At 41.3% G+C, this 230686-nt stretch carries 184 protein-coding genes, 1 other RNA gene and 5 pseudogenes (1 of these 190 cut by a window edge); 83 read left to right on the top strand and 107 right to left on the bottom strand.

Features of this window, described 5'->3' with window-relative positions; translation table 11 throughout:
- The 4 genes from H6G96_RS00940 to H6G96_RS00925 all read left to right on the top strand — a co-directional run.
- Nucleotides 1-522: the 3' end of a type IV pilus assembly protein PilM gene (locus H6G96_RS00940; protein ID WP_190909500.1), read on the top strand. It extends 585 nt beyond the left edge of the window; the window shows 522 of its 1107 coding nt (coding positions 586-1107); its start codon lies off the left edge, out of view; it ends in the stop codon at nt 520-522.
- A 4-nt stretch (nt 523-526) separates the two neighbouring features.
- Entirely contained in the window at nt 527-1303 is a 777-nt protein-coding gene (locus H6G96_RS00935) for a PilN domain-containing protein (RefSeq protein ID WP_190909499.1), read from the top strand.
- Nucleotides 1300-2079: a pilus assembly protein PilO gene (locus H6G96_RS00930; RefSeq protein WP_190909498.1), complete on the top strand. Its 780-nt coding sequence runs from the start codon at nt 1300-1302 to the stop codon at nt 2077-2079. The genes H6G96_RS00935 and H6G96_RS00930 overlap by 4 nt, the downstream gene beginning before the upstream one ends.
- A 129-nt stretch (nt 2080-2208) precedes the next feature.
- Complete coding sequence (locus H6G96_RS00925) at nt 2209-4542, top strand: AMIN domain-containing protein (RefSeq protein ID WP_190909497.1); 2334 nt, start codon at nt 2209-2211, stop codon at nt 4540-4542.
- A 589-nt stretch (nt 4543-5131) separates the two neighbouring features.
- On the opposite strand, the gene H6G96_RS00920 is transcribed toward H6G96_RS00925, so the two are convergent.
- The 5 genes from H6G96_RS00920 to H6G96_RS00900 form a co-directional block, all read right to left on the bottom strand.
- Nucleotides 5132-5479 (bottom strand): cupin domain-containing protein, encoded by a 348-nt coding sequence (locus tag H6G96_RS00920; protein WP_190909496.1) that lies wholly within the window; start codon nt 5477-5479, stop codon nt 5132-5134.
- A gap of 92 nt (nt 5480-5571) precedes the next feature.
- Complete coding sequence (locus tag H6G96_RS00915) at nt 5572-6348, bottom strand: class I SAM-dependent methyltransferase (protein WP_190909495.1); 777 nt, start codon at nt 6346-6348, stop codon at nt 5572-5574.
- Nucleotides 6349-6431: 83 nt separating this feature from the next.
- Nucleotides 6432-6971, bottom strand: coding sequence for a GNAT family N-acetyltransferase (locus tag H6G96_RS00910; protein ID WP_190909494.1), 540 nt, complete (start codon nt 6969-6971; stop codon nt 6432-6434).
- A gap of 15 nt (nt 6972-6986) precedes the next feature.
- Complete coding sequence (locus H6G96_RS00905; RefSeq protein ID WP_242063146.1) at nt 6987-7778, bottom strand: EndoU domain-containing protein; 792 nt, start codon at nt 7776-7778, stop codon at nt 6987-6989.
- Between the two features lie 263 nt (nt 7779-8041).
- On the bottom strand, nt 8042-8908 hold the full coding sequence (locus H6G96_RS00900; RefSeq protein WP_190909492.1) for an aldo/keto reductase: 867 nt from the start codon (nt 8906-8908) through the stop codon (nt 8042-8044).
- Nucleotides 8909-9288: 380 nt separating this feature from the next.
- Between H6G96_RS00900 and H6G96_RS00895 the strand changes: the two genes are divergently transcribed.
- Both H6G96_RS00895 and H6G96_RS00890 read left to right on the top strand, forming a co-directional pair.
- Nucleotides 9289-9825 (top strand): hypothetical protein, encoded by a 537-nt coding sequence (locus tag H6G96_RS00895; RefSeq protein ID WP_242063132.1) that lies wholly within the window; start codon nt 9289-9291, stop codon nt 9823-9825.
- Nucleotides 9826-10107: 282 nt separating this feature from the next.
- On the top strand, nt 10108-10374 hold the full coding sequence (locus H6G96_RS00890) for a DUF3146 family protein (protein ID WP_190729480.1): 267 nt from the start codon (nt 10108-10110) through the stop codon (nt 10372-10374).
- 96 nt (nt 10375-10470) lie between these two features.
- On the opposite strand, the gene H6G96_RS00885 is transcribed toward H6G96_RS00890, so the two are convergent.
- The 3 genes from H6G96_RS00885 to ntcA form a co-directional block, all read right to left on the bottom strand.
- The gene (locus H6G96_RS00885) at nt 10471-10926 is read right to left on the bottom strand and encodes a pre-16S rRNA-processing nuclease YqgF (protein WP_190729481.1); all 456 of its coding nucleotides are present in this window, start codon (nt 10924-10926) and stop codon (nt 10471-10473) included.
- 116 nt (nt 10927-11042) lie between these two features.
- Entirely contained in the window at nt 11043-12533 is a 1491-nt protein-coding gene (locus tag H6G96_RS00880) for a DUF3084 domain-containing protein (protein WP_190909490.1), read from the bottom strand.
- 168 nt (nt 12534-12701) lie between these two features.
- Entirely contained in the window at nt 12702-13373 is a 672-nt protein-coding gene (ntcA, locus tag H6G96_RS00875; protein ID WP_017652326.1) for a global nitrogen regulator NtcA, read from the bottom strand.
- 380 nt (nt 13374-13753) lie between these two features.
- Here ntcA and fabI point away from each other — a divergent pair, with 380 nt between their 5' ends.
- From fabI to H6G96_RS00845, 6 genes are all read left to right on the top strand, one after another.
- A complete protein-coding gene (fabI, locus tag H6G96_RS00870; protein ID WP_190909489.1) occupies nt 13754-14530 on the top strand; it encodes an enoyl-ACP reductase FabI in 777 nt (258 codons plus the stop codon).
- Between the two features lie 101 nt (nt 14531-14631).
- Nucleotides 14632-15288: an imidazoleglycerol-phosphate dehydratase HisB gene (gene hisB / locus H6G96_RS00865; protein ID WP_190909488.1), complete on the top strand. Its 657-nt coding sequence runs from the start codon at nt 14632-14634 to the stop codon at nt 15286-15288.
- A gap of 174 nt (nt 15289-15462) precedes the next feature.
- Nucleotides 15463-16446 carry an ABC transporter ATP-binding protein gene (locus H6G96_RS00860; RefSeq protein ID WP_190909487.1) on the top strand — a complete coding sequence of 328 codons (984 nt, stop codon included), beginning with the start codon at nt 15463-15465 and terminating at the stop codon, nt 16444-16446.
- Between the two features lie 500 nt (nt 16447-16946).
- Nucleotides 16947-18422 (top strand): SLBB domain-containing protein, encoded by a 1476-nt coding sequence (locus H6G96_RS00855; RefSeq protein WP_190909486.1) that lies wholly within the window; start codon nt 16947-16949, stop codon nt 18420-18422.
- A gap of 65 nt (nt 18423-18487) precedes the next feature.
- Complete coding sequence (locus tag H6G96_RS00850; RefSeq protein WP_190909485.1) at nt 18488-18676, top strand: hypothetical protein; 189 nt, start codon at nt 18488-18490, stop codon at nt 18674-18676.
- 521 nt (nt 18677-19197) lie between these two features.
- Nucleotides 19198-20601 (top strand): right-handed parallel beta-helix repeat-containing protein, encoded by a 1404-nt coding sequence (locus H6G96_RS00845; RefSeq protein ID WP_242063131.1) that lies wholly within the window; start codon nt 19198-19200, stop codon nt 20599-20601.
- A gap of 345 nt (nt 20602-20946) precedes the next feature.
- Here H6G96_RS00845 and H6G96_RS00840 read toward each other — a convergent pair whose 3' ends face one another.
- The 5 genes from H6G96_RS00840 to H6G96_RS00820 all read right to left on the bottom strand — a co-directional run bounded on the left by H6G96_RS00840 (nt 20947) and on the right by H6G96_RS00820 (nt 29475).
- Nucleotides 20947-23175, bottom strand: a complete 2229-nt coding sequence (locus H6G96_RS00840; protein WP_199339334.1) for a polysaccharide biosynthesis tyrosine autokinase — start codon at nt 23173-23175, stop codon at nt 20947-20949.
- A 703-nt stretch (nt 23176-23878) separates the two neighbouring features.
- On the bottom strand, nt 23879-25105 hold the full coding sequence (locus H6G96_RS00835; protein WP_190909484.1) for an O-antigen ligase family protein: 1227 nt from the start codon (nt 25103-25105) through the stop codon (nt 23879-23881).
- A gap of 340 nt (nt 25106-25445) precedes the next feature.
- Nucleotides 25446-26444 (bottom strand): glycosyltransferase family 2 protein, encoded by a 999-nt coding sequence (locus tag H6G96_RS00830; protein ID WP_242063130.1) that lies wholly within the window; start codon nt 26442-26444, stop codon nt 25446-25448.
- Between the two features lie 63 nt (nt 26445-26507).
- Nucleotides 26508-27950 (bottom strand): oligosaccharide flippase family protein, encoded by a 1443-nt coding sequence (locus H6G96_RS00825; RefSeq protein ID WP_190909483.1) that lies wholly within the window; start codon nt 27948-27950, stop codon nt 26508-26510.
- Between the two features lie 82 nt (nt 27951-28032).
- Nucleotides 28033-29475 (bottom strand): sugar transferase, encoded by a 1443-nt coding sequence (locus H6G96_RS00820; RefSeq protein ID WP_190909482.1) that lies wholly within the window; start codon nt 29473-29475, stop codon nt 28033-28035.
- A gap of 1232 nt (nt 29476-30707) precedes the next feature.
- Here H6G96_RS00820 and H6G96_RS00815 point away from each other — a divergent pair.
- Both H6G96_RS00815 and H6G96_RS00810 read left to right on the top strand, forming a co-directional pair.
- Nucleotides 30708-36680: a non-ribosomal peptide synthetase gene (locus tag H6G96_RS00815; protein ID WP_190909481.1), complete on the top strand. Its 5973-nt coding sequence runs from the start codon at nt 30708-30710 to the stop codon at nt 36678-36680.
- A gap of 343 nt (nt 36681-37023) precedes the next feature.
- A complete protein-coding gene (locus H6G96_RS00810) occupies nt 37024-38205 on the top strand; it encodes an aldo/keto reductase (RefSeq protein ID WP_190909480.1) in 1182 nt (393 codons plus the stop codon).
- A 91-nt stretch (nt 38206-38296) separates the two neighbouring features.
- Here the strand turns inward: H6G96_RS00810 and H6G96_RS00805 are convergent, their stop codons facing one another.
- Entirely contained in the window at nt 38297-39625 is a 1329-nt protein-coding gene (locus H6G96_RS00805; protein ID WP_190909479.1) for a hemolysin family protein, read from the bottom strand.
- A gap of 222 nt (nt 39626-39847) precedes the next feature.
- On the opposite strand from H6G96_RS00805, the gene mfd reads away from it, so the two are divergent.
- Complete coding sequence (gene mfd, locus H6G96_RS00800; RefSeq protein WP_190909478.1) at nt 39848-43480, top strand: transcription-repair coupling factor; 3633 nt, start codon at nt 39848-39850, stop codon at nt 43478-43480.
- Nucleotides 43481-43576: 96 nt separating this feature from the next.
- Here mfd and H6G96_RS00795 read toward each other — a convergent pair whose 3' ends face one another.
- On the bottom strand, nt 43577-45385 hold the full coding sequence (locus tag H6G96_RS00795; RefSeq protein WP_190909477.1) for a right-handed parallel beta-helix repeat-containing protein: 1809 nt from the start codon (nt 45383-45385) through the stop codon (nt 43577-43579).
- Nucleotides 45386-46525: 1140 nt separating this feature from the next.
- Here H6G96_RS00795 and H6G96_RS00790 point away from each other — a divergent pair.
- The 4 genes and pseudogenes from H6G96_RS00790 to H6G96_RS41040 all read left to right on the top strand — a co-directional run bounded on the left by H6G96_RS00790 (nt 46526) and on the right by H6G96_RS41040 (nt 47884).
- Entirely contained in the window at nt 46526-46837 is a 312-nt protein-coding gene (locus tag H6G96_RS00790) for a TRCF domain-containing protein (RefSeq protein ID WP_347242165.1), read from the top strand.
- A gap of 50 nt (nt 46838-46887) precedes the next feature.
- Nucleotides 46888-47025 (top strand): hypothetical protein, encoded by a 138-nt coding sequence (locus tag H6G96_RS00785; RefSeq protein WP_190909476.1) that lies wholly within the window; start codon nt 46888-46890, stop codon nt 47023-47025.
- A 46-nt stretch (nt 47026-47071) separates the two neighbouring features.
- A complete protein-coding gene (locus H6G96_RS00780) occupies nt 47072-47284 on the top strand; it encodes a hypothetical protein (protein ID WP_190909475.1) in 213 nt (70 codons plus the stop codon).
- A gap of 360 nt (nt 47285-47644) precedes the next feature.
- A pseudogene (locus tag H6G96_RS41040) lies at nt 47645-47884 on the top strand (hypothetical protein).
- A gap of 63 nt (nt 47885-47947) precedes the next feature.
- Here H6G96_RS41040 and H6G96_RS00770 read toward each other — a convergent pair.
- The 3 genes from H6G96_RS00770 to H6G96_RS00760 all read right to left on the bottom strand — a co-directional run bounded on the left by H6G96_RS00770 (nt 47948) and on the right by H6G96_RS00760 (nt 49875).
- Complete coding sequence (locus H6G96_RS00770; RefSeq protein WP_190909473.1) at nt 47948-48379, bottom strand: NUDIX domain-containing protein; 432 nt, start codon at nt 48377-48379, stop codon at nt 47948-47950.
- 8 nt (nt 48380-48387) lie between these two features.
- A complete protein-coding gene (locus H6G96_RS00765) occupies nt 48388-48840 on the bottom strand; it encodes a DUF3531 family protein (protein ID WP_190909472.1) in 453 nt (150 codons plus the stop codon).
- An 81-nt stretch (nt 48841-48921) separates the two neighbouring features.
- Nucleotides 48922-49875, bottom strand: coding sequence for a Sll0314/Alr1548 family TPR repeat-containing protein (locus H6G96_RS00760; RefSeq protein ID WP_190909471.1), 954 nt, complete (start codon nt 49873-49875; stop codon nt 48922-48924).
- 317 nt (nt 49876-50192) lie between these two features.
- On the opposite strand from H6G96_RS00760, the gene H6G96_RS00755 reads away from it, so the two are divergent.
- Together H6G96_RS00755 and rsmG are read left to right on the top strand one after the other, a co-directional pair.
- Complete coding sequence (locus H6G96_RS00755; RefSeq protein ID WP_190909470.1) at nt 50193-50867, top strand: energy-coupling factor ABC transporter ATP-binding protein; 675 nt, start codon at nt 50193-50195, stop codon at nt 50865-50867.
- A 95-nt stretch (nt 50868-50962) separates the two neighbouring features.
- Complete coding sequence (gene rsmG / locus H6G96_RS00750) at nt 50963-51697, top strand: 16S rRNA (guanine(527)-N(7))-methyltransferase RsmG (protein WP_190909469.1); 735 nt, start codon at nt 50963-50965, stop codon at nt 51695-51697.
- A 98-nt stretch (nt 51698-51795) separates the two neighbouring features.
- Here the strand turns inward: rsmG and H6G96_RS00745 are convergent, their stop codons facing one another.
- The 6 genes from H6G96_RS00745 to H6G96_RS00720 all read right to left on the bottom strand — a co-directional run bounded on the left by H6G96_RS00745 (nt 51796) and on the right by H6G96_RS00720 (nt 55391).
- Nucleotides 51796-52563 (bottom strand): superoxide dismutase, encoded by a 768-nt coding sequence (locus H6G96_RS00745; protein WP_199339333.1) that lies wholly within the window; start codon nt 52561-52563, stop codon nt 51796-51798.
- Between the two features lie 122 nt (nt 52564-52685).
- On the bottom strand, nt 52686-53834 hold the full coding sequence (locus tag H6G96_RS00740; RefSeq protein WP_190909468.1) for an ABC transporter ATP-binding protein: 1149 nt from the start codon (nt 53832-53834) through the stop codon (nt 52686-52688).
- A 51-nt stretch (nt 53835-53885) separates the two neighbouring features.
- Nucleotides 53886-54131, bottom strand: coding sequence for a hypothetical protein (locus tag H6G96_RS00735; RefSeq protein ID WP_190729502.1), 246 nt, complete (start codon nt 54129-54131; stop codon nt 53886-53888).
- 7 nt (nt 54132-54138) lie between these two features.
- Nucleotides 54139-54411, bottom strand: coding sequence for a BrnT family toxin (locus tag H6G96_RS00730; protein WP_190909467.1), 273 nt, complete (start codon nt 54409-54411; stop codon nt 54139-54141).
- Nucleotides 54412-54418: 7 nt separating this feature from the next.
- Nucleotides 54419-54637 carry a type II toxin-antitoxin system HicB family antitoxin gene (locus H6G96_RS00725; RefSeq protein ID WP_190909466.1) on the bottom strand — a complete coding sequence of 73 codons (219 nt, stop codon included), beginning with the start codon at nt 54635-54637 and terminating at the stop codon, nt 54419-54421.
- Nucleotides 54638-54662: 25 nt separating this feature from the next.
- Nucleotides 54663-55391 carry a GUN4 domain-containing protein gene (locus H6G96_RS00720; RefSeq protein WP_190909465.1) on the bottom strand — a complete coding sequence of 243 codons (729 nt, stop codon included), beginning with the start codon at nt 55389-55391 and terminating at the stop codon, nt 54663-54665.
- A gap of 273 nt (nt 55392-55664) precedes the next feature.
- Here H6G96_RS00720 and H6G96_RS00715 point away from each other — a divergent pair, with 273 nt between their 5' ends.
- A complete protein-coding gene (locus tag H6G96_RS00715) occupies nt 55665-57086 on the top strand; it encodes an NADP-dependent isocitrate dehydrogenase (protein ID WP_190909464.1) in 1422 nt (473 codons plus the stop codon).
- A gap of 782 nt (nt 57087-57868) precedes the next feature.
- Here the strand turns inward: H6G96_RS00715 and mtnA are convergent.
- From mtnA to H6G96_RS00695, 4 genes are all read right to left on the bottom strand, one after another.
- Nucleotides 57869-58948: an S-methyl-5-thioribose-1-phosphate isomerase gene (gene mtnA / locus H6G96_RS00710; RefSeq protein ID WP_190909463.1), complete on the bottom strand. Its 1080-nt coding sequence runs from the start codon at nt 58946-58948 to the stop codon at nt 57869-57871.
- A gap of 116 nt (nt 58949-59064) precedes the next feature.
- Nucleotides 59065-61074, bottom strand: coding sequence for a cation:proton antiporter (locus tag H6G96_RS00705; protein ID WP_190909462.1), 2010 nt, complete (start codon nt 61072-61074; stop codon nt 59065-59067).
- A 749-nt stretch (nt 61075-61823) separates the two neighbouring features.
- Complete coding sequence (gene petJ / locus H6G96_RS00700) at nt 61824-62159, bottom strand: cytochrome c6 PetJ (RefSeq protein ID WP_190909943.1); 336 nt, start codon at nt 62157-62159, stop codon at nt 61824-61826.
- Between the two features lie 319 nt (nt 62160-62478).
- Nucleotides 62479-62973 carry a GNAT family N-acetyltransferase gene (locus H6G96_RS00695; RefSeq protein ID WP_190909461.1) on the bottom strand — a complete coding sequence of 165 codons (495 nt, stop codon included), beginning with the start codon at nt 62971-62973 and terminating at the stop codon, nt 62479-62481.
- Nucleotides 62974-63034: 61 nt separating this feature from the next.
- Between H6G96_RS00695 and H6G96_RS00690 the strand changes: the two genes are divergently transcribed.
- Nucleotides 63035-63319 (top strand): hypothetical protein, encoded by a 285-nt coding sequence (locus H6G96_RS00690; RefSeq protein ID WP_190909460.1) that lies wholly within the window; start codon nt 63035-63037, stop codon nt 63317-63319.
- A gap of 244 nt (nt 63320-63563) precedes the next feature.
- Here the strand turns inward: H6G96_RS00690 and H6G96_RS00685 are convergent, their stop codons facing one another.
- On the bottom strand, nt 63564-64736 hold the full coding sequence (locus H6G96_RS00685) for an RpoD/SigA family RNA polymerase sigma factor (protein ID WP_190909459.1): 1173 nt from the start codon (nt 64734-64736) through the stop codon (nt 63564-63566).
- Between the two features lie 802 nt (nt 64737-65538).
- Between H6G96_RS00685 and priA the strand changes: the two genes are divergently transcribed.
- The 7 genes from priA (at nt 65539) to H6G96_RS00650 (ending at nt 78997) form a co-directional block, all read left to right on the top strand.
- On the top strand, nt 65539-68106 hold the full coding sequence (gene priA / locus H6G96_RS00680; protein ID WP_190909458.1) for a primosomal protein N': 2568 nt from the start codon (nt 65539-65541) through the stop codon (nt 68104-68106).
- 1208 nt (nt 68107-69314) lie between these two features.
- Complete coding sequence (locus H6G96_RS00675; protein ID WP_190909457.1) at nt 69315-71198, top strand: Ig-like domain-containing protein; 1884 nt, start codon at nt 69315-69317, stop codon at nt 71196-71198.
- 827 nt (nt 71199-72025) lie between these two features.
- Nucleotides 72026-73711, top strand: a complete 1686-nt coding sequence (gene kdpA, locus H6G96_RS00670) for a potassium-transporting ATPase subunit KdpA (RefSeq protein WP_190909456.1) — start codon at nt 72026-72028, stop codon at nt 73709-73711.
- A gap of 372 nt (nt 73712-74083) precedes the next feature.
- A complete protein-coding gene (kdpB, locus tag H6G96_RS00665) occupies nt 74084-76186 on the top strand; it encodes a potassium-transporting ATPase subunit KdpB (protein ID WP_190909455.1) in 2103 nt (700 codons plus the stop codon).
- Between the two features lie 101 nt (nt 76187-76287).
- Nucleotides 76288-76452 (top strand): hypothetical protein, encoded by a 165-nt coding sequence (locus H6G96_RS00660; protein WP_190909454.1) that lies wholly within the window; start codon nt 76288-76290, stop codon nt 76450-76452.
- 80 nt (nt 76453-76532) lie between these two features.
- Nucleotides 76533-77135, top strand: a complete 603-nt coding sequence (gene kdpC, locus H6G96_RS00655; protein WP_190909453.1) for a K(+)-transporting ATPase subunit C — start codon at nt 76533-76535, stop codon at nt 77133-77135.
- A gap of 920 nt (nt 77136-78055) precedes the next feature.
- The gene (locus H6G96_RS00650) at nt 78056-78997 is read left to right on the top strand and encodes a hypothetical protein (RefSeq protein ID WP_190909452.1); all 942 of its coding nucleotides are present in this window, start codon (nt 78056-78058) and stop codon (nt 78995-78997) included.
- A 48-nt stretch (nt 78998-79045) separates the two neighbouring features.
- Here the strand turns inward: H6G96_RS00650 and H6G96_RS00645 are convergent, their stop codons facing one another.
- The 3 genes from H6G96_RS00645 to H6G96_RS00635 form a co-directional block, all read right to left on the bottom strand.
- Nucleotides 79046-80716: an ABC transporter ATP-binding protein gene (locus H6G96_RS00645; RefSeq protein ID WP_190909451.1), complete on the bottom strand. Its 1671-nt coding sequence runs from the start codon at nt 80714-80716 to the stop codon at nt 79046-79048.
- A 291-nt stretch (nt 80717-81007) separates the two neighbouring features.
- Nucleotides 81008-81301, bottom strand: a complete 294-nt coding sequence (locus H6G96_RS00640; protein WP_190909450.1) for a hypothetical protein — start codon at nt 81299-81301, stop codon at nt 81008-81010.
- A 972-nt stretch (nt 81302-82273) separates the two neighbouring features.
- Nucleotides 82274-82483, bottom strand: coding sequence for a hypothetical protein (locus H6G96_RS00635; protein WP_190909449.1), 210 nt, complete (start codon nt 82481-82483; stop codon nt 82274-82276).
- A gap of 166 nt (nt 82484-82649) precedes the next feature.
- On the opposite strand from H6G96_RS00635, the gene H6G96_RS00630 reads away from it, so the two are divergent.
- Both H6G96_RS00630 and trxA read left to right on the top strand, forming a co-directional pair.
- Nucleotides 82650-82961, top strand: a complete 312-nt coding sequence (locus tag H6G96_RS00630) for a hypothetical protein (protein WP_190909448.1) — start codon at nt 82650-82652, stop codon at nt 82959-82961.
- A 215-nt stretch (nt 82962-83176) separates the two neighbouring features.
- Entirely contained in the window at nt 83177-83515 is a 339-nt protein-coding gene (gene trxA / locus H6G96_RS00625) for a thioredoxin (protein WP_190909447.1), read from the top strand.
- 119 nt (nt 83516-83634) lie between these two features.
- Here the strand turns inward: trxA and H6G96_RS00620 are convergent, their stop codons facing one another.
- From H6G96_RS00620 to H6G96_RS00605, 4 genes are all read right to left on the bottom strand, one after another.
- Nucleotides 83635-84168, bottom strand: a complete 534-nt coding sequence (locus H6G96_RS00620) for a dihydrofolate reductase family protein (protein ID WP_190909446.1) — start codon at nt 84166-84168, stop codon at nt 83635-83637.
- A gap of 35 nt (nt 84169-84203) precedes the next feature.
- Nucleotides 84204-84458: a TIGR03643 family protein gene (locus tag H6G96_RS00615; RefSeq protein ID WP_190909445.1), complete on the bottom strand. Its 255-nt coding sequence runs from the start codon at nt 84456-84458 to the stop codon at nt 84204-84206.
- Between the two features lie 51 nt (nt 84459-84509).
- Nucleotides 84510-86300 carry an ABC transporter ATP-binding protein gene (locus tag H6G96_RS00610; protein WP_190909444.1) on the bottom strand — a complete coding sequence of 597 codons (1791 nt, stop codon included), beginning with the start codon at nt 86298-86300 and terminating at the stop codon, nt 84510-84512.
- A gap of 69 nt (nt 86301-86369) precedes the next feature.
- Nucleotides 86370-88166: an ABC transporter transmembrane domain-containing protein gene (locus tag H6G96_RS00605; RefSeq protein WP_190909443.1), complete on the bottom strand. Its 1797-nt coding sequence runs from the start codon at nt 88164-88166 to the stop codon at nt 86370-86372.
- A 190-nt stretch (nt 88167-88356) separates the two neighbouring features.
- Here H6G96_RS00605 and H6G96_RS00600 point away from each other — a divergent pair, with 190 nt between their 5' ends.
- Nucleotides 88357-89418: an L-histidine N(alpha)-methyltransferase gene (locus H6G96_RS00600; protein ID WP_190909941.1), complete on the top strand. Its 1062-nt coding sequence runs from the start codon at nt 88357-88359 to the stop codon at nt 89416-89418.
- A gap of 220 nt (nt 89419-89638) precedes the next feature.
- Here H6G96_RS00600 and H6G96_RS00595 read toward each other — a convergent pair whose 3' ends face one another.
- Both H6G96_RS00595 and H6G96_RS00590 read right to left on the bottom strand, forming a co-directional pair.
- On the bottom strand, nt 89639-89851 hold the full coding sequence (locus tag H6G96_RS00595) for a type II toxin-antitoxin system HicB family antitoxin (RefSeq protein ID WP_190909442.1): 213 nt from the start codon (nt 89849-89851) through the stop codon (nt 89639-89641).
- The gene (locus H6G96_RS00590) at nt 89835-90101 is read right to left on the bottom strand and encodes a type II toxin-antitoxin system HicA family toxin (RefSeq protein WP_190727589.1); all 267 of its coding nucleotides are present in this window, start codon (nt 90099-90101) and stop codon (nt 89835-89837) included. The genes H6G96_RS00595 and H6G96_RS00590 overlap by 17 nt, the downstream gene beginning before the upstream one ends.
- Nucleotides 90102-90295: 194 nt before the next feature.
- Between H6G96_RS00590 and H6G96_RS00585 the strand changes: the two genes are divergently transcribed.
- Both H6G96_RS00585 and H6G96_RS00580 read left to right on the top strand, forming a co-directional pair.
- The gene (locus tag H6G96_RS00585) at nt 90296-91066 is read left to right on the top strand and encodes a pentapeptide repeat-containing protein (protein ID WP_190909441.1); all 771 of its coding nucleotides are present in this window, start codon (nt 90296-90298) and stop codon (nt 91064-91066) included.
- A gap of 56 nt (nt 91067-91122) precedes the next feature.
- The gene (locus H6G96_RS00580; RefSeq protein ID WP_190909440.1) at nt 91123-91746 is read left to right on the top strand and encodes a TenA family protein; all 624 of its coding nucleotides are present in this window, start codon (nt 91123-91125) and stop codon (nt 91744-91746) included.
- A gap of 28 nt (nt 91747-91774) precedes the next feature.
- Here H6G96_RS00580 and H6G96_RS00575 read toward each other — a convergent pair whose 3' ends face one another.
- The 9 genes and pseudogenes from H6G96_RS00575 to H6G96_RS00540 form a co-directional block, all read right to left on the bottom strand.
- On the bottom strand, nt 91775-92605 hold the full coding sequence (locus tag H6G96_RS00575; protein ID WP_190909439.1) for a carbonic anhydrase: 831 nt from the start codon (nt 92603-92605) through the stop codon (nt 91775-91777).
- Between the two features lie 1412 nt (nt 92606-94017).
- A complete protein-coding gene (locus H6G96_RS00570; RefSeq protein WP_347242164.1) occupies nt 94018-94506 on the bottom strand; it encodes a Uma2 family endonuclease in 489 nt (162 codons plus the stop codon).
- A gap of 122 nt (nt 94507-94628) precedes the next feature.
- A pseudogene (locus H6G96_RS00565) lies at nt 94629-94965 on the bottom strand (type II toxin-antitoxin system HicB family antitoxin).
- A 53-nt stretch (nt 94966-95018) separates the two neighbouring features.
- Nucleotides 95019-95225, bottom strand: coding sequence for a type II toxin-antitoxin system HicA family toxin (locus H6G96_RS00560; RefSeq protein WP_190909438.1), 207 nt, complete (start codon nt 95223-95225; stop codon nt 95019-95021).
- Nucleotides 95226-95432: 207 nt separating this feature from the next.
- A complete protein-coding gene (locus H6G96_RS00555; protein ID WP_190909437.1) occupies nt 95433-95762 on the bottom strand; it encodes a type II toxin-antitoxin system PemK/MazF family toxin in 330 nt (109 codons plus the stop codon).
- Nucleotides 95746-95964 (bottom strand): hypothetical protein, encoded by a 219-nt coding sequence (locus tag H6G96_RS00550; protein WP_242063128.1) that lies wholly within the window; start codon nt 95962-95964, stop codon nt 95746-95748. Before H6G96_RS00550 ends, H6G96_RS00555 begins: the two co-directional genes overlap by 17 nt.
- Nucleotides 95965-95987: 23 nt before the next feature.
- Nucleotides 95988-96116 (bottom strand): hypothetical protein, encoded by a 129-nt coding sequence (locus H6G96_RS42255; protein ID WP_277932887.1) that lies wholly within the window; start codon nt 96114-96116, stop codon nt 95988-95990.
- 17 nt (nt 96117-96133) lie between these two features.
- The gene (locus H6G96_RS00545; RefSeq protein ID WP_190909436.1) at nt 96134-96430 is read right to left on the bottom strand and encodes a type II toxin-antitoxin system RelE/ParE family toxin; all 297 of its coding nucleotides are present in this window, start codon (nt 96428-96430) and stop codon (nt 96134-96136) included.
- Nucleotides 96427-96651, bottom strand: a complete 225-nt coding sequence (locus H6G96_RS00540; RefSeq protein WP_190909435.1) for an addiction module protein — start codon at nt 96649-96651, stop codon at nt 96427-96429. The genes H6G96_RS00545 and H6G96_RS00540 overlap by 4 nt, the downstream gene beginning before the upstream one ends.
- A gap of 576 nt (nt 96652-97227) precedes the next feature.
- Between H6G96_RS00540 and H6G96_RS00535 the strand changes: the two genes are divergently transcribed.
- Nucleotides 97228-99027, top strand: coding sequence for a GIY-YIG nuclease family protein (locus tag H6G96_RS00535; protein ID WP_190909434.1), 1800 nt, complete (start codon nt 97228-97230; stop codon nt 99025-99027).
- 107 nt (nt 99028-99134) lie between these two features.
- On the opposite strand, the gene H6G96_RS00530 is transcribed toward H6G96_RS00535, so the two are convergent.
- Both H6G96_RS00530 and H6G96_RS00525 read right to left on the bottom strand, forming a co-directional pair.
- Nucleotides 99135-99446, bottom strand: coding sequence for a HigA family addiction module antitoxin (locus tag H6G96_RS00530; RefSeq protein WP_190909433.1), 312 nt, complete (start codon nt 99444-99446; stop codon nt 99135-99137).
- A gap of 51 nt (nt 99447-99497) precedes the next feature.
- Entirely contained in the window at nt 99498-103484 is a 3987-nt protein-coding gene (locus H6G96_RS00525; RefSeq protein WP_190909432.1) for a magnesium chelatase subunit H, read from the bottom strand.
- 495 nt (nt 103485-103979) lie between these two features.
- Between H6G96_RS00525 and H6G96_RS00520 the strand changes: the two genes are divergently transcribed.
- Nucleotides 103980-104114, top strand: coding sequence for a DUF2283 domain-containing protein (locus tag H6G96_RS00520; protein ID WP_190909431.1), 135 nt, complete (start codon nt 103980-103982; stop codon nt 104112-104114).
- Nucleotides 104115-104253: 139 nt separating this feature from the next.
- Nucleotides 104254-105525 (top strand): lipid-A-disaccharide synthase, encoded by a 1272-nt coding sequence (locus tag H6G96_RS00515; RefSeq protein WP_190909430.1) that lies wholly within the window; start codon nt 104254-104256, stop codon nt 105523-105525.
- A 60-nt stretch (nt 105526-105585) separates the two neighbouring features.
- Here H6G96_RS00515 and H6G96_RS00510 read toward each other — a convergent pair whose 3' ends face one another.
- The 8 genes from H6G96_RS00510 to H6G96_RS00475 all read right to left on the bottom strand — a co-directional run bounded on the left by H6G96_RS00510 (nt 105586) and on the right by H6G96_RS00475 (nt 113546).
- Entirely contained in the window at nt 105586-105972 is a 387-nt protein-coding gene (locus H6G96_RS00510; RefSeq protein WP_190909429.1) for a hypothetical protein, read from the bottom strand.
- A 122-nt stretch (nt 105973-106094) separates the two neighbouring features.
- The gene (locus tag H6G96_RS00505; RefSeq protein WP_190909428.1) at nt 106095-106553 is read right to left on the bottom strand and encodes a type II toxin-antitoxin system YhaV family toxin; all 459 of its coding nucleotides are present in this window, start codon (nt 106551-106553) and stop codon (nt 106095-106097) included.
- The gene (locus H6G96_RS00500) at nt 106546-106881 is read right to left on the bottom strand and encodes a hypothetical protein (RefSeq protein ID WP_190909427.1); all 336 of its coding nucleotides are present in this window, start codon (nt 106879-106881) and stop codon (nt 106546-106548) included. The genes H6G96_RS00505 and H6G96_RS00500 overlap by 8 nt, the downstream gene beginning before the upstream one ends.
- A 127-nt stretch (nt 106882-107008) precedes the next feature.
- A complete protein-coding gene (gene mutS, locus H6G96_RS00495) occupies nt 107009-109621 on the bottom strand; it encodes a DNA mismatch repair protein MutS (RefSeq protein ID WP_190909935.1) in 2613 nt (870 codons plus the stop codon).
- A gap of 86 nt (nt 109622-109707) precedes the next feature.
- On the bottom strand, nt 109708-110232 hold the full coding sequence (locus tag H6G96_RS00490) for a hypothetical protein (RefSeq protein WP_190909426.1): 525 nt from the start codon (nt 110230-110232) through the stop codon (nt 109708-109710).
- An 8-nt stretch (nt 110233-110240) separates the two neighbouring features.
- Nucleotides 110241-111482 (bottom strand): ATP-binding protein, encoded by a 1242-nt coding sequence (locus H6G96_RS00485; RefSeq protein ID WP_190909425.1) that lies wholly within the window; start codon nt 111480-111482, stop codon nt 110241-110243.
- 112 nt (nt 111483-111594) lie between these two features.
- Complete coding sequence (locus H6G96_RS00480; RefSeq protein ID WP_190909424.1) at nt 111595-112242, bottom strand: response regulator transcription factor; 648 nt, start codon at nt 112240-112242, stop codon at nt 111595-111597.
- Between the two features lie 104 nt (nt 112243-112346).
- The gene (locus tag H6G96_RS00475) at nt 112347-113546 is read right to left on the bottom strand and encodes a sensor histidine kinase (protein ID WP_190909423.1); all 1200 of its coding nucleotides are present in this window, start codon (nt 113544-113546) and stop codon (nt 112347-112349) included.
- Nucleotides 113547-113825: 279 nt separating this feature from the next.
- Here H6G96_RS00475 and H6G96_RS42250 point away from each other — a divergent pair, with 279 nt between their 5' ends.
- Nucleotides 113826-114536 (top strand): hypothetical protein, encoded by a 711-nt coding sequence (locus tag H6G96_RS42250; RefSeq protein ID WP_190909422.1) that lies wholly within the window; start codon nt 113826-113828, stop codon nt 114534-114536.
- Nucleotides 114537-114958: 422 nt separating this feature from the next.
- On the opposite strand, the gene H6G96_RS00465 is transcribed toward H6G96_RS42250, so the two are convergent.
- Nucleotides 114959-116560 carry an alkaline phosphatase gene (locus tag H6G96_RS00465; RefSeq protein WP_190909421.1) on the bottom strand — a complete coding sequence of 534 codons (1602 nt, stop codon included), beginning with the start codon at nt 116558-116560 and terminating at the stop codon, nt 114959-114961.
- 453 nt (nt 116561-117013) lie between these two features.
- On the opposite strand from H6G96_RS00465, the gene H6G96_RS00460 reads away from it, so the two are divergent.
- Together H6G96_RS00460 and H6G96_RS00455 are read left to right on the top strand one after the other, a co-directional pair.
- Nucleotides 117014-117562: a PEP-CTERM sorting domain-containing protein gene (locus tag H6G96_RS00460; protein WP_190909420.1), complete on the top strand. Its 549-nt coding sequence runs from the start codon at nt 117014-117016 to the stop codon at nt 117560-117562.
- A 545-nt stretch (nt 117563-118107) separates the two neighbouring features.
- Complete coding sequence (locus H6G96_RS00455; RefSeq protein WP_190909419.1) at nt 118108-119445, top strand: MFS transporter; 1338 nt, start codon at nt 118108-118110, stop codon at nt 119443-119445.
- Nucleotides 119446-119531: 86 nt separating this feature from the next.
- Here H6G96_RS00455 and H6G96_RS00450 read toward each other — a convergent pair whose 3' ends face one another.
- The 3 genes from H6G96_RS00450 to H6G96_RS00440 form a co-directional block, all read right to left on the bottom strand.
- Entirely contained in the window at nt 119532-120638 is a 1107-nt protein-coding gene (locus H6G96_RS00450; protein WP_190909418.1) for an AI-2E family transporter, read from the bottom strand.
- 242 nt (nt 120639-120880) lie between these two features.
- Entirely contained in the window at nt 120881-121318 is a 438-nt protein-coding gene (locus tag H6G96_RS00445; protein ID WP_190909417.1) for an NUDIX hydrolase, read from the bottom strand.
- Nucleotides 121315-121788 (bottom strand): hypothetical protein, encoded by a 474-nt coding sequence (locus H6G96_RS00440; protein ID WP_347242159.1) that lies wholly within the window; start codon nt 121786-121788, stop codon nt 121315-121317. Before H6G96_RS00440 ends, H6G96_RS00445 begins: the two co-directional genes overlap by 4 nt.
- 379 nt (nt 121789-122167) lie before the next feature.
- Between H6G96_RS00440 and folD the strand changes: the two genes are divergently transcribed.
- The 3 genes from folD (at nt 122168) to H6G96_RS00425 (ending at nt 124894) form a co-directional block, all read left to right on the top strand.
- Complete coding sequence (folD, locus tag H6G96_RS00435) at nt 122168-123055, top strand: bifunctional methylenetetrahydrofolate dehydrogenase/methenyltetrahydrofolate cyclohydrolase FolD (RefSeq protein WP_190909416.1); 888 nt, start codon at nt 122168-122170, stop codon at nt 123053-123055.
- 180 nt (nt 123056-123235) lie between these two features.
- A complete protein-coding gene (gene crtE / locus H6G96_RS00430) occupies nt 123236-124168 on the top strand; it encodes a geranylgeranyl diphosphate synthase CrtE (protein WP_190909415.1) in 933 nt (310 codons plus the stop codon).
- A gap of 270 nt (nt 124169-124438) precedes the next feature.
- Nucleotides 124439-124894, top strand: a complete 456-nt coding sequence (locus H6G96_RS00425; RefSeq protein WP_190727622.1) for a divergent PAP2 family protein — start codon at nt 124439-124441, stop codon at nt 124892-124894.
- A 57-nt stretch (nt 124895-124951) separates the two neighbouring features.
- Here the strand turns inward: H6G96_RS00425 and H6G96_RS00420 are convergent, their stop codons facing one another.
- From H6G96_RS00420 to H6G96_RS00405, 4 genes are all read right to left on the bottom strand, one after another.
- The gene (locus H6G96_RS00420) at nt 124952-125623 is read right to left on the bottom strand and encodes a hypothetical protein (RefSeq protein ID WP_199339331.1); all 672 of its coding nucleotides are present in this window, start codon (nt 125621-125623) and stop codon (nt 124952-124954) included.
- A gap of 301 nt (nt 125624-125924) precedes the next feature.
- A complete protein-coding gene (locus H6G96_RS00415; RefSeq protein WP_190727778.1) occupies nt 125925-126254 on the bottom strand; it encodes an MgPME-cyclase complex family protein in 330 nt (109 codons plus the stop codon).
- A 65-nt stretch (nt 126255-126319) separates the two neighbouring features.
- Nucleotides 126320-127039, bottom strand: a complete 720-nt coding sequence (locus tag H6G96_RS00410; protein WP_190909413.1) for a SnoaL-like polyketide cyclase — start codon at nt 127037-127039, stop codon at nt 126320-126322.
- A gap of 170 nt (nt 127040-127209) precedes the next feature.
- Complete coding sequence (locus tag H6G96_RS00405) at nt 127210-127935, bottom strand: pyridoxine 5'-phosphate synthase (protein WP_190909412.1); 726 nt, start codon at nt 127933-127935, stop codon at nt 127210-127212.
- Between the two features lie 318 nt (nt 127936-128253).
- Between H6G96_RS00405 and H6G96_RS00400 the strand changes: the two genes are divergently transcribed.
- Both H6G96_RS00400 and rdgB read left to right on the top strand, forming a co-directional pair.
- On the top strand, nt 128254-129690 hold the full coding sequence (locus H6G96_RS00400; protein WP_190909411.1) for a phosphoglucomutase/phosphomannomutase family protein: 1437 nt from the start codon (nt 128254-128256) through the stop codon (nt 129688-129690).
- 87 nt (nt 129691-129777) lie between these two features.
- Nucleotides 129778-130353, top strand: coding sequence for an RdgB/HAM1 family non-canonical purine NTP pyrophosphatase (gene rdgB / locus H6G96_RS00395; protein ID WP_190909410.1), 576 nt, complete (start codon nt 129778-129780; stop codon nt 130351-130353).
- A gap of 102 nt (nt 130354-130455) precedes the next feature.
- Here rdgB and H6G96_RS00390 read toward each other — a convergent pair whose 3' ends face one another.
- The 3 genes from H6G96_RS00390 to thiD form a co-directional block, all read right to left on the bottom strand.
- On the bottom strand, nt 130456-130794 hold the full coding sequence (locus tag H6G96_RS00390; protein WP_012410794.1) for a P-II family nitrogen regulator: 339 nt from the start codon (nt 130792-130794) through the stop codon (nt 130456-130458).
- 358 nt (nt 130795-131152) lie between these two features.
- Nucleotides 131153-131761 (bottom strand): hypothetical protein, encoded by a 609-nt coding sequence (locus tag H6G96_RS00385; RefSeq protein ID WP_190909409.1) that lies wholly within the window; start codon nt 131759-131761, stop codon nt 131153-131155.
- 217 nt (nt 131762-131978) lie between these two features.
- Nucleotides 131979-132800: a bifunctional hydroxymethylpyrimidine kinase/phosphomethylpyrimidine kinase gene (gene thiD, locus H6G96_RS00380; protein ID WP_190909408.1), complete on the bottom strand. Its 822-nt coding sequence runs from the start codon at nt 132798-132800 to the stop codon at nt 131979-131981.
- A 1001-nt stretch (nt 132801-133801) separates the two neighbouring features.
- Between thiD and H6G96_RS00375 the strand changes: the two genes are divergently transcribed.
- Nucleotides 133802-136645, top strand: coding sequence for a choice-of-anchor D domain-containing protein (locus H6G96_RS00375; RefSeq protein ID WP_190909407.1), 2844 nt, complete (start codon nt 133802-133804; stop codon nt 136643-136645).
- A gap of 350 nt (nt 136646-136995) precedes the next feature.
- Here H6G96_RS00375 and H6G96_RS00370 read toward each other — a convergent pair whose 3' ends face one another.
- Nucleotides 136996-137430: a hypothetical protein gene (locus H6G96_RS00370; RefSeq protein ID WP_190909406.1), complete on the bottom strand. Its 435-nt coding sequence runs from the start codon at nt 137428-137430 to the stop codon at nt 136996-136998.
- A gap of 113 nt (nt 137431-137543) precedes the next feature.
- On the opposite strand from H6G96_RS00370, the gene H6G96_RS00365 reads away from it, so the two are divergent.
- Both H6G96_RS00365 and H6G96_RS00360 read left to right on the top strand, forming a co-directional pair.
- The gene (locus tag H6G96_RS00365) at nt 137544-139394 is read left to right on the top strand and encodes a S8 family peptidase (RefSeq protein WP_190909405.1); all 1851 of its coding nucleotides are present in this window, start codon (nt 137544-137546) and stop codon (nt 139392-139394) included.
- Between the two features lie 59 nt (nt 139395-139453).
- Nucleotides 139454-139684: a hypothetical protein gene (locus H6G96_RS00360; RefSeq protein ID WP_190909404.1), complete on the top strand. Its 231-nt coding sequence runs from the start codon at nt 139454-139456 to the stop codon at nt 139682-139684.
- On the opposite strand, the gene H6G96_RS00355 is transcribed toward H6G96_RS00360, so the two are convergent.
- Nucleotides 139671-139994, bottom strand: coding sequence for a thioredoxin family protein (locus H6G96_RS00355; protein ID WP_190909931.1), 324 nt, complete (start codon nt 139992-139994; stop codon nt 139671-139673). The two genes, H6G96_RS00360 and H6G96_RS00355, sit on opposite strands and share 14 nt — an antisense overlap.
- Before the next feature lie 268 nt (nt 139995-140262).
- Between H6G96_RS00355 and H6G96_RS42245 the strand changes: the two genes are divergently transcribed.
- Nucleotides 140263-140397 carry a hypothetical protein gene (locus H6G96_RS42245; protein WP_277932886.1) on the top strand — a complete coding sequence of 45 codons (135 nt, stop codon included), beginning with the start codon at nt 140263-140265 and terminating at the stop codon, nt 140395-140397.
- A gap of 1352 nt (nt 140398-141749) precedes the next feature.
- Entirely contained in the window at nt 141750-144272 is a 2523-nt protein-coding gene (gene hetF, locus H6G96_RS00350; protein WP_190909403.1) for a cell division protein HetF, read from the top strand.
- Between the two features lie 149 nt (nt 144273-144421).
- Here hetF and H6G96_RS00345 read toward each other — a convergent pair whose 3' ends face one another.
- Nucleotides 144422-144898 (bottom strand): hypothetical protein, encoded by a 477-nt coding sequence (locus H6G96_RS00345; RefSeq protein ID WP_190909402.1) that lies wholly within the window; start codon nt 144896-144898, stop codon nt 144422-144424.
- 232 nt (nt 144899-145130) lie between these two features.
- A pseudogene (locus tag H6G96_RS00340) lies at nt 145131-145673 on the bottom strand (Uma2 family endonuclease); the annotation flags it as partial.
- 102 nt (nt 145674-145775) lie between these two features.
- On the opposite strand from H6G96_RS00340, the gene H6G96_RS00335 reads away from it, so the two are divergent.
- Both H6G96_RS00335 and H6G96_RS00330 read left to right on the top strand, forming a co-directional pair.
- On the top strand, nt 145776-146066 hold the full coding sequence (locus H6G96_RS00335; protein ID WP_190909401.1) for a hypothetical protein: 291 nt from the start codon (nt 145776-145778) through the stop codon (nt 146064-146066).
- Complete coding sequence (locus H6G96_RS00330; RefSeq protein WP_190909400.1) at nt 146066-146491, top strand: type II toxin-antitoxin system VapC family toxin; 426 nt, start codon at nt 146066-146068, stop codon at nt 146489-146491. Before H6G96_RS00335 ends, H6G96_RS00330 begins: the two co-directional genes overlap by 1 nt.
- Before the next feature lie 98 nt (nt 146492-146589).
- Here H6G96_RS00330 and H6G96_RS00325 read toward each other — a convergent pair whose 3' ends face one another.
- Nucleotides 146590-147408 carry a type 1 glutamine amidotransferase gene (locus H6G96_RS00325; RefSeq protein WP_190909929.1) on the bottom strand — a complete coding sequence of 273 codons (819 nt, stop codon included), beginning with the start codon at nt 147406-147408 and terminating at the stop codon, nt 146590-146592.
- 105 nt (nt 147409-147513) lie between these two features.
- On the bottom strand, nt 147514-148851 hold the full coding sequence (locus H6G96_RS00320) for a MurT ligase domain-containing protein (protein ID WP_190909399.1): 1338 nt from the start codon (nt 148849-148851) through the stop codon (nt 147514-147516).
- A gap of 335 nt (nt 148852-149186) precedes the next feature.
- On the opposite strand from H6G96_RS00320, the gene H6G96_RS00315 reads away from it, so the two are divergent.
- The gene (locus tag H6G96_RS00315; RefSeq protein WP_190909398.1) at nt 149187-149774 is read left to right on the top strand and encodes a thylakoid membrane photosystem I accumulation factor; all 588 of its coding nucleotides are present in this window, start codon (nt 149187-149189) and stop codon (nt 149772-149774) included.
- Between the two features lie 177 nt (nt 149775-149951).
- Entirely contained in the window at nt 149952-150560 is a 609-nt protein-coding gene (locus H6G96_RS00310; protein ID WP_190909397.1) for a hypothetical protein, read from the top strand.
- Between the two features lie 86 nt (nt 150561-150646).
- Here H6G96_RS00310 and H6G96_RS00305 read toward each other — a convergent pair whose 3' ends face one another.
- Together H6G96_RS00305 and H6G96_RS00300 are read right to left on the bottom strand one after the other, a co-directional pair.
- Complete coding sequence (locus tag H6G96_RS00305; RefSeq protein ID WP_190909396.1) at nt 150647-154906, bottom strand: PAS domain S-box protein; 4260 nt, start codon at nt 154904-154906, stop codon at nt 150647-150649.
- Nucleotides 154907-155198: 292 nt separating this feature from the next.
- A complete protein-coding gene (locus H6G96_RS00300; protein WP_190909395.1) occupies nt 155199-157355 on the bottom strand; it encodes an EAL domain-containing protein in 2157 nt (718 codons plus the stop codon).
- Between the two features lie 276 nt (nt 157356-157631).
- On the opposite strand from H6G96_RS00300, the gene H6G96_RS00295 reads away from it, so the two are divergent.
- A complete protein-coding gene (locus tag H6G96_RS00295) occupies nt 157632-163301 on the top strand; it encodes an AAA family ATPase (protein WP_190909394.1) in 5670 nt (1889 codons plus the stop codon).
- 8 nt (nt 163302-163309) lie between these two features.
- Complete coding sequence (locus H6G96_RS00290) at nt 163310-163789, top strand: response regulator (RefSeq protein ID WP_190909393.1); 480 nt, start codon at nt 163310-163312, stop codon at nt 163787-163789.
- 98 nt (nt 163790-163887) lie between these two features.
- Here H6G96_RS00290 and bioF read toward each other — a convergent pair whose 3' ends face one another.
- The 3 genes and pseudogenes from bioF to H6G96_RS00275 form a co-directional block, all read right to left on the bottom strand.
- Nucleotides 163888-165048 (bottom strand): 8-amino-7-oxononanoate synthase, encoded by a 1161-nt coding sequence (gene bioF, locus H6G96_RS00285; protein WP_190909392.1) that lies wholly within the window; start codon nt 165046-165048, stop codon nt 163888-163890.
- Between the two features lie 60 nt (nt 165049-165108).
- Nucleotides 165109-165741, bottom strand: a complete 633-nt coding sequence (gene ruvA, locus H6G96_RS00280; RefSeq protein WP_109007998.1) for a Holliday junction branch migration protein RuvA — start codon at nt 165739-165741, stop codon at nt 165109-165111.
- A pseudogene (locus tag H6G96_RS00275) lies at nt 165741-166053 on the bottom strand (HAD-IIB family hydrolase); the annotation flags it as partial. The gene ruvA and the pseudogene H6G96_RS00275, both read right to left, overlap by 1 nt.
- A gap of 87 nt (nt 166054-166140) precedes the next feature.
- Between H6G96_RS00275 and H6G96_RS00270 the strand changes: the two are divergent.
- Complete coding sequence (locus tag H6G96_RS00270) at nt 166141-166947, top strand: HAD-IIB family hydrolase (RefSeq protein WP_190909391.1); 807 nt, start codon at nt 166141-166143, stop codon at nt 166945-166947.
- A 550-nt stretch (nt 166948-167497) separates the two neighbouring features.
- Here the strand turns inward: H6G96_RS00270 and xseB are convergent.
- From xseB to phnG, 13 genes are all read right to left on the bottom strand, one after another.
- Nucleotides 167498-167731 carry an exodeoxyribonuclease VII small subunit gene (gene xseB, locus H6G96_RS00265; RefSeq protein WP_190909390.1) on the bottom strand — a complete coding sequence of 78 codons (234 nt, stop codon included), beginning with the start codon at nt 167729-167731 and terminating at the stop codon, nt 167498-167500.
- Complete coding sequence (gene xseA, locus H6G96_RS00260; RefSeq protein WP_190909389.1) at nt 167724-168992, bottom strand: exodeoxyribonuclease VII large subunit; 1269 nt, start codon at nt 168990-168992, stop codon at nt 167724-167726. The genes xseB and xseA overlap by 8 nt, the downstream gene beginning before the upstream one ends.
- Nucleotides 168993-169178: 186 nt before the next feature.
- Nucleotides 169179-170315 (bottom strand): phosphonate metabolism protein PhnM, encoded by a 1137-nt coding sequence (phnM, locus tag H6G96_RS00255; RefSeq protein WP_190909388.1) that lies wholly within the window; start codon nt 170313-170315, stop codon nt 169179-169181.
- Between the two features lie 56 nt (nt 170316-170371).
- On the bottom strand, nt 170372-171097 hold the full coding sequence (phnL, locus tag H6G96_RS00250) for a phosphonate C-P lyase system protein PhnL (RefSeq protein WP_190909387.1): 726 nt from the start codon (nt 171095-171097) through the stop codon (nt 170372-170374).
- Nucleotides 171098-171133: 36 nt separating this feature from the next.
- Nucleotides 171134-171904 (bottom strand): phosphonate C-P lyase system protein PhnK, encoded by a 771-nt coding sequence (phnK, locus tag H6G96_RS00245; RefSeq protein WP_190909386.1) that lies wholly within the window; start codon nt 171902-171904, stop codon nt 171134-171136.
- A 5-nt stretch (nt 171905-171909) separates the two neighbouring features.
- Nucleotides 171910-172800, bottom strand: coding sequence for an alpha-D-ribose 1-methylphosphonate 5-phosphate C-P-lyase PhnJ (locus H6G96_RS00240; protein WP_199339329.1), 891 nt, complete (start codon nt 172798-172800; stop codon nt 171910-171912).
- Nucleotides 172797-173354: a phosphonate degradation HD-domain oxygenase gene (locus H6G96_RS00235; RefSeq protein WP_190909385.1), complete on the bottom strand. Its 558-nt coding sequence runs from the start codon at nt 173352-173354 to the stop codon at nt 172797-172799. Before H6G96_RS00235 ends, H6G96_RS00240 begins: the two co-directional genes overlap by 4 nt.
- Before the next feature lie 31 nt (nt 173355-173385).
- Nucleotides 173386-174594, bottom strand: coding sequence for an alpha-D-ribose 1-methylphosphonate 5-triphosphate diphosphatase (locus H6G96_RS00230; RefSeq protein WP_190909384.1), 1209 nt, complete (start codon nt 174592-174594; stop codon nt 173386-173388).
- Entirely contained in the window at nt 174591-175013 is a 423-nt protein-coding gene (locus H6G96_RS00225; protein ID WP_190909383.1) for a fosfomycin resistance glutathione transferase, read from the bottom strand. The genes H6G96_RS00230 and H6G96_RS00225 overlap by 4 nt, the downstream gene beginning before the upstream one ends.
- Nucleotides 175010-176215, bottom strand: coding sequence for a carbon-phosphorus lyase complex subunit PhnI (locus H6G96_RS00220; protein ID WP_190909382.1), 1206 nt, complete (start codon nt 176213-176215; stop codon nt 175010-175012). The genes H6G96_RS00225 and H6G96_RS00220 overlap by 4 nt, the downstream gene beginning before the upstream one ends.
- A 101-nt stretch (nt 176216-176316) precedes the next feature.
- On the bottom strand, nt 176317-176769 hold the full coding sequence (locus H6G96_RS00215; protein ID WP_190909381.1) for a GNAT family N-acetyltransferase: 453 nt from the start codon (nt 176767-176769) through the stop codon (nt 176317-176319).
- Entirely contained in the window at nt 176759-177358 is a 600-nt protein-coding gene (gene phnH, locus H6G96_RS00210) for a phosphonate C-P lyase system protein PhnH (protein ID WP_190909380.1), read from the bottom strand. Before phnH ends, H6G96_RS00215 begins: the two co-directional genes overlap by 11 nt.
- A gap of 63 nt (nt 177359-177421) precedes the next feature.
- Nucleotides 177422-177880: a phosphonate C-P lyase system protein PhnG gene (phnG, locus tag H6G96_RS00205; RefSeq protein WP_190909925.1), complete on the bottom strand. Its 459-nt coding sequence runs from the start codon at nt 177878-177880 to the stop codon at nt 177422-177424.
- A gap of 118 nt (nt 177881-177998) precedes the next feature.
- Between phnG and phnF the strand changes: the two genes are divergently transcribed.
- Entirely contained in the window at nt 177999-178754 is a 756-nt protein-coding gene (gene phnF / locus H6G96_RS00200) for a phosphonate metabolism transcriptional regulator PhnF (protein WP_242063127.1), read from the top strand.
- Here phnF and phnE read toward each other — a convergent pair.
- From phnE to phnC, 3 genes are all read right to left on the bottom strand, one after another.
- Entirely contained in the window at nt 178751-179524 is a 774-nt protein-coding gene (gene phnE / locus H6G96_RS00195) for a phosphonate ABC transporter, permease protein PhnE (protein WP_190909923.1), read from the bottom strand. The two genes, phnF and phnE, sit on opposite strands and share 4 nt — an antisense overlap.
- A 75-nt stretch (nt 179525-179599) precedes the next feature.
- The gene (gene phnD / locus H6G96_RS00190; RefSeq protein ID WP_190909378.1) at nt 179600-180601 is read right to left on the bottom strand and encodes a phosphonate ABC transporter substrate-binding protein; all 1002 of its coding nucleotides are present in this window, start codon (nt 180599-180601) and stop codon (nt 179600-179602) included.
- Nucleotides 180602-180641: 40 nt separating this feature from the next.
- Complete coding sequence (phnC, locus tag H6G96_RS00185) at nt 180642-181439, bottom strand: phosphonate ABC transporter ATP-binding protein (protein WP_190909377.1); 798 nt, start codon at nt 181437-181439, stop codon at nt 180642-180644.
- Between the two features lie 803 nt (nt 181440-182242).
- On the opposite strand from phnC, the gene H6G96_RS00180 reads away from it, so the two are divergent.
- From H6G96_RS00180 to H6G96_RS00165, 4 genes are all read left to right on the top strand, one after another.
- Nucleotides 182243-183883: an iron uptake porin gene (locus H6G96_RS00180; protein ID WP_347242157.1), complete on the top strand. Its 1641-nt coding sequence runs from the start codon at nt 182243-182245 to the stop codon at nt 183881-183883.
- A gap of 241 nt (nt 183884-184124) precedes the next feature.
- Nucleotides 184125-184631, top strand: a complete 507-nt coding sequence (locus H6G96_RS00175) for a GNAT family protein (protein ID WP_190909375.1) — start codon at nt 184125-184127, stop codon at nt 184629-184631.
- 273 nt (nt 184632-184904) lie between these two features.
- Entirely contained in the window at nt 184905-185915 is a 1011-nt protein-coding gene (locus H6G96_RS00170) for an iron ABC transporter substrate-binding protein (RefSeq protein WP_190727664.1), read from the top strand.
- Nucleotides 185916-186127: 212 nt separating this feature from the next.
- Nucleotides 186128-187825: an iron ABC transporter permease gene (locus H6G96_RS00165; protein ID WP_190909374.1), complete on the top strand. Its 1698-nt coding sequence runs from the start codon at nt 186128-186130 to the stop codon at nt 187823-187825.
- A 123-nt stretch (nt 187826-187948) separates the two neighbouring features.
- On the opposite strand, the gene H6G96_RS00160 is transcribed toward H6G96_RS00165, so the two are convergent.
- Complete coding sequence (locus tag H6G96_RS00160) at nt 187949-188254, bottom strand: hypothetical protein (protein ID WP_206757660.1); 306 nt, start codon at nt 188252-188254, stop codon at nt 187949-187951.
- 59 nt (nt 188255-188313) lie between these two features.
- Here H6G96_RS00160 and H6G96_RS00155 point away from each other — a divergent pair, with 59 nt between their 5' ends.
- Nucleotides 188314-189051, top strand: a complete 738-nt coding sequence (locus H6G96_RS00155) for a COG4280 domain-containing protein (protein ID WP_190909372.1) — start codon at nt 188314-188316, stop codon at nt 189049-189051.
- Nucleotides 189052-189164: 113 nt separating this feature from the next.
- Here H6G96_RS00155 and H6G96_RS00150 read toward each other — a convergent pair whose 3' ends face one another.
- On the bottom strand, nt 189165-189911 hold the full coding sequence (locus H6G96_RS00150; protein WP_190909371.1) for a 3-oxoacyl-ACP reductase family protein: 747 nt from the start codon (nt 189909-189911) through the stop codon (nt 189165-189167).
- A 277-nt stretch (nt 189912-190188) separates the two neighbouring features.
- Entirely contained in the window at nt 190189-191175 is a 987-nt protein-coding gene (locus tag H6G96_RS00145) for a phosphotransferase (protein WP_190909370.1), read from the bottom strand.
- Between the two features lie 287 nt (nt 191176-191462).
- Here H6G96_RS00145 and H6G96_RS00140 point away from each other — a divergent pair, with 287 nt between their 5' ends.
- Both H6G96_RS00140 and H6G96_RS00135 read left to right on the top strand, forming a co-directional pair.
- Nucleotides 191463-194501: a beta-propeller fold lactonase family protein gene (locus tag H6G96_RS00140; RefSeq protein ID WP_190909369.1), complete on the top strand. Its 3039-nt coding sequence runs from the start codon at nt 191463-191465 to the stop codon at nt 194499-194501.
- A 137-nt stretch (nt 194502-194638) separates the two neighbouring features.
- Nucleotides 194639-195181, top strand: coding sequence for a PEP-CTERM sorting domain-containing protein (locus H6G96_RS00135; protein ID WP_190909368.1), 543 nt, complete (start codon nt 194639-194641; stop codon nt 195179-195181).
- A gap of 382 nt (nt 195182-195563) precedes the next feature.
- Here the strand turns inward: H6G96_RS00135 and H6G96_RS00130 are convergent, their stop codons facing one another.
- From H6G96_RS00130 to H6G96_RS00110, 5 genes are all read right to left on the bottom strand, one after another.
- Nucleotides 195564-198182, bottom strand: coding sequence for a polynucleotide kinase-phosphatase (locus tag H6G96_RS00130; protein WP_190909367.1), 2619 nt, complete (start codon nt 198180-198182; stop codon nt 195564-195566).
- Between the two features lie 122 nt (nt 198183-198304).
- On the bottom strand, nt 198305-199687 hold the full coding sequence (locus H6G96_RS00125) for a 3' terminal RNA ribose 2'-O-methyltransferase Hen1 (protein WP_190909366.1): 1383 nt from the start codon (nt 199685-199687) through the stop codon (nt 198305-198307).
- A 666-nt stretch (nt 199688-200353) separates the two neighbouring features.
- A non-coding RNA gene (gene ssrS / locus H6G96_RS00120) (6S RNA) lies at nt 200354-200537 on the bottom strand.
- Nucleotides 200538-200597: 60 nt separating this feature from the next.
- Nucleotides 200598-201773, bottom strand: coding sequence for a 5-(carboxyamino)imidazole ribonucleotide synthase (locus tag H6G96_RS00115; RefSeq protein ID WP_190909919.1), 1176 nt, complete (start codon nt 201771-201773; stop codon nt 200598-200600).
- Nucleotides 201770-202261: a pentapeptide repeat-containing protein gene (locus tag H6G96_RS00110; protein ID WP_190909922.1), complete on the bottom strand. Its 492-nt coding sequence runs from the start codon at nt 202259-202261 to the stop codon at nt 201770-201772. The genes H6G96_RS00115 and H6G96_RS00110 overlap by 4 nt, the downstream gene beginning before the upstream one ends.
- 741 nt (nt 202262-203002) lie before the next feature.
- Between H6G96_RS00110 and H6G96_RS00105 the strand changes: the two genes are divergently transcribed.
- The 5 genes from H6G96_RS00105 to H6G96_RS00085 all read left to right on the top strand — a co-directional run bounded on the left by H6G96_RS00105 (nt 203003) and on the right by H6G96_RS00085 (nt 207935).
- Nucleotides 203003-203326 carry a hypothetical protein gene (locus H6G96_RS00105; RefSeq protein ID WP_190909365.1) on the top strand — a complete coding sequence of 108 codons (324 nt, stop codon included), beginning with the start codon at nt 203003-203005 and terminating at the stop codon, nt 203324-203326.
- A 660-nt stretch (nt 203327-203986) separates the two neighbouring features.
- Nucleotides 203987-204877 (top strand): DNA cytosine methyltransferase, encoded by an 891-nt coding sequence (locus H6G96_RS00100; protein ID WP_190909364.1) that lies wholly within the window; start codon nt 203987-203989, stop codon nt 204875-204877.
- A gap of 229 nt (nt 204878-205106) precedes the next feature.
- Nucleotides 205107-207137 (top strand): FAD-dependent oxidoreductase, encoded by a 2031-nt coding sequence (locus tag H6G96_RS00095; RefSeq protein WP_190909363.1) that lies wholly within the window; start codon nt 205107-205109, stop codon nt 207135-207137.
- A gap of 121 nt (nt 207138-207258) precedes the next feature.
- Nucleotides 207259-207585 (top strand): ATP-dependent Clp protease adapter ClpS, encoded by a 327-nt coding sequence (clpS, locus tag H6G96_RS00090; RefSeq protein ID WP_190727678.1) that lies wholly within the window; start codon nt 207259-207261, stop codon nt 207583-207585.
- 5 nt (nt 207586-207590) lie between these two features.
- Nucleotides 207591-207935, top strand: a complete 345-nt coding sequence (locus H6G96_RS00085; protein WP_190909362.1) for a DUF2103 domain-containing protein — start codon at nt 207591-207593, stop codon at nt 207933-207935.
- 34 nt (nt 207936-207969) lie between these two features.
- Here the strand turns inward: H6G96_RS00085 and H6G96_RS00080 are convergent, their stop codons facing one another.
- On the bottom strand, nt 207970-208290 hold the full coding sequence (locus tag H6G96_RS00080) for a hypothetical protein (protein WP_190909361.1): 321 nt from the start codon (nt 208288-208290) through the stop codon (nt 207970-207972).
- A 529-nt stretch (nt 208291-208819) separates the two neighbouring features.
- Nucleotides 208820-209758 carry a GIY-YIG nuclease family protein gene (locus H6G96_RS00075; RefSeq protein ID WP_347242156.1) on the bottom strand — a complete coding sequence of 313 codons (939 nt, stop codon included), beginning with the start codon at nt 209756-209758 and terminating at the stop codon, nt 208820-208822.
- Between the two features lie 297 nt (nt 209759-210055).
- Between H6G96_RS00075 and H6G96_RS00070 the strand changes: the two genes are divergently transcribed.
- Both H6G96_RS00070 and H6G96_RS00065 read left to right on the top strand, forming a co-directional pair.
- Nucleotides 210056-210745, top strand: coding sequence for a class I SAM-dependent methyltransferase (locus H6G96_RS00070; protein WP_190909360.1), 690 nt, complete (start codon nt 210056-210058; stop codon nt 210743-210745).
- A 297-nt stretch (nt 210746-211042) separates the two neighbouring features.
- A complete protein-coding gene (locus tag H6G96_RS00065) occupies nt 211043-211495 on the top strand; it encodes an Hsp20/alpha crystallin family protein (protein WP_190909359.1) in 453 nt (150 codons plus the stop codon).
- A 205-nt stretch (nt 211496-211700) separates the two neighbouring features.
- On the opposite strand, the gene H6G96_RS00060 is transcribed toward H6G96_RS00065, so the two are convergent.
- Nucleotides 211701-215306, bottom strand: a complete 3606-nt coding sequence (locus H6G96_RS00060; RefSeq protein ID WP_190909358.1) for a PAS domain S-box protein — start codon at nt 215304-215306, stop codon at nt 211701-211703.
- 830 nt (nt 215307-216136) lie between these two features.
- Between H6G96_RS00060 and H6G96_RS00055 the strand changes: the two genes are divergently transcribed.
- From H6G96_RS00055 to H6G96_RS42235, 9 genes are all read left to right on the top strand, one after another.
- Nucleotides 216137-216775 (top strand): histidine phosphatase family protein, encoded by a 639-nt coding sequence (locus H6G96_RS00055; protein ID WP_190909357.1) that lies wholly within the window; start codon nt 216137-216139, stop codon nt 216773-216775.
- Between the two features lie 1723 nt (nt 216776-218498).
- Nucleotides 218499-221579 carry a peptidase domain-containing ABC transporter gene (locus H6G96_RS00050; protein WP_190909356.1) on the top strand — a complete coding sequence of 1027 codons (3081 nt, stop codon included), beginning with the start codon at nt 218499-218501 and terminating at the stop codon, nt 221577-221579.
- Between the two features lie 94 nt (nt 221580-221673).
- Nucleotides 221674-223212: an HlyD family efflux transporter periplasmic adaptor subunit gene (locus H6G96_RS00045; protein ID WP_190909355.1), complete on the top strand. Its 1539-nt coding sequence runs from the start codon at nt 221674-221676 to the stop codon at nt 223210-223212.
- A gap of 87 nt (nt 223213-223299) precedes the next feature.
- A complete protein-coding gene (locus H6G96_RS00040) occupies nt 223300-224097 on the top strand; it encodes a peptidylprolyl isomerase (protein WP_190909354.1) in 798 nt (265 codons plus the stop codon).
- Between the two features lie 404 nt (nt 224098-224501).
- A complete protein-coding gene (locus tag H6G96_RS00035; RefSeq protein WP_190909353.1) occupies nt 224502-224810 on the top strand; it encodes a hypothetical protein in 309 nt (102 codons plus the stop codon).
- 621 nt (nt 224811-225431) lie between these two features.
- The gene (locus H6G96_RS00030) at nt 225432-225857 is read left to right on the top strand and encodes a hypothetical protein (protein ID WP_190909352.1); all 426 of its coding nucleotides are present in this window, start codon (nt 225432-225434) and stop codon (nt 225855-225857) included.
- 377 nt (nt 225858-226234) lie between these two features.
- Nucleotides 226235-227260 carry a calcium-binding protein gene (locus H6G96_RS42240; protein ID WP_190909351.1) on the top strand — a complete coding sequence of 342 codons (1026 nt, stop codon included), beginning with the start codon at nt 226235-226237 and terminating at the stop codon, nt 227258-227260.
- A 121-nt stretch (nt 227261-227381) separates the two neighbouring features.
- A complete protein-coding gene (locus tag H6G96_RS00020; protein WP_190909350.1) occupies nt 227382-227987 on the top strand; it encodes a hypothetical protein in 606 nt (201 codons plus the stop codon).
- 205 nt (nt 227988-228192) lie between these two features.
- Nucleotides 228193-229554: a calcium-binding protein gene (locus tag H6G96_RS42235; protein ID WP_190909349.1), complete on the top strand. Its 1362-nt coding sequence runs from the start codon at nt 228193-228195 to the stop codon at nt 229552-229554.
- 138 nt (nt 229555-229692) lie between these two features.
- On the opposite strand, the gene H6G96_RS00010 is transcribed toward H6G96_RS42235, so the two are convergent.
- Nucleotides 229693-230358, bottom strand: a complete 666-nt coding sequence (locus H6G96_RS00010) for a phosphoribosyltransferase (RefSeq protein WP_190909348.1) — start codon at nt 230356-230358, stop codon at nt 229693-229695.
- 150 nt (nt 230359-230508) lie between these two features.
- Between H6G96_RS00010 and H6G96_RS00005 the strand changes: the two are divergent.
- Nucleotides 230509-230686, top strand: a pseudogene (locus tag H6G96_RS00005) (IS1 family transposase); the annotation flags it as partial.

The raw sequence follows: 230686 nt of genomic DNA, 5'->3' as shown, positions 1-230686 counted from the left end.
GAAGCAGCAGTCCTAGTTGATATAGAGTTCGATAGTACAGAAATCGCCATCATCGTTAACGGAGTGCCGCAATTTTCGCGCACAGTCCCAATCGGGACTTATCAAATGCAAACTGCCTTAGCAAGGGCAATGAGCTTACCCACATCACGAGATATGGAACTGTTACATGGGATGGTTATTCCCCCAACTCCCATAGACGGCGGTAAAACCGGCGTTACTGAACTCAATCCTGGTATGGCAGCCATCTTGAGAGTATTGGGAGAACTAACGGATGAACTGCGCCGTTCCATCGATTTTTACCTGAATCAAAGTGAAAATTTGGAGGTAGCGCAGATTATATTAGCTGGCCCAGGAGGTGGACTCCAACAACTAGATGAATTCTTTACTCAACGATTGAGCTTGCCAACTACCCAAATAGATCCAATCGGGTCTTTGTCTTTGGAAGTTGACACCGATAAATATCCACAGGTGCAACGCTCAGGCTTGGCGATAGTACTTGGTCTAGGAATGCGGGAGGTGTAACAAAATGTACAGCCTAGATGTTAACTTTCTTAAAGATCGCCCAGCATACCAGAAAAAGCCTGAGAGAAAGGGAGGAATATCCCTAAATCTGCCTACAGGGGATTTGACACCAATCTATGCGGGAGTTGCAGTAGGTGTAGTCCTTCCAGCTTTATTGGGGCTTGGTTGGTGGCTGTTGCAAGGGAAGATTGTTGAATTAGAGGGGCAGATAGCACAATTACAGCAAGAAAGCAATAGATTAGATACAGAAATCGGAAATATTAACAAAATCAAAGCCGAGACGAATGCAATTAAAGGGGAAACCCAAGCTTTAGTAACTGTATTTGACCAAATTCGGCCTTGGTCAGCAATGCTGCAAGATTTGCGCGATCGCATCCCCGTAACAGTGCAAATCGAGACTATCAAGCAAATCCCACCCATTCCGGCTGCGGAAGGGCAGCCACCAAGTAATCCTGCCGGGGGATTAGAAATTACTGGATTGGCTCGTTCTTTTAACGATGTCAATGATTTCTTATTGAGTTTACAACAGTCTCAATTCTTGAAGTCCGCAGAAAGCAGAATTCTGACAGCAACGTTAGTGGATGCTCCTTTACCACCAGGTGTGGATCAACTTGCTAATCCTGTAGCAATTAAACCGCCCCAAGTAGTTAAATACACCATCCAATCGAGTATGAACGATGTTCCAGCTTCAGAATTAATCCGGGAGTTGGAAAAAAAAGGCACAGTGGGCTTAGTGGCTCGAATTCGTAGTATGCAACAAACAGGAGTCATTTCAAAATGACGCTGAGTGATGATTTAAATTTTGGCGAACATGGTGGGGAATTCGATTCGGAAACGCCAGCTTACCCTATGGTATTTGGTATTGCCTTCACACCAAAAATCATTGGGATTTTGGTGGGGGTAATTGGTTTAGCGGGAGCAGGTTATATATTTTTAAACCTGCTGATGCCAGCTTGGGAAAGCTATCAGCAGCAGCAAGCAAAAAGCTCTGAACTGCAAGGGCAAATTGAGCAAAAAAAAGCCAGTATAAAACAAATTGACCAAGTTAAAGACGAACTAGCACAGGCAAAACAGCAAAAAGTTCAGGTTTTAGGTTTATTTGCTGACGAAAAAACCTTGGATACATTGCTGCTGGATATGAATCGCTTGGTTGAGTCTGGCAATACTCCAACTTCTCTGAATGTAGTCAGAGCCAAACTAAAGAAATTTGTGCCAGTTTCCCAAAAACCAGAACCAATTATAGATGGAAGTTTAGGAGTACAGGTTGACGGTAAGCTGCAACGCAGCAGTATCAATGCCGAAATTACAGGAACTTATGAGCAAACGCAATCGATAATGCGTAACATCGAGCGTTTACAGCCTTTGTTAATAGTTAGAGATTATCAAGCAACTTTGGCTCCAGTAGAGTCAAGAGACCCATTAGATAAAACGCCGGTGCAGGTAGGCCCAGCAGCGATTAATACATCATTCCAGTTACAGGTATTGATGCCACTTAGTCCAGAAGAAATAGCCGCCGCAGCCGCCGCAGCCGCAGCTAAAGCTGCTCCGAAAAAGTAGTTAGGAGTTAGAGGTTAGGAGTTAGGAGTTAGGAGTTCTCATTCCTAACTACTCACTCATAACTTCTCACTTTTAGCTAACTACTGAAAGTTCTTTGTAAACAAGGTGTTATTAGGTGAGGAATGAACTGTGAAACAGCTTCACGGTAATAGTTTTATATTAGGTACTGCCGCTTTTGTATTTTTGGCAGCTCAACCAGTTTGGGCACAAATTAGTCAAATTACTGATGTACAGTTAAATGCAGTTAATGGTGGAATTAGCGTTGCTTTAAAGACTTCTTCAGGGTCGCGCCCCCAAGTTTTCACTACAAAAAGAGGCAAGGCTTTAGTCGCAGATATTATCAATGCTCAATTACGATTACCACAAGGTAAGAGTTTTCGTCAAGATAGCCCAGCACCAGGAATTGCCTCCGTCGAGATTAATCAGCTTGATGCCAATAGTATCCGAGTGACGGTGACTGGTAGTAACAATACACCTGGCAGTCAACCTGTGGTGCGATCGCAAAATGGAATTACACTCAGCTTTAGCCCATCTGGTGGCACTACAGCATCAGCACCAACGCCAACAGCGCAAACTTTCACAGCACCGCCTACGACTCCAGCCCAATCTGGTCAAAAGCCAGATGTTCTTGTTCCTAACCCGGAAGTCACCATTGACGGACAACCTGCACAAGCTGCTGGGCCAGGTCAACCTGTGAGTCAGGCTCCACCTTTCTTACCTAGAGCCGTCGCGCCACCCGTGGGAGATATTGCCATCTCTAATACTGATGCTTCTCCTAGCACCATTGACTTAGGAACTCAGGAACGTGTACCCCGTCTAGTGCTGCGAGATGCGCCCGTGCGTGAGGTTTTGTCACTGCTTGCCCGTGCTGCTAATTTAAATCTGGCTTATATTGGAGGTGAGCAAGCTGCTGCTGGAGGTGAGCAAGCTGCTGCTGGAGGTCAACAAGCTGGTGCTGCTAATGCACAAGCAAGCTCTCAAACTATTTCCTTAGATATAGAAAACGAGCCAGTGCAAGATGTGTTTAACTACGTCTTACGCTTGAGTGGTTTGGAAGCTAACCGCAGTAATCGTACAGTTTTTGTTGGCCCCAAACTACCCAATTCCACCCGTGACATGGTTATGCGTAGCCTGCGACTCAATCAGGTGACAGTAGGAGTCGCCCTAAACTTTTTAGTCGGCTTAGGGGCAGAAAGTGCCGTCAGCCGAGAGCGACAAGTTACCAGCGTTGATGCTGTGCCTGTTGGGGCTGGAGCTACGCCTATCACCCAAACTCAGACGACTACGGAAAGTAGAGTTGAAACTCAACGCGTTAATTTTACAGACTCTAGCCCATTACTTAGAGGTTTACAGGCATTAGGAGATGAGCGCACCAATTCCCTGACCTTGATTGGCCCTCCTCGGCTAGTTGAGATGGCAATGAATCAACTAACTCAGCTTGATATCCGCCGTCGTCAGGTGGTAGTCAATGTCAAGATTATCGATGTTAACCTCTTGAATACCCAAGACTACAATACTAGCTTTTCCTTTGGGGTTGGTAACAACTACTTTACAAGTGATGGCGGTGCAGCATCTCTCAACTTTGGCGGTTCCAGACCAGCTACAAGAGCTGAAGCATCAACTAGTGTGACTAGTAGACCTGTCATCCAGAATCCTATAACGGGAGAAACATTTTTGGATGTTCAAAATAATAGTGTACAGTCCGCAAGAGCTAGTTTAGGCGATCCGCTGCAACCAGGTATTACAGAATTTACTCCAGGAACAGGTACAACTCCCTCTCAATCTACATTCGCTCTCCCAAGTTTATTCCAATTCCCTAGGCGTCTTCTAGCTAGCTTGCAGGCTCAAGTCCAAAATGGCAATGCCAAGATTTTGACAGACCCGACGTTAATTGTGCAAGAAGGTCAAACCGCTAATGTCAACCTGACTCAGGAAGTGGTAGGTAACATTGTAAGGGAAATAGTTCGCGATGCGAATCTTGCTACAGAAACGATTTCAGCGCAAAAAGATCGAGTAGGTTTAACCCTAGCTGTCAAAGTTGAGCGGATTGACGATAACGGTTTTGTCTCTCTATCGGTAGCTCCTGTCGTCAAAGCACCCCAAGCTCCAGCTACCATAAATGTTGGCGGAGGTGGTAGCCAACAAATATTCTTGGTATCAGAGCGCTCTCTTAATTCTGGCTCGGTTCGCTTGAGAGATGGTCAAACACTAATTCTCTCAGGTATTATTCAAGATTCAGACCGGACAACTGTTTCCAAAATTCCTATTTTGGGTGATCTTCCACTAATTGGTTCGCTATTTAGAAGTACAAACAGACAGAACCAGCGTAATGAGGTGATCGTATTACTCACACCTCAAATCATGGATGACACAGAGAACTCCTCTTACGGCTATAACTACACTCCCAGCCCAGATGTGCGACAAATCCTTGAGCGTCGGGGGTTGAAAGTTCCTGGTAGATAATAGGGATGATGAGCAGGTGAGTCACCTCTGGCTCAAACCTTCCTAATTATTGCCAAGTAGCGACTACCATCTAAATGGGTTTGGGATAACGCTGTTTTCTGACAAGAAAACTTACAGTGTATTTCAGGTAAATGAAGTATATGGGTAGGGGCACAACATGTTCATTGGTGTCAACTTAAGTTAAAACGCTTATCCCACAGGCGTTTTACCCCACACGCCAGATGCTCTACTTGGGGAGACCCCTTGGCGCTAGCCTCTCCCTTTGGGAGAAGACCGCACTGGCTCCCCTTAATCCCCTCCCCGTTCACGGGGAGGGGAGATTTTGCCGCTAGACAAAAGCGGGGTGGGGTTCCGACGACTTAATTGGTAATTGAGTAGGCTTGATATAACGTCATTGCCAGGGTTTCACGTTAAGTTGACACCAATGGGCATTGCGCCTTGCCCCTACGATTATCTGTACCTCACTAACTCGCAATTTGCTGTAAGTTAGAGATTTTGATAATATTTCTCCGAATTGAGTTTCAGAAAAATTTCAATTTTTAGCAATAGTTAAAAGTAGCGATCGCATTTTCCAAAACTCCATAAATAACTAATTACCCTCTGCTACTTTTTCAGAAAGTGTGAGCAGGAATGTCATATTTTCTTCAGCTTTTAAGGCATGGGGCGCGTTAGCAGGCATAAAGACAAAAACACCAGCTTTAAGCGCAATGCTTTCTCCAGATAAAGTAAGTAAACCTCTACCTTCGATTACGTTGATCGTGGCATTACGAGTGGAGGTATGCTCAGAAATATCAGTATTAGCTGCTAGGCAAAATAGAGTGTATTGACAAGCATTATCTTTCAGCAATACTTTGCTGAGAACTCCCGCACTGGGGTATTCAATTTGTTCTCGTAGTTGAGTGATGAAAGATGGGCTATTTGTGATTGAATTGGTCATAGTATTTTAATATTCTGAACCGTAAAGAAAGGCTGATAATCCTTGAATGATTATCCGTATTTATTAGGCGATGGTTTGGGGAATAAATTATCTTACTGGGCAACAGCACACAAAATGATGTAGCCTAATTCGTCTTGGTATTTATGAAAAACTTGGCGAATTTCTAAAACTCGCTTGCGGATATCTCTCTGCGTCAATATATTCCACAAAAATTTAGTTGCATTAAAAATACCTTCATCTTGAAACATCCGTCTTAAATTCAATAATTTCATTGAGTCAGTTTGGCATTTCTCTACTTGCAATCTTGCTGCGGAAAAAGCTGAAATCCAGTTGGTTTCTGACAACGGTGTAGAATTAACTCGAATTACTCGTGCCAAATCATCATGAATTTGTTCTTCTTTGTTACTAGCTGATAGTTCATGGGAGAGAAATTTGCCTCCCGGTTTGAGCCGATGGTGAATTTCAGCTAAAAGCTTGGCTTTTCCCAATGGGGATTGCATCGTGAGAATGGCTTCTGCCAATACATAATCAAATTTTCCGGCGATTGCTTCTAGGTTGAAAATATTACCTTCAATGATTTCGACTTCATTTTCTAAGCCAGCAGCACGAATATTAGCACGCGCACAAGCTACACTATCAGGATTTTTTTCAACGCCTACCACTTTGACATGATAGCTTTTCGCTAAGGCGATCGCACTATATCCAAAGCTAGAACCTAGCTCTAAAACTGTCTCTCCAGGCTGAAAGTTTGCCCATTCAAATAATTTATCGGTGGCTATTCTTCCACCAGGACGCAGATATTTTTTACCTGCTGCTGCTAAAACTTCGTGTCCAGTAGCTGTTTGGAAATTGAGGATAGTGTTGGTCATCTCTGCGACCCTCTGAATTTGCCTTACCCTCAATTTCTCAGGAATTTATGATATTGTCTCTGAGGTAGCTCATAGAAGCAGTATTATTTTGCTTTCCACTCGTGGTCAAGGATAGCGTAAAGAAAATTATCGTACCATCTGCCTTTGATTAACTCTTTTTCCCGTAGATGACCTTCACAACGCATACCAATTTTTTCTAATACCTTTACAGAAGCAACATTCTCCGTTACACACCAAGACCAGATACGATGCATTCCCAATTCTTCAAAGCCAAACTTTAAAATGGCTTGTGCTGCTTCTGTTGCATAACCTTGTCCCCAATACTGAGTATTTAATTCATAGCCGATGTTTGCTTCCCGCAGTTCAGAATCGTTTACACGGATGCCACAATTGCCAATAAGCCGATTTTCTTCTTTGAGGACAACAGCTAACTGAAACTTTGTTCTTGGTTGCTCTTTTTGCTGACCAATAAACATTTGTACAAATTCGCAAACATCCTTCTGTGTGCGATGTGTCCAATAGTTATAACGCAAGTACAAAGGATCAGATTGATAGGTAAAAACCGCCTGCCAGTCTGCTTCTATAAAATCACGCATTAGCAAACGGTCTGTTTCTAAGATCATGTTTTTTCTCTATTTTTAGCTTTTACATCTTGCACCTTGAGGAGTAGCATCAGGATAATAGGTAATGATTGCTTTTTCTTTAGTAACAAAAACTGTAGGAAAGGATTTACCTGTTTCTTGGTCACGTACATTATAAATACACGCTCCGTCATTATTACCTTGGAGCTTATATATTCTGGTGGCATCTAAAAGCATTTCTTCGGCATTGCTGAGGTAGCCATAGCCTTTGATGACATCTGTTACTGTCCGATTTTTCTGCTTAATTACTACACCCATTGTATAAATGACTCCAGGAACAACTTCCTCTCGTCCTTGATTATTTGGCAACCGTCCGCCTATTCCTTCATTTTGCAACTGTAAATATCTACCGTGAAAATGTAAGCCACCTATATCATTGGCGTTATATATTTCACTACAAAATATATGCTCAAACCCTCGGCGTTGAAACCAAATATTCGTTAAATCTTCGAGAAATTGTGCTTTATTCTTACGTCCTGGACGAAGTTCACCGCCGCTAACTTGCTGAAGTTTTTGCAACACATCTGGGTAATAAGATAACAATTGTTTAAAATTATTAGAACTAACTCTTGTACCAATAGGGCCGCAGAGGTTTAGTACAGCCTTGTCAAAAGGATTTAGCAGAGGTGGAGATGGTGTAATATCTACCTTTTGTCCTGCGGGGAAACGAACAGTAACCGGGTTATCTACGTTGTCAAAAAACGGCAGAAGTTGCGTATTTGGCTGAGGTTGCGCCTTCACGGAATTTTGCCAGGAAAAAGGGGAAACCAGTACCAAAAAAGCAAGCATATTTACCATCTGCTTTGACCTATTGGTTAAAAGATTTAGCTGCATAATTTTAGATTAATTACTTAGATAGCAATACTACATCAAGTTTAATTTAAGGAATAGAATACTTTATAAAAAACCCGGTTTTTTTAATAAACCGGGTTGATGAACTTCTTTAAAAGTCTGTTGAATTGAAATCTTAAATTGTTGATCACGCTATCTTAAACTAGCGAAACGTAGTGCGTAAATCTTTGGTAATTTTACCTAATTAGCGAGTGGAATCATTAAGTTGCCCGATCAATTTTTTGCACTTCTTCATCAGAGAGTTTCACATTGATAGCTTGTGTTGAGTCTTCAATGCTAGAAACCTTGCTAGCACCTGGAATTGGTAAAATAACTGGCGACTTAGAACGCAACCACGCCAAAACGATATTATACAGTGACACACCTTTTTCTTTAGCTAAGTGAGCGATCGCAGGGATATCTTGTAAGTTCTGATGGCGACGCCTACCACCAAAGGGACTCCAAGGCAAAAATGTTAATCCTTGCTGTTCGCAATACTTCAATACGCCGTCATTTTCTGGCTGTCGTTGCCAAGGGCTGTATTGGTTCTGCACTGAGACAATATCCACCACATCTCGCGCCCGCTTAATTTGTTCAACGGAAAAGTTAGAAACTCCCACAAACCGAATCAAGCCAGCTTCTACTGCTTCTTTCACTGGTGCAAGGGATTCTTCAATTGTGTAACTAGGATCGGGGGAATGGTATTGCCAAACATCGATGGGTTTAGCACCACCTAACGCCTCAAAACTTACTCGAATTGTTTGGCGCAAATGTTCTGGGTTGCCGTTGCTTGTCCAGTTACCATCGGGACGCATCAAGCCGCCCTTAGTTGCCACAATTACTTGGCTAACATCGCCTTTGTAACTAGCAAGTGCCTTGTGAATTAATCGCTCATTGTGATGCTTATCTGACTCATCTTTGCAGTAAGAATCGGCAGTGTCAATAAATGTAATACCCAAATCCAGGGCATGATGAATAACTTGGATTGACTCTGATTCGGGAGGACGATTAGAGATTGACATGGGCATACCACCCAAACCGATCGCACTTACAAAGATGCCAGTTTTTCCTAGTTGTTTGGTTTCCATGCTTCTAGCTATAGCTTTCTGCCCCAATTATCTATCAGTTAGCCAAAGCTTTTGTAGCTATTCATCATAAATCCTCCCTGGTACTTAGTGAGCAGTAAAGGGGCTACCAGGGGAATACTCTACTCAGGGGTTAAGTATTCTATACACAGGCACTGATGAAAATTGTCGAGGAAACCCGTACCAGATTGCAGCTAAAGCATCGGCCACTCAAAGATTGGCTTACTGGGTGGTGCATTCTTACTTTATGCTTAAGCTTTTTGATTTACTGCTTATTTTTTGAGTCTGCTTCAATTAAGATAACTTGCCATCGCCTTTCATCAAACCGAATTAATTGTGAATTGAGGCGGTTCACTTTGCTGGGAAGCATGGAGAAACTTAAAATGTTTGATCTCCATGAAGCATACATTCTTACAAAGACTGGTAGCAGAGGAGGGAAAACTTATCAAGTTGTGATTGTAACTCCTTTTGGATACTTTACTCTTTTATCTCATGTTAGCTATCAAGATAATCAGGAAGTTATTTTTAAAATTAACGATTTTATTAACTCCGAGAAAACATCTGTATTAGTACAGCAAAATCAACGGCATTATCTATTTTTCTTAAGTTTATTTTTATTGGTTATGATAGCGATCGCTGCTTTTTTTGCTACATCACCTGTAACTACCTGTACCTTCTATAAGAGTATCGATAAGGTATTTATCGAACGTAAAAGTTTGCGTGTAAACCAAGTTATCGAACATCCACTAGAAAATATTCTGCGTTTTGATATCCAAGAAAAGCAATTTAGATACTCTAAGCTTTATCGGGCTGTAATTGTGCTGAAATTATTCAAGGAAATCCCAATTAATCCACAATATACTGATGAAAGTAGCATCCGATATACAGTTTCTAGGATACATTCATTCCTACAATTTTAACAAAAATCATTTTCATTCCCTGACAATGTTCCCTGAAGCTGAAGTCATTCGGCTCATTAACACAACCTAGTACCGCAAGGCGTAAGTCAAAAGTCAAAAGTCAAAATGAATCAATACAGCGTAAGCGTTTCGCTGATTTGGAATGGATTATTTATTTCCGCCGCGCTGTATTAGTCAACTATAAATACCTACTTTGTTAGTTTGTTTAATTAAGCTATGTTTGGTAAATAAAATAAATAGCCTACATGATCGGCTGTTATTCTACACTTGACATAAAGCATAGTGAGTGCCAAGAGACGACTGCCAGAAACCACTGCCCATGTCAGAATTACCCGCCAATCCTGGCAACACGGCTTCCTTGAGGGTGAAGTGAGTGCCGGTGAGTTTGAGTGGCATTTTCAGTGGCATTTTCGCCGGGGAGAACTTGCCGTCAAGCCTTCCCAAGGCCGCGCCTTAATCAAAGAACCCCTTGGTCGATTCTTAGAGCAACAAGATTATCAACTAGAGCCTGGAGGAGATTATGCTTTTACTATTCGGGCGGAACTTTAAAAGTTAGTAGTTAGGAGTTAGGAGTTGGGAGTTAGGAGTTGGGAGTTGGGAGTTTGGAGTTTGGAGTTGGGAGTTTGGAGTTAATGAGCTAATTCCTTACTCCTGACTGCTGAGTGTTGATTCTGTGAGGCGATTTAAGTATCTTTCGATTAAGAGGATGGCAACAATGTCATCTATCGGTCTTGGTGGCTGCCGCAGACCCTGTGGTAATAGCTTTGTTAGCCCTTTGGGTGGGAACATTTGCCAATAGCGATCGCGTGCTTCTAAGGTTGTGTAGCGCTCATCCACTAAAATAATACTCAACGGTTCTGTCAATTCTTGATATAACTGCTGTCTCCACTGCTTGGCTGTAGTTTGGTCGCCCATCACCATCAAGGAGATCGGAAACTTTTGACGCAGTGTCTCAATGGTAGCGATCGCCTCTTTTGCCAGTACGACATGATGATAATACAATTGCCGATCCAGTCCCATCACCGCTAAACCACACTTATCTCGACCTGGATCAAACCCCAAGATGACTGGTTGCATTGGTGAAAATTCCCGGAAGGTCATAATAAATTAAAAATTAAAAATTAAGAATTATAAATGAATAAATGCAATCACAGCAACTATTTTGGCTGCTTTTCAATATGTTTAAATCTTACTAATAACAGTGTGCAAATATTTTTTTAAGTACTAAAGATAATTTGTCCGTTGACTATTGCCACTAATTTGACTCTCAATGGCCCGGCTGTATAAGTGTCGTTTGCTGCGATCGCTTTGATTTCCAATGGTTGATTGTACTGTCTTAATTGGTTGATAAAGCGCAGAAAAGTCCCGTCTACTTGCACATTTTCGATAATTCCGGCGTTACGGGCACGAAACTGGGAAGCAGAAATCAGTATTTCCAGTCGCTGCTGTAACTGATACGATGTCATGGTTTTGGAATCAGCAGTAGTTGTGGCCAGCACCGCGCCTTCCGAAAAAACTAATTCATTTCGAGCTGTATCGGCGAAAAACTCTATCTGCTTTTCTCCCCTGACATAATTACCAGCTGAGAAAACTCGCACCACGTATTCTTGACCATCCTCAATCTGCTTGCTCAATTTCTCAACCCTCTCTTGGGTAAAGCGTAGTAGCTCTGCATTTGCAGAATTTGCCCCAGGCTCACTTAATTCGAGGTTGGCGTTGCGGTTAGCTTCTTGTAAAAGTTGTTCCACTGCCTGACGAGCAGCAGTAGGTTGCGTAACACGAACTACACCCGCGGCCAGAACTTGACCGCGAACTAAGGCCAGCTTCCCTAGACGTAGGTCGCGGTAGGACTGATAATATTTTTCTAACCTTGCAACTTCAAGTTCTAGTTGCTGCTGTTGTGCTTCCAATTCTTTGAGGCGCGATTCTCGTTTGGTAATCACTTGCTCTCGCGCTGCAACTTCTGCATTACGCTTTTGAATCAGTTGATCCAGTTGGGCAATTTTGCGATCGCGTTCTTCTATGGCTTCTTGGCGATTAGCAAGTTCGCGATCGCGTTTTTCAATTGCTGTTTTGGCTTCATCAATCGCTTTTTTAGCTTCAGCATACAGTCTTTGACGTTCTGTCTTCAGTTGCTCAACTGCCGCCTGTAGCTCTTTTCTCTGATTGTAAACGCTTTGCAATTCAGCTATGGCTTTTTGGTACTGAGTTACAACTTGTCCTAGCTGACCTTGAGTGCGCTGAAGTTGAGTTTGAGTTTGAGCTTGTTGACTAATGGTGCGGTTCAACTGAGCTTGTGTTTGCAGTTGTTTGGCATTCGCCGCTTGCAAAGATTTATTAATTGCCTGTAAGTCTTGTTGTGCCTTAGCTTGGGCAATTTTTGCTTGGTTTAGCTCACTCTCTACCTGACTTTTTTGAGTTTCTGCGGTTTTTAGCTGTTCCCGCTTCTGTCTGAGGTCTGTTTGAATATCCTCTAACTCAAAAACTCCCTTTCGCAAGCCTTCGTCGGCAGCGAATAAAATTCCTAATGTTGATGCTGAAATCAAACCGCCCGTAAAAATAGTTACCAATACAGCAGTGTTTTTCGGACGAAGGTTAAAAAGTGAGAGGCGGGCTTTGCCAACTCGTGTGCCGATGCGATCGCCCACGGTTGCAATTACGCCTCCCAGAATTAAAATTGCTGCGATGAGGATGTATCCGGTGGTCATCTTTAGCTACCGAAATCCTTCCAGATACAGCCTACTACTTTTAACCATTGTCTGGGGAGAAGTGGAAATTGGCAATAGCTGAAATTACTCAATTTTAGATTTACCTCTAGCTATTAGTGTCATTTTTCAAAATAGAACACGCGCCGATTCCCCTTTCTCCAATTGATTTTATGTGAATTGCCTACTTAAGGTAACAGGTTTATGCACAGTAATCTTCTTTTTGTGAATAGAAATCATCTTTTTTTCACGTAAATCCCCTAGTAGCCTAGTAACGGTAACACGAGTTGAACCAATTGCTTCTGCGATCGCTTGATGAGATAATTTCAAATCAATTGTGATCCCATCTGCACAAGGAACCCCAAAATCTCGACAGAGAATTAGCAAAAAACTCACCAACCTAGAACCCATATCTCGGTGAGCGAGAGTTTCAATCATCATCTCCGTTTGTAAAATCCGCGAAGACAGACCTCGCAGCATTAACATTGATAATTCTGGATTTTCCTTGAGTGCTTGCTCCACTTGTTCAATTGGTGCTGACAGTAATTCCGCAGGAGTAAATGCAACCGCATGGTAAAACCTATCCGATTTATTTCCCGTCAGCAATGACAATACACCAAATACACTATTTTCCCGCAGCAACGCTACCGTTATTTCCTCTCCTGCCTCGTACACCCTGGAAAGTTTAACAGCACCTTTCAAAAGAAAATAAACTCGTTCGGCAGGATCGCCAGGAAAAAAGATCGTTTTATTGCGTTCAAACGTTTCCACAACTGGCGGAAACGCCCCGGTCGCCATCTGACGAAATACATTTGCTAGGGCTTTATCTTGTGTCACGATCATCTCCCTTCCCCTACCCAATGCCGGAAAAACAAAAACTGATTACCTAAGAATACACCCGAAAAATGAATAAAGCACCGTCAACCTTTCTGTACTTTCCTATACTCAAACTAATCTCTTCATAACTCTTTGTTTACAATGATACATAATTGTTGATCCTTTAAGCTACTAATTGTTGATAAGTACTTACAATAGCAGTATTAAAAAGGGTTTTTTAAAGAACAAATAAAGATATTTTGAGAATATCTTTAGAAAAAATCAAGATTTTTGTCATAGAAAACACCCTTATCAATATTCATTTTTGCAAATCCGGTGTAAAACGAAGACAAAACGTGCCTCAGATTCTAGTATGCTCCTAATGATCGATCGCATTAACAATTTCTATGCTGAATCTGACTGGAAAAAATGCTCTTGTTACAGGTATTGCCAATAACCGCTCGATCGCCTGGGGCATTGCCCAACAGCTGCATAAAGCCGGAGCAAATCTGGGTATTACCTACCTGCCCGATGAACGCGGCAAGATGGAGAAAAAAGTTGCGGAATTGGTAGAACCTCTCAACCCCAGCTTATTTCTTCCCTGTAATGTCCAAAATGATGAGCAGATTCAATCTACCTTTGAAACAATCCGTGAACAGTGGGGAAAGCTAGACATCCTTATCCATTGTCTGGCTTTTGCCAGCAAAGACGATTTGAGTGGAGATTTTAGTCAAACCTCTCGTTCTGGCTTCAACACCGCCTTAGAAATTAGTACCTACTCGCTGGTGCAGTTAAGTGGTGCAGCTAAACCTTTGATGACAGAGGGAGGTAGTATCGTCACCCTCACCTATTTAGGCGGTGTCAGAGCAATCCCTAACTATAATGTCATGGGAGTTGCCAAAGCTGGCTTAGAAATGAGTGTACGTTACCTAGCCGCCGAACTAGGGCCGCAAAATATCCGCGTCAATGCCATATCCGCAGGTCCCATCCGCACCTTGGCATCTTCAGCCGTGGGTGGAATTTTGGATATGATTCATCATGTAGAAGAAGTAGCTCCCCTACGACGCACCGTCACTCAGCTAGAAGTGGGCAACACTGCCGCTTTTTTATGTAGTGATTTGTCTAGCGGTATTACCGGACAAGTTCTATATGTAGATGCAGGATATGAAATTATGGGAATGTGACGCGATAAAGTTAGGAGTTAGGAGTGAGGAGTTAAGAGTTATAAATTTTTAACTCATAACTCATAACTCCTAACTTTTAACTCTTTCCACTCCCCATTCCTATGCAAACAACCAATCGCCAAGTTAATTCAAACTACGACCAGTCAACTTACGACCAGTCAACTAAAACCTCTCGGATTGCCACTGTTCACCGCACTACTGGTGAAACTGATGTGCAAGTTACCATCAATCTGGATGGTAGAGGAACTTGCACAGCAGCAACAGGTATTCCGTTTTTGGATCACATGTTGCATCAAATTGCCTCCCACGGGCTGATTGATATAGATGTCCAAGCCAAAGGAGATTGGGAAATTGATGACCACCACACCAACGAAGATGTAGGTATTACCTTAGGGCAAGCTTTTAACCAAGCACTAGGCGATAGAAAAGGCATTGTTCGCTTTGGTAATTTTCGTGCGCCGCTGGATGAAGCCTTAGTTGAGGTAACGCTAGACTTTTCTGGACGCCCTCACCTCAGTTACGGCTTGCAAATTCCTACTGGGCGTGTAGGAACCTATGACACCCAACTAGTACGCGAATTTTTTGTGGCGATCGTGAACCATAGCCAAATGACACTGCACATTCGGCAACTGGATGGAATTAATTCCCATCACATTATTGAAGCAACATTTAAAGCCTTTGCAAGAGCAACACGGCTGGCGGTGGAAATCGACCCCCGTCGTGCTGGTGTAATTCCCAGTTCTAAAGGCGTTCTATGAAAGGAGTCAAATGGGGGCATTGAGCATGGGGCGGTAGTTATTCTCCCCAGTCTCTAATTCCCAGTCCCCATTCCCCAGTCTGCAATAATTGACACACTGCTCGGTGATGGTTATTATCAGGCTACCGGGTAACCTGTAATTAATACCAAGCTGGTAATTAGTAATTGAACCGAGATGAAGTCTGTTGCAGATGACCCTGATTCTCAACTCAATACGGCAGACACTGCGCCAGTAGTTCTGACTTCTGAGTTACGAAAAGTCTATCGCACTGGTTTTTGGCTAAATCAAAAAGTCGTATCTCTGAAAAACTGTTCTTTAACAGTTTACAAAGGCGAAACCTTTGGGTTGCTAGGGCCAAACGGTGCTGGGAAAACAACCCTTTTAAAATTGTTGCTGGGAATTATTCGTCCTAGCTCTGGACAGGGATTATTATTGGGTAAGCCAATAGGCGATCGCACTGTTAAGCAACATATCGGCTATCTGCCGGAAAATCCCTATTTATATGACTATCTCACTGGCTGGGAATTTTTGCAGCTAGCTGCTGGGCTATTCCAAATTCCCCAAAGTGTTCAACGCCAACGCATTCCCCAACTGTTGGAATTAGTGGGTTTATCCCAAGCTGATGCCCGCAAAAAGCTGCTGCGCCGTTATTCTAAAGGAATGCTACAGCGTGTTGGTATGGCACAGGCGCTAATTAACGAGCCAGATTTGGTTTTTCTGGATGAACCGATGTCTGGCCTTGATCCTGTGGGACGCTACCAAATGCGGGAAATTATTCTGGCGCTAAAAGCTGCTGGTAAGACGATTTTTTTCAACAGCCACGTTCTTAGTGAAGTAGAACAGATTTGCGATCGCATTGCCATCCTCGCTCAAGGAGAATTAATTTGCTCTGGTTCCCTCAGTGAACTCTTAGGTAAAAACGACACATATCATGTAAAAGGTCAAGGTGGTGACTGGGAAATTCTCAAAAAATGGATACCCACTCTAAAATTTGAACCTGATGGTTCCTGGCAAGGTACACTACAAGACGATTATTATGATTTTCTCGCCAGTCTTCGTCTTATGGAGGGTAAAATTATTGCCATGAACTTGTCGCGTTATTCACTAGAAGAGTTTTTTATTCAACAAATCCAAAGAAAAAATAACTCGTTTAATTAATCTTGTTGCTAAATAGCCAATTTTGGGTTGACTTGAGGAATAAAACTCAAAACTTCTGGTTTTTCGAGTTTATCTTTGTCAAGCCAACCCACAAAAAATCAAATTCCAATCTCTTTTCTAGGTTATTTGTATTTATTTAATGGAATTGTTCATAATTTTTTTAACCATCGCAGATTTAAACTCATAGTTTAAATGTTATCAAATTGACTTTGACAAGAACATTTTATTCGTAAGTACTTTATTGTTTAACAGAGAATTTCTTGTATAAGCTGTGTTTATTTGCGTAAGTTCTAATATTTTTTGATAATTCCTGTATTCAAGTTGGCTTAACTTTAAATTAAATTCACTAAAAATTCAAATTCAATAGACAAATTTACTCCGGAAAATGACAGTTTTCGAGGAAAATAAGAGTGTCGGGGAACTTGAATACTTAGGTATAGTCAAAATAAAAATGTTTAGACAATACTTTATTAATCGTACTTTCAGAATCTCAGGTAAATATGCTTAACACTACTTTGTTTAAATTCCTAACTCAGCCTGTTGTGGGTGTGGCTTTGTTAACTGCTGTCAATGCCGCTGTACCATCCGCCAGTCTAGCCCAGGGACAACCATTACCAGCAACTACACAACCACCAATCACGCCAACACAAATAGATACTAATTATTCATTAGGAGGCGGCGATCGCATCCGTGTAAATGTATTTGAAGTACCTGAATATACAGGCGAGTACCAAATTCCCCCAGGTGGAGCCATCAACTTACCTTTAATTGGCAGTGTGTCAGTCCTTGGTTTAACAACTGAACAGGCTGCTGACGAAATTGCCAGAAGATACTCTCGCTTCCTCAAACGTCCCTTAATCTCAGTCAATTTGTTATCGCCCCGTCCCATCAATGTTTTCGTTGCCGGAGAGGTGACACGTCCAGGGGCTTACACCTTAAACTTGAGCGGAGGCGCGGGAGACAATCCAGGCGTACAATACCCCACTGTCTTAGCCGCACTGACAACAGCACAAGGTGTAACCCTGGCTGCGGATGTGACTCAAGTTCAATTACGGCGTAAAGTAGGACGTGCTTCAGAGCAAGCCGTTACCGTTAATTTGGAGGAACTCATCCAAACGGGCAGGTTATCACAGGATATTACCTTGCGGGATGGAGATACCATAGTTGTGCCAACTGCAAGCAACTTCAACGTGGCAAAATCCCGCAATATATTTGCATCTAACTTTGCCGCTAGCCAAACCACACCTCGCACGGTAACAATTATTGGTGAAGTTAACCGTCCAGGTTCGTATCTTGTTACCCCAGCCAGCACAGATGCACAGGGTGGCGCAACCGCTACTACTAACAGTGGTACTACCAATCCCAATGGTCTACCAAATGTGACACGAGTTATTCAACTCGCTGGCGGAATTACAGCACAGGCTGATGTTCGTAATCTCAAGCTACGCCGAGCTACAAGAACTGGCTCAGAACAAGCTATAGATATTAATCTTTGGCAACTATTGCAGAGTGGTGATGCCAATCAAGACATCATCGTGCAAGATGGAGATACGATTGTTATTCCAACGGCAACTGAAATCAACCCCGCAGAAGCCACTCAATTAGCTACCACTACTTTGTCTCCTGCACGCATTCAAGTTGGTGTGGTAGGCGAAGTTAAAAACCCAGGGTTAACAGAGGTTCAGCCAAATAGCTCTTTAAATCAAGCTATACTCGCTGCTGGAGGATTTAATGATGCCAGAGCTAGTAGTGATGCTGTTGATTTGATTCGCCTCAACCCTAATGGTTCTGTCACTAAACGTATAGTAAAAGTGGACTTCTCTGCTGGGATTAATGAGCAAACTAATCCTATACTCCGTAATAATGATGTTGTGGTAGTCAATCGATCTGGTTTAGCTAAAACTGGTGATACCACAAACACCATAACTGGGCCTCTAGGTGTTATTTTTAATATTTTTAGGTTGTTCGGACTTTAGTTTAAATTGCGGATGTAAATAGGGGACGTTGCTCAACCCTCTTCGTCCCCAAAATTGCACTATGTATGAGTCAAGGGTCCATAGTCAGACAAGCAAGCTACGCACCGCTTCAAACACAGAATAAGACAAGACTAGAGTACAGAAGTGGCTTGACTTTTGCGATCGCTTCCTTGAAAACCGTATTTTCTATCACCATTTTAGGATATTTTCAAGTAGTATTACTCATTGACAAATATATAAACTTAAAGATTTAACTGAAAACTCCTAATCTGTTATTGATAGGCTTTTTTTAACCTTGTTTTAGTGAATCTGCTTTTTTATGGTAATGAGAATATTTTAGAATCTAAAAGCAGTAAAACCAAAATCATACCTTACTTTTGTTTATTTATTGATTATTATAAGAATTATTTAAGTATATTAACTAACTGATAACAGATATACTATCTTAACCACAGATACCACGTATACACAGTAGAATGATGTCGAATTGGAAATGACGCCATTTGTACGGTTGCTTGGTGTCCATTAAAGGGGTAACTCTGGATACTAACTATTTTCCTCCAGTACTTTTACTAGAAGTTACTATTTTTTGGAAGACAAGCCAAAAAGGCTTTTCAGCCTTATTTCCGTGTAAATTCTCAGGTTGGAACCTGAGAAACGGTGTATAAACTTACAAAATGGCAGTTAGACGCTATATCCAATACTGAGTTACTGACTAAGGCTAGAGTTACAGACCGTTGACGAATCAGTTTTTGCAACATACCCTATTTTCCCTATGATGATTCATGGTTTAGGTTTTCTCAGTTTGAGCGCATCTCTTGTACTTCCCTGGGCAATAACAGGTGTGGTTCAAGTAGAGAAAATAACAGAGTCTTTAGTTCAAGATGTACGTCAGTCATCCACTGAGCAGCAAATCTCATTACCTAGCCGCAAGCTGATCAGTGCTGTTTCAAATGGAACAACGTACTATGTTAGTGGTACCGGAAGCGATAAAAAAAGCGGACTCACTACCTCATCCGCTTTTAGGACAATTCAAAGGGCGGCAGACCTAACTAACCCTGGGGACACGGTACTCATCATGGACGGGGTATACAGGAATGCACACCCAACTGGAACGGTAGTTGATATTAGACGCTCTGGAAAGTCCAATGCATGGATTAAATATAAAGCATATCCTGGGCATAAGCCGAAACTTAAGCACAATGGATGGCATGGAATTTGGATTCACAATGGAGCATCATATATTGAAGTGAACGGGCTGGAAGTAGTAGGGAACAATGGCAATATTACCCGTAGTTATGCGTTGAGTCAGAAGTATAACAAATCAAACCCGAAAACCAGTGGAAATTGCATCACCATAGAAGGAGGACAAAATCGTCGCTCCCACCATATACGTGTTCTCAACAATAAAGTACATAATTGTGGAGGTGCAGGCATTGTAGGTATTGAATCAGATTATCTAACAATAGATAATAACGAGGTGTTCAATAATGCCTGGTACTCAGTTTATGGCTGTAGTGGTATTTCACTGCTCAACAATTGGAATTCTGACAACAAGCAAAACTACAAGATGTTTGTGACCAGAAATAGGGTCTACAACAATCGAATGTACATTCCCTGGATTACTACTGGCAAAATCCAAGACGGTAATGGCATTATTGTTGATCGTGGAATGAATAAGCAAAAGGGATCAAAACTTAGTGCGTATCGAGGACGCACTTTGATTGCCAATAACATCACATATAAAAATGGTGGTGGCGGTATTCACACATTTCAAAGTGAGAATATCGATATTGTCCACAACACTAGTTATATGAATAGCCAGAGTCCAGGAATTTCATACGGGCAAATCTCGGTTAATGCTTCAAATGATATCAACGTTCTAAATAACATCCTTTATTCTGAGCGTGGGCAACCGATAAACGCAAGATTCGGTGGTAAAAATGTTAAGTTTGACTACAACCTCAACGCCAATAGTTCCTCGATCGATGGTTCCGGCTCTAATGATATGACTGCAAATCCCCAGTTTATCAATCCCTCAGATGGTAATTTTAGATTGAAATCGACAAGTCCGGCAATTAATAGTGGTATGAGATTCAATAGTGTGGAAACCGATTTTACAGGCGACTCTCGCATGAAGGGTTCACGACCTGATCGAGGGGCACACGAAATTCGGTAGTAGAGTTATTTGCTGAATCCCCCGAATTGAATTCGGGGGATTCAGCAAATAATCAAGGCTTCAGCGTTTGCAAAGATAGTTATATAGCTACATTAGGCTACACTAATGCATAGGTATTTTCTTCCTAAACTTAGCTGTAACTTAGCTGTTGCTTATACGGCAATGCATTTTGTATATTTAATCCCTGATCAAAACTAGATTCCTGATTTTTCCTAACGCTAATAAGAATTAAGATGGGCGAACGAACTGTAATTTTTAACCTACATTCCCCATCTCAAACTGTCACATGAATCAGGATATTGGTTCATTAGTATGTATTGGAGTAGCCCTTAACCTTTGAAGGTTTTATTTTCTTGCAAGCCTCTGAAACTCTTTTGTCAATTTTGTTGGTTTAAAGTATTCATGATCGTGATATAAATAACTACTAGATTCGTTTTTATCAATGATTCCATTCACAACCAAGCCTAGTACGTTGTAATTGGATCTTTCTAACATCTCTTGAGCAGCGTTAGCACTGTTAGAATCAATTACTCCAGGTCGAGCTACTAACAAAATCCCATCAGTCATTTGGCTTAAAGTCAAAGCATCAGCTGCCAAAAGGAGGGGAGGGGCATCAATAATTACAAAATCATAGTTATCTTGAGATGCAAAATTTTCAATTAATGATGCCATCCGTTTTGAGTCAAGCAAAGCAAGCGGGTTAGGAGGTCTAACCCCAGCAGTTAAGACATCAAGATTATCCATTACCTTAGATACAGTAACGTCAAATTCAGCTTGGCCTACAAGAACCTCACTCAAACCAACTGCATTGGTTAGCTGCCAAAGATGATGCTGAGAAGGAACTCGCATATCTGCATCAATTAATAAAACTTTACGCCCTAGTTGAGCGATCGCTGCTGCCAAATTAGCTGAAACTGTAGACTTGCCTTCTTTAGGAACTGCGCTAGTTACCACGATAGTTTTGAGCACTTTATCTGAACTTAGGAACTTCAGATTGGCTTGAATCATTCGGTACATTTCGCTAGTTAAAGAGTAAGGCGTATCTCTGACAGCAATTTTTGGATTGATTGATTCTACATTTGAATAACGGGAGCGAACCTTTTTAACAGACAAAGGAACAATTCCCAGCAATGTATATCTAAATACATCTCTGACTTCCTTAAGTGTTTTCAAAGATCTATCTCTCATGCTTAGGAGGAGAACACTTGTAGCAGCCAAAAATAAACCGAACATCACTCCTAGCAATAAAATAATAACTTTTTTGCCTGCTACTGGTTTATTTGGCGCTGAAGCCAGAGCAATAATCCGTGAACTAGCTGTATTTGTATTCTCAACTAACTGTAATTCTTGAACCTTTTTCAAAAGAGTTTGATATGTGGATTCTGCAACTTCAACTTTCCGTTCTAACTCCCGCTGATTTTGTGCTAACTGGGGTATGATTTTCACTCGCTGCTCGTAGGTAGAACGGGAATTATATAGAGAGGAGAGTCTTTTAGCTAAACCAAACCGCTGTACTTCTGATTGTAGAAAATTTTGGATCAGGTTTTGTCTGAGTTCTCCAATCTGCAATAAGCTTTGCGGAATTTGTGTTTTATTGCCAACAGTCTGACCAATTTGCTGTTGCAAGAGGGAGTTTAAGCTAGCTTTCTTTGCTTCTAAGTTAATAATTACAGGGTTATCATCTAAGAAACGGCTACGCTCAATCGCTAGCTGTCGATCGGTTTCTTGAAGTTGTGTAAGAACTCCTTGTACTGCTGGTGACTGACTGAGGGCACTCACAGCGATCGCTTCTTGAGAATTTAGCTCTACTTTCTGACGCAGTTGATTGGTTTGGGCGTTTACCTCATCAAGTTGAGCCTTAACAGTATTCATCTCATTGTCTAGATTTCCAATAGTTGCAACGGCTGATCTTGTCTCCTCCGATAGGTCTGCTATCTGATTTTTCTGTTTAAATATACGTAGCGCTACTTCTGCATTATTAACAGCCTCTTGAGTTTTAGGAAGCTGCTTGGCAATAAATTGACGAGTTGCTGCTGCCTCAGAGCGATTTGTCAAAATATCATTTTCTAAATAAAGACTCATAATTGTGTTGACCACTGCCGCTGATAGTTCGGGGTCACGGCTGGTATAGCTAATTCGCAATACATCTGTGCCGCCAACAATTTTCAGTACCAAAGAACTTCGTAATTTTTCTACTTCTAAAGCTTTACCTTCTTCATCTTGAAGCCCTAGTTTCTCTATTGTTTTCTGCAATATACTAGGTGAGGAAATAACTTCTATTTGAGTGTTTATAGGGTTTTGAGTTGCTATCAGGGATTTTAAATCTCCTGTACCTCCTCCTTCAGCATTAGTTGGTAAAAGATTGGAGCCTACTACTTTAAAAGAAGGAACTCTAAATAATAATTTTCCTTCGGCTTCATAGGATGGCTTCATAAATTGTGTAGCTATGGCACTGAGCATAACTGTAGCTGCAAATATTGCAGTTGCAGGTAGCCACCATCGCTTTAATATCAATAAGTAACGACTAAGGTCTAAATCGATAGATTCTCTAGATTCCATAGATTTTTCTGACATAAATCTTTAAAAGTACAGGTTTTAAGCAAGAAACTAAAAATTGACTTAGAGAATGCACAAACCACTGCAATTGATAAGACTGATGCGATTTGACAATATGACAATAGTATAGACTATCTAAGTTACAAATTTAATTTCCATCTTAAATTTAAAGTAGTTACCAGCTTTGCAAAATTTTATCATCAGCCTCTAACAGTTTTGAAACTTGATATTAACACTTAAGGATCTTCTCGATTCTTCGTCGCTCCTTGGCTTCTATATCAGAAGGGAATCAATTCTCTGTGGTTCACCCATGACACTAATTTACCCTATCAAGTAGTTCTTCAGTCTACGGTAATCGGGATTTTAGGAGCATTTGGCAAAATCGGTAAAGTCTGGTGCATTCATTACAAACTCAAGAGGAAAAACACGTATTCTCACCTTAGACCCTAGAGAAAGATTTAAAGCCTCATTTTCAATTAAACACTTCAAAAAAAGCTTCTCCTAACCGTAAATATCATCCTGTTGTAGTATACCTATAACTTAATAATATGATAATCTTAAAACTATTTAGTTTATTTATACACATTAACTGTAAATTTTCAATACTTGCTCTATTTTGATTAATGTATCAATGAAATAATTACAAGTTCCAGTTTGACAACTTTTCCCAGAATCAACAAGCTAGCTAATATTATCCTGATATTGAGTAAACCTCTTGATTTTATTTTGGCAAATTTGCGCGTGTCGAAAGCTTGCTTGATAATATTGCTGATACATAAAGTATCCATTCAAGACTATTTTGCTCTAACAATGTAGTTTCAGTTAGATTTGAAAGAATCATATAAGTAAAATAAACTAAAAGCCATAAATGTTCAGATGTTTGATTCCATCGAATTAAATATATAGCTCTTAATAAATTAATAACGAACCCAATTAGAAAAACCAAAACTCCTAGTAGACCCAACGCTAGCCAGAGATCCAAAAAACCATTGTGAGCATTAGGAGCGTCCCATTGTACCATTTGTATAACAATAGAAGACTCACTATTATCCCAGAATGCTCCATAGCCATATCCTAGCCACGGTTTTTTTGCAATCATCTCAAGCACCGCAGGCCATAATTCTGAACGTCCAGTGAGTGTTGTGTCCTTACCTACTGATCCTAGAATTGTATCAGCTTGTGAGACAAACCAAGTATAAAAAACTATGCTAACTGTTGACACCAAGGTTACAACAGGTATCATTACTTTATACTTTAAATTTAAAATTCGATTATATGCAATAAAAGCAGCTGTAATGAATATAAAATTACCTAGAGATGTTGTTGATTTTGATAATAAAACAATTATTCCAGAAGCAACATAACCAAGCCATGAAACCCAGCGATTCTCTCGATTAGTCATGGCAAGGAAGAAAAATATTGCTCCACTAAGTACAAATCTCTTGCCAAGAACATTCTTTTGTGGATATATTCCTCGCCAAGCTGTTGGGTCTCCAGCGCTTCCAACCCCGTACTGTGGAATTAGTACAGCAAATAAGATACACATAAATGCTGAGATTGCAAGCATATATGCACATAACTTCAGTTGTTCTTTTAAGGTGTAGCGTGAAGCTAAATAAAGCGCAAAGAGCATTGTTCCTGCCAGACCTATAGCACGACGTATAGTAATATCTGAATCTAAAGACCAAAAACTCGAAAATGCACAAACTCCGAGCAATACCCAAATAAATTTATCTCTACTAAAGACGTAAGTAACCTTCTTCCAACGTAGAGTAATTAAGGAAATGCTAACTATATACGTCAAAGTGAAAAGCAATCGAGCTATGAATCTATCACTTTCTTTGATGGTAAAACCATTCGTCATCAAGGGATCTAATGGAGTTCCTGAATAGATCATTAAAAAAGTAATTGTAACTAATTGTTCAGCAAAAATTAGAAATTTTCTCATTTTTTATCATTTGCAAATATTATTTTATATATTAAGTTAAGCAAATCACAAATTTGTGAGCACTAGTTTCCATTGATTTAGAAAAAGGCTTACTATCTCTATTCACTTACTTTTTATGAGATGGCTATATTTTTGAAATTGACGTTTTTTATTAAACCTAAAGACAGAAGTAACCCACGTTTAAAAGCATATTAAACATATTGTTTAACCAAAACGCTTTGTATTTTGTGCTATGGCTATAGTCAAAACTCCATTTTTTAGTGGTCTTGAAATTCACGCTCCAAGGTTTTTGTCATTATTTTTATCTTCTTCTTTGTGTCTTCCTTTTGCGAAGAATATTTTATCTTTTAAAGTTCTTGGTCAAAATAGAGCTAACTTGCTCTCTGAACTGCTGAGGGAACAGCCACATAATTAAGTACAAGCATATATCAATCGGGCGGGGCTTACCCCAGCGTATAGCTTCCCACAACAAAGGAAAGAAGGCTTTCCAATCACCTACTGAGGACGCAGAAGGAGCGGTCATTGTTGCAATGAAACCCGAATAAGCCTTTGGTGTTACTAAATTGCGGGTGGAACGAATCCAATCCAAGGAATATCGCCAGTCATTGACGTTGCTTAAGCGCTTAATTCCCACTTCTGAATGCCAGATTGCCATAGGCTCAGGTACAAATTCTACTCCTACACCTTCCATGGCACTAACTCGCAGTAACCACTCCCAATCCTCATGTCTGTCAAATTTTTCTTCCAAAGGCATTTTTTGCACTAACTCTTTTTTCACGAAAATAGTTGAGGTTTGTATGAACCCCTCTTCTTTAAATAAGGAGTTACGTGCAAAAAGATATTCACTTAGAGGTTCAGAGAGGTTAGGTAACCTTTTGGGAAGAATAGACTCACCTTTTTGAGTCTGGGAAATTAAACGACTGGCGACAACTGGAAAATTATAATGGGAATTATTTGCTACTTCAAGTTGACGCTCCAATTTTTGTGGGAGCCATTCATCATCATCATCTAAAAAGGCTATCCAAGTACCTTTTGCTTCCCTTACACCAGTATTTCTTGCCCCTGATGGCCCAACATTTTTTGATAGTTCTATCACTCTCAATCTTGGATCAGCTATCTGAGATAGTACATTGACTGTTTCCTGATCGGGGCCATCTATTATAACAATCACTTCAATTGATTGCAGCGTTTGAGTTAATGCAGTTCTGACACCCCTTGTAACAATTTGTGGTCTATTGCGTGTAGGAATCACTACGCTGACTATTATTTCGTTACTTTCATTTACCATTGCTAATTTTTGGTTTGTTGCTTTTTCTGCTTGGAGAGATTCAATATTCATGGCTTTGGTTATCTGATAATTATGCAAAGTTTACGTTTACTGTTTTATAAGTAAATTCGACCATTAAAATTTCATCCCTATTTTTCCAATTTTTTCCTTTACAACATGAATTCCGCCTAAAGTATGAATAGTCAGAAAAATTACAAGTAAAATATAGAATGAAGTTGCAATAATTAGAGTAAATAAAAAGTCTAAAGTTATTTTTTTTAAAGTTAAGAATACAAGTACCATCAAAGCGCTGATTATAATAGGACGGCGAATAATTCGCCATAAATTTAATGGAAATAATAGAGTATAAGTGAAGTAAACATACTGGCTAAAGGCAAGAAGAGTCATTAGCAATGCCATTATAGCCGCACCTATTAACTGATGTTGCGAAACTAATGCTACACCCCCCAAGCTTCCTAATACAGTTGTAATAACCACTTCACGTAGGTTCACTATCTCAAAATGATTGGCTACAAGTAGAGAGCACAGTGTGCGTGTAAAGGGCAATAAAAGTAGTGATATAGCGCTGATACTAAGAGCTAAACTTCCTTGAGCAAAGCTAGAACCGTAAATAAAAGTCAGCAAATCTTTGCCAAAAAATAATAATCCAAGGAATAAGGGTAATCCCATAGTTAGTAGAACTTCAATAAAGCTTTCAGTCATCTGCTGCTGCTTTTGCCGTCCTTGATCTACTAATTTTGATAGTCTCGGAAACATTGCTATAGTTATGCTATTAGCAATAATAGAGAATGGTTGTAGCAATTGTATTATTGCACCGAACAAACCTACTAAAAACTCATTTCCTAGCAATGAAAGAATCAATATTTCAATTCTGTTACTGACTACAGCTATTGCTTCAATAGCAAAAAATGTCCGTACAGTTTTAATTGTATTCCATACAAAATATTTATCAATCTGCCATTGTATTTTGACCAACTTCCTGATCAGAATCCATTCAATTACTAAAATCAATGTTTCTGAAAAAAATAGTATTACTCCCAGATATTCAATTCCGTACTTCAGTTGCATTGCCCAGATCATTATTATTAGGCGTAGTACATACACTGGGACTGTAGCAATGGCAATCAAATGCATCTTTTCCTTCGCTTGGAAAATTGCCTCTGTTACGTTAGAAAGGGCGAAGGGAATGATTGTTAAGCCCATTATGTAGCAAAGAGTCGAGGTTTTGGAACTATAGGGAAGTAAAAATACTACAATTACCAATCCTCCATAACTGACCAAACTAAATATTAACTGTAGCCAGGTACCACTCATCAAATAAACTGATGTTTTTTGTGGTTCACGTGCTAGTTCTCTTGTAAACAATATCTTTAGCCCCTGTGAAGCAATGCCCACAAAGATAAAGTAATAGCTATAGGCTAGTAGATACTGGCCTATAGCTTCAGCTCCTAGATTACGAGCAATAGCAGCGATTAATACAAAAGTTGTAATACTTTGCGCTAACCGATTGACTATCATTGAGAGAGAATTACTTATGAATTTATACTTTTCTACCATTCTTACAATTATTAATTCACCTTAATTCGCTCATTTTGAATCGCCAATTACTGCTGCCTGCTATGATTTTGTTTTTATGAACTTAGTAGGCACCTTCTTTTTTTAAAACTACCATAACTGTCTTGAGGAGAATTTCAAAGTCTAACTTAAGTGACCAATTTTCGATGTAGTTAAGATCAAGATTTATCACTTGTTCAAAGTCTAAAATATCTGAGCGACCTGAAACTTGCCAAAGACCTGTAATACCAGGTAAGACTTCATGCCTAATAAAATGGTGTTCAGAAAACTTATCGACATCTCTAGTAGGTAAAGGACGGGGCCCTACTATACTCATTTGTCCAAGGATAACGTTAAAAAGTTGAGGTAATTCGTCTAAGCTGTAACGTCGAAGGAATTTTCCAACATGGGTAATGCGAGGATCGTCTTTAATTTTAAAGATAATCCCATCTTTAGTTTCATTTAAAGCTTCTAATTCTTTTTGGAATTTTTCTGCATCAGACCTCATCGTTCTGAATTTCCATACTTTAAACTGTTGCCCATGCAAACCTATACGGGTTTGTCTGTAAAATACTGTGCCGGGAGAGTCCAGTTTGATAGCTATAGCTATAGCTATATAAATAGGAAATGATAACATTACAAATAAAGTCGCGAAGCAAAAATCACAACTGCGCTTTATCCAAAAATCTTTACCTGTAATTATCGGACAATCCAAACTCAGACAAGGCATTCCCCCTATTTTATTAAATTCAACGTTTTTATAAATTGGTTTTAATTCCATCGGTAAAATATGTACTTGGATGCCAGATGCCTGAAATAACCAGCATAAAAACATTCTGTTTTTTAGAGCATCCCAAGATATAAAAACTTCTGTTACACCTAGTTCATTAAGTTTCTCTAATGTTTGTTGACGTTTATATCTATCTAATGAACTGGCATTAGCTGTTCCAGATACAATATAATGTTTTTCTTTTTTTATAAAGCTAGCTATCTGATCATGATCTTGAGGATCACAAATAATGAAGACAGAAGAACGAACTATTTTTTTTTGCTTACGCAAATATTCAAGAGTAATATTTATAGCATATCTGCCAGTACAGATAAATAGTATACTTAGCAGCCAAGATATTAATATTAATCTTGGGCGTGTAATATCAATAATTGGCTTATATAAAAAACAAACTAGGAGTATTAATCCATGAGCAAAAGTTAGCGATTTTAAAATATTGAGATAGTTATAGCGTTTTTGACCCTCTCGATAAAGACCCTCAACAGCTAATGATCCTATTTGAATTCCAATAGTTATTAAAATTGGCAAATAATGACTGGGTATATACGAAGTCAAATACCCATAAGAAGATTGATCTCCAGCTAAAATCCAACTTAAGAATAAAAGAGTATAGTCTACTAAAAACAACGTTGTTAATCTTAACCACCATGAACCCTTGCGTACGCTGACAGATGTAGATGCACGTAAATCTGAAGGCACTTCACTGAATTTATTTGTTGTAATGCTTTGATTACTCATAGTTAGGAACACTTGGTGTAGTTAAAATTTGATAAAAACTTTTTATTAGGACAAGTGGCGTATCTTACATTTTTGTCTCAAATAAACCTGGAATTTATAGTCTCTTATTAACCATTTTCTTCGCACTAACTTTAAATGTTTACTCAAAGGCATTTTCCGAGGTCGGTTTAAGTACCATTACTACCTAAAGGTCTAGCTTTTATTGCAAACTAGAACCCATTTAGCCTGGAAATTTTGAGCTTTGTTGGTGAGTTAACTTAATACTTGAATAAAATCCCTGACGTAAGTAATCAAGTAGGTCAGGTAAAAAATTAAAATTTTTAAGGTGCGTAAGAGTTCAACTGAGTTACTACAGTTTCATTGCAGAGTTCCACTTAATTATGTAGACAATGAGATCCTTTCGGAAATTACTGTAGCATATTTAGCTAGACTAATTCAGCTTTGCTTAGAACTTCTCTATTTCTTTACGCATAATTACTGACTAACAAAACTTACACACATAAGATATAACAAAAAGCATCAAAAATTTGATTATTGTTACAAAAGTTTACATAAGTCAATATTTTGCTTGAGCTTGAGTAGTTTTATAGGCATCTCTAGAGAATTGATCATAAGTAATATCAACGATATTTGATATCTGTGAGTCTTGTAATGTCTGCATTATAAACACTTTTATCTCCTGAGAGAGAGTCAAGTTTTTGGCTTTACACTATTTTTACATCTGAGTAAAAACAATGAAGATTCAGTAATAATTATTTTTTCCTTCAGAAAATTTTCGTAAAAACAGATATTGTATTTTAACCATATAGCTATATAAAATAAAGAACTTATTTATTAACTAAAAATAAAGCTGGAAATTCAATGCTTGTTCCTGACTATATCTCAACAATGCAATCATGCAGTTTTTTAAATTCAAAAGCATTTTAAAGTTTTAGCTAAAACTGAAATTTTTAGTAAAATATGGAGATGATTATGTTAAATAAAAATCAATTGACTAGAGCTTAAAGTATCAATTATCTTTAAAGATGCATATCATTAATCTAGGTACTGCAAACTAAAAGCTGTTCGCGCACCGTTTTGCTCTTAAGCCTAACTAAACTTTATTTATGTAGTTCCAGGCTCCTATCCAAGACTATTAATGTGCAGCCTCACATATAATTTCGTATAAAAACATTTACAATAAATAATAAATTAAAGCAATGGTATTTGTTGATGGAGTTGATACATAGAAAATGCAAATAAATAGCCAGACTCCAGAGTATAAGCAAAATATTCCATTAAATACCTTAACTCCTATCAGCGGCACTCAAGTTCTACAGGAATGGAATAATACTGAAGAAATTGATCCCAATCTGTGCATCCATCAGATGTTTGAGATGCAAGTAGAGCGATCGCCCCAAGCAATTGCTGTAGTATTTGAAGATATACAGCTTACTTATCAGCAGTTAAACCAGCAAGCGAATCAGCTAGCGCACCACCTACGTAATTTAGGCGTTGGGTCTGAAGTACTTGTGGGGATTTGCCTGGAGCGCTCCCTAGAGATGATCATCGGAATACTAGGTATTCTCAAAGCTGGAGGCGCTTATGTACCTTTAGATCCGGCATATCCCCCGGAGCGTTTAGCCTTCATCTTGTCAGATACCCAGACACCAGTATTGTTAACCCAAGAGAAATTGGTCAAGAACCTACCACCGCACCAGGCGGAAGTGGTTTGTCTCGACTCAAATTGGCAAGGTAATACCCAATACAATCAAGAAAATCCTGTAAATCAAACGACGGCTGATAACCTCATCTACGTAATCTACACATCTGGTTCTACAGGACAGCCCAAAGGTGTAATGATCGCTCATCGTGGTATCTGCAATCAACTATACTGGCGGCAAACAACCTTTAGATTAACTCCAGCAGATAAAGTTTTACTGACTATTTCTTTTAGCTTCGACCCCTCAGTGTGGCAGATATTTTGGCCATTGTGCTTCGGGGGCCAATTGATCTTAGCTCGCCCTGGTGGACATCAAGACACTGCTTACCTTGTAAAGGTGATTACTGAGCAGCAAATCACTGTTTTGACCCTAGTACCTTCTATACTGCGTGTCTTACTAGAAGAGAAGGGAATTGAAAATTGCCGATTTCTCAGGCACATTACCTGTGGTGGTGAAGCTTTACCTAGCCAACTAATAGAACGCTTCTTTGCCCAACTGAATTTAGACAATGTTCTCCATAATTGCTATGGGCCGACAGAAGCTTCCATTGATGCCACTTTTTGGACTTGTCAGCGCGGCACTAATTATAGCATTGCTCCTATTGGTCGCCCCATTATCAATGCAGAGATTTACATCCTTGATGAAAATTTACAGCCAGTGCCTATTGGTGAATCAGGTGAACTCTATATTGGCGGTATTGGTCTAGCGCGAGGCTATCTTAACCGTCCTGAATTAACTACAGAGAAGTTCATTCTCGACCCTTTTAGTTCTGAAGTTGGGGCACGTCTTTACAAAACTGGGGACTTGGTACGTTCCCTACCAGACGGTAATATCGAGTTTATAGGTCGTATTGACTATCAAGTAAAGATTCGTGGCTTCCGAATTGAATTGGGAGAAATTGAAGCAATATTAGGGCAACATCCGGCAATGAGACAGACTCTAGTCATTGCTAGAGAGGATATTCCTGGTGACAAGCAGCTTGTAGCATATATTGTTGCCAACCCAGAGCAAATTCCTAGTCAGGTTGAATTGCGTCGCTTTTTGCAAGGTCGGCTACCTGAATATATGGTGCCTGCCTCTTTTGTATTTTTGGACACTCTGCCATTAAACCCCAACGGCAAAATAGACCGCCGGGCTTTACCTGCACCGCATATATCTGACCTTGCTCTGTCAACTAACTTTGTCCCACCCCAGAATGCTACAGAAGAGGTCTTAGCTAGCATTTGGGTAAAAGTTTTGCGTCTAGAACAAGTAGGGATTCACGACAATTTTTTTGAATTGGGAGGTCATTCACTGCTGGCAACTCAAGTTATGTCTAGAGTTCGCCAAGCTTTTCAGATAAAAATGCCGTTGCAACTTTTATTTGAGAATCCAACGATCGCTAGTTTAGCTCAAGCGATGCCTACGGCAACCCGAAACGGGAACGCTCAAACCCAGACTCAAGAAAATGATTCCCAAAACCAAACTATTCCTCTAATAGCCAACCGCGAGTCAATCCCTTTATCCTTTGCCCAGCAGCGAGTGTGGTTTTTGGAGCAGTTGGAACCTAACAGTCCAGCTTATATTATCTCCAATGCACTGCGCTTAACAGGCGAGTTCAACACGAGCATATTGCAACAAGCATTAAATGCGATCGTTATCCATCACGAGGCACTGCGAACAAACTTTATTACATCACCGGATGGTAGCCCCATACAAGTTATTGGCAAGCCTCGACCAGTTGAACTCAAGATAATTAAAAAAGTAGCACAGGAGCAGGTGCAATCTCTGCTAAATCAAGAGGCGCGATGCCCCTTCAACTTAGAATCAGACTTGATGCTGCGAGCTAGCTTGCTCCAGATAGACGAACACGAGCAGATACTTCTGTTAGTGATGCACCACATCGCTTCAGATGGCTGGTCAATGGGTATTCTCTGGCAGCAGTTAGCATCCCTTTATGAAGCCTTGTTGAGCGATAAGCCTTCTCCCCTAGTAAAATTACCCATTCAGTATGCCGATTTTGCTGTTTGGCAGCACCAATGGCTATCGGGTGAAGTCCTCTCTAGCCAAATAAACTACTGGAAAACCCAGTTAACAGGCGCTAATACTGTACTGGAATTGCCTACCGACCGACCACGGACACCAGTTCAAACTTACCAAGGGGCGACCCAATCACTCATGCTACCGGAGACTCTGAGTGCATCGCTCATAGAACTCTCCCGTCAGGAAGGTGTCACCCTATTCATGACCTTGCTAGCGGCCTTTGGGACAATACTGCACCGCTACAGTGGGCAAGAAGATATACTTATCGGTTCTCCTATTGCTGGACGTAATCGTTCTGAAGTTGAAGGGTTGATTGGATTTTTTATTAATACAGTCGTTTTACGGACTGATTTTTCTGGCAATCCTAGTTTTCGTTCAGTGCTGAGTCGAGTTCGCCAAATGGCATTAGGTGCTTATGCCCATCAAGATATGCCTTTTGAGAAACTGGTAGAAGAACTGCAACCAGAGCGAGATACCAGCCGTAACCCACTGTTTCAAGTGTGGTTTAATATGCTCAACTTAAAGGACATCCAACTGGAACTACCTGGGGTGGCTATAGAACCAGTGTCGATGTTAGAAACGGCTTCTAAGTTCGACTTGACCTTGTATGTAACAGACAAAAAGCAGGGAATCCAACTTGATTTAGTCTACAACACTGATCTGTTTGCTTCAGAGCGGATGATGGAAATGCTGGATCAATTCCATCATTTGTTGAATCAAGTTGTTGCTGCTGCGGATAGCCAGATTAGTTTGTATTCTCTTGTCACACCAAGAGCCAGAACTTTGCTGCCAGAACCAAGGGCGGTTTTGCCAGAACCTCGGTACGAATTGGTAACAACAATGTTTACCTCTTGGGTAAATTGCACCCCAGAACATTTAGCACTCCGGCAAGGGTCTCGTACTTGGAACTATGGCGAATTGGGCAAAAGCGCTCAAGCTTTAGCACGGGTGATGTTGTCTCACGGAGTTGAACGGGGAGATGTTGTAGCCGTATTCGGCACACGAAGCTTTGGATTAATTTCGAGTATGGCGGCTGTACTCTTGAGTGGCGGTGTCTTACTTACCCTCGATCCGAAACTTCCTAGCGATCGCCACCTGCTCATGCTCAAGGAAGCTAAAGCCAAATACATATTATATATTGATAATCAGTGCCCAGAAGACAAAGAAGTATATAAATCTTTAATTCTCATCTATGTGAACCCAGACACCGGAGAAGCGATAAATCCACCCCAAGACAGCAGTAAAGTAATAAACTTGCCTGAAATCGCTGCCGATGATGCAGCTTATATTTTCTTTACTTCTGGCACCACTGGTGTACCCAAAGGTGTGCTGGGATGTCACAAAGGGATGGCGCATTTTCTCAACTGGCAGAGACAGACATTTGAAATTGGTCAGCAAGACCGGGTAGCCCAATTGACAGGTCTTTCCTTTGATGTAGTTCTTAGAGATATATTTTTACCTTTGACTAGTGGTGCAACCTTGTGTTTGCCAGAGGAAGGGGATAACTTAGAACCAATTAAAATTTTGACTTACTTGGAACATGAGCAAATTTCTGTGCTGCACACAGTTCCATCGCTGGCGCAATCATGGTTAGCCAATGTGCCGTCAGGAGTCTATCTACATCACTTACGCTGGTTATTCTTTGCTGGAGAACCTCTCAAGGAGACACTTGTATCTCAGTGGCGGGATACTTTTCCAGAATCAGGTGAAATTGTCAATCTCTATGGGCCAACAGAGACAACTTTGGCGAAGTGTTATTACAAAATACCTGTTGAGTGTAAACCAGGGGTACAGCCAGTAGGATTGCCGCTCCCGGAAACCCAAGCACTAGTTTTAACACCAAATCAACAGCTGTGCGGCATTGGTGAACCAGGCGAGATCGTGATGAGAACGCCATTCCGTACTTTGGGTTACATAAATGCCCAAGAAGAAAATCGTTCTCGGTTTGTCAAAAATTTCTTTCGGAATGACGAGCGAGATTGGCTTTATTATACAGGCGATCGCGGTTGCTATCGTCCAGATGGCTCTCTACAAATTCTTGGTCGCCGAGATCATCAAGTCAAAATCCGTGGGATACGCATTGAGCTAGGGGAAATTGAAACGGTGTTAGCCCAACACCCAGATGTACTGCAAACTGTAGTAATTGCCCGTGAAGATGTTCCTGGAGATCAACGCTTAGTAGCTTACATTATCCCGAATCAGGACTGGGCATCTACAATTAGTGATATACGGAGCTTCCTCTTGACAAAGCTCCCACAGTATATGATACCCTCGGCTTTCGTTTTGCTGGACACCATACCCTTAACCCCCAACGGCAAGATAAACCGCCGTGCCTTACCAGCACCCGACTTATCAAGGCAAGAGTCGGAGGCTACCTTTCTTGCTCCCCGCAATGAAGTGGAACGCCAGCTAATAGAGATTTGGCAACAAATTTTACGTGTCCAGCCCATTGGTATCAAGGATAACTTCTTTGAGCTAGGAGGACACTCCATCTTAGCAGCAAAACTGTTTTGGCAAATTGAGAAAAAATTTAATAAAAATCTGCCTCTTGCTATTCTCTTTCAGTCAGGGACTGTAGAGGCTCTAGCCAAAATAATTTGCCAAGAAGAAGATTTAGCAAGAGACTTGGCTTTAGTGAATACCTTAGATAAATCAACAACTAATTGGTCATCTTTGGTAGAAATTCAACCCAATGGTTCCAAGCCACCTTTTTACTGTATTCACGGACTCGGTGGAGAAGTCTTGTGTTTTCGGGAATTGGCACTGCATTTGGGGCTAGACCAACCATTTTACGGACTACAACCACAAGGGCTAGATGGAAAACATCCTTTCCATACACAGATTGAAGACATGGCGACTCACTACATCCAAGAAATCCAGACTCTTCAGCCCAATGGCCCTTATTTTCTGGGAGGTTATTCTTTTGGGGGTGTAGTTGCTTTCGAGATGGCTCGGCAACTCCAAGATCAAGGCGAACAAGTTGGTATTCTAGTTATGCTTGATAGTTGTCGTCCAGGTTATAGCTGGCGGGCATCACTTATTAAGCGAGTTTTCTTGCATTTAAATAAGATTGTTCAACAAGGGCCAGCCTACCTTTGGCAAAGGGCTGTGAGATGGAGTTATTGGCGTAAGTCTAATCTCCAAAATGTATATAACCGTTACTTGGAAGGGGCACTAGATTTACCTGCAACTGACAAGCACTTAAAGATTATAGATGTTAACACTCAAGCGGTCAGTGAATATATCTTTTCACCTTACCTTGGTCGAGCTATCCTCTTGCGAACAGAGGATGAAAATCGGGACGAAGCTATAGGTACACAATACGATCCTCAATTCGGCTGGGGAGAAATAGTCGCTGGAGGGCTAGATATCCATTACATTCCCGGTTCTCACCTTGACTTACTCAATGAACCTTATGTACAGGTAGTAGCTGAAAAATTGAAAAATTTCTTAATCCAAGCGCAGTCTCCAAAGAATTAAGACGAATATTATTAGTGTCACAGATTGAACAGGGTAAGGGATTTCCAATTAAAAAAATATTCCAACCAATAGTCCATACCCGAATTTCTCACCAAATTTATGAAACCCAAGTCCAGAGGCTGTAGGGGCGGGTTCACAAATATGCTTCAATCATTCACGAATATCTCGTGAACCCGCCCCTACCGTTTTGTGAGAAATGCGGGCGTAGGGTGTGTTACCGCAACAGCATAAGGCACGTACTGGGTAATTTATTTTTTGGGATTCTTTAATTATTGTGGCACTGTAGGCTTGAATGGCTGTTATTTTTAAATTTTAATGTTGGTAATTAATCCCCAATCTACTAATGCTATATAGACGATTTGGACGCACAGAATTACAGATGCCAGTGTTTTCCTGCGGTGGCATGAGATATCAGTTCAAATGGGAAGATGTTCCCAACAATGAAATTCCTGCTGATAACCAGGCTAATCTCGAAGCAACTATTAAAAGGGCAGTTGAGGTTGGGATTAATCATATTGAAACTGCTCGTGGTTATGGCACTTCCGAAATGCAATTGGGGAGAATATTGCCCAAGTTTTCCCGCGAAAAGTTGATTGTTCAAACCAAAGTCAGTCCAAAGGCAGATGCGAAAGATTTCCGCAAGACATTTGAACAATCATTGCAAAACCTCCAGTTAGATTATGTTGACCTTTTAGGGTTGCATGGTATCAATCATGCTGAGTCGTTTGATGATAGCATCCGTCCAGGTGGCTGTTTGGAAGTAGCACAGCAGTTGCAAGCAGAGGGAAAAGTTAGATTTATTGGCTTTTCTACACACGGATCAACAGATATGATTGTGCAGACAATTAATACCAATTTCTTTGATTACGTGAATTTGCACTGGTACTACATTAATCAATGGAATTGGGCAGCAATTGAAGCAGCTAAACGCCACGATATGGGGGTATTTATTATTAGCCCATCTAATAAAGGAGGTTTGTTGTATGAACCTCCACAAAAGTTAGTAAATCTTTGCGCCCCTTTGAGTCCAATGGTGTTTAATGATTTGTTTTGTTTGAGTCATCAAGAGGTGCATACTCTGAGTGTGGGAGCAGCAAAACCACAAGATTTTGATGAACACTTGAAGACTTTAGAATTAGTAGATCGGGCATCAGAAATTTTGCCACCTATTTTAGCAAGGTTGGAAGAAGAAGCGATCGCTACTTTGGGAGAAGATTGGGTAAAATCCTGGGAGACAAATCTACCAACCTTTGACCAAACCCCTGGTGAGGTAAATATTCGGGTAATTTTGTGGTTACGAAATATGGCGATCGCCTACGATATGATAGACTATGCCAAAATGCGTTATAACCTGCTTGGCAATGGTGGTCACTGGTTTCCTGGTAACAAAGCTAATCGGCTAGACGAATTAGACTTGCGGCAATGTCTTGCCCGCAATCCCCACGCCGATAAAATCCCTCAAGTTTTGGCACAAACACATCAGATGTTGGCAGGTGAGGCTGTCCAACGTCTCTCGAAGACTTGACAAATTGCATAAATAAGGGATTGGCTATGGCAATGGGAAATAGTAAATAATATATTATCTATGTCCAATCCCTAATGCCCAATCCCCAATCCTAATCAGATTTTTCAGTATCCGGTGATTTACTTCCCTTTGGTACGACTAACACCTTATCAACGCGGTTTCCATCCATATCCATCACTTCAATTCGCATATTTTGCCATTCAAAATGATCTGCTGCGGCAGGAATACGACCTAAATGAGTGATCACAAAACCACCTAATGTTTGATAACTGCCGCGTTCCTCGGATTCCCACTCTTCCATACCAAAAAGTTCTAAAAACTCCTCTACAGGCAACATCCCATCTAAAAGCCAGGAACCATCCTCGCGTTGCACAGCTTGTGGATGATCCTGTCCATCTGTTGAAGGAACATCACCTACAATTTCGCTCATGATGTCATTGAGAGTGACTAATCCTTGAATCACGCCGTATTCATCCACTACCAGCGCCATGTGAGTGATGGTTTGTTTGAACAATTCCAAAACTTTCAAGCCACGGGTGCTTTCTGGGACAAATATGGGCTGTCGCAATCCCACTGTCAAGTCTAGCGGTTCTCCTCGGAAACTCCTGGCTAATAAGTCGGTAACAGGGATAACACCTAGCACATTGTCAAGTCCCCCCTGACAAACTGGATACCGAGAATAGGCACTATCAACCATTTTGTGACGATTTTCTTCGGCAGAGTCGTCTAAGTCTAGCCAGACAATATCGGGACGGGGTGTCATTAAGTAGCTGACAGGGCGATCGCCTAAACGAAAGACTCGCTCCACCATATCCTGTTCAGCTTCCTCAAAGGTTCCCGCCTCGGTGCCTTGCTCAATTAAGATTTTAATTTCTTCTTCAGTAACTTGCGGTTCAGTAGAAGCTGTAATTCCCAGTAATCGCAGGATTAAATCTGTAGAAGCGCTTAAGAGATACACCATTGGGGAAGCGATCGCCGATAAGGCTTGCATAGGAATCGCTACAATCGATGCAATCCTTTCTGGGTTGTTTAATGCCAGACGCTTCGGTACCAATTCGCCAACAATGAGTGACAAATAGGTAATGAGCAAAACCACTATTCCGAAAGATAGCGGTTCACTATAAGGTGCTAATAAAGGTACAACTTTTACATAGACTGCCAATCGGTTGGCAATCGTTGCTCCTCCAAAAGCACCAGTCAAGATACCGATCAGGGAAATACCCACTTGAACGGTTGACAGGAAATGATTTGGAGACTCAGCTAGTTTTAATGCTGCCTTTGCCTTGACATCTCCTTGATTGGCAAGCTGCTGTAGCCTAACTTTCCGAGCTGAGACAACCGCCATCTCAGACATAGAAAACACGCCGTTGGCAATAATTAGCACCAAAATGATTGAAATTTCAAAAGTGATGGAGGACATGTTTAAAATTGCCGCTTATCAGAGCGAACGTAGCTCAATACCTAGTATCTAGTATTAAAGGTGCTTCTATAAATGCTTTGACTGTACACAAAGTAATAGTTATTTTCACGTTGACTCTTGACAGTTGACTGTTAACCGTCAACTGTTAACCTTTTAAAATAGTTAACATAAACTCCCTCAAGACTTTCTGACCTACAAAGACTCCCACCGCTAGTAGTACTTATGTCATTTTCTTCTATTGTGCGTGCTTTAGCGCGATCGCCACTCACCACTGAATTTATTTCTAAGCTAAACCGACAACAAGAATTGCGGTTAAATGGCATTGCTCGACTACCCAAGGGTTTGGTGGCTTCGGCATTGGCGCAGTCTCAAGGCAAGGATTTATTTGTGGTTTGCGCCACTCTTGAAGAAGCTGGACGTGTTTACGCACAATTGGAGGCAATGGGATGGCAAACAGTACATTTTTATCCCACCTCCGAGGCTTCTCCTTACGAACCTTTTGACCCGGAAACTGAGATGAGTTGGGGGCAAATGCAGGTATTGGCAGATTTGGTGACAGAAGACAGGGGACTGGGGACTGGGGACTGGGGACTTGGTAATGGAGAGAAGGGGATAAGTGGACAAGGGGATCAAATAAGCAAAGGAATAACTAATACCACTACCCCAATACCTAATTCCCAATCCCCAATTCCCAGTAGCGGAGCGAAGCGATCTTTGGCAATTGTGGCTACTCAAGGGGCGCTGCAACCACATTTACCACCACCAGAAGCTTTTGAGCAATTCTGTCTTACCTTGAAGCGGGGGATGGAATTAGACTTAAATGCCTTTAGTGAGAAAATAACTATTCTGGGATACGAACGGGTTCCTCTGGTGGAAACAGAAGGACAGTGGAGCCGACGGGGTGATATTGTTGATGTGTACCCAGTTTCATCTGAGTTTCCAGTCCGGCTGGAATGGTTTGGCGATGAAATCGAGCAAATGCGGGAATTTGACCCAGCAACACAACGTTCCGCCCTCGATAAAGTTGGCCAGTTAATTCTTACCCCCACTAGCTTTGCTCCCATCGTGATGGCAGCACTGAAGAATAGTTCCGAGTTAGGAGTTAGGAGTTATGAGTTAAACTCTGATTCAGAACTTAGCACTGAGAACTCATCACTCTTAGAAGGGAGTCGTCGCTTTTTGGGATTGGCTTTCGAGCAACCAGCATCTTTGCTAAATTACTTATCAGAAAATACCCTGATTGCCATTGATGAGCCAGAACAGTGCCATGCTCATAGCGATCGCTGGGTAGAAAATGCTGAAGAACAATGGAGAATGGGGCATGGGGAGGAATCTACTTCCACTCCCCTAATATTGCCGAAAATTCATCGGTCGTTTGATGAATGTTTGGTTGATGTTGCCAGGTTTAAAACATTATATTTATCGGAACTGTCCGAGGAAAATAGTGGCATCAATCTTGCCAGCCGATCTGTTCCAGTCACGCCGCACCAATTTGCTAAATTAGCTGAAACTATCCGCAAAGAACGCGATCGCAATTTCTCGATTTGGCTGCTTTCTGCCCAGCCTTCGCGTTCTGTCTCGCTCTTGCAAGAACATGATTGTCCGGCTCAGTTTATCCCCAATCCCCGCGACTACCAAGCAATAGATAAGCTACAAATAAACCATATTCCTATAGCTCTAAAATATTCTGGTCTTGCGGAACTCGAAGGCTTTATCCTGCCGACATACCGAATAGTAATTGTTACAGATCGGGAATTTTTTGGGCAGCATTCTTTGGCGACTCCCGGCTATATTCGCAAGCGTCACAAAGCTACTTCTAAGCAAGTTGATCCCAATAAGCTGCGTCCCGGCGATTATGTGGTTCACAGAAATCATGGGGTTGGCAAATTTGTCAAGCTGGAAAGTTTGACGATTAATAACGAAACCCGTGATTATTTAGTAGTACAGTATGCTGACGGGTTACTCAGAGTCGCCGCCGATCAAGTAGGTGCTTTATCTCGGTTCCGCGCCGGAGGTGACAAAGCACCGGAACTCAACAGGATGACGGGTAAAGCTTGGGAAAATACCAAGAATAAAGTCCGTAAAGCCATCAAAAAATTGGCGGTGGACTTGTTGAAACTGTATGCAGCAAGATCAAAACAACAAGGTTTTAGCTTTCCAAATGATATGCCTTGGCAGGAAGAATTGGAAGATTCTTTCCCTTACCAACCCACGACGGATCAACTCAAAGCTGTGCAAGATGTGAAACGCGACATGGAAAGCGATCGTCCAATGGATCGCTTAGTTTGTGGCGATGTCGGTTTCGGGAAGACGGAAGTGGCGATTCGTGCTATTTTCAAAGCAGTCACCGCCGGTAAACAAGTGGCACTCCTTGCGCCAACGACAATTTTAACACAGCAGCACTACCATACACTCAAAGAACGTTTTGCACCTTACCCGGTAAATGTCGGTTTGCTCAACCGTTTTCGTTCTGCTGAAGAACGCCGCGATATTCAAAAGCGATTAGCAACAGGTGAACTAGATGTAGTTGTTGGTACACAGCAACTTTTGGGTAAAGGTGTGGCATTCAAAGATTTAGGACTGTTGGTGGTGGATGAAGAACAAAGGTTTGGGGTAAACCAGAAGGAGAAAATTAAAAGCTTAAAAACTCAGGTGGACGTGCTTACCCTTTCCGCTACTCCCATTCCCCGGACTTTGTATATGTCTTTATCGGGAATTCGGGAAATGAGTTTGATTACTACACCACCCCCAACTAGACGACCAATAAAAACCCATCTATCACCGATCAATTCCGAAAGTATCCGCAGTGCAATTCGTCAAGAATTAGACAGAGGTGGACAAGTATTTTATGTAGTTCCACGAGTAGATGGAATTGAAGAGACAACAGCCAATTTACGAGAAGTGATACCGGGAGCTAGATTTGCGATCGCTCACGGTCAAATGGATGAAAGCGAGTTAGAATCAACCATGCTAACCTTCAGTAATGGTGACGCAGATATCCTTGTTTGTACGACAATTATTGAATCTGGCTTAGATATTCCGCGAGTCAACACCATTTTAATTGAAGATGCTCACCGCTTTGGATTGGCTCAACTGTATCAATTACGTGGTCGTGTAGGACGTGCAGGTATCCAAGCTCATGCTTGGTTATTTTATCCGAAGCAACGGCAATTATCTGACGCAGCCCGGCAACGATTACGAGCGATTCAAGAATTTACTCAGCTAGGTTCTGGGTATCAGCTAGCGATGCGCGACATGGAAATCAGAGGTGTGGGTAACTTGCTAGGTGCAGAACAATCCGGTCAAATGGATGCCATAGGTTTTGATTTATACATGGAAATGCTAGAAGAAGCAATTCGGGAAATCCGAGGACAAGAAATTCCGAAAGTGGAGGATACTCAGATTGACCTTAACCTCACAGCATTTATTCCAGCAGATTACATTACCGATTTGGATCAAAAGATGAGTGCATATCGGGCGGTGGCCACAGCTAAATCTAAATCAGAATTAAAGCAGATTGCAGCGGAGTGGAGCGATCGCTATGGTACTTTGCCAGTGTCTGCCAATCAACTGTTGCGAGTCATGGAACTTAAACAGTTAGCGAAAAAACTTGGATTTAGCCGGATTAAACCAGAAAACAAGCAGCACATTGTTTTAGAAACGCCGATGGAGGAACCCGCTTGGAACTTGTTGGCGGCAAATTTACCAGACAATCTCAAGACGCGCTTTGTATATTCGCCTGGTAAAGTGACAGTGCGTGGGTTAGGAGTTTTTAAAGCAGATCAACAATTGCAAAATTTGATTGATGCTTTTGGGAGAATGCAGGGTGCGATTCCAGAGGCAGCTGTTGTTTGATCAGTTTTGCTCAAGTTTCTACCAATTTAGAACCAAACTTACACAGAATAACCAGAATCAAATTCTTTTTTTAGAGAGGAGAGTGAAAAACTACAACTAAATAGTGATAAAAGAGGAAGGTTGAGCCGAAAGTATACTTGCAGTGACATTATCCAACTTCGCTAACACTTGATTGTCAGAACTATCCATAACCAAGGCTTGACTTCCTTGTTGCTGTATCAACAATTGACCAAACTTAAGACCTCCTGACAACGCAAACTTGTCCTTACCCACTTCAAAATTAGTAATAGTGTCCGTGCCCTCACCTAAAGCCAATACAAAGGTGTCGGTGCCAGAACCCCCTGTAAGTATATCTTCGTCATTGCCCCCATCAAGCCAGTCATTGCCTGTGCCCTTTAATAGTTGGTCATCGCCGATACCACCAAACAGCGTATCATTAGCGTTATCACTCAAAAGCTGATCATTGCCGCTATCGCCATAGAGTTGGTCATCACCTTCATTGCCCCAGAGAGTATCGTTTCCGTTGCTTCCCCAAAGTTGGTCATTTCCTAGATTACCTACGATGGTGTCTTGACCCTCAAACTCATAAATCTTGTTGGCTGGGGCATTCCCTTTTAAGTACTCAGAACTGTCAGTGCTATTGAGAACTTGAATTTCGGGGACAGGAGTCTTATTGGTGGAAACTTCATCTGCATCAATGTCAATCAATACACTGCCGTTGCCATCGCCATCTAGGGGAGTATTGTTAGTGATGCTATTGAAAGCATTGGAACCAGCATCAATCACTGGACTTCCAGATTTGAGCCTAAAGTCACCATTCGCTGCATCAACAAACAATGGGTCTTTGTCTAAAATATTTCCTGAGCCTGTGCCTTTAAAAACTCCGTTGTAAGCAAAGTTGTTGTCAAATGAAGTATTACTAGAATGAGAAATAGAAGTGGCGGACTTTCCGTCGGTTGCATACATAATATTGTTATCAACCCGAATATTTTTACTACTGTTGAGGAAAATTTCTGCGCTTGAGAGGATTTGTGAATTTTTGTAAGTTGTATTATTAACAATGTCTATAGGATTTTCTCCTTTGTAAATCTGAATACCTGCGCCACCATTGTTGTAAATTAAGTTATTACTGATTAAGGCTTTGCCGTGGTATGCAACTTTTTCAATATAAGAAGTATCAAACATTATTCCATGACCTTCTGTTATTTTTCCTGTTGCAGCCCAAGGAACTAATTCTTTATTATCAAAAGAGGTGTTGCCTTGAATAATTACTTTGTAATCTTTGACGTTGTCATCAGAGTTCCAAAGCTTAAGCATTGTAATTCCTTGGGTTCCAAAAGGTGAGTACCAAGCATTCCCAGAAACAACATTGTTTTTTACTGTAATGTAGTCTGCTTCAATTGTTGTAATTCCACCTCCTGGAAACTTAGAAACGTTGTTATTATTAATTGTGATGTGATGTGAACGCTGCTTTTGGTCGCCATCAATGTATGTAACGCTAATACCGTTTCCAGATGTCGCTGGGTTATTCAAATTATTTTTTTCCTGGAGCGCATATTTTAATGTAATTTCATCTCGTACTCCCACCAGGGTTAGCCCTTCAATTACTACGTAAGAAGAACCTGTAACTGAGATTGCATTCCAATTGTTTTTCTGTGCTTCTAAAATAGGTTTGTGCCCAGGATAAGCAGTAAATGTGATCGGCTCCTTAGCGCTACCATGCTTATCTGAAATACTCAGGATATGAGCGTAAATATTTGTGTAATTACCATTCATCACATAGACGGTATCACCTGCGGCTACCAAATCTGCGGCTTTTTGGAGGGTGCGAAATGCGGCTTTCTCGTTCAAGCCATCATTTTTATCATCACCTGTTCCAGAAACGTAGTATGTTTTGCCAGCCATTGTTTTACTCCGAATTTATGTTAGAGGATTTGGTAATACGCTCTTAACAACTGAGGAAAGTTGTTAAGTAGTTATTTGGATTGGTCATCTGTCTGGACTTTTCAAGATAGTCGCAGTTGTCCGATGGCGTACCCGCCCTTTCCGGTGGCGATCGCGACTTTAAATCGCATCGTTTTTAGAAACTTTATTATCAAATTAAAATTTTTTTGTTAATCGTTGATGGTTAAACTAGGGATGTCGATACCGTTAATCGTCAGTATTTTATTGAAGATGATCGGACGATTTGCACGTACACAAGGCAGCGCAAAACCGGAGACATTTACTGTCTTCTCTGCGTTTGTTGTTAGAGGATGTTTTAAAAGTCCTTTCGTTGGTAGCAAAACGTTATCGATCCCCCCAACCCCCCTTAAAAAGGGGGGCTTTAATTCCGGTTCCCCCTTTTTTAAGACTAGGGGGGATCTGAAAGTGTCTAAACTCACAGTGAAACACTTTTCAAACAACCTCTTCGACACTCTATGGTTACCAAAACTGGAGTTCAATACTCGTATTTTCATCTGTAGCAGTCGCGTAGGCGTAACCCTTCGTAGACATCGCTGTTCTTGGGAAACCAGCTTTACTATCTGCTATATTCGATACGATAAGCAATAAATTAGCATAGTAATTCCTTTAAACTTTTTTGGTTGTCTTAGGTCAGGAGGTTGCCAAATCGGCATAGTAAAATCCATCCCTCACTGAGAACTGAGAACTTAAAGTTAGAGTGTTCAAAATTGAATTGGTTGAAACTTTAGTAGATTTACCCTTTAATTTAAGGGGGCTAATGTAACAACTTAGTCGAACCTCTTGTAATCGATGTCACTGAGCTTTGTGAACTTAGTTAAAAGTAACCTTTATAAATAGTGATCGATATCAGTAAATACCCAGAAATTAGTACTTTTTTTACAAAAAAATCAAAAATTACGGAAGTATGATGATGGAATCCTGTTAATTTCCAGAGTGATATGGGAATGAAACCGCTTTGTGCAAGGATTTGATGAAGTTTCTGTAAATATTTTTTGTCAGCAATGCCTTCTTTACGAGATCAAGGTGGAGCTTGCTTCCTCGTAAGGGTAATTGTCTTCATCATTTTTTTCGTGAAATGCTATTAGCGATCGCTATGGTAGTTTACCAGTCCCTGCAAATCAACTTTTGCGAGTCATGGAACTCAAACAGCTAGCAAAAAAACTCGGATTTAGCCGGATTAAACCAGAAAACAAGCAGCACGTTGTTTTAGAAACAGCAATGGAGGAACCCGCTTGGAATTTGTTGGCGGCGAACTTACCAGACAATCTGAAGACGCGCTTTGTGTATTCTCCTGGTAAAGTGACGGTGCGCGGGTTAGAAGTTTTTAAAGCAGATCAACAGTTGCAAAATTTGATTGATGCTTTCGGGAGAATGCAAGGTGCGATTCCATAGGTGGCTATTGTTTGATTGGAATAAAAAGATTAGTCATCAACTGGAAACCTATGCCAGACTTACTTAGAAGAATTACAGTTAAGCCCAAACAAGGTGGTGGTCGCCCATGTAGCATTCTCTGGCTGTTCACTGGTTGTCAGGTATTAAAAGTACTGGTACTTCAAGCGAGTGATATTAGAGTAAAATAAGATGTTCAAAATCTAGACAGTGACGAGCAGTTAAAAAAGTAGAAACATGGAAACTACAACTAAAAGACAAGCGTTAATCAAGGTTATTAATGAACAATTAGAACTGGCTTATGACGATACCTTACAAGAGATTTTATCACTGTTGAAAATCCGCAAACAAGAAGACGAGGCAGACGAAAGAGATTTTGAAGAGGGATTAAAAGATATCGTAGAAAATGGCACTCTAACTTGGTCAGAACATCAGCAAAAAACTGCATGATCTACCGAGTATAAGTTTCCAAAAGTGCATCTAAACAACTCAAAAAGTTACCCGTAGATATTCAGGAAAGGTTATAAAGCAAAATTCAACAATTAGCTCTTGATCCTCGCTCTGATGGTGTCGGCAAATTAAAAAATGGTGAAAATCGTTATCGCATCAGAGTAGACTTTTAATAATTCTTCAGGGTTGACTAGCCACTCTAGCTCCCCTTGTTCCGCCCATTGGACTGGTGTTAATAGTCCGGTATTCTTTTAGGTTAAGTCCAGGCATAAACGCCCAAGTGGCGATCGCACCCTAACAACCCCAACAAAGTGCAAGCAGAGATAATTTATAGTATGGCTTTCGTAACGATTAACAGCTATGACAGAGCTACTTGAACAAGTGATCGCCAAACTCAAAAATTTGCCTGCCAATGAACAAGATGCGTAGGCGTAGCCCGGCGCAGGCATCGCAGCGATGATTTTGGCAGAACTAGAAGATGAACACCTTTGAGATGAAGCTTTTGCCCGTTCTCCAGATATGCTTGCCAAATTTGCAGCCGAGGCAATCGCTGAATACCGTGCAAGAAGGGTGGCGGAATCTAAAGCAGAATTAACTTAGATTAGTGGCTAAGTGCAGTAACATAATTAACAGCAAAGTAATCTTAGTAAACTTCCATATTCTTTATAAATATTCAAAAAAGACTTCAGGTACTAATCGTAATTCCCCAGATTTTAAGCGAGAGATATCTATCCATAAAGCTCTATGTTTATGATGTGGTGATTCAGAAAAAATTAAACTTTCCAGTTGATAAAATTTTGAATCAGCAAAGTCACATTGATAAAGCTGAATAATTTCATGACCTTGCCTACCATTAAATGTAAATAGGTTTTCTATACAACCTAGATATTTAATATTCGTTAAGTCTGCCTGAATTTCCTCTTGAAACTCTCGTTCTAAGGCGGCGCGACTGGTTTCGCCAAAATCAACACCACCGCCTAAAGCACGATAAAATGTTTCTTGCTTTACGGGATCGTAGCCTTCAGAAACAAATATGCGTTCGCCATCCCGAATTAGCGCCAAGACTATTACCCGAATTTCGCCTGCTTTATTCATTTTTGTAACTAATTATCGTAAATAGAGTGAGGACGACTTTCGCTATCCTCAATAGGCCAATCTGGATTTTCCCCACCGATGTACAATTGTTCAATGGTCACATATTCCTGACTTAGCTGGGTGAGGGCGTTGATTAAAATATCTAGGGCGATCGCATCACTGGTTCCTAAATCAAACCAACAACGTCCCCACTGACCCTCATATTCAAACTCACCGATATTGTGCATCAGTGCTAGCAAGCTTTTGTCATACCCTTGCTCATCATAATTCATGTAGCTGATATCGAGTCCAGTGTCCTGCACCTGGAGATTCTCTGCATTAAATGCACCCAATTTACCTAGATAAAACCAGGAATTGAAAACTTCTTCTACATACTGCTTTTCACGCGCAGAAGGATTTGTGCTGAATTTCAGCCAAATCCACATATCAAAAGGATTAATTTCGCGGAACTGAATCTCCATTTTGGTCTAGTATCTCAATTACTGTTCTGCAAATAAGCATATCAAAGTAGGGAGTGGGGAGTGGGGAATCAGAAATGGGGACTAAGGATTCTTCAGGGTAACAGCATTGCTGCGTTCACGCTCAATTTGTTTGACTAAATCGCTTGGGAGTTGAGATTTCTTAGTCAATGCTTTGTCAAAATTAGCGATCGCTTCTTGAATCATCTGCTGGCTTTTTTCTTTTTGCCCCAGGTTTTTTAGGATTTGAGCTTTGAGATAATAAATTTCTGGATTATCTGATGTGGTTTTGAGCGCCCGGTTGACATATTCTAGTGCCTGTGGATATTTTTTTAAATCCCGGTAAGCAAGAGCAATACCCCGATCTACAAGATACCCAGGAGCAGCATTTTTTTCTAAGCGTCCAATTGCCTGATCTGGACTAGCAAAAGGCAAATTAACCGCCAATAGTAAATCCATATAACCCTTGATTAAATTCAGTTCTGGATCGTTGGCAGAAATTGCTTCGGCTTTATCTAAATACTCATAAACTTGCCGTAACCGACCAAAAGCTTGCGGCACACCGTTGACTGTACCCTCACGGGTGAGAATTACTGCACCTTCTAAAAAATGACCAACGGCAGTGTATAAATTACCACGTAATGGATCGCTAGAAATCAGCTTTTGTCCAGTTTCTAGAGTTTTCTGACTGTAGGTGTCTAGTTTAGCCCAATCCTTATTTCCGTATGCCAAAGATGCTTTCATGGCATAAGCTAAAGGTTCATTTGGCTCCTTAGATATCGCTTGTTCCAGATAACGCTCTGCTGCTGGATAGTTGCCCTGTTGGAAAATCGCTTTAAAAGCGGCTTCTGTTTGGTCGCCAATTTGATGAGGTTCGCTATTACGGAATGGATCGCCAGCTAAGGAGGGGCTTATCCACAGATTAAGTGCGATTGCCCAAGGGGCAACGCCAAAGGCGATCGCAGCGAAAGTAGTTTGAGTAAGGGTAGTGAGTTTAGCAGACACTACTAATCGAGGCGAAGAAAACCTTTTAATCATTTTAACCCTCAGAATATTTGCGGTTGAAATAGTTGTATGTGTTACCTAGAATGCAAAAAATGGTTAATTTTAACTTGCCTCTGCTTCAACCAGAATTTTTTTATATAAAGTTTGACTTCGGTAATTTTTCCATGTTCCCAGGCTGGTCATAGCCATTGTTTAAGGTGAGTCTGCCACAATGGAGAAAAACATGGATGGTTCTTGCTGCTAAATTAAGGTGTTAAGGCAGGTAATGCACTAGAAATTTTTCCAGAATTTTTTAGATGCTCTCAGTGTAGCTAATCAGTAACTTGCTGACTTTTTGGTAATTTTAACAAATGCTCTATCTCCGAGATATAATTTATCACCCCACAGCTTGCCCAACAGCAATTCTCAAATCGATCAACTTGGAATTAGCACCCCAGCAGCTAGGTCTGATTATTGGTCCAAGTGGCTCAGGAAAAAGTACCTTACTAGAAATTTTGTCGGGACTAGCCGAACCCACTACCGGCGCACTCTTTTGGCGGGAACAACAACTCATCGCCGAACAGTTACAGCAATTAGCTGGATTGGTATTTCAGTTTCCAGAACGGCACTTTTGCGGTGGTTCGATTTTAGAGGAATTACGTTTAGGACATCCTGAGTTAGGGTCAGAACGAGTCAGACAAGCCCTGAGTGAGGTGGGATTAGAGCATTTATCGCTCTCTGCCGCTCCCCATGCTTTGAGTGGTGGTCAGCAACGACGTTTAGCTTTAGCAGTGCAATTGATTCGCCAACCAAATTTACTGTTATTGGATGAACCCACAGCTGGTTTGGATTGGTCAATGCGTCGGCAACTGGTAAATTTATTAGCGAAACTGAAACAAGATTGGACACTGTTAGTAGTGACACACGATGCTGGGGATATGTTAGCGATCGCAGACCGTTGCTGGACACTCAACCACGGTGAACTACAATCAGTAGACCCAAAAACACTAGAAGCCAAAGTTAAAGAACCTCTACCAACGGTGTGAGAAGAGAGCAGGGGGACAAGGGGACAAGGGGACAAAGAGAAAAACTATGCCCCATATCTCATACCTAATGACAAATGACTAATGACAAATGACTAATGACAAACTTATTGCCTGAAATGGCAGAAATATGGCAGCAAACTCTGAATTGGCAACCAACTGTTCAACAGCAAGCACAATTCCAAAGGCTTTATGAGTTAATCCTAAAAGGTAACCGTCAACTAAATTTAACTCGCATCACTGATCCCCAAGAGTTTTGGGAAAAACATCTCTGGGATTCTCTGCGAGGAATTGCACCCCTGTTATCAGCAAGTTTGTCCCCTACTTCCCCTGCTCTAATCGATATTGGTACAGGTGCAGGTTTTCCGGGTGTTCCAGTGACAATTACTGTACCTAATTGCACAATTACCCTTCTCGATTCCACTCGGAAAAAAATCGCTTTTCTCGACAATATACTAGCTGAACTTGCTCTTATTAATGCCAAAACTCTTGTTGGTAGAGCTGAAGAAATCGGTCAGCACCCCCAGCATCGACTAGCTTACGATATTGCATTGATCCGCGCTGTAGGTGCAGCCTCTGTCTGTGCAGAATATACCCTACCACTGCTCAAACAGGGAGGTTTAGCCATAATTTATCGCGGTAATTGGACAGAAGATGAAACAACAGCTTTGCAAAATGCTGTGAACCAGTTAGGTGGCATTATTGAATCAATCGAACAATTTACAACACCCCTAACTCACAGCATCCGGCACTGTGTGTATTTGCGTAAGGTAGCCATCACACCAGTTCAGTTTCCTCGTGCTATTGGTATACCTACTCAAAAGCCTCTTTAACTAGTTCGTAATTCGTAATTCGTAATTATTACGAATTACTTTGACAGGGGTGGAAGATAAATTTTTTATTTTTCTATCTCTTCCCTTAATCCTAATGCTTAAGCTAATTTACTTGCTGCTGCAAACCGCTTATTAATCTCATCCCAATTAATCACGTTCCACCAAGCATCTAAATAATCTGCGCGGCGATTTTGGTAATTGAGATAATATGCGTGTTCCCATACGTCATTACCCATAATGGGATATTTGCCTTCACTTAAGGGATTATCTTGGTTAGCTGTAGTTGTCACTTCCAACTTGCCACCTTTGTTACGTACTAGCCAAACCCAACCACTACCAAAACGACCAGCACCAGCTTCGTTAAACTGCTTTTTGAACGCTGCAAAACTGCCAAAGTTTTGATTAATTGCGGAGGCTATATTTCCTGTTGGTTCTCCCCCACCTTTCGGCTTCATAATAGTCCAGAACATTGAGTGGTTCACATGACCACCGCCATTATTAACTACTGTTTTGCGAATATCTTGTGGTACACTGTCAAGTTTCTGTAACAGTTCTTCAATAGTTTTGCCTTTGAGTTTTGGGTGTTTGTCTAAGGCTGCATTTAGATTTTTCACATAAGTCGCGTGGTGTTTATCGTGGTGAAATTGCATCGTTTTGGCATCAATGTGCGGTTCTAGTGCTTCGTAGGCGTAAGGTAAAGGGGGTAGTTGGATCGCACCTGTTTTATTTGCTGTTGTATTTGCTGTTGTTTCAGGAATTGCAGTGTTTCCCTGAGGAGATTTCTCTGCCAATGCACAAGCATCTAATACAAAAGCACCCGCACCTGATGTGAGTAAAAACAAGAAATTGCGGCGATTAATAGTCATATATTTTTTTGCAGCGAATCCATTAAATCTCTATTGCAGTTTTTATTTTCTTAGATTTTGACTACAAAAAATTGTGAATTGCAATTATTTTGGGAGTTTATTCTGGCAGTTTCAGAAACTATTTATAAAATCCTATCCCCAGTTTTAGGATCAAATACAAACAAGTGATTTAAATCAAGTTGTAGAGAAAGGCGATCGCCTGGACGCGGACGCACATCCGCACCCACCTGAATATTCAATACCACCGCCGAACCAGGTAAGCCAGCACGAATCAAAGTTTCCCTTCCCAAAGGTTCTACCACCTTAACTTCTACAATCAACTGACTCTCATTACCTTCTTGGCGACTTGGTGAATCAGCGCTGTAGGAGGGTTTCTCGCCGTAGGCGACTGTGAACCCGGAGGGCGGTTCGTTGATAAAAATATGCTCTGGACGAATCCCCAAATCATAACTGTGTCCATGACGCAACTGTAATTTCTTCACAACTGCCGGAATCGTTAATAATTGCCCACTCACATCAAAACCATTATTTTCATAGATTGCAGGCAAAATATTCATTGGTGGACTGCCTAAAAAAGTTGCCACCATCTGATTATTAGGACTTGCATAAATAGTTTGGGGATCGCCAATTTGCTGAATCCGTCCGCGATTTAGCACAACAATTTTATCAGCCAAAGTCATCGCTTCAACTTGATCGTGGGTGACGTAAATTGTGGTAATGCCTAATTCTTGATGTAACTGTTTCAACTCTGCCCTTGTATCATCGCGCAATTGGGCATCTAAATTAGATAAAGGTTCATCAAGTAAAAACACTTGGGGTTCACGAGCGATCGCTCTTCCTAATGCTACTCGTTGTTGCTGTCCCCCAGAAAGTTGTTTAGGTTTACGATCTAGCAGGTGATCCAGAGAAAGTGATCGCGCCACATTCATCACTCGTTCTTGAATAATTTTCCGGTCAACCTTCCGCATTTGCAACCCAAAGCCGATGTTTTCCGCCACGCTCATGTGAGGATAGAGAGCGTAGTTTTGGAATACCATCGCCACATCTCTTTGTCTGGCTGGGATATTATTCACCAAGCGATCGCCAATATAGAGTTTGCCAGATGTAGCGGTTTCTAAACCCGCGATCGTTCGCAAGATTGTAGACTTACCACAACCCGATGGCCCAACTAAAACCCAAAATTCTCCATCAGGAATTTCAAAGGTAATATCCTCAATAGCGGTGACGTTATTAAACCTACGTTTAATTTCTTCTAGACGAACGTTTGCCATTATCAAATTTGGTATTTTCAGTTTGGGATCTGCGGCACTTCCAACTCACTACTAGGAGGTTTTATCCGCCCCCTCTGAGGAACTGTGAGGCTGCTTTGCAAGTGCAGAAACTTGATTGTCCTGCACAACTCTAATCAGAAATCTTAGAGCTTCATTGACAGCATCGGCATTAGGAAAAACCTCTGCAACATCAGGTTCTAAACGGATTGTTGTCTTACCAAAGCTCTTTCGTTCAGGGCCGAACTTTCTGACCCTTAGACTCTTCAAGTCATACTCTGATCGCAGATCGTCTTCCATTTCTGGTTTACCCTTCTTTATATGCTTCTCGCTCGGATCGTGTTACTTCTCTTGCACTAATGAGACGAATCGAATTTCCTCTCTCTGTATAGGACATGATTAGTAAGCGTCCCCGATTTGACTCTCCAATAATAAGGTAACGCTCCTCATCATCAGAGTGGTCTGGATCATAGAAGTCAACATAGAGCGGATCGTCGAAAACAGTTTTGGCTTCTTCAAAGGAAACCTGATGTTTTAAAAGATTTATTGCCGCTTTGTTCTCGTCCCACTCAAACTTCATGAAATTATTAAATCTCTACCTTTTGAATACCTATAAATTCTGGTATTTCTTCATCACTTTTTGTTTCTAAACAAAGTTCAATTACTTTTTTCATATTAGCCATCAACTCATCAATTGTTTCTCCCTGACTGTAACAAGCTTTTAACTGAGGGATTTCTCCGACATAGTAGCCATCTTCATCTTGTTCAATGATGACGTAGAATTCTCGCTTGGTGGGATTTATCATAATCTATTTGTACGTAGGCTCAAAATCATTTCTCTGGATTCTTCAACCAAGCAGGGTGAGAGAGTAAAGAAGCAAATACTCTTACTCCGCGAAGTTGATTAGAAAGGGGTAAGTGACCTCTAGGCGCACTCAAATCCCAGGTAAAGCTGTTAGGGTATCGCGTCCAGTTATTACCTTCTTTCCAGCCAATTTTCGGCCAGAAATTTTCCCAATTTTTACCCAAACTTAACCAGATTTCTCGCTGCACTGAAAAGCCAAATTTACCTTCAGAGTGGATTAACCAGAGGTTGTTAATAGTTTGTAAGTCAACAACCGAGATATTTTCTACCTCAGTAAAGTACAACCATTTTCGTTGTACAGCCGTTGGCCCTGATAGTTCACACATTTTTTCGATGGTGACGCGATCAGCTGCTTGGAAGTCTTGAGCAGCAAGTAGCTGTTGCAAAGAATTGTAGTTAATCCCGCACTCTGATTTTAGAGGTACAATTCCCTCAGGAAAACAAGAACGCAGAAATTCTTTGGCTTGAGGTGCATCAGAGTTATAGAGGACTTGGTAAGCTTTGCCATCAATCCAAGTTGCTGGGTTCTCACGTCGTTTCAGTAAAAATTCCATCAACACGTCTAATCCCTCATTACCCAACTCAGCTAACTGTGGGATTATCTGCTGTTGGACTTTTTCAGACCCAGCGATTAAAGGTCGTCGGAGGGAGTCGATGTCATTAGCAGGGCCTGATAAAATCATTGGGTCTGTCATGCCATTCTCGTTTTAGCGGTCAGTGAAAGAGTGGTAAGCTATGTTGCTCCTCCTAGGTGAAGCATTGATAGCGAAAAGTAGTTTACTATTTTTGATCGTACAAAATTGCGATCGCTTCACTGAATCCCACACTTAATCCCCAAATAATGTACAAGGAGAATAGGGGGAAAATCTTTGCCTTATGGCTTAGGAACAAAAGACATAGCAAAATATACAAGCCTGCCACATAAGGTTTTTTTGACTAGCAGCGTATCGATTAGGAGTGTGTAAACGATGTACGACAAGATTACCCCCCCAACAGCCGGAGCAAAAATCACCTTCAAAAATGGTGAACCAATCGTACCGGACAATCCAATTATCCCCTTTATTCGTGGCGATGGTACAGGTATCGACATTTGGCCTGCTACCCAAAAAGTTCTTGATGCTGCGGTAGCCAAAGCATATAAGGGTCAACGTCAAATTAGCTGGTTCAAGGTTTACGCTGGAGATGAAGCTTGCGATTTATATGGAACTTACCAGTATTTACCACAGGACACTCTTACGGCTATTGAAGAGTATGGTGTAGCTATTAAAGGGCCTTTGACTACTCCTGTTGGGGGAGGGATTCGTTCTTTAAATGTGGCGCTAAGGCAAATTTTTGACTTGTATGCTTGCGTGCGTCCTTGCCGTTATTATGCGGGTACGCCCTCTCCCCACAAAAATCCCGAAAAGCTGGATGTAATTGTTTATCGAGAAAATACGGAAGATATTTATTTAGGCATTGAGTGGCGACAAGGTAGCGAAATCGGCGATCGCTTAATTAAAATTCTCAACGAAGAACTGATCCCCGCCACCCCAGAACATGGGAAAAAACGTATTCCTCTTGATTCTGGTATTGGCATCAAACCCATCAGTAAAACTGGTTCCCAGCGCCTAGTTAGACGTGCCATCAAACACGCTTTGTTATTGCCCAAAAATAAGCAACAAGTAACCTTGGTGCATAAGGGCAACATCATGAAGTACACCGAAGGGGCTTTCCGTGATTGGGGTTATGAACTAGCAACCAGTGAATTCCGCCAAGAAACTGTCACTGAACGAGAATCTTGGATTTTGAGTAACAAGGAGAAAAATCCGAATATTTCCTTGGAAGAAAACGCCCGCGAGATTGATCCTGGGTTTGATAGTCTCACCGATGAGAAGAAAGCGCAAATTGTCAAGGAAGTTGAAACTGTTCTTAACACAATTTGGGCAACCCACGGCGATGGTAAATGGAAAGAGAAAGTTTTGGTGAATGACCGGATTGCTGACAGTATTTTTCAACAAATCCAAACCAGACCGGATGAGTATTCGATTTTGGCGACGATGAACTTGAACGGCGATTATTTGTCTGATGCTGCTGCTGCCATTGTTGGTGGTTTGGGAATGGGGCCAGGGGCAAATATTGGTGATTCTAGTGCCATATTTGAAGCTACCCACGGCACTGCACCCAAACACGCCGGCTTAGATCGGATTAATCCTGGTTCAGTGATTTTGTCTGGTGTGATGATGTTGGAATTTATGGGTTGGCAAGAAGCCGCAGACCTAATTAAGAAAGGTTTAAGCGATGCCATCGCGAGTAGTCAAGTCACCTACGATTTAGCGCGGTTGCTGGAACCGCCTGTTGAACCCTTGAAATGTTCTGAATTTGCCGAGGCAATTATTCAGCATTTTGGTTAATTATATTAGGGTTAATTAGTCAATTGATCCCCTAAATTCCCCTTAAAAAGGGGGACTTTGAGAGCTTTTGCCCCCCTAAAAAAGGGGGGTTGGGGGATCAAAAGTTTGTAGCGCAACTCTAAAAGACTTGTGTCTATACCGTAGCTTTGACAAGGGGAGATTAAGGGGGGTACGACTTCTGTGTACACCGTTTGAGAACCGCTATAGTTTAACTTTTAGCTGTTATTTGTTCGTTGTCTAGGCTTTTTGAGCGAATGACCAAATAACTTTGATAAAACTCTAACAATTTCTATTTGCTAAGTCAGTATTTTTACTAAATCAATCATTTTCAAAAAGCGAAATGGCATTTTATTTGCAAAAAACACCAAAATGAGAAAGCGAACTGAGGTTTGAGTAAGTTAAATGGCATTTTGAGAAAGCAAAAGCTCCTTTTACTTGCGGAAAACACCAAAATGAGAAAGCAAACTGGGGTTTGAGAAAGCAAAAGCTTATTTTACTTGCGGAAAACACCAAAATGAGAAAGCAAACTGGGGTTTGAGAAAGCAAAAGCTTATTTTGAGAAAGTAATTGCGGATTTTACTTATTGAATTTAGTCAAAATATGAAGTTTAGATAAAATTATTGAAAAAATTGCTGATAAATTTTGATCCGTCAAATTTTAAAGTAGTCAAAAAACAAAGTCCCCGGCTTTTCTAAAAAGTCGGAGATTTGTTTGAGGCAATCCCCTATAAAGTTTCCGTTATTCGGATTTAGAGTTATCGAGAACTCGGCGCAAGTTCTCCATTAATTCGGATTTAACCCAATTGGTAATTTCTTTAACTGTGATTTTGCTAATTCATGAGGTGCGATCGCTCCATTTTCTGTAATGATCGCTGTAATCAACTCAGCCGGAGTCACATCAAAAGCTGGGTTGTAAAAATCTACACCCGCAGGAGTGAGAATGGTATCACCAACTTGATAGATTTCTGTTGGATCGCGTTCCTCAATAGGAATTTGGCTGCCATCAGACAATTCAAAATCAACGGTGGAAAGGGGCGCAGCTACAAAGAAGGGTATATTATGGGCTTTAGCTGCGATCGCTACACTATATGTACCAATTTTATTGGCAGTGTCACCATTAGCAGCAATGCGATCAGCACCCACAACCACAGCATGAATTAAACCCTGTTTCATGCAATGGGCTGCCATATTATCAGTAATTAATGTAACTGGAATACCTTCTTGCACACATTCCCAAGTGGTGAGTTTTGCCCCTTGTAAGCGGGGACGAGTTTCATCGGCAAATAAACGTTCTAAACGTCCTTCTCTCCAAGCGGAACGCACAACACCCAAAGCTGTGCCATAACCAGCCGTAGCTAATGCCCCAGCATTGCAGTGAGTAAGCAGCGTCAGCTTTTCTGGAGTATTGGGTAAAACTGCCAAACCATGATCGCCGATCGCTTGACAAGTTTGCAAATCTTCAACGTTGATTGCTTGGGCTGTTTGGAAAAGGGTTTCCTTGATTTCTTCTACAGTTCCCAGTGTTTCGTAGGCGGCTTTCATCATCCGGCTAATTGCCCAAAATAAATTTACCGCCGTCGGACGAGTAGAACGCAACAACTGGGCTACTTTATCTAAGTGTTGCAAAAATTCGTGGCGATCATTAGTCTCAATTTCCCTTGCACCAAGATACATTCCATAGGCCGCAGCTACACCAATTGCTGGCGCACCTCGAACAATCATCGTTTTAATTGCCCGCGCCATATCTTCACTGCGGTGAATTTCTATGAATGTATATTCATTAGGTAAGCGGGTTTGGTCAATTAGTGACACTGAGTCGTTGTGCCAAATAACGGGATAAACCTGGTTTATAGAAGATGTCACGTTGCTTTGCTCCGAATTCAAAATTAAAAATTTAAAATTTAAAAGTCATAGGAAGATATTGGGTATTGAGGATTGGACATTCTCACCTCTTCCCCTACTTCTTCCTAATCTTGGGACTATTTGGGAAAGTAGGCAATAATCATGGCAACTTCAGGATGATTGCGAGCGATCGCTTCTGGTATCCGGCCTAAAAGTGAAGCTAGTTGAGTTTTCTGTTCAACAGATCCGTTTAACACTACCAGATCGTTGGTTGTTAGTAAACGAGAAACTTGCTGCACAAAATTGCCTCGCACATTTTGAATTGGTGTATCTTCTGCCAATCCGGCATTACTCAAATCGATAGGTACTCCCCGTGCTGTTACAACCTGTAAAAGTTGTAGAGATGCTTTAAGTTCTGTTGCCAGACTTTTAGCTAATTGAATACTCTCTTTAAAAGAACTAGCATAAGTTTGTTGGCTGGTGAAAGCTAGAAAAACTCGTGTTGTATGCTCAATTGGCAATGGGAATCGAGTTACCAAAACAGGCACTGCACTGCGATTTACAATCTTGTCAATGACACCGCCAAAGAGATTTTCTTGATAAGTAGAGTACCCTTTCCAGCCGCAGACAATCACGCTGGCCTGCTTTTCTTCTGCTACACGAGCAATTCCTTTATCAATTGATTCATCAATTCGACCAATGGGAGTAACATTGACGACCGCAGCATGGGCAATCATTTCTGCGGTTGACAGTAATTGGCTTTGTCTGGCTTTGTCTTCTGGAGGAATAGGGGAATTTTGTTCAATTAAAATGTGCAGTGGCAATAAAGTACCTGTCGCTGATTTTGCTAAGAGTATTGCCAAATTGAGCAGGTTATCTTCAGTGCTGGGGTTAGCAACTGGTACTAAAACGCGATCACCTAGACTTCCTACCTGATGACTTTGAATACTCACCTCTCCTGGTTTGATTTTTCTTCCCCACCGATCTGTTACCCAAGGAGAAGCAATGCAGGTAACTAAAATCATAGCGATCGTCCCATTCACTGTTAACTGATCGACCAACTCGATTTTGTAAGCAACGGTGATTGCAGCCAGAGTGGAAGCTGCCTGAGCTACTGATAGCCCAAACATCAACATAATATTGTCAAAGTTAAATCCGAATAACTTGCCCGAACCCCATGCAGGAATGAACTTAGCAATAATGGCAACAGTTACCATGACAGCTGATACTAGAAGCGATCGCGGTTCTTGAATCAGAATCAAGGGATTAACCAACATTCCTACAGAAATCAAGAAAAAGGGTATAAACAACGTATTCCCAATAAATTGAATCCGATTCATCAGAGGGCTAAGTTGCGGAATTAGCTGGGTAATAGCAACTCCAGCTAAAAAAGCGCCAATAATTGGCTCAATTTGGATTAATTGTGCCCCATAGGAAACTATAAACAGGGTAGCTAGGACAAAGGTAAACTCTGCTCCTTCATCATGTCCAAATCGCTGAAAGAACCAGCGACCGATACGAGGTAGTCCCCACAGCGTTAGAAATGTGTAGATAATCAGTGAAGGAATCAAGAATAACCAAAACTGTAGGCTTAAACTGCCTTGATGCGCTCTCACTACCACCGCTAACACCAAAAGTGCCAAAACATTGGTGATTAATGTGCCTCCGAGTGTGGTAGTCAATGTTTGAGAGCGCATAATTCCCAATTTACTGACAATTGGTAGTGCTAGTAGCGTATGGGAGGCAAAACAAGAAGCGACTAGAATGGCAGGTAATACACCATAGCCAATGGCCATCATGGCTACAGTACCTAATGCCATCGGCACGCCAAAGGTAGATAGTCCAAATATGGCTGCCTTACCAGCATTAGATTTCAGGTCATCTAAGCTAGTTTCCAGTCCTGCCATGAACATGAGAAACAGCAAACCGACCGTGCCCAAAAGCACAATCGTGTTATCTCGTGCCAATAATCCCAGTCCATTAGGGCCAACTATGACCCCCGCCAGAATTAATCCCACAATACCTGGTAGTCGGATTCTCTCAAATAGCAGGGGTGCAATTAGCATAATCCCCAAAATCATCAGGAAAACTGCTACGGGGTCTTTAATCGGTGTAGATAATATGGAAGCTAGCAAAAGATTAGTCATACTCTGCCCTAGAGTTGCGTTAACATTTAATTCCATCTGTTAGCTTTAGTAGGGCAAAGCCCAGTATAGGCGCTTTCAGATTTTTACCTAGAGATTTAATGGACTATTGTTTTATGTAGCCATGTTGCATAATCAGCATAAACATTTCTAATTCAATGGTGGAAAATACTGGCGACTTAACTCTATACCGCTTCTTGGTTATCTGCAATCCACTCTGTAGAGGAAATTAGCTAGTATGCTATGTTAGAAGTTTGCCTACTTTTTTCACGTAAATAGACCACGTAGTAGGGGCATAGCAATGCTCATGCTTGTCAACTGGAGCTAAGAGCCATTCTAGACAAATAACAGTGCGATCGCTCTCTCAAAATCTTTTCAAGAAGCTTGCCAACACAGGCTTTTTTTATGCAGTGTGAGGTTTACAGGAGTTAGAAAAGCAAGAGGTAAAGCAATAATTAGATTAATAAATAATCGCCAGAAATTATTCATAATACCAAATTAGGGTAGGTATTATTGTTTGATGTTTTTAGAGGAGTCTTTTTGTGAAGACTCTTATAGCGGTTCCCATTCAGATGCAGTACAAAATTATATTATTGCAAGGTGTAGGGGCACGGCAGTGCCGTGCCCTTACAGGTGTACTACAATCCAAAATCCAAAATTTGTATAAGCATCCTATTTAAAAATTTTGGAACCCTAAAATTTGCGGGACAAAAAGCCCCGCAAATTGTTAATTATTGAAGTTAGATTTTAGTCTACTTCCAGTCATTATCTGCTTGTGAAAGCACATAAGCAGTTACATCTTCAATCTGGTTAGGTTTTAAACGACTGCCAAAAGCAGGCATAGCATTTTTACCTTTTGTAACTTGAGCGATAATCGCTTCCTCTGAATACATACCATACTTTTCTAAAGCGTCCTTCTTCAGATTCTTCGGAGCTTGAACCAGATTTTTACCTCCCGCATGACAAGAGGCACAATTAGCACTAAATACTTTAGCTCCACTAACAGCATCTCCTGCCAAAGCTGGACTACTGAAGACAAAGGTGAAGATTGCTATGCCTAACAGCATCACTGTAATAATTTTTTTCATTTCATCTTCTCCCTGCAATAACGGCTTATTCGCTGCAATATTCTTCATAATTGTCAGTTGAGGCGCTGCTATAGTCAAATGACAAGCTGTCAAACTTTGCTATCAAGTTTTTGGATTTTAAATATTCGGGGTTTTAGATTTAGGTTTATTAGCACAGAGTCATATATGTCCAGAAGCTGCTTTGTATCTACACTAATAATAAAAGTGCAAATTTATAGAAAATTTAATACTTTATAACCAATAAATAATAGGCATTGAAGGATGAAATATTCAAGATGAAAATTGTCCTGCTTCATCCTTTATATTCATCCTTTGTTCTTTAGTTGACAGCCCCTAACTGAGTAAGCGCATCTTCTGTAACACGACAAATCCGCCAATCATCTAATATAGATGCTCCCATACTACGGTAGAATTCTTGGGCTGATTCATTCCAATCCAAGACACTCCACTCTAACCGCCCACAATCACGTTCTACGGCTATCTGGGCTACTCTACTTAAGAGAGCCTTTCCAACACCTTGCCTGCGATATTCTGGTAAAACAAATAAGTCTTCCAGATAAATTCCTGGCTTGGTCAAAAATGTTGAATAATTATGGAAAAACAGGGCAAAACCAACAGCTTGACCCGCAGATTCTGCTAAAATTGCTTCTATATATTTGTGCGAACCAAATAAATGTTCCTTAAGTTCGAGGGCATTGCCAGTAACAGCGTGAGATAATTTTTCATACTCAGCCAGCCCCTGAATTAATTTAAATAGTACGCTGTGATCAGTTGGTTCAGCAAAACGCACAATCAAATTGCTACGCGAAGTCATTAGTCTATAGTCTATAGTTCATAGTCCATAGTCTATAGGTAACTGGGCAATTTTTTGAGTAATGACTAAAGAAAAGCTAAAAAAAGCTACCAAACATCCGGTTTTGCAATTTGCAATAGGTGAAGCTCAAGAAATATGCAGATACAAGCTCTTTAAATCGGTTAAGAATGTAGATTTAATAAAGAGCAAGTTTTGTAAGGTGTATTATTGCCAAGAGTATAGCACTATCCTAAATTTTAGTTGTGCTATGACAAATGCCTATAATACAACGCCAGTTGCAATAATAGATAGTGCAGCTTATAGCCTTCTCTTTACAGCCCTTTGGGCATCCTACAGCAGCTGCTAGCCTCTCCCTTTAGGATTAATGGGAGACACTACGCATAGCTTGCTTAGAGGGGTGCGCTAACCGCATAGCAACTCTTAGAGACGCTACACGTAGCTTACTTCTCTGTAGGATTAAGCTATCGAGCTTCGAGAACCTCCGCAACGCATCGGCTTTCCTACGAGATTTAAAGTTTTGCACTTTATTAATCCATATCCCTTAATAGAGCTAATTAGATCACGTATTGCATCTATCTTCAGGAATGTAATTAAATTAACCAACCTTTTAAACGTTTGGCTATGTGGGGACGGCGTAATTTCCGCATGGCTTTGCTTTGAATTTGTCGGACTCGTTCACGAGAAAGATTGAACATATTGCCAACTTCTTCTAAGGTACAGGGTTCGCTGGTTGTCAAACCATAGCGTAGAGAAATCACATCTTTCTCTCGTGGAGTTAACACGTCACCCAAAACTTCCCAAATCTCCTGGCGCATCATGTTTTCATTCATTTTTGCCTCTGGAGACAGGTTATCTTCATCTTCTAGCAAATCCATCAATTCCGTGTCTTCTTCTTTACCGACGCGGTGGTTGAGAGAAAGTGCTTGACGCCTTAGTTGTTGTAGTTGGCGTAGTTGTTGCACACTAATTTCCAAAGTTTCTGCCATTTCTCCTTCGGTAGGATTGCGACAGAGTTTTTGTTTGAGTTCCCGTTGGGCTTTTTTCAGCTTGTTAAGCTTTTCAACAATATGAATAGGTAGCCGGATTGTCCGCGCATCGTTAGCTATAGCTCTGGTAATCGCTTGTCTAATCCACCAATAGGCGTAAGTAGAAAATTTATATCCTTTATCCGGATCAAACTTTTCTGTAGCGCGATTTAAACCCATTGCTCCTTCCTGAATTAAATCCAGAAAAGGTACTCCCCGATTCAGGTATCGTTTAGCAATAGAAACCACTAATCTCAGATTCGAGCGAATCATTTTGCGTTTCGCTACTCTACCTTGATACAAGCGATTTTCTAATTGCTTTTCCGTCATTTCTAGCTCGGAAGCCACTTCTGCCTTGCTAGGTTCCTGTCCTAGTTTTAATTGTAAGGCTGCTTGTAATTCCCTAATTTCCTCTAAAAACCTAACTCGCCGCGCTAACTCTACCTCTTCATCAGCTTTTAAGAGCGGATAACGGGCCATCTCTTTAAAAAACGCGCCGACGGCATCATCATGCTCGGTTTTATTGTATCCCGAAGGACGGGCCGCGGCCATCGCATCCCCGTCACGTTCGTCTGATTCAAGATTTTCTACTACAATGGGAGATTCTTCATCTGCCACTGCATCTAAAATATCGAGTAATGGTTCTTCAATATCAGCAGTGTTCTCCAGTATTTCCATTTTTCCCAATTCAACAATATTCATAGTTTCCTTTAGGGATTGTTGCTTTGTTTGGTACATAATTTAGTTACAGCTACTCGTTTGAAGCTTGGTAGTTTTCCCTAAGGGACGAATGCACCGGTTTATATATATAGCGAAATACAGGTTTATGCTAATTTAACTTCAGGAATATAAATTGGCATCTACCTACCACCGATGGGTTACAGTTAGATACAACCTATAACCAAACTGGCCTTCGCACCCAATAAAACTTTCTTTTCAGGCTCCTAACAGATTATATTTTTCATTTTTTTCTTAATTACTAAATATGTCAAACCCCCTCAAACTTTCTCAACCTTAACAAACACAAAAATATCAACTGAGCATCCAAATTCCTTAAACTTTCATATATTTTTTTAAAGATTTTTAATGCTTAGAGGTCAAAAACCGTTAGGTAAATTTCAAACCTGCTCCTGGGGTTATGCGCTCATAGTTTAAAATTACCTTGACGATACAAATTATAATAATGGCAGCTTAATTTCGAGATATTCTTATTTGTATAAAAGCATCTCATATACACAAAGGGTTGAATATCTATCGATAGGCGGAAAAAGGCTACTCCTTATTTAGTAGTTGGAGTAACTTTTGTAGATTTAGCCGAGATGCTTTTATTTGTAGAGTAGGCACCAAATATTTATTGCACGTATAGAAGAAACATATTTGTCTAGTAGATTACATAAGAGGAAACTTATCAAGTATTATGAAGAATAACAGTATTGAGAAATACAATTTACGTCTAACAAAGCAAAAAAAAGAGTTAAGTAAGCCAGGTTAATTGTGATCAACTATGTAAGTAAAATGTCTAATTATAAAGTCATAAACTATGTATATTAATGACGTTAATTTATCTCCTATAATGGTGGCTGAACCTGGGGAATCATATCAGTTAAATGCAACTGTTAATAGGTGGGTTGAAGTACTGGTAGACTGTCCAGGAAGTACAGGACTATTTACTTATCGATTGCCAGCCCAGTTAGAAATAAAACCAGGGGATATTTTGAGCGTGCCATTTGGGGCACAACAATTAGGAGCGATCGCCATTCGATTACTGGCACAACCAAATGTCGATTTACCACCAGAAAAAATCCGGGAAGTAGAAGATATAGTCAGCGTTGGATTTTTCCCAAGTGCTTATTGGGAATTACTCAATCGAGTCGCTGCATATTACTATACGCCCCTAATTCAAGTAATCCGGGTTGCTCTGCCACCAGGGTTGCTGGGGCGATCGCAGCGTCGTATCCGCCTTGTTACAGGAAGGGGGGCAGGGGGGAGTAGTTATTTACTGGCATCTCCTGATCCTTCAGCTTTTTTGACTCCAACTGCGCGGCAAGTTTGGGAACTTTTGCAAGGGCAGCCGGCGGGGGATTATAGTTTTGTCTACCTCCAGCAAAAAGTCAAATCTGCCTATCGGGGAATTCGGGAGTTGCTGCGATTTGGTTTAGTAGAAAGCTACTTAGAACCACCGCGATTAACTCGACCAAAGCTGCAAAAAGCAATCACGCTTACAGGTACAATCGATCACGAATTAACTACTCGCCAACGAGAGATTTTGGAAGTGCTGCGGCGGCATAATGGGGAGTTGTGGCAAAATGAATTACTACAAATTTGTAATGCTAGTTCTTCTATCCTCAAGACATTGACACAAAAGGGTTACATTGTCATTGAAGAACGGGAAGTATTGCGAACCGAACAGGGGCCAGCATTAGCAGGCGATGGAGCTAAATCTTTAACTACTGCCCAAGCTAGCGCCTTAACGACAATCCAGACAGTAGACGGATTTGCGGAAGTTTTATTGCATGGAGTGACAGGTTCGGGAAAAACAGAAGTATATTTGCAAGCGATCGCACCCCTCCTCAACCAGGGCAAATCCGCCCTTGTTTTAGTCCCAGAAATTGGACTCACACCCCAGCTAACTGATCGTTTTCGCGCCCGTTTTGGTAATAAAGTCAGCGTCTATCACAGCGCCCTCTCCGATGGTGAACGTTACGATACTTGGCGACAAATGCTCACAGGAGAACCCCAAGTTGTTATTGGTACGCGTAGCGCCGTTTTCGCCCCTTTGCCCAACTTGGGTTTAATCATCTTAGATGAAGAACACGACAGCAGCTTTAAACAAGACTCACCCATACCCACCTACCACGCCCGTACCGTTGCCCAGTGGCGAGCAGAATTAGAAAATTGCCCCCTGTTGTTGGGTTCCGCTACACCCTCGTTAGAGAGTTGGGTAAGGGTGAGGAGGCAGGGGGCAGGCGGCACGGGGCACGGGGCAGGGGGAGAATTCCTAACTCCTAACTTCTCAGTTAATACTCTTTACCTCTCACTTCCCGAACGCATCAACTCCCGCCCCTTACCACCCGTGGAAATAGTCGATATGCGCCAAGAGTTGCAGCACGGAAATCGTTCCATATTTAGTAGATCGCTGCAAGAAGCTTTGCAAGAACTGCAACAAAGAAAACAACAGGGAATTTTATTTATTCATCGCCGAGGACACAGTACTTTTGTATCTTGCCGCAGTTGTGGATATGTATTGGAATGTCCGCACTGTGATGTGTCGCTGGCATATCACCACACCGAAGAAAAAGCGCCGGAATTATTGCGTTGCCATTATTGTAATTATGCGCGATCGCATCCTAAATTTTGCCCCGATTGCAGTTCCCCTTACTTGAAATTTTTCGGTAGCGGTACTCAGCGAGTAACGCAGGAACTAGCGCGACAGTTTCCAGAGTTGCGCTTGATTCGTTTTGATAGCGATACAACTCGCAACAAAGGCTCACACCGTACTTTACTCACCCAGTTTGCCAATGGCGAAGCGGATTTATTAGTAGGTACGCAAATGCTCACCAAAGGTTTAGATTTACCCCAAGTAACACTTGTGGGCGTTGTCGCCGCCGATGGATTGCTAAATTTATCAGATTATCGCGCCAGTGAACGGGCTTTTCAAACCTTGACTCAGGTAGCTGGACGTGCTGGTAGAGGTGATGATCCGGGTAGGGTGATTGTACAAACTTATACTACAGAGCATCAGGTAATTGCAGCAGTGCGATCGCACGATTATCACTCTTTCTCCCAAGCTGAGTTAGAACAACGCCAAGCCCTCAATTATCCCCCTTATGGGCGGTTAATTTTGTTGCGCTTAAGTAGTCTCGATCCCATTCAAGTGCAAAATACGGCGCAAATAATTGCCACAACCTTGAGTACTGAAGAAGAATTCGAGATATTAGGCCCAGCACCAGCGAGTATTTTACGAGTAGCTAATCGTTATCGCTGGCAGATATTGATTAAATTTGCCCCCGATGCATTGCCACAATTACCAGATTGGGAAGAAGTGCGATCGCTTTGTCCTGCTTCTGTTAGTTTGACCATTGATGTAGATCCATTAAATATTATGTAAACATGAATTGTATACAGAATCACACATAAAAAGTTGTCTTCTATTCCCCAGAATCAGCTGATTTTAATGTTTGTCTCAAAGGTGGTAGTTGAGTCGAGCTATGCATAATAAATCTTCAGATAGATAAAGGGAATCGCAAGATCATTTATTAATACAGTTAAGGCATATATATAAAAGAGTTTTTCAAATTTTGTTGCCAAAGTTACTTACATATTGGCAGCACAAACAAGAATGAACTCTGCCAGCAGCAGTGAAAAAGTTACAGTAATAATTTTGAAGATTTATTACTTTTTACATAATCAGACTGCGCTAAGTTGAGGAGTTAAGAAGTTCCCTTAAAAAAGTTCAGTATTTATCTAATTTCAAGTATTTATTAAATAATTTTTACTTAGTCTGGAGGATAGGTTATGGTTTCTAGACCAGCTTCATCTCAGGCAATCAAAATACAGTTTTGTCAAAAAAAAAGGCAAAAGTTCACTCGCGTAGCCTCTCGTTGGCGTAGCTTTTTATAAAGAAAAAAGGCATAACGAAGAATTATTATCAAGAGCGCTTATAGCTTATAGCGGTTCCCGACCTAGTGAGATATGTTTTCAAAGCTACTAACCTTATTAAACAAGGTTTGGATGTACCTCACTTGCTTAGGAAACGCTATATAAAAAGGCGTTGGGAAAACCCACTCTTTTTAAAGATGGGATGAGAGACGCACCGATGTCGTTGACGGTTAACGAACAGTCTTTCGTGTTATCCCACCCCTAAAAAGGGATGAGATAAGGTTAAAACTTTTGGCAACCGAAAGGCAGCAAGAGTTGGAGTCTCCTACCAAAAAATGCAGATTTGGTAGAACCATTGCTATGGAAGAGTTGCCTCGATCTATCTGACTTCTTTCCAAGTAGAGGAAGTGGCGTGGTGGCTTGAATCCTCCACAATATTTCTTTCATCCCTTCTGCCCTCTTGCTTGAAAGTGCTGCGTAAAAATACTAGCCCCCAATCCTCATCACACTTGGTGATGAAGTTTTTTCATTGGGACTGCCTTTTTCAATAACAGAATATTGTGCGCTCTAGCGTTGGTGAATGGAGTGATCGGACTAAGAGTAACCAAACAAGCGATCAAAAGAATAGTTTACCTGAATCTTACGGTCATCACGTTCGTTTCTAGCCATATCAATGGACTACTCCTGTATCAATTTAGACTATAACGGCAGGTATATATGATTTACAAGATTAAACCCGGAATGTTGGTATTAGCAATTGTTCCAGCAATGATTAATTTTCAATCAAATAACGCTGTAGAAGGTAAGACTGCTATTTCCGGCTTTGTACCAACAGCAACCCAAAAATTTACCGCAGTGACTCGAATTATTAATGTTACCGATGGCAAGCTCACAATTGATGCTAAAGGTGGTAAAGATAGCAAGCTCAACTATATTGCGATCGCAGTGGCTAACCGTCCCTCGGTCAGAATGAGCAATCCTACTAATAATCAGACAAAGGTATCGCCAGATATCTCGATTACAGCAGACGTAAATCTTCCTAACAGCGGTATTGCCCTTAATAGTCTTTCAGCCTCAACCATCAAGCTGATCGATAGCACTACTAACAGACAAGTTGCTGCAAATTACAATACTTCGGGTGGTGGAGATGTAATTGTAGTGTCTCCGATAAATCATCTCAAGAATAATACCAAATATCTTTTAAAAATCACCGACGGGGTAAAAGATAGCAATGGAACTGCATTCTTACCCTATAGCATCAGTTTCACAACAGGCATTCTTAGAAATGAAGCAAGCCATATTAGTTTCGAGCAAATCTCACTACCGAATGTACCTGCCAAACCTTACACCACAGTATCGATTGGGCCTGACAATAAACTTTATGCTGCCACCTTGCAAGGTGAGATTTTGCGCTTCCCGATCAATGCTAATGGCACTTTAGGTAAGCCACAAACGATTTCCTCATTGCAGACTGCAAATGGTGGTAATCGAACTATCATTGGTATGCACTTTGACCCCTCATCAACAAATGCTAGCAACCTAATTCTATGGGTAACAAACAATTACTACTGGCATGGAACTGTTGATGCGCCGGATTGGACTGGGAAAATTACTCGGTTGAGTGGTTCCAATCTAGAGACAGTAAAAGACTATGTGGTTGATTTACCACGATCAAGCCGAGATCATCTAACAAACAGCATTGAGTTTAAACCCAATGAGCCAAAAGTGCTGTATGTGTTGCAGGGTAGTAATAGTAGTACAGGCGCAGCAAACAGTGCCTGGAGTAATCGTCCTGAGCGATTGTTAAGTGCTGCTGTCTTACGAGTTGACCTGTCTAAGATCACCTCACTTCCTTTAAGCGTTAAGACGGAGGATGGAGGTATTTATAACCCCTTTAAGCCAGGAGCACCTGTAACTATCTTTGCCAGTGGTGTACGTAATGCCTATGATCTAGTTTGGCACACCAATGGTCAATTATATGTGCCAACGAATGGTTCAGCAGCTGGTGGCAATACACCAAATACACCTATCCCCCTACCTCTTTCTTGCCAAAACCGGATTGATAAAGCTAGTAATGGGGCTTATACCAGCCCATCCGTACCTGGCCTCAGCAATATAGGTACGCAGCGAGATTATCTGTTTCGCATTGTTAAAAATGGTTATTATGGTCATCCCAATCCTAAACGTTGTGAGTGGGTGTTGAGTGGGGGAAATCCTACAGCTAATACAGACCCCGGTCAGGTAAATGAATATCCTATTGGTACTCTACCTGACCGGAATTGGAAGGGTATTGCCTACGATTTCGGAGAGCATTTCTCACCGGATGGTATTATTGAATACCATAGCAATATTTTAGGTGGCAAGCTAAAAGGTAAACTCCTAGTGATACGTTACAGTTCTGGTAAAGACATCATTGTGTTAACACCGGGTGGCGCAAACTTGGATATTATAAATTCCCAAACTGGTATTACTGGCTTCACTGGTTTTAACCCAAGTCCATTAGATTTAATTGAAAATCCCACGAATGGACATATCTACGTAGCCCAGCTCAATGAAGGGACTGGTATGGGCAAAATTACACTTCTGCGTCCACTCAATTAATACAGTAGTTTTCCTTTGCATGAAATGGGTTTGCGGGTAGAGGGCAGGGGGCAGAGGCAGGAGATAAAAACTCTTTTGTTTTGTTTAATAGATTGAGGAAGTTTCTGTGGATAATTTAATTTACTCTAGCAAACCAGAGAATATATTTGGTGTCTGGTAAGAAGACTCCATTGCTTTTAGTTTGTTTGTAGCATCAGAATTGTTAATTAATCAACAATTCTGATGCTGCAATGTATATCTGCAAATGTTAACTTGAGCATTAACCCGAATATTACGATTGTCCAGATACAAAAACGGGGACTGGAAACTGGGGACTGGGAACTGGGTAAATTGCCTACAAGTGACGTAGTCTCTACCATAACCCCCCAAACCATGATTTATTCTGAGAAATTCTGTTAAATATTTATATTCTTTGAAAGTAGCAAACTTCGAGAATGTATTGTATAAACAAATAATACTAACTAGCGAGATAGATGAATTAAGAGTAAATAATTAAATATTCTTAACAATAACTTTAATAAGTATCTGGATAGTAATAACTAAAAATAGTAAATCCAGATAAAAAAATGGCGGTGATATTGAGATATCACCCAATTGCTTGAAATGAATAAGCAGGGGAGCAGGGAGCAGGGGAGAAAAACCGCCCACAAAGGGTGTTGCTCTCAACCCTGGTGAGAAAAGGAGCAGCGTGCTTTCGCCCACAAGGAGCGAGGTTTCTACCTTTTTCCCTATCCCCTGCCTCTTATCAAATCAAATACCCCAACAGTTAATCTGTTATTTCTAAGAATTGGCTTGCTAGCACTTAAATTTAATTGAGCGCGAAATATATGGGACAAGGTTTTTTGCAAATTGGCTTAACGCTGTGTATTGTCATAGCAATCACTCCATTACTGGGTAAATACATAGCCCGTGTCTTCTTGGGAGAAAAAACACTACTTGATTTTTTAATGAACCCGATAGAGCGAAGTATGTTCGTACTAGCGGGTGTCCGTAGAAAAGATGATATGACGGGTTCACAGTATATCCGGGCTGTACTATACAGCAACCTGCTCATGGGTATTTCAGTGTATTTACTGATATATTTTCAGAGACTCTTGCCTTGGAATCCTAACGGCTTTGGTGCGCCCAACTGGGATGTATTACTGCATACAACCATTTCATTTGTAACGAATACTGACCAGCAACATTATGCTGGTGAGACAACCTTAAGTTATTTTAGCCAGGTAGCTGCTTTAGGCTTTTTGATGTTCACCTCCGCCGCCACTGGCTTATCTGTGGGAATTGCCTTTATTCGCGGGTTGACGGGTAGAAAGTTGGGAAACTTTTACGTCGATCTCGTCCGTGGAATTACGCGAATATTGCTACCGATTTCGATTATTGGAGCGATCGCATTGCTTCTAACAGGTGTACCACAAACATTATATAGCACTCTGGATGTGAGAACCTTAGAAGGCGGGACGCAATATCTTGCCAGAGGTCCAGTGGCATCCTTTGAAATGATCAAACTTTTGGGACAAAATGGCGGTGGTTTTTTTAGCGTTAACTCAGCTCATCCCTTTGAAAATCCCAATGGCGCTTCTAACTTGATAGAAATGATCGCCATGATTTCTATACCAGCAGCCTTGATTTACACTTACGGTATATTTGCCAACAATATCAAACAAGCTTGGCTACTTTTTTGGATGGTGTTTGTGATTTTCGTAATTCTGGTGGGAGTGACAGCCGTGGGAGAACTGCAAGGTAATCCCCTTGTTAATAACGCTTTTGGATTAGAACAGCCTAATTTAGAGGGTAAAGAAGTTCGATTTGGCTGGTTACAAACGGCATTTTGGGCAGTTATGACTACCGCTACTATGTCTGGTGCTGTGAATGGGATGCACGATTCTTTGATGCCGCAAGGAATATTTTCGACACTCTTTAACTTGTTTATCCAGGTTATCTGGGGCGGCCAAGGAACTGGAACAGCTTACCTGTTCATTTACTTGATTCTCACAGTGTTCCTAACTGGACTAATGGCAGGACGTACCCCAGAGTTTTTAGGACGCAAAATTGAAAAGCGCGAAATTGTCCTCGCCAGCGTGGTGCTGTTGATACACCCAATTTTAATTTTGATTCCCAGTGCGATCGCCTTGGCTTATCCCATCTCTCTATCTGGAATTAGCAACACTGGCTATCACGGTATTTCTCAAGTAGTTTATGAATACGCCTCAGCAGCAGCAAATAATGGCTCCGGCTTAGAAGGGTTGAGGGATAACACCTTGTGGTGGAACTTAAGTACTTTAGTTAGCTTAATCGGAGGACGCTACATTCCGATAATTGCCCTCCTGCTGTTAGCTGACGGTATGTCTCGCAAACAACAAGTACAAGAAACCCCTGGTACCCTGAGAACTGATTCTCTAGTATTTACTAGTATTACTGCTGGAGTAACACTGGTTTTGGGAGTATTAACTTTCTTTCCCGTTCTAGCTTTAGGCCCCATCGCTGAGGGTTTGAAACTAGCATCTGGCAGTTAGAAAATTTATGAGTTATATGTCTGGAATTAAGAGAATACCATAAAAATAAATAAATTATCTGGTTTCGTAGTGGAACCATTGCGTTGCGGTGAATCCAGTGCCGTAGTTGCTCGGTGTTAGCGTAGGGGTAGCACCGTAGGAACCTTACCCAAACGAAGGTTTCCGACGCTCGTAAGCGTTAGCGAGTCTTGTCTGCGACAACGCGAACGAGCGCCTGACTCGCTATACGTTGTAGCAACTGACGTTGTGTTAGCGATCGCGTAACGCATTTTACAAGGTTGGATCTATTTTTTATTGGAAACTCCTAACTCTTAACTCCTAACTCCTAACTCTTAACTCTTAACTTTTAATTCTTAACTCCTAACTTTATTCATGAATCAAGTGGCAACTAACTTTAAAGCTAGACGGCCAAATCCTCGTTCTGGCGATCGCCGCCAAGCACGCAAAAAGGCCAGGACAAGTAATAAGTGGCTGTACTTAAGGGCAATCAGAGATGCTTTTGTCAAGCTTAACCCTAAGTATGCAATCAAAAACCCAGTGATGTTTGTGGTTTGGGTGGGGACAATCATCATCATATTATTAACGATTGATCCCAACCTATTTGGCCCAGCCATGCAAAAGAACCCACAACTTTTTAACGGCTTGTTGTCGGGAATTTTATTCTTTACAGTTTGGTTTGCCAATTTTGCCGAAGCAGTCGCAGAAGGGCGGGGTAAAGCCAAAGCTAATGCCTTGCGATTAACGAAATCAGAGGCGATCGCGAAAAAACTTGCTCTCGACGGGACAATTAGTGAAGTTTCATCCACCAGCCTTAAACAGGGCGATAACATCTACGTTGTTGCTGGCGATATCATTCCCGCCGATGGCGAGGTAATCATGGGTGTTGCCTCAGTCGATGAATCGGCAATTACTAGGGAATCCGCACCAGTATTAAAAGAACCAGGCTCCGACGTTTCCAGTTCCGTCACTGGTGGGACGCGGATTATCTCAGATGAGCTAATTATCCGCATCACTACTGATCCAGGTAAAGGTTTCATTGACCGAATGATTGCCTTACTAGAAGGGGCACGCAGTAAAACACCCAATGAAATTGCTCTGACAGTATTGCTGGCAGTTCTCAGCTTAGTGTTTTTGTTAGTTGTGGTTACTTTGCCTGCACTTGCTTACTATGTCAACAGTCCAGTTAGCGTGCCAATTTTAATTGCCTTATTAGTAGCATTAATCCCTACGACCATTGGCGGCTTATTGAGTAACATCGGCATTGCTGGTATGGATCGAGTTGCCCAACTAAATGTCATTGCCACTTCAGGGCGAGCAGTCGAAGCTTGTGGTGATGTCAACACTTTATTTCTCGATAAGACAGGTACAATTACCATCGGCAACCGTTTAGCGGAAGAGTTTATTCCCATCAACGGTCATTCAATATTGGAAATTGCTAATGTTGCCTGGGCTGCTAGTGTCTTTGACAATACACCAGAAGGTAAATCTATTCTGCGACTAGCAGAAAGGTTAGTAACACGGTTTGATTTCGACTATAGTCAGGCAGAAGCAGTTGATTTTTCCGCGAAAACACGGATAAGTGGCACTAACTTGCCTGGTGGGTATGAGGCTAGGAAGGGAGCAGTAGAAGCTATTAAAGAATTTGTCCGTTTCCGCAACGGAAGCGATACACCAGAATTGGATGCTGCCTACGAACGAGTTTCTCGCCTGGGAGGTACACCTCTGGCAGTCAGCCTAGATAACGAAATCTATGGGATTGTTTATCTCAAAGATATAGTTAAACCTGGTATCCGCGATCGCTTTGAGCAACTGCGACGGATGGGGGTACGTACCATCATGTTAACTGGAGACAACCGGATTACAGCTTCTGTCATTGCCAGAGAAGCAGCGGTTGATGACTTCATCGCCGAAGCCACACCAGAAGACAAAATCAGTGTCATTAAAAAAGAACAAGCAGCAGGTAAACTGGTTGCGATGACAGGAGATGGGACTAACGATGCCCCGGCATTAGCCCAAGCTAACGTTGGCGTTGCTATGAATACAGGAACGCAAGCTGCAAAAGAAGCTGCCAACATGGTCGATTTAGACTCCGATCCCACAAAGCTGATCGATATCATTAGTATTGGCAAACAATTGTTGATTACTCGCGCAGCATTGACAACGTTTTCCATCGCTAATGATATTGCTAAATACTTCGCGATTATCCCGGTGGTCTTTGTCGCCGCTAATTTGCAAAGCTTGAATATTATGAATTTGACTAGTCCTAATTCTGCTGTCCTATCAGCGCTGATTTATAATGCTTTGATTATTCCCGCTTTGATTCCCTTGGCATTGAAGGGGGTGCGGTTTAGATCACTGACGGCTAATCAGCTACTTCAACGGAATATCTTAATTTATGGCTTAGGTGGGGTTATTGCGCCGTTTATCGCTATTAAGTTGATAGATATAGTGATTACAATTGTGGGGTTGTCTTAAGGGCAACAAAAGTACAGACGCTACGAAACAAGCGCATCCTAACCAAAGTAAAATAATAAACATTTTTACTTTTACCTGTTGAGAGAGGGAAAAAGAAAAATATGAATAAACAGGTCGATGTTTGGGAAAAGTTTCTGCCGATAGATGTAAAAGAGGCGATGTATTTTGTTTGGTCGCAATGGCGTAAACAAATATCTACCACTCGCCATTTTGATCTTGCTGTGCTTGAATGTGGTAATTGCCCCAGTTTTTTATGCTGTTGCTGACAGCATCTTTGAATGTCCTTATACTTGGGTAAAAGAATTAAAATTAAAAATTAAATTTTAATAGTAGCTGGAAAACTTTTATGGCAATTATTCGAGAAACTATCAGAGCAGTTTTTATAACTCTAATGCTCTGGTTGTTGACTGCAATTATCTATCCTCTGATAATTCTTGTAGTGGGTCAAGTTTTTTTGCCCTACCAAGCGAATGGTAGCATCATGGCGAATCTAAAAGGCGAACCAATTGGTTCGGCTTTGATTGGTCAAGTGTTCACATCTGAGCGATATTTCCATCCTCGTCCCAGTACTGTTAGATATAGCCAAGGCAAGAGAGCCAGGCCAACTGGTATATCTGGAGCCAGTAATCTCGCTGCAAGCAATCCAGAGTTGCTTAACCGGATTCTAGAAAAGGGAAATCAATTGCGAGACGAAAATCTTCAACCGATCGCTGATATAATTTATACTTCTGGTTCTGGTTTAGACCCGCATATTTCCTTGAGAGCAGCACGGCAGCAATTGACGCGGGTTGCTGCTGCGCGGGGAGTAAAAGAAGATGAGATCCTACGTTTAATTAATAAATATACTGATGGCAGATTTTTATGGATTTTTGGCGAACCAGGAGTCAATGTTCTCAGATTGAATTATGATCTTGACTTGCAGGATATTAATCGTCAGGAAAATCCATAAATATGAATTAAGGTTAAAAACCATATCTTTCGTAAGGGCACAGCAATGCTGTGCCCCTACAGTATGATCTATTTATGATTGCAAGATAATTAAGAAAAGCCTGAAAAGTTCCTATTTTAGGTAACGCATATCACGATGCATTTGTACAGTGCGTAAGTCCTAAATTTATTTTTTGAAGTTACCTTAAAACTTATACTTTGTTTGTTGCCGATCCAGAACGCTTCCTCACTAAGGAGGAAAGCTGACACATCCACACTTGTGGAAAACTGTGTAAGAGTAATATAGCCAATACGATCGCTAAAGTTGCCAAGAAATATCTAATTAGATAAGTTTCTCATGTCACTAAAAAACAACTTTTTTATTTAAATCTCTATATACCGCTTTTGTAAAATGGAGAGAGTTTGGATTTTTGTACTCAGCTAACAGAAAGATTTTAGCAAAGTTCTTATTTTGAATTTATGCATCAGAGAATACAATATCGAGTCCTTTGATAGCGAAACTTACAAAGAATTTAGAGGATATTTGAAAAGTCTAATTTATTACTAGCCTTGGCGACTATAAGTCGCGGCTACACAGACAAAACCCACCTTCGTAGGTTAAAAACCTTGATTTTTCATTAGTCCACGGAGGTGGACTTCTCTGCGAGACGCTACGCGAACGTTTGTGTAGTAGCGAATTCTATTCGCCCCACTCTTTTCAAACAACCTCTTATTTTGGCTTTATATGCGTGGGGTTTAGGATTACATCTAAGAATGGCTTGAATTGTTTAACCAAGCTCATGAGAACTTATTTTAAGCGAATATGAAAATATACAACTTGTATATACAGCTAAAGATAGAGGTTGCTTTTAATATATTGTCATTAAACTTAATATAAATCTAAGACCTATGGATTACTAGTATCAAGAAAGTCCAAATATTATGTTTACTAATTGTTTAAAAAATAATAATCAATTAAACGCAAATAAAAGTACTAACATATCAAATGTTGAAATAGCACTTTTTATAGATCAAATCAAAAGTAATATCTGGGCGTTTGGTATTCCATCTTGGCTTTTCGGAATAACCGATAGAAGTATAGCTGCATTTGCTGATGGTTATTTATCTCCCATAGAGATATTTCAGCTATTGACTGCCTCTTTCTTTTTTCTAAGTTGGTTATATCTCAAGCCTGAGGAAAGCTTCAATAGCAATGATTTAGGCCCTGGCCAATATCAAGAATATCTCGCTCGTACTCAAGCTAACAAGCTTCAAGTAAAAAAGCTCCACATGATTAGCCAGGAGTATATTTTACCGTTTCCTTATATTTGCCAAATTTATCATCTATTGAGCTTAAAACATTTAGAAACAGTTCATAGCTTTAGCCTTAATAACCTGAAAATTTTTGAAATTAGCCACTTTCAGCCTACAAGCACTGGTGGAATAATTAAATTCCAAACAATATTAGATTCTCCAGCTAATCCTCTGAGAATTTGGCGGCAACCCATTGTAGAGGTAGATTTAATATTACATAGTCCCTACACTGTTGAACTGAGTATCCCAGTTTACAATAACAAAAGGATAATTGTTATATTTCATGCTTTCCCGTTAAATGACTCAGAACATCAGTTCTTTATAGATATTTATAGCAATTTAGAGTGGCCAAAGCCATTATTGCAAATAATATTGCATTTTGCTGCTTGTTTGACACTATTTGAAGATTTGCCGTATCTAAGAACTTTAACTGATAAAAATGTAGGGCGTTTATTCAACTTGAGCAGAGCTTCAAATCACGAGACTGCGTTGCTGTTTAAAAGATTCGTTGAGCTATATGGTTCGGGTGGAGAACCAACTAAATTACTTGAGGGAAGGGAAGAGAGTTAGGGGTTAGGAGTGTGGAGTTATGAATTACTAACTCCTCACTTTGTTTGGTTATGCGCGTGCTAGTAAGGGAGCAGCAGCTAGTAAGGATTTGGTATAAGGGTGCTGAGGATTAGCAAAAATAGTTTTTGTAAGACCGAGTTCGACAATTTTACCGCCATTCATTACGGCAATACGATCGCACAAAAATCGAGCTAACCAAAGATCATGAGTGATGAACAGATAAGTTAACTCAAATTCTTCCTTTAATTGCAACATCAAATCTAGCACTTGCGACTGCACGCTAGCATCTAACATACTCACGGGTTCATCGCAGATCAAAAGTTTAGGGTGAGTAATCAAAGCACGAGCGATCGCAACTCTTTGCTGTTGTCCACCAGACAAATCTGATGGATAACGCTCATAATACACTTTTGGCGGTGTTAACCCAACTTTCTCTAGCATCCACAAAACCTGTTCTTTTGCCTTAATGGGATCGGCTAGATTGTGGATAAATAAAGGATCAGCGATACTTTGTCCCACTGTCATCGCCGGATTAAGACAAGCATGGGGATCTTGAAAAACCATTTGGATTTGTCGCCGTGAGGAGCGAATTTCCTGACGCGACAGTTTAGTTAAATCCTGTCCTAAAAACTCAACTTTGCCACTAGTGGGACGAATTAGTTGCAAGATTGTTCGTGATAGCGTACTTTTACCACAACCTGATTCCCCAACTAAGCCGAGAATTTCGCCGGGATAAATATCCAGGTTGATACCATCTACTGCTTTAATTGTCTGGGCTTGTGTCTTAAACAGTCGTTCGATAAAGTTAGGTTCTATGGTGTAGTGTTGCTTGAGTTCACTGACACTCAAAATTGGAGACTGTTTATTAATAATCGGTAATTGCTTTTCTGAGTCATTGGCAATTATCAATTCTCCGTCATCATTTACTGCTTGAATGTGTAAAGCTGCTTTTAAGAGCGATCGCGTGTATTCATGTTGAGGGTGTCTAAATACGGTTTCTGTAGAACCCATTTCGACCATTTTGCCGTTGTACATCACGCCAATGCGATCGCAATACTCAGCCACCATTGCTAAATCGTGAGAAATCAGCAATAATCCCATATTTTCTTCACCACACAGACGAGTTAATTCTTTTAATATCTGTGCGGAGACGGTGACATCTAAACTGGTGGTGGGTTCATCGGCAACAATTAACTTAGGGTTGAGGAGTAAAGCTAAAGCGATCGCTACCCGTTGGCGCATTCCACCGCTAAACTCGTGGGGATACTGATTCCAGCGACTAGCTGGAATATTCACCTTTGCCAAAGTAGCAAGTGCTTTTTTTTTGGCTTCCTGGGTTGATAATTCTGGTGAGTGCGCCTGAAGGGTTTCGATACAATGCTTACCAATCGTCATTAGTGGATCGAGGCGTGTCATGGGATCTTGAAAAATTAAGGCGATCGTTTCTCCCCGAAATTTCCGCAATTGGTTAGGCATCAAGTCAAATACCGACTGTCCTTGAAATGTTACCCTTCCTTCAATTCGACTAGAGGCTGGTAGTAAACGCATTACTGCCCGTCCTATAGTTGACTTACCACAACCTGACTCTCCCACCAATCCCATTCTCTCACCTGGTTGCAAGGTGAAAGATACATCATCAACCGCCCAGCTTGCTTCTTCTCCACTCCGCCCAGGATAGGCAACTCGCAGATTTTCGATACAGAATAAGGCTTCACTCATAATTAGTTATCAGCCCTGAGCTACCAGCTTTTATAATTTCAAATTTAAGATAGTTTATCAGAATAGTATTAGATTTCGTTTTATTGTTTTAGTGTAGGCGTAGTCCGCCGTTGGCATCGCCTCTACAAGAGAAACGTTGAGGTTAGATTAACGTAATGTATTTATCGGCAATCAACCTAAACAGGCGATGAAATTCGCTAATCTTCCATCCTACTAATTTATGTATACTGCTTGTCTCAAGTTTTATCCATTTATGGAGGAGACAAGCAAGTATTATTACTATAGAGCTAATTAATGTTCATGATCTTGATGATGATCAATGATGCCTTGCTCAGTTTCTAGTAGCCGTGAAATAAGCACGTCTGCTTTTCTACTAATAACAGACCTAACTTTATCAATAGCAACTACTTCACTGATTTTTACAACCATTTCCCAAAGAGTATCCTCTTCTGTATCTTTGTTGTAAGTTCTATGTTTAAACCACAATAAATCATCCCAAACTCCAATAACTGTGGCAAAATACCACTTATCTCGTACTAATATCCAGATTTCTTGTTCTAAGTAAGTCTGTAACAGAGGTTTCACAATGGCTCAGATAATAGGAAATATTGTGCTACATATTAAGTAAGTATTAACAGGTAAGGCAACAGTTAAAATACTGAGATATTTTAGTGTAAATTATGTTAAACATTTTCAAACTTAGTAAGCACAAAGTCTATGCTAAGTATGGTTAAGCCGATAGCTAAGTTGATAATTTTGCTAATTTGGTTAATGCTACTTGTATAAAATGCAATTTTATAATTTAGTATTGGCTGCTACAGACGGAAGTATCCAATACAGCAGTATCACTGAGTTGCATTGATCCTATCCCTAAGTTGTAAGTTGGCACATTTCCAAGGGTGCTGTGCTATCTATAGCGCACCTGCCCAACCCAGCAGCGCTATTTGCTCCTTAGCACCTGGAATGAATTCAGCCAGTTACAGCTATTTACAACGTACTTTAGCTGATTAATTCATCCATTTGTGGGAGGCAATTAGCAAGCTAATAAGTATACTTTGCTTATAATCAGATCAACAGAAAATCGTTTGAAATACTATTCACGAATAGATGTATTAATCATGTTAAACCTGATATTCACCGGATGCATAAAAATAAAACCCTTAGTGGTTTCAACAGCTTTTTTCCTGGGTATACAAACTTCTGTCAATGCTGAACCACCCCTTCGTAGTTTGACTACAATACAAACTCAAAATTTATCGCGTGACTTAGTTCCATATAACTCTCAAATTTTTTTCAGGCAAGGAAAAAAGTTGATTGAGAGAGAAATTCAAATTCTTAGGCTAAGGCAATTGCGCCCAATTGAACCTGTTCTTAAGATTGATTTAGTCCAGCAGCTAAAAAGACCACATACCCAGCAAAAGCCTAATATCTTAACTAAGTAAGAATCATCATGCTTTTATGAAACCTTAGAACCTCCAGGCATCGCAATCAGTAGCCATGCTTTTTGTTAACAGATTTTTTGTTTTTTAATAAACTTTGCAATATAAATTTACAATCTTAATCATCTAGCAAACTCATCAACGCTTGAACTTCAACGTCTTGCGGCTCTGATAATTGACACTGTAACGTTAATAATTCGTTTTGTAATGCTTCTGCTACATGGAGCATATTAGATTCTTGTGCAATTTTTAGCTGATTTTCTTTAATCTTGATTTGTTTAAGCAAGTTATTTTTAATGTGACTTGAATTGTAATGTTGAGCAATCATAGCTTTACCTTTTTAGCATTTTATAGAATACAATTAGATATGACACTTATGTATTATTCCACATTTTTACCATTCTTTAAATATTTTGTGATTTAATCTTTATTAATCGTGGTGTTTACGAGTATGGCAGGCTGAACACACCATAAACAATTCTTTAGTGAATAGTATGAACTTAAAGTCTATAAAAAAAGACATTTTCGCCTTTATAAAAATTATATCTATAGTGCTTATAACAAGTGCAATTGGATTGGAATTGTGGAATATTTATGCCGTAATAACTAATAGTAATCTACCAAGCAACCTCAATCCAATTTTTTGGATTGAGCGTTTTGCCATGACTAGCCATTTTATCGAGAGCATTATAGCAGCTTTTTATGCACCGTCAAGGCAAAAGATACCAATAAAATATGCTACTTATACTTTTTTCGTAGGCACAATTGGGTTGTTAGAACTGTTTGCTCAAGAGAATGACTCTTGATGACTCTACGCCTTGAAGAAAAGGCAAGGGAGCAGGGAGCAAGGGGGATAGTTTAAGTTCCCTCTGCCTCTTCGTTAAATTTACGTTCCTAAGCAAAAGTCAGTTGCGGAGATTTACCAATGTAGACGGCTGGTGAATCTGACAGGCAGAAGGGAGTATAGTTTGTATAGTTAGCTTTTTACTGAAATTTTAGTTTGACACTAAGGGATTGAAAAATGTCTACAGATACTGACATAGTTGCTTACGTTGAAGAAAGCGAATTTGATGTTGTTTTAAATGGAAGTGAAGAGAAAGTAGTTGTTGTTGATTTTACTGCTACTTGGTGTGGCCCCTGTCGCCTAGTTAGTCCGTTAATGGAGCAACTTGCCGAGGAATACAAAGGTCGCGCCAAAGTTGTTAAGGTAGATGTTGACAACAACAAGCCAATTTTCAAAAAATTTGGTCTTCGCAGTATTCCAGCAGTTTTAATTTTTAAAGATGGTAATTTAGCAGAAACTATCGTAGGAGTTTCGCCTTACGAGCAGTTTAGCGAAGCTGTTAATAAGCTTCTTTAGTTAATTCGTAATTAAAAAGGGTTTGTACCCAATGCCTAATAACGGCAGTGACGTTTCATGTGGTGTTTAAATTTCCTGAACTTCTCACCACTTGAAGCATAATTATGAATTATGCATTTTTAAACCTTTTGTTTTCGCTTATAATGTACTTGGAGTAAGCCAGTAGAATATTGTTTGGAGTTAATTAGTTCCAATTTCTCTTCAGGGCTAGGTGGTGGGAAAAGCTGTATACCTCTGCCTAAAATAATCGGAATTGTTGAAATAATATATTCGTCAATCAAGCTGTGTTGAAGAAACGAATTGATTAATGCTCCGCCACCAACTAACCAGATGTTTTTATAACCTTGAGCCTCTATATTTGCTAAGGCTGGCTCCACTGGCTCAGAAACAAACACAACGTCTTCACGGTCAGATTGGAGATGGCGCTGGGTGAAAACGAAGGATTTTTTCTCCGGATAAGGCCATTCATCAAAACCAAGCCCTACTTCATAAGTATTGCTACCTAACACGATCGCATCAATCGATTCGTAGAAAGCAGTGTAACCGTAGTCTTCACCTTCTGTATCAAGGAATGAGAGCCAATCAATTCCGCCATCACTACGAGCAATGTAGCCATCCAAGCTAGCTGCAATGTAGAGTGTAACTTTCGTCATTGTGCTTCTGAATATAGTGGTTTTCAACCAATTACTTACGTTTTTTGATTGTGCGATTTAAACCGACCTGCAACAAATTCTCGCTTAGATAAATGTTTTGTAGCACGTTTGGTGACTCGCTCTCGCCACATCTGGAAACTAGATTCTTTCATTTCGCGCCTCATTAGAGCAATTACCTGTTTTTCCAGGAGTCCAAACTGAGCCTCAATGGTATCAAAAGATGTTCTATCTTCCCATGCCATTTCAATGATGCGATCGATGGTTTGTGAATCGAGATCAGGTAGTTTCATTCCTTTTCTGGCAATTGATAAATTAGAGCTATATATATTTTACTTTTAGTTTTAAATAACCGTTGTGTCTGCTGCACCCAGTTGCAGAGCATAGAGGTTGGCATAGACACCTTGCTGATTGATGAGTTCGGCGTGAGTGCCCTGCTCTACAATTTGTCCTTGCTGAATTACTAATACCTGATCTGCCTGGGTAACTGTACTCAGGCGGTGGGCAATTACGAAACTAGTACGACCTTGCAGCAAACGAGCGATCGCAGTTTGTACTAGCGCTTCTGTACGCGTGTCAATGCTACTGGTGGCTTCATCAAGAATCAGAATTCGGGGATTAATCAACACCGCACGGGCAATACTGATTAGCTGTCGCTGTCCCTGACTCAAAGGCGCTCCCCGTTCACCCAATTGAGTTGTATAGCCTTGTGGTAGTGAGGTAATGAAATCATGCACATTTGCCAGTTGTGCAGCTTCTTCGATATCAGCTTGGGTAGCATGGGCAGAGCCAAAGGCTATGTTTTCGGCGACAGTGCCACTGAATAAAATATTGTCTTGCAGGACAATGCCAATTTGTCGCCGCAGACTTGCTTGAGTAACGCTACGCACATCGATATCATCAATTTTCACTGCACCGCCAGATACATCATAAAAGCGCAAAATCAAGTTAATAATTGTACTTTTTCCTGAACCGGTCGGCCCTACTAACGCAACCATCTGTCCTGGATAGGCGTGCAAATTCACTCCTTTGAGAACTAATTGATCTGGGTTGTAGCTAAACTTGACATTCTCAAATGTCACTTCCCCCTGAATGGGCGGCATTTCTGTCGCATCGGGTGCGTCTTTGAGTTGGGACGGTTCATCGAGCAATAGAAAGATTCGCTCTAATCCGGCGAAGGCAGATTGAGCTTGGGTGTAAAACTGGCTGAGAATTTGGATCGGGCGGAAGAACTGCTGGACGTAAAGTAAAAATGATGTCACCACACCGACTGTTGCACCCCCTGTTACCGCAAGATAGCCACCATAAGCCAGCACACCTGCGGTTGCTAATGTGTTGAGAAAATCGATGGAGGGCAAAAAGGCCGAAGTAATTGCTACAGCCTCGACGTTAGCATCACGATTGGCAGCGTTAAGAACGTCAAATTCTTCGATATTCATCTGTACACGATTAAATGCCTGTGCTTCTCGAACGCTGCCAATATCTTCTTCTAACTTGGCAGAAAGTTCCCCAATCGTCTGCCGAGTAACGCGAAACCTAGCTCTTGCCCAACGTGCAAACAAGCTTGTGGTAAAAATCATCAGTGGCACAACCAGGTTACTCAACAAGCCGAGTTGCAGGTTGATTGAGAGCATTGCAATGATTATACCGACCAAACTAAAAGTGTTGCCTAGCATTTGAGCGATCGTTAGTCCAAATGCCTGATTTACGGTATTAACATCATTTAGCAGGCGGCTCATTAAATCGCCCGCTTCACTGCGATCAAAGAAGCTGAGGGGCAGACTTTGGATTTTTATAAAAATATCTTGTCTCAGTTGAGCCAGCAATCGCTGCATAATCCAGCCGACTCGAATAATTTGACCCCGGATTGCTAATACGCCAAATCCGTAGTTCAGCGCTAGTAGTCCTAATAACAGTAGGAGTCCCTGCAAATTCCCTTGTGCAATTAGGTGATCAATCGACCAACCGATAAAAAACGGCCCAATTGTCTGGGTTACGGCACCAATAAATACTAATGTCAGGGCGATAGGAATTTCTTTTCGATAAAGTAGTAGGTATTGTAAAAAACGTTGTAGGGTGGAGAGTTGCTGACTCGCTTGATCTTCAGATGCAACAACGGGAACTGTGCCTCTCATAGCAATTTTGGATTTTAAATTAAGAGTCTTTGTCTTGATTACAAGGCTGTATAAAAATCTCAAGCAATACTATTTATTTAGTTTGGTTTCATTTTTCTCTTTCGCCTTTACTTGAGATTCCAAAATCACACCGTAGAGTGGGCTGGTTTGCATCAATTCCTCGTGTGTGCCTTGTGCCACCAATCGTCCTTTATCCATTAGAAAAATGCGATCGGCATTTTTAACGGTGCTAATGCGTTGAGCAACTACAAAAGTTGTACAAGCTTTTTGGCGCATTAAGCCATCTAGTTCGGCTTGAATCTGGGCAGCAGTTTTGGCATCCACAGCTGAGGTGCTATCGTCCAAAATCAGAATGCTGTAATCGGTGAGTAAGGTACGTGCGATCGCAATTCTTTGTTTTTGTCCACCAGATAAGCCCACGCCCCGTTCACCTACAATCGTCTCGTAGCCATCAGGTAAACTACTGATAAAATCGTGCATTTGGGCAGTTTTGGCAACCTCAATTACCTCCTCTAGCCTTGCATCGGGTTTGGCGTAGGCAATATTTTCGCGGATTGTGCCAGAGAAGAGGGTGGTTTCCTGAAATACAATACCGATATGCGCTCTGAGGCTTTTGAGGGTGAAATCTTTTACATCTCGTCCGTCAATGCGAACTGCTCCCTTTGTGACATCGTAAAAGCGGGGAAGCAAGTTCATAATTGTGCTTTTCCCGGAACCAGTCATCCCTAAAACGGCGATAAGCTCTTTGGGCTTTGTTTCAAAGGAAACTCCTTTGAGAGTTTCAGTGCTGGCTCCTGGATAGCGAAAGCAAACATTTTCAAAGGTGATTCTACCGCCGCAGGTTTCAAATGGGACAGCACCAGGGCGATCGCGAATTTCTACTTCCGCATCTACAACTTCGTAGACACGTTCGGCGGAAGCAGCTGATTGAGCGATCGCAGGTGCAGCAAATCCAATCAACAAAATTGGTTGGAGAATTAAAGCTAAGTAGGAGTTAAACGCCACCAGTTCGCCAATGGAGAATCTACCCCCAATTACTTGCGCTCCCCCATAGGCGAAAACTGCCAATGTTACCAAATTACTAAGCAAAAAGATAAACGGGAAGGTATTGTGGATGGCGCTAATGGTCTTCATGTTTGCCCTGACTAGGGAATCATTCATGGTCGTGTAACGCGACCTTTCGGTGGATTCCCGCACAAACGCTTTCACTACCCGTATTCCTAGCAAGTTCTCTTGCAATACAGCATTGAGGTCGCTTAGTTGCTCTTGTACTTGCCGGAAGAGTTTGTTATTCCGAGCGACAAATTGTCCCATCAACCATGCATTAAGGGGGACTACCGTTAGCGTAATCAGCGCTAGTTCCCAGTTCATTAGCAGCAAAACCACCGAAATACTTACCAATGTTACAACTGAAGCAATGACCTGAATCAGGCTAGTGCCAACAAAGGTACGGATCTGCTCAATGTCGCTGGTGACACGGGTTAACAGTTGCGAAGTCTGCGACTGGTCATGATAACTGAAACTGAGATTTTGAATTTTGCTGAAAATCTTGTTTCGCAGGTCATAGGCTACACCCTGAGACGCTGCTTCTGCCAAATAGCTTTGTCCAAAGTTAAATACACCACGAGCGATCGCGGCAAGTACCAGCCAAGCCGCGCTATATAGCACAATTTGGAGGTTTTTTTGCGTGATACCCTGATCAATTCCCCACCGAAATAGTTGTGGAGTAACTGCGTTTGCGATCGTCAACAGCAACAGACTCACCAATGCTCCTAGCGAAGTCCATCGGTAAGTGCTTAAACTCTTAAGCACGCGCTGCATTGACTGTATCGACGAATTTTCCTGGAGTTCTGGTTGCTGAACCACTGGAATTTACCCCTGTATCTTTGGAAAATTATCTCGTATTTTGATTGTAAAAAACCAATTGGTCAGTAGGGAATGTGGGATCTGTTCATGGTGATAATTCTAAATTTTGGGACAACGATATGGGAAAATACCTCTTTGGCAAGCATTGTGGCTAATCTTAAATATCGAAGAAAACCAAAGAACAAGAATAATGGCTCAAAATTTTCATAACAATTCCCAACTTCCCTCGGATATGTCAACTGCTATCAGTCGCACAGCAAAGCCAAGTTCTGAGTTCTACTCTATTTTTTCTGAAGAAGAAGTTTTAGGAATAATTTATGCATTGGAAGTCAGGCGAGAAATCCCTCTAAAGTATTCTTATAAAGGTAGAGGCGCAAAAATATGGAACGATTTTTATCTAAAATATGTTATTCCTACGTGGTATCGAACATCGAATGTAGAAATTGACCTTTTAAAAGACAATTTTAAATATTTGAACGACAATATTAAAACTGGTGAAAAAGTAAGTATTGTAGACGTTGGTGCAGGAAATTCATATCCAGTTAAAAATTTTATTCAAAGACTTAATAAGTTGGGAAAGGTTAATAAATACATTGCTTTAGATATTAGTAAGGAATTACTTAATGTATCCAAAAATAATTTTACTAAATGGTTTCCTCTTGTCGAATTTATCAGTTCCACAATTGATATAGAAAATAGTTGTGTACCCAAAAATTTATTCCAGAATAAAGCTAGCCTTGAAATTGATGACACAGCAAAAATATTTTTCCACTTAGGCGTTACCATCGGAAACCATCAAAACAGAGATGAGGTACTAAAAAACTTTAGAGATAGCATGGAAAAAAATGATTTTTTGGTGTTTACTAATGAAATTGGCTCTAACTCTACATGGAATGGAAACGTGAGAGGTGGCTGCAAGTATCATGTAGAAGAAATATATGGATGGGTTAAAAGCAAGATTGGGATTAAATCTGAAGATTGTGAATTGGTGAGAAAGTATGATTTAAAAACAGATAGTGTAGTTGCTAATATGAAACTCCATCATAATTACACTATAGATTTCAGTAGAATGGGGATAGATAAGAGGATTGAAATATCTGAAGGTGAAGAAATTACTATTTGGCGGCATCATAAATATGAAATGCCTAAACTTTTGCAAGAACTAGAACGTTCTGGATTGCAACTTCTTCACTATAATACTGACAAATATAAATCACATATTATGGTAATTTGTAAGGTTGCTAGTAACTAACCTTTTAATGAAATTTTGTGCCGTCCAACACCTCAACTTTTCAAAGAAATTGGCGGGGGTGTTTTCATCCAAATAGAAAAAAACTAAAATCGGGTTTGAAAGCCTTGCGAACTTTCGGGAGAAGGAATGGAAGTAGGGAAAAAAGCCATCATAGAAAACGAGAAATCAAGACTTTTCTCTGATGATGTTCAAAAAGCAGTTGACTTAGTTTGTGTATTAATTAAATGTACATCAAACGCGGTCTAGGCTGAGGAACTGGACGCCCTAAATCCTTAGCTGCTTCGCTCCATTCCTGCATAACTAATTCTACATTATGCAATGCTTCTTGATAAGAATCACCGTCAGCAGCACAGCCTGGTAATTCTGGTACTTCAGCAATAAAGGCTTGATCTAACTCACTCCAGTAGAGAATAACTTCATACCGAAACATCATTTTTACTTCCTAGCTTATACTTGAGAATTACTGCACGAATTTGTTTAATTTGATAGCTTTTGGCTTTTCCTCTCTTATGTTGCAGATTCAATATTTCCTCAATATCGGCTTTGACAAAAATTCGATGATCGCCACGAATCCGTTCCTCAAAGCCTAGTGTATATAAGAGTTGCCACAGTTGGGCGAAAGGGATGTCTGTATCAGAAGTCCCAGAGAGGATCTTTTCTAAGAGTTTGTCTTGCTGACTCACGTTTTTATGGCTGTCTTAATACTTCTATAGTCTCATATTTATTTAAAATCAGGGTATACGTGGGTGTTTACTCAAATTTACAAGTCATATAGGTAACTACAGAGGTCAAATTGTTCAGATTGCTCATATCATAGGCTGAGGTATAAATCAGTCTCAGTTAACGTAGAATATTGAGTAATAAATATTACATGGATATGAAGAACCAAATTATAGCGATCGCTGCCTTTTTAACCACAATTAGTTTGACAACAACCGTACAGGCAGCAAATTCTGAACATATTAGACAGCTATTGGCAACTAAACAATGTCAAAACTGCGATTTGACAAATGCAGGTTTAGTGATGGCTGACTTATCTGGAGCCAATTTGAGCGGTGCTAATCTTGCAGGTGCTAACCTCAGCCGGGCAAACTTGAGTGGCGCAGATTTGCGCGGTGCAAACTTGAGTGGCGCTAGTTTATTTGGTGTTAACCTGAGCGAAGCTAAATTTAGTGGGGCAAATTTGGCAGGTGCTGATTTGAGAAATACTTATCTAGCAAATGCAGAACTGACTGCTGCTTACTTAAATGGGACTAACTTCCAAGGTGCAGTTGGTATACCATCACAAATTGCTTCACCAGAAGAATTTTATGCTTTGGGTGTAGCAGAAGCACAAAAAGGCAACCAACAGCAAGCAATCAGTTATTTTAATCAAGCGATCGCTATTAAACCAGAATATGCGGGTGCTTATTTAGCTCGTGGTGTTGCCCGTTACCAAATATTAGATAGACAAGGTGCATTCCAAGATGCCCAAATTGCGGAAAAAATGTTTACATCCCAAAACAACGGCCCTGGAACGCTAACAGCCCAAGCTTTTATTCAAGAACTGCAAACACCCGTCAATGAAAAAGTAAGTGCTGGTAAGCCCAGTTTCGTTGACTTTTTAGGAAGTTTAGGCTCAGTTTTGCTCCAGTTCTTGCCTTTTTGAGGAGGAAAGTTGAAATAACAGGGGGATAATAACAGATGACAAGTGACAAATAACAAATGACTTTATCTAACGAGTTATGGGCAGCAAATCAAGACCTAGCCCAAGCTTGCCTAGAGCATCCTTTTGTTCAAAGCATTGCCGATGGTACTCTTGAGCAGGTTAAATTTGCTTACTACGTAGGGCAAGATGCTTTTTTCTTAGAAGCTTTTGCCCGTGCGTATAGTATTGCCGCAGCTAAAGCACCAGACTGGTTAGGTTTCACCACATTTCATAACTTAGCTAGTGGAGTTTTAGAAGAACTGCGATTGCATAATGGCTATGCTTCCCAGTGGGGAATAAATTTGCATTCTGTAGAACCAGGAACTGCTACTCGCCGCTATACTGACTTTTTGTTAGCAACTGCTTGGGGTGGAGATGTGGGTTTAACTGCTGCGGCGATGTCTCCCTGTATGCGTTTGTATTACTTTTTGGGAGAAAAGTTAGCCTGTAACGGCATTCCTAATCATCAATATGCAGACTGGATTCGTACTTACAGTAGCGCAGACTTTCAACCACTAACACAACAATTAGAAAGTTTAGTTAACAATTATGCCATTAGCAATTCTGTTGTGCATTCAACCTACCGTTATGCTATGTTTTGCGAACGCGACTTTTTTCAGGCTGCGTGGATTTTGGAGTAGTTTGCCTATTTGGATTAATAGAATTTTATTATTGAGGTAAATTCTTTGTTGCCGAGCCTCGATAAATTCGCTCCATTTGTTCGGGAGAAAGCACTGTCATTGGAAACCATTCACGTGCGGAAATAGGGAGTTCCTCGGACGATTGAGACGCCTGTTGTTGAGTTTTAGTGAAATGTATTTCCACATTGCTAGTTAAAGGTGGGCTGATTAATGTCTCATCTATCTTTGATGGGGAAAGCTGATTTTGGAGCAAGACATAGGCGTGTTTTTGTGGTTCGTATGACAAAATTTCTCCTGTCTCAATTTGATAAATCCAAGCATAAATACTGAGTTTTCCTTGGTGAAGCTTAGAACGAATCACCGGATAAGTCCGTAAATTTTCGATTTGTGTGAGTACATTCTCAGCAGTAATTATTTCTAACAGTTCTTCCCCTTCATAGTGGCTATAATTATCTTTCACCAGTCGTCGGGTTGCCTCTGTATACTTGAGCCAGTCATGTACAAGTGGCATTTCTACCCGCAAGCTGTCTAACTTCATTAACCCTTTCATCGCACCACAATGCGAGTGACCACAGACAATAATTTGTTGAATATCTAATGCTTGAATAGCATATTCAATTGTTGCCCCTTCACCACCATTAGTCGCACCAAATGGTGGAATAATGTTGCCTGCATTGCGGATAACAAACAATTCACCTAATCCGGCTTGCGTAATCAGGTTTGGGTCAATACGCGAATCTGAACAAGTAATAAATAGTACTCTGGGCTTTTGACCATGAGAAAGTTGTTCAAACAGTTCTTCATTGGCAGAAAAATAACTACTTTGGAATTCGCGCAAACCTTTAATCAATTTTTTCATAAAAGTACCTAATTGATTTACGTACGAAAGATTTAATTGGACAATTAAATAAGCATATACCAACAAAAGCAACAGTTGGTTTATTTTATACCATCAAATATTGCTTATAACAAAAGTAAATCGCAGCAACGTAGATGACTCCTTTAAGTAATTAAGTACTTGCTGCCAAAGAAAACCAAGATTGAAAACTTGACAAAACCCTGCCAAACCAAACTTCAAGTTGTTAGATACAATTCACTAAATTTTATTTATGAAATGAGAAATAATATCTATAAATAGATTGACTCAATTATCGTCTTTTGCCATTATACCATTGGCTTAGTCAAAGAGTGAAATTTGTTATTGCATTGTTTAAGCTGTCTTGCAAAACTACCCTCTATAGCGGCAGTTTTAATATTAATCAATCTGCAATTGGTAATAATTTTGGTATTTTATCCTTCCACTCATCTAATTTCTCATTTTTTATCTGCACAAGCAATCCCCTACTGCGGAAATTTTGCCAACAGCTTTTTAATGACTATCTGCTTTCGTCGGCTCATTATTCCAGCACGCGAACAAGTACTTAAAGCTTGGGTTTTGTCTTAAAATCTCAGCCATCTAGGGTATTTCCAGCCTTTCAGCCCGCAATTCAGACCTAACTCGCTCTAAAATCGATGGTGTTTACCTCATGTTCACGAGGGCTAAAACCCTAATTTTTACGTTGATTTCCAAAAGTTTGAGATTTACTGATTAATATTTCTGATAATGACCAAAAGTTTATTTTACTATTATTCACTACCTTTACAACTTGACAAGAGATTAATACTGATTAAAACAAGAGGCAGACGACCCAAAAAGGTGAGAATAGTGAAAAATCTTGGTTAATAAAATTGACTCAGGTTTGTGAAACAGTTTTTTTTGATAAAAGTACTTGGTAAAAGGACATTTGTCTAGATTAGTTAGTACCAGTAAAAAAACTGTCATAGTCGGAATCAGGTAAGCAATCACCTAAGAAATATATTAAAAAGGGTGATCTAAAAATTTTTCTACACTCAAGTATCAAATGTTACTTGTAACATCAATACTTTTCTGTCATAAGCAACGACAAAAAGCGGGAGCTATACTTTTAATGCGTTTGTTTTAGTAGTAAATTATGGTTAAAATTATTAGGTTTTATGTTTAAAATACCGACACTTTTTTTTGTAGTATTATCTATGTTTTATCTTCTAATTTTAAAGGATGCTGACACATCTATGGTTTATATGCTTGGTGCAATAGTTTGTACATTATTATTAATAAACAATAAACTGTCACCTCGAAATTAGTTTGTTAAAATAAATATTTAATTAATATGTGTTATTATTGCACTTCGCATTTTAACCAATTCACCAGATATCTTCAAAATTAAGCACAAATCCAGGCAGTATATTTTCTCATGATAAACTAGCAGGAGATTGCAGCACTTCATCATCTCTACCAGAGCGATAAATTTCTACTTGCTGAGTTTCTAAATCAATTAACCAACCTAATCTAGTACCGTTGTCTCGATACTCTTGCATTTTATTTTGTAGTCTTTTTAAACAATCAGTATCAGAACGCAATTCCACGACAAAATCAGGACATACAGGCAAAAATCTCTCTTTTTGCTCCTGTGTGAGACAATCCCATTTGTCACGTCTTAACCAAGATGCATCGGGAGAAGGAACTGCCCCATTTGGTAAAATAAACCCAACCGAAGAACCAAAAGTTATACCTAGTGACTCATCACGATTCCATACTCCAAGTTGAGCAGTTAAATTAGCATTGCGGTTGCTGGTTAAAGCACCGACTAAACGCATTAATAGCAATGTGCCATCAGCATTACGCTCAAATCTGATTAATTCATTTATCTGACATAACTGGAAGAATTGCTCATCTGTTATTTGAAGAACAGGAGCAAAGTTGATAGTTAACGCATCTATAGAAAAATTTAAACTTGAATATTTTCATAAAAATGCCAAAGGCGAATGCACTTTAGCGAAAAAAACATTTAGAATGATTGGCTCTAAGTGTTGATTACTTTATCCGCAGCACCAGTTAAGATTTCATCCATCCAAGCATTTATGCTTTTGCCAGCCTTCTTTAGCAGCAATAAATATTTTGCGGTGGTGTTCAGGTGTTGTGCGGAATGGAAGTTTATCAGAGAATGGTTTATCAGGTTCCTCTTCTAGTTCTTCACAGAAAGCAAGATAATCATCAACAGAAGTTTGAAATTCTTGACGCGCTTCGTCTACAGTTTTTGCTTTAAAGGTAATCACGTCATTAATATCTAGGACTTGACCAAAAAGTATTCCCGCTTCTACATCTACTTCTATACTAGCTGTGTATCCCTTATAATTCATCATATTTCAATTCCTGCCTTAATTAAAAGTTCTCTAACAGATTTGACTGCTCCTTAATCTGTCTCATTTTGAGGATGTGGTTCGTGAAAAACAGCTTTTACATCATTTAATTTCACACGAACCCGCGAACCTCTACCTTGGGTAATATCAGCACCGAGAGCTATAAATAAACTTTCAATATCTTTCCAAAGAATATTAGATGGTACAAAATTTATAAAAATTAACTCTAAAATCTGACGTTGTATGTTATTGATATCCATTTAATCAATACAATTACAGCCATCCTACAGTTAAGTTGAGTATAGCGATCAAGTAAGCGATATCATAATATGATCTCATTGAAAATATAGAAGCGATCGCTGTTTCTACGATGGCATTTTAAGCGATCGCCTGTTGTGGAAGAGTGAGTGCGATCGCTATTTATAAACATTCAATTCTCAATTTTGCGAGGCTGCCATAGGCTCGTATCACAACCCCAACCAATACCGCAAAGATTGCTCTAAAAGTTCAGCATCAGCATCAGCTAACTTGCCAATCACTTTGACAACTAAGCTTTTATGCACTGTGTATAAACCTCTCTTGACTGCTGTAGCCACGTTTAGCCCTGCTGCTGCCCATTCAGACAAGACAAACTCACCTTCTAGCAATGCTCCAGTTTTGCTTGTCAAGGGTGTAATTAGGATGTCTTGAGAAATATGCGGCGCACTTACAACAACAGCAGGTCTAACTTTTGAACTGGACAAATCTGAAAAGGGATACTGAACCAAAATGATGTCATTTTTAGAGTAGTTGGGCATAGACATCATCCTCAGTGTTATCCCAAACTGATGAAAGTGATGTTTGACTGCTTTGAAGCCAAAATTCAGTTTCATCATCAGGAAGCAGCGTCACTAGCACTCTTGTCCCTTCCGGTAATTCCTCTGACTCCAGCAATTCGATTTTCCCTTCCCGAACAGTAGCCCAAAGTGTTTTTAGCATATCTGTTTTTTGAACAATCATGTTTTGATTTTACGCTTGTATGCCTAAAAGAGCGATCGCCTGACAGAAAACCTCAAAAATAATGCGATCACCTGTTGTGCAAGAGTGTGCGATCGCATTACAGAAAACCTCAAAAACAAAGCGTAGACGCGTAACTGCTTATCGCTAGACATCGCCCGTAATTATAGTGTTAGGTTCGCGTCTGCCACGATTTTGGATCTCTGCGACCATGAAAAATTGCCGTCACTATTACTCGACTAGAAATAATCCGATAGTACACAGCATAGGGAAATCGTCGCACTACTGCTCGTCGAATATCACCGTAGACAATTACATAGGATTCTGGCATCTGAGAAATTTGATTCACCGTTTCGTCTACACAGTCTAAAAACTCGTCACCCAGACCGGGTTTCTGGCTCTCGTACCAACTGTGTGCATCATTGAGTTCTTCTCGAACCTCTGGGCGAAATACCAGGACATAATTCATTGCTGCCTCTTAATCGATGCTTTGATTTCCTCCCAAGTCAGCACATTATCTGGATTTGAATTATAGTCAGCAGTTCGACGATCAAGCTCTTGCTTCTGTACATCGGTTAAATTAGGGTAAACTTGCTCTGCTGCAATACTATCCCAAATTGCCTGCACAATAAGGATTCTATCTTCAAGACTCAGAGTTGCAATCTCGTTCAAAGTAGCTGTGATATCCATGTTGATTAATTTGGAGGAAAAGTAAGCGACTGATATATCTCAAATGATATATCTCAAATATAAAGGAGAAGATTTTATCCATCAAATTGAACGCTGCAATTGACAATCTGACAGTCTCGAAGCTTCACAACAAATCTGTGAGCTAGATCGTCTTTTGTAAAAGATTAAAGTGATGTCTACGAAGGGTTACGCCTAAGAACTTCGTAAGCGATCGCTTTATAGAAAACCTCAAAATAAAACGATCACTATCGCTGTTGTGTAAGAGTGTACGAGCGCCTTGCAGAAAACCTCAAATATAAAGTGAGCGCCTATTGTGGAAGGGTGCGCGATCGCTTTGTAGAAAACTTCAAAAACAGAGCGATCACTGTTGTCCAAGAATGAGCGATTACATTCCCAAAATCTCCCCAAGAACAATTACACTCCACACTCCCAAACAAGAACCCATTCTAGGCAGTTTAATAACAGATTTTTATGTTTTTGCGTAATTATACGGTTAACAAATATATTATTAGATTGTGCAAAATACAATAGTGACAATAAATAATTATAGATAATGACTTTTGAATAATATATTTTATGAGAGAAACAGGTGTAATTAAGTTTTTTGGCAAGAACCGAAAAAATCAGAAAATTAATTTTGGTTTTATCAAGCGTGAAAACAGTAAGGAAATTTATACCCAGAAAGATAACGTTTGTTATACAGTTGCTGAACTAGCTGAAAGATTAGGGGTAGAAGAAAGTATTATTGAATCTGAGAAATTAAAAGCTAATCTGTTTGAATGGAGTATTAGCAAAGATCCAAAAGCTATAGAGTGGGAATACATGTTAGCAACAAATAATTTTCACCCTGTTTCTTTACCAGAAGGAATGCGCGTTACTTTTGAAGTAGTAACTAATACAGACAAAGGTACAGAGGAAGCTAAAAGTTTACGTCTTTTATTAAATCAACAAACTAGCATAGTAGAAACTTCTCAGCCTGAGCAGAAGACTAATATTACTACAAATATTAGTGAAGATATCATCGATGATATTGACTTAAATTCCCTAGATGCTTATTCTCCCTTATCTAGAAATAGAAAAGTTAAACCTCCCATTGATTTTAGTGAATATTTTAAGCAGTTACAACTAATTAAGAGAGTAAGCACGGTTGATTTTATATACTGTTTATATTTAGAAAAATTAGATGCAATTTATTGGGGAATGACATCAAATTTAACCCAAAGAATGCAACAACATTATCGTGGTGAAGTCAAGTCAACCCGTGAAGAAGCAGTAAAAGGACAGATGTGGATTTTATATACTTTACCATTCAAAACTAGAGAAGATGCTGAAAAAGTAGAAGAACAAGCATGGAATAAATCAGGAGGAGGGTTATTGACAAATAATGATTGTTTGCGTGGTAGACAAACATTTCTAGAAGTCGAATGTGCAGGAACAGTAGCAAGAATGGATTTTGCTTATCGTCATCTCCTTAATTTAGGTTGGACTGGTACAAAAATAACGCTTAAAGATTTTTTAAGCAATACATTTAAATATTTACACTTCTGGGATGAAATAGGAAATAATATTAATTATGATGTGTTAGCTGAAATATTTGATCCGGTTCAAATAAATGAGCAAATTATAAATCGTTCAATTCGAAAGAAATCTGACAACTCTGAAATAACATCTCATCCCAGCACAGTCAATAAACTCAGAAAAAACGAAGTAAAGTATTTAGTTCAGTATTCTGTTGAATTAAATAATAAAAATCAAAAAGTTATATCTGGAGTTATTACAACACCTATAATAATTATGGATTGTAAAAATAATAATACATCTGATAAATCAATTTTATATCTAGAAGCATACGAAACTAAGGAAGAAGCACAAAGAGCTTTAAAAAATGTAGATTATCAAATTCCTAATATATATCTATATCTATTAGATCATGGTTGGAATGGAAGAACATTCAATACACAACTTATTTTATCTGCCTTTTATCAGATAAATAATATACAAAAGTATTACTGTCATTATCCTCACAATGAAAGGTTAAAAATTTGGAGAAAATATATTATAGGAAGACATCAAGATGAGCGATCTTATCATATTGCAAATATAGAAAGAAGATTGTCTACATCTGCTAATATTAATTGGCGTACTTTACTTTTTCCGCAAGAATGGATTGATATTTATGAAGACTATGAATGTGAGCAGCATAAGCAAAGCCTAACTACATCAGATTTAGGCAATAAAAGAAGATTAATCAGAAACCTAAATAAATCAAAATTTACTTTAGAAGCACCTTTATCACCAGATTCCAATACATCAGACAAATCTCTTGCAGAATCAGATATAACAGACTGGACAGACTTTGGTAGTATGAGTGTATAGTATTATTACTATTTTTTCGCTATTTAAGAATCAATTCATTTACATAAAAATTGTTTCTTGTAAATTTAAATGATTAAAAAAATAATTATAATTATTCACAATTTCTTCTAAACTAATGTCATAACTTGCTCATATTCTTCTTTATGGCTTTGCAAAGCATCCCAAAGATCAACTTTTTGCTGAAGATTAAGCCAAAGTCTTGGGCCATTTCCTAAAGCTTTCCCGAGACGTATTGCTATATCTACTGTAATTGACCTTTGACCATTAATAACTTCCTGAATTGTTTGATTAGATACTCCTAAAATTACTGCAAAAGTTGCGGTATTAATATCTAAATCATCTAAAATATCTGCAATTACTTCACCAGGATGTATTGGTCTTACTAATCTATTATCAGTAATATCTTGCCAATTATCCATAATTCACTTTATCTCATTGTTAAGGCAGGCATAAAGCCTGCCCATGTAATCCTAGTCTATCCCTTCAATTCGGTCTTCAACTTCTTGGTACAACTCGCGCAGACGATCTAAATTATCCTCGCTAGTCTCCCAATAACCGCGTCCATTCACTTCCAACAAAGTTGATACAATCTTGCGGAAAGAATGGGGATTAAGGTTCAGCAACCGTTTCTGCATTTCTTCATCTTTGATGAAGGTTTCGTTAGTATCCTCATAAATCCAGTTGTCCACAGCGCCGGCTGTCGCACTCCAACCTGTTGTATTCACCAACCGCTTGGAGAGTTCGCGCACACCTTCGTAACCGTGAGACAGCATCCCCTCGTACCATTTGGGATTTAACAATTTGGTACGCGCATCCAACCGCACGGTTTCTGATAATGTCCGCACTTGGGCGTTAGCTGTGGTTGTATCTGCAATATAAGATGCTGGTTTTTTACCATCACCCCGCAGACTTGCCACCAGCTTAGTAGGATCTGAATCAAAGTAGTGGGAAACGTCCGTTAAGCTAATCTCGGAAGAATCCAAATTTTGGAAAGTTGCATCAGCAGTTTTCAATGTACTTTCAAAAATCTGCCGCGATTCGTCCATGATTCCGGGGTTATCAGAATTGAAGGAGAAGGATTTCCGGTTGAGATACATTTCCTGCAACTCGGCTTCACTATCCCAAGTGCTGTTTTCTACCGCCAAGTTGATATTTGACGAATAGGAACCAGAAGCGTTGGAGAAAACGCGCGTCGCTGCTTGACGCAGATTAATTCCCATATCTTCGGCTTGTTGCAAAGCGTGTTTGCGAACAAAGTTCATTTCTAAGGGTTCATCCGCCTCAGCTGCCATCTTCACCCCTTGGTCTAGCAGGTTCATTTGGTTGATGAACAAGTCGCGGAATACACCAGAACAGTTGATTACTACATCAATTCTGGGTCGTCCCAACTCTTCTAAAGATATCAATTCCAACTTGTTCACCCTTCCCAAGGCATCGGGAACTGGACGCACACCCACCATCCACATAATTTGCGCTAGGGATTCGCCGTAAGTTTTGATGTTATCGGTTCCCCAAAGGACGCAGGCGATGGTTTCTGGCCATTTTCCATCGTTTTCAGCTTTGTTACGTGCCAAAAGCCTGTCTACAACGATTTTGGCTGATTGGACTGCTGCTGTTGTTGGGATGGATTGCGGATCGAGTGCATGGATATTCTTACCTGTGGGCAATACATCGGGGTTGCGGATGGGATCGCCACCAGGGCCAGGTAGAACGTACTCACCTTCTAAACCTTTGAGTAATGCTCCGAGTTCGTTGTCGGCACAAACTTGCTGGAGGCAGAATTCCAAATACTCAAATAGGGGTTTTAAGGCTGCGGTATCGACTTTGGGATAACCTGCTTTATGCAATGATTCCACCCAAGGTTCTTTTTTACCCATGTTGAAGAAATTCAACCGGGAAACTAGAGAAACTCGCCCTTCTGCGTCGGTTTGCTCTTGAACAAGGGCGGTTACTGCTGCACGAGTTGCTAAGGTGATGTCTTGCAGTAATTGGACATCTTGTAAAATGCCCCGGTCATTATTTTGATAAATATCGTCAATATTACGCCCTATGCTATTGGCGATAATTCCCGGTAAGCCTTGAAGTCCTTCTTCTTGACGATCTAGACTAGCAATGTTGACGAGAGTTGCGATCGCTTCTTCTGCACTTGGTGGTTTACCAATGACATGCAAACCACAAGGCAACAACCGAGACTCGATTTCCATCAACTTGCGGTAGACGTTGCCAACAATATTATCCCGCTCATCGGTACTCATGTCTCTGGCATCGGTTTCTGGCAGGTTAATATCCTTATCCAGATTCACGATCCGGCATTTATCCATGATGCTGTTGACAATGGAAACACCGCGTCCACTATCTTTTAAGGTTTGATAGGAAGCAATTAATTCGCTGAGTTCCTTCAAACCTTTATACAAACCAGCATTTTCTGCCGGTGGTGTCAAGTAAGAAATTGTTTCGGCATAACTCCGGCGTTTGGCAATTGTCGCCTCACTCGGATTATTGGCTGCGTAGTAGTACAAGTTGGGAATTGAGCCAATCAAGTTATCTGGATAACAATCACCAGACATCCCCATTTGTTTACCTGGCATGAATTCCAAGGAACCGTGTGTACCAAAGTGCAGTACAGCATCAGCTTTCCAAACTTGCTCTAGGTAAGTGTAGTAAGCAGCAAAACCGTGGTGAGGACTAGCTGAACGGGAGAATAACAGCCGCATCGGGTCGCCTTCGTAACCAAATGTAGGTTGTACACCGATGAAGACGTTACCGAATTGCTTACCATAAATTAGCAGGTTTTGCCCATCGCTGTTGAGATGTCCGGGAGGTGGGCCCCAGTTTTCCTCTAGGCGTTGAGAGTAGGGGGTTAGCGCCTCATACTCAGGAACCGACATTTTGTAAGCAACGTTCAGTTCTGGACTGTTGTACTGTGCTTGAGCATCGTGGATGACTTCTTGCATCAACGCTTCGGCTGATTCTGGCAATTCTGGTAAGTCGTAGCCGTTATTTTTGAGAGCTTTCATCACCTCGTAAATTGAGCCGAATACATCCAAGTAAGCGGCGGTTCCGACGTTGCCTTTATCTGGCGGGAAGCTGAAAACGGTGATAGCGACTTTCTTATCCAGCTTCGGCTTGCGGCGGAGGTTAGCCCATTTTAAAGCGCGTTCGGCTACTGCTTCAACCCGATCGCGCAGTGCGATCGCTTTCCCTGTAGTCCCATCTCTACCTGATAAAATTATCGGCTCAATTGCACCATCCAATTCAGGAATCGCAATTTGCAAAGCTACTTGAATTGGATGTAACCCTAAATCGCTATCCATCCACTCTTCTGTGGTTTGGAATACTAAGGGTAATGCCACCATGTAAGGACGGTTTAAGCGTTTGAGTGCCTCAATTGCCTTGGGATGGTCTTGTCTGGCTGGGCCACCCACTAAAGCAAAACCAGTCAGTGATATCACTGCATCTACCAACTGTGTGTTGGTATTTGGTTCATAAAAGTAAGCATCCACAGGCTTGGAGAAATCCAAACCACCAGCAAAAACTGGTAGTACCCGTGCGCCTAGTGCTTCCAACTCTTGCACCATTGCTACATAATGGGCATCATCCCCTGTAACTAGGTGAGTACGTTGCAATACTAACCCGACACAAGGAGCTAAGGGATCTTTGAGATCGTTAGAAATATCCTTACGAGCTGTGTACCAATTGAGGTACTCTCTAACATCTTCAAACATACTGGGAGCCAAAGGATGCCAAATCCCTAAATCGGGATAAACCACTGGCTGTTGATATGTTGAAGGTGCAAAATTTTGTTTCTCTAAACCTTTAAATACGTATTTATCAGCTAGCATCAGCAAGAAGTTTTCCAGGTTTTCTGGAGAACCACCTAGCCAATACTGAAAACTGAGCATGAAATTTCGGGCATCCTGTGCCTTGTCCATTGGTAAAAACTTCAGCACTTGCGGCAGGGTTCGCAAAAGCTTCAGCATTCCATCTTGGAATCCTGCACCGGATTTTTCTTTGCGTTTCCGCATGAATTGAGCGATCGCACTTTTTGACTGACCCAACTGTGCTAGAGAAAAGCTGCCCATTTTACTCAGGCGCATTACCTCTGGCATCGAGGGAAAGACAACGGAAACGTCTAGATGATCGCGGTGTGGTTCTACTGCTGCTACTACTTTCTGTGCTAAGTCTTCGATGAAAATGAGGGAAGCGATGAAGATATTCGCACTCTCAATTTCTCGTTTGAACTCCTCATAGTTCTCTGGGTCGCGGAGTTCCTCAATCAAGTACCCACTGATTTCAATCGCCAAGTTGGGATTGTTCGCGTTAATCGTGCGAACCGCTTGCGACAAAGCACTCTGGTACTGGGACTCAAGCACGACATAGACCACCTTGATTAAATTACGTCCGCGTAAGTTATCAGGCGCAATGTGTCTAATGGTGGACTTGACGTGTGTGAACATGCTTCTTCGGCTCCTTTGATGCGTGTTCTCTCTGTAAGTTCCTAGCGGCATCATCAGCCATAGGTAACTTTGTGATCTTTAGGCAATATGTGTTTTTTATCAGAAAACGCTTGCCCAGTGGGCATTTTATCTTGTATCTGACACAAATCGATATAAAAAACGAAATATTTCTTTGTAATTGTTGACTATGTTTAAAAGTATCCGCTCACTTATTTGTAAATTTTTTGTAATACTTATTTTTAATAGTTAAATAGCTATTTAGCGATTTTATTATACTTACAAAACGAAACTTGCCTATGCTGACTAAATATTTTTTAGCTAGCATAGACAGACTCCAATTATGTAGTTCTGATTTATACCAATTGTTAGGGGGGCAGAGTTTCTTTCGGGTTAAATTTCAAGATTTAGATTCTTTGGAAGATAAATTAGATAATTATAAAAGCAATTAGTATTTATCTTTTGCCTAAATAAGATTGAAAAATACTGGAGAGAAATATGAAAATTACCTATGACCCAGAAGTAGATATATTAAGAATTATATTGACTGATGTACCCATAGAAGAGAGTGACGAAGAAAAGCCAGGGGTAATTTTAGATTACGACGAAGACGGAAATATTATCGGGCTATAAATATTAGATGCTTCCAAAAGAATCGATAATCCACGTTCGCTAGAGTATTCGATTTCTACATAATTGAGATGTATTGTAGTAGATTACAGCTTCTCTTGCCTTTAAGCGATCGCGAACTTGCTGAATGTACGATTAACTAATGACTCAAGTAGATATTCTCATCCTTTCAAATGGCCCAGGTGAAGTAACAACCTGGGTGCGTCCAGTCGTAAAGGCGCTGCGGCAAGAATTAGGGGATGACCCTTCTCTAGTGAGGATTTCTGTGGTATTATCACCTTGTTCAAATGCTAGTGGAAAAGAAGCTGCGATCGCACTTTCTTACCCAGAAGTAGATAGAGTACAGCCAGCAGAGCATTTTTGGTCATTTTTGCTTTGGGGTAAAACATTTGATAATTGGGATTGGAGAAGTCACGGTGTAGTTATTTTCCTCGGTGGCGATCAAATTTTCCCCGTAGTCATAGGCAAAAAGCTGGGCTATCGCACAGTAGTTTACGCCGAATGGTCAGCCCGTTGGCATAACTGGATTGACCGCTTTGGCGTGATGAAACCCGAAGTTGTTGCTGATGTCCCCCAAAAATATGCTCACAAATTCACCGTTGTTGGTGATTTGATGCTAGAAGCACAAGAACAAGTCAGCACTGGCTACTCCCTACTCCCTACTCCCCACTCCCCAATTATTGGTTTACTCCCTGGGTCAAAAGCGGCAAAATTAGCCCAAGGAGTACCATTAAGTCTAGGCATTGCCGAATACGTTCATAAAAAAAGACCCCAAACCAAGTTTGTGATTCCTGTAGCCCCAACTTTAGATTTACAAACTTTAGCTAGTTTTGCCGATCCCCAAAAAAACCCCATTGCTGAAATCTTTGGCTTTGGCGGTGCTTCCTTAATTGTCCCAGACGACGCTAACAGCAAGGCATTGCTCAAAACAACAACAGGCTTAACTGTGGAACTGTGGCAAGAAAACCCTGCATATAACTTATTATCTCAGTGCTGCATCTGCTTAACTACGGTGGGGGCAAACACTGCCGAACTCGGTGCTTTAGGAGTACCAATGATTGTTTTGCTGCCAACACAGCAACTTGATGCCATGCGCGCTTGGGATGGTTTACCTGGGTTGTTGGCAAATCTGCCGGGAGTAGGTACGCCTTTTACAAAGGTGATTAATTGGTTATTTCTAAGATTTGTGAGACGCAAAGGTTTATTAGCATGGCCAAATATCTGGGCACAGGAAGAGATAGTGCCAGAACTTATGGGTAAACTTCAACCGCAAGAAATTGGAGAAATGGTTTTAGACTTATTAACCCATCCAGAAAAATTGGACGATATTCGCGCTAAACTCCGTAATATTCGTGGTGAAAGCGGTGCAGCGTACAAGATAGCACAGATTGTTGGTGAGGAAATTGGGAAGTAGAGGGGATGAGGAAGCAGGGGGGATGAGGGAGTAATAGGAGCAACATCCCCCTAATCTCCCTTAATCCGAAGATTCTCCATCCCTACGACCAAGTTCATAAATGCCAGCGCCCATACAAGCTAATATTCCTGTACTAATTCCCCAACTTTCACCTAAACTAATTTCTAGAATCCAGTTACATAAAGCACCGACTACTAAGAAAGGCACAATGCTAAATAATGAAGCGTAGAAAGAGTTTTGGGATTCTCTGGCTTTACGAGTTTTTTCAAATTCTGACTGGCTGGTATAAAGCGATCGCTCGGCAAAGTTAAACCAACGGTTGAGTTGCTCGATTACCCATTCATTAACTTGGGAAAAACCTAGATATAGCGCCAATGACCACAAACTCGCTCCGGCGATCGCGATCGTGTCTAACTCAAAGCGGAAAGGCAAAATTTCAGTCAGCATTGCTTATGGGAGTCCTGCAAAGGGTTGACTTTAGCTTTTAGTAGATGCTAAATAAACCTCTTGTGCAATTTTAAGCATAAAAATTGACAAGATTTCAACTACTTGACAAGTCTCTTGCTCTTTTAATCATCCGTTATCTCACAATCTTTCAACAACTCATCTAAACTGTCTGGAAATGTCCCTCGTTCAACCATCTTAGTAAACACCTGGTAACAATCATTTTTCGCCCCCTCTTTACGTGGAAACCCTAACCACAAAATTGCAATTACTTTCAACTGTTCCGTATCAAACGCCTTAAAAAACAGCCGATACCGTTCCGGCAAACCCATCTTTTTCATCCGTCCATAGCGTTTTAACGCCCCTGTCAACGCAAAATGACTTGCAAACGGATCAGAGGAAATCTTCGTTTCAATTGCAACAGTAATTGCTGCAAACAATTTTACCGTTGCATGGGTTTTATATTCAGCCTCTGGTAATTGCTCCCGTAAATGGGAAACGCGCTCAAACAATTCTTGATACTGAGTACCAAATAGTTGTGGGTGAAAGTAAACTTCCCATCCATTACTGACAAACTTAGCCATCTTCTAATGACTCATCGTCTAATTGCACACCTGCAATCAGTTCGCGGGCAGCCTCAGACATTTCAGTTGTATAAGGTTGCAGTGTGTTATTTTTAAGCGCTTCTTTCATAGCAAAATCGAGAAACAGCCGCATCATTACTGAGTCTTCTGCGTCTTCATCATCGCCAGATTGAGGTGAAATCCGCAAAATTGCAGTATCCGGCGACAATACCTCTATCCAACCATCTGCATTGGCAAACTGAGGATATTCTCGATAAAACTCAGCTGGTAGCCTAAACCCTGTACTGTTACCAATTTTGGTACTACGAATGCTGTAGGAGTTGCTCATCTTTAAGAGTATGTACATCATGTACTTACATGATAGCAATTTATGAAGTGTTATCGATTTGGGTACTATTTTGCTAAATTAACACGCAATGTATAGGTCTACATTGTTAAAGAAATGCAGTAAGATATCAATCCAGATTTTGCAGCCCCATCGCAATCTTACTGTGTTTCTCAATTTGCCCCATCACTTGTTTTGCTCGTTGAATAACTACGGCTGGTAAACCCGCCAATCTTCCCGCCTCAATTCCGTAAGACTTATCAGCGCCTCCCGGTTGAACTTGATGTAAAAAGATAATTTGGTCGGGTAATTCTTTCACTGTCACTTGATAGTTAGCTACATTCGGCAAAATGCTAGCCAGTTCATTCAATTCATGATAATGAGTAGCAAAAATCGTTCGCGCCCGAATATCCACTGCTATATATTCCGCCACCGCCCAAGCTATAGAAAGACCATCAAATGTTGCTGTTCCCCGACCAATTTCATCTAATAACACCAGCGACCTAGATGTGGCATGGTTGAGAATATTCGCCGTTTCATTCATCTCCACCATGAACGTAGATTGACCAGTTGCAAGATCATCTACTGCACCTACACGGGTGAAAATGCGATCGCATATTCCCAATCTAGCAAACCTCGCTGGTACAAAGCTACCAATCTGCGCCATTAACTGAATTAATCCCACCTGACGCAAATAACAACTTTTACCACTCGCATTTGGCCCGGTGAGGATAATCAAATCGGGATTGTCATTTGTAATTTGTTCTTGGTCATCTGCTAATGACACATGACTAATGACTAATGACTCTTCACCTAATTGAGTTGAATTTGGCACAAAGAACCCCGGAGGTAAAGACTGTTCAACCACCGGATGACGGCCATCAACAATATTTATCTCCCTTCCTGGCAACATTTCTGGACGACAGTAACCTTGATGCACCGCTAACTCAGCCAAACCACACAACACATCCGCCGCCGCTACTGCACGAGACAGATTACGAATTACTTCCGCCTCTTGTGCTACCTCTTCGCGCAACGCCGTAAAAATCTCATATTCCAACTGATTTAAATCATCCCGTGCTGTGAGAATCCGGGCTTCTCGTTCCTTTAAATCTGGGGTGATGTAACGTTCTTCATTAGTCAGAGTTTGCTTGCGGATGTAATTAGCGGGTACTTGGTCAGCTTTGCTGCGGGAAATACTGATATAATAACCAAAGGTTTTGTTAAATCCTACCTTCAAAGTTGGAATTCCCGTCTTAGCCCTTTCATCAACCTCCAAGTTGGCAATCCATTGCTGATCCGCTTCTACAGTCGCTTTCCTCTCATCCAGTAGGGGATTTACACTAGGGCGAATCAATCCGCCTTCTTTGATTAGTATGGGTGGTGACTCCACAAGATGGGCGTGCAACTTGTGTGCCAATTCTTCCAACACACTTGGGACTTTCTGCAAAGCTTTGAGGAATGGAGAACGCGCCTCAGTTACTAAGTGGGATAATTCCGGTAACCGTGAGAGGGAATCTGCCAAAGCTACTAAATCTCTCGCATTAGCTGTACCAGAACCCGCCCTGCCTGTCAGGCGTTCTAGATCATAAATTTGGCGTAACAACTGCCGTAAATCTTGACGAAGGGGCGTATTTTCCATCAATTCTTGGATGGTATCTTGCCGCGCCCGAATGCCTTTAATATCAAGTAGTGGTTGCAACAACCACCGCCGCAAAGCCCGCCCACCCATTGCTGTACTAGTTCTATCTAATGCCCAGAGTAGAGAACCGTGAAAAGTACCATCCCGGACGGTTTGGGTAATTTCCAAGTTACGGCGGGTTTGATTGTCAACAATCAGATAATCAGTGACAGTATAGGTGCGGAGTTTTTGAAGGGTAACGGGGTTTTCTTTTTGAGTATCTTCTAAGTATTCTAGAAGACCACCGGCTGCACGAACGGCGAGAGGAAGATGATCACAACCGAGTCCTTCGAGCGATCGCACCTTAAATTTCTGCAATAATCTAGGTCTAGCTTCACCTTGGGAAAATGGTACTTGCGATCGCAAACTATAGCAAAATGATGGTGGCAAACACTGGGGAAGATGTGGCGAAGTTTCTCCCGGACGCAGCAAACTACCTAAATCGGGCGCATTTGTCGGAACTAGCACCTCTGAAGGTTGCAAACGCATTAACTCTTGTGTCAGATGTTCTAAATCACTACCTTGAGTTGTGAGAAATTCACCTGTAGAGATGTCTGCATAGGCTAAACCCCAATGATTTGCGGCAATTACTACTGCTGCTAAGTAATTATTGCGACTTGATTTGAGCATTCCCTCTTCTAGCAAAGTGCCAGGAGTTAGGATGCGCGTTACTTCGCGTCGCACCAATCTACCAGCAGCTTCAGAAGCATCTTCCACTTGGTCGCAAATTACTACTGCATAGCCTTTTTCCACTAGCATCGTCGCATAGCGTTCCCAAGCGTGATGTGGAACACCAGACATGGCCACTCGTCCCTGTTCCCCAGCTTGTTTACTAGTGAGAACTAATTCCAATTCTTGCGCTAATTTTACAGCATCTTGGAAATAGCATTCAAAGAAATCTCCTACCCGATACAGCAATACCGCGTGAGGATATTTATCCTTCGTCTCGACATAATGCAAGTACATTTGACTTAGCTTACTGCGATCAACCTGTTGATGGTCAGAAATAAAAGTACTTGCATCGGGCTTGGTAGATGGAGTTTCAGAGTGAGAGGCGGTCATAGATGCTATCGAGTTACGCACGGAAATTCCACAATATCCGATGATAACGTGATGTTAGAGGTAAGGGGCGATCGCTCAAGGATATTTTACCTTTTTGTTCGACTGCTACGACGCGTAGGTGGCTGTGGCGGAGGTGGTTCTTGAGATTTTAGCTTGTCATCATCAGTTAAAAATTCTACATGGAAACCCTTTTGGTGATAGTGCCAACCCAAGATGACAATGCTAGCATCACCCATAGAAGTCTTTTCTACAGCTTGATTCGGGAATTTAGCTGCTAATTCTTTTAATCCTTCTTCTTCCCAGAGAACAATTTGCTCACGGAACTTAGCCCAAGGTGTGGTTTCATCAGCTGCATAAGTTATGATTTCAGCAAATTTATGAGCTGCTATACGTTTACTTTCTGAATTTGCTGTTTTAGCCTGTGCAATGTGATTACCTGTTTCTATAACAGCAGCTAAAGGAAGTACCAGCGTTGTTAATTTGTCGATTTCTGCCTGAATTTTTTGATTTACACGCTCAAAATTCCATTCATTATTACCAGCAGTTTCTCTACCTGGAACTTGTAACCAAACGCATAAAAGAGATGTATCGATGAGTAGCACCTTTCTCATATTAGTAACTATTCATTACGAGAAAGGCTTCTTTCAATTGCACCCTTAGTTGTCATATCACCTAAAGAATATGATGCAAATAGCTTAGAAAAATTATCAACATCTTCTAAAAGAGTAAGTTTGCTTTCTCCAGTTTCTTTATCGCGGTGTGCGACAACTACAAAAGGAACTATCTCTGGGCCTAAAGCATCAAGTAAAGTTGGGTTATGGGTAGTCAGTAAAATATCAATTTTCCTTTTCTGACCAATTTCTCGTAGTATTCTAACAAGTAATTCTGCGCGAGAAGGATGTAGTCCGTTATCTATTTCTTCAATTACTATTTGACTACCTTCTGGTCGAGTAAGTAATGCTGTGAGTATTGCTATAAAGCGTAAAGTCCCATCTGACATACTTCTAGCATCAATCTCTGTAATATGACCAGGTTTCCATTCTTCTTGACAGTAGAGCATGGCATCAGTGCCAAATCTACCCACTTTTTCTGCCCATATTTTTTGAATATCTCCTTCTGGTAAATATTTGAGGTAGTAAGATAGAGTTGATTCTACTTTATTTTTTTGCTCATCTGGTAATAATCCTGCTAATACACCAGCAATATTTGAAGCATCGCTTTCTAGAGTATCAGATATTAGCGAATATGATCTCATTGTAGAAGGTATAGGGTTTAAAACAAAAACTTTTTCTAATGAGCTGGTAACTAAATAATTAATTTGTCGAATTTTATCAGAAATATCATTATCACTTACCAAATGATATCTTTTACGAATTTCATCTATTCCTTTTCCTGTTGCTCTACCCCTTCCTGGCATTGAGTTCAACGCACTTCTAATCGGAAAAAAACTATCTTTATCTCGGATTGAAAAGTCACTCAATATATTTGAATTTCCCGATTGCACATCTATTATTTGTATAAATTCTTTGACAGTTATTACGACAGGCTGTGTTTGTATTTTTATTGCATACAAATAATCCGTATTTTCATCCTCACCCTGAACTATAAATTTTAATATAAACTCGGTTTCTGGTTTAAGCGCTGCCCAATCTACACCACCTCGAATAGATGGAAGCGTTTTATCTCCTGCTAAAGCTGCTTCAATATTTTCACCTCTAGCAATTCTTTGCAAAAATTCAAAAGCTTCAATCACATTAGATTTACCACTTGCATTTGTACCAATCAGAACGGTCAATGGGTCAAGTGGAAGCTCCGCATAACGAAAACTTTTCCAGTTTTCTAAGATGAGTTGCTTAAGCATGATCAACTCCAAAACTCTACCTACTTAAATTTAGCTCCTAACAGTGACGATCGCTCTAGCATTCTTACCCTTTTGATGCGATCGCTCCAGTGCATAAATTATCTAAAAAAATTTAAACACTATAAATAGAGTTAGCATAAATAGCCATCTGCGATCGGTTACGCAAATTGAGGCGGTTTAAAAGGTGAGTCACATGAGTTTTGACCGTCCCTTCAGCAATATAAAGTTCTTGAGCGATTTCACGGTTGGTCAAACCCCGGCCAATCAAGCGCAACACATCTTGTTCGCGTGGGGTTAACTCTGTTAATTCTTTCTGGACTGGCTTTGGTGTAACCGCGTCTGGGTCTGGAACGTTAGCCATTAGCTTTTCCATTAGTCCTGGCCCTAGTTGAGTATATCCAGAATGGACAAACCGAATCGCCTGCGCCAACTCTTGAGAAGGCATATCCTTGAGCAAATAGCCCCTCGCTCCCGCACGGATGGAATGAGCGACATAGCGATCGTCATCAAATGTACTTAAAACTAAAACTTTGGTATTTGGATACTGCTGACAGATAATCCGTGTTGCTTCTCTACCATCCATCACAGGCATCCGTACATCCATCAATACCACATCGGGCTGTAAAGCAGCTACCTGCTCAATGGCTGTTTCACCGTTATCAGCAGTTCCTACCACTTGCAAATCTGGCTCCAGCGTTAGCATGGCTTTCAGACCTTGGCAGATTAAACTTTGATCGTCCACCAGTAACAGGCGAATCATGTGAAGTGCAACTTTACTTAGGTAACAACTATTTAATCTACCAACGTAAAGTGCAAAATTTCTGATTCTTGTTTAGATATATTTACTTACAGTAAAAGACTTGCTTATTTCTCTTGCGATCGCAATGGCAATTCAACAGTTATCTTACAACCAGAACCAAGTTCAGTTTCGAGGTGAAAGTAGCCTTCTAAAGCAGCAACTCGTTCTTGCATCCCTGTGATTCCAAATCCACTCCTTTTTTCGTTGACACTAAATCCCTTACCATTATCCTCAATTAGAAGGTTTACACTGTTATTGGTAGCGACAACCTGAATTTTGACTTCTGTGGCTTGTGCATATTTGCAAATATTGGTCAGGGCTTCTTGGACAATTCGGTATAAAGTTTTGACGATAGGCAGTGGTACAATTACTTCCAAGGAGATTTTAGTACTGGGAGACAAGCCAGTGCCTTGACGAAAATCTTCTACCAAAGATGCGATCGCTTCTTCTAAAGGTTGATCTTGTCGTACATCTTCTCGCAACGCACTAACAGATTGGCGCACTTCCTTCATTGCCATTTCTCCTAGCCGTTGAGCTTGAGCCAGAAATGACTCAGCTGAGGTGGGGTCAACAGACCAAAGTCTGACAACCGTTTGGATTTGCACATTGAGAGCTGTCAGCGCATGACCTAGAGAATCGTGAATCTCGCGCGCGATGCGATTACGCTCTTGCACAGCAGCTAGGTCTTCTATTTGCAAAGCATACTGTTGCAGCTGCTCATGAGCAACACTCAGCTGCTTTCGCGTCTTTTGCTCCACTAGCAATATATTTACCAATTGCAAAACCAAGAATAATCCTAATGCAAACATCAGCATCTCAGCTAATTGATGCATCCAAAATTGCTCTTGCTGTTCCGGTGGCACTATCAGCATAACGTTTTGAAGATACTGTACCTGATGCACCAAAAACAGAATAAAGCATAAACCTGCTATAACTAAACGCCCAAGTGATTCAAATAGAAAGCAACTGCGAATCACCACAATCAGATACAGCGTGGGTAAGATATGAAGATATCCCAATACTGTGCCGCTAAAAATCAAAAGAATTGCGATCGCAGTATAAAGCACTTTCACCCAGGCATGACCGCTTGGTAATCTCAAACCCATTAAACCAAGCAACACTAAAATCAGCACATGTTGAACTGGTATACTTTGGTTTTTTAGACCTTCAATTACAGCGAGTGAACCGCAACAGGTGAGCATCACCCATTCGGTGTAGAGCAAAAAGCGAAAAGGATTGGGGCGGATGGGAAGTAACAAACTCATAGAAGTAGCTGGATGCAAGGCTTTCTTTAATTAATACTCTCAACTGTATCTTTAGCACCACAGCAAGTTAGATGTTTATAACTTTCGTTGTAATAGATGTTTTGACCTATGACGAAAGTTATAGACCTATTTACTTAGTAGACAACGAAAGTCAGACAGAATTTATCTAATTAGTTGTGCTGGGATTCGAGACGTTTTTCAGATGTATACTTTTTGTGGAATCTCTACGATAAATAAAGTTCACAAAACACCAATTTGCAATTGTAAAGGATAACAGCTATGGCGAATATTGTTGGAAATGACGCTAATAATATCTTGAATGGTACAGGCAACAATGACTTTATTGATGGCAAGGGAGGAAATGACTTTCTCTATGGAAATGCGGGTAATGACACTCTTGAAGGCAGGAATGGAAACGATAACCTTTACGGTCGCACAGGCAATGACGTTTTAAGAGGCGGTAATGGCAGTGATTTCTTAGATGGTGGTACTGGTGTTGATGTACTAACAGGCGGATCTGGTCAAGATACTTTTGGCTATTATGATCCCCCATTTGCTAACGGTTCCCCAGCGCAAAGTCCCAACGGTATTAGAGTGTTGAATCAGCCAGATAGAATTACCGATTACCAAATCGGTGTAGATAATTTCGTCTTTGAAACTGGAAAACTCGGACTTGATTTTGGTGCCCAGGTTAAATACGCAGAAGGGGTTAGCTCTAAACTATCGGGTAATGCCAATGTATTGGTGTTATTCGATGCATTTCCAAATGCTGCTGCTGCTGCTAAAGCCATTGCTGATAACAATAAGATTACATCTGATGAAGGGTTATTTGTTTATTGCAACTCTACACTTGGCATTTCAAGATTAGTGTATTCTAATGACTTAGATGACGGCGGCTCGATTAGTGTTTTGGCTAATCTGACCAATCTCACAAGCACGTCTAACCAACCTAAGTTTTCGCCCCAAGACTTCTCTTTTATCACTCTGTAATATCAACTCTAGCTCTAGCTAGCTTCGTTTGAGCTTATAGGACTGATATTTGATTTTTGAAATATATGTAGGGTGTATTAGACGAAAATACGGCACCGTCCGAAGACTTTTGTATCTTATACCAATTTAATGTGAAGTTGCACATATCTTGATCCCCCTAAATCCTCCTTAAAAAGGGGGACTTTGATAGATGTTTTTCCAGTTCCCCCCTTATCAAGGGGGGCTAGGGGGGATCGAATTCTATGCAGCTTTATAAAAAATTGGTATTACGCTTTGCTAACACGCCCTACATAAGATTTTTTCAAAAATTAAATCAGATTAATATATATTCTTTCAGTAAAAACAGCAAAGCCAGTAGACAGAGTAAAAAATTGCGTAATTACTCTATCTAACTGGCTATATTTACCTCAGTTTTTGATAATTTATTTTTCTGGTGGTAAATCTACACTGTAAACAGTTTCACCTGCTAAGTTACGCAGTGTTACTGTCATCACCTTTGTATGAGCATTAATTTTAACTCCTCCAAAGAATTGCAAACCTTCACTTGGGGGACGATTTGCTTTCGTACCTGGAGGAAGGCTTTGAAATACCAATTGTGGGCCAAAGGTATTTTCTAATTCGTTTGGCCCAAATGTGCCAGAGTTCAGAGGCCCGGCGACGAACTCCCAAAAAGGTTTAAAGTCGGTAAACTGTGCTTTAGCGGGGTTGTAATAATGGGCTGCTGCATAATGTACATCAGCAGTTAACCAAACAACATTCTGGATATTCTTATTTTTTATAAATCGTAGTAAATCGGCAATTTCTAGTTCTCTTCCTAAAGCTGGGCCATCTCCATTAGCCCAAGCTTCAAAATCAGTGCTACCATCTCGAATTATCAGCCCCAATGGCATATCACTAGCAATCACTTTCCATGTTGCTTTTGATGATAACAATTGCCTTTTCAGCCATTGTATTTGTGTTCTGCCCAGCATTTCTGTTTCTTTACTTGGTACTGGCTGACGATTGGGAGTGTTTGGCCCCCGATAAGTACGCTCATCCAGCATGAAAATGTCTAATAATGGCCCATAGTTGAAAGAACGATAAATTCTCGCTTTATCTGGATCATTTGTTTCATACCCAATAGGCAGATATTCTAAAAATGCTTGCCTTCCCCTTTTTGCTAACAAGTTAACATCCTTAACTGTGTAGCGGTCATCGTTCAAGAGAAATTCTCCAGGATACCAGTTATTTGTGGTTTCGTGATCATCCCATTGTGCCAATATGGGAACTTCAGCGTTGAAACGCTTAATGTTTTCATCCAGCAAATTGTAAATATAGTTACCACGAAATTCTTTGAGAGTTTCTGCTACTTTTGACTTTTCTGGTGTAGTAATATTTTTCCAAACAGTGCCGTCGTCTAGAGTTACTTCTGATTGAATGGGATTATCAGCATAAATATTATCGCCAGAGTGGATGAAAAAATCGGGATTAAGTTGACGCATTGTATCGTAAATTTTCATCCCACCGAAATCAGGATTAATACCCCATCCCTGACCGGCAGTGTCACCACCCCACACAAAGAATATGTCTCGCCCAGATTTAGGAGGAGTTCGGAAAGTGCCTTTGACAGGAGCGCTGTAAGTACCTTTGTAATCTAAATCTTGAAAAATTACTCGATAAAATAATTGTTGGTCTGCTGGTAAATTCCTCAGATAAAGTCGTGCTGTAAAGTCGCTATTTTGTAAAGCATTGGGCCCCACAACTCGCTGCACATTTTTAAAAGACTCGCTGGTAGAATATTCTACGATCATTTTGGCGGCGCGATCGCTGCGACTCCAAATGACAATGCTATCGTTAGAGATATCTCCGCTAGCTACGCCATAAGGTATAGCAGGACGCATTTTATCGGAGGTAATAATGGCAGGCGCTTGGGCAAAAACTTGTGATTTGGATACAAGATTTGTGGCAATAATTCCACCTGCTGTGATAGTTGAACGGAGCAAAAACTGGCGGCGGTTTAGTTGCAATGGGCGATTAGATTCCATGATAAATAATGGCAAGCTTAAAAAGTATTACAGGATAAGTGTTTAGCACATTCTGTTATTCCAAGAAGTAAAGATTGGGTTATCCAAGGGTTAATAAAAAAATAAAAAGTTTTTATAATTATAATTAATATAAATTAACTTATCCTGATTATATGTGAGGTTGAATATAACAATTTACTTGAGCCAATTGTCTCACTTACAAAGCCTAAGTTTGTGCAGCCTCTTAGAAAATTGGTATTAACTATTATCTTTACCTTCGATTAAAGTTTCCTTAAACTCATGACCTCAAAATAATTTATCCCAAATCTTTGGTAACTTATTTCCTTGATTTTGACGGGGTTAATAAATAATAATCACTGTTTTAATCGGTGAGGAACCCTTTATAAATAAGCAAGGAGATAAGTAAGTTTAAATCTGCGTTGCTTGCAGAAGTTTGTCGTGAGGAAAACTGAGATGAAATTGTTTCCAAAATTAGTATTTGCTGCTGCTAGTTTTGCTCTAAGTTTGACTACTATAGATGCAAAATCTGTATCTGCTACCCTTGTAAATTATGATTTCACGGTTGATAGTCCTCTAAATACAGGAAAGGGCTTTTTTAGTTTTGATGACTCAACTTTTAGTAATGACAATCTTTCAGAAGCAATAGTTAAGTCACTCTCTTTCCAATTTGATGGAGATTCCACCATTTACACCGAACAAGATGATTTAAACTATCCAGACTTTCCCATTGTATTTTCAACCGCATACTTAACAGAAAATACATCTTCTGTAGGCTTAGATTATACATTCGATAATAAAGCTAATCCTTCCAGTTCTATAAGTTACGAAATCGTTGGCGAGGATTTTACAGCCTTTTCCAGAACTTCTCCAAATAGTGAACTTATTTCTGGTAAAGTATCTTACACAAAAGTACCTGAGCCTACAACTTTAGGTGGTATTATTTTTGCTTGCGGTCTGGGTTATATCTTGAAAAAAAAAGACAGCATCGATGGAAAAAGTTAAAGTTAAACTTTGATTTTGGGTACAGCTAATTTAATTTGTAGTAACCCATTAAAAACAATAATTGATTCAATATAAAGTATGAAGTATGAGTAATTTATACTTCATTTTTTATTTTTTGAGCGCTCAGAGTTTTTTCTTTTACGTTGTCAATATGCTCGTGTAAAAATTAATTAAAGGCAGGTGCAGTTACAAAAAAACTTACAACAATCGTTTAAAAAGAAGCTATAAATCCAATTCGCTTTTTCGGCATGACGCTCCTACGTCGCTCTAAGCGTTCGCGTAGCGTGTCGCAGACAAGCCATGCCGTTGGCGCAGCCTCTCGTAGAGAAGGCTTTACGCTGCGCTAACGCAATTAAACTCAGCCAGATACTAAGGGCGGGGTTTTTACCTACCTTGAGATACAAGGATTTTTTCTCTACGAGACGCTACCGCGAACGCGCCACTTTCCGGCGAGGTTTTGAACATGAACCTTCTTTGATAAACAGGTTTTTTCTCATCTATTGACCCTCATCGATACTGCCATAAATTTGGTAATAGGAATTTAAATGTCACAATCGCCAAATCTCAGCAGTATGCGTAATTTTTTGATTATCTGGGCAGGTCAATTGGTTTCTACCATTGGTAGTAGTATGAGTAGCTTTGCGATCGCAATTTGGGCATGGGAAATTACAGGTAAAGCAACGACTCTGACTTTAGTGGGCTTTTTTAGTTTGCTACCTAGCATAGCGCTCGCTTCCATCAGTGGTGCAATTGTTGACCGTTTCAATCGTAAATTACTGATGATGGTGGGTGATACAGTAGCAGTCTTGATGACAATAATACTGATGCTGCATCTCACCAATCATTTGCAAATTTGGCATCTATATTTAACTAGCGCCATAGTCGGGACATTCAATCAATTTCAATCTTTAGCTTACTCTGCATCACTATCGTTATTAGTCCCCAAGCAAAACTACATCCGTGCTAGCAGTTTCCAGTTTTTGTCAAGTTATGGAAGTAATATTATTGCTCCCGCCCTAGCAGGATATCTTTATCAAGTTATTGGTCTATTAGGAATTTGGCTGATTGATATTTCTACCTTTGCGATCGCCATTAGTAGTTTATTATTTGCCCGTATCCCTAAACCACTACAAACCAATGAACATGAAAATTCCTTCCATATTTGGCAAGGTTTAGGATTTGGTCTGCGCTACATCTTTGTTCGTAAAAGCTTACTTGCGCTTTTAATCATCACCTTTTTGTTTTGGTTTGCTCATGATGTTGGGAATTCTCTGTATTCAGCGATGATTTTATCTCGAACCGGAAATGATACTGTGGTGTTAGGCAGTTTAGCCGCAGCGGCTGGTTTTGGTGGTGTCACTGGAGCCATTATTGTGAGTACATGGGGTGGTTTCAAAAAGAAAATCAACGGTGTTTTATTGGGGATGATTGGCGCAGGATTAAATAAAATCGTCTTTGGTTTGGGTCGAACGCCTTGGATTTGGATACCCGCACAGTTTTGTTCTTCTTTTAATTTCCCTTTCAACGGTAGTTCCGATAACGCCATTTGGTTAGCCAAAGTTGCTCCCCATGTACAGGGACGGGTATTTGCAGCCCATTCATTAGTTGTGCAATTTGGGTCAGCAGCTTATTTAATCGCAGGGCCTTTAGCAGATAATATATTTACCCCTGCATTAACCGCAGGTAGTGGTCATATTGAGTTTTTTGGAAGAATATTTGGTACTAACGCGGGTGCAGGGATCGCACTGCTGTATGTGATCTGTGCTGCGTGTATGTTATTGGTTGGGTGTGCCGGATTTTATATTCCCCAACTGCGGGATGTGGAGAAAATTTTACCCGACCATGATACTACTGAATATGCACAGTTTAATAGTGAAAAATAGAAATTTAGCGATCGCTTATTGTTTCAAAGCCCCTGACGGTAGAGAACTCATGGTAGAAGCCTTTCAGTTTTCCACTTATACGATTTTTAACTATAAGTTCCTGCTGTCTCACTTTTGATGATCTTTATAGGTTCTGACACGATATCATCTATCTTGTTAAATTCTCCAGCCCGCCAACTATCTGTTATATCCTTGATAAAACTGGCAATAGGGATCGCAATTAACAAACCGAGAACTCCTCCTAACTTTGCCCCCAACAGCAAAGAAATTACCACCCAAACGGGATTTAACCCAGTCAAATTGCCAAGAAGTCTAGGCGCTATAAAATTAGAATTAACTTGGTCGATCGCAACAGCTACACCTAAAACTTCAACTCCTAACCAAAAGTTTTGCAACGCCACCAACAAACTTACTATAGCGATACCTACTCCTGTACCAAAGGGGAAGAGAGAAAATAAGCCAATACCGATACCAAAGAGTAGAGCTAAGGGAACTTGCAACGCCAAAAACGCCAGTGTAATTGTCACCCCTAACACAGCTCCCAATGTTGCTTGACCGATGAAGTAATTGTGGAAATCCTCTCGCAGTAATTCCCGCATTCTTGACCCAATGTTAGGGGGAAACCACTGAAAAACTCCGTCCCAAAGACGTTCGCCATTCAATATTAGGTAGATAGTTAACACTACCGCCAGTAGCACGTTCAGCACAATACCAATGGTATCGACAGCAAAACCAAGAATTCTACCAGTGAAGGACTGAAGCTGGTTAGATAATCGCTCAAGAACTTGGGTAAATAAACCACTTAAATTAATCGGAAGTTCTTGTTGACTTAATGCCCAATCTTGAAAAGTTTGCAACTGTTGAGTACCAGAATCGATCCAACTGGGCAATATATTAGCTAGCTCAACAAGCTGTTGAATAATCAAGGGAACCAAGGTAATACCTAAACCTACTAAAACTACGAGAGTCAAAAGCAACACTCCTCCAATCGCCACGTTGCGTTTTACCCCTTGTTCTTGGAGAAACTGGATTGGATAGTTCAATACAAAAGCTAGTAAAATCGCGGCAGCGATAATGCTGACCAAGGGTTGAAAATACTGTATAACCTGGAGTAATAGCCAGCCGTTGAGAATGGCAATAGGAAATGCTAATCCTACAGTTAACCATCGCGGTAATTTATTTGCTGATTGCATTAGTGATGACTCCACAAGAGTTCTTACTTTATTTTGGCTTCGATTTTGATTTATGAAAAAGCATATTATTATCTAGGAGATCATGCTGCAATTGCAATATACGCAAGCAAGGATAAATTAGTACGCCCACGACGTAAATGGGGTAACATTTAAACTCCCTAAAGAGCTTATTCCATAATACTTTTGACTTTTGACTTTTGATTTTTGACTTCCCTCAAGGGGCTGACTTCCGCCCTGCGGTACTAGGTTTGTTGGTTTGTCTCGATAAAATCCAATATAATTTTTTGATGCATATTCCCCAAAGGTCGCACCTCGCCAGCGTTTTGCGAATAACAGTTACCTTGATGAATCTCTTCTGGGGTCAACAATCTCATATCCCAGCCTTCATTCAAAACCAGTTGATCTAATTCCACCGACAGTGGTGCATGAAAGACATGACGGACTACTCTTTCGTCGGGATAACAACCAAATTCCACAAAAGATGGTAAATTGTAGCCGATTTCTTCTAAAATTTCTCGCTTCACTGCGACATCCGGCGTTTCACCAGGTTCGACATGACCGCCAAATAGCGCCCAGTAGCCAGGGTAGAGAATACCGGGGATGTTGTCCCGCAGTTGCATGAGAAACTTGTCTTTTTGATAGAGAATTGCGATCGCTACATGTATCGGTTGATTGTTCATTCTTCTTCTAGATAAACTTCCCCCAATTCTTTACCAGCTAAGGGGATACTTCGGTAACGAACTTTACCTTTAATCACCACTTGTGCCCCCTCGGTCAGATTATTTTGATTGGTGACAACCCAAATTTTGCCAGTCGAGTCACTAATTTCATAAGCCCACTGTTTCATCAAAGGAGCTTTCTTTTCCACCTTACCTTGGATATAAACTGTAGCTTGATTGTCTTGTTCTGGTTTAATTTCTCGAATTGGGGTGACATTAGTACCAATTCTAAAATTAGTCCCATTCAAGCCAGACGAGGTTAAACTTCCACAACTACAAAGTCCCACCACCAATAAAAAAACTAACCCCAGGCGGTAAGGAATAATACTGTGTCCGTACAAGAACGAAAGGGATAAATTTCTTGTTTGTTGCATGAAAGCCACCGATTGAGCAAATTTTTGCTTCACTGCTTGCTTTGTCGCCAGTTTCATCAGGTCTGTTCCCATCTATACTATTCTCTGCGGTTTCAGAAACACACTCTCCACTGAGCAAAAAATGTTCTGAATTTTATGGAAGTCGGCGGGAAACTCTATCCCGCAAGTGGCGTGGAGAGGGATAGCCGCCCGCCGACTTGGGGCATAGGGCATTGGTGACTCTTTCCCACGCCCAAGAACTCCATCCCCTTGTGGGTGGAGTTTTTTATCCTTAATTCTTTATTCTTCAGATAACGCCATTGATCTGAGAAAATAAAGATTATGGATTTACTGTAAAAAAACGCTACGACATCAACGAAGAGGCAGGGGGAAAAGGACAAGGAGAAAGACTTGTTGCAAGTATTTTGACAAAAGGCGAATATAGCTGGTAATTTTCATGGAAACAAAAACTGCCAAACTCCTTGATGGTAAGGCTTTAGCTGCAAAAATTCAGCAAGAACTTTCTGTTGCTATTACACAATTACAACCAAAAATTGGACGACCTCCTGGTTTAGCAGTGCTGATGGTTGGCGATAATCCAGCCTCAGCTGCTTATGTCCGTAATAAAGAAAAAGCTTGCGCTAAAGTTGGCATTGCCTCTTTTGGTAAGCATTTTCCTGCCCAAACGACCTTTGAGGAGTTAGAAGAGATCATAGCTGCACTAAACCACGATGAACGGGTAGATGGAATCCTTGTGCAGCTGCCCTTACCTAACCACTTGGATGCTGTGGCTCTGTTACATCAAATTGATCCCGATAAAGATGCTGATGGACTGCACCCAGTTAACTTGGGACGACTAGTACGGGGAGAAGCGGGTTTACGCAGCTGCACCCCTGCTGGTGTGATGCGGCTTTTAGAAGAATATGAAATTCCTTTGCAGGGGAAACAGGCAGTAGTGGTGGGACGCAGTATTTTGGTGGGCAAGCCAATGGCACTGATGCTACTAGAAGCTGATGCCACAGTCACGATCGCTCACTCGCGATCGCATGACCTCAAAACCATTACCCAAAATGCTGATATTTTAATTGCAGCAGTAGGCCGTCCCGGACTGATCGCTGCTGAGATGGTAAAACCGGGCGCTGTTGTGGTAGATGTGGGAATGAACCGCGTCATCGATGCTAGTGGCAAAAGTCGCTTAATCGGTGATGTCGACTTTGAATCAACATCTGCTGTAGCAGGATTTATCACCCCCGTTCCTGGTGGTGTTGGTCCTATGACTGTCGCCATATTATTGCAAAATACATTTGCCAGCTATTCCAGGGCAGCAAGAAAAGAAAAAGAGTGAGAAGTGAGGAGTGAGGAGTGATGAGTTGAAAGTTAAGAGTTATTAATCCTAATTGCTAACTCCTAATTGCTAACTCCTAACTCTTAATTCCAAACTCCTAATTCTTCATTTTTTCAGCGCCACAGCACCTTAAAATTGTGACGTATAAGACAAAAATCCTAAAATGTCAGGAATTAAAGAATGGTAGCAACTAATAACGTTCAAAAGACACCACCAGAGGAAGTCACGTTTAACTTAGCAGCTTATCTAAAAGAACGGCAAAAGCTTTGTGATACTGCTTTGGATCAGGCTATCCCCATCATTTATCCAGAAAAGATTTATGAGGCGATGCGCTACTCGTTATTAGCTGGAGGCAAGCGTGTACGTCCCATTCTTTGCCTTGCTACCTGCGAAATGATGGGTGGAACTATCGAAATGGCCATGCCAACAGCTTGTGCTGTGGAGATGATCCATACAATGTCATTGATTCATGATGACCTGCCAGCGATGGATAATGACGATTACCGTCGCGGGAAGCTGACAAATCATAAAATCTATGGCGAAGATGTAGCGATTTTGGCTGGAGATGGCTTGTTAGCTCTGGCTTTTGAGTTTGTTGCCCTTCAAACCCCCCAAAATGTTAAGAGAGAGCTAGTCTTGCAGGTAGTTGTCCGTCTTGGTCGGGCGCTAGGGGCAGGTGGTTTAGTCGGCGGTCAAGTTGTCGATTTAGAGTCAGAAGGTAAATCAGATATTTCCTTAGAAACGCTAAATTTCATTCATAAACACAAAACAGCCGCTCTTTTGGAAGCTTGCGTAGTTTGTGGCGGGATCATCGCTGGAGCATCACCTGAAGATGTGCAGCGACTGAGCCGTTATGCTCAAAATATTGGGCTAGCATTCCAAATCATAGATGATATTTTGGATATCACTGCTACTCAAGAGGAATTAGGCAAAACTGCGGGTAAAGACCAAAAAGCGCAGAAAGTGACCTATCCTAGCCTTTGGGGACTTGAAGAATCTCGCTCAAAAGCCCAAGAGCTAGTTAAAGCAGCTTGTGCGGAATTAGAACCATTTGGAGAAAGAGCCAAGCCACTCCAAGCGATCGCTCATTTTATTATCAGCCGCAATAACTAGTACCGCCTTGCGGAAGTTGTAATTATTATACCGCAAGCGTTTTATTGATTTTGGATGGGTGGTTTATTTACACCATGCTGTATTACTACCGCCCAGCGGGATTCAAAATTTACTCATTCAAAAAGCTTATCAAGTAAGCTTTTAGGTTATTTTGAGTAATTGGTCTGTTTCCGCCGTAATGTACTAAGTTAATTTTGGATTTTGGGTTGAATCTAAATGTTTCCTCAACCAACAACTGCTGCTAATATTTACTAACCTAACCAAAATACCATGCAGGACATAGGCAACATTTTAGACAACCGGGTGCTGCTAATTGCTCTGGTAGCTTGTTTAATTGCTCAAGCACTAAAGCTCGTAGTCGAGATTATCAAACATCGCAAACTGAATGTGCGTGTTTTGGTGACAACTGGAGGTATGCCCAGTGCCCATTCAGCTTTAGTTACAGCTCTTGCTGCTGGTGTAGGGCAAACACTTGGTTGGGCATCTCCTGATTTTGCCGTTGCTATAGTTTTTGCCATCATCGTCATGTATGATGCAGCCGGAGTTCGCCAAGCGGCAGGAAAGCAAGCTCGTATCCTCAATCAAATGATTGATGAATTATTTCATGAAAAACCAGACTTTAGCCAAGACCGTTTGAAGGAATTACTCGGACATACACCAGTTCAGGTAATAGCTGGGTCAGCTTTGGGTATAACCATCTATTGGTTAGCTAGGGCTGCTTATTAGTCAATAGTCTACAGTCCACAGTTTATTAACTAATGACTAATGACTAATGACTAACGACTATAAGCGCACAGTTGAGCGCAGCAGAATCACCTTACGACTATCTACTATGCTGGCAACAAAACCGCCATTGTTCAGCTTCTGTAAGGTGTTGTATGCTTCAGTTTGGTTAGTGGTATAAACTGCTAACAAGTAAGGGCGTTGTCCATAAGAAACAAAACCTACATTACCTCCCACTACTTGCTGCACACTATTTACTAGTTCCGGACGGTTGTAATAATCTACCAACACTGCATAACCTTCTCCTAATGCTTGAGGATTATAAACTGTCTGCTGAGGTGGCTGTAGCTGTGGTTGTGGTTGTAGCTGTGGCTGTAGCTGTGGCCGTGCTTGTAGCTGTGGTTGTGGCTTTGGCTGCACATCTGCCGTTGTTGGTCGAGTAGTGATGATAGCAGATAAGCCAACAATATTGCTGACATACCTTGCCCATCGATTGGCATCATCAATTCTGTTAAAGCCCCCTATCCGGGTTACAGTTTCGTTGAGATATTTGCAGGTAATGGTCTTAAGTTCCGGTGGTAAGGCACTACGCAACTGCTTTTGATTATCTGCTGTGGGACTGACTACTAATAAAAGATACTCACCCGCATTTGGTGGTTGACAAGGAGGAATGGTTTGTTGGGCCAAGACAGAACTCGTGCCACTAATCAACCCTGCGTAAGCGAAGCTCATCGTAGATATCGCTAATCCTAAAACACTTGGTAAAGTCTGAAATCTATGCACAAAAGTTAGATTATGTAAATCAAGGTGTCTTAAAAGATTTTATAAGAAAAAAGCTGAAAACCTAGTTACTTCAGTATGGGGATGAAAGGAGTGTAAAAAAATATATTTTGTTCTTACCAAATAAAATTTGAGAGTTAGGAGGAAGCAAGGGAGCAGGTGGTCACTGAGCATAGGCAAAGCAGAGCAAAGAAGAAGTTTTCCCCTCTGCTCCCTGCTCCCTGCCCCTCTGCTTCTTTTCAATGCCCAATTTCTAAGATACGCTAGCAAGCGATGCTAAAGCATCTGGAATTGTCTCAGAAGGAGCCTGGAAGTCTCCAGTGATAACGTACTCTAAACGCAGTTTTAACCAAGTAATAAATTGGGGATTAGTAGAAATAATTGCTACTGCTGGTTGGGGACACTTCGCCTTCAGTTCTGTAAACTGTGGTGTTTCTAAGAAAGCTGGTTGCGGAACCAACCAAAAATCTATTTGTTTTTCTTGTTCGTGGTAGTGACGGGTGCGCTCTTTGAGAACTTCGTGTGTCGGTTCTTCTTCGAGAAGAAACTTTTGACTAGCCAAAACGTAATAATATGTTTGCATTTTCATCCTTTGGTTGCTATATGAATAATGTAAGGGCACAGTACTACACTCTGTACCCCTACGAACTAACTTTTGTGGGATTTCTTGAACCAAGAACTGAATGGACAAGCACTTCCCTGCTTTTCAGCTTTTGTTTGTTTGCCACCAGATGTTAGTTTTTCCAAGAACAGATTATTGTCAAAGTAGTGTTCCAAGGAAATAACCTTCAAGTCATCGGTAACTTTTGCAATGCTCATGCCGATAATTTCTATTGTCTCTCCAGTAGGTGCATGGCCTTTGTATTCTCCGTTAAAATGTCCCCAATGCCGCCATTTGAATGTGACATTTGGTGGCCCTGAGAAAACTTCCAGGACTTCCCAAGGAAATCCTTGGGGAAATGTTGTGTGGAAGACTTTTGCGGATGATTCAAAGCTTTCTTCTGAAGCCTTGTAATGTTCTGAATCAGCCATAAATAAATTGTAAGTACCTTGGGCTGATAAATCTGCTGCGGTGTACTCTACTCCGCCATTGGTACTTACACGAAACTTGTCATTAACAATAGATAACCACTGTTGCGGGTTAGCTTTGAAGGATACCTCCATCTCAAAGGTTCGCACCAAGTTTTGCACGATCGCTTCCAGTGTACCTTCAAGGTGATTATAAGTACTTTCTTGAGCCAGATTCTCTTTTGAACGCGAATAATCAGGTGGTGTCTGATACCGCCACTCGACATCAGCACTTTCTGCTATCACCTTATCTCGATCCTGTACCCAAAGCGGCAGGTTGTTAGACTGTGTTGCGCTCATAGAAGTTTTTGCTGAAGGTTTGCTCTCGATTTCTAGATTTCGCAGTAGACAACCCCTCTTTTAAAACATGGGAGTGGGGAGTGGGGAGTAGGGAGTAGGAGAGGCAGGGGGAGCAAGAAAAAATAACTAAATTCCCAATTCCCAATTCCCAATGCCCCATTCCCCATTTCCTACTCCCTACTCCCTCTTATAGCTTGTTTCATCTCGCGGACTGCCCGTTCTATACCTACTAATGCTGCCCGGCTGATGATGGTATGACCAATATTCAGTTCTTCCATACCCGGAAGCGCAGCCACCGGATAGACGTTCCAGTAGGTGAGTCCATGACCAGCGTTGACTCGCAATCCAGCTTGAATCGCTTGTTCACACCCTTTGGATAACACTGCTAATTCTCGCTGGCGATTTGTTTCATCTTTAGCCTCTGCATATTGCCCAGTGTGCAATTCAATAAACTGCGCCTGCACCTTGACAGATGCTTCAATTTGTGATGGTTCTGCATCGATAAATAAACTAACTGGAATGCTAGCACTTTGCAATTTATCGACTATCTCACCTATTCTAGCAATTTGCCCGATAATATCTAATCCGCCTTCTGTTGTGACTTCTTCGCGTTTTTCGGGTACTAAAGTCACGTAATCTGGTTTGATATCGAGAGCGATCGCTACCATTTCATCTGTAGCGGCCATTTCTAAATTAAGATGCGATCGGACTGTTTCCCGTAACAGTAGCACATCCCTGTCTTGAATATGCCGCCGATCTTCCCGCAGATGCACCGTAATTCCATCTGCGCCGCCTAATTCTGCCAGCACCGCCGCCGCCACGGGGTCTGGTTCCACTGTCCGCCGTGCTTGCCGAATGGTGGCGATGTGGTCAATGTTAACGCCAAGTGTAGGCACCCCAAATTTCCCCCAAATCCACAGTCCTCAGAATTTGATTTTACCGGAAATGCTGGTCTTGCGTAGCGAAGTAGTCAAGAAAAGATTAAGGGGTCTAACGGAGTTTTAATAAGATTTAACCACGACTTGGAACAATGTCTGCATCAATGGCAGAATTTCGGCACATTGCACCATTCGGATTAGAGAAAGGGATGGTCATTACACAATTTGCTGACTTTTGCGTTGAACATTATTAGTGCATACGATTACTAGATTCTTTTTTTACTTTATACACTGTATAAATGCTAAAATCCTCAGGTAGACAGTTAGGATACTTAGATGCCAGTTGTAGCTAACTCAATCAAGTTTGGTACAGACGGCTGGCGGGGCATTATTGGTGATGAGTTCACCTTTGAACGCCTAGCCCTGGTCGCACCAGTTGCCGCAAAAGTATTGTATGATACATATTTTACTACGGTGGGTAGCCGGACAATAATTGTCGGTTACGATCGCCGATTCATGGCCGAAGACTTTGCTCGTGCTGTTGCTGATACTGTTTCTGCTGCCGGATTTGATGTGCTACTGAGCGAAAGCTATGCCCCAACCCCAGCTTATAGTTGGGCAGCAAAACAACTCAATGCTTTAGGGGCGCTGGTAATTACAGCTAGCCATAATCCTGGAACATATTTGGGGTTAAAAGTCAAGGGTTGTTTTGGTGGATCGGTACCGCCAGAAGTCACAAAAGAGATAGAAGCGCAATTGTCGGTTGGAGTACCATTAGCAGCTACTCCAGGGAAGCAAGAAAAATTTGATCCTTGGCCCAGTTATACAGAAGCACTAGAAGGTAAAGTTGATATTGCCAAACTTCGAGAAGCGATCGCCTCTGGCCAACTGACATTATTTGCCGATGTTATGCATGGCGCGGCGGCTGGCGGATTGGCGAAACTACTAGGCAATCAGGTCAGAGAAATCAACTCAGAACGCGACCCCCTGTTTGGTGGTGGTGCGCCGGAACCCTTACCTAAATACCTTTCAAAGTTATTTGAAGTCATCAAAACTCATCGAGAAACCGATAAATCAGGTTTAACCGTGGGGTTGGTATTTGATGGAGACTGCGATCGCATTGCAGCAGTGGACGGAGAAGCAAACTTCCTAAGTTCCCAAGTATTAATCCCGATATTAATCGACCACTTAACCCTGCGCCGGGGCTTTAGTGGTGAAATAGTCAAAACTGTTAGCGGTTCCGACTTAATGCCCCTTGTGGCAGCATTACATAACCTGCCAGTATTTGAGACAGCAGTTGGTTATAAATACATCGCTGACAGAATGTTAGCAGCAAAAGTGTTGCTGGGCGGCGAAGAATCGGGAGGAATTGGCTATGGCAGCCATATTCCCGAACGCGATGCACTGCTGTCAGCATTGTACGTTATAGAGGCGATTGTAGAATCTGGTTTGGATTTAGGTGAGTATTATCGCTATTTGCAGAAACAAACAGGGTTTATCTCAGCATATGATCGCATTGATTTGCCCTTAGCAAGTATGGAAGTGCGATCGCGTCTTTTGCAACAGCTACAAACTCAACCCTTAACAGAAATTGCTGGTTTAGCAGTGACCGATTGCCAAACAATTGACGGGTACAAGTATCGCCTAGCTGATAAAAGCTGGTTAATGATTCGGTTTAGCGGTACTGAGCCAGTTTTACGCCTCTACTGCGAAGCCCCGACAATTGAGCAAGTGCATCAAACTCTTGCTTGGGCGAAACACTGGGCAGAGTAAAATTAGTGAGGAGTTGAGAGTTAGGAGTTAGGAATTAATTAACTCATAACTTATCACTCCTAACTCCTAACTAATAATTTGTAATTCATGACATTACTTGTAGTAGCTACAGGAAATCCAGGTAAGTTACGGGAAATGCAAGCTTATCTGGAAAGTTCAGGTTGGGAATTAACCCTCAAACCTGAAGAATTAGAAATTGAAGAGACAGGCGAAACCTTTGCTGCCAATGCTTGTCTAAAAGCGTCACAAATTGCTAAAGCTACAGGAAACTGGGCAATTGCTGATGATTCCGGCTTGCAAGTAGATGCCCTAAATGGCGCACCCGGAGTTTATTCTGCACGTTACGCCAAAACCGACTCAGAACGCATTGCTAGGCTATTGAGAGAATTAGACAACGAGGTAAATCGGCAAGCTCAATTTGTTTGTGCAGTAGCGATCGCTCGTCCTGATGGTGCGATCGCATTACAATCTGAAGGTGTTTGTCTCGGCGAAATTCTCCACGCACCACGTGGTGACGGTGGTTTTGGCTACGATCCAATTTTTTATGTGCAAGAGTTGCAATTGACCTTTGCTGAGATGACACGAGAGTTGAAAGGGTCAATTAGCCATCGAGGCAAGGCTTTTACAGCTTTACTTCCGCAGCTAGAGAAAATTAAGAGTTAGGAATTGGGAGTTTGGATTTATGAATTTTGCTAAATCTTCACTCATTTAGTCTTGACTCACAAATCATAACTCTTAACTCATAACTCTTAACTCATAACTTTTTTAAACTGCTTCTGTGTTCTTTTCGCCAGTGCGAATCCGAATCACTTGCTCAACAGGCGAGATGAAAATTTTACCATCGCCGATTTCACCAGTGCGGGCAGCAGCAATAATTTTGTCTACTACCATATCAACCTGATTGTCATCAACGACGATTTCCACTTTGAGTTTTTGCAGAAACTCAACGGTATACTCAGAACCGCGATACCGTTCCGTTTGACCTTTCTGCCGTCCGAATCCCCGAACTTCAGAAACAGTCATGCCGACAATACCAGCGTTAACCAAGGCAATTTTTACCTCATCTAGCTTAAATGGACGGATAATAGCTTCTACTTTTTTCATCTTTTTGACTCCTGATTTCTACTAGCTTCGTTTATATATCTAACCAGATTCGCTGTCGGAAGCTGTAACTAGCAGTGCTTTTCCTAAAACATATGTAATAATTACCACTTTTTTAAAGTGTAGATGCTCTACCTGAGAATTTGGAACATGAAAATCGGCAAGGATTTATTAATTGGATAATCTTTAAGGCTCTAACATAAAGAAGTTGCTGTTAATTTAGCATTTTATGTAGCTTTTATAACCTAAAAATAAATAAATTCCGCCATGTAGCAGATATGCTGAGATATTTTAGAGACTGATTGCAGAAGAATTGCTTGATAGCCCAAAAGCTTGGTGTTGCTAAATGTGGGAGTATCAACTAACGTTTCTGATGTTCAAACAAGGGACGCACAACGAAATATCCAGCACTAAAGGCAGTAAGCATGATTAACAATATGGTGATAATTAACCACCAGCCATTGAGTCCCTTAGCATCTGGCTCAGTAGCGGAATAATAACTTACTTGTTGCTCTTCTATAAAAACTGGTTCTGGTATCGGGAAATTCATTTCCATTACTGGTGTAGGGAAGTCTTGGCGGCGGCTTTTTTCGGGTGGCGTTTTGGGGTTAACGGGTGGATGCGAACGAGAAACCTGTTGGCGTGGACGTGCTTGTGTTACTTGCTGTTTAGGCGCATTTTTAACGTCACTAGAAGCTTGGGGGATTTGGTGATAACTAGGCGTAGTCTGGGAATCCACAAACTTTTGCAAATGAGAAAAAGACTCAACGACTTTAATAATTTCTTGGCGTAGCAGTTCATTTTCTTGTGCTAATTGTTGATTTTTAGTGGTAAGTGCATGTAGCTTCGCCTGTGCTGCTTGCAACTCTGTTGACAATTCCCTGTATACAGGCAGTGGTACAGAGGGAGGGTAGGCTTGAGTAGTCGGTGTTGGCGAATTCCTGTGAACAGAACCTATGGTTGTTCGCATCGGGGGCTTGGTATTAAAAATCAAGGTAAGTAAGTCGTACAGAGATGCTAACAGAGATAGCCAGCCCTGAAACTATGCCCAAGAATAATAGAAAAATGCCGAAAGGGCAAAGATTTCTTATTGGGGCATTGGGAATTGGGCATTGAGCATTGATTATTAAATATTTTCCTCTGCTCCCGTGCCCCTGCTCCAATCCTCTTGATAACTGACCACAAGGTTAATTTCGTAACAATGGGAAGAAGTGTCCTACAGGGCCTTGCCCCTCGCCAATATCTAGGGCGTAAGTGAGTGCAGTAGTCACATACTCTTTTGCCTGTTGCACTGACTGCCACAAGTCTTTTCCCTTAGCCAGATTAGCAGCGATCGCAGCCGATAGTGTGCAACCAGTACCGTGGGTATTTTTTGTCTCTACTTGCTGGCAAGTCAAAACTTCCAACTTGTCCCCATCAAACCAGATATCAACGCCACGCAAATCTCCCTGCATACCTCCGCCCTTGACTAAAACAGCCTTCGTCCGTAAAGTCTTGTGAATAATTTCAGCAGCGGCTTGCATATCCTCTAAGGAATTAATTTGTAAACCGCTCAAAATTTGGGCTTCGTAGCGATTTGGCGTGATTATAACCGCCTTGGGAATAAGAGCATGGCATAGAGTCTTCACAGCATCATCATCAATCAATTGTGCCCCTGTACGTGACACCATTACTGGATCAACTACTAGATTATCGATTTGTAAAGCTTCTATCTGCTGGGCAACAGCAAAGATAATTTCCTGATTAAGTAACATTCCCGTTTTGGCAGCTTGTATGCCAATATCCTCAACTACTGCCTGAATTTGCGCCACAACAGCCTCTGTTGACATGGCATCAACCCTCATCACTCCTAAAGTGTTTTGTGCCGTGATACAGGTTATAGCACTAGTACCGTGGACACAGTGAAAAGCAAAGGTACGTAAATCAGCTTGAATTCCTGCACCGCCACCGCTATCGGAACCGGCAATGGTTAAAGCAACAGGTATTCTGGAGTTTATTTCAGTGTTCATAATTATAAAGATTAAGTAAGTTAACGCAATCAAACCAAACTATCTCAAAGTATTGATTAACTAGGCTAACACCCCCTTCCCTTCTACTTTCTGTCTCCTGAAGGCACGCTTGACGTAGGCATAGCCTCTGGTAAAGAAGGCATTGCTGACAAAAAATGTTTAGAGAAAGTTCATCAAATCCTTGCACAAAGCGCTCTCGTTGCCATATCACTCTAGAAATTAACAGGATTCCAGCACCATACTTCCATATCTTTTTCGATTTTTTTTGTAAAAAAAATAACTAACTTCAGGGCATTTACTGATATCAAGCGCTCATTGTAAAGGTTACTTTTAATTCAGTTCACAAAGCCCAGTTACACCGATTACAACAGGTTCGACTAAGTTGTTACATTAGCTCCCTTAATTTAAAGGGTAAACCTACTAAAGTTTCAACCAATCCAACTTTAACCACTGTAACTTTAAGTCCCCAGCTATCAGCGAGGGGTGCATTTTACCACGCCGATTTGGCAACCTCCTGACCTAAGACAACGGACAAAGTTCAGAGCAATTACTATGCCAATTTATGATCATCGTATCGAAATATAACAGATAGTAAAACGGGTTTGCAAAGAGCAGCAATCACGGTTGCTACAAATTAATTTCCAAGTATTCAACTCCAGTTTTGGTAATCAGATAATGTCTAACAACAAACGCAGAGAAAACAGGAAGTGTCTCCGGTTTTGCGCTGCCTTGTCTATGTGCAACTCGTCCGATCATCCTCAATAAAATCCTGACGATTGACGATATAGACATTCCTGGTTTAACCATTAACAGTTGATACAAACAAAGTTTTCAATTTTACAACAAAGTTTCTAGAAACGACGCAATTTTAAATCGCGATTGCACAACTGCGACTGTCCTGAAAAGTCCAGATAATGACCCATTCAAATAACTACTTAGCAACTTAGTTTATTGCTGAGAGCATACTACTAATTCACCTTACACACATTCGGAGTAAAACAATGGCTGGCAAAACATACTACGTTTCTGGAACAGGCAATGATAAAAGTGATGGATTGAACGAGGGAGCCGCATTTCGCACCCTCCAAAAAGCCGCAGACTTGGTGCAAGCAGGTGATACCGTTTATGTCATGAATGGTACTTACACAAATATTTACCCTAATATCCTGAGCCTTTCAAATAAGCATGGTAGCGCTAATGCACCGATCACATTTACTGCTTATCCTGGACACAAACCTGTTTTAGAAGCACACACAAACAATTGGAATGCCATCTCAATTACAGGCTCTTCTTATGTAGTCATTGAAGGGCTGACGCTGGTGGGAGCGCGAGATGAAATTACATTAGAATATGCGCTCGAGCAAAAAGATAATTTGAGTAACCCAGCAACATCTGGAAATGGTATTAACGTTACATATATCAATGGCGCTCAAAAGCAACGTTCACATCACATCACAATTAAAAATAACAACGTTTCTAAGTTTCCAGGAAATGGGATTGGAACAGAAGAAGTAGACTACATTACAGTAAAAAACAATATCGTTTCTGGAAATGCTTGGTACTCACCTTATGGAACCCAAGGGATTACAATGCTTCACCTTTGGAATTCCGATACAAACGTAACAGATTACAAAGTAGTTATTGAAGGTAACACCTCTTTTGATAATAAACAATTAGTTCCTTGGATTCAAGCAGGAAAAGTAACAGAGGGTCATGGAATAATGCTTGACACTGCTTCTGTTGCAAATGTTGCATACCAGGGCAAAGCCTTAATCAGTAATAACGTAGTTTACAACAATGGTGGTGCAGGGATTCAGATTTTCAAAGGAGAAAACCCTGTAGATATTGTAAATAATACAACTTACCAAAATTCACAAGAACTCCCAGTCGGAGAAATTTTCCTTAACAGCGCTAAAAATGTTCGGGTTGTTAACAATATTATGTATGCAAAGTCTGGAGAGTCTGCCAGTTCTATTGCTAATTCTAGTAATTATTCATTTGACAACAACCTTGCTTACAACGGAGATCTTAAAGGTGCAGGATCCGGAAATGTATTAAACAAAGACCCGTTGTTTGTTAATCCAGCGAATGGTGACTTTAGGCTCAGAGCTGGAAGTCCTGCAATCGATGGTGGTTCCAATGCTTTCAATAGCATCACTAAGAACATTCCTTTAGATGGCGATGGCGACGGCAGTGTATTGATTGATATTGGCGCATACGAAGCCCCAACCAGTAAAACTCCTAGCCCCGAAATTCAAATTCTTGATGGCACAGTTGACATTGCAGATAACAGCACTACCCCCATTAACTTTGGCGTTGCTGTTGCTGGTAGCACCCTGACCAAAACTTTTACTATTAAGAACACAGGTATAGCTGCACTCAACCTGACTAATCTCAAACTCCCCGACGGCTTTAGTTTGGTAGGAACTCTTCCAGCTACTTTGGCTGCCAAGACTTCGGCGAATATAACGGTGGCACTAAATACGACCACTGCCGCAACCTACAGTGGCAACTTCAGTTTAACCAACAACGATAGTAACGAAAGCCCCTTTGACTTTGTTATTAGTGGTAAAGTTAATGCTCCCGAAATTGAAGTTTTCAATGCTACAGTTGGCGACATTGTAGATGGCACTACTACCCCCTTTGACTTTGGCGATGCCGCTTTTGGCAGCACCGTGATGAGAACTTTTATCGTCAAGAACAAAGGTACAGCTCCGCTCAACCTGAGTAATCTTGAACTCCCCGACGGCTTTAGTTTAGTAGGAACTCTTCCAGATACCTTGCCTGTCAACGTTTGGGCGTCTCTAATTGTGGCACTCGATACGAAAAGACCTGGGACATACGGTGGCAGTTTCAATTTGATCAACAACGATACTGATGAAAGCCCCTTTGACTTTGCCATCAAAGGCACAGTTCAGCCTGCTCCTGCCCCCGAAATTCAAGTTCTCAACGGTACAGTTGATATTGCAGATGGCAGCACTACTCCCATTGACTTTGGCAACGTCACTTTCGGCAGCACCGCTACCAAAACTTTCACCATCAAAAACATCGGTACAGCTACGCTCAACCTAGGTAATCTTACACTTCCCAACGGCTTTAGTTTGGTAGGAACTCGTCCGTATAGCTTGGCTGCCAAGGGTTCAACGAATATAACAGTGGCACTCAATACAAATATACCTACACCTGGAACATACGGTGGCAGTTTCAGTTTGACCAACAACGATAGTGACGAAAGCCCCTTTAACTTTGCCATCAAAGGCACAGTTCAAGCCCCTCTTGCTACTGAAACTTATCTTCTCAATGGTACTGACAATTCTGAGTACTTAAAAGGCCATGCCCCAGCCAACAAGATTTATGGGTTTGGCGGTAACGACAACATTGTAGGTAATGTAGGAAATGACCAACTCTTCGGAGGCGACGCAAACGATACTCTCTGGGGCAATGATGGTAATGATCGGCTGTATGGCGATAGCGGCAATGACAGACTTTCGGGTGATAACGCTAACGATACGTTATTTGGTGGTATCGGCGATGACCAACTACTAGGGGGCGCAGGCGATGACTGGCTTTATGGGGGCAGTGGTACAGATGTACTTACAGGGGGTTATAACGCTGACACCTTTGTATTGGCTTCTGGTCAGGGCACAGACACTATTACTGATTTTCAAATGGGTACGGACAAGCTTGCTTTGTCAGGTGGTCTGCTGTTTGGTCAATTGTTGATACAGCAACAAGGAACTCAAGCCTTCATTATGGATAGTTCTGACAATCAGGTATTGGCGAAGTTGGATAATATCACTGCAAGTACACTTTCGGCTCAACCTTCCTCTTTTATCACTATTTAGTTGTGTCTTTTGAAAATCAAGTTTCTGCAGAGCAGGTGTAGGGAAATAACTAAACAAAGAACATTTAGTATTGAGCAACTAAATTCTTTGGTGCGGTTTCCTACACCTTATTTTTGTTAAGGCTTGTGTTCAAAACCTGCCATTAGTCTGGTAAAGGCACAACAAACGAGAATATTTTGCAACACCAAAAAATGTACTTTACCGTTACTGTTGCTTAACTCCGCCATCCGATGCTGTTATTAATACTTTAACTGCCTTTAACTGGTTCGACCATAGTACAGCTAATGTGCGGATTACATCTTTGACTTATCAGTATTCTCAAATGAAGATTACTTAAATTTTTGATACAACTACTGATTCCCTTGCGATCGCACACTTTCTAACGCTCCCTGCAAAAACTTTCCCCATTCTGCTGCCAAAGGTATTTCTGTAAACGGAACTCGCACTGAACCAGTAGATTCGGAAAATAAAAATTCCAACTCTATAGAACGGCCTTTCTCCGGTAGATTTTCTAACTCTACTTTTTTGTCATCTACTAAAAGATATATTTCTCTGACATCAAGTAAAGAAAATGTTTCTAGTTTAACAGGCCCTTTAGGCGTTGGTTTTCCCCAAGTTAGATTGTTGCCTTTTTGACCTAATACAGCATAAATATCGTACTTAGCCCGTTCAAATTGCTCTGCCCAAGCGCGATAGGCTTCAACTTTTTGATACTCCTTCGAGCCTTGCCAAGCCAACCAGAAAAACATTACTAATAGGGGCAACCACAAAAGACCACGTTCCATCGTTTAAAAAAGTCCTGAGTGAAACTTGTAACTAAAAGTGCCAAATCCACCACTAAAGGATGGAGATAAGTTATGGTAGTGAGCAAACTGGCAAGAAGCGGTGATGAGTTAATATGAGAAAGCTTATATTATTGTGCTTGTTTGTCATTGGGCTGGGATCTGCCATATTTGGTTTCCTGAATTTCCAGGGATTGGCAGCGAAAGGAGAGTTTGAGACGATTTTGCTTGATTTTCGGGAAGATATTCCATCATCAGTGGTGGAACAGAATTTACAAGCGATCGCCAAACAATATAACGTTACACCCCAATTAGACAACAAGTTTTCTAAAAAAGATAATGTGTATATTATCAAGGGCGATCGTCAACGGCTCCAAGAACTGAAAAAATCTCAGTTTGCCCAAGCTACAGAATTTATTGAACCAAACTATATCTACAGCAAGATTCCACAACCTGGTGAAGTCGCTTGGTTAGGAGAATTTTTGCGACCCCAAGAAGATGAAGAAGCAAGCCCCTCATTAATTGGCCCTAATGACCAATATTACAGCAAGCAGTGGAACTTGCACAAAATCGGTATTGAAGGCGCATGGAGTCAAACCAAAGGCAGTGGCATCACAGTTGCAGTAATTGACACTGGTATTACTAAGGTGCGGGACTTGTATGAGACAAAATTCGTCAAAGGCTATGATTTTGTTAACGACCGAGAAGAAGCCACAGACGATAACGGGCACGGTACCCACGTTGCCGGAACTATTGCCCAAGCCACAAATAATAAATATGGGGTCGCTGGAATTGCTTACGAAGCCAGTCTGATGCCGCTGAAGGTACTGAGTTCATACGGTGGCGGTACTGTTGCTGATATTGCCGAAGCGATTAAATTTGCTGCTGATAAAGGCGCAGATGTAATTAATATGAGCTTAGGCGGTGGCGGTGAAAGCAAGTTGATGAAAGAAGCGATCGAGTATGCCCATAGAAAAGGCGTAGTTATCATTGCCGCAGCAGGAAATGAAAACGCCAATGGGGCAAGCTATCCAGCCCGCTATCCCTACGTCATCGGCGTTTCGGCAACTGGCCCAGATGGTGAAAGAGCGCCCTATTCTAACTTTGGTGCTGGAGTAGATATTTCTGCTCCTGGTGGTAGTGAAGCTGGTAAGATTCTCCAAGAAACTATCGACGAAAAAGGCGAAGGTGTATTTCTGGGTTTCCAGGGTACAAGCATGGCTGCTCCCCACGTTGCTGGGGTTGCGGCATTAATCAAGGCTGCTGGTGTTAAAGAACCAGATGAAATTTTAAAAGTCCTCAAGCAGTCCGCGCGAGTTATCCAGGATGATGGTTTGAACTATTATGGCGCTGGGCAACTCAATGCAGAAGCAGCAGTAAAACTAGCCTTTGGCGGACAAATCAGTTTCCCAGATTTCTTTCGATGGTTACGGGATAACGGCTATCTTAACCCCGGCTTTTGGATCGATGGTGGTGCAGTAGCATTGTTACCCAAAGTTTTAATGGTAGTTGGTTCCTATCTGCTGGCTTGGTTTTTAAGAGTTTACTTCCCCTTCACTTGGAGTTGGTCTTTATCTAGTGGGTTAATCGCTGGCAGTTCTGGGTTATTCTTCCTCAAAGGAATCTATATTTTTGATCTTCCCCAATGGCCTTTCCGGGTTTTGGGTAGTTCAATTCCCGAACTCGGCAATACCCTCCAGGGAACCGATGCGTTGAATCCCCTGTTTGCTAGCGTACTGATTCCCATTGTGTTAATGGCATTGCTCCTGGGACATCCTAGTTGGAAATGGTTTGCCATTGGTTCAACCTTAGGTGTAGCAGCGTGCTTGACAGTAAGTGCGTTTTACGACCCAGCAGTTTGGGGTTTGGGAAGTGATAACATAGCACGCCTCTTCCTCATCGCCAATGCCCTAGTTTGTTATGGACTTGCTCGTTTAGCATTGAAGAACGAAGAAAAAATAGCATAAATGGGGAAGAATTCTTTATAACTCCCTACTCCCTACTCCCTACTCCCTACTCCCCCACTATGATTACACTTACAGGTAAAATCGAACACCGCGATATTGGTACAGGCGCATGGGCGTTAGTTACAGAAGACGGCGTTACTTACGAAATCCTCAGAGGGGCTGACAAAGACTTGCTCAAAGCCGGACAAAAAGCAAAAGTTAAAGGGCAGGTGCGTGAAGATATCATGACTACTGCCATGATTGGCCCTGTCCTAGAGGTTAAATCTTTTGACGTAATTAGTTCTCATTAGCAGTGGGATTCAGAACCTCTTGAAGACGGCTTCTGAACTCCCCTTTGGGATGACCTCCTTTTACCTCACCCACAATCTGAAATTCCCCCTCTGGAGAATTGCAGATGATGTAAGTAGGCCATCCCATTTCTGATTTATCGGGATATTGAGTTAATAAAATCTTGCGATACTTGCGGTAAGCAGCCGTATCCTGCATTTTTACATCGATAAATTCTAAACCCAGTTCTTCTGCCACCTTTTTGTCATAAAAAGACATTTTGTGGCAAATGCCGCACTCTTCTGAAGAGAACTTAATTACAGCTAAACTCATGGGTTGACGACTCTTTGATTCTAGGCAAAGTTTTTTAGCATAATGCCATGAAATATTACCATACAGTTGGTCATTCATGTCAACTGAAGTTTGAAAACCTGATCCAGTAGGTTTTTCTCCTTCCCTGCTAGAAACAGGGAAGGCGATTTTTTGGGAGGCTGAGGCTCTTAACGAGAAATACTATCTAGTTGGCGAGTGAGCTTCTGATATGAACTTGAGAGCATGATTGCTGGCAAGATAATTAAAATGTAGAAAAAAAATTAAGAATATGATTAAATATCATAGCAATCATTTTGGTGTGGCATCTCTAGCTCATAATAAAAAGAAAGCGATTCAGGGATGGCGTGATCAAGTTATCCTGTATCCTGGCGATAGACAGATACTCAAGGTCTACCAGCAGTAGCAACAGCAATAATGCTGCACTCCAGTTATGTGGGTAGCAAATTCTAGGGTGGGCAATGTATAAAGACAAGTCCCTATGTGTCTAGTAGACAAAAAAAACCCCCAGTGAGTGTTAGCCAACCAGGGGAGTTAGTTATCAGGGTGCATCTACCAATTAAATGTTCTTGGGTTAAACACCATACTCCGGACAAATTTGAACAAAGGTTAGTTATTTTTTAAAATAAAAAAACCCCAGTTGGTGTTAACCTAACTAGGGGAGTGAGTTATCAGGGTGCATCTACCAGTTATTTTTTCTAGGGGCAGCCAGTATCTTCCGGAGAAAATCATCAGAATCAGGGTTGATGGCGATCGCATATAAAAAACCCCCAGTGGGTTTTAGCCAACTAGGGGAGTGAGTTATCAGGGTGCATCTACCAATAATCTCTTCTAAAATAAATGGGTAGCTACCGGATAAATTAACAGAGATTGAATTTGTTAGTGTTTGTTTATCACAGAAAAACCTCAGAGGGGTTAGTTATCAGGACAGGATTGCCAATTAAATTACTGGTGCGCTGCCTTAAATCATGGGTGTGTCAGCCCCTACGGGGAAGTCAAAAGTCAAAAGTCAAGCATGATTGTTGCTTTAGGGCTTACACACAAGAGATCCCCCAAACTCTTGAAAAAGCTAACTCTTAGCGTAGCTGTAGCAATGCGTACGGTATAGAACTACTGAAAAGGCTACCCGACTCTTAAAGCTTGCTAACAAGAGTGCCTTTGAACAGGAGAAGCAACTGGCGTAGGCTTATTTAGATATAGGTTTCAAGCTTTTAATGGGTAGGTTTTGTGCTGACTTCCTTCATAAAAAACCCCCCAGTGGGCGTTAGCCAACCAGGGGAGCTAGTTATCAGGGTGCATCTACCAATTAATTGTTCTAGATTTAACCATCATGCTCCGGATAAATTCCTGAGAAAATTGATTATTTTCTTGTGTCAAAAAAACAAGAGTGGATATTCTCTGAATTAGGGGAGTTAAAAATCAAGGGACATATCATCTACTAATCAAGTATTCTAGGGTTAAGCACTATTTTCTGGTAGAGAATATCTGCGTCATAAGTTGCTGTTGTTTGCCAAAATAAAAAAAACCCCTAGTGGGTGTTAGCCAGCTAGGGGAGTTGAAGATCAAGGTGCATCTACCAATTAAGTGTTCTAGTCCCAAGTAATCCGATCCGGATAAAGTTGTAAAGGCAGAATAAGCAAAAGAACTAGAATCAGAAACATTCAGGGGTGGGATGCATCTAAGCTATCAAAGGGAGCGAAAAATCGACTTGAAACTTTCGCGTTTCAAACCAGATTTAGGAGGCAAACAGGAGAAACTGTGACCCAGGAATTCCACATTTCGGTAACTCCTGTAGGGCAAAATGACTACTTGGTGCGGACGGAACAAGTCGCGCCTGGGGTACCTTTGGCAGAAGAATTAGTGACTTGGCCTGTAGCTGATTGGTTGATGGCTGCTGGGCATTTGATGAATGATCCGTTGAAGTCGGTGTTGCAAGGAGATCCATTCGCCTCTGGTGGGCATGAAAGCGATATCGCCAGAAACTCTGTTAATTTGGTGGCGTTAGGTCAACAATTTTATAACGCTCTATTTCAAGGTACTCTCAGAGATAGTTGGATTACTGCCCAAGGTATTGCCCAGAACCATCAACAAGTACTACGCTTGCGCTTGGGGCTAAAAGACACTAGGTTAGCTCGTCTGCCTTGGGAAGTGATGCACGCAGGCGATCGCCCTCTGGCCACTGGGCCTTATGTCGCTTTTTCTCGCTTCCAAAGTGGAATTTTGGGGGCTTCCCCTTTGCGGCAAAATATGCCCACACTACTAGAACAAGGTGGTGTGAAAGTATTGATGGTAATTGCTTCCCCCTCAGATCAAGTCCGCCTTGACTTACAGAAACAGGAAGCTATCAAACTGCAAGCAGAACTTCACCGAATACCACGGCTTACTGAAGGTAGCAATCGTTTCCCGCAAATAGAACTTACTGTGTTAGATCAACCAGGGCGAGAAGAACTGACACAAGCCCTAGAACAAGGCAGATACCACGTTCTCCACTATTCTGGTCATAGTAACTTAGGTTCCAATGGCGGAGAAATTTATCTTGCTAGTCGCAGAACTGGCTTAACAGAAATCTTGACCGGGGATGATCTGGCTGGTTTGCTCGTCAACAATAATATCCAAATGGCAGTGTTTAACTCCTGCTTGGGGGCGTACACAGCTGCATCCGATCCCTCTGGAGATACTGGCGAGCGAAACTTGGCAGAAAGTCTGGTGAAGCGCGGAATTAGAAGCGTTTTGGCGATGTCAGAACGGATTCCTGATGAAGTAGCATTGACGCTCACACAATTGTTTTACCGCAACTTGAGTCAGGGATATCCAGTAGATTTGTGCGTGAGTCGGGTGCGCCAAGGATTAATTTCTGCCTATGGTTCTCACCAGATGTATTGGGCATTACCAATTCTGTATCTCCAGCCAGAATTTGACGGTTTTCTCAGCCAGGAAACTGAGTTATCCGAAAGTGCGGAGTCGTCCAAGCAATATAATTCGCCTTTAGGGGCAGCTTCGGTGATGTACTCTGCTATGGCAGATGATCCCGATATACCTTTAGGGATGGAAGAAATGATCCCTTCTGGTTTGGCACGTGATTCTGGGTTGGATTGGCTAGGTGAAGATACTTGGGGCGATCTTGTTGATGAAATTGAGTATGATGACCCAAGCTATGCAGAAGATTCTGCTATAGTTTCGGATTTGTTTCGTCAACTAGATAACCAAAAAGCTCCAATTGAACTGGATCAAGAAATTTCCGAAAATAGTCTTGAGCAAAGACAGGCTTCGGAGGAAATAACTTCTTTGCAAGAGGGAGGAGATTTGTGGGGAGAACCCCCAGCACCACCACCTCAAACTGCTGGGAACTTGGAAGGAAATCGGCAAAATTCTGCTGATTTTTTGCGTAGGCGTAGCCCGCCGCAGGCATCGCAACCAGCCTCATCTGGAACTCGTACCCGTCGCCGCAAACTGTGGCCAATTGTGAGTATTGTAGGTGTTAGTGCATTAGCAGCTGCGATCGCTTTAAATTGGTGGTGGCAAAATCGCTCCCAGCAGGTAACTCTGCCCGATATACCAGGAATTCCTACCCAGTCTGTACCCATTCAAAAGCAGCCAAATATCGACTTAGAAATAACACCAACTGGAATTGTCACCGCCACAGCTACGGAAAAGTTGAGTCAGGGCGACTTGCAAGGTGGGTTATTAGCTGTAGACGAACTACTCAATCGTGGCGCACTGACTGCGGCTGAAGCTGCTCTTAAACTGATTCCAAGTAAACAAGCTGACAATCCATCTGTGAACTTTTACAAGGGACGATTGGCGTGGCAGTCTATCCAAGCTAGAAACAATAACTATAGCGTTGATGATGCTCGCCGCTACTGGGAAACTGCTGCAAAAGCTAACCCAGAATCGCTTTTGTATAATAACGCTTTGGGATTTGCCTACTACACTGAAGGCAATCTGAATCGAGCCAATGATTCTTGGTTCAAGGCTTTGAATTTAGCTCTCAAAGCGCAAAACTCAGACTTTAGCGCCGCAACATCTACAAATATGGCAGTCCCTAAAGATGCGTTAACTTCTTATGCTGGTTTAGCTCTCGGACTGTATAAATCTGCACTTACTCAATCTAGCGGTAAGCAGACACAATATCTGAATGAAGCGATCAAGCTGCGGCAAATGGTTCTCAAGGCTGATCCAGTCAGTTTCCAGGTAGATGAATTAGGTAAAAATTGGCTGTGGACGGAGAAGGCGATCGCAGATTGGCGATCGCTCCTTCAGGAGAAAGGTGAAGAACAGTAATTCGTAATTCGTTGCAAGTAAAAAGGGCGGTTAGAAACCGCGTCTACACAGACAAAACCCACCTCCGTGGGTTTTAAACCCTCAATTTTTCATTAGTCCGCGCAGGCGGAATTCGTTTGTATAGTAGCGAATTCCATTCGCCGGGGCTTTTATTTGTTGCCTTGAAACTGCTTAATAATATTGCTAATTAAAGGCAACTGTTCCAGTACTATTTTTGTTAAATCTACAAAAGATTTCTCAGAAAGGCGGTCATCTTGACGAAGTTGCAGAACGCCGATTAAGACAATAAATATTGCTGTACCAATAATTGCTAAAGCTAGATAATGAAATGGTAGGGAACCACCAAAGAATGCAATTAAACAAAATACAACTACAAATACAAATAAATAGAACATTCCATTTCTAAACGTAAATGGAAGCGTAACCTGCACTGCTGGTTTAGAATTCTCTTCTTGTTTAGATGGTTCTGTCATAAAATTATTTTCTTGCTTTGATGGTTGAATTACATTAACTGTTCTGACATTCCCCCCAATTGTTACCGAGGGATTAGGGAGAAAATCACCACTCTTCTGCTGTTCTGCTTTCCCCAACTCCCTTCTATCCATCACATCATCAATTAAGCTCAAAACATTCGCTTTTTTAAAGCTAATATCACATTCAATATCATATTTTTAATTAGCAAGGCGATTTCTTAGATTTTCAAGTTTATAAAAGTGTGGCTTTTGGTTATCTTTGCATATGTCGCAATTACAGGGGATTAACTTGTCGTATTTTAGTCGCTTGTATAAGTCATGAATTTTATCGAGTTCATGTGTAACTATGGTCATCAAATCTCTTTTGTGACGACCTGAGACTCCTTCCCCGAAATTGCCTAACTTGATACTCACCTTCAATTAATTGGTAAATCGAGATAGTTGGTTGTTTAGGATTGCCAATAAAGCGCCTACCACCTCAACCTAGATAGTCTACAATCCAATATTCAGGAATACCCAAAGACTCGTAATCTTCTAGCTTTAAAGCATAATCATCACTCCAGTTGGTTGAAACAACTTCTACAACTAACTTGACGGAACTACCCCGCGTAATGATAGATTCTTTTTTCCAACGAGGTTCGTCCCTAACAGCTTGTCTATCAAGAACTATGACATCTGGTTCATAACCTGAATCAGTGTTAAGTGATTTGATGACGCATTCTTTAGGGATAAAACAAGGAATGGACAAACGAGTGATTTCAATAAACAAAGAACCATTGATAAACCCGGCTATCTCTGAGTGCTTCCCTGTTGGCTTAGGCATTTCAACAATTACCCCATCATGTAGTTCATAATGCCTGTCTGAAGATTCGGGATACCAGGCGATAAATTCATCAAAGGTTAGTTGTTTGGTTAAGGCTTGAATCATACTTTACCTTTTGTTAATTTAAAATGAAAAACAGAGTCTCCTGAATTGCGTTACTTGTCAAATCCAGGAAACGAAAAATTATATAATTTCCTGGGGGTAAAAATGGAAACAAAAAAATTGCGATCGCATATAGGAACAGATGGGATATTGCACATTCAGACACCCACTGATTATAAAGATACATCTGTAGAAGTAGTGGTAGTTGTGCAGCCGTTAGATAAAGCAGACCTTGCACCATGCGATGACACTGTAATGCAATATAACGCTTGGGGAAAGCCGACGACAAAAAAATCGATTCAAGAAGCAATTGCCAAAATGCAACAACTGCGGCAAGAAGTAGCTTTAGATAAAACCTCAATCCGCGAAATGCTTGAAGAGGGACGAAGATTTTAATGCAGTTTGTTTTGGATTGTTCTGTAGCAATTAGCTGGTGTTTGGTGGATGAAAATGATGATTATGCTAATGCCATACTCGCAATAATGCCAGATTCTGAAGCTTTTGTACCAGGAATTTGGTCACTGGAGATTGCTAATACCCTTGTCGTGGCTGAACGACGTAACCGTATGACTAAGGAACAATCTGAGCAAGCTATTGCTTTGTTACAGTCACTATTAATTCAGGTTGATTTATTTACGGATGCAAAGGCTTTGGATGCAACCTTGAAGCTAGCACGACAGGAAGGTTTAGCAGCTTATGACGCAGCTTATTTAGAACTGGCGTTGCGGTTACAATTGCGGTTAGCAACTCTTGATACTCGGTTAGCAGAGGCGGCGACTCGTTGCGGTGTGGGATTAGTCGTTGTTGACAAGGAAACATGAAATCAAGGCTGAGTTTGGGGCGTTTGTCACACCTTCTCATGGGAAACCGGGGAATTGCGTTCCCTGTGAAAGTCAGGGAACGAGAAAAACACGAAAATTTAAACTTTAGCCGCCGCAGCACTTGGTAAACTCACTTTCAAGCGCTTAAACATCGCTTCTCTTGCTTGTGCAGCGAGGCTATCGTCAAAAGGTTTTAAGGTAATTTCCTGCTGATACTTTAGCCGCAACGCTGTTTGAATTAACCAATCGGCGACAAAGGGATTTTTCGGTAATAAAGGGCCATGGGAATAAGTAGCGATCGCATTCTGATAAAATGCTCCTTCTGTACCATCCTCTCCATTATTTCCTAAACCGTACACCACGCGCCCCAATGCTTCCACTTTCCCCAACTTGGTGCGTCCACCGTGATTTTCAAAGCCTACCAAATATGGTGTGCTACCCGTCATTTCTTTTAAATCTCGCGCTAGGCGTGAAGCTGTCACTTCAATTACCAAGTTTCCAATACAGCGCTTAGTATTTTCACCAGGATGTACGGAAACTAAATCGAGTATTCCCAAACCATCAATCCGTTGTCCTAATCCGGGTTCATAATAATGTCCCAGTAATTGTGGGGAACCACAAGTAAATACTCCCGGTGTTCCATTTTCGATTTTTTCGCGCATTGCATCAGCTTTCGCGCCTTGCAAATCACGCATGACAATTTCTTGCTGACGATCTTGTGCGCCACCACCAACGATTACATCTACAGTTTTAATATCTGCGGCTGTGGCATTTTGATCTAGGGGTAATACTTTAACATCGTATCCCCGCCACTCGGCGCGACGTTCTATAGTAATTACATTACCGCGATCGCCATAGGTACTCATCAGCGTCGGGTACAACCAACCAATTGTTAATTCCAAATTTTGAGAACTCATATTCATAATTCGTAATTCGTAATTCGTAATTCGTAATTTGATTGGGTATTGGGAACTGGGGAATGGGAAAAAATTTATCTAAATCCTTACTCCCCACTGCTCAATTTAAAGAATTTTCCGCCCAGTTAGAACTTCTCGCACTTCTAGCATGGCTGAGTAGGTGGGCAGAATATGCAGAGTTTCATTCTCTGGTGTATGCTCTAATGCAGTTGCGATCGCTTGTCGCAAATCTTCTTCTACAATTAAATTTAAGTTACTCTGATGGGACTTTTGACTGTAACGTAGACGTAGTGCCATATCGTAGACGCGATCGCCACTCACTACTAAAGTCCCGCCGCGTTCGACTAATTTCTCGGTATCCACATCCCAAATCCAGGATACATCAGTGCCATCAGGTGTGCGATCGTTTAATACTAGCAGTGTGGTTTTATCTGTGCTTTGAGTAACTACGCGAATGGTTTCATTCGTTCCTACAGGATTTTTTGATAACAATATCCGTACACGTTTACCGTTAATTACTAAATCTTCTGCACGACCAAAAGCAGCTTGGAAAGTATTAATAGTATCTCTAATTGTTGCTTCATCTACTCCTAACTCAATAGCGGCAGTAGCAGCAGCTAAAGTATTATATTTGTTGTACAAACCAACTAGAATTTGCGACCATTCACTACTTTCTAGAGTCGGTTTACTTTTATTAAAACCACACTGAGGACAAGTAAAATCTCCCAAATGAGACAAATAAACACCCTTATAATCTAGAGAATGTCCACATTGAGGACAATAAATAGAATCAACGGCGTGAGGAATTGCTTCTAAATAATGTTCTGGTTCATTCAAGCCGAAGAATAACACCCGTTGGGGTAACTGCTGACCAAGGTTAGATAAAGTTGGGTCATCAGCATTGGGAATTACTATCGTTTCTGCTGGTAGCGTAGAAATAACTTTTGTCCAACGCTTACTAATTGTATCTACTTCGCCGTACCTATCGAGTTGGTCGCGGAACAAGTTTAAACAGAGAATGATTTGCGGCTGGAGTGGCGTTAATACTCTTGGGACAATATTTTCATCAACTTCCAAAATGGCGTAATCAGCATTTAGCGTACCTAGTAAGTTGGTGCTTTCTAACAGCGCTGTCATCAAGCCATTTTCCAGATTTGCACCTGTAGAATTATGAGTAACGCGATAGCCTTTGCGTTCTAGTATTGTGCATAAAAGCAGCGCTGTGGTGGTTTTGCCGTTAGTACCAGCAATTAAAATCACTCCATTTTTAACTTGCTGACTCAATAATTGTAAGAGTCGGGGTTCAATGCGACGAGCAATCGAGCCTGGTAATACACTAGCAGCACCCAGACGGAGCGATCGCACTATAAACGTTACACTCTTTGCCACTGACACCGCGAAACCCAATCGCAGCCTATCTATGAATTGTATTTTGTTTCCCACATCGGTATCCTAGTCTTCTGGCAGTTGCTAATTGAAAGTATTTAATCGCAAATTTAATATGCGTGAGTTTAGCGAATCCTGACTGAAAAAGCCAGCCTTGACATCAAGTTAGAGATTCTGCCTCCAGTGATAACAACAACCCTCTTTCCTCAAAAACCTTCCCTGCTTCCCCACTCCCCACTCCCCACTCCCCACTCCCAACTTTCCACTTACGAGAGATAATCTCAGTAGGCGTTATCTTAAAAAATAGTGCGCGGGTGTAATTAGATATCCAGCCCAGTTTGCTGAATTCAGCACAAACTCACGACAAGTAGTAGCTTGCAAGGTTCCTTTTGATGAATAGCACAAAGTTTCTTTTTTTACATAAACAAATTACTGGCTGGCAAAGGTGGTTGTCCAAATGCCTGTTGTTGGTTATAAGTCTTTTCATTATAAGTATGCAACCTGCATATGCTGGTCTCGATAATGATTTATATGATGGCAACATTTTTGTTGTTTATGCTGGCAATGGTTCATTGGTTCCTCCCAGACAGACACTGGCACAGGCTTTAGCAGAACATAAACCCATATTTTTGGCCTTTTATTTGGATGACAGCAGCGATTCTAAAAGATATGCCATTTCCATTTCACGGGTACAGGAATTCTATGGTCGGGTAGCAGAAATTATGCCGATTAATGTAGATGCTATCCCACTCAAGCAGACCTACGACCCTACAGAACCAGGATATTACTATTCTGGGGGTGTTCCTCAAGTCGTGGTGTTTAATAAATCAGGTGAGGTAGTTTTGAATAAAAAAGGTCAAGTACCTTTTGAAGACATAGACGATCAATTTCGTAAAATCTTTGATTTGTCACCACGCACGGAAACAGCACAGCTAAAGCGGCGAGCTTTTAATGAGTTCAGTAGTGAGTTAGCTAAGTAAGTTATGGGCTAGACCAAATTGGTCTGCCCTAATTTTTCGTGCTATCTGCTACTATATTTCTGCCGATAGCAAAGCATAATATTTAAATATCTGTCTTAACAGTCTGTAGTCTGTAACAAATGACTAATGACTAATGACTAATGACTAATGACCAATGACTAACTAGAGCGTATTCTGATGTCAAAGGTTTACACTGCCCAGGAGCTAATTAAAATTTTGGCAGATGAACGCCAAGCCTGCCTTAAGGGGAAACGCCTCAAATTAGAAATACCAGTCTCTGGCAATCCTGTAATTGACCAGTTTCTCATAACTGATGGGCTGCAACAGTTCACTGCCTATCAAGATTTCAAAACTGCAATTCATAATTATCAGAGGGAAAATCAAGTCTCAGGTATTATCTGGCGGGAGGTAACAGTCAAAGGTAAAAACCTGAATTATCCCGAAGTAGATAGCGAGTTAATAGCCCTCAAAAGTGACTTAGAGATATTAAAAGCTGCTAAAAATTCTATCGTAGAATTTTGGTATGAAGTCTCTATGGGAATGGATTTATACTTGAGTTTCAATAATAGTAAACAATACCAACGAATTGTCACATCTGATGTAGAAAGAATTGTTCAAAGAACAGAATGGGCAGGTTTGTGCAAATGGGAAAATTCTAGTTTTTTGGAAATGATTTTGCAGCTAGGATGGGGTAAACCAGAAGAAGCTTCTTATAAACGAGGAAGACCGCAATCGGGTAGTGAATATATTCATGCAGTCAATCCTGGTAATCGCCCCATTGGTTGAGCGAATAATTCGTAATTCGTAATTCGTAATTCGTAATTACCAAGCTTTCCTTTCTGTCTCTATATTCAGGGGATATAAACATCCTCTCAAGATTGATTCTGCCCGATGAGATTAACGATCGCTGAAGCTAAATCTGCTGGATCGACAGGTTTAGGTAGGTGTTTTTGAAATCCTGCTGCCATTGCTTGGTTGTAGTTGATTTCTCCAGCATAAGCAGTCAGTGCGATCGCCGGAATTTGCCCGTTTTGATCTGGTGGTAATTTTCTTACCTCGCGCAGCAGCATATAGCCATCCATTAAGGGCATTCCAATATCGCTTAACAGGATATCTGGCTTTGATTGGACTAGTATTTCCAGCGCTTCACTTGCTGATTCAGCTACTGTTACAGTTGCGCCATATTGTTCTAGCGCAAAGCTAAAAAACTCTCGCACATCAGCTTGATCGTCCACAAGCAAGATTTGCACTCCAGAAAGTAATGTGTCTTCAGTGCTGAGTTCTGGTTGAGAAGCCTCAACACTCTCAACTCGTAACTCAGAATTTTTGAGCAAAGGTAGTCTGACTGTAAAAGTAGCACCTTGTCCTTCTCCCAAACTCTCTGCCTGAACTGTACCACCGTGAAGTTCTACTAGATGACGCACAATTGCTAGTCCTAATCCCAACCCACCAAATATTCTGGTTGTCTTGGCATCTGCTTGCCGGAAGTAATCAAATACGTAAGGCAAAAATTCCAGCATGATTCCCTTACCTGTATCAATCACCTGAATTTGGGCTTCTGACCCAACTTGCTCTAGACGCACTTCTACTCGTCCTTCTGTGGGTGTGAATTTAACGGCATTGGAGAGGAGATTCCACATTACTTGTTGCAAGCGATCGCCATCGCCCAGAACTTTGCCGATATCAGGACTTAGCACCGTTGTGATTTGAATTGATTTGGCTTCTGCTGCTAAACGCACCGTTTCTAGTGCAGCAGCGATCGCTACTTTCAAATCCACTGCATAAAGATTTAACCTGACTTTACCTTGTAAAATCCGCGAAACATCAAGTAAATCTCCAATCAGTTGAGTTTGTAACTTGGCATTGCGCTCGATTGTTTCCAATGCCCGGATTCTTGTGGCTTCGTCAAACTTGCGGGTTCTGAGTAACTTTGCCCATCCTAAAATCGGATTTAGGGGGGTTCTAAGTTCGTGGGAAAGGACAGCGAGAAATTCATCTTTAATCCGGTTGGCTGTCTCGGCTTGCGCCCTGGCAGTCTTTTCAGCTTCGTAAAGTTGAGCGCGGGCGATCGCTTGTGCACACTGCTGTCCCAGTGTCAACATAAATCCCCGGTCTTCTTCATTAAATATTTGTTCAGTGGCAAAGCTTAATCCTAATGCCCCGATTACTTTGCCTTCTGCGATCAATGGAATGCAAGCCCAGGCATTATTCCCCGTGAGAGCCACAACATCTGCTAGGTTCGGATATTTAGCGATCATGGCTGCTAAATTTTCTAAAAAAATCGGCTCACTAGTTCTGACTGTTTCCGCTATCTGGTTAGGTGCAATGATCGGAAAACTTGCCCAAGCATCTATGAGTGATTGTGGATAGCCAATTGCTTGCACAACTTTTAGGGTAGTACCTCCCTCAGTAAGTAAGACAACGGAACCAGCAGTAGCTTGCAAGGCGGCAATCCCTTGGTTCACAACTACATCAGCCACCTGTTGGGGAGTTAGTGCTTCCGAAAGGGCAGCAGTTATTCTTTGTAAAAGTACTGTGCGATTGACTGACCTTTCAGCTGCCTGTTTTGCCTGTTGAGTTTCTTGATATAGTCTGGCGTTGTCGATGGCTGTCGCAGCCCGACGAGCAATATCCTCTGCTAAGGCCAGGTCTGTTTGTTTGTAATGCCGGCCTGACTCGGCTGTGAAAAAAGATATTGCGCCAAATAATTGTCCACGGGAACGGACTGGAATCACCATTAAAGAACGAATACCCAGGCTTCGCAGTAATTGCAGGTGTTCCTCATCTTGAGCCATCTGTATAAGATTAGAGTCAGATAATTCGGAGTAAAAGGCAGATATTCCTAGTTTTAGCTGCTGTAAAAGCTGTTTGGCTCTGGTTTTGGGTCGATAACGCCGTCGGATTTCGTCTAAAATATTTAGTTTTGTGGGATCGGCAATTGCGATCGCAATTTGTTTACTTGACCAATCTTCCTGGAAAACATCTACAATACACCAGTCAGCTAGGGTAGGAACTGCTAAATTAGCCACACTTTCTAAGGTGATTTCATAATCTAATGAGGCAGCGAGTAAGGTGCTAGCTTCGACTAAAAACTGTTGTGTGGTTTCAACTCGTTTGCGTTCGCTAATATCTTCAACAATGCCTAATGCATACTTTGGAAGTCCTTTAGCATCCCAAACTACTGATGAAGTTAGGTTTACCCAAAGAATGGAACCATCTTTGCGGATGTAGCGCTTCTCTAGGGAATAACCACTAATCTCTTTTGTTAAAACTCGCCGTGCATTTTCCCAATCAATTTCTACGTCATCAGGGTGGGTAATATCCTGAAAGTTCAGTTGAATTAACTCTTCATGGCTGTATCCTGTAATCTCACAGAGGGCAGGATTAACCTGAATAAATCGTCCATCCAACGCTACCAGAGTAATGCCCACAGCTGCCTGGTTGAACATTGCCCGGAATCTTTCTTCGCTTTCTCGCAAGGCAACTTCTGTTTGCTTTGCTATTGTTACATCTGCCAAAATAATCCCAATTCCTACCGTTTCGCCCATTGCGTTGTTGACCGGGTAATAGTTGCCCAGCCAGTGACCGTAACGTTCTGGTTGTTCCCTTGTCTTACCACTGATTTCTACATTCAGCAGGGGTTCTCCAGTATCCAACACGCGCTGTAAGTATAGCTCAAACTCAACCGCCATCGCTGGCAACACTTCGCCAAATTTGCGCCCTAGATGTTCTTCTATGGTCAAACCGTTAATGTCAGCAAAAACTTGATTAATTCGGATATATCGCAGTTCCCTATCCAAAAAGCATACGGCAACGGGAGCAGCTTCTAAGAGGGCATCTAGAAGAGATAGAGATTCGGCATAATGAACTAAAGTTTGGTGGATATCTCGATAAAGTCGGGCATTTTCCACTGCTAAGGCAGCACGATGGCTAATATCTGTTGCTAAAGTTAGGTCAGTGCGATCGTAGCGACGGTCTGATTCTGCGGTGACAAAGCTAATAGTGCCGAGGACTCGCCCTTGTGCGATTAACGGCACAATCATTACAGACTTTATCCCCAATTGCCGAACAAGTTCTAAGTGTTCCTGATTCTGAGTACTTGCCACTAATAGCGAGTCAGATACCTCTGAGATTAATTCGCTTTGCCCGGTTTGCAGTACTCTAGTAATTGCACTTGCACCTTTATAATCTGGCGCATACTGCTGAAGTTTACGCGCCAACTCTGCTTTGGATGGGTCTGCATAGGCAATGGGTAAGCGGCGAATGGAATTATCTTCATTTAAAATATCAACGCTACACCAATCAGCTAGCTGGGGAACTGAGATTTTAGCGATTTGTTCTAAGGTTTCTTCGTAATCTAGCGAAGTGGAAAGAAGACTACTAATTTGGGCGATATAGCGAAGTCTTTCTTCAGCCTGCTTGCGCTCTGTAATATTTACACCTGCACAGGTAATACCCTGAATGCTATTGTCTACATTCCTTAGCGGTTCAACCAGCAAATCATAATAGCGGTTTTCTCCACAAATTGTTAGATAAACCTCTTCACGGGTTGAAACACCAGTTTCTATTACCTTTAGCTTAATTGCTCTCAATTGCTCTGCTACTAAAGCCGGAAATAAGTCATCATCAGACTTACCTAACATTTCCTCAGCAGTATTTAAACCTTGAGGATTATGAATCCACTGATATCGCAAATTGCGATCCTGCTGAAAGATCACGATATCTGAACTACTTAACCCTAATCTAAATCGCTCTTCACTAACTCTCAGCTTTTGTAGATTTCCATCAGCCCGGCTTTTGACAGTCTTTAATGCCTCACATAAGATACTAAAGAGTAACCCTTGTAATGCAAACAACCCAATTCGTATAAAATTGGGTAGGTCAAAACTCAACTCATAAGCTGGGGGGAGAAAAAAATAATTGCTCAGTAACGCAGACAAGAAAGTTGCTAACAGCCCTGACTTCAAACCACCATACCAACCACTCACCATTACAGCGCTAAAGAACAGCAAAAAAGGAGTTCTACTCATGCTTAACCAGGGGTCTAGCATCAGCATTAGCACTAATGTAAGTGCGACAATTAATACAACATTGCCATAATGCAGTAACTGGGAATAATGAATATGGGGCATGAAAATGTCTGAGAACAACCAATACTTATTGCAGAGGCTGTACATACCCTAAGCTAGTTTGCAAATTTTGGTAATTTATCTCTAGATAGATTTATTTTATTTTTAAAAGCCTCTTTTGCTAGAGGCTAATTATTAATTTATATAGTAAACAAAGCTATAATTTATCATGAATATTTTATATCTATAACATTGATTTGCTGATCATAAATACTCAATTGCCAGAAATGCAGTAACCCAAGTTGGTCAAAAAACTTATGGCATAAAAACTACTAATATGCTATGTGTTTATTATTTAGCTGCAATAATCAGAGCATAAATACAAAGTTTTACTTGTCAGAAGTGCTTCTGCTGCCTGGTGGCTTAGGGGTTTAGAAAATAGGTAGCCTTGGCCCAATTCGCATCCAAGTTGCTGTAACCATTGAAGTTGTTGAGGCGTTTCTATACCTTCTGCAACAACGGCTAATCCAAGTTGATTGCTTAAAGCAATGATAGTATTAACCACCTGATAATTGCGGTTTCCTTGTTGCATCTGACTCACAAAAGAGCGATCAATCTTCAAATTATCAGCAGGTAAAAGATGGAGATAATTGAGCGATGAATAACCAGTACCAAAGTCATCAATACTAATCTGAATTTTTTTAGATTTTAATTGGCTTAATAAATCAATTGTATTACTAATATTCTCAATTAGCATACTTTCAGTAATTTCTAGGGTTATGCAGTCGCCTTCTAAATTTGTTTGAGCTAGTATTTGATCGATGTCTTCAATTAAGCTACCTTGGCGAATATCTTGAGCAGAAAGGTTAATGCTAATCTTGATCGGAAAGCGAGTAGCAAACTTTGTTTTCCAGTTTGCTAGTTGTTGACAAGCTTTGTAGAGCATCCAACGATCAATCTGCACAATTAGCCCAGTTTCTTCCGCGATAGAGACAAATTCATCCGGTAAAACTAACCCACGAGTCGGGTGTTGCCAGCGTAGCAATGCTTCAAATCCAATCAGCCGACCTGCGCTTTGTTTGCCGTAAGCATAGTCAAGGATGTCAACAATTGGCTGATAATATATAATAAACTCTTCTCGTTCGATAGCTTTGCGAATATCGGTTTCTAGAGTTAGCCTGTTTACGGCTTGAGTGTGCATTCTGACATCAAAAATTTTGTACGAATTTGCCTTTTGAGCTTTGGCTCGATACATAGCAATATCGGCATCTCGGAGTAAATCGGAGGCTTGAGAATAGCTGTTTGTTCCTAAAACGATTCCGATGCTTATACTGATAACTATCTCGGCATCATTAAGTATCAACGGTGTCTGAAAATCTGCAAGGATGCGCTCAGTAACTTGAATAGCTTTTTTAATATCAGGAATGTCTTCCAGCAAAATTACGAATTCGTCGCCACCGATTCGAGCGACTAAATCAACGTCCCGCAAATGAGTTTTTAGCTTGTGAGCAGTGTTCCTTAACAGTTCATCTCCAGCTAGGTGTCCTAAACTGTCATTGATCAGTTTAAATCTGTCTAAGTCTAGAAACAAGACGGCGTAACGATAGGTTTCTAGTCGTTTAGCTCGGTTAATAGATAGTTCTAGCCGTTCTACCAAAAGTGTGCGATTTGGTAAATCCGTCAAAGGATCGTGTAAAGCATTGTGGATAATTAACTCTTGTGCTTGTTTGCGATCGCGCAGCGCAGCTTGTCGTTCGCTGACATCTAATAAAACACCATACCAGACAATCTCTTCATTTTCTCGACATTCTGGACGAGCGCTTGCCTGTACCCACTTGAGTTTGCCGGAGGGTGTAACTAATCGCCACTCGTGAGAGAATGGTTTTAAAGTTTGAGCGCTCTCCTTGCCTGCTGCATAATATCCTGGACGATCATCAAGATGAATTTGTTCAAAGCAAAGAGAGGCATTTTCTAAAATTTGATCTGGCGTTAACTCTAAAAGATCCAGACAACCAAAACTGACGTAATCAAAGGCAGTAGAACCATCAGAATACTGAACAAAGGTGTAAATCATGCCGGGTATATTAGAAGCTAATGTTCGTAGCAGCTTTTGAGCTTGTTTGCGTTCCGCCCGCACCTGTGCATCTCGAAGTTCTCGACGCACTGCTTCTGGCAATCGATTTAAGTTATCCTTCATGACATAATCATTCGCACCCGCTTTCATCATTTCCACAGCAAGTACTTCGCCTATTGTGCCGGAAACCAGAATGAAAGGGATATCTTTCTGGCTCTGCTTTGCTATTTCCAGAGCCGCAGAAGCGTTAAATCCCGGCAGTCGGTAATCTGAAATTATCACATCCCAAGTCCGGCTGTTGAGCGCTATTCGTAGCTCTTTGTCCGTTTGCACACGCTCCCAGATTGGATTGAAACCACTGCAACGTAATTCATGGAGCAATAACATGGTATCCTCCTCTGAATCTTCAATAATCAGGACGTTCAAAGGTTCATTCATACCCCACAATCTCCTTGGTAACTATTGAGTAAACTTGTATAATTAGGCTGGTGAGTCAAGCGATTCTAGATTGTCTCTATGCTTCAAAGCTCTGGTTCTGAGTAAATAATTTTGTATTTTAAATTTTAGTTTTTTTATCATATTTTAATTTACTTGTTCTGAAACCTTCCTGGTACTTTGAATTTTGAACTATTTTTTTTAAATTTAAACTTAAAAATCTAAAGTTTTGTCAAATAATATTTATCATTGTGTGTAACATTTGCAGGCAGTTTAACCATGCTGGAAATTCCTGAATATCAAATTTACACAAAAGTTAATGAAAGTGCTAATTCACGGGTTTATCGGGGAATTAATCAACAGAATAATTTGCCTGTAATTTTCAAGGTTTTAAAGAAAGACTACCCCACACCAGAAGAAATTACGCGCTATAAGCTTGAATACGAAATTACGCGTAGCTTATCATTGGATGGTGTTGTCCACGCTTATAGTTTGCAGCAATATCAAAATAGATTTGTAATCATTTTGGAGGATTTTGGAGGAGAATCTTTAACAAAAATTATAGCAACCAAAAAATTTACACTAATAGAATTTTTGAAGTTAGCCATTCAGATTACTGAGGCCTTGGGTGCAGTTCATGCAGCTAATATTGTTCATAAGGATATCAATCCATCCAATATTGTTTTTAATCTAGAAACAAAACAACTTAAAATTATTGACTTTGGTATTTCAACTGCCTTATTGCGAGAAACATTAACTCTCAAAAATCCAACAGTATTAGAGGGAACATTAGCTTATATATCTCCAGAGCAAACAGGCAGAATGAATCGTTCTCTGGACTATCGAACTGATTTTTACTCTCTAGGCGTCACCTTTTATCACCTGTTGACTCATCTATTGCCGTTTGAATCTAGTGATGCGCTGGAGCTAATTCATCACCACTTAGCTATGGAGCCTATTCCACCCCATTTTATCGATCCACAAATTCCTCTGGTAGTTTCTGAAATTGTTCTGAAACTGTTAGCAAAAACAGCAGAAAATCGTTATCAAAGTGCCTGGGGAATTAAAGCTGATTTAGAAGAGTGTCTGAATCGACTAAAACACAAGGAACGAATTGAGCCTTTTTTGTTAGGGAAACAAGATATTTCTGATAAGTTTCATATCCCTGAAAAGCTCTATGGCAGAGAAAGGGAGGTGGAGATGTTATTAACGGTATTTGAAAGAATAGCAGGTAAAAATGACCCTAATTTACCCGCATCTGCTTCTCAAGTAGAGCTGATGTTGATAGCAGGATACTCCGGTATTGGCAAGTCAGTTTTGGTGCAGGAAATTTATAAGCCGATTACACAACAACGAGGTTACTTTGTTTCAGGTAAATTTGATCAGTATCAGCGAAATATCCCTTACTTTGCGATCGCACAAGCCTTAGAGTCACTAATCAAACAATTACTGACTGAAGATGAAGCGCAACTGTGTCAGTGGCGAAAGAACCTTTTAGCTGCCCTTGGCTCAAATAGTCGAGTTATTACCCAGGTAATTCCAGCATTAGAATTGATTGTAGGCAATCAACCAGAAGTACCTGTATTACCACCACCGGAAGCCCAAAATCGCTTTCACCAAGTTTTCCAAAATTTTATTAGCGTTTTTACCCAGTCAGAACATCCACTGGTAATCTTTTTGGACGATCTTCAATGGGTAGATAATGCCTCGTTGAAGTTGATCCAATTACTAGCTACTGCTACCAAGAGGCAATCTTTGTTGTTAATGGGGGCATACCGGGATAATGAGGTTAATGCAGCCCATCCCCTCATGCAAATGGTAGAGGAAATTCGCCACGGTGGAGGAGTGGTAAACCAACTTTCTCTTTTACCATTGAGCCTACCTGATATTAATCAGTTCATTGCCGATACATTGCACTGTCAATCAGAGGATTCCCTGTCTTTAGCTGAACTGGTACAACGAAAAACTGGTGGTAATCCCTTTTTCATGAATGAATTTTTGAAATCTCTTTACACTGAAGGGCTACTGGAATTTAATCACCAAACCAAAAAATGGCAATGGTCGATAGAGCAAATTCAGGAGCAGGGAATCACAGATAATATTGTCGATTTGATGGCTCTTAAGATTCAAAAGCTCAATAAAAGGGCCCAGGAAGTCTTGCAGCTAGCCGCTTGCATTGGCAACTCTTTTGATCTGCAAACCCTAGCAAATGCTAGGGAACTATCTCAGCGAGAAACCGCACAAACTTTAAAAGTGGCGATCGCTCAAGGATTAATTCTGCCTCTGAGCAATACCCATAAATCGGTTGAGTTGGATGTACCACTCCCTAGCGATTGCCCTGTCATTGAATATAAATTTGTTCACGATCGCATTCAGCAAGCAGCTTATTCTTTAATCCCCGAATCAGAACAGAGAAATTTTCATCTGCAAATTGGCAAACAACTACTCCAGCAAAGTTCTGCTCAACAACGAGAGCAAAATATCTTTGACATCACCAATCAACTCAATTTGGGTAGAGAACTAATTCAAACCCAGTCAGATCGGGATGAACTGGCTCAACTAAATTTGATCGCAGGAGAAAAAGCGAAAGCTTCTACAGCATACAACTCTGCTTTAAGATACTTCCAAACAGGTTTAGACCTGTTGGCAGATAATTGCTGGCAGACTCAGTATGATTTGACTCTAACGCTATATAGTCTAGCAGCAGAAACCGCTTATCTTAATGGCAGGCTAGAGCAAATGGAGCAACTAGTAAGCCGAGTGCTAGAAAATGTCAGAACCCTAGAAGCTAAAATCAAAGTCTATGAAGTGAAAATTCAAGCCTATGCCGGACAGATGCAATTTCTGGAAGCACTAGAGATTGGTCTTCAATCTCTAGCAGAATTAGGCGTAAATTTGCCAGTCGCACCTACTTCAGAAGAGATCGAGCAATCATTCTCAAACACTGCCCATAATTTACAGGGAAAGCGGGTTGAAGATTTGCTTTATCTGCCGCCTATGACTGATGCGATCGCTTCCCTCAGCATCCGGTTATTGGCAAATTTAATGGCCCCAGCCTACCAAGCAGCCCCGACGCTATTTCCACTGATTATTCTGGAGATGGTGAATTTATCAATTAAATACGGTAATCATGACCTTTCTGCCTTCGCCTTCGCCGCATACAGTAACATTTTGGGCAGTGTGCTGCTGGAAATTGAAAGGGGCTATGAGTTTGTGCAGTTGGCTCTCAAGCTACTAAATCAATCCAGCAACTTACTGATCCGTTGTAAAACCCTGTTCATGGCCAACACCTCTGTAAGGTTTCGTAACGTTCACCTCAAAGAAACAATTAAACCATTACAGGATGCTTACCAAATCGGCATTGAGACAGGAGATTTGGAATTTGCTGGATATAGCATTTTGCATCACTGCGACCACTGTTTTTTTACAGATATGCCCCTGTCTGAATTGGAACAGAAGCTGGAAAGCTACATCCAAGTACTCACCCAACTGAAAGAATCTACTAACGCCAATGCACTCAAGGTTTATCAACAAACAGTCTTGAACTTGATGGCAACATCTCCTGCTCCCAACGTTTTGATCGGTGAGGCTTATGATGAATCGAAAGAATTACCTTTGCTGCAACAAGCTAATCATCATAAAGGACTGTTCTATCTTTACTTCAATAAACTGTTTCTTTGCTATTACTTTGAGAATTTCCCTGAAGCCGTTGACAACGCCAATCAGGCAGAAAATTATCCCAGTGGAGGCAGATCGAATGCTGTTTTCCCCATCTTCTATTTTTATGATTCCCTGGCGCGACTGATGGTCTATCCGCAAGTGAATCAGGAAGAGCAGGCGGCTATCCTCGAACGGGTAGCGAACAGTCAAGAGAAGATGCAACTTTGGGCGCACCATGCCCCGATGAACTATCTGCACAAGTGGCATTTGGTAGAAGCAGAACGGCATCGGGTATTGGGTGAAGTGATGGAAGCAATGGATGCGTACGATCACGCGATCGCCCTGGCCAGAGAAAACCAATACCTCCAAGAAGAAAGCCTGGCCAACGAACTAGCAGCAAAGTTTCATTTGGCAAACAACCGGATAACAATTGCCAAAGCCTATATACAAGAGGCGAGGTACGGCTATCTGCGCTGGGGAGCAACCGCTAAAGTTCAGGATTTGGAAAGACGCTATCCCCAACTGCTAGAACCGCGATCGCAAATAAGCAAAACACATAAACTTCACACTACAGAATCGGCTTCTAGCAAGTTAGAAGTACTTGATTTAGAAACAGTATTGAAAGCCTCTCAGGCAATCGCCAGTGAAATTTTGTTAGATAAACTCCTGGCAAAACTAATGATGATTTTGATTGAAAATGCCGGGGCGCAAACTGGTTATCTGATTTTGCCAACACAAGAAAAATGGCAGATTGAGGCCATGGGGTCGATTGGCGATGAGAAAATAGCTGTTTTGCAATCAATTCCTTTGGAATCGATATCAGCAGACAGCACTCCTTACTTGCCATCTGCCCTAATCAATTATGTAGTTCGCACCCAAGAAAGCATCGTCCTCAACAATGCGATTCAAGAAGGCAACTTTCAATCTGAACCCTGGATTGTGCAACGCCAATCGAAATCGATTCTTTGTGCGCCTCTATTGAACCAGGGAAAACTGGCGGGAATTGTACTTTTAGAAAATAATCTAACCACTAGGGCATTTACCCCAGAGCGAATTGAAATTCTCCATTTACTTTCTACTCAGGCGGCTATTTCCATTGATAATGCTCGTCTATTGAAGCAAGAGGCAGAACTGAATCAATCCTTACGGGCTGAAATTGCCGAACGCCAAAGGGCAGAAAAAGACCGCGATCGCTTAATTGCCATGCTAGAAGCCACCACCGACCATGTTGGGATGGCAGACTCCCAAGGCAATGTTTTCTGGAGTAATGCTCAGTTTCGGAAACTCATCGGCGTTTCTCTAGATGCTGAACTCTCCAACTTTAGCATCTCAAACTACCATCCCCAGTGGGCACTAGAAATTATTCAAAACCAGGGCATTCCGGCGGCGATTCGAGATGGCACTTGGGTTGGTGAAACTGCTTTGTTAGGAACTGATGGCAGAGAGATTCCGGTTTCTCAAATGATTGTTGCTCATAAAGCAACAGATGGCAGTCTAGAATATATTTCTACAATCATCCGCGATATCAGCACCCTCAAAACGATAGAGGCAGAAGTTCGCCAACTTAATGCCGAATTGGAAGAACGGGTAATCCAACGGACTGCCCAATTGCAGGCTGCGAATAAAGCGTTGGAGGCATTTTCTTACTCTATTTCCCATGATCTACGGGCACCACTGCGGGCGATCGTTGGTTTTTCGAGAATGCTCCAAGAAGACTATGGTGAGCAACTTGACTCTGAAGGCAATCGTTATCTAAAAATTGTGCGGGAGAATGCCAAACGCATGGGTGAGTTGATCGATGATCTGTTGAACCTATCCCGTCTAGATCGTAAAGAAATATCTCGGCAGCCCATTTTGTTAAATGAAATGATTCAAAAGGTGCTGAGTGATTTAGCTCTAGATATGAAGGGTCGTCAGATTGAGTTTGCGATCGCTGACTTACCCATTTGTCAAGCTGACCTTTCCTTGCTCAAACAAGTCTGGATAAACCTGTTATCAAATGCCATTAAATATACTCGTTACAAATCTCCTGCCTGCATTGAAGTGGGCTATGAGATGATGGATGGTGAAGGAGTTTACTTCATCAGAGATAATGGGGCAGGATTTGATATGCGGTATGCCGATAATCTCTTTGGGGTATTTCAACGTCTGCACCGCGAACAAGAGTTTGCAGGTACGGGGATCGGACTAGCGATCGTGCAACGCATTATTCAACGCCACGGTGGGCGTATCTGGGCCGAAGCAGCGATCGATCAAGGCGCGACCTTTTATTTCACCCTTCAAGGGTAAATTAACCCATGAGTGACCAACCCATAGATCAGCCCACTGACCCATCTTCAGAACAACCAATTTCAATTGTATTAGTTGAAGATAATCCCACCGATGCCGAGCTAACTATCCGAGCACTGCGTCGCAATAGAATTGGCAATCAGATTCAACTACTTGAAGATGGAGCCGAAGCCTTAGATTTTCTTTTTTGTCGTGGAAACTACGCCCACCGTAGCATGACGAATCAACCCAAAGTCATTTTGTTGGATTTAAAACTGCCAAGGATAAGTGGATTAGAAGTTTTACGGCAACTCAAGGCTGATCCACGAACACAAAGGATTCCAGTTGTGGTGCTGACCTCTTCTGCTGAAGACCAGGATATAATCGAGAGTTACCAACTTGGGGTGAATAGCTACATTGTCAAACCTGTCGATTTTGAACAATTCAACCAAGCAGTCCAACAGCTTGGTTTTTATTGGATTTTGTTTAACCAATTGCCAGTTTTATGACACCAATGTGAGGCATGGGGCATGGGGAAATTTTAGATTCTGAGGCGGATGAACGGAGTTCTGAGTGTAGATGAAGAGTCCCCAATCCCCTATCTTATTCAGATAATATCCTTTAACACTGCTACCAATTTTTCAATATGTGTTATTTCATGAGTTGCCATTACAGATATTCTGATTCGACTGGTAGGCACTGTGGGGGGACGAATTGCTGGGGCAAAAATGCCAGCATCTCTTAGCTGTTTTCCAGCTTTGAGAGCATCTGTGGCATTAGGCAATTGAAAACATAATATAGGTGATTCAGAAGGCAGCAATTTTAAATTAGGTAACTGTTGCAACAAAGTTTTTAAGTAATGTATATTTCTCCACAATTGGGTACGGTGTTGCGGTTCTTGTTGCACTATCTTGATTGCTGCTAAGGCCGCCGCCGTATCAGCAGGTGAAAGCCCAGTGGTATAAATCCAACTGGGTGCGCGGTTCCGCAAAAAGTCAATTAGGGCGCTACTTCCCGCTACATACCCGCCTAAACTACCCAAAGCTTTACTCAAAGTACCAATTTGAATTAATTGCTTTCCTGTACACCCAAAATGCTCAACACATCCAGCACCGCTTTTTCCTAGTACCCCGGTGGCATGAGCTTCATCGACTAGCAGCATACAGCTAAATTCATCAGCCAGATCCAACAGTGCGGGCAATGGACATAAATCGCCGTCCATGCTGAAGACAGTATCAGTAAGAATCAAACAGCGTCGGTAATTTTGTCGCTGCTTCAACAGAGTTTTTAGTACTGCCATATCACAGTGCGGGTATTCCACAACTGCTGCACCACTGAGAATCGCTCCATTTTTCAGGCTGGAATGATTGTACTGGTCAGATAAAATTAAATCACGCTTGCCCACAAGGGCGGTAATTGCACCCAAATTAGCTAGATACCCTGAACTAAATACCAAAGCATCTTCAGTTTGTTTGGTAGATGCGATCGCCTCCTCTAACTCCCTGTGTAATTCCCGATGTCCACTGAGTAATCTAGAACCAGTACTACCAGTGCCAAATTCTGCGATCGCGGCAGTTGCGACTGATATCAACCGCTCATCCCCAGCCAATCCCAAATAGTCATTACTGGCAAAATTAATTACCTCTTGCCCAGCTAAAACCACCGTTGCACCAGGACGACCGTTGATTGGTTGTACCGAACGATACCAGTCTGCCCGATGAATTGTTGCTAAAGACTGTTCTAGCCAGGCATAAGGATCGGTGGGCATATGGGGATGAGGGGATGGGGGGAGAATAACAAATGACCAATGACAAATGACTAATGACAATTAAACTTGTTCGCTGCTGAGATGAGCGATCGCTTGTTTAATCCAATCTTCGACGTAGGCATCTTTGGGTAGTCCAATATCTTCACTTACTACATGCAGGGCATGACTGACCTCATGGGCAGTATATCCCAAGGCGAAGAGGGTCATTTGCACCTCTTCGAGAATTCCTGGTGCAGGCCCACCTGTGGCGACGAAGAAGCCGGCTGATTTGCGCCACTCGACTAATTTGCTTTTCAGTTCCAAACAGATGCGTTCTGCGATTTTTTTGCCGACACCTGGAGCCTGAATTAAGATTTGTGTATTGCCAGCGATAATTGCCTGGACTAAATCTGGTAGTTCCAAAGTATCCAGGAGTGCGATCGCTAAGGCTGCACCAATACCTGTGACAGTCAGCAAGTGGCGAAATAAATCGCGTTCGGCTGGCGAAGCAAAGCCATATAGAAAGGGCACTTCTTCACGAATTTGGAGATGGGTAAAAATTTGCGCCACTCCACCCGACTCTGGTAACTGGTTTGCTAGCCGTTGGGGAACTTGCAAATCATACCCCAAGCCATTTACTTCCAGAGTCAGAATCACGCGATTAGCGCCAATTGTTTGGATACCAGCGACTATACCTTTTAGATAACTAATCATTACAAAAAACCAAAATAATTTAATCGTTCAATAATTCCACCTGCACAAAAACCTTTTGCCAGGTAGCAGTGGTTAGCCGGATACTCATCGTGCCATAGGAGTAACTCTTTTCAGCCATTCCCCACAATGATTCCCCGTTCGTTGCCTACAGCAAATAAAGCAATATCATTACCTGAATCACCACAGACAACTGTTTGTTCTGCTGCAAATTTCCACTTTTGGCGCAAAAACTGCATTGCCTGACCTTTATCGCTGCTATGGGGTACAATGTCAAGGTCAATACCGACTACTATAGATTAACTTTATATTTAATTTATATTTCTGCCCTTATAGTGGTAAAATATTTCGTGCTGATTAGATGAGTATGTTTTAAACAAACAAATGGGAGTCCTAAATAGTGTGAAACAGTTTCTTTTCATCACAGACCTGGACTATACCCTGGTAGGTGACGACCAGGCGATGGCAAAACTAAATGAACGATTAAAAGTACATCGTCAGACTCACCACACAAAAATTGTTTATTCAACAGGACGATCGCTTTATCTTTACCAAAAGCTTACAGATGAAAAAACACTTTTAGAGCCAGATGTACTTATATGTGCTGTAGGTACAGAAATTTACTATGGTGGCAGTAACACTCCAGATTCTAAGTGGTCAGATAAACTCTCTGAAGGTTGGGATAAAGGCTTAGTTGTACAGATATCTGAGGTTTTTCCTAAATTAAAGCTCCAGCCAGAAAGTGAGCAAAGACCTTTTAAAGTTAGCTATTTCCTTGAGGAAAAAACCTCTGGAGATTTTTTGTCAGAACTAGAGTCTCGTTTGCTAGAGCAAGGATTAGATATTCAAGTTATCTATAGCCTTGGTAGCTCTGCTCATATCAACAGCCTTAGTGGTGTCTACGAACAGGGTAAAGATTTAGAGATTCCAGTACTAGATATTTTGCCACGTAAGGCTAATAAAGGTATGGCAATGACCTTTGTACGCGAAAATCTAGAAATAGATGTAGCACAAACTGTTGCTTGTGGCGACTCTGGTAATGATATTTCCCTGTTTGCAGACAGGAAAGAAAAAGGTATTATTGTCGGTAATGCAAAACAGGAATTACTAGAGTGGCACAAAACTCACCCAAATGAGAATCGTTACTTAGCAAAAGCTAATTTTGCCACTGGAATTGAAGAAGGTTTAGAGTATTTCGGATTTTTGTAAGGATAATGGGCACCGCAGCGCGAACCTGAACTTATGGGCAGCGAGTGATTGCTGTGCTACTAAAGCTAAAACCTTAGTAAATCAGGTTTCAGGTGAGGTTTTGAGAATTTATGCAATAAATATATTGAATTTGAGTAGTCGTTTATTGAATTCGGGTAGTCGTTTATTGAATTCGGGTAGTCGTTTATTGAATTCGGGTAGTCGTTTATTGAATTCAAGCAGTGGTTATACCATTTCACGAAAAATCTGATACAGATGTAACCCCTAGAAGCTTTGCTGCATCTAAGTTTTTTAATTGCGTTAGCGTAGCGGTAGCGAGTCCGCGAGCGTCATTGCGAATTGCGAATTGGTATTAGGGTGGGGTAAAACCCAGATTTTTGAACAACTTCAAACTTGTGTGTACACCGTAGCCTTAAAGGAAGAGAGGTGTTTCAGATACCGTGAAAATTTAGGCCTACCGCAAGCCCCTAAAGAATCTACGCATCTTTTAATACCATGTCTGCTTGATTACTTATTCAACCCGAAGAACCCCAGCAGCAGACTCTCGCTGCTACTCATCGCTTAACGTTTCAATCAACAAATCTACCTGCTGCTGTCGTTGCTGCAAAAAACTTTCGCACTGACGCAAATACTCCACAGCACTTGCAAATTGCTCAAACACAGCTTCCAAATCTAACTCACCCGCCTCAATGCGAGTGATAATTCCCTCTATTTCAGCAACCTTTGCCTCATAATTCCAACCTTCTATCGAATCAGAATTAGAAGCACTCTTACGTTTAACCATTCAACTCTTGGCATCCTTGGCGTCTTGGTAGTTCGTTCACTTCCATAACCTTCACTTTAACCTCACCCTGCCCCAACTGAATCAACAAATCTTCTCCCACAGCTAACTTTGCCGCAGAACGAGCGATCGCCCCATCTTCCCGCCTCACCACCGCATAACCACGCTGTAACACCGCTTTCGGGTCAAGAGTTGCCAACTTTTGCCGCAACAATTCTAAATGCTGCGTTGCTTGCTGCGATCGCCTCGTTGTCATTTGCACCAATTGCTGACGCTTCCAAGCTAGCTTTTCTACCTCTTGTTGCACTTGCCGATCTAACCGCAAACGTCGCAAACGGTTTCGCAATACTTGCAGTTTATTCTCAGCATTTTCCCCAAAGTCATGCACTGCCTCATGCAAAGCGATAACTCGCCCCCGATGTTCAGTATACAATTCTGCAAGTGCAGGCACAACTCTTTCTGCCGCCGCAGTTGGTGTATGTACACAGACATCTGCAACTAAATCTGCCAATGATTCATCCCGTTGATGCCCAATACCAGTAATTACAGGAATGGAACAACTAGCAAGCGATCGCACCACTCGTTCATCATTAAAACAAGCCAACTCCTCCACCGCGCCACCACCCCGCGACAAAATTAGCACTTCGGCGCGTCCATCTCTTTCCACCCGATCAATTGCTTTAACGATGGATTCAGGTGCTTGTTCACCTTGTACTGTAGCGGGAGAAAACAAAACCTGTAAACCTGGATACCTTTGTCTGAGGGTCTTTTGAATATCGCCCCAAGCAGCAGCAGTTGGTGAAGTGACGACAGCGATCGTTTGGGGGTGAGTAGGGAGCGATCGCTTTCTTTGAGCATCGAACAACCCCTCAGCCAGCAAGCGATTTTTTAGTTGTTGATAGCGCAGCGCCTGTAAACCAACACCAGCAGGTAGAGTTTGCCAAACTGACAACTGATACTCTCCCCGTTGCGGATACAGGCGAATACTACCCAAAATGATTATTTGCTCACCAGGAACTGGGATTTGGGCGAGTTTTGGCAATTGGCTATTCCATACCACACACTTAATTCCGGCGGTGCGATCGGTATCTTGCAGCGTAAAAAACAACCCACTACGATGCTGGTTAGCACTAGAAACTTCGCCAGTTACCCAGACTTGCCGCAATTGTTCATCTTGCTCTAACAGCAAACGGATATAGTCAGTTAATCCAGATACTGAAAGTGCAGTATCGAGAACGAGAGAGTCGGGAAGGTCGAAAGTCATCAAAGATGGGTGAGAGCAAAAGCCTAATTAAATCTTAGCAAATAACGTTAATTGATAGCGATTGTGTTGAACTATCAAACTGGAAATACGCAAAAACTCTCTCTGTGTTCTCTGTGTCTCTGTGGTAGCCTCCGGCAAGCCGCTTTGCGTATACGTTTATTTGGATAATTTATTTCTTGGAAGTCCCTAAGCAACACGATCGCCTCGGCAGATAGTTGCATTCAAGCGCGGTACAATACCATCATCATGAACAGTGATAAAATCGGCTCTTTTTCCTACTTCTAGACTACCGCGATCGCAAAATAGATTAATGGCTTTAGCTGGGTTGCAGGTAAATAATTGCATAGCTTGGTAAATAGGCTTGTCCGTCTTCTCGGCAATCATAAAAATGGATTGCAATAAGCTTTGAGGAACGTAATCAGAAGAAATCACATCGACTAAATTGTGCAAGACAAGTTCCATTGCGGAAATATTACCAGAGTGAGAACCACCAAGCACTAAATTAGGCGCACCCATCAAAACTTGTAATCCCGAACTGTGTGCTGCTTTGGCAGCTTCTAAGGTGGTGGGGAACTCAGCTAGCACTACTCCATTTTGCACCGCTTCTTGGACGTGTTCGACGGTAGCATCATCATGACTGGCTAGGGAAATACCTTTGGCTTTGGTGAGTTCTACTAAAGCTATACGGTTTTTCTGTGCATATATTTGTTGTTGTTGCTGACGAATCAAGATGAACTCTTCCATTTGGTCAACAGTGACACCGTGTTTGCCCATGTAATACTCTTTAAACTTGTCTAAGTGGATAAACTGCCGTTGACCGGGAGTATGATCCATCAGCGAGATCATTGATAAAAGAGGATGATCTGCGTATTGTGCTGTAATGTCATAAGCCTTGTCATAAGCCAGTTCACAGCGCAGATGAATGCGATGTTCCACACAAAAGCGTCCGGTGGCTTGTCTTTGGGAGATGGCATCAATCATCGGCCCATAGTTAGTTAAGCGAGGAGAAACAGTTGCCAAATCACCAATTGCGATCGCATCACACACTGTTGTGACTCCGGCGCTGGCTAAATCTCGGTCATGATAAACTGCTGCGGCTTCTAAAGGCCAGCGAATACCAGGACGGGGAGACATACAGCGTTCGAGATTATCAGTGTGTAACTCAATCAACCCTGGTAATAGATAATCTCCTTGACCATTTTGGCCATGACTTACAACCCCTGGCTGAATATCAGCAATTAATCCATCTCGCACTACCAAAGTACCTAACAGTTCTTGATCTGGCAGTTGTAGGCGATAGTTAGTGTAAATCTGCTCATTCATAATATTGATGGCGGTTGACTGATGACTGATGACTGGTGACTGTTAACTGTCAACCGTCAACTATTAAAAATTAATTCGCGGTTACAAAGTTGCGATCGCACTTCTTCGTCGTGAAAAATGCCAATTAAGCCACAGCCTTTAGCTTTTTTCTCTTGCAACAGTTCAATAACTACTTGACGATTGGTAGCGTCTAGGGCTGAAGTCGGTTCATCTAGTAGCAAAATTGGATAATCAACTGCCAAAGCACGAGTAATATTTACCCGTTGCTTTTCGCCTCCAGAAAAGGTCGTGGGGGAAAGATACCACAGTCGTTCTGAAAGGTTGAGGCGATGAAATAGGTCTTTAACTTTGTTATAGGCAACATCTATATTTACCCCTAATTCCAAAAGTGGTTCTGCGGCAACTTCTAACGCTGGCACTCTGGGAATTACTCTTAAAAACTGGCTGACATATCCAATGGTTTTCTGCCGGACTGCTAAAATTTCGTGGGGAGCGAGTTGACACAAATCAACCCAATCTTCCTGATGCTTTATCCAGACTGAACCACTATCAACGCGATAGTTAGCATATAAACAGCGCATAAATGTAGATTTCCCACTGCCGGATGCTCCAGAAAGGGCGACACATTCCCCAGCATTAACGCTCAAAGACACTCCTTCTAATACCGATAGATTAATGCCTCCTTGCTGATGCAGAGTAAAACTTTTTCGCAAATTCTCAACTTGCAAAAGTGCTTGGCTAGCAAAGTTTACTGGATGATGATTAAGAGTTAATGATTGCATTGTTAAGAAAATATATGACCGTTAATAGTCAACACATCAGGGTGTTAAAGCGGCGCTGACTAATAATTGAGTGTATGGATGTTGTGGATCATCAAGTACTTGGTCAGTTAAACCTGATTCCACTACCTGTCCTTGTTGCATAACTAATAATCGATGTGCCAACAGTCTGACTACGCCGATATCGTGGGTAACTATAATCACGCTGAGGTTAAAATTGCGGACAAGCGATCGCAATAAATCTAATAACCGCGCTTGTACCGAGACATCCAACCCCCCTGTCGGTTCATCCATTAATATCAATCGAGGACGCGTCACCAACACACGGGCAAGTTGTAATCTTTGTTGCATCCCCCCAGAAAAGTGAACTGGCAGATCATCTATCCGTGTTGGGTCAATTTCTACTTGTTGTAGCCAATGAGCAGCCTCATCCCGAATATTGCCGTAGTGTCGCGCCCCAATATCTAGTAAGCGTTCACCGATATTTGCTCCCGCACTGACCTTCATTCGCAGACCATCACGGGGATTTTGCTGCACAAAGCCCCACTCAGTTCGCATCAACAACCGCCGTTTAGCTTCCGCAAGTTGAAAAATTTCTAAGTCTTCACCGCTACGGCTAGTATAAGTAACATTACCTTTATCAACAGCAGTATGATTAGCAATTGCACTCAACAAAGTAGACTTACCTGAACCTGATTCTCCAACAATACCGAGAACTTGCCCAGGAAAGAGATTAAAAGAAATGCGATCGCACGCTTTAATTGCGCCGTAAGATTTACTCAGTTGGTGAACCTGTAAAAGAGGTTTCATCGGTTTTAAATTTTTATTTTTGAATTGTTACAGTAGTCTGTATCTGAACAAATCCACATTCGCCCACCTTGGTCGTCAATCACTACCTCATCTAAGTAGCTTTCTGTAGAACCGCATAACTCACAGGCTTTATCCCATTTTTCTACAGTAAAGGGATGGTCTTCAAAGTCGAGGCTTTTGACTTTGGTGTAAGGTGGAATTGCATATATGCGCTTTTCTCTCCCTGCACCAAATAATTGCAATGCCGGACTCATCTGCATTTTGGGATTATCAAAACGTGGGATCGGGCTAGGACTCATCAAATAGCGGTTATGCACCATTACCGGATAGTCGTAGGATGTAGCAATATGTCCATGTGTGGTAATGTCTTCGTAAAGCTTGACGTACATAGCTCCGTATTCTTCTAGAGCGTGCATTTTGCCTGTCTCTACCGATGAGGGTTCTAGCCAGCGCAAAGGTTCAGGAATCGGTACTTGGTAAACTAAAATCTGTCCTTCCTGTAGTGGCGTTTCGGGTATGCGATGGCGAGTTTGAATTAAAGTTGCTTCTTGTGTGCGTTCTGTTGTCTTTACACCACAAACTTTTTGAAAAAAGCGACGAATATTAACGGCGTTAGTAGTGTCGTCTGCGCCTTGGTCAATTACTTTCAAGACATCGGTTTGACCAATCACAGCAGCTGTTACCTGAATTCCACCAGTACCCCAGCCGTAAGACATGGGCATTTCTCTGGAAGAAAAGGGGATTTGATGTCCTGGAATCGCTACGGCTTTTAGCAAAGCACGGCGAATAGAACGCTTTGTTTGTTCGTCTAAATAAGCAAAGTTAAAGCCTGTTTCTGGGGAACTCGGGGCCCTCTCTGGGGATAAGGGGTAATGGGGATTGGAAGAAATATTCATTTTATTGGCGAGATCAAAGAGGCGGTCATAAATTGGGTGAAGTGGTTTAAATTGGGTGTTGGCAGATTTGTAATTTTGCCTTTGTCGTCATAAATCCTTAACTGCACAGCATCTTGGGCATAAGGTTGCTGAATAAATTTCTCTGCCTGTTCAGGGGAAAATATGCCTCCTTGCAGTTCTAAGCTGCGTTTGGATGCGGCTGAGAGACTTTCCCAATATTCAGGAACAACTGAGCAAAGATAGCGTTTGGCGACGACATGAAGCCTAATTGGTTGTGTAACTGCTGACCCAAACATCTGATGTAGCAAGGGAATGGCTCGATGTTCATGTTCGTCGTCTATGCCTTTGATGGCTGGATTATCACCTAAGTTATGAATTAAATGTCCTAAATCATGAAGTAGACAAGCGGTAATCAATTCATGGTTTTGTCCTGATATTTCAGCGAGGTTAGCACATTGCAAGGCGTGTTCTAGCTGACTGACGGCTTCTGCACCATAGGATTGGGAACCCTTTTCGGTGAAGAGTTCAATAATGCTTTCAATGGTAGGTTTCATAATAGGTAACTGATGACTGTTGACTGGATATTTATTGAATTTGATATCGAGCAACTTCTTTTCCTGCTACATATACAGAGCCAATCGCAGTAATCGCTGATGGTAAAGAATTATCAGGAGATATCAACAGGAAATCAGCATCTAAACCAGGAGCGATTTTACCTTTTTGATCGCTTATCCCCGCCGCTTCTGCTGGTTGGCTGGAAACTAATGACCATGCTTGTTCAAAGGACATTAAGCCTAATTCTTGGAGTTTGAAGGGTGCATAAAACAAGGAAGGATAATGATAGTCTGAGCAAAGACAATCAATAACATTATTTTTTACCGCCTCAGCGACACTCATCAAACCTAAGTGAGAACCACCTCGCACTAAGTTAGGCGCACCCATGAGAACTGCTGCACCATATTCACGAGACTTAGCAGCTAAGTCTACAGTAGCGGGGAATTCTGCGATCGCTACTCGGCGTTGTTGACTTAGTATTACTTTCTCTGGGGTATCATCATCATGAGAAGCGAGGGGAATACCGTAAGTATGAGCTAAATCCACCAGTTCTTCTATTTGCACGTCTCCTTCATGTCGCCGTTCTGTTACTTGGTTAACTAATTCTTCGATTTCTTCAATAGACATGGATGATCTTTGCCTCACACTATTGAGATATCGACTCAATCTCTTTTGATTTCCTGGGGGTGGTAGGTGATCGTTGATAGACAAGATATGCACACGACCGGATACCATCCAATCACACAATTCTTCATGTCCGGCGATATTTGCCTCTTCATGTCTGATATGAATGCGATGATTACAATTTAAAACTTGTTTTCCTGTTCCTAAGATGAAGTCAATTAAAGCACGGGCAGAATCTCGGCTGCGTAAACCTGGTTCGTAAGAGTCGGTAATTGAGCAGTAAAAAGTTGTGATACCGGATGCTAAGAGGTTGCGGTCATTATCTGCGATCGCTATTGGTAGAGGAAAGTTGACTCCAGGCCGAGGGCAAATCATCCTTTCAAAAGCATCGCCGTGTAAGTCAATAATTCCTGGCAACATCTGGAGTCCTTGAGCATTTACCAGATGAAATCCATTAGGACTACTAGCCTGATCAATGTTAGTAAATTGTCCATCTTCAATTAAAACTGTGGCATCATCCAGCCAACCATCGGGAGTTAGTACATTTACTCCTTGAATAGCAATTTTTGTGTTGGTTGGTTTTGATAATATTTGAATATTTTTAGTTGTTGTCACTGACTTACCTCAGTAAAAAATTTCATGCCTTTATAGGGAGCTTTTTGAGTGGCGGCAATTCTGGAAGATAAATCACCTATATGCAATTCCAGCTTGTGGTAATCGGGGTCAAGAATATATATAGATTCGCCTTCACTTGTATTTTGTTTCCACTGTTTGACTCCTAAAACTTTGAGGCGATCGCTATATTCTGGAAACTTATCTTCAGGGATACTAAAAGCAATATGAGTGTACTCGTCCATAGGATTTGTGCGTGTGTTTGAATCCAAAGATAGGCACAACCACAAGTCACCCGCTAATAAATAAGCACCTGTTTGCCACTTAGCGATCGCTTGACAACCTAAAATTTCGGTATAAAAATTAAAGGATTTCTCCAAGTCGCAGACAGACAAAGTAATATGGTTAATTCCTGTAATCATTTCACTTGTTCCAAAACCAAATCACTATTTTCTAAAGGCTGAGATTCTTGGGCAGCAACAGTTAGCTCTGAGGATTGATTATTTAGTTGCTGCTGTCGGATTTTCCGCACCAGATTTAACTCTGCTTGAAAGTCGATGTAGTGTGGAAGTTTAAGGTGTTGGACAAAACCTTGTGCTTCCACGTTATCAGAGTGGGAAAGTACAAACTCGACATTTTGGGCTGGGCCTTGAATTGTTTCCCCTAATTCCTCTGCTCGCATTGCCCTATCTACTAGTGCCATTGACATCGCTTTACGTTCGTTGTAACCAAAGGTGAGTCCATAGCCACGGGTAAACTGAGCAGGTAATTCTTTATTACCTTTAAACTGATTTACCATTTGCACTTCGGTGACAGTAATATCTGCGATCGCTATTTCAAATCCCAATTCTTCTGGGCAAATTATCACTTCTACTTCCCCCATGCGAATCTCTCCGGCAAAAGGATGGTTTCTTCCATAGCCTCGCTGTGTAGAATATGCTAGAGATAGCAAAAAACCCTCATCTGCACGCGCTAGATTTTGCAGTCTTGCATCCCGTTCAGCAGGAAAAGTTAGTGGTTGACGAGTTAAATCAAATGGTTGAGATGAGGGAGATAACGGAGAATCATTATTTACTTGTTCCCCCTGCTCCCCTGCTCCCCTGCTCCCCTGCCCTTCTTCCGCTTGCATCAACCCTTCACGATCTAAAGTGTCAATTACACGCAAAACTGATTCTGTAATTGCTTCTGTTTCTGGTGCTGTCGGGACTTGTCCTTCTGCTATCAACTTAAAGTCTAGTAGGCGGTGAATGTAGTCGAAGGTAGTCCCTAACCTTTGTCCTCCTGGTACATCTTTAAAAATGGCAGAAATGCGGCGCTGAATCTGCATTTTGCTGGTATCTAATGGCTGGCTATAGTAAAAGCGGGGTAGTGTTGTCCGATAGGCTCGTAACAAGAAAATTGCTTCTACTAAATCGCCCCAAGATTGTTTAATAGCAAGGGCTGCTAACTCCTGATCATATAAACTACCTTCACACATCACCCGTTCTACTGCTAGGGTAAGCTGTTGTTCAATCTGGTCTAAGCTTAATTCAGGAATTGCAGGATCACCTCTGCGTCTGCTTTGCAGGAGTGCTTCTGCATTTTGAATTGCCTGTTCACCGCCTTTGACTGCAACGTATGGCATAATTTTTAATTCGTAATTCGTAATTTTTGATTAAGGAAGTTAGGCTTTAATCGGGTTTTCAGGTTTCCATATTTATATTTTTATCCTCCGCAATTTTTGCTTTACTGGCTTGGTTGGACTAAGCATTTAAAACTCCACCCATGCTGCTCGAATCCCAGTGATTGATAGAATTGATGGGCGCGAGTTCGTTTCAAATTAGAAGACAGCGTGACTTTATAACACCCAGCCTCAGCACTAAATTGGAGCGCGGCTTTTACCATTTGGCTACCAATTCCCTCTCCTCGCATTTGAGAAATAACTGTTACTGCATCTAGAACTGCAAATTTGTGATAGCCCCGGTGCATCATTGTTGGCGCATAAAGGAGGCTGAAAGTACCTACAAGTTGCTGATTTAAAAAAGCAATGTAGATGTAGTAGTTAGGAAATTGTGTGATTTCTGTCAAGATTCTTTCTACATCATCGCTTGGTAAGGGTGGCTCACCATCCATATCAGCATAAAGCTGATTTAATAGAGGCCAATCCTCACGGGTAGCAATGCGAATCTCAAGAGTCATAGTACACCTCTGGTTTGGCGGTGCGTGGTAGTCCGATTACTGCGTTTTCTGTAAATAAAAATACATCTACGCCTTGTGGATAGGCTTGGTGATTCTGCATCCAGAAATCCCAAAAATGGACGGGAAGTGTAGGAGTGATAGCTTGCTGGTCTAAAATTCCTGGCCCTGTCAACATCACAGGTTGTCCCATCTCAAAACTTTCCACCTGTACTAATAATGTTGTTGAGGCTTCCGGCTTTTCTGCTGTCCCCCAGCTAAAAATAGATAATTCCGGTAACGCCGCCAAATCTTGAATTAAGGCAAAGTCAGCTTCTTCTGGATACTGCGTGAAACGACAGCCAGTATGAAACAACAACCAAGCTCTCACTTGATCTGCAAAACTCGGCTGTAGCCATACCACAACATCCAAATCCAGCAGTGTCAAACAAGCAGCCCCACAAGCAGGCGTTAAACCCAAAGGCACACTCATATCAGCAGCTATCCAATAAGGTGTCCCCGGTCGAGCATTAGCATCAAGCAACGCCCGAAATGTCCTCTGAGCATCATGAATTGAGTCTCGAAAGCCAGGTAAGTACGTAACTTTATTCATTAGTTTTCCCTTATCTCCCCCTGCTTCCCCTGCTTCCCCTGCTCCCTCTGCTCCTCCATCTCTTCATCCTTCCCCTCTCACCATCGTGAAAAAATTAACCTTAGTGGCGGCTGCTTGACGCTGCTTAAGTTCTTGCTGCTTTTGGCGTTCTATTTGCAATGGTTGAATTACCTCAGCCTGAATCTGATCGTGCCAATTTGGGGTTTGTAGTAACGCATCACAAACAGCAGCTAATTCTGCATGACGGTGCGATCGCCCTGCGACATAACCAAATCCAGTGATTGATTCATCTCCTTGGCTCTCTAACTGCACAACACAGCGAGTCATGGTAATTTCTCCTAAGTTAAATGGCTCTCCTGTACCCCCAGCGCGTCCCCGCACCATTGTTAGACCAATCTCTGGGGAGCGTAAAAAGCTATAGTTGGGCAAATTATCTAATGTGTTTACCAGTTTTTCTAATAGCTCTAACTCGGCTTTAGCTAATGTTGCCATCCATGCTTGTCGCTGCGTCACAGTAGGCATAAGTTGGTTTGTGGTATTTTGTTTTAAACTATTCTTAATTTGTCTAGACATCTAGATGAAAGTAGATTAACGCAATTCTGACAAATTGACAATCTAAAATTGATACATGAAGGAAATAATGCCAATTTATGTCCAGATTGCTGACCAACTGCGACAAAATATTCATCAGGGAGTTTATCAGGTTGGGGAACAACTACCGACGGAAACCAAGTTAGCTGAACAGTTTGCCGTTAATCGCCATACCATTAGACAAGCGATCGCTCTACTAAAAGACGAGGGATTGTTACGAGTTGAGCGAGGACGCGGAACTTTTGTAGCGGCTAAAACCATCCGCTATGCGATTGGTAAGCGAGTGCGTTACAACCAAACGCTGAAAGCACAGGGTTGGCAAGTAAGGTTTCAACTGCTACGTGTTTTAGAAGTACCTGCCGATGATGCGATCGCTAAAGGATTAGAAATTCCTTATGGTGAGCCGATAGCGTTAATTGAACGTTTAGGTTTAGCAAATGAAGAACCCATTAGTGTGGGTACGGGATATTTTCCACTCAAGCGATTCCCTGATTTTTTAGAGCCGAAAAATATCAAGATTTTGCAAGAACAGCAATCAATATCTCAGTTTTTACAGCAAGTATATGGATGTGATCACATCCGCCGTAGTACCTGCGTTTCTGCTCGTCTAGTTCAGCCTCAAGATGCAAAGTGGCTACAACTATCTCTTAATCAACCCATTCTCTTAGCGGAGTCGGTGAACTTAGATGAAACAGGTAATATTATTGAATATGGGGTAACTCGACTGCGGGGCGATCGCATGGAGTTATTTTTTGAAAATGACTTAAAAGAGGGTGTAGGTGCAAAATTAATGACTAATGACTAAATTAGCCACTCTCTCACCTTTGCAGAGAGTAAATCAATAACACCAGTAGTAACAATCAAAATAATCAGAATTGTACATACTTTCTGGTATTCAAATGCCCCAAAACTTTGATATAGTGAAACGCCAATACCACCAGCCCCAACAATTCCTAACACAGAAGCAGAACGCACATTTGACTCAAATCTGTAGAGAGTGAAAGAAGTCCACAAAGGCATCACTTGGGGAATTACTCCATAAATAACTTCTTGAATCTGACTTGCACCAGTAGCTCTAATTCCTTCTACAGGCCCTGACTCAATTGATTCTACTGCTTCTGAGAAAAGCTTACCTAGAATACCAGCAGTATGAATAAATAATGCCAAAACTCCGGCAAATGGCCCTAACCCAACAGCAACTACAAAGATTAGTGCAAAGACGATTTCGTTAATCGCACGCATAGCATCTAAAAGGCGACGTGTCGGTTGTACTATCCATACTGGACAAATATTGTTAGATGCTAAAATAGATAAAGGAACAGCTGCGATCGCAGCCATTAAAGTTCCCCAGATTCCCATCGATATAGTAACCAGTGTTTCTGAGAAATAATAATTCCAATCGCTAAAATCTGGCGGAAAATATGAACGTATATATTCCACCATGTTGTCTCCCCGTTGCAGAAGTACAGGGAAATTTAACTCACTTTGAGTATAGGCAAAAATCAATACAGCAGCAATTACTAAAAGAAACAAAACTTTTTGGGTATTCACAAGCTTTGCTTCTTTCTCTAACATTGCTGCTACATTAGGAGATGCGTAAGTAATTACCTGATTTCGTGGGCGCACTTTTTACTACCTATAAATCTAATTTTATTTAATTCCTTTGAGTTGCTGATTTAGTTCTGCTATTGTTTGCTGCTTTTCTTGTTCGCTAAGATTTTCTTTATCTTGAGTTTCTTGGATTTTTTTAGCAATTTCTAGTTCTCGAATTGTATGCCAATTTTTATCTTCAGCCTGTACAAAGCCAGAAATTTTAAATGGTGTTAAAACTTTTGCATCTTTGTAGTTATAGAAAAAGTTTTGCAACTTCTTTTTGATATCATCTGCTAAATCCCGACGATAAACAATCGGATCGCTGGGAATTATAGGCGATTTCCAAATAATTTCAATCTTCTGCCTGGCTGTAGGATTAGTACTTTCTAGACGACTTAATGCTTCACTACTAACGGTAGCTACATCTACCTGTTTATTAGCTACAGCTAGAGCGCAAGCTTCATGATTACCAGCAAAAATCAAGCGTTTAAAAGCTTTTTTAGGGTCAACATTGTTTTTAGTAAAAATATAGTAACTGGGAACTAAAAACCCAGAGGTAGAATTAGGCTCATTAAAGGCAAAGGTGAGATTGGATGCATTTTTAATCACATATTTATCGCCACCTGCTGCTATAGCTTCTGCTACAATCGGATTTTCTTTATTAGTAATTAAATGAGAATAGTAGCCTCTAGTGCCATCTGCACTTACAACTTGAGCAAAAGCTTCTGCATCAGCAATTTTTGCTGCTTCAATATAAGATTTACCACCTAACCAAGCTGCTTGAACTTTACCAAAACGCATAGCTTCTATGACTGCTGCATACTGTGTAACATAGAAGGGTTTTATAGGAATTCCAACTTCCTCAGACATAGCAGCAGCAAAAGGTTCCCAAATTGGTTTTTGATTAGCTTGAGATTCTGTAGACAGAACACCAAAATTAATTTCTTTAATCGCTGCTGTACTATTATCAGCATTAGAAGTACAAGCTGAAAGTATCTTGGCACTTGCCAAAGTTATAGTAAATAAAGAAGCCTGTTGAATAAATAACCTTCTGTCCATAATTTTAGTTGTGATATCCAAGTAAAAATTCTGTATTGCGTTACACTACCAATTCTCCGTGCCCTCTCATAATGAGTTCTTCGGCAGCTGTACCATAAAGTTCATTGAGCTTGTGATCATTCATCTCTGTGGTTGCACCATCAAACATCACTTCTCCATCTTTGAGAGCGATCGCTCGATCAAAGTAACTACGCACCATTTGAACCTGATGTAAAGAAGCGACTACAGTAATACCGCTTTGACGATTTAGCTGCACAAGCAATTCCATGACTTTACGCGCTGATTCCGGGTCGAGAGAGGCGATTGGTTCGTCTGCGAGGATGATTTTTGCTCCTTGCACTAAACAACGAGCGATCGCCACTCGTTGTTGTTGCCCTCCAGAAAGCATAGATGCCCGTTTATAAGCGTGTTCAAGAATGCCTACTCGCTCTAATGCAGCAAGAGCTTGGATTTTTTCTTCTTTGGTGAATAAATGGAATGTTGAACGTAAGATAGACAATCTTGATAAGTTACCAACGAGTACATTTTCGATAACTGTTAGCCGATTGACTAAATTAAACTGTTGAAAAATACAACCTATCTGGCTTCGTAAAGACCTAATTTTAGAGTGTATTTTGCCTTCGCTCTGTAGTATTGAGCCGAAAATATAAACAGTTCCTGCATCTCCAATATGCAAGCCATTAATATGACGTAAAAGGGTAGATTTGCCTGAGCCAGATGCGCCTATTAACGCAACCAGTTCTCCCTCATGAATTGTGCAAGATGCGTTTTTTAGTGCTGTCTTACCTTTGAAATCCTTCGATAGATTACTAACTTTGATAGCCACTGTATTTGCCATTTTTTGACATTTAGATGTCTATGATCAACATTAATAATGTTTTTGAGTTAAGAAATAATTAAGAAAAGTATAATTTTTAATTTAATTTCTGAATTATCAGCCTAATGAGTGAGCCATTTTTGGATATACATCAATATAATGTAATGCTTATAATACATAAACTAAGCTGCATTTTTAGATTAAGCTTTAATTAACAAAAGACCAATTTTTGGTAAAAATGTAATTAACTTTGCTAGAAATTTAGTACAGCACGGCGTAAAGAAACCACCCATTTGAAATCAATAAAATGCTTATACTGTATACCTGTTTGAATTTTAATAAGGGTAATTCATGGATTGTTCCTCCGACAGATGTAGTTTTTTAAATCATCCATATTTAGCATTTGCTGTCAATACTTAAGTTCTAGTAAATAAGCTTTATTACTCTAAAAAAGTTTAACAATATGCTATTAACTGGATCTTAACTACTGATTATTGATTAAATTAACAAATACAGATAATCTTTAATGCATCAATATTTGTTTGGTTAAGAATAGGTAAACAAAAAACAATTGTTTTTATTTCAAAACAATCTCTAAATTGTGGTACACAGTTATGCTTTGATATTGTTAAAGTCGATTTGGTCAATTTTTCTTATAGAAGATTGATTTTACCTGTATAACATTACTATTTCCGTAATAAAGGCTGAGTTCACGATTTAATTAAATGAACTTTGATAATATTTGTGATTTACCACTTAGCAGAAATTTTAATGTTATAAAAATCGATTTTTTACTAATTTCTACCAGGTGTGAGGGTACGTTCGTGCAGAAATTTTGGTTGAATCCTTTGTTATTTAGTCCAGCAATTTTGGGCTTATTTATAGTTGCACTACCAGCGATGGGTTCTGAAGTACCTCTAAATCAAGCACCTACAACTAATCAACCTTCCAGTTTTAGTAGTGCTGAGAGTATCGAACAAGTAACTTCAGTTTCACAGCTTTCTGATGTCAAACCTACAGACTGGGCTTTTCAAGCTTTGCAATCCCTAGTTGAGCGATACGGCTGCATTGCAGGTTATCCTAACCAAACTTATCGGGGTAATCGTGCTTTGACTCGCTATGAGTTTGCTGCTGGTTTGAATGCTTGTTTAGATCAGATAAATCAACTTATAGCTACTAGTACAGCTGATCTGGTAAACAAACAAGACCTAGCAACATTGCAAAAGCTGCAAGAAGAGTATACTGCTGAGTTGCAAACTGTGCGAGGTCGAGTAGATGCTCTAGAAGCTCGTAGCGCCACTTTAGAGTCGCAACAATTCTCCATAACTACTCAACTGCGGGGAGAAGCAGTTTTTGCGCTGGCTGGTGCATTTGGCTCCGATAGAGCAATCAACACCGATGCTCAAAATCGTGGTGATACTAGACCAGAACTCGATGAAAATGTGATTTTTGCCGATCGCGTCCGGTTAAACTTTGATAGTAGCTTCACTGGTAAAGACCGCCTCAGAGTTAGGTTACAAGCGAGAAATATCACTTCATTCAATACAGGCGTGACTGGCACTAACCAAACTCGTTTAGGGTTTGATGGTAATGAATCCAACAATGTCAGCGTATCAGCTCTGTTTTACCGTTTTCCTTTAAGCGACTCCACAACCTTCAACATTGCAACCGAAGGGTTGGAATACATTGATGAAGTACCTGCTCTCAGTCGCAACTTCGATTCTAGTGGTTCCGGTGCGCTATCTCGTTTTGGGCGTTATAACCCAATTTATCGAGCAGCCGAGGGGCCAGGTATCATCATCAATCAAAAATTGAATGATGCTCTCACCCTAACTGCTGGTTACGTTGTGCCATCAGGTGTTGGTAATGATCCCAGTAACGGTAGAGGACTTTTTAATGGTAGTTACTCTGCATTAGGTCAACTGACCTTCCAACCAACCTCAGAATTAAGTTTGGCTTTTACTTATGTCAATGCCTATTACACTGATGGTAGCGGAGTTACTGGTAGCACTGGTACTGGTTTTGCCAACAACCCATTCAACGGGGCGCGAACTTCTGTAAATAACTATAGTGTAACTGGCAATTACAAACTTAGTCCTAAGTTTACCATCACTGCTTGGGGCAGCTACGCCAACGCCCAAGCTGAGAATACAGACGTTGCTAGGAGTAATGCAGAGATTTGGAACTGGGCCGTTCAGCTAGGCTTTCCTGATTTGGGTAGGAAAGGAAATTTTGGCGGTATTGTGTTTGGTGTACCGCCTTACGTTGCTGACAATCAATTCGTAAATGGTAATAATCGTCGCCAAGACGATGATATCTCCTATCATTTAGAGGCTTTCTATAGATATAAGCTGAATGACAATATTGCTATAACTCCAGGATTAATCACCATCTTGAATCCTGAAGGTAACAGCAACAACTCTAATATCTATGTGGGAGTAGTACGTACTACTTTTACTTTCTAACCCAAAGTCTTTGCTTAAGCTCAATCAAAAAGACCTCTCCCTGATTTTACTACGCAAAATCGTCCCTCTCCGAGCCGGAGAGGGACAGCTTTGAACTTTAGTTCAAGGCAGAGGTTTATCGAACTCACCTTAAATTACTCAAAGACCTCGTTTCTTGCCCATCAACGGTCAATGGTTCTAGGTTGTCGCCGCGACATATTCGTACAATAAATTGTTAGGCAGAAATAGATCGCGCATTTGGATGGATATCAATGTCACATTAACTCCATTTTCCACCACTGATGTCACGCTGCTTAACCGTTGGCTGGTGGCCCCACACGTGGCTCGGTGGTATCCTGACCCGGAAGATCATATTGGATGGAGCGTAAATCCACCACCCGGCGGAGAACGGGCACTAATCACAGTAGGAGATCGGCACGTTGGCTACATTCGATGGCAGACAGTTTCTCGTGAGGTATTGGATTCAGTCGGTCTGCACGAGATACCGGCAGGATCGGTTGACGTAGATATACTCATAGGTGATTCGGATTTCGTCGGTCGTGGGATTGGCCCGAAGGCTCTCCTGCTCTTGGTGTCACAGCTTCGTCAGCGCGGAGATGTCCCGTTGGTCGGACTAACAACGAACATTCAGAACCTGTCCGCTCAACGTGCTTACTCCAAGGTCGGCTTTTACACCTTGCGTGAATACAGTCCTCCTGGATACGGTCGGTGCTATCTTATGATCCGCGTTCTCGAAGAAAATGCCTAACAAGGCGATGCAGCCATAGTAGCTGATCTTCGCCGTTATATCTTAGTTTAGGTCGCATAGCTTAGAGCTTTACAAGCGTGCCATTCGGTTCTGAATAAAAGGTATGAGCAAGTTTTCTTAACCTTTTGATGTTCTAAATTTAACTTGCACAGTGCTTCATGTAACCTATCCTTACCAAAATCAATAGTTAATCCTTTACAGGTGATTAATATTGACAAAATTTGGTCAGATGAATTGACCTGTAATCCTGAATCTGGAATCTGAGGCTAATCAATGATTTCACATCAAGTGCGGCAAATCTGTGGTGTAATTACTGCTGTGTTTTTGGGCTGGGGAGTTGGAATGGCGGTAGCAGATACCCCAAAAACACTAACAGTTTATTCAGGGCGAGAAAAGGACATCATGAGTCCTTTGATTGAGAAAGCTAAAAAAGATTTGGGGATCAATATTGAGGTACGCTATGGTGATTCCACAGAACTAGCGATCGCTCTCATCGAAGAAGGTAAAAATAGCCGCGCTGATATATTTTACGCTCAAGACGCTGGGTCTTTAGGAGCGATCGCTAGGGAAAAACGAACCTTAACTCTCCCTACTCAATTACTAAACAAAGTTGAACCGCAATTTCGCTCTCCCGCAGGCCAATGGATTGGCATTTCTGGACGCGCACGGGTGATTGACTACAATACCAAGCTTGTCAAAACCAGCGAACTCCCCACAAGTGTAATGGAACTGGGCAATCCAAAATGGCGAGGTAAAGTTGGTTGGGCACCTACTAACGGTTCTTTTCTATCCTTCGTGACTGCAATGCGACTCCTAGAGGGCAATCAAAAAACCCTGGAGTGGTTAAAAGCAATGAAAGCTAATAATGCCAAAGCTTATAGCGGCAATAGTGCCATTGTTGAAGCTTTGGGACGCGGAGAAATTGCCTTGGGGTTAGTGAATAACTATTATTTATATCGATTTACCACAAAAGACCCAAATTTTCCTGTAGCTATCCACCATACACGCAATGATGCGGGAGCGTTGATTAATGTCGCAGGTTTAGCAGTACTAAATACAACTGACCAAGAAAGCGATGCAGAAAAGTTTGTTGCTTATATGCTCAGTCCAGATGTGCAAAAGTTCCTTACCCAAAAGTTTTATGAATATCCCTTGGTGAAAGGTATTCCAGTATCGCAAAAGCAAATTCCACTCAATCAGTTGCAGTCTCCTCAGCTTGATCTGAGCAAATTATCAGATATGAAAGGAACGCTTTCGTTAATCCAAGATGCAGGTTTGTTGTAACTATAGCGGTTCTAAATTGATGTGCGGTACAGACCTAACCCCCAACCCCTTCCCTACAAGGTAAGGGGGGTAAGATTTAAAGCCTCTCTTTTAAAAGAAGAGAGGAATGGAAGTGAAGTCAAAAATCTACTGCACCCAAGCGAGAAGAGGACACACATCTTCGCCTACCTGTTCGATCGCTATCAGAAGCCATGCAAGCAATTAACTAAAGGATGAAAATCCCTCCCAGCGTCACTGAGTCACCCCGCCACCGCGCCTATTTTTCTAAAAGAGGCAAAAAAACCGATCGTCCACCTTTGTTTCTTCTAGTCCCAGCTGGATTAACGGCTGTGGCGATCGCATTACCTTTAACTTACTTAGTTATACGGATGGCTAGTGTAGACGCAGAAGAGTTATTGACTTTGGTATCGCGCCCCCGGACGATCACAGTGTTGTTAAATAGTGTTGGACTAGCTGTGGCCAGCACTTTACTTTCAGCTGCGATCGCTGTGCCACTAGCGTTTCTGACAATGCGGACAGATTTACCCTGGCGACGATTTTGGCTGATTATTACCACATTACCCCTGGCAGTGCCTGACTATGTAGGTGGTTTTGCCTTGATTGCTGCTTTTGGCCCCAAGGGTAGTTTGTTGCAACTCTGGCTAGAACCTCTCGGAGTGCAGGAGTTACCAGAAATCTACGGCTGGACTGGAGCAATTTTAGGACTAACTCTGTTTTCCTATCCGTATTTACTGCTGAGTCTCCAGGCTGGATGGCAAGGCATTGATCCAGCGATGGAGGAAGCTGCTAGAAGTTTAGGTTCTAACCAACGGGAAATCTTGTTTCGCATCACGCTACCTGCACTGCGTCCATCAATTGTGGCAGGGGGATTGTTGGTGGCGCTGAATGCCTTACAAGATTTTGGCACAATTTCAGTGATGCGATTTGATACATTTACGCGGGCGATTTTTCTGCAATACAGATATACATTCGATCGAAATCAAGCCGCAGTATTAGCTTTAATGCTAGTAAGTTTAGTATTGCTGTTGTTGTGGTTGGAATATAAAGCGCGATCGCGGGCAGCATACTACAGTCGTGCTACTAAGTCCTACCGTCTGCCACCATTACTTCATCTCGGTGTTTGGAAAATACCTGCAATTTTGTTTTGCTTCGCCGTGACTACCCTTGGTCTAGTCTTACCAATAGGTGTAACTTCGTTCTGGCTGATGCAAGGCTTGACAGGTAACAGTATGGATACAATTATTTCCGTACCAGAACTGATGCAATTAGCTAGAGATTCACTAATAGCGGCAGGATCGGCAGCAATAGTAGCTACACTCTGCGCCCTACCCGTGGCAATCCTCGCGGTACGGTTTCCCAGTCGCATCACTACTGCAATTGAGCGCTGTAGCTATATTGCCTTTGGTTTACCTGGAATTGTAGTTGCCTTTTCCCTCATATTTTGGGGAGCAAATTACCTGCCCTGGTTGTATCAAACTTTGCCAATGCTGATATTTGCTTATTTAGTGTTATTTGTTTCGCAGTCTGTTGGCACTTTGCGGAGTTCACTGCTGCAAGTTAATCCTCAATTAGAAGAATGTGCCCGGAGTTTAGGCAGAAACTCTTGGCAAACTTTCAGAGAAATTACGTTGCCCCTAGTCAGTCCGGGTGTGCTGGGTGGGGCAGCGTTAGTATTTCTGACAGCAATTAAAGAGTTACCAGTAACATTGCTATTGGCTCCAATTGGCTTTGATACTTTAGCTACCCACATTTGGAAAGCAACTGAGAGTGTTTCTTACAGTAATGCTGCGGCTGGCGCACTAGTGATGCTGGTGATTTCAGTTAGTTCCATGTTATTAGTGCTGTCTCAAAATCGCAATACAGGGCTTTCCATAGAAGTAAGCCGTAGCTTGCAAAGGGAGGTTGATTAAGAGGAGGCAGATTAATTATTTGAGTTCCTGGTTACTGAGCGCACTCCTACAAAGAAGCAAGTTACACGTAGCGTATGGTTGCGACACGCAGTTCGCGTTCGTAGAGAAGCCGAAGTGCAATCTTTAGTACAGCATTTTATTAATTCGTAGCGAATTAAATTTGGCAATATCCTGCAATGCCAATGTATCGGCTGACAATGCCAATGTATCGACTGACAATGCCAATGTATGGGCTGACAATGCCAATGTATCGACTGACAATGCCAATGTATCGACTAACAATGCCAATGTATGGGCTGACAATGCCAATGTATCGACTAACAATACCAATGTATGGGCTGACAATGCCAATGCATCGACTGACAATGCCAATGCATCGACTGACAATGCCAATGCATCGACTGACAATGCCAATGCATCCCTTTGCATTAAAAACGCTACGATTTTACGCAAAGCTGTACTTAGTTAATAAAGAGGTATAAAATTTTATGAATTGGGAAATTTTTCTTGCTAGTTTTGCTGGTTCTCTAATTGAATTAGTCGAGATTCTGGGCATAGTCATTGTTGTTGGTAGGCTAGCCGGTTGGCGTAACGCCCTAGTTGGTTCAGGTAGTGGCATTGCTTTAACAATACTTGCCTCGCTGATTTTAGGGAAAAGTTTGATGCTTATCCCTGTAGACATTCTGAGGATTGTTGCAGGCAGTTTACTGCTATTGTTTGGGCAAAAATGGACACGTTCAATTATTAAGTACTACGGCGGCATTCCCAAGCGTGGAGGTGGCAAAGAAGACAGGCTAGAAGCAGAACTAGCAAAAGAAGACAATCAATCTGGCTGGAACTGGTTTGCTGTAGTGACCACATTTAAGGGTGCGCTTTTAGATAGTGTAGAGGTTGCGATCGCAGTGGTCACCTTAGGGGCTGCTGGAGGTAAATGGATAGATGCCATCAGTGGTGCTTTAGCTGCTGCAATTGGCTTAGTTGTATTTGCATTTCTGTTCAGAACTCCACTTAAGCAAGTGCCTGTCAAGCCGATGAAATTTGTAGCAGCTATGCTACTGATGGGATTTGGTACTTACTGGCTGAGTGAAGGGCTGAATGTAGAATTGCCAGGCGGCGATTGGGCGATCGTTTGGTTACCGCTAGTTTGGGGTTCTTTCATGGCTATTACTGCTGCATTCCTGCGCTGGCGGATTGGATTACAGAAGCCAGAAGAGATTGTTAGTTAGCTTGATACCGCCTATCAACAAGACCGGAAGCGGAGGCTTTGCGGAGTTCGTAGCAGGCTGTCTTAAACAAAATTACTTGATTTGCTGGCAGATTTCAGCAAAGCCTACGGCAGTTATGCGCTGAACCCCCCATCAATCATCAGGTTTGCGCCGGTGATGTAACCGGCCTCAGAACCAGCCAGATAAGCTACCATTCCCGCAACCTCTTCGACAGTACCGTAGCGGGGCAGCGCCAGAAACTGCTTTTTGAGCATTTGTGCAAACTCACTGTCTGAGGGATTCATATCCGTATGGATTGGTCCGGGCTGCACATTGTTGATTGTAATCCCGCGTGGGCCGAGGTCATGCGCCAATCCTCGTATAAGGCCTTGCAGAGCAGATTTACTCATGGCATAAACACCGCCGCCAGCAAATGGCATACGTTCGGCGTTGGTGCTTCCTATGTTGATGATGCGTCCGCCCTCTTTCATGTGCTTGACTGCGGCCTGCGTCGCAACAAACACGGCACGCACGTTAATGGCGAAGGTTCGATCAAAGTCCGCGAGGGTGAAATCATCGATAGGGGCGAGAGTGAACACTCCTGCATTATTGACAAGGATATCAATGCCGCCCAATTCGGCCACTGTACGCTCAACAGCGCCGACTACTGCACTGGCTTCCGCGCTGTCAGCTTGGATGGCAAGAGCTTGGACACCTAGTGCCTGCGATGCCTGCACGATCTCGTTAGCCCGATCGGGCGAACTGGTATAGGTGAAGGCGACATCAGCGCCTTCATTGGCTAAACGCATAACGATGGCGGCCCCGATGCCGCGACTGCCTCCAGTAATAAGTGCGCGTTTATTCTTGAGTGTGTGGTTCATGTTCGACTCCGTGCGATAAGAAATTGGATAATTCGCTGTGTATGTCTAATATTGAATAGACATAAATTTAGCCAACAAGTCAGCAGTAAGCCGTTGAGAAATTTTTGCTGAATGAACCGATCGCGATGGCTACGCCCGCCGCAGGCATCGCAACCCTGTGTTTTTTTCTACTGGGGCAAGTAGGCGATCGCTTAACATAGATTTTAACCAATGCTCATTAAGTAATAATCATGAAATTATTTATGGGATTGAGCGCAAGTAAGAAGAAAAAGTCGCCTTAGTATTTACTAAACAAAAATGACTCGCCCTCAAGATACGGATGAACGTGTTCTTTAACGATATACGGCACGGTTTCTGAAATCCACTTATGCTCTTGTGGATTATTTACATGAAAAGAAAGTACTTCAATCACCGCCATGATAAAGAAACCTTCTGTAAGCTGTAAGTAATGTTCAGGTAGCTTACGGATAGCTTGATAGCCTTCAAAAAAGGAAGGTCTGACAGTGGGAAGTAAATATTGAAGCGAACTTGCAATATCGTAAAGATAGTATCCAAAGCCACAGCGAGCGAAATCGATTGGCCGGAATTCCTCGTTGTGCAATAGATAGTTGCCTTCATGAAGGTCAGCGTGAATCAGCCCCCAGACATTTTGTTTCTGAGGGAGTGTTTTTATCATCCCTTGAACTTGGCAAGCCGCTACTTCGAGGGTCTTATAATCTTCTGCTGAAATCAATTCTTGTAATACTCCTGGATAAAGCGCCGAGAGTGCTGCTTGCAACCGATTCTGATCATAAGCTGGGCGAACAAAGTTTTGTGGCAGTTGCCAGTGACTACTATGCTGGTGCAATCGAGCTAGCAACAAACCGAGCTGGTAAGCCTGTTGTGGAGTTGCTTGTCCGTTGAGGTTGTTGCCATCAATCCAATGCAGTAGTGAGCAATAAAACACTTCTCCAGTCTCATCTGCCAAAACTTCAGTGAGCCATCTATCCTGTAGATTTTTTACTGGCTCTTGCACAACAACCTCTGTTTCATTACATAAGGCAGCAAGCCACAGAATTTCTGACTCAATCACCTCTGGTCTTTGCCATACATCGTCTTGAAGCGTATATATTGCTCTATGAATACGAAGAAGAAATTTTTTTGCTTGTGTTTTTATACAGAAGGTTACGCTTCCACTATGACCTAAAAAACAACGCTGTTCTTGAGCCATACCATATTGAGCAAGGGCAGTTTTTACTATGTAGTCATAGATGTTATGCTGCATTTTTTCATCTGTCACTTATCAAGATTAACTAGCCGCTTCTCTACGAACGCGAACAGCGTGTCACAGAAAGACGCTTTGCGTAGCTTGCTTCTCCGTAGGAGGATGCGTCTACGCATCCTTATTATACTTACAGAGAATACTCCTACTGTCGGGCTGTTGAGTAGCGATTTTGAGCCACTAGTAAAACAACTTTCTATCTGAATCTTTCCCTCACCTTACCTTTTTCTTAACTAAAAAAGAGCAGTATTTGCTGTGTAAAGAACAAGTTTGATGTTCAAATACAAAAAATGCAAAATTTCAAGCGTAAGCGATATCTCGTACTCAGCCTGCTGGTAGCGGTGGCAATAGTAGTAAGTGGTATCCAGTTAGTTAACGCCGTGCTTCCTACTAGCCCGGTTGGTAACATACCTGAAGGTGGAGCATTACTACCCACAGGTCAGATAATTACACCTGCGGCAGCACCAGGTTCGACATTTGCACGTTTGAGGACTGGTTTGCGTACAGACACTAATGCTGATGCTGCCGAAGCTGTAACCACAGCTCTCAGCCCCGATGGTAAAACTCTACTGGTGCTTACCAGTGGCTATAACAAGGACTTCAGGGATGAAAATACTGGTGCTGATTTCACTTATCCGGTCTTAGACCCATTAACTGGTAAACCAAGTGCTACAAGAACTACAAAAGCTGAATGGGTTTTTGTCTTTGATGTCAGCAACGGTAAGTTGGTTAAGCAGCAACAGATTAACATTCCCAATACATATAACGGCCTAGCTTGGGCAAAAGACGGCACACGCTTTTATGTATCAGGTGGCATTGACGATCGCGTTTATGCTTATGCCTCCAATGGCAGCCAATACTTGCCAGATGCTCCTTTCATTTTACTAAATCACAATTCCAACTCAACTGCGCCCTTTCCAGACTACGATGGTGGTTTGTTGAAGAATACACCAGCTGAAACTGTGTCAACAGGAGCAGTTGTAGCAGGTCTTGATGTCAGCAAAGATGGCAAAACTTTAGTAGCTGCTAATTTTGAGAACGACTCAATATCAATTGTTGATACTACTAACCGTAAAGTACTCAGAGAAATTAAGTTCTTTAGACCAGGCGATCGCATAGCAACAGGAGAATTTCCTTTTGATGTAGCCATCCAAAGTGCAGAGAACGGTGCGGCAGCGAAAGTCTTCGTTACCAGCCAGCGCGATAACGAGGTGGTTGCTGTCAATATTACTGCCGGAAGCATTACCCGTATCCCTGTAGGTAGCCAACCAAACAAGGTGCAACTATCGACAGACCAAAAGCGACTATATGTAGCTAACGGTAATAGTGATTCGGTTTCACTCATTGACACAAATACCAATAACGTTGTCCAAACTATCAATCTATCTCGACCTAGCGATCGGTACAAAGGAGCAAATCCCAACTCTGTGGCGCTGAGTTCAGATGAACGTCAGCTTTACGTGACTCTCGGCGGTGAGAACGCTGTTGCTGTTGTGGACTTGCAATCTGGTCGGGTAATTGGACGTATCCCCACTGGCTGGTATCCCAATTCTGTAAGCGTTAGTAAGGATGGTCAAAACCTATACGTTGTCAATGCCAAGAGCAATTCTGGCCCCAACCCTTCAAATGGCGAAACAACACCAGCCGGACTAGCACGCAACACAACTTTTAGAAATGAGTATACCTGGGCTTTAGAAAAAGCTGGAATCTCAGTTATTCCAATTCCCAAAGGTGGCACTTTAGCTACGCTTTCCGAACAGGTAGACAGAAACAACGGTTTCTACAATCGCCGTCCTGACCGGACGATGAGATTTTTACAGGATAAAATTAAGCACGTTATCTATGTAGTTAAAGAAAATCGTACCTACGACCAGGTACTCGGCGATTTACCTGTTGGCAACGGCGACCCAGCATTAACTTTATTCCCACAACCAATTTCACCCAACCATCACAAGTTAGCCCTTGACTTTGTGACTTTTGATAACTTCTATGATTCTGGTGAGTCAAGCGGTGTGGGCTGGAACTGGTCTACTTATGCAAGGACAACTGATTACACTGAAAAAACTCAATCAGTACTTTATGGCAACGCTGAGTTTAACGGTTTGACCTACGACTACGAAGGTACTAACCGTAGAATCAACCTTGCCCTACCGCAAACTTCTTCTAATACCTCCCAATTCAATACACGAGTAACGGGAGTGTTAGATCCCTCTGGTAAATCTTCTATTTTGCCTGGAACTCGAGATGTAAATGCTCCCATAGGCGATGGGGAACTGAATTCAAACGCTATCGGCGGCTATCTTTGGGATGCAGCATTGCGTGCTGGTAAGACTGTACGCAATTACGGTTTCTTCGTCCTTGATGGCAGCTACAGTACTACCCAAGCAGATCCCACACAACCAGATCCTACCAACCCGCTTTACATCCCCATCTCTCCAAATCCTGCTGCTGATAATATTCCCCAAGCTGTAGCCGCTAAACCTGTATTGTTGGATAAAACTGACAACTATTTCCGGGGATACGACCAGAAGAATGCTGACATCTATCTATACAATGAATGGGCGCGGGACATTGATAGCTATCTGGCAAGGAATGAATTGCCCAACTTGTCACTAGTACGTTTACCTCACGACCACTTTGGTGATTTCGGTAACGCCGTAGCTGGTTTAAATACTGTCCCACTGCAAATGGCTGATAATGATTATGCCGTCGGCTTGCTAGTGGAAAAAATCTCCAAGTCTCCTCTGTGGAAAGACACTGCGATCGTTATTGTAGAAGATGATTCCCAAGACGGACCTGACCATGTTGACAGTCATCGCTCAGTAGTCTATATCATCTCGCCTTACACTAAGCGAAAGGCCCTTGTCAGCACTAACTACAACACTGTTAGCCTGGTGCGGACAATGGAAGATTTACTGAACATTGGTTATTTAGGAATCACTGACGCCAATGCCAAACCGATGTCGGACGCATTCACTAGAGAACCAAACTTTACTCCCTATAAAGCTGTCGTTCCAGGTAATTTGTGTGGTGAACCTGTAGACCCCAAATTAGTACCAGCTTGCCAAGCCAAGAATGTAGAAAAGACAACAGCTATTCCATCTCTGCATAACAAACAGTGGTGGGTGCAAGCAACCAAAGACTTCTATTTTGAAGTTGAAGATAAGTTAGATCCTGAGAAATTCAACCGCGTACTTTGGGCTGGCATTCAAGGCGACAAAGTGCCTTATCCAACAGAGCGCAGCCATGCCGATCTTCGCCAAAATCGCGCCCAACTACTCGGAAATTCGAGTTTGAGTACAGATAACCTCTCTGCTCAAGCAAACTAATCAGCTTAGGCTTGATTCTCCCTGGCCTCCTTTTAAAGGAGGCTAGGGAAAGCATAAATAGTTAGCAATTATATCAAGCCTACTTACATAGTTTACGTGAACATTGCTTGCAGAAATTTATCTTGGGGAAAGTTTAGATGAAATTAGTTTCGCGATTAACGCTTGCTACTAGTTGTGCCTTAATGTTTGCTGCTGTAGGAGCTAATTCTGCATCTGCTGCAATTATTAATTACGGTTTCACTGTCGATAGTCCGATAACTAAGGGAGAAGGATTTTTTAGCTTTGATGATTCAAGTTTCAGCAACGATAATATTCCGGTAGCACTAGTTGAGTCGCTAAATTTTCAATTTGACAACAACTCTAATATTTACACTGAAAAGGATGATACTGAATATCCTGGATATCCTGTTGTATTTCCAACCACATTCTTAACAGGTACAGAGTCTGTTGGATTACAATATGTCTTCCCCGATAAAGCTAATCCTTCAAGCTCTATCACATACGACATTAATGGATATGATTTTGCAGTTACTTCTGCCGATAATATCCAAATTGGCTCAGGTAAAGTTACCTATAGGCAAATCCCTGAGCCTACAACTTTAGGTGGTAGTTTCATTGCTTGCAGCATTGGCTGGCTCATGAAGAAAAAGTTAACATCAGGCAAAAAGGTTAGAGCTTAACCTGAGCTTTAGTGTTAGAAAGTGGGGAATGTGCTGATATTGTCAAGCATATTCCCTAGGTGACATACTCTTACACTGATGCTTCTCTGCGAGAAGCTTTCGCCAACGCATACAGTATAGGCTTCCAAGACAATCCGGCTATTGCTTAGGTGTTATATCATGTTCGCATAATTAGTTATGATTTCCACAGTCATTGCACCCCACCCCTTAATCCCCTCCCCGCAAGCGGGGAGGGGAGACGAAGCGTAGCTTTGGCGGGGTGGGGTTCTTCGGGTTTAATAAGTAATCAAGCGAACATGATATTAGAACAATAGAACTACGAAGACAAGAGAGGCTGTTCCCGATGAATTGGGAAGCCTCGTTTGTCTTACGGCGGGGTAGTTCACAGTCGTGGATCGACGGGTTCGCTTTCCAATGCCAGAATACCGAAAACACATTCATGCACGCGGCGCAGAGGGGTATGGGCGACAAATCGCTCCAATGCCTCAACACCCAAAGTAAACTCGCGCATAGCCAGAGAACGCTTGTGAGATAATCCACGTTGGCGCAGACGTTGCAGATTCTCTGGGGTTGAATATTCAGGCCCATAAATAATCCGCAGATATTCTTGTCCGCGACATTTAACTGCGGGCTGGATAATGCCGCGAATACCTCGAACGATAAAGTCCATAGGTTTGACAACTATACCTTCACCCCCTACTTTGGTAGATTTTTCCCACCAATAAATCCCCTCTGCCTGACTGCTGGGGTCAGCCAAATCTATTACTTTGTAGGCAGTAGCTAGAAGCAAGGCAGGGTCTTTTTGGCAGATTTTGGCAATTTGCTCCATGTGCCAGCGATGGTCTTTATCGATGTGGACGGCTCCTTCTGTTGCTAGGATGTGGAAAGGAGCTAACTTTAATCCAGAAATATCAGTGACAGACCAGCAATATTGACGGTAGGCGGTGACATACTGATCTGCCATATCTGCACGCTCTTGATAATGACTGAGTTGGGTGCTAATATCTACACCGCGATCGCTTGCTTGTTGCAAACAGGTAACAGCATCATTGAGGGCGAGGCGTGATGCCACTCCAACGGGTGCATACTGTTCTCGTAACAGCCCCTGTGCTTTGGCTGACCACGGCATTAGTTCACAGTCTAGGCACACCCAGTCGGTTTGAAATTCTGACCAAAAACCACTTTGGGAGAGGGCAAGATTTACCCGCGCCAAAAATTCTGTCTCTAATGCTGAATCATCAAAAAACCTCCGCCCCGTGCGCGTATAGCAGATGCCGATTCCCTCATTTACTACACCAAATCGTTTCTCGGCAGCTGCCGAATCTCGGCAAATAATCACAACCGCCCGCGAACCCATGTGTTTTTCCTCGCAGACTACTTGTGTAATTCTCTGGTTTTGGTAGTAACTAAAGGCTTGGGCTGGATGTTCCAAAAATCCTGGCAATAGAGATGTTTCTACTGGGGACATAGTGGGGGGTAAATAAATCAGCCATTTAGGATTGGTAGCAAAACGGCTCATCACTTCCAAAGCAGCGATCGCATTTTCTTCCCGAATGGTAATTTTGGACTGAAGTCGGGTGTTAATAATCCGCTTACCCACAACATCCTCAATGTACAATACATCATCCAATTCCTGTTGGGATGTGCGTGTTGCTGTGTTCTGTACCAAAGGTTTTACAGGTTCACAGTATACGCAAGCAGCAGGAATGCTCACCAGTTCTTTTTCTGGATAGCGGAGGGCAGTGAGTTTGCCGCCAAAGACGCAGCCTGTATCTATATCAATAGTGTTATTCAGCCATTCTGCTTCTGGTACAGGGGTATGTCCGTAAACCACCATTGCTTCACCGCGATACTCTCCTGCCCAGTTGTAGCGGACGGGTAAGCCAAATTCATCAATCTCACCAGTGCTTTCACCATAAAGAGCAAACTCGCGCACAGCACCAGACCCCCGTCCCTGCATTTCCTGTTTCATCCCCGCGTGAGCTACTACTAACCGCCCATCATCTAAAACGTAGTGACTTATTAAGGAATCTAGAAACTTTTGCAGTTCTTTGGTGAAAGGTTCGCGCACCTCATCGGGTAAAGCCTCAATCTCAGCCAAGGTTTGCTCTAACCCATGATTAACCCGGACATTCTTACCGCGTAGTTTCCGCAATAGTTTATTTTCATGATTACCAGGAACGCAGAAAGCTGTACCTGCTTCAACCATGTTTCGCACTAGTTTAACTGTATCTAAGATCCGCGTCCCCCGGTCTACCAAATCACCTAAAAATAAGGCTTTGCGTCCCTCTGGGTGGTAGTAAGTAGGGGCATTCCAGAGTGAAAAAGAGGAAAAAGTAGACAATTCTTCTTCTTTAATTTTTTGCTCCTTTGCCCCTTCACCTTTTTGATAGCCTAGCTGTTGAAGTAATATTTCGAGTTCATCACAACAGCCATGAATATCCCCAATAATGTCAAAGGGGCCATGTTCGTGTTTGAGGTTGTTCCACAAAGGTTGGCGTTCAATTTCAACGGATGCAATTTCTTCTAAAGAGTTGAGAACGTAGACATAGCGAAAGCCTTCCTTTTCTAAACCCCGCAGAGAACGCCGTAACATCTGAGTATGACGACGCACTACATGAGAACCAAACTGGCGATCGCTACGGAGTTGGTTACGTTCGTGGCATAATTCCTCTGGTAGGTCAAGAACTATAGCGATCGCAAAAGAATGATACTGCCGCGCCATTTGCAGTAATGGCTTGCGGTCTTCCATCTGCACGTTGGTAGCATCAATTACTGTCAGTTTACCTGCTGCCAGCCGTTTGTCAGCAATGAAGCGCAACACCTCAAAAGCATCTTTGGTAGCAGACTGGTTATTTTCTTCATTCGACACCAACCCCCGGCAAAAGTCGGAAGACAGCACCTCAAAAGGCTGAAAGTGCTGACGAGCAAAAGTGGATTTACCGGAACCAGAAGCACCAATGAGAACAATTAGGGATAGTTCAGGAATAGTTAGTTTCAATTCAATTTGCTCCTAGCAATTATTTATAGCTCTTTCTAGAAATTAACTAGAGGGGCAATTGTCTCTCTTTGGGATGATTTAAATCTGAGGCTAAAACCTCGTACTTTTAGGTCGAGGTAAGCTTACCTTTTAAACACCCCCATTTGTGTGGGTGAACCGACTTCTGGATCTTCCGTCCCGATAGGTTGAAATTCCACAGTGTAACCAAAACTTTCTGCTACTTGGTTTGCCCAATTTTGAAACTGCGATCGCGTCCATTCAAAGCGGTGGTCTTGATGTCGCAGTTTTCCAGCCGGGAGGTTCTCAAATTTGATGTTGTATTCAATATTCGGCGTTGTCACCAGCACCGTTTTGGGTTGGGCAAACTCGAACAAAACTCGCTCAAATGCTCCCAACCGAGGCAAATCAAGATGCTCAATCACCTCAATTACTGTAGCCGCATCATAGCCACTAAAGCGTTTATCCTGGTAAGTGAGTGCGCCTTGGATCAGTTGTACGCGTTCCCACTGGTTACGCGTCAGACGCAGACGGTCTAATCGTTCTTGGGCAACTTCTAGCGCCCTGTAGGAAACATCAACACCTGTAATCTGTTCAAAAAAACCGTCTTTAAGGAGTATTTTCAGCAGATTGCCTTGACCGCAACCTAAATCAATCACCCGCTTTGCATTGCTTTGTTTTAGAGCAGCAATCACAGCATCCATGCGTTGCTGATTTAGGCTCATCGGCTTTTCTACCGCCGCCTCTTCTTTAGCATGGCTTTCTTCAGCGCTATCTACATCGGGATCGTCTGACTCTATTAGTTGAGCTAATGCTAGACGAGTTAAGCGTTGCTGTCGTTTCAGATAACGCCTTGTAATTTGCTCTCGCGCTGGATGGGTAGTTAACCAGCCTTCACCATGACGCAGTAATTTTTCGATTTCTTCATCGCCTACCCAGTAATGCTTATCGTCATCCAACACCGGAATTAGGACGTAAAGATGACTTAACAAATGACTAAGCGGCAAGGTGTGCTGAAGTTCGACGCTAAAGTATTGACTCTGCCCCCAATCAGGGAATTTCTCATCTAAACTATGACCTTCGGCACTGACACTATAGCCCAATGGTTCAAACAATTGCCGCAGAAACTCTTCACCACCGCGACAAGGTAAGGCTGATAGTTTTGCTACCAAAGGAATGGGGGTTTGCGCTAATTCTGGTAAGTCTTTGCAGCGACCTCCTAAAGCCGTACTAAGCACCTGAGCGATCGCTACACTTAAAAATGAAGAAGCAACATAAGGGCGATCGCTTACATATTGTTTTAGCCTTGTACCGCCTCCCCGCACCAACTTCACAGGATCAACATCCAACAACAACGCCGCCGTACATTTCTCTCTACTAGCTTCTGGGTAGAAGATGTGTGCCTTTCCAAAACTTAGGGCAAAGGATTGACAACGGTCTGGGTGTTTATGCAACAGGTAGCCTAGCTCCGTTGCTGGGGAATGTGTCGTTGTGATTGTCAGCAGCATTTATTTGTACAAAGGTTTAAGGTAAGGGAATAATTTATGAATACTGCTCAAGGATAAGCGATGATATATAAAATTTCTTTCTTATACTCAAATGCTCTTCGTTCATCCGTGACGTTATTTAAATATACTTTTATTGATTGCTTGAACATTACAAATTAGTTAGCAAACATTATCAAACTCACCTCCATATACCTAATTTTTTAAGTTTATATACGCAGATAATTTAAATCATTGGTATTTTGCACAAATGGATAAAACAGTTTTTTATGATGACAGCTTTTGATTTTGCTTTTTCAAAAAGGTTTTGTAAGCTGATGCGCGCCTAAATTGTATAAACACTCTTTACGCTCGTTAACTGTTGACGGTTAACGGTTATCAGTCATCAGTCATCAGCCTTCATATAAATGTTCAAGTTAAATGTTTAACACCTTATTAATAATATTTTTGTAATATATATACTACAAGCTGTCAAGGGATAGTGCGATTTTTTGAGCAGCTAGAGAACAGAGGATACCATTTTAATTTGAGGTTTGCAGGGCAAACCTGTGCTATAGCGCGACGAGTACATAGAACTACCGAGAGTAAAGTTGCACACGGCGTGAAGTAATACTGCTCTAAATAATTAAAGCTCCCAAATCCTAACTGACTTTGGGAGCTAATAATTTTAAGTTCACCGCGACGCCGTTTTACCTAAGTTTATGACCTGGGTTTATCCAGGTGGGAACCTAAATTCCTCGTTTAAAGTTTCCGGGTACATGCCCGGTATACTGCCACGAGAACAGTTGACTCCCTTGTCATTAAAGGCATAGATCAAAAAACTTGATGGCAGTCACCAACGTCGTAGTGCAACTCACCCATTATAGCTTTTCAAAAGATGTTGTGTGTTCAATATAGAAAGTTTCTGCTCAATTTACCTGGGATACCAGATAGATTCTATGTCGTGAGCGATGGCTGCGCCGACGCTATTAGCGTACGTACTTCTCGACTCTCTAGTTTGATTATCCAATAAAACAGTGACATGTCCTAACTTCCGCCCAGGACGTGATTCTGTCTTTCCATACCAGTGAACGTGCGCTTGGGGGATTTCTGCTATTTTTTGACGCTGGCTTTGGTAATCACTATGAGAATTTTCATACCCCAGCAAGTTGACCATTACAGCACCAGCGCACTGCAAAGCCGGATTTCCTAAAGGTAAACCACAAACGGCTCTCAGGTGCTGCTCAAATTGAGAAGTTTCACACGCGTCAAGAGAAAAATGCCCAGAATTGTGAGTACGGGGCGCAATTTCATTTACTAGGATTTTGCCATCAGCACTGAGAAATAGCTCAATTCCAAAAATTCCTACGACTTCTAGGCTATTTAATAAAGTATGTGCGATCGCTTGGATTTCTGCTACTTGATTGGGCGTAATCTCAGCAGGCGCAATCACCCGCCGACACACTTGTTGTTCTTGTTGAGTTTCTACCACAGGGTAAGTTACAACTTCCCCCCCCACAGAACGAGCTGCAATTATTGCTAGTTCTCTTTCAAAAGGGACAAATTCTTCCAACAAGAAAAGTGATTGATTTAAATTTGTTGTGGTTTCATAACTTAATTTTTGCTCTAAAGTAGCAAAATCCTGAATTATGAAAGTACCTTGACCATCATAACCGTGGCGGCGAGATTTAAGGACTACTGGAAAACCTAGATCTTCTATTTTTGATTTAAGATTTTCCACCTCATCAAGGGCGAAAAATTGAGGAACTGGTAAGCCCAAGTCACGTAAATAGCAACGCTGATGATATTTATCTAAAAGAGGAGCTAAAGCTTTTAATCTGGGGCGGAAATAAACCCCTTTTTGTGCTAAAACAGATAAAGCATCTAAGTTAACAAATTCGTTTTCAAAAGTGATAACATCGCATTTTTGAGCTAATATTTCCGTAGCAGTTGCATCATCAACTGGCGCAAAAACAGTCTCCTGAGCGATTGACACGGCCGGATCGTGAACACTTGGAGTTTGTACTACCAATTCTACTCCTAGCTTCTGTGCTGCATCCGCCATCATCCATGCAAGTTGTCCGCCACCAATTACACCAACACGTTTCATTGACATCCTAGAGAATCACGAGTTTGCACGCCTGTTTTGGAATTCACACCACTGGCTTTCGTACACAGTTCTTTGATTTGCACTCTATCCAAAATTGCATCTGTAAAATCTGCACCGTCTATATTCACATCATTAAAGATGGCGCGGAGCAAAAGAGCTTCTTTGAAAACTGCATCGCTCAAATCTGCCTTAGTCAAGTTTACCTGATCAACCATTGCATTAGTTAAATCTGCTCCGTGGAGATTTGCTTGTGTCATCACCGAAGCACTCATGACTGCTCCCCGCAAGTCAGCGTTTGTAAAGTTAGCTAGTTCCATATTGGCGTTAGAAAATTCCGCAGCTTGCAAACTGTCATTAGAAAAATCACGTCTTGACAACTCAGCATTGCTAAATGAAAGCGGATGAGTCCAGTCTACAGCCAGTGCGGGATCAGCCACGCACCATATAATAATTCCAAGAAGGAATGCCAACCCTTGCCGCCAAAACATATCGAGAGTCAATTTGGTGTCTAATTGCTGCATTTACTTATCACATTTGAATATTAGCAAGATTGGCTGATTCTAATTGAGACTCGCAGCCTTGCTACTGGACTGAGGGGATGTGTATTTCCCTTGCTTAATATTTTGTAACGCAAAAAGGACAAATGCTTCTCACTTTGAGCAAAATTATGCCTGCAACTTTGGATAGAGAAGGATGATAGTCGAGCGATCGCACTTAAAATCTATCAAGAAACTTATTACCAAATGCTGATGCGAATGACTGAACTAAGTCGATTATAATACTAAGTAACCTCAAATCAATACAGTATATGATAGGATTTATCTCTCTATGATGAAGTCAAATTTCTAATTATAAAGAAATAGTTTAGCCGGATAAAGCAATGCCTACGCTTGTTAATTTGTTCATAATTATTTATTTTGAAATTTAAATTTTCAGATATTAAAAATTTTATTAAGCAGTAATACCCATTACCTTATTTACAATTCTTTACTTGAAATATTGAAAGTAAAGTTTATTGTCTTTTCAAGTAAACAGTCTCTATGAACTGTTAGTCTTTTAATTAATGAAAGCAAGGTTTGGGCGTAATTATATGCGTCTTAACTGCTTGACAAAGCTTAAAAGTTGGATAATTAGCGTTAATTTTATAGCGATTAGTTAGTTCTTCAGGAATCTCTAAGAGTTTACATTCACCAAGTACACAACTTCTACAAACCGAACTCAGAAACCCGATGATGAATCATTACTCACTTCAATGGATTGAGGCATGGTGCCAAGAAAATGGCTGGACAGATTTATTTGTCGAGCGACGTAACAACTTCTGGGCTTTCCCTCCGGGTGGGGTAATGCCGGAACCAATTCCAGTTCACGTTCTCAGAGTGATTAAAGCCGAAAAGGGATTGACTTTTGAAGAACGGTTGTGGTCGATGTCCGCAGTAATTGGCACAATCGTAGCTGTTCTTTTTACCTTTTGGTTTCAGTCACCGATGCCATTAGTTTTGGCTTTCGCTTTTAACGCGGTTACGGTTGCTCAATTTGAGCTTGAAGATGCTTAAATTTTTATTTTGGGCTTTGCTATTAAAAACTGCTCTTGTCTACTTTTAGCAAGAGCAGTTTTTAATTTCAGGAAAAGAGACGAAATCACCATATATCGATTGAGCAAAACGTTTTAGTACATAGTTAACCTTTTGGGTAGGATTTAGACTTGGGCAGATTTTTTACAGTTACGTTGCAATCGCAATTATCTTAAAACATTTCAGTGAAATGGATACAACTTACAAAATTTGCAGCGGATGTACTAACGGAAGTGGGCGAACGGCCCACATCTGTATTAATCGAAGCGGAGCGATAGCGTAAGAGTGTGGTGAAGAAAACAGAAAAAAGCCTAAAATCATTTTTTTGAGTGACGCTTTCCTGACGCGCGATCGCAGCCGCTTGGAAAGAAGCTAGTACCGTGCAGAAGTTCCCGACCTTGAGACAACTTAGGGGATTTTCGCACGAGAAACAGACAATTTACCATTTCCAAGAATCTTTGCAACACATCAATCTCTCAATAAGCCCAACCTATGCTTTAGCCCCTCAGCCCTTGTATCTCTAGCATCTATAGCGGTTTTTTGATGGATAGAATACACTACTTTAGTCTCTAGCCTTTAACCCCTTTGTTTCACTAAAGAATATTGTACACAATCTCCAAAGGCTATATTTTAGATTACGTAATGCAACAGTTGTCTCTTTTCTCTGATGTGTCTAGCTCCGAGCCAACAAATACAAATTGGTTCCAGAATATTTTAACCATTCTTGCAGTGAGGCAAGAACCAGCATGGACTGATAATTTTGGTAAATCTCTCCGCCAATGGCTGATCCAACAAGGACATACTCCCATTAAAACACTTAGTTTATTTTCTGGTGGTGGTGGGTTAGACATTGGATTTCATGATGCTGGCTTTGAAATCATTCAAATGGTAGAACTTGAAGCCAAGTATGTTCAGACTTTAAAAATAAATTCCTTACCAGATAAATGGCTAGAAGGCTCTGAACCTATATGTATTGATATTAGAAAGTATTTACCTGAACCTCATCTGACAGTAGATTTTATTATTGGAGGCCCTCCTTGTCAAACTTTCTCTGCTGCCGGACGTAGGGCGGCTGGAGTGTCTGGAACAACTGATGTTAGAGGTACACTCTTTCAAGAATATGTTCGTATTCTGAATCTACTTAAGCCTAAAGGATTTCTATTTGAAAATGTATATGGGATTACTGGTGCTAATGGAGGAGAAGCTTGGCAAGAAATGGAAATACATCCCGCTGTTAAAAAGGCTGGTTTCGTTACAAGTCTTGAAGCTGAACGTATTGATGAACTTGTGCCTAGATGTCATGAAATTGAAGAAATATTTGGAATATCCCTTGAAATACTTACTTTTGAGGAATGGGTAGAACTACAGTTTTCTCGTACATTAACAGAAGAGGTTGCAACTGAACAAGAACTTGCTTCTGCTTGGCTCATAGCTTACACAGAATCTTTAGCGCAGCAACGCAGGGAGATTGCTCCAATTGATGAGCCATGTTATCAATGGCTGCTTAAACTAAATGAGACTCTGATTAAGTGAATAGCTGAATGCCACTCATATTCAAAAATTAGCTGAAGTGAGAATTGAACCAGGCGCTCATACTTAATTTTATTAAGATTTTCAGCTGTTTGAGTATGCTATTTCCTTCAAAACCTTTAATACCGCGCTATATCGTGTAGATTACATTGTGAAGAATCGCTTGTGATAATCATTTCTTGGATGCTACCTTCTACAAGGTGACACAGGATTTGGAGTGTTTTTTTTTACGATGAAGCGCAGACACAAAGTAGCTTATAGCTTGGCATCGCTGATCAGTCTCAATTTCATATCTACCTTATTTGCATTTGATTCCGCGATCGCCACAGTACCCAGAACCCCAGATAAAAGCGTCAACTGCGAGATTTTAGTTGTGGGTGGTGGACTATCCGGTGCCGCCACAGCTTACGAGGGGTTACTAGCCGGACGAACGGTTTGCCTCACGGAAATTACCGACTGGCTAGGAGGACAAATTTCTTCTCAAGGGACATCTGCGTTAGACGAACGTCCAACTCAGCGTGCCCTCAAATTCTATTCTCGCGGCTACCTAGAATTGCGAAACCGCATTAGGCGCAAATACGGTGAACTTAACCCCGGTGACTGTTGGGTAAGTGACTCTTGCTTTCTTCCCCGCGATGCTCACAACATTTTGGTTCAGATGCTCAAAGATGCCGAGAAGCAAGGCAAAGGGAAGTTGCAATGGTTCCCCAATACGGTAATTAAGGATTTGGAAATTGCTGCTGATGGCAAAATAATTAATGGTGCGATCGCTATTCAACATCAACCACCAAAAGGCGCACCACCCCTCAATACTTTTACTTTATCTCAAGTTATTGAAGATGCTTATCGCTACGAAAACTCATCTCGATTTACCAAAACTATTCTCCGTTTCCTCCCTAAGGCAGATAAGGGGGATGCTCCTAAGTGGTATGTCGTAGATGCTAGCGAAACTGGAGAAATTATTGCATTAGCTGATGTTCCTTACCGATTAGGCATTGATGCTCTTTCCTACCTGGAACCTTCTTCTTCCAGCGCCAACAATGACCCTTATTGCCCTCAAGGCTTTACCTACACCTTTGCAATGGAGGCAACTAAGGAACCGCAACCGCAGACGATGCCCCCATTCTATTCACAATACGCACCATATTTCAGCTATGAATTAAAGCGACTGGCTAACTTTGACTTAGTTTTTACTTATCGTCGCATTTGGAGTCCAAACAAAGGGAAACCCACAAAATTTGGCGGTGTAAGTTTTACTGCTGCTACACCAGGGGATATCTCTATGCAAAACTGGACTTGGGGTAACGACTACCGACCCGGAACAGCCAAGGATAACTTAGTTTACAGTCGCCAACAGTTACAAGGGACTGGGCAGTTAAAACCAGGAGGCTGGATGGGAGGACTGCGAACAGAAACCCTCCGCAAAGGTGAGGAAAATGCCATCTCTTTCTATCATTGGTTGGTAGCTGGAACTACAGATTCTCAATTGGGGGAAGGTGTAAAGCAGCAGCAACCTAATAACCGTTTTGTTTCCGGGTTAGATTCGCCAATGGGGACAGTACATGGCTTATCAAAATACCCTTATATGCGAGAAGGACGCCGCATTATTGGACGCCCCAGTTGGGGACAACCTGGAGGTTTTACTATTTGGGAAATTGATATTTCTCGCCGAGATTACAATGATGAGTATTACTCTAAGACTCTGCCAGCAGATATGTATCGGCAGTTAAAAGCCGCGCTAGCTGGATTGGAAGCCACATCTGTAATTAGCGGTCAGATTTCACCAGACAAAGCAATGCGGCGGACTCGTTCTACCGTCTTTCCCGATTCTGTGGGTATTGGTCACTATGCAATAGATTTCCATCCTTGTATGTTGAATAGTCCCGCAGAAGCCCCTGGTAATATAGAACGTCCAGGTGAAAGGCGTGGTGCGGGCCTTGCTTATCCCTTCCAAATTGCTCTGAGGGCAATGATTCCCCAGAAAATTGATAATTTGCTAGTAGGAGGCAAAAGCATTGGTACTAGCCATATTGCTGCTGCTGCCTATCGAGTCCATTCCTTTGAATGGTCGGCTGGCGCGGCTGCGGGAACTGTTGCTAGTTTTGCTATCAAAAATGCGATCGCACCTTACCAACTAGTCGATGACTTACCCAAACAAGAGCCACAGCTAGAAGCACTCAAACGGCTTTTGCAACAAAATGGCAACCCCACAGCCTTCCCCGACACATCCATTTTTAACGAAAACTGGGATAATTGGCGGTAAATAGTCATTGGTCATTTGTCCTTAACAAATGACAAAGGACAAATGACAACGGACAACTGACAATGGACTAAACTAGTTACTTATAGTGTAGTTTTGTCAAATCCTCTTGACCAATTGTTATATGGTTACGACACTTTCAGCAGATGTTTACGGGATGGCTACAGCACCAACTGTAGCTCCTAAACAGTCTGATCAAGTTACCCGTAAGACTTATCCAAATTATAAAGTGATTGTATTAAACGATGATTTTAATACATTCCAACATGTGGCTGAATGTTTGATGAAATATATTCCAGGGATGAGTGGCGATCGCGCGTGGGATCTGACTAATCAGGTACACTATGAAGGTCAAGCGATCGTCTGGGTTGGCCCCCAAGAACCTGCGGAACTTTATCATCAGCAGCTGCGCCGAGCAGGTTTGACAATGGCACCTCTAGAAGCAGCTTAATTATTATGGGCAAACCCACCGCAGATTCTCTCGGAGCGGCTTCTCTACGAGACGCTACGCGAACACAAAAAGCTGCCAGACTGGTTTGGAATCACTCGACACACCTTTCTGGCCTTATTCCAATTTTAGAACGTCTTTGTCAGCAAGATCATATCCAAACCGTAACGCCGGGAGTGATTGGGCGGGCAAGAGGTCATTGCCCGAAAATGCAACTGCGTGTCTCAGTACCGATTCGTGGCGGCTATAAAGTAATTGCACGGCAGGGGAAAACAGTACAAGAGGTGTTTATTTTAACCCCTTTGACCCAGCCAGAATTGGAAACGGCATTAGCGATCGCTATGAAATCTTAATCACGCCCAATTCCCAATTCCCCATGCTTCATGACTATTCCTCAACACGGTGGACTGCAAATTTGTGTAATGGCAAACTAACAATGCAAGAAAAAGTTAGGAAATATGACAGAGCCGTAGTTATTCTCAAAGTCATGAGCAAAGATTCCCAGTCGGGTAAAACTAGTTTTTCTATACCAAAGGCTACACAGTAAACTAGCCAGTAAGTAAAGCTCATCCTAAATAAAATCTGCTCTGTTTCTTCCACATCATTTTTTTGCTGCTTACCGTCCCACAGTAACGCTAGTCCAATAATGCAAGCTACACAGGAAACAGCAACTACAAATTCGTGACAAAATATATTTAACGAATGCATTGTGTTTATCCCCACATTTTTCACTTGAAGATCAGTCTAAAGGAATATTCCTTCCAGAAATACAAATTATTTACAAACCTCAATAGAGTGATGCAATTTATGTAAACAAATGAAACAAAAATTGTTTTTTTAAAAATATTATTATTTTTAATAAGAATTAAATACTTTTGTTAAGTAGGTATTTGAGAATTAGAGATTACTGATTGGATGAAAAGCAAATATGGAGTCCTTCATGCATTATTCGATAATAAGCTGCTGGTTCTTGAACTTAAGACTCTAGACAAGCTCAAAAATGAGCCGCAAATGCAAAAATTTTTAGTTTGGGTAAGAAAGCAAGATCCAGGTAAGCGAATTTCAGTCCATCGTTAAACGTCAGCACTCAACCAGAAGTAGCCGAAGCTTTGTCAAATCGCCTGAGTCGAGCAATAGAAGATTTGGCAGCAGTGGCAGAGTATTTGGAGGGATAGCAATACAAAAGGTACTTTCGCTTACCAATTATTCAGCATTTTGCTGCGATGTGATATAAAGGCTACACAGCAACTTCGATCAAGCTAGAATTCTCCTCAAGAATATCTATTTCATCTTGAGATAGTATTTTAGGTTGCATTTGTTGCAAGTCGCACAGCACAATTTTGAGATCCTCAGCATTAAATTTATAGTATTCAGTTAAACTACCGATAGGATGATTAAAATCTCGATAGCGATGTTTGAAATATAATTCAACATTACCTCGATGTTCCCAGCTTCCCAGTACCCTAATTGCAACAGTTTGGTAATGTGCAAGTAAATCTATTTCTACTTCTGCTACTCGCTTGATAACAGGTCTTTGGGTTACTCCTATTTTATGCAGAGTACCAATATTAGTTTCAATCTCTAAAAAATATAGTGTACAAGATAAAATACGTTGAAGTTGAGCGCGATACAGTTTTAAATCAGTAAGTCTGTATGCTAAATCTGGGGCGTTTTTGTGCTTGGCGTGTTTAAAAGCTAGCTCCAGCTTCAGTAGTTTTTTAAGTAATAGGGGCGACTGCACATCGTTGAATTGTCTGAATTCTAGCGCTCCAACAGGAACTTTACCCAAATCACTAAATTCATACTCAGGTGGGGTTAAGTATACGTTTTTTCTTAACACTCCTGCTTTGAGTAAACCAGAAGTAACTAAGTAGGAACTAATAGGGTAATTTTTGGCTCCGTACTCTTGCCAAAGCAACTTCAACTGTGCCAAATCCTTGCCAGATAATTGAACGTTAAAATTGTCGTAGAGTGGCAGAGTTGGAAATTGTCGGTTAGCTATGGGGCGGCAGGTTTGGTCATTATGAGCAAAATGATGCTCTTTCACCTTGCCTTTTTTAGCAGTTAGATTACTATTACAGTAAGGGCACTTAAGTGAAGTCTTACCCCTGTTGACATCTTCAATACATATCAAGATACCTTCTTCATTTACACCATATTTCAGCCACATTGTCATACCATTATTGAATAGTTAAAGTTGCTTTTACAAGTGTGCTTCAACTTTTCAAAAATGTATCTATCTTCTGGAGTAGGATAATGTGGGTTTGAAAAATATAATTAAAGATAAAATGTTTGTATTAATTCATACTGCAAAAATTATTAGAGGAAAACTTAAAAACTCAACTTTCTTCTCTGCAAGCCACTACGTGAACGCTTGAATTTAAGGAATGGGAGCGATGCCTACGGCGGTGCGTAGCAAACATAGCATTGCCACACAACGTTTACGCCAGTTTTTAGCCAAAGGTCAGTTTTTATGTTTGAACAACAACCTGAAGATTTACGATTTTATGTTAAACAGTTAGCTACCAAAGCTTTACAAAGTTCAGAGCCATCGGCATGGTTTGAAGTTTTATATGCCGAAGCTAAAGGTGATACAGCAAAAATTCCTTGGGCAAAGTTAACTTCTCACCCTTATCTACAAGATTGGTTGACAAATCATCAACCGTTCACTTCTGGACAAAAGGCGCTAGTTATTGGTTGTGGCTTAGGAGATGATGCCGAAGCTTTAGCTCATCTAGGATTTGAGGTAACTGCTTTTGATATTTCTCCCACAGCGATCGCTTGGTGTCAAGAGCGATTTCCCAATTCGGCTGTCAACTATATAGTTGCAGATTTGTTAGCAATTCCCTCACAATGGCATCAAGCTTTTGACTTTGTTTTTGAATGTCGTAATATTCAAGCTTTGCCGTTGAATGTGCGTTCTTGGGTTATCTCCTGTATTGCTTCCATTGTTGCTCCCGGTGGCACACTTTTGCTGATTACTCGTGTTCGAGATACAGAAGTTGAACCCTCTGGCCCACCTTGGCCATTATCAGAATCGGAACTCAAACAGTTTGAAGGCTTGGGATTACAGCAAGTAGAAAAATTCGTGTTTTTAGAATCTGAGCAAATTGACGTTAAGCAAGTGCGGATTGAATATCAATTAACATCCTCTGAGCGCTAACCGCTTGGGTTCTGGCAGGGGTTTCCTGGGAGGTGTCAGATGAGCTACTCATAGCTCTTTTCAACGGCAGATTAGTAGTTGATTATTATTAATATTAATAGTTATTATTCGGGTTTCCGAACCAATAAATTAGAGTAAACCGTAATTTTTTCTACCTAATTTGGTGCGGTAATCATCAATTATTTGGTGATAATAACCGAATTTACAGGATTTATAAGCATATTTATTATAAATACATAAGCACAAATGCAAGTGCAAAAACGACTAAACAAAAGCTAATTAATGCGAGACAGAGTTATGGTACTAGTTCGTTACAACCCCTGGCAAGAATTGAACGCTTTAGAACGTCACATCAACGGCTTACTTGGAGATACCAGAGTACCATCTGCACGGTTTGAAAAAGGCTTTATCAGAGTTCCTGCTGCTGAGTTGCACGAAACTGATGATGCAATTTATCTCAAGCTAGAACTGCCAGGAATGGAAGCTAAAGACCTAGATATTCAAGTCACCCAAGACGCTGTTCACATTAGTGGAGAGCGCAAGGTCCAAACTCAAACTGAGGAAAAACGTGTTACCAGGAGTGAGTTTCAGTATGGTAAATTTCAACGTGTAATTCCTCTATCGGCTCGAATTCAAAATACTAATGTTACCGCAGATTATAAAGACGGCATTTTGAATTTGACGCTGCCCAAAATTGAGCAAGAAAAAAACAAAGTTGTCAAGGTTAATTTAGAACAGCCTGCTGGCTAATTGGTTGTGATGAAACTAATCTACCTCCAATAATTGATTGAGATAGCTAAGAGCTTGGTTATGAGATTGACCAAGCTCTTTTATAATAATCCCTCTCCTCGCGCTGCCTATGCCGATATTAATACGGTTCGGATAAACTCTTGAGGCTCCTTTGAGCCGACATAGGTTTAACCCCAATTCCGTAATCCTGTTTCCAATTTTGTTATTATATTGGAATCGTAATTATAAACTCAGCTCCTGCTCCTGGTGCTGAGATACACTGAAGTTGCCCTCGATGATTTTTGACGACTATCTGGTAGCTAATTGATAACCCCATACCAATGCCTTTACCCACAGGTTTGGTAGTAAAAAAGGGGTCAAATATATGATTACGTACTTTATCGGTCATTCCTAAACCATTGTCAGCAATGCTAATTATGCACTGATCCTCTTGAACTTGGGTACGAATGCAAATTTTCAGGATTGAGGATTTGGAATCCTCTTTTTCCAGTTCCCAATCCTTAGTCTCAAATCCCTCTTCCAGAGCATCAATGGCATTAGTCAACAGATTCATAAACACCTGATTCATCTGTCCAGCATTACATAAGACCTGTGGCAGGTTGCCATATTCCTGAATAATTTTGATTTCGGGACGTTGTGGTTTACTTTTCAGGCGACTTCGCAGTAGCAGTAAAGTGCTATTAATGCCTTCATGAATATCCACTCGCTTTGTAGTGTCTTCATCTAAACGGGAGAAATTGCGTAAAGATAGGACAATTTGCCGAATGCGTTCAGCGCCGGCTTTCATTGAATCTAGAACTTTGGGTAAATCTTGGTAGAGAAAATCTAAATCAATTTCTTGGATTTGCGTTTCAATCTCTGGTGATAGTGGAGAGTAATGTTCTTGAAACATTTCTACCAAGTGCAGCAAATCTGTGACATATTCACTGGTGTGCTTGATATTTCCATAGATAAAATTGGTGGGATTATTAATTTCGTGAGCAATACCTGCTACTAATTGCCCTAAGCTAGACATTTTTTCAGTTTGAATGAGTTGAGCCTGGGTTTGTTGAAGTTCTAGCAAAACTTTTTCTAACTGCTGTGCTTTTTCTTGGGCAGTTTGGGCAACTAGGCGACTATGTGTGTAAAGTTTTGCTTGGTCAATAGCGATCGCTAATTGAACTGTCACTGCTTGTAGCAATTCTACTTCAGTTTCTTGCCAAGGTCGGAAGCCACTACAGTAACCACAGATTAAAGCGCCAATCTCACCAGATTGAGTGTGTACAGGCAAAGACATAAAAGCGGTGAAACCGAAATCATTTAAAAATTGCTGCATCGTGCGCTCACCATCAGTTTTAAGATCATCGATGCGGATGATTTCTCTGTTTAAGGTTTTTGCTGCAATTATTTCAAATCCTGGATGAGTTGCTTGGGCTGTTAGCAGACTGGGTAAAATAGAATGTTCTACTTCATATACACATTCCCAGTAAGGTACATCAGCGTTTTGCCGATACCAAAAGAAAGCGCAGTAATCAATCTGAAATAAGTTGCGAATTTCCTGTACTGCGGTTTCTAAAATGTAATTGAGTTCTAAAGAAGCTCGAATTTGGCTGGCAAGACGATTGAGTAGTGCTTCCCGTTGAGCGATCGCTCTAAATTTAGCTTCCGATTTCCGGAGGGCGGTTTCTGTACACTGGCGCTGTAGTTCTGCCGTAGCTCGTGCTGCAAAGATGCTGAGAATAGCTTTGGCACGTTCCTCCTGTAATATCGGTTTGGTATCTAATACGCAAAGATGGCCTATGGGTATACCGAATGTATCGACAAGAGGCGTTCCCAGATAACTTTCTGCTTCTAATACGACTAAATCCTTGGCTTGAGGGAAAAATTGCTGTACATTACAGGGGTAAGAACGCATTCCCTCCTGTAACACGACTTCGCAAGGAGTATTAGCTAAGGCATACTCGACGAATGTTTCTGAAAGCTTGTCACCTGCCCAAAATGATAAAACTCTAGCTGTATCGGAGTCTCCAGTGATTCGCTCTGCTAGTATGACGTAGCAGACTCCCAAAGCATTTGCCAAGTGACGTACCAAGACAGGAAAAAATTCTTCGCCTGTGACTGCTGCCGTTCCAGCTACTAGAGCTTGCATTGCTTCCTCTGCTTGTTTGCGCTCAGTGATATCTTGATAAACGCCACGATAACCCAGGTAATTTCCGGATGTATCAAAGAAAGGAACTCCATTAGTTTCTAGAACAAGCAGTTGTCCGTTTTTATGAAGAGTCTTATTTTCAAAATTAATTAGAGGCTGTTTGGAATTGGTTAGAACTTGAAAAATCTTTTGTACTCTGTTTACTTCTACTGGTGGCATCAACTCAAAAGGAGTTTTGCCTAAAACTTCCTCTGGCTCATACCCCAAAATGTCAGCAATTTTTTGGCTTACGTAAGTGTAAACGCCCTTTTGGTTTAACTCCCACACTCCATCATTGGTAGTTTCTACAAGATGACGAAAACGGGACTCACTTTCTCTGAGTGCAATTTCTGCTTGTTTGCGCTTGATGCCGATAGCAATTTCTTGGGCGGCAAATTCTAGCGCATTAAAAACAGATTCCGTCATCATTTGCCGAGAAAACATGGCAATTACGCCTACAGTCTCACCTTCAATAATTAGAGGATAGCCAGCAAAAGCAACCATACCCTCACGCTTCGCCCACTCTTGATTGCTAACGCGGGGATCTGTTAGTACAGAATTAGTCAAATGGGGTTTGCCTTCTTGGGCAATCAAACCAATTTTGAATTGACCAACTGGCACCCGTCTATGAGGCCCGTCAATATGGGTGTACATTCCAGAACTGGCTTGCAACTCTAGGACATTTTCCTGTTTGTTCAGTATCCAGATGCGAGCAAAGGCTGCATTTATATGTTCGACTAACGCTTCGGTGCAGCGACGCATCATATACTCTAACGTTTGACTTTGGGCAAGAGCAGCGTCTACATCGGCACGAAAATTCGCTAATTGCGATCGCTGCGCTAGTTCGTCTTGTGCGTGTTTGCGATCGCTAGTGTCATGGCAAATCCCAACGAAATATAAAAAATTTCCATTAGCATCTTTTATGGCTGATGAGTTGCTTGTATGCCATTGCCAACTTCCATTTTTATGTTTTATCCGATATTCAATTGCATCTTGCTTTTCGCCTGTTGTCAAAACTCTTTGAAAATAATCTGCACAGATTGGTAAATCATCGGGATGCATGAAAGGAGCAAATGATTTTCCTATAAGCTCTTCAAGCTCATGCCCTAATATTTCAGTCCAATTAGGAGAAACATAAGAAAATATTCCTTCAATTGTCAGCGCAAAAATAATGTTATTACTATTTTCTACAATCCTTTGAAAGTCAATACTATCATTTGCTAATGCTGCTTGCTTCTTTTGGGATAAAAAAATTATTATTTGTTGCTCTGATAATGGTAATAGCCTAGCTTCAAAATTGCTATTTTCTTCAATTACAAAATATTCAAATTTTACTAAAGACTTACTTGTTAGTACTTGGGTAATGGCTTGTTGATAACGATTTTTTATGCCAAATGGTAAATAGTCTAGGAAATTTTCACCTATAACTACTTCTGTTAGTTTATTTGTTATCTGTGGATTTTGCAGTTGATAATCTAGGATATTGGCATCAGCATCAATCCGAAAATATAGCTCATTAGTAGATTGGGAAGTTGTTTGATTTTTTGAGACTTCTTGGCGAAAATCTGCTTCAACTTTTTGACATTTATCTGAGTTATCCATCAATGCATCAATTGCCTGCTCGTTTTTTATAGCTTTGTCCATTTATTTAATAAGATATCGCGTTTTTGAAGCACTCATACTTATCTAAATAATATTCATTTTTCATCAAATAATTGTAATTTTAAAGCTCTTTTATGCTAAAACATTAATATAAAAATCTTAGGAAGTTTTCAAAATATTAAGGTATAGTTGATTCAAATAACGTATTTATGATTATTTTATTTTTTTATTAGCGAAAATTATCGAGAAAACTATATCTTTAAGTGTTTATGATAAAAATATAATAAAGTTAATTATGACTTAGCTTGTATCATTAATAAATTTATAATGATATTAATTTAGTTAAAACTTCAAAAGAATGGTAAAATTACTGAAATTATTCAGATTTAGACTTTAGACAAAAGATAAGGGTTCGCTGATAATTTACGCGAACAACGGACTACTAGTTGATGGCGACCCAAACCACAGTGCTACAAAATGGGCAAACCGAAGAGCATTACCCTTTAAAGTCGTGGATTTACCGAAAAACTGGGTTTAAAGCCTCTCTGCGAGACACTGCGCGAACGCTCTTCTAGGGCGACTTTATAGTATAATTATGTCAGTGAGTATAACGTAAAATGCTAGTGCAGCACGGCGTAAATAAGCAGACCATTGAAAAGCCCTAAAGAGGTTATTCCATAAAAGTTTTGACTTTTGACTTTTGACTTCCGCCTTGCGGTACTAGCTGAAACCGCTACTTTTGTCTTTGATTTCAAAAGTTTGTGGTTGATTGACTTTTTTGGTTGATGACTTTGTCCTGGTGTCACATACTTGATTGCGAGATTGATGGTATTTTATTTTTGCACTCCTTTATCCCAATCGTGATACGAGCTATGACACTCAATTTATATTTACTGCGACATGGAGAAACTACTTTTAGTCAAAGTGGTAATTTCTGCGGTGAAACTGATGCGGAGTTAACTTCTGAAGGGATGCAGATGGCATCCGGTTTTGCCGATGTTTATCAAAAATTGAAGTGGGAGGCTGTTTATGTTAGCCCGATGAAGCGCACAATTGCAACTGCCAAGCCATTTTGTGAGGCTATCGGTATGGATATGCAGTTGCGTAACGGACTTAGAGAAGGTAGTTACGGCGAATGGGAAGGGAAGAGTAAATCGTTTGCCCAAGAGAATTATGCAGAAAACTATGTAAATTGGTTAACAGAACCCGCTTGGAATGCACCATTAGGTGGAGAAACTGCGGTAGATATTGCTAACCGTTCTATGCCTGTAATTGCTGAAATTCAAGAAAAACATCCCCAAGGTAATGTTTTAGTAGTTTCCCATAAAGCCACGATTCGGATTATGCTTTGCAGTTTACTGGGGATTGATTTGGGACGCTATCGCTATCGGGTGAATATTTTGGTTGCGTCGGTAAGTATGGTTAAGTTTGACGTTAATGGCCCTTTGTTAGAAATACTAGGCGATCGCCATCATATACCCGATCATATTCGCTCTCGTCCAGGAACATAACATTCCCTACTAAAACACCGAATAATTCTTGATCCTTACGGGTTCGCCAGTCGCTTCAAGTTGGAGAACCCGCCCAATGTGCTGGCTCTCCATGTTCCACACCTTGCACATCTTACAGCAAAGTTTTTGCGCTGGTCGGATGTTTTTTTTATAGGACTTACGCAAAACTATACGTTGTAGGGGCAATACCCTGCGGGAAGCCTTCGGCTACATGAATTGCCCCTACCAGAGAATAAGGCTTTCGACTGTTGTTTGCGTAAGCCCTGTTTTATTTGGAAGTCCCTAATATCATTTTAGCTACTATACATAAAATCATTAATGATGTTAATATCAAGTTGATATTACGTTGTAGGCTTTGTAGGTTTGCAGAGATATCACCAATAAAACTAATTGCTGTCCAGATTACTTAGAAACAACTTGAAAAAGCAGTTTTCTATGAAGTTTACACTTTCCAGAAACTGAGAGAAATTAAGTTGTAACAGTGTTATTGCATTATATTTTAGTGCTAATAACTTGATCATTGATCATTGTTTAATTCTTTGCAAAAGCCCTGTCAATTAGAAAGGAACCTTTTATGGCTTACCATTGAAAAAAGCCCTCTCAGCCTATGCTGAAGAAATTAATCAGCCCCAGCTACTTGCCGTTGGGTTACAACAGCACATATTTAAATCTGTAGACCTAGAGAAATTGTTAAAAGTAGACTTTGTTTGTAACTCCCGACAAAATGGGCGAACTGGAAGTATTATGTGCTGTTATAACTTGCACCATACTATGTGGTCTATCTCTTTAAAGATTTAATGTCTTAATGGCTTGGAATTGTATTTTTTTCGTTAAGAGTTATCCCTTATGTAAGATTTTATAAAATTTACAGGAAAATAAGCATAGACCATTCAAACTTTAAGTTAATCAGTGTAAGCTAAGTAGGTAGGCATAAATAAACCTAACTATGTAACGAAATCTAAAAAGCTTGAAGCTCTATTGCTCGCTTGACTTTGCGGCGATCGCAATAACATAGTTATAAATTTTCCCGCCTACCTACTTAATTATGAAAATATGTTTCTTGTAACCCCATTTTAACCAGTTGCACTAATTCTATTAGAGGAGGTGTAATAAAACATACATAGTTATAAGGGTATATGTTTAAAGAGACTAAACATGACTTGAAAAAGATTGAGTTTAGTAGCTTCTAAGCAAACCAAGCAATATTGTTTAAGTGAGATTTTCATGAAGTAGTAAAATCTCAAAAAGTGATGATGTGCTTTATAGTTTTTATCGTCTCTTTACTCTTTATGTAGCCTGCCCAAAGCCAGCTTTTTAATGCTGGAGGTCACGCGCTGTAGGCTGAATCATACCCTACTAAATTGATTCTAATACCTTGACAAAGCTGTAGATGCTTTGCTTTTAAATTCTTCTTCAACCTCTTACTGAAAGCACGAGTCTTGTGGTGACCGAAAGCACTGCAAGGATTGATGCTTTATAAGCAAAGAAGCTTGGCCAGGCAAGGGTATAGCTCAATATTTTAGCATTCACATCACATTAGTTATTGTCATATCAAGGGTCTGTTACAACGAGTAGCGCTACTTTTCAAATAAAAATACTTTTTATAGAACAATACTCTTTTCTTTCAGGAAGCTTAGGGTTTATCGCAAAATATAAAAGTATCAAACAATACTTATTTCTTCAATTTAGAGCAATAACTAAATTCTGTTTTGGAGGTTAGAAAATGCCAGCCGTGCTTTCTGGGGAACATGTAGGCGAAAAGCTCTTGTACACCTTGGGTGCAAAGCTTTCAGAAAAAGAATTACAAAACTTACTGGCAGCAATGGAAATTGTGGAGCCACCACTAGCAAAGCAGTTTTGGCAATCTGCACAGACTAACCCTGGTATCTACATTATCCTTACAGGTAAAGTCCGACTGTTGGATAGTTCTGAGAATTTAATTACTACCTTTGGTGCATGGTCTATTTTCGGCGAATTGACTCTGTTTCCTGAAGCTGACTTTAGCCCTTATGTAGTCAAAGCTTCGACAAGCTTAAAACTTGGCTATTTCAGACAAGACGTATTGCAAACATTGATAGACAAGTATCCTAATATTCGCGATCGCTTGTTTGCCCGTGCAGAACTTTGGGATTTGCTGTTGTTATGTCGCCAAACCTCACAATTACCGTGCCATACTTCACAAGTAGCAGGGATGCTCCAAGCTTTATCTCTCTTTGAACGACAGTATTTAGAAACTGGCTCTATAACTACGCAAGTATCCCAAGATTCCCAGTTATGGCTATTGTACAGAGGTCAACTGCGGCATTTTGAAGGCCATTTTTTGACACCAGGCACAATCTTGGCCCAACCAAAACAAGGTGATTGGCAGGTAACTCAACCAACAATTGCTTACATTCTGAAAAACGACCATAGGCAAATAGCATTAGAATACTTGCCGGAGTTGGGGAATTGGGGACTGGGGAGTGGGGAGTCGGGAGAGAGGCAATTAATCCCGTCTGTATTAAAGAGTAGGGAAAAAACTTCCCAATCTCCAAAATCCAAAATCATTCCTTTTCCCCAACGAGATCAGCAGTCACAACAACAACCAAAAAAAGCACGTTTTTACTTTCCCAGTCCACAGGTGCAAGTAGGGCATTGGTGGAAACGGCTCACTAAAAGTTATCCCTTCTATGCGCAACAAAGTGCTGCCGATTGTGGCTCTGCTTGCTTGGTCATGATTGGTAACTATTGGGGTAAGCATTTTAGTATCAATCGCCTGCGAGATATGACCAACGTCAACCGCAGTGGCGCATCTCTAAAGGCTATGGCAGCTACAGCAGAAAACCTGGGTTTTGCCACCCGTCCGGTGAAAGCCACTTTTGATAAATTGGTAGAACAACCTTTACCTGCAATTGTCCACTGGGAAGGCAACCACTTCATCGTTGTCTATGAAATCACCAAAAAGCGGGTGATTGTATGTGATCCTGCTCTTGGTCAACGCAGCCTGACAAAAGCTGAATTTCAAGCAGGTTGGAGTGGTTATGCATTGTTACTACAACCTACAGCTTTATTAAAAAATACTAAAAACGAAAGTACAAGCTTTTGGAAATTTTTTGAGTTAATCAAACCTCACTATCGGACACTATTAGAAGTCTTTGTAGCTTCGGTATTAATCCAATTATTTGGACTAGTAACGCCAGTATTCACTCAGTTATTGCTCGATAGAGTACTTGTGCAACGCAGTGTGACAACCTTAAACGCTATTGGTTTAGGGATGATTATTTTTGGGTTATTTGGTGTCGCTGTCAACGCTGTACGACAATATCTTTTATTTCATACTGCTAACCGAATTAGCATCTCCCTATTGGTAGGTTTTATTAAACATACCTTCCGTTTGCCCCTTTCTTATTTCGAGTCGCGTTTTGTTGGGGATATAGTCTCGCGCATTCAAGAAAACCAGAAAATTCAGCAATTTCTTACTGGTCAGACACTCTCCATTTTGCTGGATATGCTGACATTGGTGGTTTATCTGGCCTTGATGTTCTCCTATAGTTGGCGGATGTCATTATTCGTGCTGTGTACTGTACCGCCATTTTTTATCTTGGCGCTGGCTAGCACAAGTATTTTGCGCCGCATCTCCAGAGAAATTTTTAATGCAGGCACTAAAGAACAAAGCTATCTCATAGAATCCCTCAATGGAATTCGTACCGTCCGCTCATTGTCAATTGAACAGACTGTGCGCTGGCGTTGGGAAGAACTGCTGAATGATTTGGTTAAAAAATCCTTTAATGCTCAAATAATTGGTAATCACCTGCAAATTATCAGTGGTGTCATCCAAACTTTTGTAAACACTGCATTGCTGTGGTATGGAGCGACCCAGGTAATTAGTGGTGAACTGACTATTGGACAATTAGTTGCTTTCAATATGTTGGTGGGTAACGTCTTGAGTCCTTTCCAACGGCTATCTATGCTGTGGAATCAATTGCAAGAAATCGTAATTTCCACCGAACGCATAAATGATGTGTTGGAGGCGGAACCAGAAGAAGACTTAGAAACTAAACCCCGGAAGGCGTTGGGTAAGCTGCGTGGTCACATTAGCTTTCATAATGTCACCTTTCGCTATCACTCAGAAAGTGAGACTAACGTCTTAGAAAATCTTAACTTTGAAATTCAACCAGAACAGATGGTTGCAGTTGTGGGGCGCAGTGGTTCTGGAAAAACAACCCTGAGTAAATTGATTTTAGGTTTATATCCACCGACAGATGGCAAACTACTGATTGATGGTCGTGATATCACCAGTGTTTCGTTGCGATCGCTCCGTTCTCAAATCGGTGTTGTAGATCAAGATACTTTTCTCTTTGGTGGGACGATTCGGGAAAACATTGCGATCGCTCATCCAAATGCCTCTTTAGAAGAAATTATTCAAGCAGCAAAATATGCTGGAGCCGATGATTTTATTCAAAAACTACCGATGGGTTACGAATCTGAAATTGGTGAAGGCGGCGGGATGCTTTCTGGTGGACAGCGCCAACGCCTAGCGATCGCTCGTGCTTTGCTCGGAAATCCTCGATTATTACTGTTTGATGAAGCCACCAGCCACCTAGATTCTGAATCAGAACGAATTATTCAAAACAACCTTAAAACAATTCTTCAAGGACGCACAAGTGTAATCATTGCCCATCGCCTCTCTACAGTCCGCAACGCTGACTTGATCCTGGTTCTAGATCAAGGCGTTTTGGTAGAAAGCGGTACTCACGACGAATTAATCGCTAAAAAAGGTCATTATTACTACCTGAATCAACAACAACTGGCTCAAGTTAGTTGAGATTGGGCATTGGTTATTTACTATTCTCCTGTACTCCCCCTGCTCCCTATTCCCCACTCCCCACTCCCTATCTACTGTTATCGGAACTAAAATTATGCCATCTCCCAATAGATCATCCCCACTTCCCCAAGAAAAGCCAGATGAACATCAAAGTTACACACAGCAAGAAGAATCTGTAGAAGTTATTGAGGCAGAAAATAACAATCAAGACTTGTACTACGGTACTGAAGCATTGCTCAATGCCTTACCTCGGATTTGGACTCGTAGTTTGTTGTATGTACTCATAGCCTTTGCTGGTCTGTTCTTACCTTGGGCAACTCTCTCGAAAGTAGATGAAACTGGCAGTGCTAGAGGGCGTATAGAACCAAAAGGCGCAACTCAAAAATTAGATGCTCAAGCTGCTGGAAGTGTTAAAGCAGTTATGGTCAAAGAAGGAGATACAGTCAGAGCTGGCCAGGTTTTAGTAGAACTAGAGTCTGATGTCCTACAAACAGAACTGCAACAATTCCAGAGCAAATTGGAAGGGCTACAAAATCGGCAATCCCAACTGGAATTACTCAAAAATCAACTCCTCATGTCAACTAGTCTCTTAGAGCAACAAAATAAATCCCAAGAATTGGAAAAAATGGCTCAAGTTAATCAGGCAGAGCAAAACCTTGATGCCAAACTGAGTAGCTATAACCTGCAAAAGTTAGAAAAACAAGCATTAGTTAAGCAAGCAGAGCAACAGATTGATACCACCCGCGATGATCAGCGATCGGCTAAAACTCGTCTGAGTATAGATTCCAGGCAAATTGCCCGCTTTAGCAAACTCGTTCAGGATGGTGCAGTTTCTGCAACCCAAATTGATCAACTCAAAAAAGAAGAACAAGAAAGTAAACGACTTTATAGCAGGGCTATATCAGATATTAAACAAGCAAAATTGCGTTTGGCAGAAGAGCTAAATCGTTATCAAGTAACTATCAAGATGTTGGAGTCTGATATCAAACAAGCAAGACTCCGACTGCAAGAAGAACAAAGTAGCTATAAAAGTGTGCTGCAAGCTGGACAACTGGCCGTAATGAAAAATCAGGAACAGCTAAAAGACCTACAGACACAAATAACAGCAGTGCAATCAGAAATGGCTCAGACAAGAAGCCAGATTATATCTATAAGAGTTCAAATACAGCAACGATTGGTGCGATCACCTATTAATGGCGTGATTTTTGAATTACCCACCACTAAACCAGGAGCAGTTGTACAACTCGGTCAAAGGATTGCCCAAATCGCACCCAAGAATGCAGACTTCGTACTCAGAGCTAGTATGCCTAATCAAGATAGTGGTTTTTTGAAGCTAGGAATGCCAGTTAAAGTCAAGTTTGATGCATATCCCTTCCAGGAGTATGGCATCGTGCCAGGGAAAGTTACTTGGATCTCTCCTGACTCGAAAATTACCGAAACACCCCAAGGAAACATCGAAAACTATGAATTAGAAATCATTTTAGAGCAGCAGTATGTCGAAAATGGCAACAAACGTATTCCATTAGGAGCCGGTCAGACAGCAAATGCTGAAGTCATCATTCGCCAACGGCGCGTGATTGATTTTGTTTTAGATCCGTTCAAAAAACTGCAAAAAGGCGGTTTGGAGATTTAGTCAAAGCGATTTGGAATTAGGAAATAGGGCAAAAGGAACCATCAATGCCCCATGCCGAATTCTCTTAGTTATTGGAGATATCGTATTATGCCCCACAGTCTGACAATTTCCAGTTCAGATATCATTCACAGCCTCAAACTTTCCTGTCAGATACCTAATGTAGTAGAGGCAATAGCAGCGCAAAGCATCATTACCGAAGCAGCTCTTGAGCTAGGAATTACAGTCACACCAGAAGAACTACAGCAAGAAGGAGATCGTTTAAGGTTTGCCAAGAAGCTTGTCAAAGCTAAAGAAACCTGGATATGGCTAGAAAAACACCATCTGTCTGTGAATGAGTTTGAAGAATTAGCCTACAACAACATTCTTTGGCAGAAGTTAGCAAATCATCTATTTTCTACTCAACTCGAAAAGCACTTTTATGAACACCAACTAGATTATGTCGCCGCTGTTACCTACGAAGTTGTCTTCGAGGATCGAGACTTGGCTTTAGAACTTTTTTATGCGCTCGAAGAAGAAGAAATCAATTTCCCTGAAATTGCTCGCTTATATATTCCAGAACCAGAACTCCGCCGTGCTTATGGATATCAAGGACTCCGATACCGCAAAGATTTTCGTCCAGAGATTGCAGCAGCTGTATTTGCTGCTGTACCGCCACAATCTCTCAAACCGATTACGACTCCCAAGGGGGTGCATTTAATTTGGGTAGAAGAAGTCATTCAACCCCAACTAGATGAACAGTTGCGCCAAAAAATCATTGCAGAATCATTTTCTGATTGGTTAAAACAACAAATCAACGCAATGAAAATTGTTATTCAGATAGACTCAGATTCAAATGTGCGATCGCAGGAGGAATTGCTAAATATGTCATTCAACAAAACTAAATAGGCTCTTGGATTTTCCTGACTAAAGGTAGTTGCATCTAGTTTTCATAAATGTTATAGATGCTAGCATTGTTGGTTTAAAATTTAATAAACTTTTATCTTTAGTATTTTGTGAATATATCCACATTTTGCTAATTTGGTGCTTTAAAAGATTAAATTTAATCGCTATAAGCCTTGCTAGACAGTAGCTAACAATTATTACTGTCTACAATTATCTTGCTTTTTTTAATTCTAGCTAATGCTATATATGCTCATTTTTAAATCTAAATACATTAGTTTTTTAAATCAAAGTTTTGTCCGAGAAGATTGACTTTTAAATAAATAAACTATATTATTTTTATAGCCAATAAAAGATTGGCTAAACAAAGATTCCTAAAAGCAACTTACACATTTGCAGGAGAAACTCAAATGATTATTTCTGATCTAAACTACTTGGAAAACACCTCTGAAGAAATTCTTGGTGGTCGTGGTACTAACATCAAAAACTTCTTCTTTACAGATAAGGTAGTTAGAGCTGATGTTAATGAGAAATTCGTCAAGACAATTGACACTAACTTGGGTGGTATCGAAGGAAACGTTGCTGAATTAGTTGTTAGTGCTGATGCTACTGGCAACAGAACCTTCACCAGCGTCATTGGTGGTGTTCAAACCGAAGACAATCGCTCTGAGACTTTCGTTAACGCTATTTCTGCTACCGTTCGTACTCCTGGAACTTAATCCAACTGGATTAATTAAGCTGAAGCCTAAAAAGAAAAGCAGGTTAAAGGGAGTATGAAAACCAACACTCCATAGCAATTGTTTTGTTGGGTTCTCTTGTACTCTATTCAACCTACTGTTAGATGTTCAAAAATTGCTGAAAACTATAAGCTAAGATAGTTTTCAGCAGTTTTCTAAATATAACTCAATCTTAACACAGTTAATTAGACAGTTGCAAGACTTACCTCTTTCATGCAACGTAATATCTGTTTGTTAATGTTAGGAAGCCTTTTGTCAAGCCAAGTAATGTTTAGCGTAGCGCTTGTAAAGTTCAGCATCTAACAAGTGCCATACTTGAGCTTTAATATCATAACTATCAGTCAAAGGAGAGGAAAGAGGACAGGGTGTACAAAGCTTGGGGGAGAACCCCATAAATAAATTTATTGGCTTTGAAAGCTTGGACGCATTATTTCTTGTCCTATGCATCTTGAAATAAATATTTAACATTAAGCATAAATAAATTTATTTGCTCTGCAACCCTCTATTGCTGGGAAATTACAGCATCTTCTCCCCTGCTTCCTGCTCCCCTGCCTCTCAGAGCAAGTCGGTATTGCATATCTAGCAGTATCAAGAGGAAATCTAATGAGCAGTATTTTTGTCACAGCTCTGTCCTACGTCAATACAAGTGGTGCTGGCGGTAGCATGAACCTCACGATTGGTTCTCCTACAGGTTTCACAATTAGCACGAGTGAAGAAATTTTCGTACCCGGAGCAAGCTCCAATAGAAGTACCGTGTTAACCATGAATTCCTACACTGGAGATAACACGAACGATTTGCTATTAGGAGGTCAAGATAACGGTACTTTCGTTAGCAACTTAGACACTGATACACCTACTAGAGGTACTAATCGCAGTTTATTTCTAGGTACAGCAACAAATTCTGCTTCTGGGCGTGTTAATGTCATCACTGATTTAGGTGATGGGATTGAGATAGTAGCAAATAATAATAACTTGTCAAGCAACTTCGGATTTACAGGCTTCAATTTGATAGGTGATAGTTTCCTGTGAAGGGCTAATTTAGCCTATTTCTAGGAAAATTTTTACGAATCGTTTTTGGGGGAAACAATAATTTAGTAATGAACCTAACGCTCAAAAATAGCTAATCTGAGGATGTTTTAAAAGTCCTATTGTTGATATCAAAAGGTTTTAGTTCCTCTTAAGTTTCCCTTTTTAAAGCCAACTTTAATTTCGATTTATCCCTTAAAAAGTGGGTTTCTACGCCACTTCCTTCAACACAACGGAGTGGCTTCCCATGACTGACTGGCATGGGTTAGGGGGATCAAGAAGGTGTCTAAAATCACAGCAAAATACTTTTAAAACATCCTCTTAGGAGGATTACCCACTGCACATTGGCAACTTCAATCAAGAATTTGTGAGGAAAAAACATGGCAATCATAGAAAGAAATGACGGGAACAATATAGAAAACAATAATGCTGATAAGATCGCGAATCTTTTTAGTCGTAGTAACGATATCTTGACCGGGAGAGATCGTAATAACAATACATCTGGAAGTGGGAGTAGTTTATTACGAGGAACTAACGGCAACGATCTATTAAATGTCCCAGGAGGAAACACTAATACTAAGGGTTACACAATTTTTGGTCTTGGTGGTAATGATACTTTGACTGGGGGAGGCGGTAAAGACAAGATATCTACAGGTATCAGTGGTAATTCCCTAGTGAATGGGGGAGATGGGAATGACATCTTGTCTGGCAACCTTGGTGACGATACCCTGAATGGGAATAGCGGTAATGATGTCCTGAGTGGAAGTCTTGGTGATGACATCCTTAATGGGGGTAGCGGTAATGATCAGCTAAGTGGAAGTATCGGCAATGACGCCCTTAATGGAGGACTCGGCAATGATACTCTCACCGGAAGTGAAGGGGATGACTTGGTTTTTGGGGATGCTGACAATGACACCCTCACAGGAAATAATGGTAGTGACGTAATATTTGGGGGCGATGGTAATGATTTTTTGCTTGGAGGTACTAACGGATCTCCAGATGCTCCTGAAGGATTCTTTGAAGACTTTCTCGTAGGCGGTGCTGGTAGTGACACTCTGAATGGATTTGGCGGTGGTACAGGAACATCATTTGAGAGAGATCAGTTAATAGGTGGCGGTGCAGCTGATAGAAGCGGCACCGTCACAGATTTTTCTGGCGACGGCGTGAAAGATGTATTTGTACTTGGGGATACCAATGGCGCTTTTTATACAGCTGCTGGCAACAACGACTATGCTCTTATTTTGGGCTTTGAGAAGGGTATTGATGAGTTGCAACTTAGTCCATCTGTAACTTATCAACTTCAAACAGTCTCTCAGATAACTCAGCTTGATACTTTGGTTTTCGCCAAACTTCCTGGCGGTAATGAGCTAATTGCGATTGTAGCAAACGTTAACTTGATTAACTAGATATAGCTCATAACCAATAGGGAAGAAAATTAACAATACCGCCCTGCTTAAACCAAGAATATAAATAATATTTAAGCAGTGCAGATAATAGGAAAATTTACAACTTTGCGAGACAAAAAATATGGCAACTTTCCAAGGAACTAACGCCAATGATACTCTCAATGGAGGTAGCGGTAACGATAGCCTTAATGGAGTTCTTGGTGATGACTTGCTTTTTGGGAATGCTGGCAATGACACCATCAACGGAGATCAGGGTAGTGACGTAATCTTTGGTGGCAATGGTAATGATAATCTGATTGGAGGCCGTAGCGGATCTCCAAATGCTCCTGAAGGATTCTTTGAAGACTTTCTCGTAGGAGGGGCTGGTAGTGACACTCTCAATGGATTTAGCCCTAACAGAGGAACATCATTTGAGAGAGATCAGTTAATAGGTGGCGGTGCAGTTGACAATAAGGGCGACGTTACAAATATTTCTGGCGATGGCGTCAAAGATGTATTTGTGCTTGGGGATGCGAATGGCTCTTATTATACAGCTGCTGACGATAATGACTATGCTACTATTTTGGGTTTTGAGAAGGGTATTGATCAGTTGGCACTTAGTCCAGCAGTGACTTATAAACTTGAAAGTAAATCTCAGATAACTGAGCTTGATACTTTGATTTTCGCCCAACTTCCTAACGGCAATGACCTAATTGCGATTGTAGCAAACGTTGACCTGACAAGATAGGTATACCTCATCATCAATAGAAGATGAAATTAACAATACCTTGTTTGTGTCCAAGAATAATTTTAGATGCGATCGCCCTGGATAATCGACATTACTGCTTAAATTATGAGATCGTACGATTGCTACGCCTAATTCCACAAAATAGGATTGCTACACTCATACATCTTTGTAGACAAAGTACTTAACAGGATAAACAGAAAATATTATGCGGCCACAAACACAATTTCTACAGCCAATTGTAGATAAAATTCCTAATCCCAACCCTAACTTTGTTAAGGCTACAGGGGTTGCTTCTTTCTCAAAATATAGTCAAAAGCCTTCAGGAACTTTGACTACCACTCAAGTAAAGACGTTGGTTGAAAGTGGCGTTGCTACTGCTACGGTTCAAGCCGGATCTGTTTTTAATACCGACCCGACTTTTTCTTCACTCTTTAGTGACGTTACTGGCATTGGATTAGATGGTTCTTTCACAGGAAGTGCCAGTAGTAAAATGGAAGTGATTGGTAGTTTTGAAGTTGCTGCTAAAAAAACCTTCTCTTTCGATTTCTTTGCAGATTTAACACTAACAGCTAAAGAAATTGAAAATTCTGCTGTTGAATATAACCAGGCTAAGGGTAAAATTGGGTTCTTGGCACTAGATACCACAAATCCTGATAAACCTAAGGTATTAGATTATTTCGGTATCCAAGGTACGTTAATTTCCTCTGAGCATATTGCTGATTTGGAATATAGCAAGAGTAGTAATATTACTATTAAGAGTCGTCCGCAAACTACTGATATTGACGGCGATAATGGAAAGGACTCCCTCATAGGAAAGGCGGTTGGTAGTTATCAAAAAACCTTTAATCGTAACACCAACATAACGCTAGTAGAGATGAATGTTAGTAATATTACTTTTTTAGGAGATACTTTAATCAACAATTTAGGTGAAAATGTTATTTATGGCACGGTTGGAAAAGATAATCTTAAAGGAAGTAGCAGTGGAAACAAAATTTATGCCAGTTTAGGGAATGACAAGGTAGATGGAGGGAAAGGCAATGACATCCTCGAAGGCGGCCAAGGGAATGATACTCTAAATGGAGGCGAAGGCAATGATAGTTTAAATGGCGGTTCGGGTGATGATGTTCTGATTGGTGGTGAGGGAAATGATGTTTTAGTTGGTGGCGACGGCTATGACAAATTTGTTTTCAATGGTGGCGATGGTGGCGATAGCTTGTTGACAGATCAGCTTGCTGGCGTACAAGATTTATTAGTTAGTCTCGGTGTTGATAATATTGTCAACGTTAGCGATAGCTTGTTGAAAGGTAAGGTTAGTATCAATAGCTCGTTCGAAGAAGAGTTTGATGTCATTCAAGATTTTCAAGTTGGTATCGATAAGCTTGAATTTAAAGGTTGGGATGATATTAAAGCTGACAGTTGGTTAAATGAGATGTTTTCTCAAGGAAATATAAGTGATACTAATGATGGACTCATTTTAAATTTTAATGCTGGAGAAATTCAACAAACATTATTGCTATCAGGTGTAAATTCTAAGCAGTTTAGTTCTGGGTCACTCATATTTTCTTAGAGTAATTTATTAAATTTGTAATACCTGTTTGCTATAGTTTTTAGACATTGAATATGGGTTGCGATCGCTAATCTATAGCGAAACCTTCATTTTTTGTTTAAAATCTAGCTAATCTTGCCATTCTCAAAAACCAAATATCTACATACCGATAGATATTGGTTCATCGTTCTTTGCCGCTTTTGCGAGTAAGTAACTGACTTCTTCATCAGTAGTTTGGGGAAAGTTTTCGTACCAAAGACCAACACTTTGGAAAGGGCTAGGTGCGGATACAGAAACTATTTTGTCTACCTCAGCTTCTAACTCATGGCAAGTTTCGGGTGCGGCCACAGGCACAGCAATCACAATTTGAGCAGGTTGCTGTTTTCGCACAGCCACAACAGCAGCCCACATAGTTGCACCCGTCGCTAAACCATCATCTACTAAAATTACCGTGCGTCCTTGTAAATCTTTTAATGGGCGATTTTTGCGATAAAGCCGTTCCCGTCGCTCTAACTCTCGTTCTTCTTGCACCGCCACCTTGGCAATTACTTCGTCGGATATCTTCACCAGACTGATAATATATTTATTAACTATTCGCACACCACCAGAAGCGATCGCTCCCATAGCTAATTCCTCTTGCTCAGGCACACCCAATTTACGTACTACCAAAACATCTAAGGGAGCATTTAATGCTTTGGCAACCTCAAAGGCAACGGGTACGCCACCCCTCGGTAGCCCTAATACCAGAACATCTGGGCGGTTAGCATAAACGCCTAACTCCTTAGCCAAAATTTGACCCGCAAACCTCCGGTCTTTGAATAGCATGGTACGGCATTCCTGATTAATTGCAAACAAATTAAGTATTTACACGTATTCGCTTTGGCTGCCCACCTCAAACAATTGCAGATATTCTAATCTTAGAAAGCTAAAAATTCGGGCGTTGCATAATGGAGGGATGAATTGAGGTCTTCTACTGTGCATTGTCCATACTGCAAGTCTACGAGGATTAGAAAAAATGGTAAACGCCGAGGTAAACAAAATCACTTTTGCGTCACCTGCGATCGCCAATTTATAGATATCTATAGTCCCCCAAAAGGATACTCAAATGAGATCAAAAACGAATGTTTAAAAGCATACGTTAACGGTGCAGGAT

The sequence above is a fragment of the Nostoc sp. FACHB-892 genome (assembly GCF_014698795.1).
In the GTDB taxonomy this organism is placed as follows: domain Bacteria; phylum Cyanobacteriota; class Cyanobacteriia; order Cyanobacteriales; family Nostocaceae; genus Nostoc.
This window is presented reverse-complemented; position numbering and strand designations above follow the sequence as displayed.

Bases quoted from the DNA above. Each gene is read 5' to 3' on its own strand.
- fabI (WP_190909489.1), top strand. From the start codon at position 13,754: ATGCTGAATCTGACTGGAAAAAATGCTCTTGTTACAGGTATTGCCAAT.
- H6G96_RS00905 (WP_242063146.1), bottom strand. From the start codon at position 7,778: ATGCTTGCTTTTTTGGTACTGGTTTCCCCTTTTTCCTGGCAAAATTCC.
- H6G96_RS00170 (WP_190727664.1), top strand. From the start codon at position 184,905: ATGATTTCACATCAAGTGCGGCAAATCTGTGGTGTAATTACTGCTGTG.
- H6G96_RS00730 (WP_190909467.1), bottom strand. From the start codon at position 54,411: ATGAAGTTTGAGTGGGACGAGAACAAAGCGGCAATAAATCTTTTAAAA.
- rdgB (WP_190909410.1), top strand. From the start codon at position 129,778: ATGACATTACTTGTAGTAGCTACAGGAAATCCAGGTAAGTTACGGGAA.
- petJ (WP_190909943.1), bottom strand. From the start codon at position 62,159: ATGAAAAAAATTATTACAGTGATGCTGTTAGGCATAGCAATCTTCACC.
- H6G96_RS00635 (WP_190909449.1), bottom strand. From the start codon at position 82,483: ATGATTGCTCAACATTACAATTCAAGTCACATTAAAAATAACTTGCTT.
- ntcA (WP_017652326.1), bottom strand. From the start codon at position 13,373: ATGATCGTGACACAAGATAAAGCCCTAGCAAATGTATTTCGTCAGATG.
- H6G96_RS00485 (WP_190909425.1), bottom strand. From the start codon at position 111,482: ATGCTTAAGCAACTCATCTTAGAAAACTGGAAAAGTTTTCGTTATGCG.
- H6G96_RS00530 (WP_190909433.1), bottom strand. From the start codon at position 99,446: ATGGATAATTGGCAAGATATTACTGATAATAGATTAGTAAGACCAATA.
- H6G96_RS00825 (WP_190909483.1), bottom strand. From the start codon at position 27,950: ATGGTAGAAAAGTATAAATTCATAAGTAATTCTCTCTCAATGATAGTC.
- H6G96_RS00575 (WP_190909439.1), bottom strand. From the start codon at position 92,605: ATGAAAAAATTGATTAAAGGTTTGCGCGAATTCCAAAGTAGTTATTTT.
- H6G96_RS00115 (WP_190909919.1), bottom strand. From the start codon at position 201,773: ATGAAACGTGTTGGTGTAATTGGTGGCGGACAACTTGCATGGATGATG.
- H6G96_RS00850 (WP_190909485.1), top strand. From the start codon at position 18,488: ATGAGTCAAGGGTCCATAGTCAGACAAGCAAGCTACGCACCGCTTCAA.
- H6G96_RS00095 (WP_190909363.1), top strand. From the start codon at position 205,107: ATGAAGCGCAGACACAAAGTAGCTTATAGCTTGGCATCGCTGATCAGT.
- H6G96_RS00465 (WP_190909421.1), bottom strand. From the start codon at position 116,560: ATGGAATCTAATCGCCCATTGCAACTAAACCGCCGCCAGTTTTTGCTC.
- H6G96_RS00720 (WP_190909465.1), bottom strand. From the start codon at position 55,391: ATGACAGACCCAATGATTTTATCAGGCCCTGCTAATGACATCGACTCC.
- kdpB (WP_190909455.1), top strand. From the start codon at position 74,084: ATGAATCAAGTGGCAACTAACTTTAAAGCTAGACGGCCAAATCCTCGT.
- H6G96_RS00595 (WP_190909442.1), bottom strand. From the start codon at position 89,851: ATGATGTTTCGGTATGAAGTTATTCTCTACTGGAGTGAGTTAGATCAA.
- H6G96_RS00085 (WP_190909362.1), top strand. From the start codon at position 207,591: ATGGGCAAACCCACCGCAGATTCTCTCGGAGCGGCTTCTCTACGAGAC.
- H6G96_RS00505 (WP_190909428.1), bottom strand. From the start codon at position 106,553: ATGGCTAAGTTTGTCAGTAATGGATGGGAAGTTTACTTTCACCCACAA.
- H6G96_RS00215 (WP_190909381.1), bottom strand. From the start codon at position 176,769: ATGACTCTTGAGATTCGCATTGCTACCCGTGAGGATTGGCCTCTATTA.
- H6G96_RS00690 (WP_190909460.1), top strand. From the start codon at position 63,035: ATGACTAAAGAAAAGCTAAAAAAAGCTACCAAACATCCGGTTTTGCAA.
- H6G96_RS00555 (WP_190909437.1), bottom strand. From the start codon at position 95,762: ATGCCCAACTACTCTAAAAATGACATCATTTTGGTTCAGTATCCCTTT.
- H6G96_RS00515 (WP_190909430.1), top strand. From the start codon at position 104,254: ATGACTCAAGTAGATATTCTCATCCTTTCAAATGGCCCAGGTGAAGTA.
- H6G96_RS00040 (WP_190909354.1), top strand. From the start codon at position 223,300: ATGCCCCACAGTCTGACAATTTCCAGTTCAGATATCATTCACAGCCTC.
- H6G96_RS00510 (WP_190909429.1), bottom strand. From the start codon at position 105,972: ATGCTGACTGAAATTTTGCCTTTCCGCTTTGAGTTAGACACGATCGCG.
- H6G96_RS00915 (WP_190909495.1), bottom strand. From the start codon at position 6,348: ATGACCAACACTATCCTCAATTTCCAAACAGCTACTGGACACGAAGTT.
- H6G96_RS00125 (WP_190909366.1), bottom strand. From the start codon at position 199,687: ATGCTGCTGACAATCACAACGACACATTCCCCAGCAACGGAGCTAGGC.
- H6G96_RS00410 (WP_190909413.1), bottom strand. From the start codon at position 127,039: ATGAGCGCAACACAGTCTAACAACCTGCCGCTTTGGGTACAGGATCGA.
- H6G96_RS00885 (WP_190729481.1), bottom strand. From the start codon at position 10,926: ATGACCTTCCGGGAATTTTCACCAATGCAACCAGTCATCTTGGGGTTT.
- H6G96_RS00610 (WP_190909444.1), bottom strand. From the start codon at position 86,300: ATGAGAGGCACAGTTCCCGTTGTTGCATCTGAAGATCAAGCGAGTCAG.
- H6G96_RS00460 (WP_190909420.1), top strand. From the start codon at position 117,014: ATGAAATTGTTTCCAAAATTAGTATTTGCTGCTGCTAGTTTTGCTCTA.
- H6G96_RS00780 (WP_190909475.1), top strand. From the start codon at position 47,072: ATGGAAACTACAACTAAAAGACAAGCGTTAATCAAGGTTATTAATGAA.
- H6G96_RS42250 (WP_190909422.1), top strand. From the start codon at position 113,826: ATGGCGAATATTGTTGGAAATGACGCTAATAATATCTTGAATGGTACA.
- hisB (WP_190909488.1), top strand. From the start codon at position 14,632: ATGCAAACAACCAATCGCCAAGTTAATTCAAACTACGACCAGTCAACT.
- phnC (WP_190909377.1), bottom strand. From the start codon at position 181,439: ATGGCAAATACAGTGGCTATCAAAGTTAGTAATCTATCGAAGGATTTC.
- H6G96_RS00675 (WP_190909457.1), top strand. From the start codon at position 69,315: ATGATTTACAAGATTAAACCCGGAATGTTGGTATTAGCAATTGTTCCA.
- H6G96_RS00065 (WP_190909359.1), top strand. From the start codon at position 211,043: ATGGTACTAGTTCGTTACAACCCCTGGCAAGAATTGAACGCTTTAGAA.
- H6G96_RS00810 (WP_190909480.1), top strand. From the start codon at position 37,024: ATGCTATATAGACGATTTGGACGCACAGAATTACAGATGCCAGTGTTT.
- H6G96_RS00225 (WP_190909383.1), bottom strand. From the start codon at position 175,013: ATGATTACAGGAATTAACCATATTACTTTGTCTGTCTGCGACTTGGAG.
- H6G96_RS00165 (WP_190909374.1), top strand. From the start codon at position 186,128: ATGAAAATCCCTCCCAGCGTCACTGAGTCACCCCGCCACCGCGCCTAT.
- H6G96_RS00450 (WP_190909418.1), bottom strand. From the start codon at position 120,638: ATGCAATCAGCAAATAAATTACCGCGATGGTTAACTGTAGGATTAGCA.
- H6G96_RS00445 (WP_190909417.1), bottom strand. From the start codon at position 121,318: ATGAACAATCAACCGATACATGTAGCGATCGCAATTCTCTATCAAAAA.
- mutS (WP_190909935.1), bottom strand. From the start codon at position 109,621: ATGACCGCCTCTCACTCTGAAACTCCATCTACCAAGCCCGATGCAAGT.
- H6G96_RS00035 (WP_190909353.1), top strand. From the start codon at position 224,502: ATGATTATTTCTGATCTAAACTACTTGGAAAACACCTCTGAAGAAATT.
- H6G96_RS00055 (WP_190909357.1), top strand. From the start codon at position 216,137: ATGACACTCAATTTATATTTACTGCGACATGGAGAAACTACTTTTAGT.
- H6G96_RS00755 (WP_190909470.1), top strand. From the start codon at position 50,193: ATGCTCTATCTCCGAGATATAATTTATCACCCCACAGCTTGCCCAACA.
- H6G96_RS00440 (WP_347242159.1), bottom strand. From the start codon at position 121,788: ATGAAACTGGCGACAAAGCAAGCAGTGAAGCAAAAATTTGCTCAATCG.
- H6G96_RS00695 (WP_190909461.1), bottom strand. From the start codon at position 62,973: ATGACTTCGCGTAGCAATTTGATTGTGCGTTTTGCTGAACCAACTGAT.
- H6G96_RS00420 (WP_199339331.1), bottom strand. From the start codon at position 125,623: ATGAGCTTCGCTTACGCAGGGTTGATTAGTGGCACGAGTTCTGTCTTG.
- H6G96_RS00545 (WP_190909436.1), bottom strand. From the start codon at position 96,430: ATGAATTATGTCCTGGTATTTCGCCCAGAGGTTCGAGAAGAACTCAAT.
- H6G96_RS00845 (WP_242063131.1), top strand. From the start codon at position 19,198: ATGATGATTCATGGTTTAGGTTTTCTCAGTTTGAGCGCATCTCTTGTA.
- H6G96_RS00010 (WP_190909348.1), bottom strand. From the start codon at position 230,358: ATGCTATTCAAAGACCGGAGGTTTGCGGGTCAAATTTTGGCTAAGGAG.
- H6G96_RS00220 (WP_190909382.1), bottom strand. From the start codon at position 176,215: ATGCCATACGTTGCAGTCAAAGGCGGTGAACAGGCAATTCAAAATGCA.
- H6G96_RS00290 (WP_190909393.1), top strand. From the start codon at position 163,310: ATGAGTGACCAACCCATAGATCAGCCCACTGACCCATCTTCAGAACAA.
- H6G96_RS00305 (WP_190909396.1), bottom strand. From the start codon at position 154,906: ATGCCCCATATTCATTATTCCCAGTTACTGCATTATGGCAATGTTGTA.
- H6G96_RS00580 (WP_190909440.1), top strand. From the start codon at position 91,123: ATGACTTTATCTAACGAGTTATGGGCAGCAAATCAAGACCTAGCCCAA.
- H6G96_RS00600 (WP_190909941.1), top strand. From the start codon at position 88,357: ATGGCTCAAAATTTTCATAACAATTCCCAACTTCCCTCGGATATGTCA.
- H6G96_RS00740 (WP_190909468.1), bottom strand. From the start codon at position 53,834: ATGGCAAACGTTCGTCTAGAAGAAATTAAACGTAGGTTTAATAACGTC.
- rsmG (WP_190909469.1), top strand. From the start codon at position 50,963: ATGACAAACTTATTGCCTGAAATGGCAGAAATATGGCAGCAAACTCTG.
- H6G96_RS00830 (WP_242063130.1), bottom strand. From the start codon at position 26,444: ATGAATATTGAATCTCTCCAAGCAGAAAAAGCAACAAACCAAAAATTA.
- H6G96_RS00480 (WP_190909424.1), bottom strand. From the start codon at position 112,242: ATGATTCGCCTGTTACTGGTGGACGATCAAAGTTTAATCTGCCAAGGT.
- xseA (WP_190909389.1), bottom strand. From the start codon at position 168,992: ATGACTTTCGACCTTCCCGACTCTCTCGTTCTCGATACTGCACTTTCA.
- H6G96_RS00050 (WP_190909356.1), top strand. From the start codon at position 218,499: ATGCCAGCCGTGCTTTCTGGGGAACATGTAGGCGAAAAGCTCTTGTAC.
- H6G96_RS00895 (WP_242063132.1), top strand. From the start codon at position 9,289: ATGTTTGATCTCCATGAAGCATACATTCTTACAAAGACTGGTAGCAGA.
- H6G96_RS42255 (WP_277932887.1), bottom strand. From the start codon at position 96,116: ATGTCTAGCGATAAGCAGTTACGCGTCTACGCTTTGTTTTTGAGGTTT.
- H6G96_RS00520 (WP_190909431.1), top strand. From the start codon at position 103,980: ATGAAAATTACCTATGACCCAGAAGTAGATATATTAAGAATTATATTG.
- phnD (WP_190909378.1), bottom strand. From the start codon at position 180,601: ATGGACAGAAGGTTATTTATTCAACAGGCTTCTTTATTTACTATAACT.
- thiD (WP_190909408.1), bottom strand. From the start codon at position 132,800: ATGAACACTGAAATAAACTCCAGAATACCTGTTGCTTTAACCATTGCC.
- phnM (WP_190909388.1), bottom strand. From the start codon at position 170,315: ATGAATGAGCAGATTTACACTAACTATCGCCTACAACTGCCAGATCAA.
- H6G96_RS00475 (WP_190909423.1), bottom strand. From the start codon at position 113,546: ATGAGTTTGTTACTTCCCATCCGCCCCAATCCTTTTCGCTTTTTGCTC.
- phnH (WP_190909380.1), bottom strand. From the start codon at position 177,358: ATGAATAAAGTTACGTACTTACCTGGCTTTCGAGACTCAATTCATGAT.
- H6G96_RS00770 (WP_190909473.1), bottom strand. From the start codon at position 48,379: ATGAATAAAGCAGGCGAAATTCGGGTAATAGTCTTGGCGCTAATTCGG.
- H6G96_RS00355 (WP_190909931.1), bottom strand. From the start codon at position 139,994: ATGAGTTTAGCTGTAATTAAGTTCTCTTCAGAAGAGTGCGGCATTTGC.
- H6G96_RS00910 (WP_190909494.1), bottom strand. From the start codon at position 6,971: ATGATCTTAGAAACAGACCGTTTGCTAATGCGTGATTTTATAGAAGCA.
- H6G96_RS00630 (WP_190909448.1), top strand. From the start codon at position 82,650: ATGAACTTAAAGTCTATAAAAAAAGACATTTTCGCCTTTATAAAAATT.
- H6G96_RS00535 (WP_190909434.1), top strand. From the start codon at position 97,228: ATGAGAGAAACAGGTGTAATTAAGTTTTTTGGCAAGAACCGAAAAAAT.
- H6G96_RS00615 (WP_190909445.1), bottom strand. From the start codon at position 84,458: ATGAAACTACCTGATCTCGATTCACAAACCATCGATCGCATCATTGAA.
- H6G96_RS00400 (WP_190909411.1), top strand. From the start codon at position 128,254: ATGCCAGTTGTAGCTAACTCAATCAAGTTTGGTACAGACGGCTGGCGG.
- H6G96_RS00425 (WP_190727622.1), top strand. From the start codon at position 124,439: ATGCAGGACATAGGCAACATTTTAGACAACCGGGTGCTGCTAATTGCT.
- H6G96_RS00390 (WP_012410794.1), bottom strand. From the start codon at position 130,794: ATGAAAAAAGTAGAAGCTATTATCCGTCCATTTAAGCTAGATGAGGTA.
- H6G96_RS00365 (WP_190909405.1), top strand. From the start codon at position 137,544: ATGAGAAAGCTTATATTATTGTGCTTGTTTGTCATTGGGCTGGGATCT.
- clpS (WP_190727678.1), top strand. From the start codon at position 207,259: ATGGTTACGACACTTTCAGCAGATGTTTACGGGATGGCTACAGCACCA.
- H6G96_RS00415 (WP_190727778.1), bottom strand. From the start codon at position 126,254: ATGCAAACATATTATTACGTTTTGGCTAGTCAAAAGTTTCTTCTCGAA.
- H6G96_RS00805 (WP_190909479.1), bottom strand. From the start codon at position 39,625: ATGTCCTCCATCACTTTTGAAATTTCAATCATTTTGGTGCTAATTATT.
- H6G96_RS00900 (WP_190909492.1), bottom strand. From the start codon at position 8,908: ATGGAAACCAAACAACTAGGAAAAACTGGCATCTTTGTAAGTGCGATC.
- H6G96_RS00855 (WP_190909486.1), top strand. From the start codon at position 16,947: ATGCTTAACACTACTTTGTTTAAATTCCTAACTCAGCCTGTTGTGGGT.
- xseB (WP_190909390.1), bottom strand. From the start codon at position 167,731: ATGGTTAAACGTAAGAGTGCTTCTAATTCTGATTCGATAGAAGGTTGG.
- H6G96_RS00735 (WP_190729502.1), bottom strand. From the start codon at position 54,131: ATGGAAGACGATCTGCGATCAGAGTATGACTTGAAGAGTCTAAGGGTC.
- H6G96_RS00930 (WP_190909498.1), top strand. From the start codon at position 1,300: ATGACGCTGAGTGATGATTTAAATTTTGGCGAACATGGTGGGGAATTC.
- H6G96_RS00715 (WP_190909464.1), top strand. From the start codon at position 55,665: ATGTACGACAAGATTACCCCCCCAACAGCCGGAGCAAAAATCACCTTC.
- H6G96_RS00150 (WP_190909371.1), bottom strand. From the start codon at position 189,911: ATGAACCACACACTCAAGAATAAACGCGCACTTATTACTGGAGGCAGT.
- H6G96_RS00235 (WP_190909385.1), bottom strand. From the start codon at position 173,354: ATGAAACCTACCATTGAAAGCATTATTGAACTCTTCACCGAAAAGGGT.
- crtE (WP_190909415.1), top strand. From the start codon at position 123,236: ATGGTAGCAACTAATAACGTTCAAAAGACACCACCAGAGGAAGTCACG.
- H6G96_RS00795 (WP_190909477.1), bottom strand. From the start codon at position 45,385: ATGGCTGGCAAAACATACTACGTTTCTGGAACAGGTGATGATAAAAAT.
- H6G96_RS00295 (WP_190909394.1), top strand. From the start codon at position 157,632: ATGCTGGAAATTCCTGAATATCAAATTTACACAAAAGTTAATGAAAGT.
- phnG (WP_190909925.1), bottom strand. From the start codon at position 177,880: ATGCCTACTGTGACGCAGCGACAAGCATGGATGGCAACATTAGCTAAA.
- H6G96_RS00660 (WP_190909454.1), top strand. From the start codon at position 76,288: ATGAATAAACAGGTCGATGTTTGGGAAAAGTTTCTGCCGATAGATGTA.
- H6G96_RS00620 (WP_190909446.1), bottom strand. From the start codon at position 84,168: ATGACGAAAGTTACACTCTACATTGCAGCTAGCTTGGATGGCTACATT.
- phnF (WP_242063127.1), top strand. From the start codon at position 177,999: ATGCCAATTTATGTCCAGATTGCTGACCAACTGCGACAAAATATTCAT.
- H6G96_RS00385 (WP_190909409.1), bottom strand. From the start codon at position 131,761: ATGCGAACAACCATAGGTTCTGTTCACAGGAATTCGCCAACACCGACT.
- H6G96_RS00585 (WP_190909441.1), top strand. From the start codon at position 90,296: ATGAAGAACCAAATTATAGCGATCGCTGCCTTTTTAACCACAATTAGT.
- H6G96_RS00650 (WP_190909452.1), top strand. From the start codon at position 78,056: ATGTTTACTAATTGTTTAAAAAATAATAATCAATTAAACGCAAATAAA.
- H6G96_RS00685 (WP_190909459.1), bottom strand. From the start codon at position 64,736: ATGTACCAAACAAAGCAACAATCCCTAAAGGAAACTATGAATATTGTT.
- H6G96_RS00315 (WP_190909398.1), top strand. From the start codon at position 149,187: ATGAATAGCACAAAGTTTCTTTTTTTACATAAACAAATTACTGGCTGG.
- trxA (WP_190909447.1), top strand. From the start codon at position 83,177: ATGTCTACAGATACTGACATAGTTGCTTACGTTGAAGAAAGCGAATTT.
- H6G96_RS00860 (WP_190909487.1), top strand. From the start codon at position 15,463: ATGAAGTCTGTTGCAGATGACCCTGATTCTCAACTCAATACGGCAGAC.
- H6G96_RS00920 (WP_190909496.1), bottom strand. From the start codon at position 5,479: ATGACCAATTCAATCACAAATAGCCCATCTTTCATCACTCAACTACGA.
- H6G96_RS00370 (WP_190909406.1), bottom strand. From the start codon at position 137,430: ATGGAACGTGGTCTTTTGTGGTTGCCCCTATTAGTAATGTTTTTCTGG.
- H6G96_RS00935 (WP_190909499.1), top strand. From the start codon at position 527: ATGTACAGCCTAGATGTTAACTTTCTTAAAGATCGCCCAGCATACCAG.
- H6G96_RS00105 (WP_190909365.1), top strand. From the start codon at position 203,003: ATGATGAATCATTACTCACTTCAATGGATTGAGGCATGGTGCCAAGAA.
- H6G96_RS42235 (WP_190909349.1), top strand. From the start codon at position 228,193: ATGCGGCCACAAACACAATTTCTACAGCCAATTGTAGATAAAATTCCT.
- H6G96_RS00815 (WP_190909481.1), top strand. From the start codon at position 30,708: ATGCAAATAAATAGCCAGACTCCAGAGTATAAGCAAAATATTCCATTA.
- H6G96_RS00160 (WP_206757660.1), bottom strand. From the start codon at position 188,254: ATGCAAAGGGATGCATTGGCATTGTCAGTCGATGCATTGGCATTGTCA.
- H6G96_RS00135 (WP_190909368.1), top strand. From the start codon at position 194,639: ATGAAATTAGTTTCGCGATTAACGCTTGCTACTAGTTGTGCCTTAATG.
- phnE (WP_190909923.1), bottom strand. From the start codon at position 179,524: ATGTTAGAGAAAGAAGCAAAGCTTGTGAATACCCAAAAAGTTTTGTTT.
- H6G96_RS00240 (WP_199339329.1), bottom strand. From the start codon at position 172,800: ATGAATATTTCTTCCAATCCCCATTACCCCTTATCCCCAGAGAGGGCC.
- H6G96_RS00375 (WP_190909407.1), top strand. From the start codon at position 133,802: ATGGCTGGCAAAACATACTACGTTTCTGGAACAGGCAATGATAAAAGT.
- phnK (WP_190909386.1), bottom strand. From the start codon at position 171,904: ATGAAACCTCTTTTACAGGTTCACCAACTGAGTAAATCTTACGGCGCA.
- H6G96_RS00705 (WP_190909462.1), bottom strand. From the start codon at position 61,074: ATGACTAATCTTTTGCTAGCTTCCATATTATCTACACCGATTAAAGAC.
- H6G96_RS00360 (WP_190909404.1), top strand. From the start codon at position 139,454: ATGATTACACTTACAGGTAAAATCGAACACCGCGATATTGGTACAGGC.
- H6G96_RS00540 (WP_190909435.1), bottom strand. From the start codon at position 96,651: ATGGATATCACAGCTACTTTGAACGAGATTGCAACTCTGAGTCTTGAA.
- H6G96_RS00080 (WP_190909361.1), bottom strand. From the start codon at position 208,290: ATGCATTCGTTAAATATATTTTGTCACGAATTTGTAGTTGCTGTTTCC.
- H6G96_RS00330 (WP_190909400.1), top strand. From the start codon at position 146,066: ATGCAGTTTGTTTTGGATTGTTCTGTAGCAATTAGCTGGTGTTTGGTG.
- H6G96_RS00645 (WP_190909451.1), bottom strand. From the start codon at position 80,716: ATGAGTGAAGCCTTATTCTGTATCGAAAATCTGCGAGTTGCCTATCCT.
- H6G96_RS00760 (WP_190909471.1), bottom strand. From the start codon at position 49,875: ATGATTAAAAGGTTTTCTTCGCCTCGATTAGTAGTGTCTGCTAAACTC.
- H6G96_RS00030 (WP_190909352.1), top strand. From the start codon at position 225,432: ATGAGCAGTATTTTTGTCACAGCTCTGTCCTACGTCAATACAAGTGGT.
- H6G96_RS00500 (WP_190909427.1), bottom strand. From the start codon at position 106,881: ATGAGCAACTCCTACAGCATTCGTAGTACCAAAATTGGTAACAGTACA.
- H6G96_RS00725 (WP_190909466.1), bottom strand. From the start codon at position 54,637: ATGATAAATCCCACCAAGCGAGAATTCTACGTCATCATTGAACAAGAT.
- H6G96_RS00835 (WP_190909484.1), bottom strand. From the start codon at position 25,105: ATGAGAAAATTTCTAATTTTTGCTGAACAATTAGTTACAATTACTTTT.
- ruvA (WP_109007998.1), bottom strand. From the start codon at position 165,741: ATGATTAGTTATCTAAAAGGTATAGTCGCTGGTATCCAAACAATTGGC.
- H6G96_RS00560 (WP_190909438.1), bottom strand. From the start codon at position 95,225: ATGGATATCAATAACATACAACGTCAGATTTTAGAGTTAATTTTTATA.
- H6G96_RS00820 (WP_190909482.1), bottom strand. From the start codon at position 29,475: ATGAGTAATCAAAGCATTACAACAAATAAATTCAGTGAAGTGCCTTCA.
- mfd (WP_190909478.1), top strand. From the start codon at position 39,848: ATGTCATTTTCTTCTATTGTGCGTGCTTTAGCGCGATCGCCACTCACC.
- H6G96_RS00060 (WP_190909358.1), bottom strand. From the start codon at position 215,306: ATGGACAAAGCTATAAAAAACGAGCAGGCAATTGATGCATTGATGGAT.
- H6G96_RS00045 (WP_190909355.1), top strand. From the start codon at position 221,674: ATGCCATCTCCCAATAGATCATCCCCACTTCCCCAAGAAAAGCCAGAT.
- folD (WP_190909416.1), top strand. From the start codon at position 122,168: ATGGAAACAAAAACTGCCAAACTCCTTGATGGTAAGGCTTTAGCTGCA.
- H6G96_RS00145 (WP_190909370.1), bottom strand. From the start codon at position 191,175: ATGCAGCATAACATCTATGACTACATAGTAAAAACTGCCCTTGCTCAA.
- H6G96_RS00765 (WP_190909472.1), bottom strand. From the start codon at position 48,840: ATGGAGATTCAGTTCCGCGAAATTAATCCTTTTGATATGTGGATTTGG.
- H6G96_RS00840 (WP_199339334.1), bottom strand. From the start codon at position 23,175: ATGTCAGAAAAATCTATGGAATCTAGAGAATCTATCGATTTAGACCTT.
- H6G96_RS00490 (WP_190909426.1), bottom strand. From the start codon at position 110,232: ATGAGAAAGGTGCTACTCATCGATACATCTCTTTTATGCGTTTGGTTA.
- H6G96_RS00140 (WP_190909369.1), top strand. From the start codon at position 191,463: ATGCAAAATTTCAAGCGTAAGCGATATCTCGTACTCAGCCTGCTGGTA.
- H6G96_RS00785 (WP_190909476.1), top strand. From the start codon at position 46,888: ATGCCAGACTTACTTAGAAGAATTACAGTTAAGCCCAAACAAGGTGGT.
- H6G96_RS00070 (WP_190909360.1), top strand. From the start codon at position 210,056: ATGTTTGAACAACAACCTGAAGATTTACGATTTTATGTTAAACAGTTA.
- H6G96_RS00175 (WP_190909375.1), top strand. From the start codon at position 184,125: ATGGATATCAATGTCACATTAACTCCATTTTCCACCACTGATGTCACG.
- H6G96_RS00075 (WP_347242156.1), bottom strand. From the start codon at position 209,758: ATGACAATGTGGCTGAAATATGGTGTAAATGAAGAAGGTATCTTGATA.
- kdpC (WP_190909453.1), top strand. From the start codon at position 76,533: ATGGCAATTATTCGAGAAACTATCAGAGCAGTTTTTATAACTCTAATG.
- H6G96_RS00880 (WP_190909490.1), bottom strand. From the start codon at position 12,533: ATGACCACCGGATACATCCTCATCGCAGCAATTTTAATTCTGGGAGGC.
- H6G96_RS00100 (WP_190909364.1), top strand. From the start codon at position 203,987: ATGCAACAGTTGTCTCTTTTCTCTGATGTGTCTAGCTCCGAGCCAACA.
- H6G96_RS00325 (WP_190909929.1), bottom strand. From the start codon at position 147,408: ATGAGTTCTCAAAATTTGGAATTAACAATTGGTTGGTTGTACCCGACG.
- H6G96_RS00310 (WP_190909397.1), top strand. From the start codon at position 149,952: ATGTCAAAGGTTTACACTGCCCAGGAGCTAATTAAAATTTTGGCAGAT.
- H6G96_RS42240 (WP_190909351.1), top strand. From the start codon at position 226,235: ATGGCAATCATAGAAAGAAATGACGGGAACAATATAGAAAACAATAAT.
- H6G96_RS00300 (WP_190909395.1), bottom strand. From the start codon at position 157,355: ATGAATGAACCTTTGAACGTCCTGATTATTGAAGATTCAGAGGAGGAT.
- phnL (WP_190909387.1), bottom strand. From the start codon at position 171,097: ATGCAATCATTAACTCTTAATCATCATCCAGTAAACTTTGCTAGCCAA.
- bioF (WP_190909392.1), bottom strand. From the start codon at position 165,048: ATGCCCACCGATCCTTATGCCTGGCTAGAACAGTCTTTAGCAACAATT.
- priA (WP_190909458.1), top strand. From the start codon at position 65,539: ATGTATATTAATGACGTTAATTTATCTCCTATAATGGTGGCTGAACCT.
- H6G96_RS00155 (WP_190909372.1), top strand. From the start codon at position 188,314: ATGAATTGGGAAATTTTTCTTGCTAGTTTTGCTGGTTCTCTAATTGAA.
- H6G96_RS00550 (WP_242063128.1), bottom strand. From the start codon at position 95,964: ATGATTGTTCAAAAAACAGATATGCTAAAAACACTTTGGGCTACTGTT.
- H6G96_RS42245 (WP_277932886.1), top strand. From the start codon at position 140,263: ATGATTAAATATCATAGCAATCATTTTGGTGTGGCATCTCTAGCTCAT.
- kdpA (WP_190909456.1), top strand. From the start codon at position 72,026: ATGGGACAAGGTTTTTTGCAAATTGGCTTAACGCTGTGTATTGTCATA.
- H6G96_RS00745 (WP_199339333.1), bottom strand. From the start codon at position 52,563: ATGACTATTAATCGCCGCAATTTCTTGTTTTTACTCACATCAGGTGCG.
- H6G96_RS00020 (WP_190909350.1), top strand. From the start codon at position 227,382: ATGGCAACTTTCCAAGGAACTAACGCCAATGATACTCTCAATGGAGGT.
- H6G96_RS00455 (WP_190909419.1), top strand. From the start codon at position 118,108: ATGTCACAATCGCCAAATCTCAGCAGTATGCGTAATTTTTTGATTATC.
- H6G96_RS00525 (WP_190909432.1), bottom strand. From the start codon at position 103,484: ATGTTCACACACGTCAAGTCCACCATTAGACACATTGCGCCTGATAAC.
- H6G96_RS00335 (WP_190909401.1), top strand. From the start codon at position 145,776: ATGGAAACAAAAAAATTGCGATCGCATATAGGAACAGATGGGATATTG.
- H6G96_RS00110 (WP_190909922.1), bottom strand. From the start codon at position 202,261: ATGTTTTGGCGGCAAGGGTTGGCATTCCTTCTTGGAATTATTATATGG.